Origin of the sequence: Maribacter sp. Hel_I_7, assembly GCF_000688315.1 — a bacterium.
Lineage (GTDB): Bacteria > Bacteroidota > Bacteroidia > Flavobacteriales > Flavobacteriaceae > Maribacter > Maribacter stanieri.
The window spans coordinates 400,510-631,195 of the sequence record NZ_JHZW01000002.1 but is presented as its reverse complement, the minus strand read 5'-3'; the positions used below and the strand labels follow the sequence as shown (position 1 = coordinate 631,195).

The 230,686-nt window shown below is 35.1% G+C and carries 180 protein-coding genes and 5 tRNA genes (2 of these 185 running past the window's edge); 103 read left to right on the top strand and 82 right to left on the bottom strand.

Annotated elements, in window-relative coordinates; genetic code table 11:
- The 5 genes from P178_RS0104265 to P178_RS0104240 form a co-directional block, all read right to left on the bottom strand.
- A protein-coding gene (locus P178_RS0104265; protein WP_036145708.1) for a BamA/TamA family outer membrane protein crosses the window boundary here: on the bottom strand, nt 1-1,278 show its 5' portion. Its footprint begins 1,047 nt before the window's first position; the window shows 1,278 of its 2,325 coding nt (coding positions 1-1,278); the start codon lies at nt 1,276-1,278; its stop codon lies off the left edge, out of view.
- Nucleotides 1,268-6,274 carry a translocation/assembly module TamB gene (locus tag P178_RS21420; RefSeq protein ID WP_036145706.1) on the bottom strand — a complete coding sequence of 1,669 codons (5,007 nt, stop codon included), beginning with the start codon at nt 6,272-6,274 and terminating at the stop codon, nt 1,268-1,270. The genes P178_RS0104265 and P178_RS21420 overlap by 11 nt, the downstream gene beginning before the upstream one ends.
- A 518-nt stretch (nt 6,275-6,792) precedes the next feature.
- Complete coding sequence (locus tag P178_RS0104250) at nt 6,793-7,896, bottom strand: DUF4407 domain-containing protein (protein ID WP_027065052.1); 1,104 nt, start codon at nt 7,894-7,896, stop codon at nt 6,793-6,795.
- A 113-nt stretch (nt 7,897-8,009) separates the two neighbouring features.
- A complete protein-coding gene (locus P178_RS22555; RefSeq protein ID WP_051638166.1) occupies nt 8,010-10,013 on the bottom strand; it encodes a M56 family metallopeptidase in 2,004 nt (667 codons plus the stop codon).
- A gap of 2 nt (nt 10,014-10,015) precedes the next feature.
- On the bottom strand, nt 10,016-10,381 hold the full coding sequence (locus P178_RS0104240; protein WP_027065051.1) for a BlaI/MecI/CopY family transcriptional regulator: 366 nt from the start codon (nt 10,379-10,381) through the stop codon (nt 10,016-10,018).
- Nucleotides 10,382-10,600: 219 nt separating this feature from the next.
- Between P178_RS0104240 and P178_RS0104235 the strand changes: the two genes are divergently transcribed.
- Complete coding sequence (locus P178_RS0104235; protein ID WP_027065050.1) at nt 10,601-11,179, top strand: PhnA domain-containing protein; 579 nt, start codon at nt 10,601-10,603, stop codon at nt 11,177-11,179.
- 103 nt (nt 11,180-11,282) lie between these two features.
- Here the strand turns inward: P178_RS0104235 and P178_RS0104230 are convergent, their stop codons facing one another.
- Nucleotides 11,283-12,674 carry a dipeptidase gene (locus tag P178_RS0104230; protein ID WP_027065049.1) on the bottom strand — a complete coding sequence of 464 codons (1,392 nt, stop codon included), beginning with the start codon at nt 12,672-12,674 and terminating at the stop codon, nt 11,283-11,285.
- Between the two features lie 129 nt (nt 12,675-12,803).
- On the opposite strand from P178_RS0104230, the gene P178_RS0104225 reads away from it, so the two are divergent.
- Nucleotides 12,804-12,885, top strand: a tRNA-Leu gene (locus P178_RS0104225).
- A gap of 263 nt (nt 12,886-13,148) precedes the next feature.
- On the opposite strand, the gene P178_RS0104220 is transcribed toward P178_RS0104225, so the two are convergent.
- From P178_RS0104220 to P178_RS0104195, 6 genes are all read right to left on the bottom strand, one after another.
- A complete protein-coding gene (locus tag P178_RS0104220; protein WP_027065048.1) occupies nt 13,149-13,622 on the bottom strand; it encodes a DUF6730 family protein in 474 nt (157 codons plus the stop codon).
- Nucleotides 13,623-13,634: 12 nt separating this feature from the next.
- Nucleotides 13,635-14,504, bottom strand: a complete 870-nt coding sequence (locus tag P178_RS0104215) for a relaxase/mobilization nuclease domain-containing protein (protein WP_027065047.1) — start codon at nt 14,502-14,504, stop codon at nt 13,635-13,637.
- Nucleotides 14,504-14,806: a mobilization protein MbpA gene (gene mbpA / locus P178_RS0104210; protein WP_027065046.1), complete on the bottom strand. Its 303-nt coding sequence runs from the start codon at nt 14,804-14,806 to the stop codon at nt 14,504-14,506. The genes P178_RS0104215 and mbpA overlap by 1 nt, the downstream gene beginning before the upstream one ends.
- 71 nt (nt 14,807-14,877) lie before the next feature.
- Complete coding sequence (locus P178_RS0104205) at nt 14,878-15,759, bottom strand: toprim domain-containing protein (protein ID WP_027065045.1); 882 nt, start codon at nt 15,757-15,759, stop codon at nt 14,878-14,880.
- 207 nt (nt 15,760-15,966) lie between these two features.
- On the bottom strand, nt 15,967-17,172 hold the full coding sequence (locus P178_RS0104200) for a primase-helicase family protein (RefSeq protein ID WP_027065044.1): 1,206 nt from the start codon (nt 17,170-17,172) through the stop codon (nt 15,967-15,969).
- Nucleotides 17,173-17,246: 74 nt separating this feature from the next.
- Nucleotides 17,247-17,516 carry a helix-turn-helix transcriptional regulator gene (locus P178_RS0104195; protein ID WP_027065043.1) on the bottom strand — a complete coding sequence of 90 codons (270 nt, stop codon included), beginning with the start codon at nt 17,514-17,516 and terminating at the stop codon, nt 17,247-17,249.
- Between the two features lie 529 nt (nt 17,517-18,045).
- Here P178_RS0104195 and P178_RS0104190 point away from each other — a divergent pair.
- From P178_RS0104190 to ppgK, 6 genes are all read left to right on the top strand, one after another.
- The gene (locus P178_RS0104190; protein WP_027065042.1) at nt 18,046-20,796 is read left to right on the top strand and encodes a substrate-binding domain-containing protein; all 2,751 of its coding nucleotides are present in this window, start codon (nt 18,046-18,048) and stop codon (nt 20,794-20,796) included.
- A gap of 244 nt (nt 20,797-21,040) precedes the next feature.
- Nucleotides 21,041-22,408 carry a sugar porter family MFS transporter gene (locus tag P178_RS0104185; protein WP_027065041.1) on the top strand — a complete coding sequence of 456 codons (1,368 nt, stop codon included), beginning with the start codon at nt 21,041-21,043 and terminating at the stop codon, nt 22,406-22,408.
- Nucleotides 22,409-22,431: 23 nt separating this feature from the next.
- Complete coding sequence (locus P178_RS0104180; protein ID WP_027065040.1) at nt 22,432-24,051, top strand: glycoside hydrolase family 32 protein; 1,620 nt, start codon at nt 22,432-22,434, stop codon at nt 24,049-24,051.
- Between the two features lie 6 nt (nt 24,052-24,057).
- The gene (locus P178_RS0104175) at nt 24,058-27,213 is read left to right on the top strand and encodes a SusC/RagA family TonB-linked outer membrane protein (RefSeq protein WP_027065039.1); all 3,156 of its coding nucleotides are present in this window, start codon (nt 24,058-24,060) and stop codon (nt 27,211-27,213) included.
- Nucleotides 27,214-27,228: 15 nt separating this feature from the next.
- Nucleotides 27,229-28,971 (top strand): RagB/SusD family nutrient uptake outer membrane protein, encoded by a 1,743-nt coding sequence (locus P178_RS0104170; RefSeq protein WP_027065038.1) that lies wholly within the window; start codon nt 27,229-27,231, stop codon nt 28,969-28,971.
- Between the two features lie 104 nt (nt 28,972-29,075).
- A complete protein-coding gene (gene ppgK / locus P178_RS0104165; RefSeq protein WP_036145702.1) occupies nt 29,076-29,846 on the top strand; it encodes a polyphosphate--glucose phosphotransferase in 771 nt (256 codons plus the stop codon).
- A 195-nt stretch (nt 29,847-30,041) separates the two neighbouring features.
- Here ppgK and P178_RS0104160 read toward each other — a convergent pair whose 3' ends face one another.
- The 7 genes from P178_RS0104160 to P178_RS0104130 all read right to left on the bottom strand — a co-directional run bounded on the left by P178_RS0104160 (nt 30,042) and on the right by P178_RS0104130 (nt 36,372).
- Nucleotides 30,042-32,300, bottom strand: coding sequence for a xanthine dehydrogenase family protein molybdopterin-binding subunit (locus P178_RS0104160; RefSeq protein WP_027065036.1), 2,259 nt, complete (start codon nt 32,298-32,300; stop codon nt 30,042-30,044).
- A gap of 17 nt (nt 32,301-32,317) precedes the next feature.
- Nucleotides 32,318-32,782, bottom strand: a complete 465-nt coding sequence (locus P178_RS0104155) for a (2Fe-2S)-binding protein (RefSeq protein ID WP_027065035.1) — start codon at nt 32,780-32,782, stop codon at nt 32,318-32,320.
- A gap of 112 nt (nt 32,783-32,894) precedes the next feature.
- Nucleotides 32,895-33,794 (bottom strand): alpha/beta hydrolase, encoded by a 900-nt coding sequence (locus P178_RS0104150; protein ID WP_027065034.1) that lies wholly within the window; start codon nt 33,792-33,794, stop codon nt 32,895-32,897.
- Nucleotides 33,795-33,862: 68 nt separating this feature from the next.
- Nucleotides 33,863-34,327: a cyclophilin-like fold protein gene (locus tag P178_RS0104145; RefSeq protein WP_036145699.1), complete on the bottom strand. Its 465-nt coding sequence runs from the start codon at nt 34,325-34,327 to the stop codon at nt 33,863-33,865.
- 121 nt (nt 34,328-34,448) lie between these two features.
- The gene (locus tag P178_RS0104140; protein ID WP_027065032.1) at nt 34,449-34,943 is read right to left on the bottom strand and encodes a cupin domain-containing protein; all 495 of its coding nucleotides are present in this window, start codon (nt 34,941-34,943) and stop codon (nt 34,449-34,451) included.
- 10 nt (nt 34,944-34,953) lie between these two features.
- Nucleotides 34,954-35,550 (bottom strand): sugar O-acetyltransferase, encoded by a 597-nt coding sequence (locus P178_RS0104135; RefSeq protein ID WP_051638165.1) that lies wholly within the window; start codon nt 35,548-35,550, stop codon nt 34,954-34,956.
- A gap of 30 nt (nt 35,551-35,580) precedes the next feature.
- A complete protein-coding gene (locus P178_RS0104130) occupies nt 35,581-36,372 on the bottom strand; it encodes a hypothetical protein (RefSeq protein WP_231500499.1) in 792 nt (263 codons plus the stop codon).
- Nucleotides 36,373-36,629: 257 nt separating this feature from the next.
- Here P178_RS0104130 and P178_RS0104125 point away from each other — a divergent pair, with 257 nt between their 5' ends.
- Nucleotides 36,630-37,316, top strand: a complete 687-nt coding sequence (locus P178_RS0104125) for a helix-turn-helix domain-containing protein (protein ID WP_155941574.1) — start codon at nt 36,630-36,632, stop codon at nt 37,314-37,316.
- 259 nt (nt 37,317-37,575) lie between these two features.
- On the opposite strand, the gene P178_RS0104120 is transcribed toward P178_RS0104125, so the two are convergent.
- Nucleotides 37,576-38,802 (bottom strand): site-specific integrase, encoded by a 1,227-nt coding sequence (locus tag P178_RS0104120; protein ID WP_027065028.1) that lies wholly within the window; start codon nt 38,800-38,802, stop codon nt 37,576-37,578.
- A 357-nt stretch (nt 38,803-39,159) separates the two neighbouring features.
- Here P178_RS0104120 and P178_RS0104115 point away from each other — a divergent pair, with 357 nt between their 5' ends.
- The gene (locus P178_RS0104115; protein WP_027065027.1) at nt 39,160-40,365 is read left to right on the top strand and encodes a bifunctional alpha/beta hydrolase/OsmC family protein; all 1,206 of its coding nucleotides are present in this window, start codon (nt 39,160-39,162) and stop codon (nt 40,363-40,365) included.
- A gap of 20 nt (nt 40,366-40,385) precedes the next feature.
- A complete protein-coding gene (locus P178_RS0104110) occupies nt 40,386-40,667 on the top strand; it encodes a DUF427 domain-containing protein (protein WP_027065026.1) in 282 nt (93 codons plus the stop codon).
- Between the two features lie 72 nt (nt 40,668-40,739).
- Here P178_RS0104110 and P178_RS0104105 read toward each other — a convergent pair whose 3' ends face one another.
- Together P178_RS0104105 and P178_RS0104100 are read right to left on the bottom strand one after the other, a co-directional pair.
- A complete protein-coding gene (locus P178_RS0104105; protein ID WP_027065025.1) occupies nt 40,740-40,988 on the bottom strand; it encodes a hypothetical protein in 249 nt (82 codons plus the stop codon).
- Nucleotides 40,989-41,118: 130 nt separating this feature from the next.
- On the bottom strand, nt 41,119-43,497 hold the full coding sequence (locus P178_RS0104100) for an outer membrane beta-barrel family protein (RefSeq protein WP_027065024.1): 2,379 nt from the start codon (nt 43,495-43,497) through the stop codon (nt 41,119-41,121).
- A gap of 185 nt (nt 43,498-43,682) precedes the next feature.
- On the opposite strand from P178_RS0104100, the gene P178_RS0104095 reads away from it, so the two are divergent.
- Together P178_RS0104095 and P178_RS0104090 are read left to right on the top strand one after the other, a co-directional pair.
- Complete coding sequence (locus P178_RS0104095; RefSeq protein ID WP_027065023.1) at nt 43,683-44,711, top strand: sensor histidine kinase; 1,029 nt, start codon at nt 43,683-43,685, stop codon at nt 44,709-44,711.
- On the top strand, nt 44,708-45,415 hold the full coding sequence (locus tag P178_RS0104090; RefSeq protein ID WP_027065022.1) for a LytR/AlgR family response regulator transcription factor: 708 nt from the start codon (nt 44,708-44,710) through the stop codon (nt 45,413-45,415). The genes P178_RS0104095 and P178_RS0104090 overlap by 4 nt, the downstream gene beginning before the upstream one ends.
- Here the strand turns inward: P178_RS0104090 and P178_RS0104085 are convergent, their stop codons facing one another.
- Nucleotides 45,416-46,837: a DUF1593 domain-containing protein gene (locus P178_RS0104085; protein ID WP_027065021.1), complete on the bottom strand. Its 1,422-nt coding sequence runs from the start codon at nt 46,835-46,837 to the stop codon at nt 45,416-45,418.
- 180 nt (nt 46,838-47,017) lie between these two features.
- Here P178_RS0104085 and P178_RS0104080 point away from each other — a divergent pair, with 180 nt between their 5' ends.
- A complete protein-coding gene (locus P178_RS0104080; protein WP_036145695.1) occupies nt 47,018-49,822 on the top strand; it encodes a triple tyrosine motif-containing protein in 2,805 nt (934 codons plus the stop codon).
- 306 nt (nt 49,823-50,128) lie between these two features.
- The gene (locus tag P178_RS23345) at nt 50,129-52,231 is read left to right on the top strand and encodes a family 16 glycosylhydrolase (protein ID WP_051638164.1); all 2,103 of its coding nucleotides are present in this window, start codon (nt 50,129-50,131) and stop codon (nt 52,229-52,231) included.
- Nucleotides 52,232-52,659: 428 nt separating this feature from the next.
- On the opposite strand, the gene P178_RS23630 is transcribed toward P178_RS23345, so the two are convergent.
- The 3 genes from P178_RS23630 to P178_RS0104065 form a co-directional block, all read right to left on the bottom strand.
- Nucleotides 52,660-52,782 carry a hypothetical protein gene (locus tag P178_RS23630; RefSeq protein WP_262493277.1) on the bottom strand — a complete coding sequence of 41 codons (123 nt, stop codon included), beginning with the start codon at nt 52,780-52,782 and terminating at the stop codon, nt 52,660-52,662.
- Nucleotides 52,783-53,008: 226 nt separating this feature from the next.
- On the bottom strand, nt 53,009-53,140 hold the full coding sequence (locus P178_RS23625; RefSeq protein WP_262493276.1) for a hypothetical protein: 132 nt from the start codon (nt 53,138-53,140) through the stop codon (nt 53,009-53,011).
- A gap of 182 nt (nt 53,141-53,322) precedes the next feature.
- On the bottom strand, nt 53,323-54,519 hold the full coding sequence (locus tag P178_RS0104065; protein ID WP_316930007.1) for a 3-deoxy-D-manno-octulosonic acid transferase: 1,197 nt from the start codon (nt 54,517-54,519) through the stop codon (nt 53,323-53,325).
- Between the two features lie 141 nt (nt 54,520-54,660).
- Here P178_RS0104065 and P178_RS0104060 point away from each other — a divergent pair, with 141 nt between their 5' ends.
- The 4 genes from P178_RS0104060 to P178_RS0104045 all read left to right on the top strand — a co-directional run bounded on the left by P178_RS0104060 (nt 54,661) and on the right by P178_RS0104045 (nt 58,622).
- The gene (locus P178_RS0104060) at nt 54,661-55,815 is read left to right on the top strand and encodes a DegT/DnrJ/EryC1/StrS family aminotransferase (protein ID WP_027065018.1); all 1,155 of its coding nucleotides are present in this window, start codon (nt 54,661-54,663) and stop codon (nt 55,813-55,815) included.
- Nucleotides 55,816-55,859: 44 nt separating this feature from the next.
- Nucleotides 55,860-56,876 carry a UDP-glucose 4-epimerase GalE gene (galE, locus tag P178_RS0104055; protein ID WP_027065017.1) on the top strand — a complete coding sequence of 339 codons (1,017 nt, stop codon included), beginning with the start codon at nt 55,860-55,862 and terminating at the stop codon, nt 56,874-56,876.
- Between the two features lie 76 nt (nt 56,877-56,952).
- The gene (locus P178_RS0104050) at nt 56,953-58,224 is read left to right on the top strand and encodes a metal-dependent hydrolase family protein (RefSeq protein ID WP_027065016.1); all 1,272 of its coding nucleotides are present in this window, start codon (nt 56,953-56,955) and stop codon (nt 58,222-58,224) included.
- A gap of 44 nt (nt 58,225-58,268) precedes the next feature.
- Nucleotides 58,269-58,622 (top strand): hypothetical protein, encoded by a 354-nt coding sequence (locus tag P178_RS0104045; RefSeq protein WP_027065015.1) that lies wholly within the window; start codon nt 58,269-58,271, stop codon nt 58,620-58,622.
- Between the two features lie 15 nt (nt 58,623-58,637).
- Here the strand turns inward: P178_RS0104045 and P178_RS0104040 are convergent, their stop codons facing one another.
- Nucleotides 58,638-59,741: an acyltransferase family protein gene (locus tag P178_RS0104040; protein WP_027065014.1), complete on the bottom strand. Its 1,104-nt coding sequence runs from the start codon at nt 59,739-59,741 to the stop codon at nt 58,638-58,640.
- A 36-nt stretch (nt 59,742-59,777) separates the two neighbouring features.
- Nucleotides 59,778-60,293: an alpha-ketoglutarate decarboxylase gene (locus P178_RS0104035; protein ID WP_027065013.1), complete on the bottom strand. Its 516-nt coding sequence runs from the start codon at nt 60,291-60,293 to the stop codon at nt 59,778-59,780.
- Nucleotides 60,294-60,410: 117 nt separating this feature from the next.
- Here P178_RS0104035 and P178_RS0104030 point away from each other — a divergent pair, with 117 nt between their 5' ends.
- Nucleotides 60,411-63,206 carry a 2-oxoglutarate dehydrogenase E1 component gene (locus tag P178_RS0104030; protein WP_027065012.1) on the top strand — a complete coding sequence of 932 codons (2,796 nt, stop codon included), beginning with the start codon at nt 60,411-60,413 and terminating at the stop codon, nt 63,204-63,206.
- 25 nt (nt 63,207-63,231) lie between these two features.
- Nucleotides 63,232-64,464: a 2-oxoglutarate dehydrogenase complex dihydrolipoyllysine-residue succinyltransferase gene (gene odhB / locus P178_RS0104025; protein WP_027065011.1), complete on the top strand. Its 1,233-nt coding sequence runs from the start codon at nt 63,232-63,234 to the stop codon at nt 64,462-64,464.
- A 40-nt stretch (nt 64,465-64,504) separates the two neighbouring features.
- On the opposite strand, the gene P178_RS0104020 is transcribed toward odhB, so the two are convergent.
- Nucleotides 64,505-64,954, bottom strand: a complete 450-nt coding sequence (locus P178_RS0104020) for a retropepsin-like aspartic protease (RefSeq protein ID WP_027065010.1) — start codon at nt 64,952-64,954, stop codon at nt 64,505-64,507.
- A gap of 37 nt (nt 64,955-64,991) precedes the next feature.
- On the opposite strand from P178_RS0104020, the gene P178_RS0104015 reads away from it, so the two are divergent.
- From P178_RS0104015 to P178_RS0103980, 8 genes are all read left to right on the top strand, one after another.
- Nucleotides 64,992-65,759 carry a TatD family hydrolase gene (locus P178_RS0104015; RefSeq protein ID WP_027065009.1) on the top strand — a complete coding sequence of 256 codons (768 nt, stop codon included), beginning with the start codon at nt 64,992-64,994 and terminating at the stop codon, nt 65,757-65,759.
- A gap of 21 nt (nt 65,760-65,780) precedes the next feature.
- The gene (locus P178_RS0104010; protein ID WP_027065008.1) at nt 65,781-66,812 is read left to right on the top strand and encodes an asparaginase; all 1,032 of its coding nucleotides are present in this window, start codon (nt 65,781-65,783) and stop codon (nt 66,810-66,812) included.
- A 71-nt stretch (nt 66,813-66,883) separates the two neighbouring features.
- A tRNA-Ser gene (locus P178_RS0104005) sits at nt 66,884-66,971 on the top strand.
- Nucleotides 66,972-67,048: 77 nt separating this feature from the next.
- Entirely contained in the window at nt 67,049-67,798 is a 750-nt protein-coding gene (locus tag P178_RS0104000; protein ID WP_027065007.1) for a MotA/TolQ/ExbB proton channel family protein, read from the top strand.
- A 25-nt stretch (nt 67,799-67,823) separates the two neighbouring features.
- Entirely contained in the window at nt 67,824-68,255 is a 432-nt protein-coding gene (locus P178_RS0103995) for a hypothetical protein (protein ID WP_027065006.1), read from the top strand.
- Between the two features lie 15 nt (nt 68,256-68,270).
- Nucleotides 68,271-68,894 carry an ExbD/TolR family protein gene (locus tag P178_RS0103990; RefSeq protein ID WP_027065005.1) on the top strand — a complete coding sequence of 208 codons (624 nt, stop codon included), beginning with the start codon at nt 68,271-68,273 and terminating at the stop codon, nt 68,892-68,894.
- Between the two features lie 22 nt (nt 68,895-68,916).
- The gene (locus tag P178_RS0103985; protein ID WP_027065004.1) at nt 68,917-69,399 is read left to right on the top strand and encodes an ExbD/TolR family protein; all 483 of its coding nucleotides are present in this window, start codon (nt 68,917-68,919) and stop codon (nt 69,397-69,399) included.
- A gap of 76 nt (nt 69,400-69,475) precedes the next feature.
- Nucleotides 69,476-70,144, top strand: coding sequence for a porin family protein (locus P178_RS0103980; RefSeq protein ID WP_027065003.1), 669 nt, complete (start codon nt 69,476-69,478; stop codon nt 70,142-70,144).
- Here P178_RS0103980 and P178_RS0103975 read toward each other — a convergent pair.
- From P178_RS0103975 to pyrH, 6 genes are all read right to left on the bottom strand, one after another.
- The gene (locus P178_RS0103975; protein ID WP_027065002.1) at nt 70,139-70,744 is read right to left on the bottom strand and encodes a membrane protein; all 606 of its coding nucleotides are present in this window, start codon (nt 70,742-70,744) and stop codon (nt 70,139-70,141) included. The genes P178_RS0103980 and P178_RS0103975 overlap by 6 nt on opposite strands.
- Nucleotides 70,744-72,201 carry an RNA polymerase factor sigma-54 gene (gene rpoN / locus P178_RS0103970; RefSeq protein ID WP_027065001.1) on the bottom strand — a complete coding sequence of 486 codons (1,458 nt, stop codon included), beginning with the start codon at nt 72,199-72,201 and terminating at the stop codon, nt 70,744-70,746. The genes P178_RS0103975 and rpoN overlap by 1 nt, the downstream gene beginning before the upstream one ends.
- Nucleotides 72,202-72,239: 38 nt before the next feature.
- Entirely contained in the window at nt 72,240-73,673 is a 1,434-nt protein-coding gene (gene asnS / locus P178_RS0103965) for an asparagine--tRNA ligase (RefSeq protein ID WP_027065000.1), read from the bottom strand.
- Between the two features lie 94 nt (nt 73,674-73,767).
- Nucleotides 73,768-76,155, bottom strand: a complete 2,388-nt coding sequence (locus P178_RS0103960; protein ID WP_027064999.1) for an efflux RND transporter permease subunit — start codon at nt 76,153-76,155, stop codon at nt 73,768-73,770.
- 131 nt (nt 76,156-76,286) lie between these two features.
- Nucleotides 76,287-76,841 carry a ribosome recycling factor gene (gene frr / locus P178_RS0103955; protein WP_027064998.1) on the bottom strand — a complete coding sequence of 185 codons (555 nt, stop codon included), beginning with the start codon at nt 76,839-76,841 and terminating at the stop codon, nt 76,287-76,289.
- 45 nt (nt 76,842-76,886) lie between these two features.
- Nucleotides 76,887-77,594 (bottom strand): UMP kinase, encoded by a 708-nt coding sequence (gene pyrH, locus P178_RS0103950; RefSeq protein WP_027064997.1) that lies wholly within the window; start codon nt 77,592-77,594, stop codon nt 76,887-76,889.
- Between the two features lie 151 nt (nt 77,595-77,745).
- Here pyrH and P178_RS0103945 point away from each other — a divergent pair, with 151 nt between their 5' ends.
- Nucleotides 77,746-79,617, top strand: a complete 1,872-nt coding sequence (locus P178_RS0103945) for a peptidase M61 (protein WP_027064996.1) — start codon at nt 77,746-77,748, stop codon at nt 79,615-79,617.
- Between the two features lie 83 nt (nt 79,618-79,700).
- Here the strand turns inward: P178_RS0103945 and tsf are convergent, their stop codons facing one another.
- The 4 genes from tsf to rplM all read right to left on the bottom strand — a co-directional run bounded on the left by tsf (nt 79,701) and on the right by rplM (nt 82,806).
- Nucleotides 79,701-80,525 carry a translation elongation factor Ts gene (tsf, locus tag P178_RS0103940; RefSeq protein ID WP_027064995.1) on the bottom strand — a complete coding sequence of 275 codons (825 nt, stop codon included), beginning with the start codon at nt 80,523-80,525 and terminating at the stop codon, nt 79,701-79,703.
- Between the two features lie 66 nt (nt 80,526-80,591).
- Complete coding sequence (rpsB, locus tag P178_RS21405; RefSeq protein WP_036145680.1) at nt 80,592-81,728, bottom strand: 30S ribosomal protein S2; 1,137 nt, start codon at nt 81,726-81,728, stop codon at nt 80,592-80,594.
- Nucleotides 81,729-81,962: 234 nt separating this feature from the next.
- Nucleotides 81,963-82,349, bottom strand: a complete 387-nt coding sequence (rpsI, locus tag P178_RS0103930; protein ID WP_027064994.1) for a 30S ribosomal protein S9 — start codon at nt 82,347-82,349, stop codon at nt 81,963-81,965.
- Between the two features lies 1 nt (nt 82,350).
- The gene (gene rplM / locus P178_RS0103925) at nt 82,351-82,806 is read right to left on the bottom strand and encodes a 50S ribosomal protein L13 (protein ID WP_027064993.1); all 456 of its coding nucleotides are present in this window, start codon (nt 82,804-82,806) and stop codon (nt 82,351-82,353) included.
- A gap of 246 nt (nt 82,807-83,052) precedes the next feature.
- Between rplM and P178_RS0103920 the strand changes: the two genes are divergently transcribed.
- Nucleotides 83,053-85,683, top strand: coding sequence for a DUF5916 domain-containing protein (locus P178_RS0103920; RefSeq protein WP_027064992.1), 2,631 nt, complete (start codon nt 83,053-83,055; stop codon nt 85,681-85,683).
- 93 nt (nt 85,684-85,776) lie between these two features.
- The gene (locus P178_RS0103915) at nt 85,777-86,283 is read left to right on the top strand and encodes a hypothetical protein (protein ID WP_027064991.1); all 507 of its coding nucleotides are present in this window, start codon (nt 85,777-85,779) and stop codon (nt 86,281-86,283) included.
- A gap of 51 nt (nt 86,284-86,334) precedes the next feature.
- On the opposite strand, the gene P178_RS0103910 is transcribed toward P178_RS0103915, so the two are convergent.
- The 6 genes from P178_RS0103910 to P178_RS0103885 all read right to left on the bottom strand — a co-directional run bounded on the left by P178_RS0103910 (nt 86,335) and on the right by P178_RS0103885 (nt 94,659).
- Nucleotides 86,335-86,646 carry a T9SS type A sorting domain-containing protein gene (locus P178_RS0103910; RefSeq protein WP_027064990.1) on the bottom strand — a complete coding sequence of 104 codons (312 nt, stop codon included), beginning with the start codon at nt 86,644-86,646 and terminating at the stop codon, nt 86,335-86,337.
- A gap of 94 nt (nt 86,647-86,740) precedes the next feature.
- Nucleotides 86,741-87,412, bottom strand: a complete 672-nt coding sequence (locus tag P178_RS0103905; protein ID WP_027064989.1) for a hypothetical protein — start codon at nt 87,410-87,412, stop codon at nt 86,741-86,743.
- Complete coding sequence (locus tag P178_RS0103900; protein ID WP_027064988.1) at nt 87,409-87,789, bottom strand: T9SS type A sorting domain-containing protein; 381 nt, start codon at nt 87,787-87,789, stop codon at nt 87,409-87,411. Before P178_RS0103900 ends, P178_RS0103905 begins: the two co-directional genes overlap by 4 nt.
- A gap of 29 nt (nt 87,790-87,818) precedes the next feature.
- Nucleotides 87,819-90,614 (bottom strand): carbohydrate binding domain-containing protein, encoded by a 2,796-nt coding sequence (locus P178_RS0103895; protein ID WP_027064987.1) that lies wholly within the window; start codon nt 90,612-90,614, stop codon nt 87,819-87,821.
- A 120-nt stretch (nt 90,615-90,734) separates the two neighbouring features.
- Entirely contained in the window at nt 90,735-93,569 is a 2,835-nt protein-coding gene (gene polA, locus P178_RS0103890; RefSeq protein ID WP_027064986.1) for a DNA polymerase I, read from the bottom strand.
- Nucleotides 93,570-93,672: 103 nt separating this feature from the next.
- The gene (locus tag P178_RS0103885) at nt 93,673-94,659 is read right to left on the bottom strand and encodes an isoaspartyl peptidase/L-asparaginase family protein (RefSeq protein ID WP_027064985.1); all 987 of its coding nucleotides are present in this window, start codon (nt 94,657-94,659) and stop codon (nt 93,673-93,675) included.
- 41 nt (nt 94,660-94,700) lie between these two features.
- Here P178_RS0103885 and P178_RS0103880 point away from each other — a divergent pair, with 41 nt between their 5' ends.
- The 3 genes from P178_RS0103880 (at nt 94,701) to P178_RS0103870 (ending at nt 97,099) form a co-directional block, all read left to right on the top strand.
- Nucleotides 94,701-95,423: a copper homeostasis protein CutC gene (locus P178_RS0103880; protein WP_027064984.1), complete on the top strand. Its 723-nt coding sequence runs from the start codon at nt 94,701-94,703 to the stop codon at nt 95,421-95,423.
- Between the two features lie 57 nt (nt 95,424-95,480).
- On the top strand, nt 95,481-96,710 hold the full coding sequence (locus P178_RS0103875) for a metallophosphoesterase (RefSeq protein ID WP_027064983.1): 1,230 nt from the start codon (nt 95,481-95,483) through the stop codon (nt 96,708-96,710).
- A 92-nt stretch (nt 96,711-96,802) separates the two neighbouring features.
- Complete coding sequence (locus tag P178_RS0103870; protein ID WP_027064982.1) at nt 96,803-97,099, top strand: thioredoxin family protein; 297 nt, start codon at nt 96,803-96,805, stop codon at nt 97,097-97,099.
- A 14-nt stretch (nt 97,100-97,113) separates the two neighbouring features.
- Here P178_RS0103870 and P178_RS0103865 read toward each other — a convergent pair whose 3' ends face one another.
- Nucleotides 97,114-100,461, bottom strand: a complete 3,348-nt coding sequence (locus tag P178_RS0103865; RefSeq protein WP_027064981.1) for a DUF2723 domain-containing protein — start codon at nt 100,459-100,461, stop codon at nt 97,114-97,116.
- A gap of 167 nt (nt 100,462-100,628) precedes the next feature.
- Between P178_RS0103865 and P178_RS0103860 the strand changes: the two genes are divergently transcribed.
- Both P178_RS0103860 and P178_RS21400 read left to right on the top strand, forming a co-directional pair.
- Nucleotides 100,629-100,699, top strand: a tRNA-Gln gene (locus P178_RS0103860).
- A gap of 253 nt (nt 100,700-100,952) precedes the next feature.
- On the top strand, nt 100,953-101,285 hold the full coding sequence (locus tag P178_RS21400) for a hypothetical protein (RefSeq protein ID WP_051638163.1): 333 nt from the start codon (nt 100,953-100,955) through the stop codon (nt 101,283-101,285).
- 35 nt (nt 101,286-101,320) lie between these two features.
- On the opposite strand, the gene P178_RS0103850 is transcribed toward P178_RS21400, so the two are convergent.
- Nucleotides 101,321-102,646, bottom strand: coding sequence for a cation:proton antiporter (locus P178_RS0103850; RefSeq protein ID WP_027064980.1), 1,326 nt, complete (start codon nt 102,644-102,646; stop codon nt 101,321-101,323).
- Between the two features lie 220 nt (nt 102,647-102,866).
- Between P178_RS0103850 and rimP the strand changes: the two genes are divergently transcribed.
- The 3 genes from rimP to infB are packed head-to-tail and all read left to right on the top strand — an operon-like array spanning nt 102,867 to nt 107,453.
- Nucleotides 102,867-103,328 (top strand): ribosome assembly cofactor RimP, encoded by a 462-nt coding sequence (gene rimP, locus P178_RS0103845; protein WP_027064979.1) that lies wholly within the window; start codon nt 102,867-102,869, stop codon nt 103,326-103,328.
- Nucleotides 103,329-103,340: 12 nt separating this feature from the next.
- Nucleotides 103,341-104,573, top strand: coding sequence for a transcription termination factor NusA (gene nusA / locus P178_RS0103840; protein WP_027064978.1), 1,233 nt, complete (start codon nt 103,341-103,343; stop codon nt 104,571-104,573).
- Nucleotides 104,574-104,615: 42 nt separating this feature from the next.
- A complete protein-coding gene (infB, locus tag P178_RS0103835; protein WP_027064977.1) occupies nt 104,616-107,453 on the top strand; it encodes a translation initiation factor IF-2 in 2,838 nt (945 codons plus the stop codon).
- 57 nt (nt 107,454-107,510) lie between these two features.
- Here the strand turns inward: infB and P178_RS0103830 are convergent, their stop codons facing one another.
- Nucleotides 107,511-107,882 carry an SPOR domain-containing protein gene (locus tag P178_RS0103830; protein WP_036145677.1) on the bottom strand — a complete coding sequence of 124 codons (372 nt, stop codon included), beginning with the start codon at nt 107,880-107,882 and terminating at the stop codon, nt 107,511-107,513.
- Between the two features lie 231 nt (nt 107,883-108,113).
- Between P178_RS0103830 and P178_RS0103825 the strand changes: the two genes are divergently transcribed.
- The 9 genes from P178_RS0103825 (at nt 108,114) to P178_RS0103785 (ending at nt 120,847) form a co-directional block, all read left to right on the top strand.
- Nucleotides 108,114-109,484 (top strand): c-type cytochrome, encoded by a 1,371-nt coding sequence (locus P178_RS0103825; RefSeq protein WP_027064975.1) that lies wholly within the window; start codon nt 108,114-108,116, stop codon nt 109,482-109,484.
- Between the two features lie 33 nt (nt 109,485-109,517).
- The gene (locus tag P178_RS0103820; RefSeq protein WP_027064974.1) at nt 109,518-112,637 is read left to right on the top strand and encodes a TAT-variant-translocated molybdopterin oxidoreductase; all 3,120 of its coding nucleotides are present in this window, start codon (nt 109,518-109,520) and stop codon (nt 112,635-112,637) included.
- 32 nt (nt 112,638-112,669) lie between these two features.
- Entirely contained in the window at nt 112,670-114,415 is a 1,746-nt protein-coding gene (gene nrfD / locus P178_RS21395) for an NrfD/PsrC family molybdoenzyme membrane anchor subunit (protein ID WP_081819386.1), read from the top strand.
- Between the two features lie 2 nt (nt 114,416-114,417).
- Entirely contained in the window at nt 114,418-114,948 is a 531-nt protein-coding gene (locus tag P178_RS0103810; RefSeq protein WP_027064973.1) for a DUF3341 domain-containing protein, read from the top strand.
- Nucleotides 114,949-114,950: 2 nt separating this feature from the next.
- Nucleotides 114,951-115,511, top strand: coding sequence for a c-type cytochrome (locus tag P178_RS0103805; RefSeq protein ID WP_027064972.1), 561 nt, complete (start codon nt 114,951-114,953; stop codon nt 115,509-115,511).
- A 15-nt stretch (nt 115,512-115,526) separates the two neighbouring features.
- Nucleotides 115,527-116,861 carry a hypothetical protein gene (locus tag P178_RS0103800; RefSeq protein ID WP_027064971.1) on the top strand — a complete coding sequence of 445 codons (1,335 nt, stop codon included), beginning with the start codon at nt 115,527-115,529 and terminating at the stop codon, nt 116,859-116,861.
- 32 nt (nt 116,862-116,893) lie between these two features.
- Nucleotides 116,894-117,997: a cytochrome c oxidase subunit II gene (locus P178_RS21390; RefSeq protein WP_051638162.1), complete on the top strand. Its 1,104-nt coding sequence runs from the start codon at nt 116,894-116,896 to the stop codon at nt 117,995-117,997.
- A 61-nt stretch (nt 117,998-118,058) separates the two neighbouring features.
- Nucleotides 118,059-119,888, top strand: coding sequence for a cbb3-type cytochrome c oxidase subunit I (locus P178_RS0103790; RefSeq protein ID WP_027064970.1), 1,830 nt, complete (start codon nt 118,059-118,061; stop codon nt 119,886-119,888).
- A gap of 131 nt (nt 119,889-120,019) precedes the next feature.
- Nucleotides 120,020-120,847, top strand: a complete 828-nt coding sequence (locus tag P178_RS0103785; RefSeq protein WP_027064969.1) for a GIN domain-containing protein — start codon at nt 120,020-120,022, stop codon at nt 120,845-120,847.
- Here the strand turns inward: P178_RS0103785 and P178_RS0103780 are convergent.
- Entirely contained in the window at nt 120,844-123,108 is a 2,265-nt protein-coding gene (locus tag P178_RS0103780; RefSeq protein ID WP_027064968.1) for an acyl-CoA dehydrogenase, read from the bottom strand. The genes P178_RS0103785 and P178_RS0103780 overlap by 4 nt on opposite strands.
- A gap of 130 nt (nt 123,109-123,238) precedes the next feature.
- On the opposite strand from P178_RS0103780, the gene ruvB reads away from it, so the two are divergent.
- The 9 genes from ruvB to P178_RS0103735 all read left to right on the top strand — a co-directional run bounded on the left by ruvB (nt 123,239) and on the right by P178_RS0103735 (nt 138,591).
- Nucleotides 123,239-124,261 carry a Holliday junction branch migration DNA helicase RuvB gene (gene ruvB, locus P178_RS0103775; RefSeq protein ID WP_027064967.1) on the top strand — a complete coding sequence of 341 codons (1,023 nt, stop codon included), beginning with the start codon at nt 123,239-123,241 and terminating at the stop codon, nt 124,259-124,261.
- 2 nt (nt 124,262-124,263) lie between these two features.
- Complete coding sequence (gene queG / locus P178_RS0103770; protein WP_027064966.1) at nt 124,264-125,184, top strand: tRNA epoxyqueuosine(34) reductase QueG; 921 nt, start codon at nt 124,264-124,266, stop codon at nt 125,182-125,184.
- Nucleotides 125,185-125,352: 168 nt separating this feature from the next.
- On the top strand, nt 125,353-126,672 hold the full coding sequence (locus P178_RS0103765) for an MFS transporter (RefSeq protein WP_027064965.1): 1,320 nt from the start codon (nt 125,353-125,355) through the stop codon (nt 126,670-126,672).
- Nucleotides 126,673-126,791: 119 nt separating this feature from the next.
- Complete coding sequence (locus P178_RS0103760; RefSeq protein ID WP_027064964.1) at nt 126,792-129,086, top strand: NADP-dependent malic enzyme; 2,295 nt, start codon at nt 126,792-126,794, stop codon at nt 129,084-129,086.
- Nucleotides 129,087-129,159: 73 nt separating this feature from the next.
- Nucleotides 129,160-129,741: a Holliday junction branch migration protein RuvA gene (gene ruvA, locus P178_RS0103755; protein ID WP_027064963.1), complete on the top strand. Its 582-nt coding sequence runs from the start codon at nt 129,160-129,162 to the stop codon at nt 129,739-129,741.
- A 5-nt stretch (nt 129,742-129,746) separates the two neighbouring features.
- A complete protein-coding gene (gene sprA / locus P178_RS0103750; RefSeq protein ID WP_027064962.1) occupies nt 129,747-136,925 on the top strand; it encodes a cell surface protein SprA in 7,179 nt (2,392 codons plus the stop codon).
- A gap of 133 nt (nt 136,926-137,058) precedes the next feature.
- The gene (gene gcvH / locus P178_RS0103745; RefSeq protein WP_027064961.1) at nt 137,059-137,439 is read left to right on the top strand and encodes a glycine cleavage system protein GcvH; all 381 of its coding nucleotides are present in this window, start codon (nt 137,059-137,061) and stop codon (nt 137,437-137,439) included.
- On the top strand, nt 137,432-137,824 hold the full coding sequence (locus P178_RS0103740; RefSeq protein ID WP_143099052.1) for a VanZ family protein: 393 nt from the start codon (nt 137,432-137,434) through the stop codon (nt 137,822-137,824). Before gcvH ends, P178_RS0103740 begins: the two co-directional genes overlap by 8 nt.
- A gap of 62 nt (nt 137,825-137,886) precedes the next feature.
- Nucleotides 137,887-138,591, top strand: a complete 705-nt coding sequence (locus P178_RS0103735) for an energy transducer TonB (RefSeq protein ID WP_027064959.1) — start codon at nt 137,887-137,889, stop codon at nt 138,589-138,591.
- 85 nt (nt 138,592-138,676) lie between these two features.
- On the opposite strand, the gene P178_RS0103730 is transcribed toward P178_RS0103735, so the two are convergent.
- Nucleotides 138,677-139,546 carry an MBL fold metallo-hydrolase gene (locus P178_RS0103730; protein WP_027064958.1) on the bottom strand — a complete coding sequence of 290 codons (870 nt, stop codon included), beginning with the start codon at nt 139,544-139,546 and terminating at the stop codon, nt 138,677-138,679.
- 110 nt (nt 139,547-139,656) lie between these two features.
- On the opposite strand from P178_RS0103730, the gene cyoE reads away from it, so the two are divergent.
- The 17 genes from cyoE to tsaB all read left to right on the top strand — a co-directional run bounded on the left by cyoE (nt 139,657) and on the right by tsaB (nt 155,289).
- The gene (gene cyoE / locus P178_RS0103725; protein ID WP_027064957.1) at nt 139,657-140,559 is read left to right on the top strand and encodes a heme o synthase; all 903 of its coding nucleotides are present in this window, start codon (nt 139,657-139,659) and stop codon (nt 140,557-140,559) included.
- A 2-nt stretch (nt 140,560-140,561) separates the two neighbouring features.
- A complete protein-coding gene (locus P178_RS0103720) occupies nt 140,562-141,143 on the top strand; it encodes a heme-copper oxidase subunit III (RefSeq protein WP_027064956.1) in 582 nt (193 codons plus the stop codon).
- 96 nt (nt 141,144-141,239) lie between these two features.
- Complete coding sequence (locus P178_RS0103715) at nt 141,240-142,214, top strand: cytochrome c oxidase subunit 3 (protein WP_027064955.1); 975 nt, start codon at nt 141,240-141,242, stop codon at nt 142,212-142,214.
- A 53-nt stretch (nt 142,215-142,267) separates the two neighbouring features.
- Nucleotides 142,268-142,651, top strand: a complete 384-nt coding sequence (locus tag P178_RS0103710) for a cytochrome C oxidase subunit IV family protein (protein WP_027064954.1) — start codon at nt 142,268-142,270, stop codon at nt 142,649-142,651.
- A gap of 125 nt (nt 142,652-142,776) precedes the next feature.
- Nucleotides 142,777-143,406, top strand: a complete 630-nt coding sequence (locus P178_RS0103705; RefSeq protein ID WP_027064953.1) for a redoxin domain-containing protein — start codon at nt 142,777-142,779, stop codon at nt 143,404-143,406.
- On the top strand, nt 143,406-144,137 hold the full coding sequence (locus tag P178_RS0103700; protein WP_027064952.1) for an SCO family protein: 732 nt from the start codon (nt 143,406-143,408) through the stop codon (nt 144,135-144,137). The genes P178_RS0103705 and P178_RS0103700 overlap by 1 nt, the downstream gene beginning before the upstream one ends.
- A 10-nt stretch (nt 144,138-144,147) precedes the next feature.
- Nucleotides 144,148-144,681, top strand: coding sequence for a DUF420 domain-containing protein (locus P178_RS0103695; protein ID WP_027064951.1), 534 nt, complete (start codon nt 144,148-144,150; stop codon nt 144,679-144,681).
- On the top strand, nt 144,671-144,889 hold the full coding sequence (locus P178_RS0103690; RefSeq protein WP_027064950.1) for a hypothetical protein: 219 nt from the start codon (nt 144,671-144,673) through the stop codon (nt 144,887-144,889). The genes P178_RS0103695 and P178_RS0103690 overlap by 11 nt, the downstream gene beginning before the upstream one ends.
- 113 nt (nt 144,890-145,002) lie before the next feature.
- Nucleotides 145,003-146,250, top strand: coding sequence for an ABC transporter permease (locus P178_RS0103685; RefSeq protein ID WP_027064949.1), 1,248 nt, complete (start codon nt 145,003-145,005; stop codon nt 146,248-146,250).
- Nucleotides 146,251-146,276: 26 nt separating this feature from the next.
- The gene (locus P178_RS0103680) at nt 146,277-147,533 is read left to right on the top strand and encodes an ABC transporter permease (protein ID WP_027064948.1); all 1,257 of its coding nucleotides are present in this window, start codon (nt 146,277-146,279) and stop codon (nt 147,531-147,533) included.
- 30 nt (nt 147,534-147,563) lie between these two features.
- Nucleotides 147,564-148,682 (top strand): efflux RND transporter periplasmic adaptor subunit, encoded by a 1,119-nt coding sequence (locus tag P178_RS0103675; protein ID WP_027064947.1) that lies wholly within the window; start codon nt 147,564-147,566, stop codon nt 148,680-148,682.
- Nucleotides 148,683-148,773: 91 nt separating this feature from the next.
- A complete protein-coding gene (locus P178_RS0103670; protein ID WP_027064946.1) occupies nt 148,774-149,475 on the top strand; it encodes an ABC transporter ATP-binding protein in 702 nt (233 codons plus the stop codon).
- Complete coding sequence (locus tag P178_RS0103665) at nt 149,468-150,697, top strand: ABC transporter permease (RefSeq protein WP_027064945.1); 1,230 nt, start codon at nt 149,468-149,470, stop codon at nt 150,695-150,697. The genes P178_RS0103670 and P178_RS0103665 overlap by 8 nt, the downstream gene beginning before the upstream one ends.
- Before the next feature lies 1 nt (nt 150,698).
- Nucleotides 150,699-151,955, top strand: a complete 1,257-nt coding sequence (locus tag P178_RS0103660) for an ABC transporter permease (RefSeq protein ID WP_027064944.1) — start codon at nt 150,699-150,701, stop codon at nt 151,953-151,955.
- 43 nt (nt 151,956-151,998) lie between these two features.
- Nucleotides 151,999-153,123, top strand: coding sequence for an efflux RND transporter periplasmic adaptor subunit (locus P178_RS0103655; RefSeq protein WP_027064943.1), 1,125 nt, complete (start codon nt 151,999-152,001; stop codon nt 153,121-153,123).
- A gap of 66 nt (nt 153,124-153,189) precedes the next feature.
- Nucleotides 153,190-154,530: a TolC family protein gene (locus tag P178_RS0103650; protein WP_027064942.1), complete on the top strand. Its 1,341-nt coding sequence runs from the start codon at nt 153,190-153,192 to the stop codon at nt 154,528-154,530.
- Nucleotides 154,531-154,611: 81 nt separating this feature from the next.
- Nucleotides 154,612-155,289 (top strand): tRNA (adenosine(37)-N6)-threonylcarbamoyltransferase complex dimerization subunit type 1 TsaB, encoded by a 678-nt coding sequence (gene tsaB / locus P178_RS0103645; protein WP_027064941.1) that lies wholly within the window; start codon nt 154,612-154,614, stop codon nt 155,287-155,289.
- A 56-nt stretch (nt 155,290-155,345) separates the two neighbouring features.
- Here the strand turns inward: tsaB and P178_RS0103640 are convergent, their stop codons facing one another.
- The 4 genes from P178_RS0103640 to P178_RS0103625 form a co-directional block, all read right to left on the bottom strand.
- Entirely contained in the window at nt 155,346-156,176 is an 831-nt protein-coding gene (locus P178_RS0103640; RefSeq protein WP_027064940.1) for a mechanosensitive ion channel family protein, read from the bottom strand.
- Between the two features lie 67 nt (nt 156,177-156,243).
- Nucleotides 156,244-158,295, bottom strand: a complete 2,052-nt coding sequence (locus tag P178_RS0103635; protein ID WP_027064939.1) for a thioredoxin domain-containing protein — start codon at nt 158,293-158,295, stop codon at nt 156,244-156,246.
- Between the two features lie 67 nt (nt 158,296-158,362).
- A complete protein-coding gene (locus P178_RS0103630) occupies nt 158,363-158,563 on the bottom strand; it encodes a dodecin family protein (RefSeq protein ID WP_027064938.1) in 201 nt (66 codons plus the stop codon).
- Between the two features lie 71 nt (nt 158,564-158,634).
- Complete coding sequence (locus P178_RS0103625) at nt 158,635-159,546, bottom strand: NifU family protein (RefSeq protein ID WP_027064937.1); 912 nt, start codon at nt 159,544-159,546, stop codon at nt 158,635-158,637.
- Nucleotides 159,547-159,669: 123 nt separating this feature from the next.
- Here P178_RS0103625 and P178_RS0103620 point away from each other — a divergent pair, with 123 nt between their 5' ends.
- The gene (locus tag P178_RS0103620) at nt 159,670-160,692 is read left to right on the top strand and encodes a type IX secretion system membrane protein PorP/SprF (RefSeq protein WP_027064936.1); all 1,023 of its coding nucleotides are present in this window, start codon (nt 159,670-159,672) and stop codon (nt 160,690-160,692) included.
- 41 nt (nt 160,693-160,733) lie between these two features.
- On the opposite strand, the gene P178_RS0103615 is transcribed toward P178_RS0103620, so the two are convergent.
- Complete coding sequence (locus tag P178_RS0103615; RefSeq protein WP_027064935.1) at nt 160,734-161,909, bottom strand: vWA domain-containing protein; 1,176 nt, start codon at nt 161,907-161,909, stop codon at nt 160,734-160,736.
- Nucleotides 161,910-162,111: 202 nt separating this feature from the next.
- Between P178_RS0103615 and P178_RS0103610 the strand changes: the two genes are divergently transcribed.
- The 7 genes from P178_RS0103610 to P178_RS0103580 all read left to right on the top strand — a co-directional run bounded on the left by P178_RS0103610 (nt 162,112) and on the right by P178_RS0103580 (nt 174,032).
- Complete coding sequence (locus tag P178_RS0103610) at nt 162,112-164,316, top strand: histidine kinase (RefSeq protein ID WP_027064934.1); 2,205 nt, start codon at nt 162,112-162,114, stop codon at nt 164,314-164,316.
- On the top strand, nt 164,313-165,044 hold the full coding sequence (locus P178_RS0103605) for a LytR/AlgR family response regulator transcription factor (RefSeq protein ID WP_027064933.1): 732 nt from the start codon (nt 164,313-164,315) through the stop codon (nt 165,042-165,044). The genes P178_RS0103610 and P178_RS0103605 overlap by 4 nt, the downstream gene beginning before the upstream one ends.
- 9 nt (nt 165,045-165,053) lie before the next feature.
- Nucleotides 165,054-165,569: a gamma carbonic anhydrase family protein gene (locus tag P178_RS0103600; RefSeq protein WP_027064932.1), complete on the top strand. Its 516-nt coding sequence runs from the start codon at nt 165,054-165,056 to the stop codon at nt 165,567-165,569.
- A 70-nt stretch (nt 165,570-165,639) separates the two neighbouring features.
- The gene (fabD, locus tag P178_RS0103595; RefSeq protein WP_027064931.1) at nt 165,640-166,527 is read left to right on the top strand and encodes an ACP S-malonyltransferase; all 888 of its coding nucleotides are present in this window, start codon (nt 165,640-165,642) and stop codon (nt 166,525-166,527) included.
- A gap of 157 nt (nt 166,528-166,684) precedes the next feature.
- On the top strand, nt 166,685-171,121 hold the full coding sequence (locus P178_RS22545; RefSeq protein WP_197026774.1) for a Calx-beta domain-containing protein: 4,437 nt from the start codon (nt 166,685-166,687) through the stop codon (nt 171,119-171,121).
- 8 nt (nt 171,122-171,129) lie between these two features.
- Nucleotides 171,130-172,110 (top strand): type IX secretion system membrane protein PorP/SprF, encoded by a 981-nt coding sequence (locus P178_RS0103585; RefSeq protein WP_027064930.1) that lies wholly within the window; start codon nt 171,130-171,132, stop codon nt 172,108-172,110.
- A gap of 11 nt (nt 172,111-172,121) precedes the next feature.
- Nucleotides 172,122-174,032 carry an OmpA family protein gene (locus tag P178_RS0103580; protein ID WP_027064929.1) on the top strand — a complete coding sequence of 637 codons (1,911 nt, stop codon included), beginning with the start codon at nt 172,122-172,124 and terminating at the stop codon, nt 174,030-174,032.
- An 18-nt stretch (nt 174,033-174,050) separates the two neighbouring features.
- Here the strand turns inward: P178_RS0103580 and P178_RS0103575 are convergent, their stop codons facing one another.
- The 5 genes from P178_RS0103575 to mutS all read right to left on the bottom strand — a co-directional run bounded on the left by P178_RS0103575 (nt 174,051) and on the right by mutS (nt 178,967).
- A complete protein-coding gene (locus tag P178_RS0103575) occupies nt 174,051-175,301 on the bottom strand; it encodes an NRAMP family divalent metal transporter (RefSeq protein ID WP_027064928.1) in 1,251 nt (416 codons plus the stop codon).
- A 48-nt stretch (nt 175,302-175,349) separates the two neighbouring features.
- Nucleotides 175,350-175,985 (bottom strand): vancomycin high temperature exclusion protein, encoded by a 636-nt coding sequence (locus P178_RS0103570; RefSeq protein WP_027064927.1) that lies wholly within the window; start codon nt 175,983-175,985, stop codon nt 175,350-175,352.
- Between the two features lie 101 nt (nt 175,986-176,086).
- Nucleotides 176,087-176,173: transfer RNA gene (locus P178_RS0103565), tRNA-Leu, on the bottom strand.
- A 43-nt stretch (nt 176,174-176,216) separates the two neighbouring features.
- A tRNA-Gly gene (locus tag P178_RS0103560) sits at nt 176,217-176,289 on the bottom strand.
- A 95-nt stretch (nt 176,290-176,384) separates the two neighbouring features.
- Entirely contained in the window at nt 176,385-178,967 is a 2,583-nt protein-coding gene (gene mutS, locus P178_RS0103555) for a DNA mismatch repair protein MutS (protein ID WP_036146274.1), read from the bottom strand.
- 166 nt (nt 178,968-179,133) lie between these two features.
- Here mutS and P178_RS0103550 point away from each other — a divergent pair, with 166 nt between their 5' ends.
- Nucleotides 179,134-179,664: an RNA methyltransferase gene (locus P178_RS0103550; protein WP_027064925.1), complete on the top strand. Its 531-nt coding sequence runs from the start codon at nt 179,134-179,136 to the stop codon at nt 179,662-179,664.
- A 117-nt stretch (nt 179,665-179,781) separates the two neighbouring features.
- Here the strand turns inward: P178_RS0103550 and folK are convergent, their stop codons facing one another.
- On the bottom strand, nt 179,782-180,924 hold the full coding sequence (gene folK / locus P178_RS0103545; RefSeq protein ID WP_027064924.1) for a 2-amino-4-hydroxy-6-hydroxymethyldihydropteridine diphosphokinase: 1,143 nt from the start codon (nt 180,922-180,924) through the stop codon (nt 179,782-179,784).
- A 72-nt stretch (nt 180,925-180,996) separates the two neighbouring features.
- Here folK and sppA point away from each other — a divergent pair, with 72 nt between their 5' ends.
- Genes sppA through P178_RS0103530 form a run of 3 tightly spaced genes read left to right on the top strand, consistent with a single transcriptional unit; the run spans nt 180,997 to nt 186,252 of the window.
- The gene (sppA, locus tag P178_RS0103540; protein WP_027064923.1) at nt 180,997-182,757 is read left to right on the top strand and encodes a signal peptide peptidase SppA; all 1,761 of its coding nucleotides are present in this window, start codon (nt 180,997-180,999) and stop codon (nt 182,755-182,757) included.
- A 4-nt stretch (nt 182,758-182,761) separates the two neighbouring features.
- Nucleotides 182,762-183,475, top strand: coding sequence for a queuosine precursor transporter (locus P178_RS0103535; protein WP_027064922.1), 714 nt, complete (start codon nt 182,762-182,764; stop codon nt 183,473-183,475).
- Between the two features lie 35 nt (nt 183,476-183,510).
- The gene (locus P178_RS0103530) at nt 183,511-186,252 is read left to right on the top strand and encodes an AsmA-like C-terminal region-containing protein (RefSeq protein ID WP_027064921.1); all 2,742 of its coding nucleotides are present in this window, start codon (nt 183,511-183,513) and stop codon (nt 186,250-186,252) included.
- Here P178_RS0103530 and P178_RS0103525 read toward each other — a convergent pair.
- On the bottom strand, nt 186,245-187,039 hold the full coding sequence (locus P178_RS0103525) for a DUF2797 domain-containing protein (RefSeq protein WP_027064920.1): 795 nt from the start codon (nt 187,037-187,039) through the stop codon (nt 186,245-186,247). The genes P178_RS0103530 and P178_RS0103525 overlap by 8 nt on opposite strands.
- A gap of 80 nt (nt 187,040-187,119) precedes the next feature.
- On the opposite strand from P178_RS0103525, the gene P178_RS0103520 reads away from it, so the two are divergent.
- A complete protein-coding gene (locus tag P178_RS0103520; RefSeq protein ID WP_027064919.1) occupies nt 187,120-188,634 on the top strand; it encodes a GH3 auxin-responsive promoter family protein in 1,515 nt (504 codons plus the stop codon).
- A 252-nt stretch (nt 188,635-188,886) separates the two neighbouring features.
- Nucleotides 188,887-189,444: an alpha/beta hydrolase gene (locus tag P178_RS0103515; protein ID WP_027064918.1), complete on the top strand. Its 558-nt coding sequence runs from the start codon at nt 188,887-188,889 to the stop codon at nt 189,442-189,444.
- A gap of 82 nt (nt 189,445-189,526) precedes the next feature.
- On the opposite strand, the gene clpX is transcribed toward P178_RS0103515, so the two are convergent.
- From clpX to P178_RS0103485, 6 genes are all read right to left on the bottom strand, one after another.
- Complete coding sequence (clpX, locus tag P178_RS0103510) at nt 189,527-190,762, bottom strand: ATP-dependent Clp protease ATP-binding subunit ClpX (protein ID WP_027064917.1); 1,236 nt, start codon at nt 190,760-190,762, stop codon at nt 189,527-189,529.
- 87 nt (nt 190,763-190,849) lie between these two features.
- Nucleotides 190,850-191,530 (bottom strand): ATP-dependent Clp endopeptidase proteolytic subunit ClpP, encoded by a 681-nt coding sequence (gene clpP / locus P178_RS0103505; RefSeq protein WP_027064916.1) that lies wholly within the window; start codon nt 191,528-191,530, stop codon nt 190,850-190,852.
- Between the two features lie 88 nt (nt 191,531-191,618).
- Nucleotides 191,619-192,941, bottom strand: a complete 1,323-nt coding sequence (tig, locus tag P178_RS0103500; protein ID WP_027064915.1) for a trigger factor — start codon at nt 192,939-192,941, stop codon at nt 191,619-191,621.
- A 100-nt stretch (nt 192,942-193,041) separates the two neighbouring features.
- Entirely contained in the window at nt 193,042-193,389 is a 348-nt protein-coding gene (locus P178_RS0103495) for a phage holin family protein (protein ID WP_027064914.1), read from the bottom strand.
- Nucleotides 193,390-193,417: 28 nt separating this feature from the next.
- On the bottom strand, nt 193,418-194,194 hold the full coding sequence (locus tag P178_RS0103490) for an alpha/beta fold hydrolase (protein WP_027064913.1): 777 nt from the start codon (nt 194,192-194,194) through the stop codon (nt 193,418-193,420).
- Entirely contained in the window at nt 194,191-194,904 is a 714-nt protein-coding gene (locus P178_RS0103485; RefSeq protein WP_027064912.1) for a pyridoxine 5'-phosphate synthase, read from the bottom strand. The genes P178_RS0103490 and P178_RS0103485 overlap by 4 nt, the downstream gene beginning before the upstream one ends.
- A 92-nt stretch (nt 194,905-194,996) precedes the next feature.
- Between P178_RS0103485 and P178_RS0103480 the strand changes: the two genes are divergently transcribed.
- The 7 genes from P178_RS0103480 to P178_RS0103450 all read left to right on the top strand — a co-directional run bounded on the left by P178_RS0103480 (nt 194,997) and on the right by P178_RS0103450 (nt 202,192).
- The gene (locus tag P178_RS0103480; RefSeq protein WP_027064911.1) at nt 194,997-195,653 is read left to right on the top strand and encodes a CBS domain-containing protein; all 657 of its coding nucleotides are present in this window, start codon (nt 194,997-194,999) and stop codon (nt 195,651-195,653) included.
- A 1-nt stretch (nt 195,654) separates the two neighbouring features.
- Nucleotides 195,655-196,548, top strand: coding sequence for an NAD kinase (locus P178_RS0103475; RefSeq protein WP_027064910.1), 894 nt, complete (start codon nt 195,655-195,657; stop codon nt 196,546-196,548).
- A 101-nt stretch (nt 196,549-196,649) separates the two neighbouring features.
- The gene (locus P178_RS0103470) at nt 196,650-197,336 is read left to right on the top strand and encodes a DUF6089 family protein (protein ID WP_027064909.1); all 687 of its coding nucleotides are present in this window, start codon (nt 196,650-196,652) and stop codon (nt 197,334-197,336) included.
- Nucleotides 197,337-197,344: 8 nt separating this feature from the next.
- A complete protein-coding gene (locus tag P178_RS0103465; protein ID WP_027064908.1) occupies nt 197,345-198,085 on the top strand; it encodes an isoprenyl transferase in 741 nt (246 codons plus the stop codon).
- Between the two features lie 4 nt (nt 198,086-198,089).
- On the top strand, nt 198,090-200,693 hold the full coding sequence (locus tag P178_RS0103460) for an outer membrane protein assembly factor (protein WP_036145658.1): 2,604 nt from the start codon (nt 198,090-198,092) through the stop codon (nt 200,691-200,693).
- Nucleotides 200,694-200,796: 103 nt separating this feature from the next.
- A complete protein-coding gene (locus P178_RS0103455; RefSeq protein WP_027064906.1) occupies nt 200,797-201,630 on the top strand; it encodes an OmpH family outer membrane protein in 834 nt (277 codons plus the stop codon).
- Nucleotides 201,631-201,682: 52 nt separating this feature from the next.
- Nucleotides 201,683-202,192, top strand: a complete 510-nt coding sequence (locus tag P178_RS0103450) for an OmpH family outer membrane protein (RefSeq protein WP_027064905.1) — start codon at nt 201,683-201,685, stop codon at nt 202,190-202,192.
- A 52-nt stretch (nt 202,193-202,244) separates the two neighbouring features.
- Here the strand turns inward: P178_RS0103450 and P178_RS0103445 are convergent, their stop codons facing one another.
- From P178_RS0103445 to gcvP, 4 genes are all read right to left on the bottom strand, one after another.
- Nucleotides 202,245-203,099: a glycosyltransferase family 2 protein gene (locus P178_RS0103445; RefSeq protein ID WP_027064904.1), complete on the bottom strand. Its 855-nt coding sequence runs from the start codon at nt 203,097-203,099 to the stop codon at nt 202,245-202,247.
- 14 nt (nt 203,100-203,113) lie between these two features.
- Nucleotides 203,114-203,635: a methyltransferase gene (locus tag P178_RS0103440; RefSeq protein WP_027064903.1), complete on the bottom strand. Its 522-nt coding sequence runs from the start codon at nt 203,633-203,635 to the stop codon at nt 203,114-203,116.
- 2 nt (nt 203,636-203,637) lie between these two features.
- A complete protein-coding gene (locus P178_RS0103435) occupies nt 203,638-204,696 on the bottom strand; it encodes a 3-oxoacyl-ACP synthase III family protein (protein WP_027064902.1) in 1,059 nt (352 codons plus the stop codon).
- A gap of 163 nt (nt 204,697-204,859) precedes the next feature.
- Nucleotides 204,860-207,712 carry an aminomethyl-transferring glycine dehydrogenase gene (gene gcvP, locus P178_RS0103430; RefSeq protein ID WP_027064901.1) on the bottom strand — a complete coding sequence of 951 codons (2,853 nt, stop codon included), beginning with the start codon at nt 207,710-207,712 and terminating at the stop codon, nt 204,860-204,862.
- Nucleotides 207,713-207,841: 129 nt separating this feature from the next.
- On the opposite strand from gcvP, the gene P178_RS0103425 reads away from it, so the two are divergent.
- Nucleotides 207,842-208,675, top strand: coding sequence for a hypothetical protein (locus P178_RS0103425; RefSeq protein ID WP_027064900.1), 834 nt, complete (start codon nt 207,842-207,844; stop codon nt 208,673-208,675).
- Here P178_RS0103425 and P178_RS0103420 read toward each other — a convergent pair.
- Together P178_RS0103420 and P178_RS0103415 are read right to left on the bottom strand one after the other, a co-directional pair.
- Nucleotides 208,662-208,892, bottom strand: coding sequence for a hypothetical protein (locus tag P178_RS0103420; RefSeq protein ID WP_316929983.1), 231 nt, complete (start codon nt 208,890-208,892; stop codon nt 208,662-208,664). The genes P178_RS0103425 and P178_RS0103420 overlap by 14 nt on opposite strands.
- Before the next feature lie 2 nt (nt 208,893-208,894).
- Complete coding sequence (locus P178_RS0103415) at nt 208,895-209,449, bottom strand: sigma-70 family RNA polymerase sigma factor (RefSeq protein WP_027064898.1); 555 nt, start codon at nt 209,447-209,449, stop codon at nt 208,895-208,897.
- Nucleotides 209,450-209,524: 75 nt separating this feature from the next.
- On the opposite strand from P178_RS0103415, the gene P178_RS0103410 reads away from it, so the two are divergent.
- Nucleotides 209,525-209,878 carry a rhodanese-like domain-containing protein gene (locus P178_RS0103410; RefSeq protein ID WP_036146270.1) on the top strand — a complete coding sequence of 118 codons (354 nt, stop codon included), beginning with the start codon at nt 209,525-209,527 and terminating at the stop codon, nt 209,876-209,878.
- Nucleotides 209,879-209,906: 28 nt separating this feature from the next.
- Here P178_RS0103410 and P178_RS0103405 read toward each other — a convergent pair whose 3' ends face one another.
- From P178_RS0103405 to P178_RS0103385, 5 genes are all read right to left on the bottom strand, one after another.
- Complete coding sequence (locus P178_RS0103405; protein ID WP_027064896.1) at nt 209,907-210,311, bottom strand: response regulator; 405 nt, start codon at nt 210,309-210,311, stop codon at nt 209,907-209,909.
- Nucleotides 210,312-210,319: 8 nt separating this feature from the next.
- Nucleotides 210,320-213,343 carry a PAS domain-containing protein gene (locus P178_RS22540; protein WP_197026773.1) on the bottom strand — a complete coding sequence of 1,008 codons (3,024 nt, stop codon included), beginning with the start codon at nt 213,341-213,343 and terminating at the stop codon, nt 210,320-210,322.
- Between the two features lie 462 nt (nt 213,344-213,805).
- Complete coding sequence (locus tag P178_RS0103395) at nt 213,806-215,827, bottom strand: M3 family metallopeptidase (RefSeq protein ID WP_027064895.1); 2,022 nt, start codon at nt 215,825-215,827, stop codon at nt 213,806-213,808.
- A 160-nt stretch (nt 215,828-215,987) separates the two neighbouring features.
- Nucleotides 215,988-216,476 carry a 5-(carboxyamino)imidazole ribonucleotide mutase gene (purE, locus tag P178_RS0103390; RefSeq protein ID WP_027064894.1) on the bottom strand — a complete coding sequence of 163 codons (489 nt, stop codon included), beginning with the start codon at nt 216,474-216,476 and terminating at the stop codon, nt 215,988-215,990.
- A gap of 5 nt (nt 216,477-216,481) precedes the next feature.
- Nucleotides 216,482-217,636 carry a 5-(carboxyamino)imidazole ribonucleotide synthase gene (locus P178_RS0103385; protein WP_027064893.1) on the bottom strand — a complete coding sequence of 385 codons (1,155 nt, stop codon included), beginning with the start codon at nt 217,634-217,636 and terminating at the stop codon, nt 216,482-216,484.
- A gap of 136 nt (nt 217,637-217,772) precedes the next feature.
- Here P178_RS0103385 and P178_RS22855 point away from each other — a divergent pair, with 136 nt between their 5' ends.
- From P178_RS22855 to P178_RS0103365, 4 genes are all read left to right on the top strand, one after another.
- Nucleotides 217,773-218,882 (top strand): adenylate kinase, encoded by a 1,110-nt coding sequence (locus P178_RS22855; RefSeq protein ID WP_081819384.1) that lies wholly within the window; start codon nt 217,773-217,775, stop codon nt 218,880-218,882.
- A 59-nt stretch (nt 218,883-218,941) separates the two neighbouring features.
- Nucleotides 218,942-219,943: a GTPase ObgE gene (obgE, locus tag P178_RS0103375; RefSeq protein WP_027064891.1), complete on the top strand. Its 1,002-nt coding sequence runs from the start codon at nt 218,942-218,944 to the stop codon at nt 219,941-219,943.
- Between the two features lie 12 nt (nt 219,944-219,955).
- The gene (locus P178_RS0103370; RefSeq protein ID WP_027064890.1) at nt 219,956-220,666 is read left to right on the top strand and encodes an ion transporter; all 711 of its coding nucleotides are present in this window, start codon (nt 219,956-219,958) and stop codon (nt 220,664-220,666) included.
- 120 nt (nt 220,667-220,786) lie between these two features.
- On the top strand, nt 220,787-221,305 hold the full coding sequence (locus tag P178_RS0103365; protein ID WP_027064889.1) for a DUF4136 domain-containing protein: 519 nt from the start codon (nt 220,787-220,789) through the stop codon (nt 221,303-221,305).
- A gap of 2 nt (nt 221,306-221,307) precedes the next feature.
- On the opposite strand, the gene P178_RS0103360 is transcribed toward P178_RS0103365, so the two are convergent.
- Entirely contained in the window at nt 221,308-222,312 is a 1,005-nt protein-coding gene (locus P178_RS0103360; RefSeq protein ID WP_027064888.1) for a transglutaminase domain-containing protein, read from the bottom strand.
- Nucleotides 222,312-223,043: a carboxypeptidase-like regulatory domain-containing protein gene (locus tag P178_RS0103355; RefSeq protein WP_027064887.1), complete on the bottom strand. Its 732-nt coding sequence runs from the start codon at nt 223,041-223,043 to the stop codon at nt 222,312-222,314. Before P178_RS0103355 ends, P178_RS0103360 begins: the two co-directional genes overlap by 1 nt.
- Before the next feature lie 278 nt (nt 223,044-223,321).
- Between P178_RS0103355 and P178_RS0103350 the strand changes: the two genes are divergently transcribed.
- Nucleotides 223,322-225,370, top strand: a complete 2,049-nt coding sequence (locus P178_RS0103350) for a M13 family metallopeptidase (protein ID WP_027064886.1) — start codon at nt 223,322-223,324, stop codon at nt 225,368-225,370.
- 293 nt (nt 225,371-225,663) lie between these two features.
- On the opposite strand, the gene P178_RS0103345 is transcribed toward P178_RS0103350, so the two are convergent.
- Nucleotides 225,664-230,686, bottom strand: partial view of an alpha-2-macroglobulin family protein gene (locus tag P178_RS0103345; RefSeq protein ID WP_231500498.1) — the 3' portion only. 995 nt of this gene lie beyond the right edge of the window; 5,023 of the gene's 6,018 nt are visible here — the last part of the coding sequence; its start codon lies off the right edge, out of view — the gene reads right to left on this strand; its stop codon occupies nt 225,664-225,666.

Genomic DNA, 230,686 nt, shown 5'->3' with positions numbered 1-230,686 from the left:
AACTAAATCTGCGCTTACACCACCAGCAATACTACTTAGGCTAGAATTGCTACCACTGGATAGTTGCGATTCAAAACTGAAATTGGCTGAAATACTGAATGTTTCCCCGCCATTAAACACATTTCTATTTGTATGGCTCAATAGAATACCAGGCCCAGTAAAACCATTAGATTTAGATACAGCTTGTAGCTCCGCTCTAATAGAGCGTTTCGTTAATGGAGCTAAATATATACTCGCAGCCAAAGAACCGCCATTACCGTCTGTTGCAGTAGTGTCCAACTCAGTGTATTGTATGTTTACATACTTATAACTGCCTAATGCAGACAATCTGTTACTCGTTTGTTTTGAGGTATTGGCATCGTACAAATCACCTTCATTGAAGAGCAAGTAAGATTCTAGTAGTTCTGGTTTAAAATACAGTTCTTTCTGTACAAAATCTATACTGTCTACCTGCGTAACATTCTCTTTTGTCAAGGGCAAGGTATCTCCTTCAATAGAATAATTAGGGTAAACTGTTATGGAGTCAATAGTGTAGGGGATAGAAGCGCGTGCGGGGACATCTTTTTTAAGTCTTAGAAAAAGATCGAACTTTCTATTCTTGTATTGATTTGTGTCTGCTTCAAAAATTAAAAGGTCTTCTTGACTATTATAAAATCCTCGTTGTTTAAGTCCATTGTTTAATCGTGCTCTTTCTGCTTTTAGTAAATCTAAATCAAATCGGTCTCCTTTTGTAAGAGTCGTTTCGGGTAGCATTTTCTCAATTTCTTTGTAGATAGGCAAAGAGTCAGATTCTAGATTGTAATTTTCTAGAACATATGGCTCAAGTAAACTTGCAGAATAATTAACCGAAGCAAAATTACCGTCAATTATCGTTTCAGATTCTGATTGACTATAGAAAAATCCGTTATTATCTAACCTATTTAATATTAATTCTTCTACACGCTCTGGGTTTACATCTGAAAAATAGACAGGTTCTTCTCCAAAAGATTTATTCAAAAATTTATAAAGGAACCCTGGTTTTTCTCGTTGAGCCTTGTAATGAAAAAATAGGGCAGGCTTGATTCCTAAAAATGTGGTGTTAGGGTTGGGTTCAATAAGACTTAGTAATTCTGCTTCTACTTCTTTCTCATCTTTTAGATTGCTCTCTGTTTTAATGTCAAGCGCCGCACCAGTATATAATTGTTCACCCTCAGGAATATATTTTTCAATACCGCAGGAGTAAGCCATCAAGAATACCAAGCAGAATAAGGTTTTATATGTAAGATTATTATTTTTCAAGGTTCTCCTGTTCTTCTTTTTTCTTCAAATCTTTTTTTGAAGGTTTCTCTTCGGTATTTTCTTTTTTAATGGGACTAAATAACTGACTGAATTTATTGAACTCACGATCAAAAATAAAGGCTACACCAGTAACAATAAGCTGCCCGTCTATTATATTTTGATATTCTTGTCTTCTAAAGCCCTTAAGTCTATACGTACCCTCTTCGCTTAACAGATATTCTAAAGTTACATTACCTATAATTGGAGTTTCGGTTTCACTTGATGAAGCACTGCCTTCTACATCTACTGCACTACCGGCAGTCACAATTAATCTGTCGTTAAAAAGCTTTTTACTGGCATTAATGTTTAACTGTGTCCGGTTTTGGGCACTTCCACTTTCATAATCTTCAAAACTATCTAAATCAAAACCTAGCTCAAAACCTGTTTTGCCCAGTAATTTGTCAGAAATTGTATTCAACTCATTAGAAAGAACCTTGTTTACATTGTTTCTGGCAATAGAAATTGCACCGCCACTACTACCATCACTACCCGTTGTTGGGTAAAACCGATTAAGAGCCAATAATGAGAATACCTGTTTGTTCAATTCGGATTCTTGCTCATTTAATTGCTGAATACGCCCATAGACGGCACCTCCAAAACTACCTTGGGCACTTTCTGGCATATCTAAGGCGAAGGATATTTCTGGTTGTGTTAGCTGCCCGTCAATATTCAAATAAACCAAAAAATCTGTGGCTTGCTGGTACGATCCAGATACGTTACTATCTTGCCCGTAACTTATAGATGACATTAATGAAGAAGCCGAGGTTTCAATTTCATAGATGGCCGTAACATCCATTTTAGCGTCATAGGGATCACCGCTCCAAATTATACTACTGCCTTTTTGTAATTTAAATTCTCTACTTACCAAATTGTACAAACTAGTTCTGTAGAACCCTGAGTTTAATTCCAATCTCCCCGATAATCTAATGTCTTGATTAGGGTCTATATTTAAATTGAGCGTTGCAGCACCAGACGCCTGTAACTTATCTTGTGTTTTTTCATCAAGTACTATTGTAAACTTCGCCTCATTTCCTATTTCTAGTATCGTATTTATATCCATTCCAGCAAAAAAGGAATTCGATTTTTCGCCATCGTTACGGGTGAGTATGGCTTCAGGATTTTCACGGTTTACAAAAATTACAACTCCATCTCGCTCTTGAATGTTTAATTGGTCTTGAGGAACAACATAGGTAAGGTCTGTAACATCACGTACACGTATTTTTCCATCTATAACGGGTAATTCTAAATTTCCTTTTACAGTTAAATCTGCCTTAATACTTGTAATTCCGTATACGAGTTCATCATCTCCTTTTTTGGAATTTAATACTCTAAATTGATCCGTTTTAACGGAAAGATCAAAACCGGGATTATTAAAACTCTTTGTAATAACATTTCCGTCTAAAGTTAGTTCTCCTTGGTTAATATCATTTATAGTAAATGAGTTGAACGTAATTTTGTCTTGGTCTATATCTATGAATTGATTGTCTATTGATAATGCAGATTTATATGCTGCCAGTGTGAGACCAAAATCGTTGAAATTTATTCTTCCGGAATACTTTGGTTCAGCAAGTGTGCCGTTTACCAGCAAGCTGCCATCTAAATAACCTTTGGCATCGGTTAATTGTTTATTAGAAAAACCTTGTATAATATTGGCTTCTAGTTTTTGAATGTCGAGCTCCATATTTAAATCTGCCCTATTTTCTTTAGCGGTATAATCTCCTGTTAATGTAAGCTCAGCACCTCCATCTTTTAATGCTAAATCAAAATCATAGTCTGATAATGATTTAGAAGATGCATCTAACGTTAAAGTACCTAACGGACTTTGCATTACCTGAAAATCTTTAATGTCCATATTTGCTACTAGACCAGATGCGGAATAAGGGTTTAGGATAACAAAGTCTCCTTCCACTTTTCCTTTTGCCAATGCCTCATCAGGATTGAAAAAACTTAGAAAGGTTTGTAGTTGAAAGTTCTCAAATAAAATACCAATATGTTCTGTTTGCATTTTTGGAACCTTATTGGAGATTTCCATTTTCTGGGAATTTCTACTCAAGATTACATTTTTAAAATCTGAAAAGGATTCGGCTATAACGATGCTATTATCATCAGGAATCTCCCAGTGCTTTTTATTTAAGATCAAGTCATCTGGATCAATATGAAGCTTTAATGTATCTTTTTGAAAGACAAGTGAAGATTTAATTTTCATTATTTGAACCGTGTCATTTTTAGAAGTAAAATCTAACAGCAACTCTTTGTTTTTAAGACTGCCAGTTACATAGGTTTGCTTTAGGTTAATTGGATCATAAATTAAATCTGCTAGACCCGCAGAGAACTTTAGGTCTATTGAATCGCCTTTTATAAAAGCATTTAAACTATCAACCGAACTACCAGCGTACGCTATATGTGGTACTTTAATTTCGGCAGAAATTTTACGTGTTCTTGAGTTGAAACTTGCATCTATGTTCAAGGAATCTAAATCTTCTACTCCGTCAAAAAATACCTTAGATAAAACAGGAGTAGGTATAACGGCAAGCGCTAGCTTAGCTTCAATGTTTTCATCAGATTCAAAAGTAGAATCTTCTGTAGAGAAGTAATGTTCTATTTGTCTTTTTAGCGCATTTGTAATTCGGTTTGGAGAGGCGTTAGATGCTAATTGACCAGTTAAAAAATTACTGTTGATGGTGACATCGGTAATAGAGTCCTCTATATGGGCTTTTAATGCAATGGTAGATACTTGGTATTGTTCATTGTCGGCAATGGCTATACCATCTTCAATATTTGCGTTTACTGTAAAATTAGATGGCGTGCCAGTATAATTTCCATTGACATTGGCAGCAATTTTAATATTGTTTTTTGTAAGTCCTAGTTTTTGTAAATCTGCACCTATAATATTTGAAGAAAAAACAATATCGTTCACTTGCGATGAAAGCACAAGGTTAGAATTGACCTTCATATTCAAATTAGGGTCATCTATGTTTGCTATAATTGTACCACTACCATCTTTAAGTTTTCCTGTAATGGCTATCTCATTATAAGCATAACCGCCATATTGAATTTGAGAAATACTGCCATCTATATCCGCATTGAAATTGTTTAATTCAGAACCTGATCCTTTGCCGTTTATTTTAAGAGATAATTTCCCTAATTGTTCGTTCTGTAAAAGTTTCCCTAATTGAAGACTGTCTAAAGAAATAGCACCATTGAATATTATGTTTTCTCCATAATTTACAAGTGCATTAATTTGTGCTGATCCTTCCGGAATTTTGATATTAAGATTAGGTTTCACCCAAGTAAGTCCGCCAGATAAACTTCCTTCCATGTTGATGGTTTCAGGAATGGAAATACTTAATTCTTTAGATGATATTATTTTATCAACAGCTTTTTTAGTGCTTTTGAAGCTAATATTGTTCAAATCGTATGAAAGGGAATCTGTATCGGTAAGATTTCTAATACTACCATTTGCGGCTATTAAAGTTTCAGGTCCCCATTGTAATTGGGTATTAAAATCGTTTACTTCTTTTAAACTTCCTTGCGCATTTAAACTTCCAATTATTGGGTGCATTGAAAGCGAATCTAAGTACTGGTTTTGTACTAGGGTCGGTGATAATTTCTGAACATCTTCCATCTCTAGAATAAGGTCTGAAATGGATGCTGATAAAGTGGTTTTTTCAGGACTTCTTATCGCTCCATTCAATGAATTGAAATTGATGTTTAGGTCTGCCTTAGCAGAACTTTCATTCATTTGAAATACCATATTTGAAAGAGAGGCTTCGGTATCTGTTAGTCCGGCTTTAAATGCTAATTGGTCCAAACGTATTCCACTTGGTTCTGAAAACGAGAATTTAGTAACACTTAAATCAACCTTTTCAGGTTCGTATTTAAGATTTTTAGCTAGAAGTTGAAACTGTTGAATTTTAAATGCGTTTGGGTTAAAAGCGTTTACATCTTGCTTTTGATTATTTAAAGTGTAGCTAATTGTGTTTTCTGCTAAGTCTATATTATTTGCGGCAATTATAAATTCTGGCCATTTAAATTCTTCATTTTTAGTGGTAACGGTATCTTCAGACACAGCGTTGGTCAACTGAAGATCTATCTGTGAATTTTGAAAGATAAGGTCATTTGTCTCGTATCTGTTTTTAGAAACATCTGCCAGTATTTCTGTTAATTCAACAGTTCCAAGATTCATGTTTGTATTTATCCCATCTGGTTTATTGTTATAAATGATATTTAAATCATTGAGATTAAATTCATCAACAGTTATAAATGGTAGTTTGCTAGTAGCGGTATCTTCAGTTACTGGAAAAGGATGAGATTGTAGGTAAGTGAATTTAGTATTATTTATAGCTAAATCATCCAATGCGAACTTCATTGCATCTAGGTCAAATTTAGTAACATCTAACGCTAGATCTCCCAAGACAAGTCCAATATTAGTTCCTAAATAGGCGTCAGTATAATCTAGTTTCCAATCGGTTAAATCTAAACTACCTACAGAAATATTCATAGGTTCTGCTGCGGTGGCAGTAGTATCGGTTGTTGTTGTTAAAGCGTCTAAAAGAAAAGTGAAGTTGAACTCTTCTGGATTGTTACCTCTACTGATGTTTGCCACTACACCTTCAGAAACAACACCGTCAATTGAAAGTTCATTTTTAAAAATTACAGGGTATAACGGAATGTCTGCTTGAAGGGATTTTGAATAGAAAAGCGTGTCACCTTTGGTATCTTCAAGGTAGATGTTTTCTGCTTGTATATCACCAGAGAACGTAAGGTATATAGTACCAACTTCCACCTTCGTATTCGTTTTATCAGAAATGTAAGAAGTGACTTTGGATACGATTAAATTTTGAGCCCAAGGAGTTCTTACAACCAAAACCAAAATAAAAAATAGAAGTAATACTCCGAGAATTATTTTTCCTAAGAGTTTTAAATATTTTTTAATTTTTTGATTCTTTTCGGTCATATGGTAAACACTAAAGGATTGAATTCTATCATTCAATTTTCAACTATGATATTCTATGAACCTAGTTGTGCCATAAAACCTGTAACGATTATAATTAGTAGTACTATTATTATCATAAGGTTATAGAACCTTCTCTTCTTTTTCTTGGTTTCTTTAAGTGATGCCATAAAATGCAAAGTTAAGTCTACCAATATATAAAATTAGCTTATTTGCAACGAAGATTATCGGTATTCAACATTATGAATGTAGCATACTAATCTAATATCGAACAAATACCTACAGATGAAATGATTCATCGATACTTATTGTTCATTCGTCTATACTTAATTTGACTTAGTCTAAAGCGACAAATTTTAAAGTCACGTGCGCAATATCTTTGAAGTGTAATTAATGATTGAAGAATAAGTTTAGTGTTACTAGTTCAAAATTAATTCTAGAGGCTAAGCCCATAAAAATTTTAATAGTTGTTCAGGTAGTTCCCCCAAACCGAAGAAGGCCAGTAGAAATATTGGTCTTTTTTATTTTAAGCCTTTTGTTTGAATGTTATGAAAACTGTCTGCTTGTAAACGTAGCAACTCTTCTGCTTTTTTCTTTTTGTATCCGTAAAGTTCTTCTTCTCCCTTTAGATCTTCATATATTTTCTGATTTATTTCACTATCAGTTGAAGCGATGAGTTTTCGTTGGGCCAGTTTTTGTTCGACCCAAGTAGAAAGAACGCTTTCTTCCTCTTCTAATTTAATATCATATTCACCTTTAGGTGCTAATAATTTGGCAATTATAGGAGAAGTTTCAATTGCTAAGAACAAAAGAAAAATAAAGAATGATGGTAGCCATGGCAATTCGTCTAAAGCGGTAATTCTTGCCATTAGACCATCAAAACCATCTATAATTGGTTGTGAATTTTTGACTACTTCTGCATATTCAATATCTAATGTGGCAATTTGAGATTCTAAGCCTGTTATTTTATCGGAAGTTGCTATTTTTAATTCTTGTAGTTCAGCAAGTGCAGCATCATGTTTTTCTCGTTTCTCAGCATACACAGGACCTTTGCCTAATAATTTAGTGCCTGCGGTTCCTTCTGCTTCATTTATATAAATATCATACAATGCATTGGTCTCTGCTTCTTTGGTAAGGACTTCTGCTTTTAAAAGAGCTATGTCTTGATTTAATTGCTCAATTTTTGGAGTGTATTGCAAGGCTAACTGATCTTTGTTCGCCAACGTAAGCTCATTTTTTTGCTCCAATAAGACTTGATTGATTTCTTTCTCGAAAATTTTCATTTCCAAAGGTTTCGATATAACGATTGCAATGATTACCGCTAGAATAATACGGGGTGTAGCCTGTAAAAATTCTTGACCAATATTATCTCGTTTTTTAATGGTTGAAACGATAAAACGATCTAAGTTAAAAATTAGAAGTCCCCAAATGATCCCAAAAAATACAGCGGCATATACATTGTCAAAGACGGTAAATAGGGCATAACTACTTGCAATAAATGCCATAACAGCTGTAAAGAATACGGTAGCGCCTATACCTGCATATTTGTTTTGTTCTCCTTTAGAGCAGGTGTTTAACAGTTCTGCATCCGCACCTGAGCAGAGAATAAAAAATTTTTGTAGCATTTTAATTTGTTTTTTGATTGATGATGATGTCTATTGGATGAACGTAACTATTCCATTTTTGGTACGCAAAAAGCCCTCGAAAAGAGGGCTTTAACATATGTTTGACGTTCTTGTTATTCGATTGTTACAGGTTCTTTGGTAATTCTTACTTCTGCTTTGCCGTTTTTCTCTCTAGATTCTATATTTAAATCTTTGTTTTTCTTTAGCAATTCTATAGCCTTGTCAGATGAAATCTTTTTATCTTCATATAGGAAAGTAGCTCCCTTTTTTGCCATGGATATAACATAATCTAATGGAGACGGCGGAGTAGGAGGTGGTGGAATATTGCTTATATCTCCTTTTTTGACATTAGGACTTGGTGGTGGAGGGATATCACTTTTTTCTCCTCTATGAATAAAAGGTGCATTTGGTGCTGGTGGTGGCTCAGGGAAATTAGGAAATGGTTGCGCTGATATCTTTTGCTCATCAGACATTATTTCATAGATATTTGTTAGCTTATCAACATCAGATTTCATGATACGAATGTTACCGCCTTTTGATATCATGGTATTGTATTTTTTTGCTAAGATGTTATAGTCTGCCATTTGCGTTTTTGTAGCAGTTTCTTGATATTCTTTTTTCTCGTTAAAAACTGTAATGCTTTTAGTTCCTAGGTTCCTAAGTTCCTTTGATATGCTGTCTATTAAAACTGAATCTAAAATCTCTTTTGTGTAAATCTGAACTCCTAATTTTTTTTGATTTATGGCAGCTGTATATTTTGAATTTAATTTTTCTGAAAGTTCAGCAAATTGAATTAGTTCATCATTAAACCATATCTCGTTTTCATTTTTAATTTCTAACCATGCAATTTCTAGTAGTGGCTCGTTATAAATATCTAGTTCAAATTCTTTGAATACATTTTTCCTACGAATTACTTTTGCCTCTTCTACTGTTTTACCATTATATACACTTGGTTTATGTCCGTTTATACCCGATGTTTTATTGCTAAAATGTTCTATTTTAGTAATACCAGTATATTGAATTTCTGATTGAACCCGTTCAATTAGCTTATACTGATTTTCATCATAAAGAATATTGGCAGTTAGGTAATTCCTAATGATATAAGGTTCTAAGTTTTGGTTTATTTTAAAAATCTCCTTTGACAAATTCTCTAATAATACAGGATGATCATTGACTAGTAAATTTCCTGTTTCAGTGATTTCTATGTTTATATCCTTAATTGTTTTGTGAACTATTATATTTTTTTGACTAAATCCGTAAAGCATGATTGCTAATAGGGGTAACAATAATAAACTTCTTATTAGAAAGCCCTTTTTCGATGTTTGTTTTTTCATGATGATAAATCGTTTTTTGATTGATGAATAATTAATGGCATTTGCAATGCCAACTGATTGATGAACATTATAGTTGCCGTTTGATAAGTACGACAGTAAGGTGTGTTGATAATTTAATTGGTCCTCGTTATTTTTAAGTACAGCGCTATCGGCTAGAAATTCATGATTTAGTTTTATACTCTTTTTAAAAAAATATAATACAGGGTTAAACCAGAATAACACTTGTAAAAACTCTATTAGCAATACATCTAAACTGTGTTTTTGTAAGGCGTGTGTTTCCTCATGAAGTAGTACAGAATTGGGAATGCTTTTGGTTTCAAACTTGTGTTTATTCAGAAAGATGAAATTGAAAAAGGTATGAGGTGGAAGTTGCTGTTTTAGTAATACGTTTGTAATAGAATTTTGCTTCAGTTTTGGGTTGTTGCGTATACGAGACCATAACTGTATGAGATGGCGAATGAATCTAAACCCGAAACCAACAACACCAATTCCATAAATTGTCCAAAGAGCTAATGACCAATTCAAAGGTGATTGCGCAACTTCTTTAGCTATGTTTTGATTCTCAATATTCTGTTCTATAGCTAATACTTGGGTAGAAACATCGCTAGGTTCTATCTCAATATATTCGGTAAAAACTATGCTAGGTATTATGAATGAGGAAACCAATGCTGCTATTAAAAAAAATCGTTTAAACTGATGCATGCTTTCGTTTTCTAACAATACCTTGTAGAAAGTTAGAAAGATTGCCATACAGGCGGTAGATTTTAATAGGAAGATAATCATGCTTATTTTTTTAAGATTTCATTATCTATTAGTTTTTTTAAATCTTCCAATTCTGCTTTGCTTAAATCAGTTTCTTGGGTAAAAAACGATGCAAATTGACTGGCGCTATCGTTGAAAAAATTCTTAATTAACCCGTTTACATGTTTAGAGAAATAGTCTTTCTTTTTTACTAATGGAAAGTATTCTCTACTTCTGCCAAAGCTCTTGTAATCAATGAACTTTTTATCGGTCATTCTTTTCAAAAGCGTAGCAACGGTTGTTGTTGCCGGTTTTGGTTCTGGGTAAGCATCTAGCAAATCTTTCATAAATGCCTTTTTTTGTTTCCAGAGAATATTCATTAATTCTTCTTCCGATTTTGATAATTGCATTTTCTACAAATTTAGAGCGTGTTCTACAAACATAGAACAAATATTTTAATTCTACAAGTGTAGAGGTTAAATTAATTTTGCTTTAGGGATAGTAGTGAAAAGCCCGCATTCGCTTTTTGCGAAGCGTACTTGTAACGTATAGCCCGACCCCAATTCTTTGGGGAAAGGCCCTAACGCCCCATGAAAAAGATGTAAATTTGAAACCTAAAACAACCAATAATGAGTGTAAAAGATGATTTGGAAGCACGTAGCGGTTCCACATGCGAGCTTTGTACAGGTACCAATAATTTAGAAGTTTTTGAAGTGGAGCCAGTTTCTATTAGTGGAGTAGATTCAAGTATTTTGGCATGTGAGACTTGTCGTACTCAAATAGAAGATCCGGAGCAAATGGATGCCAACCACTGGCGATGTCTTAATGATAGTATGTGGAGCGAATATGATTCTGTGAAAGTTGTAGCATGGAGAATGCTATCTAGATTAAAATCTGAAGGTTGGCCTAAAGATTTATTAGATATGATCTATTTAGAGCCTGAGGCTTTAGTTTGGGCAAAAGCAACAGGAGAAGGTTTAGCAGAAGCTGATAAGATAATTCATAGAGATGTAAATGGCGTAATTCTAGAAAATGGTGATAGCGTTGTTTTGGTGAAAGATTTGAAAATAAAAGGATCTAGCCAAGTTGCCAAACAAGGTACTGCAGTACGTAGAATTTCTTTAGACCGTGAAAATGCAGAATATATTGAAGGAAAAGTAGGACCAACAATGACGGTTATAATTACTAAGTACGTTAAGAAAATATAGAACTGTTTTATAAGGTTCTTTTAAACGACGAAGCAATCTGTTTATTTGGAGTTCCAAATGCACAGATTGCTTCGTTTTATTTAAAAATAACGTTAATGCGCTATTACTTTTTAGACATTTCAGTGAAATACTCATAGAAATAAGGAATAGTTTCAATTCCTTTTAAGTAATTCCATACTCCGAAATGTTCGTTAGGGGAGTGTATGGCATCACTATCTAGACCAAAGCCCATTAAAATAGTTTTACTGCCTAACTCCTTTTCAAATAAAGAAACTATGGGTATACTACCACCACTACGTTGCGGAATTGGTTTTTTGCCAAATGTAGTTTCATAAGCTTTTGAAGCCGCTTGGTAGGCAATGGTGTCAATAGGGGTAACATATCCTTGTCCGCCATGATGAGGTTTCACTACTACTTTTACACCTTTAGGGGCAATAGACTCAAAATGAGTTTTGAACAATTCTGTAATCTCTCTCCAATCTTGATTTGGAACCAGACGCATAGATATTTTAGCAAATGCTTTGCTTGCAATAACTGTTTTTGCACCTTCGCCAGTATACCCGCCCCATATACCATTAACATCTAATGTTGGTCTAATAGAGTTTCTCTCATTTGTAGAATACCCTTTTTCACCATACACAGATTCTATATCTAACGCATTTTGATATTTTTCTAGACTAAAAGGAGCTTTTGCCATTTCTGCCCTTTCCTCGCTTGAAAGCTCTTCTACCTTATCATAAAAACCAGGAATTGTAATATGATTGTTTTCGTCGTGTAGACTAGCAATCATTTTGGTTAAAATATTTATCGGGTTAGCAACCGCACCACCGTATAATCCGGAATGTAGATCACGGTTAGGTCCGGTAACTTCTACTTCAACATAGCTTAACCCTCGTAAACCTGTTGTAATTGAAGGTACATCATTTGCGATCATGCCAGTATCGGATATTAAAATAATATCATTTGCTAGCTTTTCTTTATTTTCAGCAACGTAAATAGCTAAGTTATTACTACCAACTTCTTCTTCACCTTCGATCATGAATTTTACGTTACATGGTAATTGATCGGTTTTTACCATCAACTCCAATGCCTTTACGTGCATGTACATTTGTCCCTTATCATCACAAGCGCCACGTGCAAAAATTGCGCCTTCAGGATGCTTGTCTGTTTTTTTGATTACCGGTTCAAATGGTGGTGAGTGCCATAAGTTAATTGGATCTGCCGGTTGCACGTCATAATGACCATATACTAAAACGGTAGGTAAATCAGGATTTATGATTTTTTCACCATATACAATTGGATATCCTGCAGTTTCATGAATTTCAACAATATCGCAACCTGCCTCCTCTAATCTCATTTTTACTGTATCTGCAGTATCTAAAACATCTTGAGAAAAAGCAGAATCTGCGCTAACAGACGGAATCTTAAGTAGTTCAATGATTTCATTTAAAAATCGGTCCTTGTTTTCCGATAGATAATTCTTTACGTTTTCCATGTACTATTTTATGTGACTTTTGATAAAAGTACAAAAAGCGTAATTTTTAAATAGCTAAAATTTAGAGAATTGATTTTTTGCGTTATATTTGCACCCCGATAATCACTATTTTTTGATTTAGGAAAGTATGCAGGCGTGGTGGAATTGGTAGACACGCTAGACTTAGGATCTAGTGCCGCAAGGTGTGAGAGTTCGAGTCTCTCCGCCTGTACAACAAGGGAAAGCCGACTTTTAGGAGTCGGCTTTTTTGGTTCTGGGTAACACATAGGTAACACAATCCGATATTTTTCTTTTGGATATTTTAGATGATACCATTTCTAACTATTTGAAGTCAAATTAATAGTTTTTAGTCTTTTATAGGTGTTTCAGGCACCAGTCCCAAATCTTACCATAACTTACCTGCGCATGGATCCTGTGGAATTTTTGTAGTGTTCCGGCAGATAAGCGTCAAGCAAAAATTCCATAGGGCGCATACTACTTTTGATTTAGAACACTATCCTTTTTCTGTATCCATTTCTGGTACGATTCGTAATGCTGCGGATATTGGTCAAAATATCCTTTTAAACTGGAGATTACTTCTTGCTCTCCCTCGGTAAATGCCTTTTCCTGTACTTCCCCGATTCGGGAGAACTGTAGCGATAGGTATCCTATGATAACCAAGGAAATAAACCAAATCGCGTAATGAATCCGTAATTGTATCCTTGGAACCAGTCTTGCTTTTGAAATCTGATTCCTGATATCCTGAACCGACTCCTGAAGCCTTTCGGTATTCACCTTCTCGGAATTCCGATGCTCTTGGAACAATCGTTCGATTTTTGAAGTATCGGGCATTACTTTGATGTTGTCCGTATTTTGGGTCAACTTTTCAAATCTATCGATGGACTGGTTGAACCCATCCAACTCGTCGGTGAGTAGTTCCATCACCTCGTCCAGTTTTTTATATCCCATAGCTTTTTGTTTTTAAAATCCAATTCCGGTATCGATGGCCCTTTTGATCGTTTTTTTGATGATGTTCTTGGCAATGCTTGTGGCTAAATTGGTACTCATTTCCAAGGTTTTCCCTAGTAGCTGGACTGACTTGTCCACCATTATCGGTTTTGCTATACCTTTATTCTGGGAAAGTTGTGCCATGATCCTACCTCCGGACATGGAGCGGTGTACCTCGCTTGCCTTGAAATTATGGCCCTCATATTGGAACCGGAAGCCCTGTAATTTATTGGCCCGGTTTATTGTCGGGGTGACTTCCACATTCCTTTCTTTCATGGCCTTGATGTAGGAGTCTAATGTTTTTGGCCTTTCGGTTTCCATTATCCTTTGATGGATGTCCTTTATTTCAAGCCGGACCTTTGTGGAATCCAGTTCCTTTTCCAATTGTACCTCCTTGACCGTGGTCAGTCCCATTTCCTTCGCTACGTTCTCGGCGGCCAGTTGGCTCCGCTTCCCAATAAAACTGTCATTGTAGGCCTTTCCATCAAAACCGATACGGTTCACGTACAAATGGACATGCATATGTTCCTTGTCCCTATGGACAAAGGCGATGGCCTGTCGTTCCTTCAGCTGCATTTCCTTGACGAACCTTTGGGTTAGTTCTCCTAACTGTTCCTTGGTAAGATTCTTACCATCTTCCTGTGTCGGACTGAGTATAAAGCTTAGGGTATTCTTTTGGCAGCGGATATTCTCTTCTTGTATCAGTTTGAACTCCTCGGTGATCTCTCTAGGACTGTTTCCCGCCAGATGTTGGCTAAAGACGATTTCCGCATCCTTCTCCTGGTTCCAACCGTAATCGATACTTGTTCCGGTATGTGATATGGATGTTCCCTTGCCAATCATTATTTTGTTTTTTTGAAATTATAAAGGTGTGTTCGTATTTCTTCCGCCAGTTGTGCAACCTCGCTGGCCAGTTTAGGGTTATGTTTCCTGAACATGTTACCTATTCGGGTAAAATTCCCCTTGTACTTCACCAGCATTTTATAATGGGCTAATTGTTCCTCGGTCAACCGTTCGATAACGGTATTGCCAAAAGCAGAGCTGCGGCAATATTCGGAGAGGGAAATACCTGCACGTTCCGCCCTTTTTCTGAGCAGTTTTTTCTCGTAGATGGAGCATCTAAATTTGATATACGTACGTTTCATTTCTTTTTTACTTTGCGACCAACGGGAGTAAAGCGAGTTTGTCTTTGTGGCAACAAAGACACATCTCGCGCTTACTGACCAAGTCCCTTTTTAACACTTTTTACCAGCCATTCGTTGACATCCTTGAATCCTTCGTAAAGCATAGATTTGTCCAGGCAGTTTTTGGAACGGGCCATCAACTTTTGCGTCGCTCCTTTTCCATTTTGGTCATTGTCCAAATACAGGTCGATTTGGCTATAACTATCAATAATCTTCATACCTTTCTTTAGAAAGGCAGTAGAGTTCAAGACCAGAAAATCATATTCCAAATTTGATCCTTCGGTACCCTCTAAAATCGATAACAGGTCGAACATCCCTTCGGTAACGATGAGTTTTCCGTTTCCATTTTTGATATGGGTAATATCCTTGGGCGAACTACAGTTTTTATAATATTTGTTCCGTAGCTCCCATCCGCCAGAACCGTTCTTCAATCCTATGGCGAAGTAGCGTCTTCCCTTGTTCAGGTAATGAACTTCCATACAAATGGCCGCTGCTGTCGAAATGGAAATCCTTCGTTCAAATAGATATTGTAACAGACCATAGTGCCGGATAGGCCGTGCATGAAAAATCTGTATTCCATAATGGTTATCGTTGCTTAAAACTGGCCGCTGTTGAAAAGAGAAAGAGGCTTGGTCCTGTTCCAAAAACCTTAAAGTTTCCTTTACCGAAGATTTGGTGATTTTACACACCAGATCGATAACATTTCCTCCGATTCCTTCCCCATGGTCGTACCATCTATTGAGTTTCTTGGACACCTTGAAAGAGGCATGCGTTTCTGAGCGAAGAGGGCTTAGGAACCAAGCTTCTTTATCGTTTGTCATGGTCGGAAAGTGCCCGAGTTTTGCCAGCGCCCTTTCGATGGGAAAAGCTCGGGCTCTTTCACACGATAATCCTGTAGTTCTTTTTTCTTTCATAAGCCAAATGGTTTTACCTATTTTTTTGATGATATGATGACAACACCTCCCAAGGCCCCTATAGTATTAGGTTTCCCCTGTCATCGTTTTGTCATCACGTCATCGTTCTTCTTTTTTTACAAGCATTTCCGTCATCATTATTTTTTTTGATGACAAAATGATGACAGTTTGATGACGGCTTCGGCCCCTATAAACATTGGCCCCGTCCTATTCCGTCATCGTATCATCGAAATTTTTGTTCAAAAAGTCTTTTTCCACCGTAAAGTACCTTCCTTTGGCATCGATCATGTGGATATCCCCATCGCTCCAAATGGTCACTTTTTGGTATTTGTTGGAGTTGTCCTGGTTGACGAGTTTCCAATCGTTCTTCAGCAATTTCCGCAACTGGGTCAAGTCGGTCTTGACACGGGTTTTGTTCAGCAGGTGCAGCGCATCGATGGGACAGAGATTTATTTCCTCCAGTTCGAACTTTTCCATGACACTGAACAGGATACTGGCCAGTTCCTTCTCCACCCGGTTCCTATTGTTCCGTACCAACCTTTTTAACGCAGCTGTTCTAATCTGTTTTGGGGTGAACCACATTCTGGTGGTGTGCTCACTCGATAACTGTCGCTTTTGCATGTAATGTAGAAAGGCGGGTATCTCAGATTTCAGTTGATTCAGGAAATCGGTCTCCTCTTTTTTGAGCACGGGTATTTTCAAGACCCAAAAACGGGTCTCGTTCCCGTCAATTTTTATGAAGTTGTCCTCGTTGTTGCTGCATAGGACGAACTTACCGAAGAACTCCACTTCCCTTTTATCCTTTCCTTTGGCCTCCAATTTGTTGATATTGGTGGTGCTCAGGTATTTGATACGTTCCGTCAATTCTTCTTTGTTGAACAGTACTTCGTCAATGCAGATGAGCAGCTTGTTCGCCCAATCCGCATTGAACTGGCTACTGAAACTATCATTGGTCAAGTAGGTCATGTTATTGTCGAAGATGGCCTTCAGCCATTTCAAAAAAGTACTCTTGCCTGTGGAACGTTCCATGGAAACTAAACAAAGAATAGGCAATACCTGTACCGGTTTTGTATACAGTAATTGTAGGTAATCCAATCCTAGTTCATAGTGTTTCCCGAAAATATGTTTCACAAAATTCAATGAATGTTGGCATTCCCCTTCTTTTGGGATTGTCGGCAACGGGGAATAAGTATTGTAGAACCCTTTATATTCCTGTTTAAAATGGATATGATTGGGGATACAGGTAAAGCCATCGTATTTTGGAACCTTGCTCAGGTAATCCTTGCCATGGTCCTGGCGGATGGTCTCGATGTTCCAATGCACCAGGATCTCGTTGAAATGTCCGGCGATGGTAGGTGCCTGCACCAATTTATAGTACGATGTGCCCACCCGTAAGTAAGGTACTGTTTTCATATAAAATGTTTTGAACTCCCAGGGGATTCCCAAGATGTACTGATGAATTTTGAAAAGTTTAGAGATGCAAATTCCTAACGAACGGGCTTAGCTATCGTTTCGATTTCATTTATGGGTCTTCGTTCGTTCTGGAGCAACCAATCCTCTATTTTCTTCCGTTCGAAAAAAATAAGTTTTCCGTTGGGTTTGGAGTGTGGAACGGTTCCCGCAGCGGTAAGTTTGTACAGGTAGCTTCTGGATATCCCAGTATAGTCACAGGTCTCCTCGAAGGTCAGCACCTCCTTGTTCGCCATCAAAAGTTTTTCCAAACGGTCCAGCCGTTCGAGTATTAAAATAGTGTCCATTTTGTTTCTTTTTAAGGTTACGAAATGAACAAAAGCGCTTTTGTTTTCCTTCAATATTTTTACTGGATAAATGTATGAAAATAGGTAAACAGCACTATGGAACGATACAATTAGTTATCCACAAATAATTGATATACAGCATCTTGAATCAAAATGAACCAAACGGGATTAAGTTGAGGAAGAACAAATTTTATTCGGTTTCATTTGATACCAAATGGAACCATTTTGAATCTTGGCAAAGTGTGCGATTTGTAAGGTAATTCTAGGTTATCAACAATTGAAAATCAAGGGATGGTGAAATTTGAACGGGAAAAAAGTCAGTTTTCCATGTTTAGATTATCTTAAGTACGATTTGATATTTTATTATTACGTAAAAAGATCGGTATTCCATTTAAAGATACTGCCTCAAGAAAAGATTATTTTTAATGTATTTCCCTAAAATTTAATTTTTAGCTTAGCTTTTTCAACTTTCCACTGTATTAGTCAAGTAAATTCAAATTTCATTAAGTTTACATTTCATCACAAATTTATGAGACCTAAAAGGTACATTTTCATCTTGTTGAATATTTCTTTGGTTTTTTCCTTTTTCTCGTGTAATCGAAATAAGGACAAAGACAAAATACATATAGGGTTTTCTCAAGCCATGACCAATGACGATTGGAGGCGTTCCATGAACAACTCGATGAAGTTACAGGCTTCAATGAACCCTGAAATTGATTTACAAATTAAAGATGCTAATTACGATGTACTAACACAAATAAAACAGATAGATGAGCTTATTGCAGATAGCGTAGATGTACTAATTGTCTCGCCTATTCAATCTAAACCTATTACAGCGGTAGTAAAGAAGGCAATCAAAGCCGGAATTCCCGTTTTGGTGGTGGATAGAAAAACCGAAGGTCAACAATATACTGCCTATGTAGGCGCAGATAATATTGAAATAGGAAGAAATGCGGCAAAGGAAATAATTGCATCAAACTATAACGATTCCATACGAATTATTGAAATTAAAGGTTTGGCTGGTTCTTCACCTGCCGAAGAAAGAGCGATTGGTTTTCAACAAGTGTTAGATCAATTTAAAAAGGCCCAAATTGTGGCGACCATTGAAGGGGACTGGGAAAAGGAGTCTATTCAGAACAGGTTGATACAGCTATTAAATGATGATATTATTGTAGATTACGTATTTGCCCATAACGATAGAATGGCAGTTGGAGCTTGGGAAGTGGCACGTGATTTGGGAATGGAAAATGAAATCAGTTTTATTGGAGTAGATGGTCTTGCCGGAACTAATGGAGGAATTCAGGCAGTAAAAGATGGAGTTTTAAAGGCAACTGTTCTCTATCCTACTGGTGGTGATGAAGCCATAAAATTGGCATTGAAAATTTTAAGTAAAGAATCCATTCCCAAGAACAATATACTTTCAACTACCATTATAAATGAGTTGAATGCGGATATTATGTTCAATCAATTTGAAAAAATCAATGAACAGCAAGCTAAAATGGAGGAACAATTGGCCGCTATAAAAAAACAGGAAGAACTCTATTATTCTCAAAGTAACCTTCTAAAAATTACGATGGCACTTTTGGCAATTATACTAAGCCTCGCAATATATAGCATCTATTCCATTTTTGCTATTCGAAAAAAGAACAGACAGCTTGAGTTGACGAATAATAAGATTACTATTCAGCGGAATCAAATTGAAAAAATTGCGAAGGAAATTAAAATCAGTAACGAGGCGAAATTAAATTTCTTTACAGGACTTTCTCATGAATTTAAAACGCCCATTACGTTAATATTAAGTTCTATTGAATCTATGAGCGATTTTGCTAAGGTGAAAGGTTCTAAAATTATGAACGAGGTAGAACTCATTTACAATAATTCTAATCGCCTATTGAGATTGATCAACCAATTGCTTGATTTTAGAAAAATTGAAGATCGCAAGTTTAACATAAAGGCATCAAAAACCAATTTATTCGACTTTTCAAAAATCATTTATAAAGATTTTGAGAGGGAGGCAAAAAAAAGAAATATCGATTTCAGGTTAAACTCCAATCATGAATCATTGAATGTATTTATAGACAGGAATTTGATGGATAAAGTCTATTTCAACTTACTTTCTAATGCCTTTAAGTTCACGCCCGATAATGGCAAGATTGGAATTACTATTGAAGATGATGAGCGTAGCAATACCGTTAACATTTGTTTTATGGATTCAGGTATCGGAATACCTAAAAATGAAATGGATGGGGTCTTTCAAGCATTTTTTAAAGGATCAAACAATAGAAAAAACAGCTCTGGAATAGGATTGCATTTAAGCAAGGAGTTTGTGGAAATGCACAAGGGAACTATCCAAGTCAAGTCTTTACATGGAACGGAGTTCATTATAACAATATATAAGGGACAAGCACATTTTGATGAAACAGAAATAATAGCAGAACAAGATTTGGTAGATACCAATATCATCGATTTTACTTCAGAATATTTGATAGATGATAATTACTTGATTCAGGCACCGAGTAAAAACAAAGAAAAGTACTCGGTATTGATAATTGAAGACAATAAGGATCTATCACAATTTCTCAAGAACAAATTACAATTAGAGTATGATATTTATCTATCCGATGGCATAGATGCTATTGAGAAGGCTTTTGAAACTGTCCCCGATATAATACTTTGTGATATCAATCTACCAGATAAAGATGGTTTTGAGATCTGTGAAATTTTAAAAAAGGACTTACGAACTTCTCACATACCCACTATAATACTTACCGCTTTGGGTAATAAGGAATCTTATATCAAAGGACTTCAATCAGGAGCAGATTTGTATCTGACTAAACCCTTCAGCTATTCAATTTTGGTTCAGTCAATTAAGTCCTTGCTTTATAATCGAGAGAAACTTCGGTATTACTATACCAGTAACATTCATAAAATTGAAGAACTAAATTCCTTTGGGAATATAGAACAAAAATTTATACACCAATTAAATTCCCTTATCAACGAAAATTTGGGGAATTCCGACTATTCGGTTGAAAACCTAGCTGAAAATCTTACTATTTCAAGGGTTCAACTATACAGAAAGGTAAAGGCGATGATGGGAATTAGTATAAGTGATTACATAGGTAATATCCGATTGGAAAAGGCTAAAATCATGCTCGAAACGAGTTCTTTAACTGTTGCGGAAATTGCATATGCCAATGGCTTCTCATCTCCAAATTACTTCTCTACGGCCTTTAAAAACAAATACGGCACATCTCCCGCGGCGTTTCGTAAATCTGTTTAAGTTACGTTATAAACCTTATTTCAATCATTTTTCTTTTTACACGTATCAATTTCTAACATTATGTAACATGAATATAATTATTGGATTGTAGTTGATGTTAAAATCTGAATATAAAATATTATTATTCAGTCACTTAACACTTTTCAATAAGTTTCTTAACAAAAGCATAACACATTGATACATCATCAAAATACATACTCATTTTTTACGAATACTTTAGTAACCGTACTAGAGAATTACGATTATGAGAAAAATATGGATTTGGTCGATTACCGCTGCACTAGCTGGTTTTCTTTTTGGCTTTGATACTGTTGTGATATCAGGTGCTGATAAAAAACTACAGGCCCTATGGCAATCTTCCGATATGTTCCATGGTACAGTTGTTATGGCAATGGCTTTATGGGGAACCGTGGTAGGTGCAATTTTGGGTGGGATTCCCACGAACAAGATTGGGAGAAAGAAGACTTTATTATGGATAGGTATACTTTATACATTATCTGCCCTAGGTTCAGCTTTTGCCAATGATCCAATAACTTTCGCAATATTCAGGTTTATTGGTGGTCTGGGAGTCGGCGCATCAACCATAGCGGCTCCGGCATACATCTCAGAAATAGCTCCGGCAAAAGACCGGGGAAAATTGGTAGGGCTTTATCAGTTTAATATCGTATTCGGCATTTTAGTAGCATTCTTATCCAACTACTTGTTAAGCGGTATTGGAGAAAATGCGTGGCGATGGATGATCGGTGTAGAGGCTATACCTGCATTTATCTATACCCTATTTGTATTAACGGTTCCAAAAAGCCCAAGATGGTTGTTGACCAAAATGCGCACAGACGAAGCAAAAAAAGTATTGCGACTTATCAATCCTGATCAAGATCCAGAAGCATTAATGTTAGAGATTAAGACAGAAAGCGAAAACATTGTTTCCGGGGAAAACATATTTATTAAAAAATATAGGTTTCCGCTCATGTTGGCTTTTTTAATTGCCATGTTCAACCAATTTTCTGGCATCAATGCATTTCTTTATTATGCCCCAAGAATATTCGAAGAAGCAGGTCTAGGAGAAAGTACGGCACTTTTAAGCAGTATTGGAATAGGAGTGACCAATATGCTTTTTACACTTTTAGGTGTCTTTCTTATTGACCGGCTAGGTAGGAAACAACTAATGTATATAGGTTCTGTTGGTTACATAATTTCCCTATCATTAGTAGCTTGTGCTTTTTTCCTTAATTGGGAAGGCATGGCAGTTCCCATTTTCTTATTTCTCTTTATTGCGGCACATGCCATAGGACAGGGAACAGTAATCTGGGTGTTCATTTCTGAAATCTTCCCAAATCATTTAAGAGGTTCTGGTCAATCGTTCGGTAGTTCGGTTCATTGGATTTTAGCCGCTATTATACCCTCATTGGTTCCAGTTCTTTTTACCTCCATAGGTGCTGGTACCGTATTCGCCATTTTTGCTTTTATGATGATTTTACAATTGTTGTTCGTGGCATTTATTATGCCAGAGACCAAGGGAATTTCGCTAGAAGAACTTAGTAATAAACTTATAAAAGGAAGAAAGAATAGAACAGACGATATCATTGGTCATGCAGAACAGAAAGCAAATTAATGTTATATAAAGAATTAAAAAGGATGAAAAATAAAATATTCAGGTTCGCAATAATAATAGGAATTTTTTCAATGGTGGTTTCTTGTAAAAACCCTAAGGAAAAGAACAATGGCCAAGTTCAAAGTGAACAAGATACGCTTGCCAGTTCAAATGAAGCGTTCTACCGTCCAAATTTCCATTTTACACCAGCTACAGGATGGATGAACGATCCAAATGGAATGTTCTTTTATAACGGATATTACCATCTCTATTTTCAACATTATCCTGATGGTACCACTTGGGGGCCTATGCATTGGGGGCATGCCATTAGTACCGATCTATTCAATTGGAAAGAGCAACCTATAGCCTTATACCCAGACGATTTAGGATATATTTTTTCAGGTAGTGCCGTTGTAGACCATGAGAATACATCAGGCTTTGGAGCAGATGGCAAAACTCCTATTGTTGCAATTTTCACCAGCCATGACCCTAAAAAAGAGAAAACCGGTGAAATAGACGTCGAAAATCAAAGTGTTGCCTATTCGTTAGATGAAGGTCTTACATGGACAAAATACAAAGACAATCCAGTTTTAAAGAATCCGGGTGCTAGGGATTTTAGAGATCCTAAAGTTAGTTGGGATGAACAGAAGAAAAGATGGACAATGGTTTTGGCCGCAGGCCAAGAAATACAATTCTATACCTCAAAGGACTTAAAATCATGGGAGAAACTTACAAGTTTTGGAGAAGGTATCGGTAATCATGATGGCGTATGGGAATGTCCAGATTTCTTTCAATTACCAATCATTGGCAGTTCAGAAAAAAAGTGGGTTTTGTTGGTAAGTATAAATCCTGGTGGGCCCAATACAGGTTCGGCCACCCAATATTTTGTAGGTGATTTTGATGGTTCAAATTTTATTTTGGATGAATCATTCAAGCAGGAGATGGGAAAAGAGCATAGTTTCTGGGTAGATTATGGTCGTGACGATTATGCGGGCGTGACTTTTTCAAATATTGAAAACAAAGATGGTAGTAAGCTATTTATGGGATGGATGTCTAATTGGCTATATGCCAACGAGGTACCTACTGAAAAATGGCGCAGTGCCATGACAATAGCACGTACGTTAGAATTAACAAAGGGCGAAAATACGTTTCGCTTAGTTGCTAATCCTGTTCCTGAACTCAATGAATTTGCGAGTGAGAAACTTAAAAATTCCGATGTTCTACTTGAAGGAAAGACCTTGTTGACCACTTCTAAGGCAATCGATTTTACACGTGCCCAAATTAACTTTAAAGTAGAAGATTTAGTTGATGGCGTTTACACTTTTGAACTGTCGAACAGTGAAGGAGATAGTTTACGTTTCGGTTTTGATGCAACAAAGGATAATTACTTTGTGGATAGAAATAAGGCGGGAATCACTGATTTTTCAAAAAAATTCAGTGACAGGATTGCCATAGCTCCAAAAATCGCTACTCAAAAGGATTGGACTGGAACAATAGTCCTCGATAAAACTTCCATAGAATTATTTTTTGATGATGGCCAAACCGTAATGACAGAAATATTCTTTCCGAAAGCCCCATTCGATAGTCTCTATTTTGAGGCTCCATCAGAAGAATCCAAACTCGAATACATAGAAATACATCAACTTAAATTTAACTTAAACTAAACAATTATGAAATTAAAACTCTTGCTATTATTAATGGTACTTGTTCCGATAGGTCTGTTGGCCCAGGGACAAATTACAGGTACGGTCACCTCCTCCGATGATGGTTTTCCTTTACCTGGAACTTCGGTAATTATAAAAGGAACTACAACTGGTACGACCACGGATTTTGATGGTAATTATGAATTGAACAATGTAGCTGGTGATGCAACACTTGTCTTTAGCTATATTGGATTTACTAGAATGGAAGTTCCCGTTAACGGCCAATCACAGATAAATGTTTCGCTACAAGAGGACGCACAACAGCTTGATGAAGTAGTATTGACAGGATATTCCACCGAACGAAAGGTAGATTTAACAGGGGCCGTTACAGTAGTGGATATTGCTCCAATAGAAGGTCAAAGTTTAAGTTCTGGTAATGCCATGCAGGCTTTACAAGGACGGGTTGGTGGTCTTTTCATTGAAAAATCCGGTGATCCTACCGGTCTAAACAGCAGAATACTAATAAGAGGACTTACCACTTTAGGGAATAATGATCCGCTATACATCATAGATGGTGTGCCAACAAAACGGCAAGAGGTATTCGCGAGTTTAAATCCTGCGACAATAGAATCCATTCAAGTTTTAAAAGATGCTTCGGCCTCTTCAATATATGGGTCAAGAGCTGCAAATGGGGTTATTGTGGTAAGTACAAAAGGTGGTCTTAAAGGGGAACGTCTTACGGTAAGCATCAATTCCAACCTATCGACTCAATCCGAGCGGAATCAACGTTATGATATGTTGAGTTCCCAACAACGTGGCGAAGCCTTATGGCGCGCATCCGTAAATGATGGAGCGGACCCAAATGCTGGTTACGGTGAAATATACAATTTTAACTGGAACAATGATTTTACTAATCCAGTTCTTAACGGTGTGGCTGTTCAGCCTTTTGTTGGTGGTGATTCAAATGTTCCTGCCGGAGATACCAACTGGCAAGACGAGGTATATGAAACAGGATATGTGTTTAATAATGAGGTTACCGTTTCCACAGGTACAGAAAAGTCTTCTTTATTGATTAATCTAGGCTATCTTAAGAATACTGGTATGTTAAAATATACTGGTTATGATAGATATACTGCAAAAATTAATGGAACCACTAACCTTTTCAACGACAGGGTAAAATTTGGAGTGAACACACAAATTTCCACATCAAATGAAACATTGGTTTCAAGTGATGTTGGGGGTGCAGCTACTACAGGTTTGTCAATTACATTGGCACCCACAATTCCGGTATACGATACCAATGGCGAGTTTGCAGGTCCATTAGGGGCTGGATATTCAGATAGAAATAATCCATTATTGATGCAATATTTGAACAGATGGGACAATGCTACTAAAAATAACTTCTTTGGAAATGTATTTGCTGAGATCAGTATTTTAGACAATCTTAAGTTCCGCTCTAGTTTAGGAATAGATTTCAGTGATTTCAAAAGGAAAAATATCGAGCCTAAAGTATTTAACGGGTTTGTAACAAGAAATAATAATAGGCTGATTTTTGATACCAACAAGTTAAGAACATTAACGTTTTCAAACACCTTGAATTATAATTTGGAAATTGGAAAACACAGATTTGGCGCCCTATTAGGTATTGAGACCATAAGAGAGGATTTTGATACCATTTTTGCACAAGCCGATGATTTTGCAGTTGAACAGGAATCCTATTTTGTACTTTCTGCTGCTACAGGAGCAAGAACAAATAATGGTATTTCCACGCAATATAGCCTTGCTTCTCAATTTGGAAAATTGAATTATGGATTCGATGATAAATACCTAGCATCCTTTACCATTCGTAGAGATGGTTCTTCAAGATTTGGCGCGAATAATAGATATGGTGTTTTCCCGGCCGCAACATTGGGTTGGAGAATTAGTCAAGAAGAATTTTTAAAGGATAATGAGTTGATTTCCAATTTAAAGCTTAGGGCGGGTTATGGAGAAGTAGGAAATCAGGAAATCGGTAATACAGCAAGATTTGGTTTGTACGAATCAAGATATGGTCAAAACCAAGCACAATTGACAGGAGGATTTTTCGAAATTTATTATAATGTAGGTACTGCCTATGACATTAATGGTAATAACACAGGTACATTACCTTCAGGATTTGTTTCTACCCAAGCTCCGAACCCTAACTTGAAATGGGAAACTACCAAAGAATGGAACTATGGTATTGATTTTGGGTTTTTGAACAATAAAATTAGCGGTTCCTTTGATTATTTTACCAGGGAAACTACGGATATCTTGACTACCCCACCAATTGCATCTGTAATTGGAGAAGGGCAACAACGGGTATTGAACGGCGCTGCAACGGCTGCTAAAGGATGGGAATTAAATGTTGGATATTCCAATGTTTGGGATAATGGATTTTCTTTAGGGGTTTCTACAAATTTTGGTGCCTTTAAAGATGAAATCACCTTTCTTCCTGAAGAGGTTAGAGCGGCATTTCCTGGTACTGCTCAAAATTCAATTCTTGGTCAATCTCAAACTGCGATATTCGGATACAGAACTGACGGACTTTTTCAAAGTCAGGCAGATGTTGATTCCCATCCTACTGGAGGTGTTCAAACGGGTAACGCCAGACTAGGTGGTATAAAAATAGTGGATGTAGACAATAATGGCGTTATTGATAGTAATGACCGTGATTTTATTGGTAATACCCTTCCTGATTTGGAGTATGGTATTCGATTGGATGTAGGTTACAAAAATTTTGATTTTTCAGTTTTCGGTTCAGGTGTTGCAGGTCGTATAGGAGTTGATTCCTACATTTTCTGGAATAATTTTGTTCAGGGAAGGGATAATGCAGGGCTTGGTGTTTTGAATGCTTGGAATCCTCAAAATACAAGTTCTACGATTCCTTCATTATCATTGGTGAACAATTTTACGGATACTTCAGACTACATCTTTAGAAACAACTCCTATTTTAAAATAAGAAATTTACAAGTAGGATATTCTTTACCAACTGATATTATCGGTAAGATGGCAGGTATGACCGGACTTCGAATCTATTTACAAGGGGAGAATTTATTTTGGTTTACCCCAAAAGGATATATTGGTTCCGATCCAGAAAGAACAGACGTAAATAGAATTCCTGTACCTACAGTATATTCAGTAGGCTTGAATATTAACTTTTAATAAATAGCGATGATCATGAAATATAATAAAATAATAACTACAGTGATATGCGCAACCTTAGTGCTCACTGCCTGTTCCGATAATTATTTAGAATACGAACCAGAAGGTGTTTTGTCCAGTGAAAATGTGGCAACGGCCGAGAATGCCGAATCTTTGGTAATTGCCGCATATGCCGGTATTGCAAATGATGAAATGATTGGGCCATTGACCCACCAATGGGTGTATGGCAGTGTACGTTCGGATGATGCTTACAAAGGCGGTGGCGGCCGCGGGGATGTTGGAGAGATAGACAGGTACGAGCAATATAATCTTACCATTGCGGATATGGGCGATTTCATGGCCCCTAGAACTTGGACCGATTTTTATAAAGCAATATCAAGGGCAAACTTTGCACTATCCGTTATCAATGATATCCCTGATGGTGAGTATGCCCAAAAAACGACTAGACAAGCAGAATTACGCTTTCTAAGGGCACATTCGCATTTTATGCTCAAATTAATTTTCAAGAAAATTCCATATATCACAGAAAATTTAACCCAAGAAGAAATTGCACAGACCTCAAATGATGTGGATAATGATGCGTTATGGAATACTATTGCCGAGGACTTTCTTTTTGCCTTTGATAATCTGCCCCAATCACAAGAACAAGTAGGAAGGGCGGACCGAAATGCTGCAGCGGCTTATTTAGCTAAATTACGACTTTTCCAAGCTTATGAGCAGAATGAACAACACCAAGTAACCAATATCAATACTGCACGTTTACAAGAAGTGATTGACTATGTAGATGAAGTTACCGGTAGTCTACAACCGGATTTTGGAGAAAATTTCTTAGATGGTTTTGATAATGGTCCAGAATCAATTTGGGCAGCACAATTCTCTATTAATGATGGTACCACCGTAGGAAGGGTAAGTTTTGTGACCGGTTTAAATTCGCCACATGGTACAGGGCTTTATGGATGTTGTGGATTTCATTTGGCCAGCCAGAATATAGTTAACTCCTTTAAAACGGATGGTGATGGACTACCGCTTTTGGATACTTTCAACGAGGCAGATATATTCACCAATTTAAGTGAAAATGGTACTACTCCACCAGATGCTGGTCTGAGTGTTGACCCAAGGATTGATCATACCGTTGGCATACCAGGAAGACCTTTTAAATATAGGAACACTGTAAATGATTCAGGAGATATGGTCTATAATTTCAGTTGGGCTCGTGATCCGGGTGTTTATGGATATTTTGGAAATATGAAAGAACAACAAGCTCCGGATTGTTCTTGCTATGTAAAAGAGGGCCCATTTGTGGGCACATCAAAGAATGTAGATTTCATTAGATATGCCGATGTTCTCCTTTGGAAGGCTGAAGCCTTGATTCAATTAGATCGATGGGATGAAGCTTTGCCAATAATTAATCAAGTCAGGAATCGTGCGGCAGCAAGCACACAAAGACCTTTGGATGCTGGCGCAATCGATATCTATGCCATTGGCACATATGACTCGTTTCCATCCAAGGATTTTGCGTGGAAGGCGCTTATGTTCGAAAGAAGGTTGGAGTTTGCGATGGAGGGTCATAGATGGTATGACCTGGTAAGATGGGGGATTGCGGAAGAAACGCTAAATGCCTATTTGGCGGTGGAAAGGACAAAAAGAGATTTTCTTGCCAATGCTCAATTTACATCTGGGCGAGATGAATATTATCCGATACCGCAAAGAGAAATTGATTTTACTGGAGGTCTCTATGTTCAAAACCCAGGATATTAGAGGACTTTATCATTCAAGAAAATTCAGTAATCTGAGTTAGTTGAGTTAGTTTGTAAAAGCACGGGGGTTGTTTCCCGTGCTTTTTTAATTTGTTGAAAGTAAATATGGAAATATTAGGTTTGGATATTGGTGGCTCAGGAATTAAAGGAGCCATCGTAGAAACAGAAAACGGGAAATTGATTTCCGAAAGACTTCGTTTTGCGACTCCGCAGCCTGCACATCCGGAGGCCGTAGCGAAAACCGTTGAAGAATTGGTTCGTCGGTTGAATTGGCAAGGTAATATCGGATGCAGTTTTCCGATGGTAGTTGTAGATGGTAAATGTATGACAGCGGGAAATATGATGGATGACTGGGTCAATGTACAAGTTGATGAACTCTTTGAGGCGGCATGTCCGAACACCAAATTCCATCTAGGAAATGATGCTGATTTAGCTGGATTGGCGGAAATGCAATTAGGTGTTGGTAACGGTTTAAAAGGTAAAGTGATTATGGTAACTATAGGCACCGGTTTGGGGACAGGGGTTTTTTATAATCATATATTAATACCAAATATCGAAATGGGTCGTGTTTTATATGAAAATGGTGAACCAATTGAATTTTTTGCTTCTGGACTCACAAGGAAAAAAGATAATTTGGAATTGAAAGAATGGGCAGGGCGTTTTGATTACTTCCTTACACATTTGAAAAGGGTAATGTCGCCAGACCATTTTATAATTGGAGGCGGATTAAGTAAGAAATATAAAAAATTTAGTAGTTACTTATCAGTAGATGTGCCATTACGGGTGGCACATTTTGAAAATGATGCCGGTATTATTGGCGCAGCACTTTATGCAGAATCTCAACTAAATATTAGTGATCAAATTAATGAATTCTAAAATTGTACTTATGGATTTATAACATATACTTCATCTGTTCTTTTAAACAGCGAGTTAGTAGGACGAATTGAGGAAATTGTAGAATTTCTTAAAAAGGTTTGATTCTTAAGACCATTTTTTAAAAAATGAATCCGCTAATAAATGAAGTCATAATCACTGTTCTGAAAAGGTCATCCTTTAAAGGGGTATAATCAACTATCCTACAACAGCTTTCTCTTTAACAAATGGCTGACTATAATGCCGTTGCCCCGTGGCTTTATATAGGGCATTGGCCACCGCCCCGAAAACAGGGGGAAACGGAGGTTCTCCCATTCCCGTTGGGTCGATTTCATTCTGCACAAAATGCACATCAATCTCTTTTGGCGCTTCTTTCATACGGATCATTTGATATTGGTGGAAATTATTTTTCTGTGGCACCCCGTCCTTAAAGGTAAGTTCCCCAAAAAAGGCATTGCCAACACCATCGGTTATGGCACCTTCCGCCATGTTCGTGGCCGCATCGGGATTTACCACTACCCCGCAATCAATGGCGCAAACTACTTTTTCCACCACAGGTCTACCGTTTTCCATCTTTAGATCCAGTACATGCGCTGCATAGGAGTTATGACAAAAATAGGCCGCGACACCACGATGTTTCGACTCATCATTTTGTTTCCAAGCCGATTTTTCCCGAACCAATTCCAAAACTCCGGCATAGCGTTCAGCGTCGTACTGGTTATCTTCCCCAACCGGGTTTTCCTTGGCACGTTTTAGTAGGTCCAATCGAAATTGAATAGCGTCTTTGCCCATGACTTCTGCCACTTCGTCCAAAAATGCCTGTTCGGCACCGGCCATAAAATTGGAACGGGGAGCGCGGAAAGCACCAACCGTAATATTGGAATCAATGGACCATTCTTCCGCCAAATAATTATCGATCGCCCCTGCCGGAAAACGATTGGCGAACAATGGGCTTTCTGGAATACCGCCCGCTTTTATATGTAACGCTGTTAAATTATTATTTTCGTCAAAAGCCGCGCGATAGGTTGCGTGGTAAGCAGGACGATAAATACCGGTCGTCATGTCATCTTCACGGCTATAAATTAATTTTACGGGAGCATTTACTTTTTGCGAAATTAAGGCCGCTTCCACCACAAAGTGGGCATAGCCCTTTCTTCCAAAACCACCTCCCATTCTTGGCATTTCCATTTCAATATTTTCCTTCGGTATTCCCAAACTGCTTTCTAGCGTAGGAATGATAAAGGATGGAATCTGGATGGGTGCCGCAATTTTTACTTTATTACCTTCCACATGCGCAAAAGCATTTATAGGCTCCATGCTATTGTGGGCAAGAAAAGGGGCCGAATAGCTTCTCTCTAAAATTTTTGTCGCTTTTTTGAAGGCAGCCTCTGGATCTCCATCCTTTCGGACGATATTTCCAGGTATCGCTGAAAGAGCCTCCATCTGTGCTTTGTGGCCCTGTGTGGATTCTAATCCCGCAGGGGTATTTCTTGTTTCCTTTCCAAAAAAACCGTTCACAATTTCAGTAGTTGCAGAAATCGGCTTCCATTCTGCATTTAATTTCTTTTTGGCCTGCATGACTTCCCATGTAGTATTGCCGACTATTGCCACCAATTCAGGAAAAGCGTTAGTGTCAAACCCGTGTTTTTGAAATCCCTCCTTAAAACTTTTGATGGTTATCACATCCTTGATGCCTGGCATGGCTTTCACTTCCTCGTCATCAACCGATTTCAAGGTCATTCCAAATGCAGGAGGATGTACGATCATAGCTATCAGCATGCCGTCCTTTTGATAATCCATACCAAACATGGATTCACCGGTTATAATCTTTTTTGCATCTACATTTTTATGGGAGCGGCTGATAAGCTTAAAGTCTTTAACTTCTTTCAATTGCACTTCTACAGGTACATCAAGTGTTGCCGCAACCGAAGCCATTTCTCCGTACCCGGCCGATTTTTTTGTTGCTGTGTGTTGCAATATTCCTCCTTGAGTAGTGATTTCTTCTGCGGGAACCTGCCATGTTTTTGCAGCCGCGGCTATCAACATCTGTTTTGCTGTTGCACCTGCCATTCGAAGAGGTATCCATCTTGCTTTTATTCCCGTGCTACCTCCTGTAAGTTGAAAGCCATATTTTTCTGCATGATAGGGTGCCTGCTCTACCACCACATTTATCCAATCCACATCCAACTCTTCTGCCACCAACATGGGCATCGATGTTCTAATATTCTGACCGAATTCGGGATTTGGTGTGTAAACGGTCACCATCCCGTTATCCCCAATTTTCAGATACGAATTAATCTCGAACCATTCGTTGGGCATTTCTGTACCGGCCATCTCTTTTGCTTGTTCCGGCTTACAGGAATTTAAAAAACTGAATCCGAGGACCAATCCCCCACTTGCCAAACTCGTATTCCTAATAAAAGCCCTACGTCCAATATGCGTGTTTATCTTTGTCATCTTCTGATTTTTTCTAATTAAACGTTTTCTGCATTTGCGGCTGTTTTAATGGCCTTTTTTATTCTGGTATACGTTCCGCAGCGACAAATGTTACCGTTCATGGCCGTTTCAATTTCTTCATTGGAAGGATTTGGGTTTCTTTTTAACAAGGCGGAAGCTGACATTATCTGTCCCGCTTGGCAATATCCACATTGAGGCACATCAATTTCCAACCAAGCTTTTTGAACGGGATGGTTACCGTTCTCTGATAAACCTTCAATAGTGGTAATTTCTTGCTCACCAACCGCTGAAACCGGCAGTTGGCATGAACGAACGGCATTATCATCTAAATGCACAGTACATGCCCCACATTGGGCGATTCCGCAACCATATTTAGTCCCTGCCAATTTTACGTGGTCCCTTAATACCCAAAGCATAGGTGTTGTTGGATCGACATCAACTTCTTGTGTTAGCCCGTTAATTTTTAGATTGAATTTTGCCATGATTTTAGTGTAAGTAGATGAATAGATTCAAATTACGAAAAATATATAATTACTACAGTGTATTATATAATTGAACAATCTGAATTCAAAAGAATTAAGATTTTTCCAATTTTCATTTCAAATGCCTTTCCAGAAACGCCAGGACTTTAGTACGAATGTTTCCTACATCGAACATTTCTCCGAAATGCGGCGCGTCAGGGACGATTATTAATTCGTTTTCCACACCCTTTACAGTTAACCAAGCACTTAATAATTGAGATTGTCTCGGGGAAACCAAATCGTCCATTTCACCATGTATTAACAAAAATGGTGGGTCATTCGCATCCACATAAGTGGTAGGGCTAGCGGTCTTTGCAAGGTCTGGTCGGTCAAGCGGTGCGGCACCTATCAGCAATGCCTCAGGTGATTTGGGGTCAATGGCTCCAGGAAATAGAATTAATTCAGATGGTCCGTAGAAATCTACAACCGCTTTAAATGAAAAATCATGGGATGTGCCTGGCATAAAGAAGTCGTCAACTTGGTCATTGTTCGATAGTCCTTGAAACGAAGCCAAATGTCCTCCAGCGGAAAAACCCATCAAGGCAAACCGTTCTGTGTCAAAACCATACTTTTCAGCATTATCGAATAAAAAGGAAACCGCGCGGTTACAGTCCTGAATCTGGGCCGGAAAAATGGCCTGTGTTGCAAATCGGTAATCTATTGAAGCCAGAGCATATCCCTTATTTATGATTTCTGCCACCGTATTTTTCATATAACCGATGTCGGCATACTTGTCATTACCAATCCATCCACCTCCATGAACAAATACAATTAAGGGAACCTTACCCTTTGCGTTGGACGGAAGGTAAATATCCAAAAGGTGTTTCGGTAAGGTGTCATTATTGTAGGCTATATTACCATGCAATACGGTACCCTTTGGAAATAGAGAAATCACAGGATTGGATTTTTGACTACAAGACGTTTGGGAAATCTGTAAGACCAATAGGAAAATTAAGAGTTTTGTTATTTTCATTGTAAGTACGTTTTCAGTTTGTTAGGTAATTTAATTGAGTTTAGTCCTAATATGCTTTCCATTGAATTCTAATTTTTATATATGGTAACGCTTACATTACCAGCACCAATAGCTTTTTGAAGTCCGGCTGTATTATCGATGCATCCCAATTTTGTATAATTATAAGAGGTTTGAAAGGTTTTGTAAAACAGCACCAAAGTATTTGAACCATACAACATTAAGTCTCCATTTTTAATCGACCCAGGATTGGTGGAATTTGTCGGTAAACTTTTGGGCAAATCATAATATTTCTCATTGCCGTTCAGCTCGGTCATAGGTATGGTCATAGGTAAAAGTTCCTTAAAAACTTTAGAAGTATTATTGTCTAAAAGCGTGGCGGTAAAAATTTGTGAATTTACCGTTATTTTGATTTTTTCGTTTGCCATTGTGCCATTGTTTTCGGTTTTGATGGGGACATTTTCTTTGTTGCAAGGTGGTTGATTGCCTATTATAACTGAAGTAAATATTAAAACCAACAAAAGTATAGATTTCATGATATTCATTATTTTTAAAATTCCTAATCGCCCAGTCAACCTTTCTCCAGCTTCGGTATATCTTGCGCCTTACAAGCCTTTAACTGATGGATGAGCACCTAACTGATAATCTCCATTTGTTTCAATTGTTAGATCTATACTGCTCATCCGTAACAGGCTCAAGCCATGTAACGAATCCATTTTCTGTTTTTGGCAAAATATACATCTGTGTAAGACTGTTGTTTTCAGTAGCGCCATGCCAGTGCCTTGTATTTGCCGGAACCTTGATGACATCACCCTTTTTCATGGTTTCCCTTGGCTGTCCTTCCAGTTGATGATATCCCAGACCATTGAGTACAATCAGGATTTGCCCGCTTGGATGTAAGTGCCAATTTGATCTTGCGCTTTTATCGAAATAAACATTCCCCACGAGAGTGTTGTAGATAGAATCATTTGCAACTAAACCATAATTATAAGCGTTGCCTGTGAAGTTAGCAGCATTCCCCGCTTCACCCTTAGGAAAAATTGCTTGTTCCAAAGAATTCGATTCAGTGTTTTCTGATTTTTCAACTTTTGTTTTGCAGGCCTGACCTATAAATACTAGTAGGACAACTGCGAGTGTCAGTATTTTTTTCATTTTATCTTTTTTAAATTTTCTTAATGATTTTTGCAGGAGTACCGCCAACAACTACATTATCGGGTACGTCTTTAGAAACGACCGAACCTGCTGCAACCACCGAATTCTCTCCTATAGTTACGCCCTGTAAAATGGTGGCATTGGCACCAATCCACGCATTCTTCTTTATATGAATGGATTTAGGAACTAGCCCATGTCTTTCGCTGGGCGAAATCGAATGTCCTTCAGTAAGTAAACTCACTTTCGGTGCTATGAGCACACCGTCTTCAATGGTTATTCCTCCTAAACCCAAAAAGACACAATCAAAATTGATGAAGACGTTTTTACCGATTTTTGTGTGCTTGCCGTAATTGATATACAAAGGGGTAAAAACCGCAACGCTTTCGTCAATTTGGCTCCCAGTAATCTTACTCAACAAATCGTTGATTTCTTTTGGGTCTGTCGCGTTGTTCATCTGCAACAGCAATTTTTTTGTGGTGTATGAGGCCTCACGCATCCTATAGGCTTGAGGGTCGTTGGGCAGAATGGTCTCGCCTTTCCTTAACCGTTCAAAAATGTCACTTCCCGCTGAACTTGAGTTACTTTTATTTTGTTGCTCTATATCCATTTGTACAAATTACATCATTTAGAAGAATCATCATATTTTTCGTTTCGACGTCCGCTTGTTGGTACTGCCAAAACAGTAGTTTAAAGAAATATTCCAGATGAAATCATCCTCGGGCGCTATTTCGGTATCGATTGCCTTGTTCAGAATACATGAAATCGATAACGGAAAATCTTTTTTTCCAAAAGAGATAAAACCCGCAACATAATACCCCTGGTCATCGTCAGTCGTTAAATAATATACCTGTGGCGAAATGTTGAGATGGAATTGTTCGGAAATATAAAGATTGGTAAAGGCGGAATTCAGGACCAAAAAATTGGTTGTTTTCAAACCATCGTCAAAACCTTGTCCGCGCAGATAGTACATACCAATACTTACTTTATTGGAAATTTTATAGTTCGGTACAATTTCGGCGGCAAGATAACGTCGCGATTCTAACAATTCTTCTGCAAACCCATTTCTAATTACATTTACCGTCCTGAAATTCAATGCCGGATGCGCCCCGATACGCAACGAAAATCGTTCTTTCTGAATGGCCTTGTACCGATACCAAAACACGAACGCCCAAGGTTTACCTTCTAGGGCAAAGCGCATATCGGGCTCGAAACTTGATCTTCCCTTGGTCATTTTAATGTCAAAAATTAATGCCGGGTCTCCCAACGAAAATGAGGGTATCAGGGAAATTCCGTTTTGCGTTATACTTGCCGTACCTCTGAAATCATCAAGAAAGGGCTTGATATCTTCTTGCGATTGTACACTACTGGTCCTTAGAAAAATTAGTAGTGGCACGATAATATGTTTTAGATTCCAATTTATCATTTTCATCTTTAGTACGATTTAACCGCGTAAAAGTAAAAACTGACATTATACATTTGTTACATGAATCACGGCAATAATGTCAAATATTACTTATTTTAGGAAAAATAACGATTCAATTGAAGGAGCAAGTGAAAAATAGGCCACGTATTGTGCTTTTGGAACTATCACAGGAAACAGGATTCCCGATAGATTTCAGTACCCATTATCACACCCATTTGTTTTGCCATCATGGAACCATTTGTTTTTTGTTCAAGAGCGCGGAGATGCAATGCAAGGGCAATGAATTCCTGTTTTGGTTTGCAGAAAGCCAATTAGAGAGTTTGGTATTTTCCCAAGAATTTAAGGCAACGGCCTTACTAGTAGAAAAACATTTTTTATACGATAATGTCCCCGATCAAAGCTGGAGTATAGATTCCATACTGCATTCTCGCCAATACCCTATTAAAAAGCTTAACGATAAGCAAGACAGGAAAAGGGTTTTATCAAATTTCAAATGGCTGTATAATAGATTTCAATACAAGGAGCATCGCTTTTATGAGGAAGTATTGAAAATGCAAATGCGGTTGTTTATTCTTGAAATGTGGCACACTTTTGCGAACGAATACGAGCGTAGAAAACGCACCGTACAAAGTGGGTCGTTATACGAACGGTTCGTTCATTTGGTCCAAGAACATTGCATGGCCGAAAGGGAGGTACGGTATTATGCCAATGCACTTAACGTTACCCCTAAATATTTAAATTTTGTTTGCAAGCAGAACTCAGGTGCCACGGCGTCTGAATGGATTCAACGATACACCAAGGAGCGTATCATACTTTTTTTGCAGAACAAAAATCTAAATATTGCAGAAATCGCGGATAAAATGATGTTTTCAAGTCGGTCCTTTTTCACTCGATATGTAAAAAAGGTTTTGGGTACTACGCCAACCGAGTACAGAAATCGATTGGAGTAAAATTAAAATGTTTTCCACGTTTTTATTTTACAGTTGGTTATGGTTGGGATAAGTTCACAATGGCCAGGTTAAAGTATATTGACATAGATCAATTCCAATAATTTAATTACCAATTATAGGGCCATTTAAGGAGACCGTTTTTAATTAGGGAAAAGCTTTCATATTAGAAGTCCCGTCCTTGGTCTCTTTTAGTATTCCTGTAAATTAACCTTTTACGGGATATAAAATTAGCTCTTTATAGATATTTACAATTCGCTGATTATTTAGAAAAATTAATAATTGCGTTTAAAGCTTCATCAGCATTCTTATGAATGAAGTTGCCTTGATAACCTATGGTAGTGCTTAGATGAGTATGTCGATATAATTTTTGAAGCATTTGCGGAGAAACTTTATCACCGGCTATATTTCCAAAACTATGACGGGCAATGTGATTGGTGATTTTTTTGTCGATTTCGGCAAGGTCTGCAATTACAGTTAGGTTCGTATTTAGTCTTTTGATTAAAGTTTTAATTCTAGAGTAAATAGCCTTAGAGTCATTGATGGGTATTGTCTTAAGTTCTGGAAAAATATAATCGTACTTGTTTTTTTTATCGACTTGGTAATGGGATAAAATTTTAATTACTGGTTCTGGAAGTTTTAAAGAATCGGCCTTATCGTTCTTACTCATTTTGTAGTATAGCCTTTCAGCCACAATATCACTCCAACGCATTCTTAAGACATCCGAAATCCGGATTCCCGCTAAATAGAATGAAAAAAGAAAAACGTTTCTAGTATGCCAAACTGCTGTTCTTGTGTCCAAGTCAAGTTCTTCGATTTTTCGAATTTCATGTTCATCAAGACCGATTTTAATGGTCTGGGGGTATTTAATCTTTATTTTGTCCTTACCAAAAGGATAGAATTTTCTATCCACAATTTTTCTGCTAATAGCTTTATTGTATAGTAATCGAATCATAACGAATATATTCATTACTGAGCGTTCAGATAGTCCTGATGTAGTTCTGAGATAAATTTTTAATTTTTTTAATAAATTCTCATCAATTTCCTCAAATTCGAAGTTCCGTTTTTTAGCGAACTCTTTTATCCTGTTCAGTTTGCTTCTATCCGAAATTGCTCTATTATGATTGTTGGCATTGATTAGATCTTCAATATGTTCATCGGCAAGTTCGAAAAATGACAACCTTTTTGTGTTTTTCCTAATGGAGTCTATAATCTGTTTTGCTGTATAATTCTGTTTTGAAGTTTCCATTTCAAATATGACATCTTCAATTTCATCATATTTCTTTCTTATCAGGCGATTCAATTGTTTATGTCTTGTATGGGAAGATTTCACTTTTTCACCCTGTACATCCCAAAATTTTGGTTCTACTTTTTGTCCTAAGTAATAATAACTTCGTTTCCGGTTTACAGTGAGTCGTAATGCAAGTCTAAATTCCTTGTTCCCTTTTGCGTCGGTTTTGGTGTGTAAAACTGTTTTTAAGGTTGCCATATCGTACCGATTTTTTATAAAGATAAACATTCGGGGTAACACATAGGTAACACATTTTATGGTTTCATAACGATTCATACGAGTATAAATAAAATTATAAACATCTAAAAATCAATATTTTGTATTATTTTGATGTGTTTTGATATGTAGGAATGTTGAACTTAGGATCTAGTGCCGCAAGGTGTGAGAGTTCGAGTCTCTCCGCCTGTACAACGACAAAGCTCTTCAGAAATGAAGGGCTTTTTTCATTTTTAATTTCTATTTGCCAATAACAAATCATATTTTCCTTACTGTAAGTTTTAAGTATTATTTACTTCTAATACTATAATTACATTAACAGTATAGAAAACACTACATATGGGTTTTGAAAAAGTATCGTTTACAAATTCTCAAGGAAAACAATTGGCGGCAAGGTTAGAGTTGCCCAACAATCAAGCAGCGCATAGTTATGCCATTTTTGCCCATTGCTTTACATGTAATAAGAATTTTTCTGCTGTTAGAAATATTTCTAGGGCTCTTGTAAATAAAGGTATTGCAGTACTTAGATTCGATTTTACGGGACTTGGTGAAAGCGAAGGTGATTTTGAAGAAACTAATTTCTCTTCTAATGTTACGGATTTAATAGATGCAGCTAATTTTTTAGAGGCTAATTATAAAGCTCCTTCATTATTGGTAGGGCATTCTTTAGGTGGCGCAGCGGTAATTTTTGCAGCTTCAGAATTAGAGTCTGTTTTAGCTGTCGCAACAGTTGGGGCACCATCTTCACCAGCTCATGTACAACATTTGTTTAAATCAAATGTGGCAGAAATAAATGCTACCGGTAAAGCTAAGGTAAATATTGGAGGAAGAGATTTTACGATTAAAAAGGATTTTATTGATGATATAGAGTCTAAACCTATGCAAGATGTTCTCAAAAATATGAGAAAACCATTTTTGGTCATTCATTCGCCACAAGATACCGTAGTGGGTATTCAGAATGCACAAGAATTATATCATTATGCACACCATCCAAAAAGTTTTATATCTATAGATAAAGCAGATCATTTATTAACGAATAACGAAGATTCTACGTATGTGGGTAATGTAATAGCTGGTTGGGCAGAACGATATTTAGATATTCCGAAAAGACAAGAATTGAAAACTGCACACCAAGTAGCAGTAAGTATCGGTAATGAAGGTTTTACATCTGAAATAGTGTCTGGTAAGCATTTACTGATAGCTGATGAGCCTGTAAGTTTCGGGGGAAATGATTTCGGACCTTCTCCATATGAATATGTGTCATCTGGCTTAGGGGCTTGTACCGCAATGACATTAAGAATGTATGCAACTAGAAAAAAATGGGATTTACAGAAAGTCATTGTCCATGTGGATCACGGTAAAGAACATGCACCTGATTCTGAGAACACATCAGCGGTTAAAAAAATTGATACCTTTAAAAGGAAAATTGAATTATTTGGTAATTTAGACGATACACAAAGAAAGAGATTATTAGAAATCGCCGATAAATGCCCTGTTCATAAAACACTTGAGTCGGAAGCTGTCATTGTAACTGAATTAGTTTAAGAGAAATAAATATTTTAAAAATGGTAAAAGCAATTTGGAACGATGTCGTTATAGCAGAAAGTGATGAAACTGTTGTAATAGAAGGAAATCATTATTTTCCACCTAAGGATATAAAGAAGGAATATTTTAAAGGCACGAAGACACAGACCATTTGTGCATGGAAGGGTATAGCTTCTTATTATGATTTAGAGGTAAATGGTAAAGTGAATAATGATGCTGCTTGGTATTACCCAGAAATATCAGAACTGGCAAAAGGTATTAAAGGTTATGTCGCCTTTTGGAAAGGTGTTGAAGTAAAATAAAAGTGAATATTTAAAATAGAAAAAGGTCAGCTAATAGCTGACCTTTTTCTATTTAATTAAATAAATTAATTGCTATGCAGTAGCATTTTGTGGTGCCCAATGGCTGCATGACATGCCTGGTGCTGCTTTTTGTGGATTAGCACAATCGCTTGATTCGAAACGAATACAGGTTACACAATTCGTATCATCTTTTAAAGCGGCTTTCATTTCAAAACTATCACACGTATAACTGTTACCAACTTTTACGCCATGAACTTTACAAGTGTTTCCTTCTACCAAGTTGTCGCAATTAACACAACTATTTCCTAATCTTATCGACATAATCTTATATTTTAAATTCACTTAAAAGTACATTCACATGAGCTTAGAAGCAATTTAAATACTTGTCTTACAGTAGTATGTATTTAGATTATTTAAAAATAGCATTTAAAAAACTTATCTTTTTATGAGGCTAGAAGTGTTTTTGACCTGAAAACTCCATTGCTTCTCCTTTTCCAAAACCAAAACTAATACCTAAGGTTACAAAGCGACCTCTTTGACTAAAATCTCTTAAATAGTATTCTGGTTGGCTGGTAATACTTTCGCTGATACGTGAAGCGAAAACGTCTCTAACACTTAAATTAACTATTGCCTTTCCTTTAAAAATTTTCTTTCGTGCCCCAAAATCCATAAATATGTTTTCAGTGATTTCTTGTTGTAACGTTCTATACCCTGAGCGGTAATTTCCAATAAATTCTAAATCAATATCGGCTGGTAATTTAAACTTGCTAGTAAGTCTTGTGGACCACTGGTCTCCTTTAAAATCAAACGAATTACCTTCAAAATCTCCTTCTCTGGTAAAGTGACTGTAGTTAAAATCATTCGTAAAAGACAACCAATTTGCAGGAATATATTTCGCATTAAATTCAATACCGGTTGTATTGTTGATACCAACATTTTCAGGTCTAGATATACTTACATTGTCTTCAAACGCTACAATACGTTCCACAACATCTTCTGTATGCCTAAAAAAGACACCAAGATTCATAGAAACCTTGCCTATTTTATAGATACTGGTAACCTCATAACTATCTGTGAATTCTGCTTGCAAATCTGCATTACCCGTACTAATGCTGAAATTATTTCTAATGTTGTAAAACGGATTTAAATCCCAGAGCCTCGGCCTGAATATACGTTTAGAATAGCCTGCTTGCAGCGAAAGGTCATCGTTAACTTTATAGGAAGTATGCCCACTTGGAAAAAGATTACTATACTTTTTATCATTACTGACATTTGTGTTTTGTAATAGCGTAGCAACATCAGTGTCTTCAAATCGTAATCCTACTTTTAAGCCCCATCTATCACTTTCGTATCCTGTGGTTCCATAAATACCAAGTACTTTTTGAGTCCATTCAAAAACATTGGTTAAATCAGGATTTTCAATGAAATTTCCACCATTGAAATCACTTATTGCAAAATCATTCTCTACATCGTTAATTTGATATTGAGCACCCGTTTCAAGAGTAAATTTCTCTGAAAAAGGATGCGTGTAATCTGCCTTGAACGTATATTCTGCTTGGCTAAAATCTGTTCTACTACGTTGCATCATATCATCTTCATTACCTATGGTAGTGGTATTTGTAAAATCTGATGTTTGATCTTTTGCAAAAAGATTTCCAGTAGCACTTAATAATAAAGACTGCTCATCATTGCCTTCAAAATCTTTTTTATATTGAAGTTCGTATGAGTATTTAGGGTTGGTGGCCGTAGTCAACTCTGTACGCCTAAAAGCATCTGTTAATGTGTTGCTAGAATTTAATGTATTAAAAATGGCATCAGCATTTTCTTTTTCCCATTCGTAGGCAAAATTTCCAGATAATGTAATTACGTTGAGGTCGTTAATGTGGTAATCTGTTCCTAGAATAAGATTGAAAAACGTTTCGTTCTTATCATTTTTTCCAACGCTACTAATATAAGTCTCATCTATAAGATTTCTATTTTCGGTCTCCTCGTCACTAGGAAATGTTCTGCGACCAAAACCTAACTGGCTAAATAGATTGAATTTTTCTGTTCTTCGGTTAAGACTTAAACCAATACTATGATTGTTAGGTATGCCCGTATTTAAAGTTACCGCACCATTCAACCCTTTTTTCTCTTCTTTTTTAAGTACTATATTGATGATGCCAGAAGTACCTTCTGCATCGTATTTGGCAGATGGGTTTGTAATTACCTCAATACGCTCTATCATATCTGCCGTTAAGGTTCCCAAAGCATTTCCCTGCTCATTGGCTATTACAGATGGCTTGCCATTTATAAGCATTTGTACACCTTGGCTACCTCGTAAACTTATTTGTCCTTCAATATTTACATTGACAGACGGTACATTGTTCAAAACTTCTAATGCGCTGGCACCCGTACTACTTAAGTCTGCACCTACATTAAAAACGCGCTTATCTAATTTAAAAACGGTCTGGCTAATTTCGCCTTGCACTACAACTTCATCCAATTGCTGGGAATCTTCTGCAATAGCTACCGTACCTAAATCAATTTTACCGTTTACAATTTTAGGATTGTCAAACCTTTTGGTAGTGAAACCTATAAAACTGACTTCAATATAAAATTCTTGTGCATTGGTTTCTAACACAAAGCTCCCATCTTGTAGGGTGGTGGTGCCTACAATAGGTTTTTGGTCTGTAGGATTCCCAACTAAAACCGTTGCAAATTCGATAGGGCCACCGTCATTAGCTTCTACTATTTTACCGGTAATAGTTGTTGTATTTTGAGCTATTAAAGTATTGACGCCTATAAATGAAACGAACAATAATGTTAATAAAGTAAGTTGATTATGCATATTAAAAGTTGATGAGTTTGTATGTAAAGATGCATTTTACTTTTATGTTTTAATAGCTAAATTCTGCAAACGACAAATGTTATAGTGTAAACGACATCGTCATATTAAATGGCGTTTACCAGTAATTTAGTGTCGTTGGCGGTTTTGTTGAATTGCTTATGTCTGTAAAACGTTATTTTTATAAGATGACCTTTACCCCATTTTTTAAAAATACAACTAGAAACGAAATTCTTTTTCAGATTCTATTGCATATTGTGGTTTTTTTATTTTTTTCTTTTGATAGGTATGAGCCTGAAATTCAAGGGTTTAAAATTGTAACTTTTCTTAATTATGCCTTGGGTGCTCTAGTAATCAATTATGTGTTGTTACCTCGATTCTTCTATCAAAAAAAATACATTCTCTTCTTTTGTTGTGTAGCTGTTTTGGTAAGTATAATTATGGCTTTTGAAGAACTTGTTTTGGAACAAATATACTATCCAGATACAAGGGCAAAATTTTTCCCCGGGGTAGTTTATAGTCTATTAGATGTAATGCCCGTAATTTTAATTTTAGTGGGATTTAAATTTGCATGGGACGCCTCTATAAAACAGTTGGAAGTGGAGGAGCTTAGGACGTCGGTCAAAGAAAGTGAATTGTTATTTTTAAAGTCCCAGATAAACCCGCATTTTTTGTTCAATAATCTAAATAATCTTTATTCATATGCCATAGAACAATCGCCTAAGACACCATCTATTATACTTGAGCTATCTTCGGTTTTGCGGTATATGCTATATGACTGTAGGGCCAAATTTGTTGGACTAGGAAAGGAAATTGAACATTTGAAAAATTTTACCCAGTTGAACGAATTACAGATTGAAGAAAGAGGTAAGGTCAGTTTTCAAACAAAACATATTAAAGACAATTATGAAATTGCCCCTTTAATTTTATCTGTTTTTATAGAAAATGCATTTAAGCATAGTACGGCTAGCCAGGCCGATGGTATATTTATAGATGTAAATATTTCATTAGATGATAAAGGATGTTTAAATTTTGAATGTAGAAACTCCTTTTTAGAAACTACAAATACAGATAAGCTTTCTCATGGTATAGGTCTGCAGAACGTAAAAAAACGATTACAACTTTTATATCCCAATGCACATAAAATGTACATTAAAGAAGATCAAAATATATACTACGTTCATTTGAACTTAATGTTAACACAAGGTAGCATATGATAAAGTGCATTATTATAGAAGACCAACCACCAGCACAAAGAGTGTTGAAAAAATATATTTCTGATATAGGAAACTTAGCGCTTAAAGCTACTTTTGCCGATGCCCTGTCAGCTATAGATTTTTTAAAGACCAATACCATAGATTTGATTTTTTTAGATATTCATTTACCTAAAATTTCGGGTATTGATTTTTTAAAAGTTGTAAAGCACCAACCTAGCATAATATTAACTACGGCATTTTCAGATTATGCTTTGGAGAGTTATGAATATGATGTGGTAGACTACCTACTTAAACCATATTCCTTTGAACGTTTTGTACAAGCGGTGCATAAGGTGCCTACTAAAACTTCAGTCTTTTCTAAAAATAATAAAGGTGTGGGGAATAATGAATTTACAGACGTAGTGTTTATCAAATCTGGATATGAACACATCAAAATAGAAGTAGATGACATTTGTTACATTCGTTCAGATGCAGATTATACTGAAATTCATACGAAAGACCAGAGACATCTCTCTCAAGAAACATTACGTTACTGGCAAGAATATTTGGATTCACAAAAATTCTCAAGAATACATAAATCGTACATATTAAATATTTCAAAAATCCTTAAGATAACGGGTAATCAAATACAGTTAGAAGAAAATATTCTTCTTCCTATAGGTAGGGCTTATAAGGAGGATTTTATGAATAGTATTATAAAATAATTAAGGGGTAACTGTAACTATAACCCGTTTATATCTAGATAGTGCGGGAGAGCCTTTGTCGGTTACTTTTAGTATAAAATGTAATGTTTCTTTCTTTGTTACTTTAGGTGCGGTGGCATGAACAATATGAACATTGTCGGCACCTAGATTAATTTTTTCTTTATATGAGCTTTCTTCTGGATAGTGAAACCATAAAAAGCTCAAATTATCTCCATCTGGATCTGTAGAGTCTAATGCATCTAAAGTGAACGCTTGACCAGATTTCACTTCAAATTCTTGGGAATGACTTAATACAGGTACAGGAGGGTGATTAGCATTTTCAAAGCTCATGGTACACCAATCCATACGAGCGGCAAAATCATTGTTAAAATCATCTCTCCAGCGCCAAAGTGTTTCTTTGAACCCTGTAAATGAAGTAGAATCAGGTTTAACGGATCTGCCATATTTAGATGGTATGTGTGGTGTGTAATTATCAATTGCATTAGTCCAAATAGCCCGTTTTTCAGCCCCAATCTCAACTATGGAGTTCCCTTTTTTTGTTTTGGAAAAATCTGGTTTGTATAGCTCATAACGCCCACCCCATGAACCCCAATTAGGATGTTCAGATTCGTTTAGTCCATTTGGTATCAACGATAAAAATGCCGGTGTATCTCCTTCAACGCCCCATGCAACATCTGGGTATATTGCACCTAGTGGACCATGGTTTTGTTGAATGTTATCTGCTAGCCACTCATTACTAATGGTTGTGTTATCTATACCCTTTATAAAAGTATTGACTCCCGTCCACGTAGCGTCTTCATAATTATCACCAGGGGATACTATATAGAAAACATCAGGAAAATTGTTTCTAATCCATAATCCGCTATCATCTTGATCGGAAATAGTATATACTCTAAGTTTAGAAATCAACTTTTTAGCATCTTTTATGCTTTTTGTGTTTTTTATTTTATGTAGGGATTGTGCTAAGGTGTTTACACCGCCCCAAACAGATATCCAAAGAGGGCGGTCATCATCTTTTTCCAACTCGCTTATTATCCAATCAGAACCTTCAGAATCCATTCCATCTCCAACTCCAGTCATGCCATATTTTGGTAAGCCTTCTTTAATAATTGAGCGTAAAGCTTCTGCAGATGGATAATCTTTTTGATGTTTAAGAAGGTTAGGTTGTATTTTGCCATATGCACCAACTATTTTTTCAATAGAATTTGGGTTAATAGTAGTTTGCATCCAACAAGACGTAGTAGCGACAATTCCTTTAATGTCGATTTCATTTGCGTAGAGAAATAAACGTACAAATGATTGTGTGTCATCTGGGTCTGCTTCAATATCAGAAAGTATAATTACCCTATTTTTTTCAGTTGTTTGGGATAATGATGATTGAATTGTTAATAGGGCTAAACAGAGTAATGTAAATTTTTTCATTGGTATTTAGGTTGTGTACCACAAGTTAATTAATAACTTATAAATGCTTTTAAGTTGTTATAAAAATTAATCAAGAAATATGACATGCTACTTTGGTGTCAAGGAATTTCAATGCACTTAATATGATGTCCAATTTTAAATATCTTATATTTAAATTCAACAAATTTCATCTCCCCTTCAATGATATTGAAATCTTATTTTAGTGTAATATTTCTTTTTGCATTGTGTATTTCAGCGCAAGAGTTGCCGCCAATACAGAATTTTACTCCTATAGAATATAATGCCGGTAGTCAAAATTGGTCTATAGACCAATCTAATGATGCCTCTGTGTACTTAGCCAACAATAGTGGTTTATTGGCATTCAACGGTACATCGTGGAAGTTATATCAAGTTCCTTACGGTACTCCTGTAAAATCCGTTAAGGTTGTTGATGATAGGGTTTACACTGGTAGTTACATGGAATTTGGATATTGGAAAGGAAATGAATTTGGGACTTTAGAATACACTTCACTATCAGCTCATTTAAATACTTCCCTTATAGAAGATGAGGATTTTTGGAATATTACGCATTTTAAAGATTGGATTTTATTTCAATCCTTAGATAGAATTTATATCTACAATGTTAAGAATGCTTCATTTGAAATATTGGAGGCAGAGACCGTAAGTCCTAAAATATTTGAAGTTGGAAATAAATTATACTTTCAAAAAATTGGTAAAGGTTTGTATACGCTAGATAATGGAATACCTATTTTGGTATCTGATGATGCAGTTCTTAAAAATACGGGTATTGTTGGTGCTTTTCAATCCGCAACTAAAATTCTAGTAATTACGGAACTTGGAGTATTTTATTATTTAGATGGTTCTCAGCTGATAAAACGGGAAATATCAGCAGAAATGGATTTATCAACAACCAAAATTCATAGTACTTTACGTCTAAATGATAGTTCTATTATATTGGGAACGATATCTAAAGGTATCTTTCATTTAGATGCTAATGGGATGTTGATAAGGCATATTAATCAAGAAAAAGGGCTAAACAATAATACAGTATTATCATTATTTCAAGATTACGACCAAAACTTATGGCTGGGGCTAGATAATGGTATAACCATCATAAATTTAGACTCACCATTTAAAGAATATATAGATCATGTTGGAGCTATTGGTGTTGTGTATACTGCTAAGAAATTAGGTGACATTTTATATTTAGGTACTAATCAGGGTTTATTCTATAGAAGAACTTTTGGGGTAGATGGGTTTCAACTTGTAAATGGTACACAAGGCCAAGTATGGTTATTAAAAGAAATTGACGGTACATTGTTCTGTGGTCATCATAACGGTACTTACGTTATAGAAAATGAAAATGCAACCAAGATTTCTAATGAACCAGGAACTTGGGATATTCAATCATTAAAAAACCATGAAGATTTATTGATACAAGGAAACTATAAAGGTTTAAGTGTATTGGAACGAAAAAATAATCAATGGCAATACCGTAATGATATTATAGGATTTGATAATTCTAGTAGGTTTTTTGAATTTGTTGGGGAACATCATTTACTTGTAAATCATGATTATAAAGGGATATTCGATTTAACGGTTGATTCAGAATTTACTAAAGTCATAAAAAGCGATCATAAAGAATCTAAAGGTACTGGTTCAAGTTTGGTTCGCTATAGAGCTGATATTGTTTACAGTACTATAAATGGAGTTTTTAAATATAATGCGGAACAACATGATTTTTTGAAAGACTCTGTACTGACCACTAAATTCTTTAATACTGATGAGAGTATTGTTGGTATTCTACAATCCACCAATAATTCAGAAAGGTTATGGGGATTTACAAATGATAATATAATTAGTGTTTCTAATGGGCATTTAAGTAATGAACCACAAACAGTAAAAATTCCAATTCCTAAATCTTTTAGACGCAGTATGGGTGTCTTGGGTTTTGAATCTGTGGTTCATTTAGAAAAGGAACTTTATTTAATTGGAATCTCTAATGGTTACGTCACTTTAGATTTACAAAAAGTAAAACAGAAAGATTATCAAATACATATTAATTCCATTTATAGAAAAACACACGAATCCCCTAAGGTGAATATTGTTCTTAATGATACTCAAGAATTTAAATATGCAGAGAATACTATAAATTTTAATTACAATGTTACCGAGTATGATAAGTACACAGAGGTATATTACCAGTATGAATTAAATGGGTTGTATGATGAATGGAGTAGTTGGTCAACAAACCCTAATGTTTCCTTTGAAAATTTATCATATGGTTCTTATGAATTTAAAGTAAGAGCAAGAGTGGGCAATGAGTTATCTAAAAACATAGCCACTTATGCGTTTGTTATACAACGACCCTGGTATATATCTTACTGGGCAATTTTATGTTATATTTTTCTTGGGGCTCTGCTTTCGGTTTTAATTCATAAACTATATAAAAACCATTATAAAAGGCAGCAGCAGCAACTCATAAAAGAAAATCAAAGGCTTTTAAAACGTAAAAAATTAAAAAGTCAAAAGAGAATTATTCAAATTAAGAATGAGCAGTTACAAGAGTTGGTTGAAAGTAAGAATAGAGAATTGGCAATCTCTACCATGAGTATTATAAAGAAGAATGAATTTTTAAATTCAATCAAAGACAAGTTGAAAAAGAGTGATGAAAATCCTCAAATAAAATCAGTTATTAGAACTATAGATAGAAATATTAATAACGTTGACGATTGGAAGTTTTTTGAAAATGCTTTTAATAATGCCGATAAAGACTTTTTGAAAAATGTAAAAGAGAAGCATCCAGATTTATCTGCAAACGACTTGAGATTGTGCGCATACTTAAGATTGAATTTATCCTCTAAAGAAATTGCTCCACTTTTAAATATATCTGTTAGAAGCGTAGAGGTGAAAAGGTATCGTTTGCGAAAAAAAATGAATTTAGCACATGAAGCTGGTTTAACCGAGTATATCATCAATATATAGTTTCCTCAACACTAGGTAAAATTACCACAACATTACCACAACATTCTCTCTAGGTTAAAGCAAAGTCGGGTTTAAATCAATTTTGATTAATTGATATAAATACCTGCTATTATTGACGATTTATTATTATTTAGATATAATTTTTGAATTGTATGTTTTTTGTATGGGTTATTATTTCGGAATTGGTAATCGGCTAAATTATATTGCAATAGCACGAACTTGATGAAATGGAATCATAAAATTTTATGTTTCATGTGTTTTATTAAGTAGAGAAATAATTAACTCAAACTTTAAATTAACAAGATTATGAAAAAAATTATGTATTTAATTTTAGCAATGTTTACGGTTTTTATGAGCTGTGATAATGACGATGTGGACATTCCGCCTACGCCAACAGCACCAACAAATCTTTCTGTAACAACAGTCGTAAGTGGTGACGGTTCAGGAGAAGTCACCTTTAATGCATCTGCCGATGATGCCCGGTTTTATCATTTTGATTTTGGTGATGGAACCAAAGGTTTGTCAAAGACAGGAAGTATAAGTAAAAAGTACGAAATGGTAGGTGATAATACCTATACCGTAAAAGTTACTGCAGGCTCTGGAAGTGCTCAAACTACCTCAGAGACCTTTGATGTCTCAGTAACACTTTCATTTACCGACCCAGAAACGGTTTCTTTTCTAACTAACGATTCTTCAAAAACTTGGTTTTTAGCAGCTTCACAACCTGGGCATTTAGGACTTGGTCCGGCTAGAGAAGGTATTGATGGTGATTGGTGGTATCCAAAATGGTATTCTGCTTCAGCATTTGAGAAATGTGGCTCTGAAGATTCTGATTGTCTTTGTGATGATGAACTTACTTTTTCTGTTGAAGAGAACGGTACTATGTCCTATACTTTGGACAATAAGGGGCAAACATATTTTAATGTTGGTCACAAGGCAGTCGTAGGTGGTGCAGAAGTTATTGATTTTTGTTACGAGTTCGATACTTCTGGGGCTAAGGCGGTAGCTCTTTCACAAGTAACTGGAAATGTACCTGAGGATCAAACTACTGGTATTCAATTGAATTTTTCTGATGGAGGATTTATGGGGTATTACGTAGGGTCATCTACCTATGAAATACTTTTTATTAGTGATACACAATTATATGTTAGAACATATGATACGGAGAATGCGGATTTAGCTTGGTATCATAAATTTACATCTGCTGCCGCGGTTGACGGTGGTGAAGAAAGTTTGGAGACCATTTATACTAATTTGGTATGGTCTGATGAATTTGATGTAGATGGTGCACCTAATCCTGCAAATTGGACGTATGACCTTGGATCAGGTGGCTGGGGTAACGGTGAAGCTCAAGAATATACAGATAGCTCGGATAATGTAATTGTGGAAGATGGCGTTCTTAAGATTACGGCACGTAGTTCAGGTGCTGTGGGTGGAGCAGTTCATTATTACGATGATGTGACCTTGGTAGCATCTGGCGGCGAAACGGCTAGTGTAGAAGATTTTGAAGGTGATGCACCGGCATTTACAGATTTTGGAGGTGTTTCAACTGCAGTTATCGATAATCCAGATGCATCTGGTTTAAATACCTCAAGTACAGTCGGAGAATCTACCAAAAATAGTGGAGCTGAGGTTTGGGGCGGATCTTTCTTTGATATTACTTCGCCATTAGATTTAGCAACATATTCTAGTATGGAGATTAAGACTTGGTCACCTGTAATAGGTGCGGTGGTTCGCTTGAAAATTGAAAATCAGGCAAATGCAGATGAGTTTTTTGAAGTAGATGCCAATACAACTGTTGCTGAGTCTTGGGAAACGCTAACCTTTGATCTTAGCTCGGCTCCTGCATTTAATTATGATAGAGTAGTGTTGTTCTTTGATTTCGGAGTAAGTCCTTCGGGTGATGCAGCTTATACTTCTGCTAGAATTAAATCTGAAAATTTATTTGAATTCACATATGGTAGAGTAGAGATTAGAGCAAAACTTCCTTCAGCTGGGGGTACTTGGCCTGCTCTTTGGGCATTAGGTGCCAATTTTGATGAAGTAGGATGGCCTGCAACGGGTGAAATAGATATTATGGAGCATGTAGGTAACAACAGCAATACTATTAGTAGTGCGTTACATTATCCTGGTAATTTTGGTGGTAATGCAGTTGTAGGTAGTACTCCTGTAGAAACCGCAACGTCAGAATTTCATAACTATACGGTTGAATGGACTCCAGATAGTATTAAGTTCGTAGTTGATGGGGAGCTTGTCCATAATAGTTTAGTCAATAGTGCAACTACACCTTTTAATAGTGATTTCTTTCTAATTATGAATATTGCAATGGGTGGCACACTAGGTGGAGCTATTGATGCTGAATTTACTCAAGATACTATGGAGGTTGATTATGTAAGGGTTTACCAATAGAATTAATTTAATAAAAGGGGAAGCCGTCAAATTCATTTTTGACGGCTTTTTTTGCTTGTGATTTATAATGCTATTAGTAAAACGATTTGTTGAATTTGATTTAAAAGTGCGGTAAAAGAGTTTTCAAGTTAATCCAGCATAGAAACTTGATAATATCCATGTTTTGTATGGTTATACATTATATAACCTTTGCATAATAAAATTGCAAATAATTTAAAGAATGAAAAATAATAAGGTTTACCCTACCATATGGCAAACAATGCCGTTCTCACTTGATGTGCTGGATATATGGAAAAGAAGAAGAAAGTCAAAATCAAGATTGACGAAGTAATTATAGATTACTTTATTTTTTTAAAATAAAAAAGCCCCTTTTTAAAGGGGCTTTTTGTTAAAGTATTTTTTTAACAATAGGGTATGGTTTTAAAGGGTTAGACAATCCCGATTAGGGCTAAAAAGGCTCCTACTGCAACAACTGCTAAAAAAGCATTCATTGCAATAATGAGGATGGATAGATAAGTTTCTACCCCTGTTTTAAATGATAAATTGTTCATAACATTACCTACTTTAAAGTTACACTACTAAAGTTAGTTGAATTAAGCAACATTTATGTACTTAAAGTGGTAAAAACTTACAAAATCGATGTAAAACCTTACTTTTTTGTGGTATGGGATTGTGAAAAAGCGCATTTCATCTATTAAAATTACATTTAATCGATATGTAGTTTGTTTGGATTGTTCAAAAGCAAACTACCAACTTGTAAGTTTAGTTATGATATACCTATTTAATTATTCCCAACCAATCTGCTATTCCTGCTAATGGCACTGCTAAAAGTATAATGACTAAGCATGTAATCATTAATTTAAGAAATCCGTTGAGTATTTTAACCCCTGAAGTTAGTTCTTGTTCCATAATCATAGTTCTATTGTTCTGTACTCAATATAGGTATATCTGCCTTAAAGTACTGTGGAATAGGACTGTAAAATCGATTAACGTATCATATTATCAGTGCAAAGTATGAAATGAGAGGCTTCGAGAGCTCAAATTAATATTTTAGATTATAAAATAATAGCGCTAAGATAATTGAAGAATCATCAATTTTTTATAGGAAAAACTGACTTTAATTCATCTACGATTCTTTTTGTAGCTCCAGCTTTTTCTTGAATGTAATTGGCATTGATTTGTCCTATTTTCAACCGATACTCATTATTTTTAGAATAAGTATTTACAAGATTATTAAATTGACTTGAATCTTTTATAGAATTTACACCGCCCAGTTGAACTAATTCTTCCGCCTCTGCGAAACCATTGAAATTTGGGCCTATAATTACGGGTATGCCAAAAATAGCAGGTTCTAAGGTATTGTGTAAACCAGTAACAAAACCACCACCAACATATGCTAGATCGGCATAGCTGTAGATTTTGGTTAATATTCCAATAGTGTCAATTATAAGGACTTCATAGTCTTCAATCGCAATGTTTTCTAATTCGGAAAAACGAGCCACAGGTTTTTTTATAGCTTCAATTATTTCCTCAATATGTTTGTTTTTTATAGTATGTGGTGCAATAACAAATTTGATGGGTAGCGAAGTGTTATTTATATATTCTACTATCAACTTCTCATCTTCTGGCCATGTGCTTCCTAATACAAAACAAAATTGATTTTGTTTGAAATGCACCATAAATTCCAGTGAATTATTGCGGTCTAAAATTTCAGTGACCCTATCAAATCGGGTATCTCCTGCTACAGTTACATTTTTGAAATCAATTGAATTTAATAACTCTTTGGACTTTTCATTTTGAACAAAGAAATGTGAGAAATTGGTTAATGCTTTTCTCATAAAACTTCCATACCATTTAAAGAAATTTTGGTTGTTTTTAAAAAGGGCAGAAATTAAAAATGTTGGTGTATTTACGCTGTTTAATGCAGCTAAATAATTTGGCCAAATTTCATATTTAATAAATATTGCTAAATCAGGGTGTGCCGCTTCTAGAAATTTGTGGACATTTTTTTTAGTGTCCAGAGGTAAATAACAAATGACATCAGCAACTTTACTATTTTTTTTCACTTCATATCCTGATGGGGAAAAGAAAGTAAGTAAGAATTTATGATTTGGGTATAGAAGTTTCAGTTTTTCCATAACCGGTAGTCCTTGCTCATATTCACCTAAAGACGCTGCATGTATCCATATAACCTTATCGGTTTTTGAAATGGTATCTTTAATAAGATTGAATGTTTCTTTTCTTCCATTTACAAACAATGAAAGTTTAGGGTTTACCAATGCCAGCACCTTTAGAATTGCAGACGCACTAATGACAATAAGATTATAAAGAAAGTACAAACTGATGCTTTTGGGCTAAATTACGTTTCTTTCCATAAAATTAGTGTCGCCTGTTTCGTATTTTTGTATCACTTCACGTAATTTCAAGAGATGAAAAAGATACAAATGGTAGACCTTGGCGGTCAATACCAAGAAATAAAAGATCAGGTAAATACTTCTATTACTCAAATATTAGAAACTTCGGCATTTATAAATGGTCCAGAGGTTCATGCATTTCAAAAGGAATTAGAGGAATATCTTCAGGTTAAACATGTAATTCCGTGTGCAAATGGTACTGATGCCCTTCAGATAGCTATGATGGGGCTAGGTCTTAAACCTGGTGACGAGGTTATTACAGCAGATTTTACTTTTGCCGCTACTGTTGAGGTAATTGCATTGTTACAATTAACCCCTGTTCTAGTAGATGTATATCCAGACACTTTCAATATTGATATAGAAGCCATAGAAAAAGCAATAACGCCAAAAACGAAGGCAATAGTGCCTGTACATCTTTTTGGCCAATGTGCTAATATGGATGCTATACTTGATTTGGCTAAAAAGCATGATTTGTTTGTAATTGAGGATAATGCACAAGCAATTGGCGCTAAATATCTTTCAAAAGACGGTACAAAGCATATGGCAGGTAGTATGGGGCATGTTGGTGCTACATCATTTTTTCCTTCTAAAAATTTAGGTTGTTATGGCGACGGTGGTGCAATTTTTACAAATGATGATGAACTGGCGCATACATTACGTGGTATTGTAAATCATGGTATGTATGAACGCTACCATCATGATGTGGTAGGAGTAAACTCAAGACTAGACTCTATACAAGCAGCGGTGCTACGAGCTAAACTGCCAAAATTAGATGGTTATTGTGAGGCTAGAAGAAATGCTGCACGTGCCTACTCAAAAGCATTTGAGGGACAAGAACATATTATTACTCCGGTTACTGTAAATAATTGTGAAGGTATTTGTGATGTTTGTGATTGCCATGTTTTTCATCAGTATACTTTAAGAATTACAAATGGAAAAAGAGATGAATTAGGGCAATTTTTAGCTAAAAATGAAGTTCCATTTGGCGTATACTATCCAATTCCGCTACACAAGCAAAAAGCTTACCTAGATGAAAGATATAACGAAGAAGATTTTCCGATAACTAATCAGTTAGTGAAAGAGGTTATTTCTTTACCGATGCATACCGAACTTGATGAAGAACAGATTAACTACATTACTCAGTTGATTATCGGTTTTGTTAATGAATAGTTGTAACGTTTTTTAACTTTGATAATCTTCAAAAAATATAGTAAATGAAAGTATTAGTAACTGGTGGATTAGGATTTATAGGGTCGCACACCGTAGTGGAGCTTCAAAACAAAGGTTTTGATGTTGTCATTATAGATGATTGTTCAAATTCTGATGAAAATGTACTTGATGGTATACAAGCGATTACCGGAAAGAAGCCACTTTATGAGAAGCTAGATTTAAAAGAAAAACATAAGGTTGAGGACTTTTTTCAAAGGCACCAAGACGTTGAAGGTGTTATTCACTTTGCTGCTTCAAAAGCTGTGGGTGAAAGTGTAGAGAAACCATTATTGTACTATGAAAATAACATTGGTACTTTAGTATATATTTTGAAAGAACTTTGTAATAAAAATAAAGCGAGTTTTATCTTTAGTTCTTCTTGTACAGTATATGGTCAGGCAGATAAAATGCCAATTACAGAAGATGCGCCTGTAAAGGTTGCCGAATCTCCATATGGTAATACCAAGCAAATGGGCGAAGAGATTATCTCAGATACCTGTAAAGTTACACCTAGTTTAAATGCTATAGCATTGCGCTATTTCAACCCAATGGGAGCTCATCCTAGTGGACAAATAGGGGAGTTGCCAAAAGGTGTTCCGCAGAATTTGGTTCCATTCATTACACAAACGGGTATTGGACTTAGACAAGAGTTATCTGTATTTGGGGATGACTATCCTACGCCAGATGGTACATGTATTAGAGACTATATTTATGTTGTGGATCTAGCAAAAGCCCATGTTGTTGCTTTAGAACGTTTATTGAACGGTAAAAATGAAGCTAACTATGAGGTTTTCAATGTAGGTACGGGAACTGGAAGTTCTGTTTTGGAAGCAATACAAAGTTTTGAGAAAGTTTCTGGTAGAAAATTGAATTATAAAATTGTAGATAGAAGACCTGGGGATATTACGTCAGCTTATGCAGATACTACAAAAGCAAACAAGGTATTGGGCTGGAAAGCGGAGTATACATTAGAAGAAGCTATGAATTATGCATGGATCTGGGAGCAGAAAATACGTGACTGATTTTTTACGGTTTAACAATATTAATAAGGGGAAATATAGCTATATTTCCCCTTATTTAATTTAAAGACCACCTCTTATGAAAAATTCTTTGCTAGTTTTATTCTTACTAATTTTCACAATAACATCTGCCCAAGACACCTACCTTCAATGCGGTAAAATTGTGGATGTTGAATCAGGTAAAATATTGTCTGAGAAGACCATCGTCATTTCAGGAAATAAAATAAAGGAAATTAAGAATGGTTATGTGGTTGGTAGTGCCGCTGATGAAGTGGTAGATTTAAAATCTAAGACAGTCTTACCTGGATTTATAGATATGCATGTTCATATTGAAAGTGAGTCTAGCCCATCTAGATATTTAGAAGCTTTCACCAAAAACGAAGCTGATGTAGCATTTCAATCTACTATTTACGCAGAAAGAACATTAATGGCTGGTTTTACCACGGTACGTGATTTAGGTGGGTCAGGAGTTAATATTGCACTTAAGAATGCCATTAACAAAGGTACAATTGTAGGTCCTCGCATTTTTACCGCAGGTAAAGCTCTTGCTTCTACTGGTGGTCATGCCGATCCAACTAATGGAAGAAGTAATGAGTTAATGGGTGATCCAGGTCCAAAAGAAGGTGTTGTTAATTCTCCTGAAGATGGTAGAAAAGCTGTTCGTCAACGTTACAAAGAAGGTGCAGATGTTATTAAAATAACTGCTACTGGTGGAGTATTAAGTGTTGCAAAAAGTGGTCAAAACCCTCAGTTTACTATTGAGGAAATAAAGGCGATTACAGAAACTGCTAATGATTACGGTATGCTTACTGCCGCACACGCACATGGCGACGAAGGTATGCAAAGAGCCATTTTAGGTGGAATTAAAACAATAGAGCATGGAACATTGATGTCTGAGGAAACTATGGACTTAATGATAAAACACAATACCTATATGGTGCCAACAATATCTGCAGGTCAAGAAGCGGCGAGATTGGCAAAAATTCCTAATTATTTACCACCCGTAGTTGCTAAAAAGGCATTGGAAATTGGACCAAAATTGAATGCAACTTTTGCCAAGGCTTATAAAAAAGGTGTAAGTATGGCTTTCGGTACAGATTCAGGTGTATCGCCTCATGGAGATAACGCAAAAGAGTTCGTTTACATGCATAAAGCCGGTATGCCAATAATTGAAACGTTACGTTCGGCAACTATTACCAATGCAATGCTTTTAGGCGAAAATGAGCTAGGTCAAATTAAAGAAGGTTATATAGCTGATATTGTAGCTGTAAATGAGAATCCTCTAAACAATGTAGAAACACTTACAGATGTAATTTTTGTAATGAAAGAAGGGGTTGTTTACAAGCAATAGCTAAGTTGATAATTACTTTTTTGTTTAATAGTTAGAATTGGTGCATGAATTTAAATGTTGATACTAGTGAGCAATTAATGCAAGTGGCATTAGATGATTTACTTTTTGATAAATTGATGCTCCAAATAGAAAAGGATTTTGTCCTTGCCAATATCCCTTTGGGAATATCTAATGAACTAAACGCAACCCAGTTAATAGTACTTATTAAAGAGAAAGTATACTACTTAATGATGGAGCATTTTGCAGAATACCTTAATCTTATGTATATCATTGATATTCCTGAAAAAGAATTCGAAAATATAGAGGTTACAGATACCGTAGATGTCTCTGGCCAGGTTACTTTCTTAATTCTTAAAAGAGAATATAAAAAGGTATGGTATCGAAATAAATATAAGTAATGCTGAATTTTATAATTACACTTTCACGTAAAACCCTTTTTTATCCATTATGTAGCCAACAAACCAGCAGGTTAGCATAATCCATAAGGCAAATAGTAACGATCCAACATAATCACCTGCCACGGCAATAAAAACATTGTTTGCAATCCAATTATATAAAGTGGTTCCTTTCATTGAAATTTTAGCTAGACTAATAATGAATAGTTCAGATAATAAATAAATGAATAAAGTGTTTCTGCCAAACACTTCAAAAAAGTACGTCCATTTTCCAGGTTTAGACATATCTAATAAATAAATCAAAATGGCAATTACAAATATGTCAATTCCACTTGTAAGTAATACAAACGAGCTAGTCCAAAGTTTTTTATTAAAAGGTAGCGTTAAATCCCAAGCAAATCCTGCAATAATTAAAAGTCCGGCAATCATTATAAGTTTGGCAATTGTTTCAAAATTTTGCCCGTTTTTCTGAATGAATTTACCAGTAAAATAACCAGCAATAACATTTACAATGGCAGGTAAAGTGCTTAGTAGGCCTTCTGGGTCAAAAGCAATACCTCCATTGCCATGGTACATGTGGTCAGCGCCAATAAGTAATTTGTCAAGTTTTAAAACTGCATTCTCGGTTAAGGTTAAGTCTCCAAATGCAAGTAATATTATATGATAGCCAACTAATGCCAATGCACTGAAAATTAAAACACTTCGTGTTTTGAAATAATGAAGAAGAATAGAAGCTAATAAATAACAAAGGGCGATGCGTTGTAATACGCCAAAAATTCTAGTTTCTGCAATAGGTTTTAGACCACCATCTTCAAAGAAAGGAAACCAATACATCAAGAAGCCTAATAAGAAAATAATAGAGAAACGTTTAAATATTTTTTTTAAGAAAGCACCGCTTCCCATGGCTTCGTACTTCTTCATACTAAAACTCATGGCATTACCAACTACAAACAAAAATGTAGGGAATACTAAATCGGTGAGCGTAAATCCGTTCCAAACGGCATGATTTAAAATTCCAAAACTGGTGTCGCCATTGCCTGGTGAATTTACAATTATCATGAGAGCAACATCCATGCCTCTAAAGACATCTAATGATAGATATCTATTTTTTAATTTATTCATGTTGGTTGGTTTGGTCTATATGAAAGGTAATGAATTTTAAAAGTATACACGTACAAATGGCATAAGCGCATTTCCATAAATGCTTTTGTTGTCATCATAAAGTAAATCGTATCGTAGACCAACAGTTACATTTCTGGTGCTATAACCTGCACCAACAAAAAATGCAGGTAACCAATAATTATCCTCTATATCAATAGTTTGGGTGGCGATGGTTCTGTTTATACGTAATTGTTCGAATTCTGCAGACATTTGAATTTGAGGGATAGGATTGTAGAGTGAAAGTATACTGCCTCCATATGCTAAGAATTTATCTTCGTCAAACTTTGCATAATTAAAACTCAAACTAGCTCCTGTAGCAAATTGCTCATTAAATTGATAGATGGCGCTCGGAGAAATAGACCCATTGAACCCATTATTTGTGAATCCCAATCCAATACTTCCACCAAATCTTACGTTATTCCAAAAATCAACACCATTATTGGATGATTGAGCTAGTAATAAAGTGACATTACATAGTACTAGCCCTGTGAAAATTAATTTTTTTAAGCACATATGGTGATTTTGTTTTAAAGTTTCATTTTTTTCAATAATACATGGCATTCTATCGTTAGATATTGTAAATGTTGTATTTTTGTTAGAAATTTATTCTAAAGATACAGAAAGTAATTCATGGATAAATATTCCTTTTTGAATACCGCTCATACCTCTTTTTTTTCAGAGTTATACGATAAGTATTTAGTAAACCCGGATAGTGTAGAGCCAAGTTGGAGAGCCTTTTTTCAAGGATTCGACTTTGGGATGGAAAGTTCGTTAGAAGAACTTGAGATTGATGAGAATCGAACTACAGTATTAGTAAACGGCAATAAAAGTGAAATGCCAGAATCTCTACAGAAGGAGTTTCAGGTAATTCGATTAATTGACGGTTACAGAAGTAGGGGGCACTTATTTACGAAAACAAATCCGGTACGTGAGCGAAGACATTATGAGCCTACATTAGAAATTGAAAATTTCGGATTAACATCTTCTGATTTAGAAACGGTGTTTAATGCTGGTGACATAATTGGTATAGGTCCAAATTCCTTAAAAGAGATTGTTAGACATTTGCGCAGTATCTATTGTGATGCTATTGGTGTTGAATATATGTTTATTCGAAAGCCAGAGCGTGTAAAATGGATACAAGATTGGATAAATGTTAATGATAATCATCCTAATTTTGAATCTGATCGTAAAAAACATATTCTCAAGAAGTTAAATCATGCGATTTCATTTGAATCTTTTCTGCATACTAAATATGTAGGTCAAAAGAGATTCTCTCTTGAAGGTAATGAATCGTTGATACCTGCTTTAGATGTAATTGTTGAACGCGCAGCGGAAATGGGCGTACAGCAATTTGTTATGGGTATGGCACACCGTGGTAGGTTAAATGTACTGACCAATATCTTTGGTAAGTCTGCAAAAGATATTTTTAGCGAGTTTGATGGTAAGGATTATGAACAAGAGATTTTTGACGGTGACGTTAAATATCACTTGGGTTGGACATCCGATAGAAAATCAGATAACGGAAATAAAATAAAGATGAATATTGCACCCAACCCTTCTCATTTAGAGACTGTTGGTGCAGTGGTTGAGGGTATAGCTAGAGCAAAGCAAGATGCTCATTATGGTGATGATTTTTCAAAAGTGCTACCTATTGTAGTGCATGGTGATGCTGCTATTGCTGGTCAAGGACTTATATATGAGTTAGTTCAAATGGCCGGGTTAGATGGCTATAAGACTGGTGGTACTATACATATAGTGGTAAATAACCAAATTGGTTTTACGACAAACTATTTAGATGCAAGAACATCTACCTATTGTACCGATGTTGCTAAGGTAACATTGTGCCCTGTTTTACATGTTAATGCTGATGATGCCGAAGCTGTGGTACATGCCTCACTTTTTGCTTTAGAGTACAGAATGCGATTTGCTAGTGATGTATTTATAGATTTGTTGGGTTATAGAAAATATGGTCATAACGAAGGTGATGAACCAAGATTTACACAGCCAAAATTATATAAAGCGATTGCAAAACATAAAAATCCTAGAGATATTTATGCTGAAAGGCTTATAGAAGAGGGTGTAATTGATGATACATATGTAGCTCAATTAGAAAAACAATACAAGGATTCTTTAGAGGAGAAATTAGAAGACTCACGTAAAGAAGATAAAACCATAATTACACCGTTCATGGCAGATGAATGGAAAGGTTTTGAAAATGTTCGTGAATGGGAAATGATGGAAGCTGTAGATACCACATTCTCTAAAACGAAACTGAATAAAATCGCTGAAGTAATTACAGCTTTACCAAAGGGTAAAAAGTTCTTGCGTAAGGTTGAGAAACTGGTAAAAGACCGCTACAACATGTATTTTGAAGCGGATAATCTTGACTGGGCAATGGGAGAGCTTTTGGCTTATGGTACGTTGTTAGAAGAAGGTTTTGCGGTTCGTATGTCTGGACAAGATGTAGAGCGTGGTACTTTTTCTCACCGTCATGCGGTTATGAAAGTAGAAGAAAGTGAAGAAGAGCTTATTTTGTTAAATCAGTTATCTGAAAAACAAGCTAAATTTCAAATTTATAATTCACTTTTATCAGAATATGGTGTTGTTGGTTTTGATTATGGTTACGCTATGGCTAGCCCTAATACGCTAACAATTTGGGAAGCACAATTTGGTGATTTCAGCAATGGAGCGCAAATTATGATTGACCAATATATTTCTGCAGCGGAAGATAAATGGAAACTTCAAAATGGTTTGGTAATGTTGTTGCCGCATGGTTATGAAGGTCAAGGTGCCGAGCACTCTTCTGCAAGAATGGAGCGTTACTTACAAATGTGTGCAAAAGATAATATGTATATAGCCGATGTGACCACACCTGCACAAATGTTTCATATTCTTCGTAGACAAATGAAGGCTAATTTTAGAAAGCCGTTAATTATATTTACTCCTAAAAGTTTATTGAGACATCCAAAAGCTGTATCTAAAATTGCAGATTTAACTAATGGTGGTTTCAAGGAAGTAATAGACGATGATTCTGCTGATGCTAAAAAAATAAAAAGTTTAGTTTTCTGTACAGGTAAATTCTATTATGATCTTTTAGCTGTAAAAGAAGAGAATAAACGTGACGATGTAGCTTTAGTTAGAGTGGAGCAGTTATTTCCATTACCAGAAAAAGCTATGAAAGAAGCTATAGCTAAATATAAAAATGCAGGTGACATTGTTTGGGCACAAGAAGAGCCTAGAAATATGGGAGCATGGAGTCATTTATTAATGCATTTTAGTGAAGCCCAAAAATTCAGGGTAGCATCAAGACGTTTTTATGCAGCTCCTGCGGCTGGTAGTTCGGTTAGATCTAAGGCGCGTCATCAGCAAGTTATAGATTACGTATTTGACAAAACAAAGGACAATATGTCCAAACCTAAAAAATAAAATAACATATCAAATTATAGAAAGAATGATTCTAGAAATGAAGGTCCCATCTCCGGGAGAGTCTATCACAGAGGTGGAAATAGCGGAATGGTTAGTTGAAGATGGGGATTATGTAGAAAAAGATCAAGCAATTGCAGAAGTAGATTCAGATAAGGCTACTTTAGAATTACCAGCAGAAGCTAGTGGAATAATTACACTTAAAGCGGAAGAAGGTGATGCTGTTGCTGTAGGTGCAATCGTTTGTTTAATTGATACTAGTGCCGCTAAACCAGAAGGTTCTACAGGGGCACCTAGCGCAACTAAAGACGAAAAGGAAGTAAGCGCTAAAAAAGAAGTTGTTGCCGAAAAGGCTCCTCAGCCTGCTAAGGCGAAAGAAACATATGCATCTGGTGTACCTTCACCTGCTGCAAAGAAAATTTTAGACGAGAAAGGAATTGATAGTAGTGCTGTCTCAGGTTCTGGTCGTGATGGTAGAATTACTAAAGAAGATGCTGTTAGTGCAGTACCGTCTATGGGGTCGCCAACTGGTGGTAACCGTGGCGAGTCACGTTCCAAATTATCAATGTTGCGTAGAAAAGTTGCTGAAAGATTGGTTTCCGCAAAGAACGAAACAGCAATGTTGACCACTTTTAACGAGGTGGATATGAGTGCTATTTTTGAACTTAGAAATAAGTATAAAGAAGACTTTAAGAGCAAGCATGGTGTAGGGTTAGGCTTTATGTCCTTTTTTACAAAAGCTGTAGTAAGAGCTTTAGAAATGTACCCTGCTGTGAACTCAATGATTGATGGTAAAGAGATGGTTTCTTATGATTTCTGTGATATTAGTATTGCTGTATCTGGTCCAAAAGGACTAATGGTGCCTGTTATACGTAACGCAGAAAACTTAACCTTTAGAGGTGTTGAGGCAGAAGTGAAGAGGTTGGCGATAAGAGCTCGTGAAGGTGAAATTACAGTTGATGAAATGACCGGTGGTACTTTTACAATAACTAATGGTGGTGTATTTGGTTCAATGTTATCTACACCAATTATTAATCCTCCACAGAGTGCAATTTTAGGTATGCATAATATAGTTGAAAGACCAATTGCGCGCGATGGGGCTATTGCTATAGCACCTATAATGTATGTAGCAGTTTCTTATGATCACCGTATCATTGACGGTAAAGAATCTGTTGGCTTTTTGGTAGCTATAAAAGAAGCATTAGAAAATCCTGAAGAGTTATTAATGGATAATAATGTGAAGAAAGCTTTGGAAATGTAATTTTCTTAAGATTTGATATAATAAAAGCGTTGAGTTATTCTCAGCGCTTTTTCTTTTTTAAGTATATACATTTTTTATCATAGTCAATAATTGCCTTTGATTTTTTAAGGATATCTGCGCCAATAATTCCATCTACTGGTTCTGCATTATGGGCTGTTAATGCTTCGTTAACGTGTTTTAGATCAAATAATACAATCTCTAATTTTTTGTAACACCAAGAATTTAACTCTATTTTATTTTTTTTGGAGACAAGTGTTTCCATATTAGTTGCGCCAGCTCCCGCAGCTTTAATAATTGATTCTTCGGATATTAAATTAAAATGATCGATCTTGTCCATCCCAACGCATGTATTTGAGGCGCCAGTATCTAAAATAAACCGTCCTTTTACTGAATTTATTTCAGCATTGATTTCAAAATGGTCAGTAGCAGTTAATATAAGTGGAATTCGTACGTAGTCTTTATGCTTCAAAAATTTTTTGAGGGTACTCATAATTCATTTTTTTCAAAGATAAGTCTATTTTTGCGGCATGATAATTACAGATACGCATACACATTTATATAGTGAAGCCTTTGATGAAGATAGAAAAGAGACTGTCCAAAAGGCAATTGATTTGGGAGTTGAAAGATTTTTTATACCAGCTATAGACTCAACATATACGGAGCGTATGTTGAGCTTGGAAAAGGATTTTCCGGGTCATATGTTTTTAATGTCCGGTTTGCATCCCACGCATGTGAAAGAAAATTATGAAAGTGAACTTTTGCATATTGAGGAGATGTTAGAAAAGCATACGTATTATGCAATAGGGGAAATAGGAATTGATTTGTATTGGGAAAAGAAGTTCTTAAAAGAACAACAGGATGCTTTTAGGCAACAAATTCAGTTAGCTAAAAAGAAAAAATTACCAATTGTTATTCATTGCCGTGATGCTTTTGATGAGGTTTTTGAAATATTAGAGGAAGAGAAAGGTGAAGATTTAAGAGGTGTTTTTCATTGTTTTACAGGTACTTTAAATCAGGCGAAAACAGCAATTTCATATAATTTAAAATTGGGTATAGGTGGAGTAGTTACATTTAAGAATGGTAAAATCGATACTTTTTTAAATGAAATAGATTTAGATGATATTGTATTGGAAACAGATTCGCCTTATCTAGCTCCAACACCTTACCGAGGGAAAAGAAATGAAAGTGCATATATAGTTAATGTGTTAGAACGCTTAGCAGATATTCATGGTGTCACTAATGAACACATTGCTTTAAAAACAACAGAAAACTCTAAAGAAGTTTTTGGTGTATAATTATAATTTAAAGACGAAGATTTGAGCTCGGAGAAAAGGAATATTTTATTGATATATACAGGTGGTACAATTGGTATGATGAAGGATTATACTTCTGGAGCCTTAAAGGCATTTGACTTTTCTCAGTTGCAGAAAAACATACCAGAGCTAAATCAATTAGACTGCACTATATCTAGTTTTTCCTTTGACCATCCAATAGATTCATCGAATATGAATCCTACTCATTGGATTGCTATTTCAGATATCATAACTGAAAAATATAATGAATTTGATGGATTTGTAGTGCTGCATGGTAGTGATACAATGAGCTATACGGCATCAGCATTGAGTTTTTTGTTAGAAAATTTATCGAAACCTGTGATTTTGACCGGTTCTCAATTACCTATTGGGGACTTAAGAACAGATGCAAAAGAAAATCTAATTACAGCAATTCAAATTGCAGCTTTGTACAAAAAAGGAAAACCGGTTATTCAAGAAGTCGGACTTTATTTTGAATATAAGCTGTATAGGGGTAATAGAACAACAAAGATAAATGCAGAACATTTTCAGGCTTTTGCTTCATTAAATTATCCTCATTTAATAGAATCTGGAGTTCATTTGACGGTTTTTGGCGAATATTTATTGCCTCAAAAAAAGAAATTAACGTTAAAATCTCATAGAAATATGGATGATAATGTGGCGATATTGAAAATATTTCCGGGAATTAATGAAAATATTATTGAAGCAATATTGGAGGCAAAAAATTTAAAAGCATTGGTTTTGGAGACGTATGGTTCAGGAAATGCGCCCATGGAAGAATGGTTTTTGAAAAAATTAAATAACGCAATTAATAAAGGAATCCATATAATTAATGTAACTCAGTGTTCAGGCGGCGCGGTTATGATGGGCCATTATGAAACAAGCTCTAGATTAAAGAAAATGCAAGTGATTAATGGTAAGGATATTACAACCGAGGCTGCTATTACTAAGGCAATGTATTTACTAGGTAGTGATGTCTCACCTGAGTTGTTCAAAACCGTTTTTGAAACCTCTTTGCGTGGAGAAATGCTTTAAATTTAACACCAGTTTAATTTCGATAACTAATATTTTTTTTGTTATTTGCCCACCCTTAAAAAAGGTAACCTAGAGAGGTGGCCGAGTGGTCGAAGGCGCACGCCTGGAAAGTGTGTATACCCCAAAAGGGTATCGAGGGTTCGAATCCCTTCCTCTCTGCAAGTAAGTTTTACTTTTTTTATATTGTTTTTTTTTTATCTTTAACCCTATTAACTAACTAATTTAAGTTTGAAAAAATGAAAAAATTATTCCCAAGCCTAGCAGTCGCTGGGGCATTTGTAGCAGGTACAAATATTGTAAGTGCAAAAGTAGCAGCAGTAGCTTTGCTAGTTCAAGAAGGAGCTCCTGAAGCGGAAAGAGGATTTACTCAACTATTAAAAGAGATGTTCATTACTGGTGGTGCCGGTTTCATGGGTATCGTACTTTTATGTTTGATCCTTGGTTTGGCAGTTGCTATTGAAAGAATTATTTATTTGAACATGGCTAGTACAAATTCTGCCAAGTTGAAACAACAAGTTGAAGACGCATTGGCATCTGGTGGTGTTGAAGCTGCTAAAGAGGTTTGTAGAAATACAAAAGGACCTGTTGCTTCTATCTACTATCAAGGTTTGGATAGAGCTGGTGAGAGTATAGAGTCTGCTGAAAAAGCTGTTGTTGCTTATGGTGGTGTTCAAATGGGACAATTAGAGAAAAACGTTTCTTGGTTATCTTTATTTATCGCTATTGCTCCAATGCTTGGTTTCATGGGTACGGTAATCGGTATGATTGCAGCCTTCCAAAAGATTGCAGCTGTTGGTAACTTAAGTGCATCTCTTATTGCAGGTGATATCCAGGTTGCATTATTAACAACGGTATTTGGTCTTATTACGGCTATTATCCTTCAAATTTTCTATAACTACATTATCGCTAAAATTGATAGTATAGTTAATGATATGGAAGACTCTTCGATTACTTTAATCGATATGTTGGTAGATCACAAAAAATAAGTATCACTTTTAATACCTAAAAATTATGCAAAAAATTATTAAAATAGCATTAATTGCTATAGGTGTATTAAGTGCTATACTATGGTATTTATTACCAAGTTCAGATATGCCGGCAGCAGAAGCTGCTTCTAGTGGAGCTTTGAACACAATGTTTATTATCACTTATCTTTTATTAGGTATAGCTGTTGTAGTAAGTTTAGTGTTTACTTTAAAAAACTTATTTGCCAATCCACAAGGTCTTAAGAAAACTTTGTTCGTAGTAGGTGGTTTTTTATTAGTAGTTGGAGTTTCTTACGTTTTAGCTAGCGGAACGGATGTTGATCCTGAGTTTGCTGCTATGACGGATGAGAGTACTGTTAAAAATATTGGTATGGGATTAAATGTATTTTTTATCCTTACAATAATTGCAATACTATCTTTAGTTATACCATCTGTTAAAAATATGTTTAGTAAATAATAAAAATAGAAAACTATGGCTAGAAGAGCAGGAGCACCAGAAGTTAGTGCGGGTTCAATGGCGGATATAGCTTTCCTTTTACTTATCTTTTTCTTAGTAACTACTACTATTGAAACAGATGCAGGATTGGATCGTATGTTGCCACCAATGGAGCCACCTACTGAAGCACCACCAATTATTAAACAAAAGAACATCTTTACGGTGAATATTAACCGTAATGGACAGTTGTTGGTGGAAGATGAAATTCTTTCAATAGATAAGTTGCGTGAGAAAGCAATGGCGTTTTTAGATAACGGTGGAGCACCGTCAGGAAGTCCTGACTATTGTAGCTATTGTAAAGGAAAACGTAATGCTGAGTCTTCGGATAATCCAACAAAAGCAATTATCTCATTGAAAAATGATCGTGAGACAAAGTATAGTACTTACATTACAGTTCAAAATGAATTGGTAGGTGCATACAATGATCTTAGAAATAGAGAAGCAAAACGTTTATTCGGTAAAGATTACGTTGCTATGGAAGCTGAGTATTTAAATCCTGAAACTGATGATTCTGTAAAAGAAGAATTAAAAGAAAAGGTGACAAGAATACAAGGGTTATTTCCACAGAAATTATCTGAAGCAGAAACTTCAAGCGAATAATTAATAAATTAAAAGTAACACTATGTCAAAATTTGCAAAGAAAAAAGATGGAGAGGTACCAGCGGTATCAACAGCTTCCCTTCCTGACATTGTATTTATGCTTTTGTTTTTCTTTATGACGGTAACCGTTATGAAGGATAGTTCCTTGAAAGTTGAAAACGTACTTCCAAATGCTAGTGAAGTTAAAAAATTGGAAAAGAAGGATCGTGTAATCTATATTTATGTTGGTAAACCAACTAGAGAGTATGAGAAAACTTTTGGTACAGAGCCAAAAATTCAATTGAATGATAAATTCGCTAGTCCATCTGAAGTAGGTGATTATATTTTGATGGAAAGAGCTAAAAAGCCTCAGGAAATTCAGAATGTATTAACCACAGCACTTAAGGTTGATAAGAATGCTAGTATGGGATTGATATCCGATATTAAACAAGAGTTAAGAAAGGTAAATGCTTTAAAGGTAAATTATACTACCTATGAAGGTGACGCTTTCAATAATCTACAATAGTTAGTTAGTAGAATATTACATATTCAAAACGCCTCAAATTTATTTGAGGCGTTTTTTATTTCATTAACTTTACAATATGCGTTTTTTTCTGTTGTTTTCTATGGTCGCTATATATTCAAATGCTCAGGTAGCAAATGATAGCATTGCGAATACTAGATATTTTGAAGATCAGTTTTATATTGGTCTATCTTATAATTTTATTTTGAATCCACCGGAAGGCTCTAATCAACGAAACTTATCGTATGGCCTACAAGCTGGTGTCATTAAAGATATTCCCTTAAATCGCTCTGGAACGAAAGCGATAGGCATTGGAGCCGGTCTTGCATTAAATAGTTATTATTCAAATTTAGTAGCTAATCTATCTGATGATGTTATTAGTTATGGTATTGACGATGATATTACCAGAAGCAAATTAGAAACGCATCTTTTGGAATTTCCCTTGGAGTTTAGATGGCGTAATTCTACTATAGATGAATATAAGTTTTGGCGTATATATGGTGGTATTAAAGCAGCTTATATTGTAGGTGCTAGATCTAAATTCGACTCTGATGAAATTAGTGAAGGTTTTAAAAATACTGACCTCGCAAAATTTCAATATGGCCTTACTCTAAGTTTTGGATACAATACCTTTAATCTGCATGCGTATTATGCGTTAACTGAACTGTTTAATGGAGATGCCTCTGTTAATGGAGAGGTTTTACAGTATAAGCCGTTACGAATAGGTCTTATATTCTATATTTTATAACCAAAAACGGACTGTTAATAGTTGTGATAATAATCCTATAAATAGTCCTATAATAAGCTCTATAGCTGTATGTGCTTTTAAATACAATCTTGCAGTTATTATACTTCCTGTAAAAATTATAAATACGCTAATTGCTAAAATTAAATTGATTTCGAAATGTATACTAAGATTTATTAGATACATTAAAAGACCACTTATACCTACAGTGTGTAAACTTGTTTTAAAATTAAATAAAAGAAGTAAAATACAGGCTATGGCTGCTCCTAATAGACCGGTAAAGTAAAAGTATAACTCACTTACGTAATTATTCGGAATCACCTTATACAGGATTAATAGAAGGATGGAGGCGTGAATATAAAGTGGGTACTTGCGTTCCTTTATTGTTTCTAATGAAATGGAATGAACAAGCCCTATATTTTTTAGAATTAAAAAGGTAATGATTGGAATTATTACCGTTAAAATAAATATTGGTAAAATACTGGCGCTTTGTACTTCTAACGGTGTATATTTTGGTGTAATAAGGAAATAAGCAACAGTACCGCCAATAGGAATAAAAAGAGGATGTAGTAAATAAGAAATGATATTGGAAAAAACCTTCATTAGATTTCTTTTCTCATTCGTGCAACTGGTATGCTTAGTTGTTCTCTATACTTTGCCACCGTTCTTCTTGCTATAGGATAGCCTTTTTCCTTTAAAATAGCTGCTAGCTTATCATCTGTTAAAGGCTTCTTTTTAGCCTCATTTTGTATTACAGTTTCTAGGATTTTTTTAATTTCCTTTGTAGATACATCTTCGCCTTGTTCATTTTTCATTGACTCAGAGAAGTACTCTTTGATCAATTTTGTGCCATAAGGTGTATCTACATATTTGCTATTAGCAACTCTTGATACCGTAGAAACATCCATGCCTATTTCGTCTGCAATATCTTTAAGTATCATAGGGCGTAAATTACGCTCATCACCCGTTAGGAAATATTCTTTTTGATACTGCATAATAGAATTCATTGTAATGAACAGAGTTTGTTGACGCTGTCTAATTGCATCTATAAACCATTTTGCAGCATCTAACTTTTGCTTTATGAACATTACGGTGTCCTTTTGAGACTTAGACTTGTCTTTGGCTTCTTTATACCCTTTAAGCATATTACTGTATTCTCTTGATACATGTAATTCAGGAGCATTTCTACCATTTAAGGTAAGTTCTAATTCACCTTCCGTTATTCTAATTGCAAAATCTGGAACTACATGTTCCACAATTCTATTGTTACCAGAATAAGACCCACCTGGTTTTGGGTTTAGTTTTTCTATTTCACCGATAGCCTGTTTAAGTTCGTCTTCGGTAATATTGTGTTTTTGAATTAACTTTTGATAATGTTTTTTGGTAAAGTGTTCAAATGATTTTTTTAGAATGTCAGTGGCAAGCTCTACACTTGGTGTTATTTCTTTTCGCTCTAACTGAATTATTAAACATTCCTCTAAAGATCGGGCACCAACACCAGGGGGATCTAAATCTTGAACAATTGATAGTATTTTGGTAATGGTTTCCTCATCGGTATAAACGTTTTGGGTAAAGGCCAAATCGTCCATGATATCACTAATGGGTCTACGTATATAGCCACTTTCATCTACGCTACCTACTAAGAATTCAGCAATGTTCCACTCGTCATCAGTAAGATATACAGTATTTAATTGATTTATTAAATGTTGATTAAATGAGATGCCAGCCGCATAGGGCACACTTTTCTCTTCATCGTCAGTGCTATAATTATTAGCCTTTGTGCGATAATCAGGAATTTCATCGTCACTTAGATAATCATCAATATTGATATCTTCAGTATTAATGGTTTCATTATCTGATGCGTCATCGTAAACATCTTCGTAATCGTCAGCAGCATTTTCCAAATCTTCTTTACCGGTTTCCAATGCCGGATTCTCCTCTAATTCTTGTTTGAGACGTTGTTCAAAAGCCTGTGTAGGCAATTGAATCAGCTTCATCAATTGAATTTGCTGAGGAGATAACTTTTGGGATAGTTTAAATTGTAGATGTTGTTTCAGCATTGCTTTTTTCTAGTACTGGTAAAAGTAACTAAATCCGCTTAGAATTCGGCATTCTGTGGAGTTCTTGGAAATGGTATTACATCTCTAATGTTACCCATGCCTGTTGCAAAAAGAACCAGTCGTTCAAAACCAAGACCAAAGCCACTATGTTCCGCAGTACCAAATTTTCTTAAATCTAAGTACCACCATAATTCTTTTTCGTCTATACCTAATTCTTTAATTTTTTCTTTTAGGACATCTAAACGCTCTTCTCTTTGAGATCCACCTACAATTTCGCCAATACCAGGGAATAAAATATCCATAGCCCTAACGGTTTTACCATCTTCATTTAAACGCATGTAAAATGCCTTAATTTTAGCAGGATAATCAAATAAAATAACTGGACATTTAAAGTGTTTCTCTACTAAATATCGCTCATGCTCACTTTGTAAATCGGTTCCCCATTCTTCAATAGGGTAGGTGAATTGTTTCTTTTTGTTCGGTTTACAATTTTTTAGAATATCTATAGCTTCAGTATAACTAACTCTTTTAAAATTATTGTCTACAACAAATTTCAATTTTTCTATCAAAGCCATATCGCTTCGTTGAGCTTGAGGTTTGCTTTTCTCTTCGTCTAATAAACGTTTTTCTAAAAACTCCAAATCCTCTTGACAGTGAGTCAATGTATAAGAGATAACATTTTTAATAAAATCTTCTGCAAGATCCATGTTAGCGTCAAGATCAAAGAATGCCATTTCTGGTTCAATCATCCAAAATTCTGCTAAGTGTCTAGATGTGTTTGAGTTTTCGGCTCTAAAAGTTGGTCCAAATGTGTAGACTTTCCCTAATGCCATTGCATATGCTTCAGCTTCTAATTGACCAGACACCGTAAGGTTAGTTTCTTTTCCGAAGAAGTCCTGTTTATAATCAACATCTCCATCTTCAGTTAATGGAGGATTTTTCTCATCTAATGTAGTTACACGAAACATTTCACCTGCGCCTTCAGCATCAGAACCTGTTATAATAGGTGCGTGAAAATAGTTGAATCCGTTTTCTCTAAAATAGTTGTGTATTGCAAATGAAAGGGTAGACCTAACACGCATAATTGCAGCAAAAGTATTGGTGCGAATTCTTAAATGCGCTTTCTCTCTTAAAAACTCTAAAGAGTGTTTTTTAGGTTGAATAGGATATTCATCGGGATCAGCAATACCTAATATTTCTAAATCGCTTACTTGAATCTCTACAGATTGACCACGACCTTGACTTTCAACAAGTGTACCTTTAATTTTTAAGGCAGCACCTGTGTTTACCTTTTTTAATAATTCTTCATCAAAATTTTCAAAATCTACAACACATTGAATGGTGCCTAAAGTAGAGCCGTCATTCAAAGCTATGAATCTATTGCTTCTAAAGGTACGTACCCAACCTTTAATGATTATTTCTTGAAGTAGGTTTTTACCTGCTAATAATTCTTTTATTGTAGCTAAATGCATGATCTTAAATTGAAAATTAAAGTCCCAAAGATAGGATTTTGTTAAAAAATAAAGGAGTTATAAGGCTATATAAACAAGGCTGTAACGAAAATAATTAATTGTTATTTTCATCTTGAGGCAAAATGTCTATTTGTGGCTTTTTAAGTGTTTGCTTGTTTGCTATACTTTTCTCCAATGATAATAATAATGAAGGCAACAAAATTAAGTTAGCTAACATGGCAAGTAATAATGTTGCTGAAACCAACGAGCCTAAAGCAACGGTACCGCCAAAGTTGGAAATTACAAAAACCGAAAAACCGAAAAATAATACAATAGAAGTATAGAACATACTTACACCTGTTTCTCTAAGTGCATTATATACAGACTTTTCTATTCGCCAATTATTGGCAGTGAGTTCTTGCCTATACTTTGCCAGAAAGTGTATGGTATCATCCACAGAAATACCAAATGCAATGCTAAATACCAAAATAGTAGAAGGCTTTATTGGTACGCCCACAAACCCCATAATACCGGCGGTAATAACCAATGGTAATAAATTAGGGATCAATGAAATCACAATCATTCTAAAAGACCTAAATAAATACGCCATAAAAAGTGCAATCAGCCCAATGGCCAATGCAAGAGACATAATTAAGTTTTTTACTAGGTACTTTGTACCTTTTAAGAACAGCAATGCGCTACCGGTCATGTATACATTATATCGTTCAGCCGGAAATATTTTATTAATGTTTTCCAGTAAACGCTGTTCAATTTCTTCCATGCGGTTAGTATTGACATCTCGCATGAAAGTCGTAATTCTTGCGGTTTGCCCAGTACTATCAACAAAAGACTTTAATAAGTTACCATTGTCAGATGATTTTCGAGCAACATCCATTATAAAGGTGTTCTCTTGACTAGTAGGTAGTTGATAGTATTTTGGTATGCCATTGTAAAAAGCCTGCTTGGAATACTTTACTAGGTTTACAACGGATACTGGTGTAGAAAGTTCTGGAATTTCTTCAATAACTTCTCCAAGTTGATTCATTCGTTTAAGAGTAGCTGGTTTTAAAACACCTTTGGGCGTTTTTGTGTCGACTACTATTTCAACGGGCATAATCCCTTTAAATTCCTTTTCAAAAAAACGAATATCATGAAAAAACTCCGCATTTTTGGGCATGTCCTCAATTGGACTTCCTGAAATTCTTATTTGATAAATACCAATAATACTAATTACCAATAGTGAGATTGAAACTATATAGACAGTAATTCTTCTATGTCTAACGATACCTTCCATCCATTGTACAAATGCATCAATCCATTTTTTATTTAAATGTTTTAAATGCTTGGTTTTTGGTAGCGGCATAAAGCTATATATAATCGGAATAATTAGTAAAGACAATACAAATATTCCAAGAATGTTGATGGAGGCGACAATACCGAATTCTTTCAATAAGGTACTGTCCGTTATTATAAAAGTGGCAAAACCTGATGCTGTGGTAATATTCGTCATTAACGTAGCATTTCCAATTTTGGAAATTACACGTTGTAGTGAAAGTGCTTGGTTACCATGTTTCTTTACTTCCTGCTGATATTTATTAATTAGAAAAATACAGTTTGGTATACCTATTACAATTATTAATGGTGGAATAAGAGCTGTAAGAACAGTTATTTCATATTGCAGTAAGCCCAGTAAGCCAAATGCCCACATTACACCAATAATTACAACACACATTGAAATTACAGTGGCTCTAATACTTCTAAAGAAAAAGAAGAAGATTAAGGATGTAACACCTAATGCAGCTAAAATGAATTTACCTATTTCATCTATGATGTTCTGAGAATTCATAGTTCTCACATAAGGCATTCCAGATATGTGAACATCTAAATTTGTTTCTTTTTCAAAATTCTTTACCAGTGTATTTATATCCTGTAGAATAAAGTCTTTTCTAACACTAGTGTTGACAATGTCCTTATCTAGGTTAACAATAGTACGTATTGTTTTACTTTCTTTATTGTAAATTAAGTTGTCATAAAAAGGTAGGTCGTTAAACAAGTGTTGGGTAATACTGTCTATTTCCTTTTTAGTCTTTAATTCGCCATTGATTAAAGGGCGCATCTCGAACTCCTGTTTTTCATTGTTTTTAATGAGTTCCTTTAAGTTGTCGGTCGAAATCACAAATTCAACTTCTGGAAAAGCAGCTAATTGCTTACTAAGCTTATTCCATCTATTAAAATTTGTAGGAGTAAATAATGCACTATCACGAACGGCAAAAACTACCGCATTGCCTTCTTCGCCAAATTTGCTAAGAAAATCTTGATACTGTTGGTTTACAGGGTGATCGTCTGGTAATAGGTTAGTTTGCGAGCTTGAAAATCGCATATATTGCCATTGCCAACCCATAAATACGGTGAAACAAGTAATCAATATTAAAATTAGGATTCTATTGCGGAGAATTATGTTTGCCGTTTTAGGCCAAAATCCTTTCGTAAGTTTAGCTACCATAACTGTTTTTGCAGGTGGCAAAGGTAACTATTAGCTTCATCTGTTCCTAAATTGAAAAGTTTAAATTTTATACAAAAAGAAAAAGCTACCGTGTATAGGTAGCTTTAAAATAATATTTATAAATCTTATAATTAAACTTTCATAATCTCTGCTTCCTTTTTTGCTAGGAAATCATCTATTTTCTTGGTGAAGATGTCGGTTAAATCTTGAACATCTGCAGTTGCATTTTTTTGAAGATCCTCAGAAATATCCAAATCCTTTATTTCTTTATTGGCATCTTGTCTTGCGCTACGCACACCAACCTTTGCATGTTCTGCTTCTGCTTTTGCTTGTTTTGAAAGTTGAATTCTTCGTTCTTCCGTTAATGGTGGAACGTTGATTATAATTAAATCGCCGTTATTCATAGGGTTGAAACCTAAGTTGGCATTCATTATAGCTTTTTCAATTTCTTGAAGCATTCCTTTTTCCCATGGTTGAACCGAAATGGTTCTACCATCTGGCGTATTAACATTCGCTACTTGAGAAAGTGGTGTTTGTGATCCATAGTAATCAACTAAAACAGATGACAACATAGCGGGACTAGCCTTACCGGCTCTAATTTTTAAAAATTCACGTTCTAAATGCGCTATAGCGGCATCCATGCCTTCTTTTGTAGCGTCTAATACAAATTGTACTTCTTCGTTCATATGGTGAGTATATAGCTATCGCAATAATATTAACAATACCGAAAATTAAAGGTTAACGGTTGTACCAATAGTTTGGCCGTCAACTATTTTCAGCAAGTTTCCTTTTTTGTTCATATCAAAAACTACAATTGGTAGTTCATTTTCTTGGCTTAAGGTAAAGGCTGTCGTGTCCATTACTTTTAATCCTTTGGTTAACACATCTTGAAAAGAAATGTTATCAAATTTGGTAGCACTTTTATCTTTTTCTGGATCAGCTGTGTAAATACCATCTACCCGTGTTCCTTTAAGAATTACATCAGCTTCAATTTCAATGGCTCTTAATACTGCTGCAGAATCTGTAGTAAAATATGGGTTACCTGTTCCGCCTCCAAATATAACTACTCTTCCTTTTTCTAAATGCCTCATTGCACGTCTTCGAATAAAAGGTTCGGCAACTTCATTTATTTTTATGGCAGATTGTAATCTGGTTTGTACTCCGTTCATTTCTAAAGCACTTTGTAATGCTAAACCATTTATAACAGTTGCTAGCATACCCATGTGATCTCCTTGTACTCTGTCCATTCCTGTAGCAGCTCCTGCCAATCCGCGAAAAATGTTTCCACCTCCAATTACAATGGCGACTTCAATTCCTTTTTCAACTACTTCTTTTATCTCTTCAGCATATTCATTTAGACGGTTAGAATCTATGCCATATTGCTTTTCGCCCATTAAGGCTTCACCGCTTAATTTAAGAAGAATTCTTTTGTAGTGCATGTAAATTTTTATTTGCCACCAAAAATAATGAAAATTTTCGATGGAAGTGTTCTATATTTTATTCATGCAAAACATAATTGCACATGAAAGGATGGATACATATTATCTATCTTTGGTAACCTTTATTTTAAAAATTCACATATAAAGTTTTATGAAAAAAAATGTTTTATTTATTGCAGCTGCCTTAATACTGAATGCCTGTGGGGCAGGTAAGGCATTGATGTCGGTGGAAAAAAGTACTATTGTAGCTTCAATAGACTTAATTAATGTAGTTGAAGATAGAGTGCAGGTAGATTTAAATCCTGGTGCATTTACTACTTCTACTGTAATTTTTAGAATTCCTAAAACCGTACCTGGCACCTATAGTTCTGATAACTATGGTAAATATATTCAAGATTTTAAAGCCCTTGATTATAAAGGAGCTGAATTAAAAGCTACAAAGCTAGATGATAATTCTTGGAGTATTGCTAATGGTGTTAATCTCGATAAAGTACAATATTGGGTTAACGATACTTATGATACGGAGAATGAAGTGGAAGATGCTGTGTTTTCGCCTGCAGGTACCAATATAGCTGTTGGTAGTAATTTCATGCTTAATCTTCACGGGTTTGTTGGCTATTTTGATGGTTTTAAAGAAGTTCCTTATTCTATTTTAATAAATAAACCTGCAGATTTAATAGCGACTACAACCCTTTCTATTGAGCCGAATAGAAAACCTGATTCCTTGTGGGATGGTTTTCTTGCAAAAAGATATTTTGACGTGATCGATAATCCAATCATGTATGCAAAGCCTAATACTGAAAGCTTTGAGATTAATGGTATTACGGTTACTTTAAGTTTGTTCTCTCCTAATAATGTTTATAAAGCGGCAGATTTAAAGGAGAGAATGAAGTCTATGATGGGGGCGCAAAAGAAGTTTTTAGGTGAAGTAGATAGCACTAAAGAATATAACATCTTATTGTATTTGTCAGATGTCAATATTCCAGATGCAAATGGTTACGGAGCATTGGAGCATCATACCTCTACCGTTGTAGTTTTGCCGGAAGCAATGGATATTGGGCGATTAGAGCAGTCTATGGTTGATGTGGTTTCACATGAGTTTTTTCATATTGTAACGCCATTATCAGTTCATTCAAAAGAAATACAGTATTTTGATTTTAACGACCCAAAAATGTCTCAGCATTTATGGATGTATGAAGGAACGACTGAATATTTCGCCAATTTATTTCAGGTACAACAAGGACTAATATCAGAAGACGATTTTTATGTACGCATGCTTGGTAAAATTAATAATGCTGAATTTTACGATGATAATATGTCTTTTACAGAAATGAGTAAGAATATTTTGGAGCAGCCATATGAACCAAATTATGCCAATGTATATGAAAAAGGGGCTTTAATAAATATGTGTCTGGACATTATCTTAAGAGAGAAGAGTAATGGCGAGAAAAGTATGCTTTGGTTAATGAAAGAGCTGTCTATGAAATATGGTACTGATGTACCTTTTGAGGATGATGCTTTATTTGGTGAGATAGTATCAATTACTTATCCTGAAGTAGATGTTTTTTTAAAGCAACATGTTATAGGTGATACGCCAATTGATTATGAAGTTTATTTTGAAAAGGTAGGTTTGGCTACTAATGATGTACAAGAGTCTACAGGATACTTTTTTGATGGTCAGATACCTTATATGGATGTTGATGTGCAAAATGATAGTGTAGTCTTCATTCGTGAGAATATAGAATTAAATTCATTTTTTGAAGATTTAAAATTACAAGGAGGTGATATTTTTAAAACAATTAACGGTCAAGATATTAATTTAGAAACGTTGCGTCCTATTATAGGTGAAAGTTTTGCTTGGACTCCTGAAACTGAAATTAGCATGACGGTTGTGCGTGATGGGGAAATTGTTGCAGTTGAAGGTGTGGTTGGTCAGCCAGTGAAAAAAGTTAAAAAAATTGTTCCTTTACAAGAGCTGAGTCAGAAAACAATTGATTTGCGTAATGCTTGGTTGAAAAACTAAGAAAGAGTTAAAATTTTTGAATATAAAAAAACCGTCTACTTTTTACAGTAAGACGGTTTTTTATTGAGTTAGTTGTATTGTAATTAACCTAATGCAACTCTTTTAAATCCTACTACTTCTAAATTAGAATCAATAGACTTTACATATTGAGCAACACTTTGCTTGCTGTCTTTAATGAAATCTTGGTTTACTAAAGTGTTATCTTTAAAGAAACGCTTTAATTTACCTTTAGCGATGATTTCTAACATTGCTTCTGGCTTTCCTTCTTGACGTAATTGATCTTTTGCAATCTCTATTTCTTTATCAATAACAGATTGATCCACACCATCTTCATTTAGCGCTACAGGGTTCATTGCAGCAGCTTGCATAGAAACATCTTTAGCAACTTCTTCAGCACCTGCAACCGAAGCTGAAAGACCTGTTAAAACAGCTATTTTGTTTCCTGCGTGAATATAAGAACCAACGAAAGGAGCGCTTAAAGTTTCATAACCACCTATTTCGATTTTCTCACCGATAACACCAGTCTGCTCAATAAGCTTTTCTTGAACAGTCATTCCTTTGTAATCAGCAGCTAAGAAAGCTTCTTTAGAATCAAAATTGATTGCTAAATCTGCTAATTCAGTAGCTAACGTTACAAATGTTTCGTTTTTAGCAACGAAATCGGTCTCACAGTTCAAAGAAATGATAACACCTTTAGAGTTATCGTCATTTACTTTTGCAATTGCTGCACCTTCAGAAGAATCTCTGTCAGCTCTTTTTGCCGCAACTTTTTGACCTTTTTTACGAAGAACTTCGATTGCAGTTTCAAAATTGCCATCAGCTTCAACTAAGGCTTTTTTGCAATCCATCATTCCTGCACCAGTAGTTTTTCTTAATCTATTAACTTCTGCAGCTGTAATCTTTGCCATCTTTTTTACTTTTAGTATACCCGTTTTATGGGGTTGTTCTTAGATATATTTTATAAATGTAGTAACTTATTCTACTCCACCTTTGGTGTTGTCTTGCCACTCTTTAAGTTCGTCCCACTTACCATCTGCAGCCATTTTAGCTTGCTTTGGCCATGAGGTAGGATCTAAATGTGCCATTCTAGAACTTGCTTCAGTTAAAATCCCTTTGATTTTATCAGCATCTACTTTAGATAGGTCAGCGTAAGTAGCTATACCTGCAGCAACTAATGCTTCAGCAGCTTTTGGTCCAATTCCTTCAACTTTCGTTAAATCATCAGCTTCAACTTTTGCCTCTTTTGCTACAGCTTCTTTAGTAGCTTCAACATTTACTTCAACGTTTGGTACATTATCAACAACTGGTGCTGGTTTAGTATCAACTTTTTCAGGAGATGGAGCTGGCTTTTCAGCAGTTACTTTTTTCTTAGGAGCTTTATCTTTTTTCTCAGATTTACCTTCAGCTGCATCACCTTTTTCAGCCTTACGTTCAGCAAGACCTTCAGCTACTGCATTGGTAACTTCTGTCATAATAATGTCAATAGATTTTGAAGCATCATCATTTGAAGGAATCAAATAATCTACATCTCTAGGATCACAGTTGGTATCAACCATTGCGAAAATAGGAATGTTCAATTTTTGTGCCTCTTTAACTGCAATGTGCTCTCTCATTGTATCAACGATGAACAATGCACCTGGTAAACGTGTCATTTCAGAGATAGAACCTAAATTCTTTTCTAATTTTGCACGTAAACGGTCAACTTGCAATCTTTCTTTTTTAGATAGTGTAAGGAAAGTACCATCTTTCTTCATACGATCAATAGAAGCCATTTTCTTAACAGCTTTACGAATAGTAACAAAGTTTGTTAACATACCACCTGGCCATCTTTCTGTGATGTAGGGCATGTTTACATTTGCTGCTTTTTCAGCAACGATGTCTTTTGCTTGTTTTTTGGTAGCTACGAAAAGTATTTTTCTGCCTGATGCTGCAATTTTGCTAAGAGCCTCATTGGTCTCGTCTAATTTTGCAACTGTTTTGTAAAGGTTGATTACGTGAATACCATTACGCTCCATGTAGATGTAAGGAGCCATGTTTGGATTCCACTTTCTTGTAAGGTGACCAAAATGTACACCTGCTTCTAATAATTGTTTTACTTCGACTCTCGCCATTTTAAATTTAGTTTACGTTCTTATGAATTAGCAATGACAAAGTGGTATTTGCATAAGCAAAAGCCTCCATCATTTAGATGCTAAACTAATTTACCTTGAATTATAAATAATTAAGGATTTTTAATTGTCCGTAATGGACTTTCAATGAACTAGTTAATAATCTGGTTTTCCCCAGTGTGATAAAATATAAAAACAGGCACCCAAAAAAGGTGCCTGGTAATCTTGAAACTCGAATTAACGTTTCGAGAATTGGAATTTTTTACGTGCTTTCTTCTGACCGAATTTCTTACGTTCAACCATTCTAGGATCTCTAGTTAAAAGACCTTCTGGTTTTAAGATAGTTCTGTTCTCAGCATCAATCTCACACATAGCTCTAGATAAAGCAAGACGAATAGCCTCTGCTTGACCTGTAATACCACCACCGTAAACATTTACTTTTACGTTGTAAGTATCTAAGCTTTCAGTTAATGTGAAAGGTTGTTTTACTTTGTATTGAAGTGTTGCAGTTGGGAAGTATACACTTAAATCTTTATTGTTAATGGTAATGTCTCCATTTCCATCAGAAAGATATACTCTCGCTACAGCGGTCTTTCTACGACCAATTTTATGAATTACTTCCATCTTATTTAATATCTTTTAGGTTAACAACAGTAGGTTTTTGAGCTTCCTGACCGTGCTCTGTACCTGCGTAAACTTTTAAGTTTCTAAAAAGCTCTGCACCTAATCTATTCTTAGGTAACATACCTTTTATCGCTTTTTCAAGAATACCTTCTGGGTTTTTCTCCAATAACTGCTTTACGCTAGTAGTACGTTGACCACCTGGGTAGCCAGTGTATCTCATGTATGATTTATCAGACCACTTGTTTCCTGTAAGAACAATTTTTTCTGCGTTGATAATAACAACATTATCACCACAATCAACATGAGGGGTGAAACTTGGTTTGTGCTTTCCTCTTAACAAATAGGCGACTTTAGAAGCCATGCGTCCTAATGTTTCTCCTTCGGCATCTACCAATAACCACTCTTTGTTTACAGTTGTTCTGTTGGCCGAAACGGTCTTATAACTTAATGTATCCACTACTGCTATTTTTAACTATTATTTTAATCAATCCCGTCAAAGGGGCTGCAAATCTACGATTATTAACTTGAATTGCAAATACTTGTTTCTTTATTTTTTACATTTTTTAAATAAATGTAATTTCTAACTGCTTTATTTTTATTGAGATACTGTTAAACTTATTGATTTTGTTGCCTTTTTTGTAACAATTCTATTTTTCAAGTGTCTCTTCTAGCAACTAAACAATCAACCAAAGAACCCATTATTATGCTAAAGTACTTAGTAAGTTGCATACTTTTCCTTTACGTCACCAACACGCTAATTGCGCAAAATGAAGTTGCAAAGGTACAAAGGGAATATGTTACTGCGCAACTTCCTGTAGATAAAGAAATTATTATTGACGGTAAGTTATCAGATTCTGAGTGGGATTATGTTCAGTGGGATGACGATTTTACCGTTTTTGAACCTAATAATGGTAAAAAAGCAAGTCAACTTACTAAATTTAAAATCACCTATGATTCAAAATTTTTATACGTCGGTATACGATGTTTTGACAGTATACCGTCTAAAATTGAAAGCCGTCTGGCTCGAAGAGATAATTTTTCTGGAGATTGGATAGAAATTAATATAGATAGTTATAATGACAAGCGAACTGCTTTTTCTTTTAACGTATCTGCGGCCGGTGTAAAAGGAGATGAGTTTGTATCTCAAAATGGAGATTATTGGGATTCTAGTTGGAACCCGATCTGGTATACCGCTTCACTTATTGATGATAAAGGATGGTCTGCAGAAATGAAAATACCTTTTAGTCAATTAAAATTTGGGTCTGCAGAAGAACAGATATGGGGTTTGCAGGTACATAGGAGATATTTTAGGGGCGAGGAGCGTTCTATATGGCAACCTATTGGCTTAGATGCTCCTGGTTGGGTAAGTGAATTTGGGAAATTGAAGGGGCTTAAAAATATTCAACCTCAGAAACAATTAGAAATACAGCCTTTTTTGGTCAATCAATTTGATAGTTATCCTGCTCAAAATGGAAATCCTTTTAGAGATGGAAAAGACTATAAATTAAATGCTGGACTAGATGCAAAAATTGGATTAACCAATGATCTTACTTTAGATTTAACCGTTAACCCAGATTTTGGACAGGTAGATGCCGACCCAGGTGCAATTGCCTTGGACGGTTTTCAAATCTTTTTTGAAGAGAGAAGACCTTTCTTTATTGAGAACAAGAACATATTTGATTTTGAATTTGCAGATGGTAATGACAATATATTTTATAGTAGAAGAATAGGCAGAAGCCCGCAAAGCTTTGCAACGATCACATCTGGTGAGTTTGTAGACGAGCCAACCAATTCCACTATTTTAGGTGCTGCTAAGTTTTCTGGTAAAACAAAAAATGGTTGGTCACTAGGTTTATTGGAAAGCGTTACAGGTAATATGTATGCGGATGTTGAAGATGTTGCGGGTAATAAAAGATCTGAACTTGTAGAGCCTTTAACCAATTATTTGGTAGGTAGGGTACAAAAAGATTTTAATGAAAGAAACTCTTTTGTGGGTGGTATTTTCACGGCCACAAATAGAAATATACCTGATAATTTAGATTTTTTAAGAAGAGGTGCATACACTGGCGGTCTAGATTTTAAACATAATTGGAAGAATAGAAACTACTATGTTGAAGGTAATTTTGTGGGAAGTCATATTACGGGTAGTGAAAGTGCAATCGCTCTTACACAAACGAGTATTACTCATTTGTTTCAGCGAGTAGACGCAAGTCATGTTTCTGTTGACACCAATAGAACTTCGCTTACCGGTACTGGTGGTAAAATAGAAATAGGTAAAGCTGGTGGTGGAAATTGGAGATATGATGGAGGCGTTATTTGGCGTTCTCCAGAATTAGAACTTAACGACGTTGGTTTCTTGAGGCAGGCAGATGAGATCAAACAAACAGCATCTGTAAGTAGGCTATTTCTAAAGCCAACGAATTTATACAGAAAGGCAAATATGCAATTTAGCCAGTATTCTACTTTTGATTTTGAAGGTAATTATAATAGAGTTCAGTATGAATTTCAAGGATTTATAAATTATAAAAATAATTGGTGGACAGAGGTTGGTGCAGCGCACAAACCTCGTATTTTTTCTAATACAGTATTACGTGGAGGACCAAGATGGCGTTGGTCTGAGGAGAACTTTGCTTATCTTTTCTTTGGCTCTGATAGTAGAAAAAAAATAAGTTTCACTTTAGGTTATGTAAATAGTCAGGCGGCACAAAATAATTTTTCTTTGAAAAGGTATGTTCTAAGACTTTCGTATCAACCTTTTGATGCTTTTAACTTGTCAGTTTCTTCAGAATATGAAGAAAACCCTAATAAAACTCAATATGTAACTGAAGAGAATTATAGTGGCACTGCAAGGTATATAACTGGCAGTATTGATCAGAAAACATTTAGTACGTCCATTCGATTTAATTATAGTCTAAATCCTAATTTATCCATTCAATATTATGGAGAGCCTTTCATATCAAGAGGTACATATTCTGGGTTTAATTTTATTAATAATCCCATTGCGAAGAAATTAGAGGAACGTGTTACTATGTTCTCAGAAAATCAAATATCAAAAGCTACTTCAAACGATGCATATTTAATAGATGAGAATATTGATGGTACGGTAGATTATCAAATAGAAAATCCAGATTTTTCATATGTTCAATTTAGGTCTAATTTGGTTCTTAGATGGGAATATATACCAGGTTCGGAGATATTTTTAGTTTGGTCTCAGGGCGTGGTAGGAGCTGGAAATCCAAATGAAACTTTGGGAAAAAATTTAAATCGTCAAATTTTAGATCAACAAAAAGATAACACCTTTTTGTTAAAAGCTACTTATAGATTTATTCTATAATTTCTGTTTTGTTAATCTGCCCGTTTACTCTTAATTGAAATAATATGTTGATTTTTTCGTTTTATATCCTTGAACAACCATAAAACTAAAAAGATGTACAAACATATTTTACTTGCAGTTAGTTTAGCTTTTGCACTAGTATCGTGTAGTTCTGATAAAGATGAGACTGAATCAGATGCTGAAACAAATAGTACTGCAATAATAGGTACTTGGGATGCTACTGAGCTACTAATCGATAATGAAACAGCAAGTGATGACGTTAAATTTGGAAAGCAAATTTTAGACTTTCTTTCAGATAGAGATTGTTACATAATTACATTACAATTTAATGAAGATTTAAGTGCTAATGCTACCAATTCTGCAAATTATGTAGAAGTTAATGCTACGGCGACAGGGTTGGATATTCCTTGTCCTTCTGAGTCTGACACAAATACTAGTACCTATACCTTTGATGGTGAAACGGTAACTACTATTGATGAAAATGGTGAAGAGTTAGCTATAGGTGTTACCATCGATGGTGATATTATGACTGTTGATGCAAGTGATTTAGATATTCCTAATTTCTCAGAAGATGGGCAATTAATTTTTGTAAAGCGATAAAAGCTTAATTTTATAATATAAAACGAGCCCTTACATTTATGTGAGGGTTTTTTATTGCTTATAAAATTTTGCTTTTACATTTTGATTTTCGGACTGTATACTTATCATATATAATCCTTTTTCAAGATTAAATACGGGAATATTTAGCGCATTTCTTTTAATGTCCCATTGGTGGTAGATTATTTGAGTGCCATAACTATCTCTAATGCTTATTGCGGCATTTGTGTCGTTTTTGAGACCTAGTACATTAATAACATTTGTAGCTGGGTTAGGAAAGATCTTAACATCATTTTTGACCTCTTGTGCAGATAGTTGTGTTGCCCCCAGCATTATTAAGAATATTATGATTAAAAAATGTTTCATAAAATAAAATATAGCGTACTTCTGCAATGAAGTACACTATATGCTAACGTTTATAAAATACTTTTTCGTCTAGCTTTAAATAAACTTTAACTTTCTAGAAAGTGAAATAGGTCTCGCTGGTAGATGTGTTGTCACTACTATCTTTAGATACAACTTGAACGATATATTGCTGTCCGGCAGTGATATTGTAATTCGTGTTTTCGTCAGTGGTATTTTCAAGAATCAATACTAAGTTTCCCGAGGTACCGATATACACATCATAATTAACCAAATCATTATCTAAATCTTCACCTATCCAAAATACGGTTACTGTCCCGTCATCATTATCTGAAACACTAATTTCTGCAGGGAAAGGAGCAAAGTTTTCTGTACTGGTTCCTTCAGAATAGAAATTCCAAGAATCACTAGCTAAAGTTTTTGCACCTAAGATTGCTGTTACAGTCCATGAAAATTGTGTGCCCTTTGGTAATCCTACGGCCAAAGATGTTGAATTTACCGTCCTTGTATCTGTAGTATTGTTTTCTTGATTTGTAATTTCCAATTCATATGATGTTGCGTTAGAAGAGGCAGCCCATTGAAACTCAATGTTTACACCGTCTACACCATTGTCTTCACCTTCTGTACATATTAAATTATTGTCGGGAAAAAGAAGGTTGAATGCACCTAGTTCTTTTTCTTCAGGAGGAGTAGGGCCATTACCGTCATCACTTCCACCACAGGAAACTACTAGTAAACCCATTAATATTAATTTTATAGCTATTCTCATTTTTTCACAAATTTAATGTTGATTTCCTTTTCACCGTTTGTAATGGTCAATAAGTATAAACCTGGCGAAAGGCTTGAAATATTCATTTCTAAAGTGCCGCCTGAAATTTGGCTATTTTCCGCTATTGCGGTCGCTCCATTTAAATTAGATATTAGAATTTGAGCATTCGCCATTTCATCAAGACCTTCAACGGTTAAAATATCTGCAACAGGATTTGGCGAAAGTATCGCATTGTCAATGATAACACTATCATTGAATATACCTTGACAATTTTTATCGGTTTCAATAAAAATAAGGTTTGCGCCTTTGTCTAATGGAAAGGATAATTGTTGATTGTCAACGTTATTAAATTCAAAGAAATAGGTTTTATCATTCACCAAAACTTCGTAATTTTTACTTCCAGATACTACGACGCTCGCATTTTTAGCAGTACTAATCGACCGATCTCTGAATTAGCAATAATGTTATAAGAACCCGGTTCTAGATCAGTAACCATAAGTGTACTTCCGTTTTGTTGCGTATAATTAGCAGAGAAATTATTCGGACCTGTTATCGCTAATATATGTGTTTGATTAACTTTAAATTCAACAGTAAGCATTCCGTTTGCGGTGTCAGGGCAAGAAGTGCTCGTAGCTTTTGCAGTAAAATCATCTGGTTTTGGTACTAAAATGTCTTGGTAGCTACAACCAGTAGCACCAGTTACTGCACCAATTGGTGTATTCTTGCAAACATCATTATCATTAGGTACACCATCGTTATCATCATCACCTTGTATATTAATAGGATTTAAATAAAGTGTTAAGTCAGGTAATAAACTATTTGTAATTACACAATCGTAAGAACCTTGTTGATCATTAGAAAAGTTACTAATAATATAAGTTGATTCTGTTGCATTATCAATTGGTATTTCATTTAATCTCCATTGATATATGTTATTTGGTTCTATAGTCTGGTCAATTTTAAGAGTGTAGCTTTCTGTGGGGTTTATAATAATAGAACTACTTTCTCCCAAGTTCGTTTGACCGTAATAGCTAAAAGTTATGTTTTCAACTAAATTCTGCGACATTTCCAGTATATCTTCAAAAACGAATTCATTAGAGCTTATGGAAACAGCGTATACATTTGTAGATGCAAAATTTGGTATTTTACCATGAAAATTGTTATTGGACAATAAAATTCGATCTAATGATGGTATGTTAGTAAGCTCAATAGGTATTGTACCATTTAAATTATTGTTATAAGCTTGAAAATCTACAAGATTGGTTAATTGACCTAGCGAAAGAGGTAATGATCCTTCTAAATTGTTCTGACTCAATTTTAGAGTTGTGATATTCTGTAATTGCCCTAGCTCTGTTGGTATCTCTCCAGTTAAATTATTTACGGAAATATCTAAGTATGACAAATTGTTTATTAAACCTAGTTCTACAGGAATTGATCCGCTAAAAGAGTTATAACTTAAATCAAGATATTGCAAACTTGTTACTTGAGAGAGAAAGTCTGGAATCTCCCCTTCGAAGTTGTTGCTAGCTAGTAAAAGTGATCTTAAATTAGGTAAGTTGGTCATAGAAGTTGGAATTGTACCTTCTATATTATTCCGCTTAAGATTAATTGTTTCAATACTGATTAAGTTGCCTAGCTCTTCTGGTAATGATCCAGATAATTCGTTGTCGAAGAACATTGCGAAAGTTAATTTAGATAAGTTCCCAAATTCTGGAGGAATTTCGCCCGATATTAAATTATTTGAAATATTAAACTGTTCTAAATTTGTAATGTTACCAATTTGTGGCGGTATAACTCCTGTTATTTGATTTACATTTTCAGGTACAGTTGGATTGGAGGCGCTAGAAAGATTCAAAACTTTTAATTCCGTTAATAGACCTATTTCAGGAGGTAAGTTTCCGGTAAGTTTGTTTTCTGTTAAATAAAGATATTCAACTCTTCCTTCTGAATTTAAGGTTACTCCATACCAATTTTCAATATCCTGTTCGTCTAAATTCCAAGTATTTACCCAGTCAGGTCCTCCTGTGGCGTTGTATAGTGCGATTAGAGCATCTCGATCAGTGTTATTGGCGACATTGGCTCTAAATACCATTTTATCCAATAATATTTTTTGTTGTGCTTGATCAGATACCGCTCTAATTTGTAAATTAACTATTTCATTTGATGTCAACGTAAATGTGGTGGAGTAGGTGTTCCATTCGTTTTCAGAAGGGTTCAGCGTAAACTCCTCAATTATATCTGCAAAAATACCTTGCGTTAATTGTAATTGTAACGAATTAAAGGTTCCTTCCAAAACACTATAATCGATTTCTAAAAGATATTCTACACCACCATATAATTGAATGTTGTTCTGAAATATTGATGAGGTGTTGGTGCCATTATTTCCAGTAGTCAATTCTAAGCTATAATCAAGATTGTCACTAATAGTTACATTTTTATTCCAAGAACTTCCTGGAATTAGATTGATGCCCCAATCGGCTAGGTTACTGCCGCCACCAAAAGACCAATCTTCAAAACTAGGGTCTTCAATAACGCTTGAAGCATCTATTAATATTTCGCAACCGTTTTCATCAACGGCTAGGGCTGTTGGTGGTGTATTTGGGCATGTATCTTCTGTATCGGGTACTCCATCATCATCTGCATCCGCTGGTGTATCGCCCAATACTTTCATATTGTCAATTAGAACAGAACTTGTAGGAGATGTATTTGCTCTAAATGCTAATTCGAAAACATAATCTTCATCTGTATCGGTGTTAAAATCAACAGTGTAGGTATGCCAGTCGCCATCACTTTCCATGGGGACAAATTCATTTAAGTATTGTATGGTATAACTTCCGGCATCCTTTAAAATATACAAATTGGCACTTATAGTATTACCAATGCCCGAGGTTACTTTATAATCAAAAGAATATGTATAGGTCGCATTGGTTGGTAAAACTACATCACTTGCATTTCTAGTGCTAAGTTCGGTTGGGGTAGATAAAGAGTTGCTTAAATCTAGTTCTAAAGCAAAATTTCCCTCTGATGAATCGGTGCTTTTAGTTGTGCTGTTTGCATCAATTATACTCCAATTATCGGGTGATTCTGGGTTTCCTGACCAATTTTCAAAGCTGGCATTCTGTAGATAATTTGTTTGTGAAAATCCTGTAAAACAAAACAAAATTAGGGCTGCCAATAGCAGCCTAGTGTAGTTTTTAATCATAGTAAAATATGGTTAGCAAATACTAATATAAATATTAGCGTTTTGTTAACAGAATATTTTCGTCAAAATACTACAATTATATTCTTACACCGTGTGGTTTAAATAGTACAAATTTGATTTTTAGTGAGCGACAAGCCAGTTGTCTCCCATGCCTACTTCTACATCTAAAGGCACGGCTATAGTGTAAGCATTTTCCATTTCAGATTTAATTAAAGTTTTCAACTCTTCTAACTCTGGTTTGTAAATATCAAAAACCAATTCATCATGTACTTGAAGTAGCATTTTAGATTTGTAATTGCCTTCTTCCAGTTTTTTATGAATGTTGATCATGGCAATTTTAATAATATCTGCAGCACTACCTTGTATGGGTGCATTTACGGCATTTCGTTCCGCAGCTCCACGTACTATGGCATTACTACCATTGATATCCTTCAAATAACGTCTTCTGCCTAAAACAGTTTGTACATAGCCATTGTCACGAGCAAAATCTACTTGCTCGCTCATGTAATTTCTTAATTTCGGGTAGGTCTTGTAATACGTATCTATTAGCTCTTTTGCTTCTGAGCGTGATAAGTCTGTTTGGTTGCTTAAACCAAAAGCAGATACGCCATAGATAATACCAAAGTTTACCGTTTTTGCATTACTACGTTGCTCACGTGTTACTTCTTCTAATGGGACATTGAAAACTTTTGATGCTGTAGAGGCATGAATATCTTCACCATTTTTGAAAGCTTCTATCATGGTAGTTTCTTCACTTAACGCGGCAATAATACGCAGCTCTATTTGTGAATAATCTGCCGCTAACAAAGTGTAATTCTCATCACGTGGAATAAACGCTTTTCTAACTTGTCTACCGCGTTCTGTTCTAATTGGTATGTTCTGTAAATTCGGATTGTTGCTACTTAAACGACCTGTTGCGGCAACAGTTTGCATATAATCTGTATGGACTCTACCCGTAGATGGTTCTACTTGTTCTGGCAATGCATCTACATAGGTGCTCTTCAATTTGGCAAGACCTCTATAATCCAAAACATTTTGAATGATTTCGTGATCTTTTGCTAAATAGGATAATACGTCCTCAGCGGTAGAGTACTGACCCGTTTTAGTTTTTTTAGGTTTGGCTACTAATTTTAATTTATCGAAAAGTATCTCTCCTAATTGTTTTGGTGATCCAATGTTAAATTCCTCACCGGCAACTTCATATATTTTCTTTTCAAGATCAGCTATATCATTATTTAAATCTGAAGACAGCGAATTCAGGAATTTCTCATCTAAATTAATGCCTTCTAATTCCATATCGACTAAAACGCGTAATAGTGGAATTTCTATTTCTTGAAATAATTTTTCTGTATTTGCTTCTTTTAATTCTGGTCTAAAATGTTGTGCTAATTGGTAGGTGATATCGGCATCTTCAACCGCATATTCGGTTTGTTTTTCTAAAGGAACATCTCTCATGCTCAATTGATTCTTGCCTTTTTTACCTATTAGTTCTGTGATAGAAACAGGTGTGTAGTTCAAATACGTCTCTGCCAAAACATCCATATTGTGACGCATATCTGGATTAATTAGATAGTGAGCCAACATGGTATCGAACAAAGGTCCTTTAACGTTAATGTTGTATTTGTCTAAAACTTTAATATCATACTTAAGATTCTGACCTACTTTTTCTATTGTTTCAGCTTCAAAGAAAGGGCGCAATTCTTCTAAAAGTGCCTGTACTTCCTCTTTGTTATCTGTAAAGGGTATGTAGAATCCTTTTGTGGCTTCCCAAGAAAAAGCAATACCAACCAATTCTGCAGTCAATGGGTCTAGACCTGTGGTTTCTGTGTCAAAGCAAACAGAAGTTTGCTGCATAAGGTTTTTTAAGAATAACTTCATTGCCATGCCAGGCGCAACACTTTGGTAAGAATGAGCGACATCTGCAATGGTTTGTCTACTAGAATAATCTTTAACAGTGGCACCAGAATCTGCTGGACTTCCGAATAAAGAGAACTGGCCAGAACCTGCATCTTGAATCTCCTTTTTTACTACGGGGGCATCTGAAGCTTTAGCTGGGGTTTCCTCAGTTTCTGAAGAAAATAATTTAATAAACTGATCTTTTAATCTTCTAAATTCAAGTTCCTCAAATATTTTCTGAACCTCTTCGGCATTTGGTTCAGACATTTCATAATCACTAGCATTAAAGAGAACATCAACATCTAAACAAATAGTGGCTAATTTTTTGGATAAAAGCCCCAGTTCTTTATTGGCTTCTACCTTTTCTCTCATTTTACCTTTAAGTTTATCGGTATTTTCGAAAAGATTTTCCATGGAATTGAAATCAGCAATAAACTTTTTTGCAGTTTTGTCGCCAACACCTGGAAGACCAGGAATGTTGTCACTTGCATCACCCATCATTCCTAAATAATCAATAACCTGTTCAGGTCTTTCGACACCAAAACGTTTTTGAATTTCAGGAATACCCCAAATTTCAATTCCGTTACCCATTCTTGCTGGGCGATACATAAAGATGTTTTCTGAAACCAACTGTCCAAAATCCTTATCTGGTGTAACCATAAAGACTTTGTATTCTTCTTTTTCTGCTTGTTTAGCTAACGTACCAATGATATCATCTGCTTCCCAACCTTCTTTTACAACAACGGGAATATGCATAGCCTTTAATATTTCTTGAATATAAGGTATGGCAATACGGATGGCATCTGGTGTTTCTGATCTATTGGCTTTATATTCAGGAAATAGATCGGTACGTTCTGCGCTGCCTCCTTTGTCAAAACAAACAGCTAGGTGGTCAGGTTTTTCTCGGCGTATTACATCAAACAAAGAATTCATGAACCCCATAATAGCTGAGGTGTCCATGCCTTGAGAATTTATTCTAGGGTTTTTTATAAGTGCGTAGTATCCACGGAATATTAGTGCATATGCATCTAGCAAAAAGAGTCTTTTTTGATCTGCCATTTTTGAAAATTGATTGTAAAAGGTTAAAAGTACAAATTGATACCGAAACTATAAGGGAGATTGCCCTATAGCTTAGACATTAAATATTGAAAGAATTTTGAATTTAACTTTTTAAATAACTGTCAGAAGGATTATTTATATGACCTTCTTTTGTAAATGTTCTATAGGTAAAGCCTGGGTGAATGCAGTACCCGCCAGTTTCGCCTTTTTTGTTGATGGCTATAAAACCAATTTGAAAATCTTGTTTGTCCTTATTCTTGGCTATGATGCGTTTTACGCCTTCTTCGCAAGCTTCTTGTGGAGATTTTCCTTGTCGCATTAATTCGACAATTAAGAAACTGCCAACTGTTCTGACAACTTCTTCACCAACACCTGTTGCTGTTGCACCACCTACTTCATTATCAACGAAAAGTCCGGCACCAATAATAGGCGAGTCACCAACTCTACCTGCCATTTTATAGGCCATGCCGCTGGTGGTACAAGCACCGGCAATATCTCCATCGGCATCAATGGCGAGCATACCAATAGTGTCGTGATTTTCAATATTGATGATGGGTTTGTACTGCGAAGTTTTTTTCCATTCTAACCACGCTTGTTTTGATTCTTCGGTAAGTAAGTCTGTTTTTTCAAAACCTTGCTCATATGCAAATTGTTCAGCTCCTTTGCCTGCTAGCATTACATGAGGAGTTTCTTCCATAACCTTTCTGGCTACCGAAATTGGATTAGCAATATTTTGCATAGCCAATACGGCACCACAATTACTGTCTTTATCCATGATACAAGCGTCTAGAGTGACATTTCCATCTCTGTCCGGTCTACCGCCATTACCTACAGTGCTATTGTTCAAATCGTTTTCTTCTACCATAACACCTTGGTGTACGGCATCTAAAGAACTGCCTCCTTTTTCAAGAACTTCCCAAGCTTTAGCGGTTGCATTACCAAAATCCCAAGTGCAAATGGCAATTGGTAGTATAGGTGTTTTGCCTGTATCTTTTGCTGCTGTAGTTTCGTTACAAGAGGCTAATAATGGTGCCGATAACATTCCCGCTGCTACAGTGCTAGAATTTCTTAGAAACTTTCTTCTTTTCATGGGTTTGGTTCTTTACTTTTAGTGACCTTAAATATAGTAATATGATAGTAGAAGTTTGTGCTAATTCCTTAGAATCTGCCTTGGTTGCCGAACGTGCTGGGGCAGACCGTATTGAGTTGTGTTCAGAACTTGCGGTAGGTGGTTTAACTCCTTCTTACGGATTATTAAAAGCAATTAAAGAACGGTTGTCTATTCCTGTACATGTATTAATTAGACCAAGAAGTGGAGATTTTACATATACTGTAGATGAGCTTAATATTATGCTTAAGGATATTGCACTTTGCGTAGATTTGGGATTTGAAGGTATTGTATCTGGTGTGCTTTCAGATGATTTTACATTAGACGTTGATAGTACCAATAAGTTGAAAGTTGCTGCGGGTAATTTAAAATTCACTTTTCACAGGGCATTTGATTGGATAGTAAATCCGTTGGAAGCATTACAGCAATTAGAAACAATGCACGTAGATTATATTTTATCATCTGGGCAACAAAAATCTGCACCTGAAGGTATTGATTTTCTGTCAAATTTAAATAAGCTGCGTAAAACAGTTCAGATAATGCCAGGTTCTGGTGTAAATGCTAGTAATGTTGACATATTTAAAAACAATGGTTTTAATGCGGTGCATCTTTCAGGAACCAAGATGATAAAGACAATTTCAAAGAAACCTTTGATTTCTATGAATTCACCAGGTTTTTTAAGTGATGATCATAGTGCTATTACCCAATTAGAAAATATTAAAGCTGTGGTGGTCAAGGTTAAATAAAATGCAAATGAGTGCACATACCACTGTTATACAGATATCTTTGTAAAAATTCTATTCATGATACGTTGGCTTATATTTACAATAGCATATATCGCTTTAAGCTTTTACGTGCTTCAAGCATTAAAAACAATTACAAAACAACCTTGGTGGTCATGGATTTATATTGCGGTCTCATTGGCTGTCATGATTAATTTCATATATCAATTTACGGTAGGCGAGGAAACAGGTCGTGTTTTAAGTATTCCTAAAAGTTATGCGTTTGGGTTTTTATTGACGATGTTAACTTTTAATGTTATAACAATCTTATTCTTGTTCTCAGAAGATATGTACCGTCTTGTCTCTGGATTGTACCAAAAAATATATGGGGAAGAAAAGCAATTTGGTTTACCTGCACGTAGGCGTTTTTTAAGTTTATTGGCTTTAGGTGTTGCCGCAATACCCTTTGGTGCACTTTTGTATGGAATGTATAAAGGGAAATATAACTTTAAGGTTTTAAGGTATAACCTAGAGTTCGATGATTTGCCCGATAGTTTTGATGGTTATCAAATTACTCAGATATCAGACATTCATAGTGGAAGCTTCGATGATAGAAAAATGATTGAATACGGAGTAGATTTGATCAATAAACAAAAAAGTGATGTGCTTTTGTTTACGGGTGATATGGTTAATAATATGACTTCAGAAATGCTGCCATGGGCAGATTTGTTTAGTACGTTAGAGGCTAAAGATGGTAAATTTTCGGTATTGGGAAATCATGATTACGGAGATTATATTCCTTGGGAAACCGAAGCGTTGAAACATCAAAATTTAGAAGACTTAAAAGCATTGCAAAAAAAGATGGGTTTTGACCTTCTTCTTAATGAGCATAGATACCTGCAAAAAGGAGAAGATAAAATTGCTTTAGTAGGAGTAGAGAATTGGGGTAAAGGCGGATTCAAAAAAGCAGGTGATCTTAAGAAAGCTGCTTCACAGATTAAGTCCGATGATTTTAAAATTTTAATGAGTCATGATCCATCGCACTGGGAAATGGAAGTTATTAAAGATGCTTACCATTATCACTTAACCCTAAGCGGTCATACCCACGGTATGCAATTTGGTATTGAGATACCTGGCTGGATAAAATGGAGTCCGGTAAAATGGAGGTATCAATATTGGGCAGGTATATACAAAGAGATGGGGCAATTTATTAATGTAAATAGAGGTTTTGGGTTTTTAGGCTACCCAGGAAGAGTAGGAATTTGGCCTGAAATCACTGTAATTACCCTAAAGAAAAAAGCATTAACATGATTTTAACCCTATTGTAGGGTTACAATTAGATAGCCAAGTGTAGTATTTTAACAATTTTTATTACATTTGGGTAACATAGAAAAGCATTTTATATGTCCAAATTTGGTGAGCTAATAGATTTAAAGGTACCCGTTCTTCTGGATTTTTTCGCAGAGTGGAACGAACAGTCGACTGCAATGCATTCTGTATTAAGGGATGTTGCTGCTGCTTTAGGTGATAGAGGTAAGGTAATTAAGATTGATGTGGACAAGAATAAAGAGCTTTCGCAAGCTTTACGCGTTAAAGGATTACCAACCTTAATGATCTACAAAAACGGCGAAATGGTATGGCGTCAAAGCGGAGAGCAAGATGCTAATACCCTAATTGGTATTCTTAAAGAATACGTTTAAAAATTTATAATTTTTTATTGTGCAGTAATACCAACAGTATCTTCTAGGATATCTGTTCTAGTATTGTCTGGTTGAATAGTATCTGACATTGGTAGGGAATCTGTCATATCAGGATCAGACTGTAACATTTCTTCTCGCATATCCATATCATCTTCATCTTTATAAAAATGTTGGAATTTATCGATGTACTCGTTAAAGATCAATGTTTCTTTCTCTGCAATATCTTCAGTATCATTTGTGATAATGATATCTATATTACGTCTATAGGCTTCCATATCGGCAATTATATCGTCAATATTGCTGTACTGCTCGTCTAAACTAGTAGACGCATAATACTCTAATCTTTCTTGGTACTTCTTTTTTAGTTTCTCAAATAAAGCACGTGCTTTTTGACTTTCCCCAACTTTATAGTATCCATCAACAAAAGGTTCTACTAAGGTGTAATAGCCAAATTTGTCAACAGGCATATTGGTAAGAGATATTTCAATTATGTCCTTTGCCTTGTCCATTTTATTTTCTTTGATCAATGCTTCGGTCAAGCGAGCTAAATTACCTCTGAACGATACGCTCTGTATACGGGTTTGTACATCATGATAGATGTCACCGCCTGCATTACCCCAATCCCATCCAGATACAATGTCATACATTAAATCTGTGTCTATACGGCCTAGTTCAAAAGAGTTAGGTCTTTCTGTACGAATAGGTACTAATTTATAAGCTAGACCATCTAATTGTAAGTAGTCTTTCATCCACAGATATTCTGCATCGTCAAAACTACCTCCAGAGAAATATAAAGGACGTTTCCAATCATTGTTGGCTAGAATATCAAGCATCATCATGCTTTTCTTGGTAATTGCGCTTGGTAGGTCTATGTCTATATATTCAACAATTAGATCTGCATCTTTCTCTTTTACCAATCCGCTATTTAGAACATTCTGCTTGTTTACAGGAACTCTAATTTTATTGGTAGGGTAGTAGACCATATTCTGAGTTTCTTCGGCATACTGACTTAAATCTGCTCCGTTTTGCTCAAATAGATACTTAAGCTTTGTTCTAGGCTTATCACTATCGATCCAATTTATAAAATCTTTAATAGGCCATCTGTTCTCAGTAATACCTTGGTGGTAAAGAACGTCTCGTGATCCCCATCTATATTTCTCATGTGTAATTTGAGAAGGTATTGGTGCACTTTCATATGCAGCTACTTTCATTTGATCTACATACCAATCTGTTTCAAAAAGACTAGTACAAACAATACGTACATCTGTTCTGTAATTCTCAATTTCTTGAGCATACCATATAGGGAAGGTGTCATTGTCACCTATTGTAAATAATATTGCGCCGGCATCTTCTTGGCAAGAATCTAGGTAGGCTTTTGCAGATGAATTGGCCGTGTATCTATTAGATCTATCATGGTCGTCCCAGTTCTGTACAGCCATAACGGTTGGTACTGCAAGAAGTGATACCACTACTACAACGGGAGCTAATATTTTAGGTGTAATCCAATCTTTGAAACTATCATATAATCCGTAAACTCCTAAGCCTATCCACAAGGCAAAAACGTAGAATGAACCTACTAGTGAGTAATCACGTTCGCGAGGTTGAAAAATTCCCGGATTGGTATAAAATTGAATTGCTAAACCTGTAAAAAGAAAGAAAATCAATAATACCCAAAACTGTTTTTTGTCTTTTGAAAGTTGAAAAACGATACCGATGATACCTAAAATAAGAGGTAAGAAGAAATAGGTATTTCTTCCTGGATTATTTTTAATGTCGCTTGGCAGGTTGTCTTGGCTTCCTAAACGCCAACTATCTATTGCATTTATACCACTTAACCAATTCCCATTATCATTATATCGACCTTGAACATCATTTTGCTTCCCAACGAAATTCCACATAAAGTAGCGTAAGTACATATAGTTGAATTGAAATTCTACCATATATCTAACGTTGTCCCAAATAGTAGGTGGCTGTACTTCTATATACTCATCAAAACGCTTTAAAAAGCTAATGTATTGATCTGCTCCAATTTCACCATTGGCGAAACCTATTTTAACCTGCTCTGCAGCTTGTCTTAATTCTTGATTTGGTTGTGTAATCTTAAAGTCTAATGCTCCAAAATAGCGCATGTAGTTTTCTGCATTTTGCGAACTCCACATTCTTGGCAGTAAGCCTTGATGTTTTGGATTAGGACCTTGAACGGCGTCTTTGAACTTATTTACAATAATATATTTGCCAAGGGTGTAATCTTTTTCATATTTAGGTTTTCCATCTTGATCTTCACCTGCTGGGGCAAACATATCAGAATAATATGTGCCATATACAGGGCTATCTACGCCAGGGTATTGCTCTCTATTATAATATGCTAAAAGTGCTCTGGCATCTTCTGGATTATTTTCATTAATAACCACTTTAGCGTTTGCTCTTATTGGTAGCATTAACCATGAAGAAAAGCCTAGAAATAAAAACATCATACAAAGAACAATGGTGTTGGCTGTTCTGTAATCATTTTTACGCGTATAGTTTAATCCGAAGTAGAAAGCAGCGATAAATAAAATTCCAATAATTATTGATCCAGAATTAAATGGCAATCCTATACTGTTGATGAAAAATACTTCTCCCCATCCAAAAAGCTGAAGTACATAAGTAAGGGAGAATTTGTATACCAGCATCAATATGGCGATAACAACAATGTTCGCTAATAAAAAGTTTTTTACGGTAGTCTTTTTGTATGTTTTGAAGTAATACAAAAGTCCAATAGAAGGTATGGCTAAAAAGCCCATAAACTGGATACCGAAAGTAAGCCCTACAACAAAAGAGATTAGTACAATCCACCTGTTTCCACGCGGGTCGTCTAAATTATCTGTCCATTTTAAGCCTAACCATAGTAATAAAGCCATAATGAAACTTGCCATAGCATACACTTCCGTTTCTACGGCATTGAACCAAAAGCTATCTGAATAAGTAAATGCAAGCGACCCAACCAAAGCACTACCGAAAACGGCAATGGCTTTGCTGTTTGTAAACGGACCATCTTTGTCTATAAGTTTTCTGGTAATATTGGTAATCGTCCAGAACATAAATAGAATGGTGAATGCACTTGAAACACCAGATACAAGGTTTACCATCATAGCAACCTGGCTAGGTTCTAAAGCAAACATTGCAAAGAATGCTCCTATCATTTGTAATAAAGGCGCCCCTGGTGGGTGACCAACTTGTAGCTTAGCTGCTGTAGCTATATATTCCCCCGCATCCCAAAAACTATTGGTGGGTTCAACGGTTATATAGTATGTAATAAGGGCTATAAAAAATACGGACCATCCTAATATAGTGTCCCACTTGTGGTAGTTCTTTGAAAACATGAAGCTTGGGTTAAACCTAAGTGGCGAATTTACTAATTAATATAGAAAGGAATGAACTATTTTTATAAACCTTTAACATGCTAAAAGCATAAATTTTTATTTTTACTTTAAAAAAGATTTGGTGAAACCAAACTTTGTTTTAAATTTGCAGCCTCTTAAAAAGGTATTGGCCCATGGTGTAATGGTAACACTTCGGTTTTTGGTACCGTCATTCAAGGTTCGAGTCCTTGTGGGCCAACTAAGAGAACAAAGAAAATCCTGATATCATTGATATCGGGATTTTTGTTTTTATGATATAAATCATTTTAATTGTTTCTCTATTACGTGACTTTTGCTAAACCGTTGGTGTTTTGTAGGGCTATTGTCAAAAAAATGATAACCTGTCTGTCAGTATTTTTGTACATTTAATCTGATAACGTTACAAATTCGTCGGAAAAGAAACCATTTCGGTGTCGTTATTATATAATTTAGTACCCTAAATACTTAACCTTATGAAACTCTCTCCAAAAGTTTTAAAGATATTATTGATTGTTGTTTTGCTAGGATTTGGCATAGGATTCTATGTTCAAGATTTAAAACATGAAGAAAGTACCGCTCATGCTTGGAAAGCTAACAGGTATAATTTAGATCGTTTCAATAAAATCATGGAATACAACAAGAAGATGAATTCATCTAATTGGAGGGTGTTAAAAGATAGCATTGATCAACAATTAGATACACTTATGATTCTTCGTTTTCGTAAAGAAGTTGATAGTTTAGATGCTTCTGAGCCACAAGCATATAGTGATCAAGTTGAAGTTCATGCTTCTTTCGGACCTCAGTAAGCGTAAAATGTCTTCCAAGTTCTGCGAATATAGCTTTAGATAGTATCCTCGGTATTCGTTTGTGAATCTTTGTTTATATTTTGTTCGATGGAAACTTCTGTTTCGGTTTTTCGTAATGCATCTTCTGCTAGATTTCTTTCTAAAATTTCCTCGTCAATTTCGTCTAACATAGTTCCCATTTTTCGTTTATCGCTAATCATTGCCCATGTCATTACAAGACTTGTGGCTATAATTACAAATAATAAAATTCCAGATTCAAACCCTTCAATTTGCGCTTCCATAGGTATTGCGTAAAATAGTAAAACAGTTATAAGGCCTCTGGGTGCAATAAATAGTTGAGGTAACATATCTTTTCCTACGAATACTACCAGTATCAAAAATCGTATTGCATAAATGGATGCTATGATTAATAGACTCACTATTGCCACATTTATGCTTAGTAAGGATGATAAGACTATGGTGATGCCGAAAATAACAAAGAAGAATGTGCGTACTACAAAAGCGGTTTCTAGAGTGACTATATGTAATTCATGATAAATTTGCTGCATTCGTTCAGCTTCAAGAAATATTTTAGTCTTTCCGGGAAAGAACAAGTTTACATTTTTTACCAGTAGCCCAAAAACAAGAATTATTATTAATGAGGATAAATGCATTTTTTTACCAATAGCATAAAGTAATAGTAGAACTGCTATAAGTAAAAATAATTTCGCCTGACTTTTGATTTTTTGAAAAATTAGAATGATTGCGTAACTAGCAACTAAAGCGATTACTAGGGTTAAAACTAAATTCAAGGCAAAACCACTAGCTCCCATATCTTCAGCGGGATTTAATTTTCCAGTTAAAAAGTAGAACATCATTATGCCCATGATGTCAGAGAAGGTGCTTTCGTAAATGTGGAATTCTTTTTTTTCTTCGCTTAATCCGCCAACACTAGGGATAATTATTGCACTAGATAAAATAGATAGAGGTGTAGCGTAAAGCCATGCAGACTGCATAGTCATATTGGGTATAAACTGATAAAGTATTAAAGCGGCTATGTATGCAGAACCTATTAAGCCTATTAGTGCAATGGCCATAGATTTGAGTATAGGCCATAATTTTTCTTTTTTTAATTCTAGTTCTAAAGCCGCCTCTAAAACAATCATTATAAGGCCAACAGTTCCTAAAATTTCTAAGGAGCCCTTAAAATCTGGGACTTCTGGTATAAAAAATTCTAATCCTATTTTAATAAGAATACCCAAAACAATAAGCATTAGTACTGCCGGTATGTTTGTCTTTTTTGATATACCATTGAAAAAAAAGGATAATACAACAATTAAGGATGCACCTATAATAAGGTTATATGAGGATAAGATTTCCATTTGGCTATGTTTTGGTTGGTGTTTGGCTAAAAATAAGATAATTTATAGGAAGGATAATTTTCAATGAGCTTATATTTTATTTGGTTGTTTTCAAAGTGATTGAATTAGCTGTAATTAGGCTATTGTAGGAAATTAAATTTATTGTATATTTGCAAAGCTGAAAGGATATAAAGGTATTCATGAGGGGACAATTAGTCCCCTCTTTTATTACTTATTATTTATGCTAAAGGAAAAAGTAAAAGAATTATTGGAACAAGGTCTTCAAGAAGATCCCTCCCTATTTTTAATCGATTTCACTATGGGTGCTGATAATAGCATTCATGTGGTTATAGACGGTGACCATGGGGTTACGGTCAGTGATTGTATAAAAATTAGCAGGGCGATTGAGCACAACTTAGATAGGGATGAACATGATTTTTCTCTTGAAGTAGCTTCTGCAGGTGCAGCTGCTCCGTTGGTTATGCCGCGCCAATATTCAAAGAATATTGGTCGAAAACTTGAAGTTCGTACAAATGATGATAAATTTGAAGGTAATTTAACTGCTGTAAACGATGATTCGATTGTTTTAGAGTGGAAAGCCAGAGAGCCTAAGCCAATAGGGAAAGGAAAAGTAACCGTTCAGAAAAAAGAAGAAGTAAATTTTTCAGATATTATTAAAGCAAAAGTTGTATTAAAATTTTAATTGTAATTACCAATGGAAAATATTGCGTTAATTGAATCTTTCTCAGAGTTTAAGGACGATAAGTTCATAGACAGGGTAACATTGATGGCCATTTTGGAAGATGTTTTTAGAAATGCGCTTAAAAAGAAGTTTGGTTCAGATGATAACTTTGATATTATTATCAACCCAGATAAAGGTGATTTAGAAATTTGGAGAAACCGTATTGTTGTTAACGATGGTGAGGTTGAAGAGCCAAATGAGGAAATTTCATTATCCGCAGCTCGTAAAATTGAGCCAGATTTTGAAGTTGGTGAAGATGTGTCTGAAGAGGTGAAATTAATTGATTTGGGTAGAAGAGCAATTTTGGCTTTGCGTCAAAATCTTATTTCTAAAATTCATGAACATGATAATACAACTATATATAAGCACTTTAAAGATTTAGAGGGCGAAATTTATACAGCTGAAGTTCATCATATTCGTCATAAAGCAATTATTTTACTAGATGATGAGGGTAATGAGATAATCTTACCTAAAGACAGACAAATTCCTTCTGATTTTTTCCGTAAAGGTGATAATGTAAGAGGTGTAATTGAAAGTGTTGAATTGAAAGGTGCAAAACCTACTATTATAATGTCTAGAAGTTCACCTAAATTCTTGGAGCAATTATTTTTTCAAGAAATACCTGAAGTTTTTGACGGTTTAATTACGGTTAAGAAGGCGGTTAGGATACCGGGAGAAAAAGCGAAGGTTGCTGTAGACTCTTATGATGATCGTATTGATCCAGTTGGTGCCTGTGTAGGTATGAAAGGATCAAGAATTCATGGTATTGTTCGTGAATTAGGAAATGAAAATATAGATGTTATTAACTGGACAGCTAACCCACAATTGTTAGTGACCAGAGCATTGAGTCCGGCAAGAGTTTCTTCGGTAAAGTTGAACGAAGAGAAGAAGACGGCGCAAGTTTACTTAAAGCCTGAAGAGGTTTCTAAGGCAATTGGTAGAGGCGGACATAATATTAGACTAGCTGGTCAATTAACTGGTTATGAGATAGATGTGTTCCGTGAAGGAGTAGAGGAAGATGTTGAATTAACAGAATTCTCTGATGAAATCGATGCTTGGATTATTGAAGAATTCAAGAAAATCGGATTCGATACAGCTCGTAGCGTTTTAGAGCAAGACGTTAACGATTTAGTGAAGCGTACAGATTTAGAAGAGGAAACTATTTTAGAAGTTGTGCGTATCCTAAAAGAAGAATTAGAAGATTAGCTATATATTAGCACTTAAATAAAAGAACGGGAATCAGTATTTATGGCAGACAATGCGAAAATAAGGCTTAATAAAGTTCTTCGTGAACTTAATATTTCCTTGGATAGGGCAGTGGACTTTCTTAACGGAAAAGGACATGATGTGGAAGCGAGGCCTACCACTAAAATTTCCGATGATGTTTATCAGGTTTTGCTTGACGAGTTCCAGACGGACAAGAGTAAAAAAGTTGCATCAAAGGAAGTTGGTGAAGAAAAACGAAAAGAGAAGGAGGCTATTCGAGTTCAATTAGAAAAAGAACAAGAAGATCGTCGCTTGGCCCGTGAGCGAAGAAACGCCGAAACAGAAGAGAATACCTTAGTTGGCAAGGTTGAACTTGCTGGTCCTAAAATGGTAGGTAAAATTGACCTGAATCCTAAAAAGAAGGTTGAAGAACCTATTAAGGAGACTCCAAAAGCTGAGGAGAAAATTGCTCCTAAAGTCGAGGAAAAGGTTACGCCTAAAGTTGAAATTTTGGAAACTCGTAAGGTTATATTAGAAAAACCTAAGGTCGTTGCACCTGCGGTTAAAAAGCCAGAGGAAAAGAAAGAGGAGCCAAAAGTTGAAGCGCCAAAAGCTGAAACACCGAAAGTTGAAGCCGCTAAAAAGGCAGAGGTTAAAGAAACTCCAAAAGAACCAGTAGTGGAAGCTGCTCCAGAACCTGAAGCTCCAAAAACTATTGAAACGCAATACCAGAAATTAACTGGACCAAAAATTGCCGGAGAGAAAATCGATCTTAGTAAGTTCGAGAAGCCCAAGAAAAAGAAAGAAGAGAAAAAACCTGCAGATAGAGCAAGTACGGATCGTAAAAAGAGACGTAGAAGAATTGTTACAAAGAATCCTTCTGGTCCTGGTCAAAGTAGAGGTACGGCTAACACTGGAGATAGAAATAAAGGTAGGGGTAGATTTGCGCCTGTAGCAAAAGTGGAGCCTACTGAAGAAGATGTACAAAAACAAGTGCGTGAAACCCTAGAAAAACTTCAAGGTAAATCCAAGAAGGGTAAAGGGGCTAAGTACAGAAGAAGTAAAAGAGATCAGCATAGAGAGCAGACTGAGAAAGATTTAGAACAACAGGAATTAGAGAACAAGGTACTTAAGGTTACTGAGTTCGTTACTGCAACTGAGGTTGCTACTATGATGGGTGTTTCTACGACAGAAATTATTTCTGCATGTATGTCCTTAGGTTTAATGGTAACAATGAATCAGCGTTTAGATGCTGAGACTTTGTCTATTGTAGCTGAAGAATTTGGTTATGAAGTTGATTTCGTAACGGCAGATATAGAAGAAAGTATAGTTGAAGAAGTTGACGCTCCTGAAGACTTAAAGCCAAGAGCTCCTATTGTAACAGTAATGGGTCACGTGGATCACGGTAAAACATCTTTATTGGATTATATCCGTAAAGAAAATGTTATTGCCGGTGAAAGTGGTGGTATTACTCAGCATATTGGTGCTTATGGTGTTACTTTAGAAAATGGAGAGCGTATAGCTTTCTTAGATACCCCTGGTCACGAGGCGTTTACCGCTATGCGTGCTAGAGGTGCTCAAGTTACCGATATTGCAATTATTGTTGTAGCGGCTGATGATGATATCATGCCACAAACGAAAGAGGCTATTAGTCATGCGCAAGCAGCTGGTGTGCCAATCGTTTTTGCTATTAACAAGGTTGATAAATCAACAGCTAATCCTGATAAGATTAAAGAAGGTTTAGCGCAAATGAATTTGTTAGTAGAAGATTGGGGTGGTAAAATTCAGTCTCATGATATCTCAGCAAAAACAGGTTTAGGTGTTAAGGAATTATTAGAGAAAGTATTACTTGAAGCTGAAATTTTAGAGCTAAAAGCAAATCCGGATAAACATGCGACTGGTACAGTTGTAGAAGCTTTTCTAGATAAAGGAAAAGGTTATGTTTCTACTGTATTGGTGCAGTCAGGTACGCTTAAGATAGGTGATTATGTGTTGGCCGGTACCACTAGTGGTAAGATAAAGGCAATGCAAGATGAAAGAGGAAACAGTGTTAAAGAAGTAGGACCTTCTAGACCAATATCTATATTAGGTCTTGATGGTGCTTCTCAAGCTGGGGATAAGTTCTATGTGTTAGAAGATGAGCGTGAAGCTAAGCAAATAGCTTCTAGAAGATCTCAATTACAACGCGAGCAGTCAGTAAGAACTCAACGTCATATTACACTTGATGAAATTGGGCGTAGAATAGCGTTAGGGGAATTCAAAGAGCTTAATATTATTCTTAAGGGTGATGTTGATGGTTCGGTTGAGGCGTTAACAGATTCTTTCCAGAAATTATCTACAGATGAGATTCAGGTAAATATAATACACAAAGCAGTTGGTCCTATAACGGAATCAGATGTGTTGTTAGCTTCTGCATCAGATGCAGTTATAATTGGTTTTAATGTTAGACCAATGGGTAACGCTAAAGCTATTGCTGAAAAAGAAGAAATTGATATTCGTATGTATTCTATTATATATGCTGCTATCAATGATCTTAAAGATGCGATGGAAGGTATGTTGTCTCCTGAAATGAAAGAAGAGATTTCTGGTACAGCTGAAATTAGAGAGACATTTAAAATCTCTAAAATTGGTACCATTGCGGGTTGTATGGTTACTAGTGGTAAAATCTTTAGAAACTCTAATATTAGATTGATACGTGACGGTGTGGTAATATACACTGGTACTTTAACATCTTTAAAACGATTTAAAGATGATGTTAGAGAAGTAGCAAAAGGTTATGATTGTGGACTTCAGATTAAGAACTATAATGATATCAACGAAGGTGATATTGTCGAAGCATTCCAAGAGGTTGCTGTTAAGAAGAAGTTGAAATCTAAATAAATAAATTAAAGGGTTGTTTAAAAGCTTCCTTTAAAATTATATCAAAAAAAAATCGACCTATTTGGTCGATTTTTTTGGTTTTAATAACATCGCGTCTGGATACTTGACACGAACTTCATTAAACTTTCGTTCTGCATCTAATTTAGAAGTGAACCTTCCAACTCTTACACGATAGGTTGGTGAGTCAAAATCAATTTTTGAAGATAGTTCTGGGAAATCTTCTTCGACATTTGCTTTTATTCTTTGGGCTTTCGCGTAATTTCCGAAACCTACCTGTATTCTGTAATATTCATTATTGCTTAAAGAAGATTTGTATATCTCTAGCAATTGGTCAATCTTTTGGTCTTGCTGAATATTTACTTTAGCGCCTTGCGCGTAGCTAAAGTGCGTAATACATGCAAAAATTACCAAGGTACTTAGTGTTTTCATAACCTATTTGTAGTTTTATTTTCAATCATTGCAAAAGTAATTTATTCAGGATCAAACAAATAAATGGTTGTTTATTTAGAATATTTCTAAATTGTAAATTATAGATACATTAACATTTTTCAAATAAAGTCTATGTCGTATTTTTGTCTCCGATTTAGGCATTTGGTGGATTGTAATTGGTTTCATCTATGACCAAAATCATGCCAAGATTCCGATAGAAATATTCGATATATGAAAAAGGTTCCAAACCGAAATCAGTTTTCTAAAATTTTAGGTTTATCCCTAATAGCAATTTTATTTTCTGCAAGTCCATTAATAGCGCAGGATGCTGCTGCAGATGCAACAGCTGTAGAGGCTGCCGCTGGTGGTGGAGATGCAAAGAAGGGTAAAGCTTTGTTCAATCAGAACTGTGCTGCTTGTCACGCGTTAAATCGTAAGATGACGGGTCCTGCATTAGAAAATGTGGAAAGTAGATTAAGTGAAGATGAAGGTTTAGATAGAGAGTGGCTTTATGCTTGGATTAAAAATAGTCCAGCTGTTATAAAGTCAGGTGATGCTTATGCAAACAAGTTGTATGCTGAATACAATCAAGCTGCAATGACGGCATTTCCAACATTGTCTAACGCTGACATTGATGATATATTAGCATATACTGCTGCTGCACCCGCTGCGGCTCCTGCCACTGCTGCTGGGGATGTTCAGTCGGCTGCCGGAGGAAGTGGTTCTTCGTCCGGGGTTTCAAATGAAATTATTTTAGGTGCCTTAGTATTGGTATTTGGGTTGTTAGTGGTCATGTTGCTATTGGTTAATAAGACATTGCAGCGTATAGCTCAAGCAAACGGAATAGCGATAGAGAAAGAAGGTGCCGCAAAAAGAACTCCAATTTGGAAAGCTTTTGCTCAAAATCAATTTTTAGTTATTGTTACTGCAATACTATTATTGTTAGGTAGTGCTTATTTCGCTTATGGATGGATGATGCAGGTTGGTGTAGATCAAGGTTATGCTCCTATTCAGCCAATTCATTATTCTCATAAGATACATGCTGGTGATAATAAAATTGAATGTAAATATTGTCACTCTTCAGCACGAGTTTCTAAAACATCTGGAATACCATCTCTGAATGTTTGTATGAACTGTCATAAATCTATTTACGAGTACACGGGTAATCCAGAAGGTCCTTCGCAAGAAGATTTAGAAAATGGGTACACTAATGAGTTTTATACAGGTGAGATCAAGAAGTTGTATAAAGCAGTTGGTTGGGATGAGGAAAATCAAAAATATACTGGTGAGAGTCAGCCAGTAGAATGGATTAGAGTTCATAATCTTCCTGATTTTGCTTACTTTAATCACTCGCAGCACGTTTCTGTTGCAGGTGTAGATTGTCAAACTTGTCACGGTCCTGTAGAGGAAATGGAAATTATGTATCAATATTCTCCTTTGACCATGGGGTGGTGTATTGATTGCCATAGAGAGACGAATGTTAAGGTTGAAGGTAACGAGTATTACGAGAAAATACATGCAGAGCTTTCTAAGAAGTACGGTGTAGATAATTTAACAGCTGCTCAGTTGGGTGGTCTGGAATGTGGTAAGTGTCACTATTAATAATAATTTAAAGAAGCTAATTACAGAATACGTATGGCATCAAACAAAAAATATTGGAAGAACGAGGCGGAGTTAAATCCTAACGATTCCATTGTTGAGGCGCTAAAGCAGAATGAATTTGTAGAGCAGATTCCTGTGGATGATTTCTTGGGTGACAAGGAAACTTTGTCTTCTGCAAACACAAATCGTAGAGATTTCTTGAAGTATGTTGGGTTTAGTACCGCGGCAGCTTCTTTAGCAGCATGTGAAGGACCGGTTGTAAAATCGATTCCTTATGTTGTTTTGCCTGAAAATATAGTGCCGGGAGTTGCTAATTATTATGCGACTACTGTAGCTAATGGATTTGACTTTGCAAGTATATTGATCAAAACTCGTGAAGGTCGTCCTATCAAGGTTGAGAATAATACCTTGGCGAAAATAGGTGGTTCTGCAAATGCTAGAATTCAAGGTTCAGTTCTTTCTTTGTACGATAGTACAAGATTGCAAGGGCCGATGGCGAATGGTGAGCCTGTTGAATGGGATGTGCTGAAAGCAACGGTTAAAGCTAAAATGGGTGGACTTAAAGGTTCGGCTAAGAAAATAGCGATACTTACGCAAACATATGCCAGTCCGTCAACAGATCGATTAATGGCAGATTTAGTTGCTGCTAATGAGAATGTTGTTCATGTAACTTATGATGCAATATCAGAGGATGCTGCTTTAAATGCTTTTGAAAATAAATACGGTGAGCGTGCTTTAGCGGATTACGATTTTGAAAAAGCTGATCTTATAGTTTCTTTTGGTGCGGATTTTATTGCTGATTGGCAAGGTGGCGGATATGATGCTGGTTATTCTAGAGGTCGTGTGCCTAAGAACGGTAAAATGTCAAGACATGTACAGTTAGAGGCGAATATGTCATTAACTGGTGCTAACGCAGATAAGCGTGTGGCTATGAAGCCAAGTGCTCAGAAAGTTGTTTTGGCTAAATTATACGGTAAATTAAATGGTACATCTGTCGGTGGTAACACTTCAGAATATGATGTATTAGTTGATTCTATTGCTGCGGAAATTAAGAAGGCTGGATCTAATGCGGTTGTTGTTACTGGGTTGGATGATGTAAATGCTCAGGCGGTTGTTTTGGCAATTAATGAGATGTTATCAAGTAAGGCTTTTGATACTGCTGCTCCTAAGTATATTAGAAAGGGTAGTGTTAAGGCTGTAAATGCTTTAATTGCCGATATGAAAGCTGGTAGGGTTGGTGCTTTGTTAATGGACGGGGTTAATCCTGTTTATTCTTTGCCTAATGCAGCAGATTTCAAAGAAGGTTTGGCTAAAGTAGACCTTACAGTTGCATTTTCAACCAATTGGAATGAGACTACTGAAGCTGTTCAGTATGTAGGTGCAACAAACCATTACTTAGAGTCTTGGGGAGATGTTCAGATAAAAAAGGGGCATTACAGTTTAATGCAACCAACAATTAAAGAATTATTTGATACGAAGCAGTTCCAAACTGTAGTTTTAGAGCTATTAGGAAGTGAGCAATCGTATTATGATTATATAAAAGATACTTGGTCAAGTAGTGTTCTTAACGGAGCTAATTGGAATCAAGCATTGCAAGATGGTGTTTTCAGTGCCGATACAATGGTAGTGAATGAAGAAGGTGCTGCTCAAAATGTAGTTGCATCGGAAACACCAACTGAGGTAGTGGCGAATACTTCTATGGCTTCGGCGATACGTAGTCTAGCAAATACTACTAGCGAAGGAATGGAGCTTACTTTATATTCAAAAGTAGGTATGGGTGATGGGCAGCAGGCAAGTAACCCTTGGCTTCAAGAGTTTCCTGATCCAATTACAAGAGTGTCTTGGGATAATTATGTTACTATATCTAAGGCGGATGCTGTTGAATTAGGTGTAGAGAATGTAAATGTCGCAAATGGCGGTATGGATGGTAACTATGTTAAGCTAACCGTTAACGGTGTTAGTTTAGAAAAAGTTCCTGTAGTTGTGCAGCCTGGTCAAGCAAAAGGTACTGTAGGTCTTTCTTTTGGTTATGGTAAAAAAGTAGGCTTGAAAGAGGATATGCAAACAGGTGTTAATGCATTTGCTTTGTATGACGGTTTCAATGCTAACCAATCTGTAAGTGTAGAGAAAGTAGCGGGAAATCATGAGTTTGCTTGTATTCAATTGCATAAAACCCTAATGGGTAGAGGTGATATCATAAAGGAAACAACTTTAGAGATATTCAATACAAAAAATCATTCTGAGTGGAATGAAGTTCCTATGGTTTCTTTAGATCATCAAGAGGTTCCCGCAACTTCGGTTGATTTATGGGACAGCTTTGATCGTACTATTGGGCATCATTTTAATATGTCTATCGATTTAAATGCATGTACCGGTTGTGGTTCTTGTGTTATCGCTTGTCATGCTGAAAATAATGTACCTGTTGTAGGTAAGGCTGAAGTAAGAAAGTCTAGGGATATGCACTGGTTGCGTATCGATAGATATTATTCTTCAGAAGAAACTTTTGAAGGAGATAATCAGAAGAAAGATGGTTTTGATGGTTTATCTGGTGATAATGGTTCATTAGGAGGTTTCGGAGAATTGGAAGATCCTTCTGCTAATCCTCAAGTGGCATTTCAGCCGGTTATGTGTCAGCATTGTAATCATGCGCCTTGTGAAACTGTTTGTCCTGTTGCGGCAACATCACATGGTAGACAAGGTCAGAATCAAATGGCTTATAACAGATGTGTAGGTACAAGATATTGTGCAAATAACTGTCCTTATAAAGTACGTAGATTTAACTGGTTCTTGTATAATAACAATGATGAGTTTGATTTCCACATGAATAATGATTTGGGTAAAATGGTATTGAACCCAGATGTAAATGTTCGTTCTCGTGGAGTAATTGAGAAATGTTCTATGTGTATTCAAAAAACACAGAAGACTATTTTAGATGCCAAGAGAGATGGGCGTGTTATTGAAGATGGAGAGTTTCAAACAGCTTGTTCTTCTGCTTGTAGTAATGGAGCCATAGTATTTGGTGATGTTAATGATGAGAAGAGTAAAGTTGCAGAATTAAAAGCGAGTGATCGTATGTACCATTTATTGGAGCATGTAGGTACTCAACCAAATGTTTTCTACCATGTTAAGGTTAGAAACACCAACGAAGCATAAACAATAGTAGAAAGTAATTATAACAAAAGTCTATGGCGTCGCATTACGAAGCACCTATACGTAAACCCCTAGTAATTGGGAACAAAGGCTACCACGATGTAACTGTGGATATTGCCGCCCCAGTAGAAGGAAGAGCAAATAAGCATTGGTGGATAGTTTTTTCCATTGCCTTAGTGGCATTTCTTTGGGGAGTAGGTTGTATTATTTACACAGTCTCTACCGGTATCGGTACTTGGGGTCTTAATAAAACAGTTAACTGGGCTTGGGATATTACCAACTTTGTTTGGTGGGTAGGAATCGGACATGCCGGTACTTTGATCTCAGCGGTATTATTATTGTTTCGTCAAAAATGGAGAATGGCAATTAACCGTTCTGCAGAAGCAATGACCATATTTTCGGTTGTACAAGCAGGTTTGTTTCCAATTATTCACATGGGTAGGCCATGGTTGGCTTACTGGGTACTTCCAATTCCAAACCAATTTGGATCATTGTGGGTGAACTTTAACTCTCCACTTCTTTGGGATGTATTTGCGATATCAACATATCTTTCTGTTTCATTAGTATTCTGGTGGACAGGTTTACTACCAGATTTCGCTATGATTCGTGATAGGGCTGTATTGCCTTTCCAAAAGAAAATCTATAGCTTGTTAAGTTTTGGTTGGACAGGTCGTGCTAAAGATTGGCAACGATTTGAAGAAGTATCTTTGGTACTTGCTGGTTTAGCAACGCCTTTGGTATTATCTGTACATACTATTGTATCATTTGACTTTGCTACTTCGGTAATACCAGGTTGGCATACAACTATCTTTCCACCTTATTTCGTTGCTGGGGCTATCTTTTCTGGTTTCGCAATGGTGAACACATTATTAATAATAATGAGAAAGGTATGTCACTTAGAAAATTATATTACTATTCAGCATATTGAGTTGATGAACATCGTAATAATGCTTACAGGATCTATTGTAGGTTGTGCATATATTACAGAGTTATTCATGGCATGGTATTCTGGTGTTGAATACGAACAGTATGCTTTCTTGAATAGAGCAACCGGACCTTACTGGTGGGCTTACTGGTCAATGATGACTTGTAACGTATTCTCTCCACAGTTTATGTGGTTTAAGAAACTTAGAACAAGTATTATGTTCTCTTTCTTTATATCTATTATAGTAAACATAGGTATGTGGTTCGAGAGATTCGTAATTATCGTAACTTCTTTACATAGAGATTACCTTCCATCATCTTGGGCAATGTTCTCGCCGACATTTGTTGATATCGGTATATTCATTGGTACTATTGGTTTCTTTTTCGTTCTATTTCTTTTATATGCTAGAACGTTCCCTGTTATTGCCCAGGCAGAAGTTAAATCTATTTTAAAAGCTTCTGGTGAAAAGTATAAAACACTAAGGGATGCAGGTAAGCCATTGTATACAATTACTCCATTAAAAAGTGAAGTAAGAGAACCAATTACTGATGATGTCATAATGGGTGAGGTAAAAGCACCTGTTGATGATAAGATTGGTGTATCAGACTTGTTAAGTGCAGTTGGAACATTCGATGCTACAACTCAACAACCTGATAATTTGAAAAAAGTAAAAGGTATTGGTCCACAAATGGAGGCTACTTTAAACGAAATTGGAATTTATACATTCGCTCAAGTTGCTAGAATGACCGAGAGCGAGTACAATTTGTTAGATTCTATTACAGGTTCTTTCCCAGGTAGAGCTCAACGTGATGACTGGGCAGGACAAGCAGCAATTTTATTAAATAACAAAAGATAAATATGGCATCTAAAGTTATACACGCTTTTTACGATGATGATGATATTCTTATGCTTGCCGTTAAAAAGGTAAAAGCAGCGAAACATCATATTGACGAAGTATACTGTCCTTTTCCTGTACACGGGTTGGATAAAGCTATGGGGTTAGCTCCAACAAGATTAGCAATTACAGCGTTTCTATATGGTTGTGTTGGTCTTACTGTTGCAGTGTTAATGATGAATTACATCATGATAGAAGATTGGCCACAAGATATTGGTGGTAAACCAAGTTTTAGCTACTTGGAAAACATGCCGGCATTTGTGCCTATTATGTTCGAATTAACGGTTTTCTTTGCTGCCCACTTAATGGTTATAACATTCTATTTAAGAAGTAGATTATGGCCTTTTAAAGAAGCTGAGAATCCAGATGTTAGAACTACGGATGATCATTTTTTGATGGAGATAGAAATCCATGACAACGAGCAAGAACTAAGAGACTTATTAATGGATACTGGTGCAGTTGAAATTAATATCTCAGAAAAAAACAGTCATTAAATATGAACAGTTTTAAGAAATTAGCAATAGTATTCGGTTTGGCTATCGTGGCAACTTCTTGCCAGAATGAGCGTGAGCGAAATTATCAGTACATGCCTAATATGTATGAATCTGTAGGTTATGAAGCTTATGGTGAGGCAGATTTTTTGCCAAATAAATCAGAAGCAATGTTGCCTCCGGCAAATACAATAAATAGAGGGTGGTTGCCATATGAAATTGAAAATTCTCCAGAAGGTAAAGAATTATCAAGATTGCAGTCTAGTCCTTTGGATTCAATGAATGTGGAGGCTAACTTAGCAAAAGGTGGTCAATTATATACAATTTATTGTGCTATTTGTCATGGTGACAAAGGTGACGGACAAGGTACACTTGTTAAAAGGGAAAAGATATTAGGTGTTCCTAGTTATGCTGACCCAGTAAGAAACTTGACAGTAGGATCTACATATTATACAATTCATTATGGATTGAATTCAATGGGTTCTTATGCATCTCAAATGAATACAGAAGAGATGTGGCAAGTATCTGAATATGTAATGAAACTGAAACAAGATTTAACCAAATAATAGGTAAACAATACTATGTATACGTTTTCAAATAGACTCAAAATAGCGTCCATCGTTCTAATGATAGTAGGTGCATTAGGAATCATTGGAGGATTTGTTATGGCTCCTGGAACCATAGCAGAGGCGAAAGAAATGGTGGCAAGTCATGACTCTGGTCATGGTGATGATCATGGAGCTGAAGCTGAACATTCAACACAAGAGAATGATCATGCTGTTGCCGATACTCACGGAGAGGAACATGATTCTTCTCATGATCAACATTTATTAGATCAACTTAAAAATAGACCTTGGGCAGCTTTGTATGTTGCGGCTTTCTTTTTTATGATGATATCACTTGGTGTTTTAGCATTTTATGCTATACAACGTGCTGCGCAGGCAGGTTGGTCACCTTTGTTATTCAGAGTTATGGAAGGTATAACGTCTTACTTGGTTCCTGGCGGTATTATAGTATTTGTTATTTTACTTCTTTCTGTATTGCACATGAATCATTTGTTTATTTGGATGGATGAAACGGTAGTAGCTCACGATGCTTTACTACAAGGTAAATCTGGTTATTTAAACCCTACTTTCTTTTTGATAAGAGCAGCTATATTTTTAGCGGGTTGGATTGGTTATAGAGAGTATTCTAGAAAATTATCTTTAGCTCAAGATGAGTCTGATGATAATTCTAATTTCAAATTAAACTTTAGAATATCTGCTGGTTTCTTGGTATTCTATTTAATCTCTGAGTCTATCATGTCTTGGGATTGGATTATGAGTGTTGAGCCACACTGGTTTAGTACTTTGTTCGGGTGGTATATTTTTGCTAGTATGTTCGTATCTGGTATCACTGTGATTGCAATGGTTACAATTTACTTGAAGTCTAAAGGACTTTTACAAGATGTGAACGATAGTCATATTCATGATTTAGCTAAATTTATGTTCGGTATCAGTATTTTCTGGACATACTTATGGTTCTCTCAGTTCATGCTTATATGGTATTCTAATATTCCTGAAGAAGTTACATATTACATCACCAGAATTGCTGATTATAGATTGCCTTTCTTTGGTATGGTAGCTATGAACTTCTTATTTCCTGTGCTGTTATTAATGAATAGTGATTATAAAAGAGTTAACTGGTTTGTTATTTTAACTGGTATTGTAATCTTAGCGGGTCACTATATGGATATTTTTAACGCCATTATGCCTTCTACAGTAGGTAAGAACTGGTATATTGGTATTCCTGAAATTGGATCTGTATTGTTTTTCGCAGGTTTATTTATATTTTGGGTATTTAGAGCACTTGCAACGGCACCTCTACAACCAAAAAGAAATCCGTTTATTGAAGAAAGTAGACACTTTCATTATTAATAGATAAGTAAAGTATAACATTTATATATACGATGACGACATTATTGACTTTAGCTGTTCTTGTTCTTGTTGCGATTGCCATATGGCAGTTGACTAAAATCTTTGAATTATCTCAGCTTAAAACCGAGAATCACCAAATAGCAACGGATAGTGATAACAAGAATAACGGATACATGTTATTTGCATTCTTGATATTTATTTATGGAATAACCATTTTCAGTTTTTGGAAATACAGTAAATTCTTATTACCTGAAGCAGGTTCTGCACATGGTGAGGAGTATGATAGCCTAATGTTGGTTTCAATGGTTATTATCTTCATAGTTCAGACTTTAACCCAAGCATTATTACATTACTTTGGTTATAAGTATAGTGGTAAGAAAGGTCAAAAAGCCCTTTTCTACGCAGACAATGATCGTTTAGAGTTTATCTGGACAATTATTCCTGTAATTGTGCTGGCTGGTCTTATTCTTTGGGGATTATACACATGGACAACGATAATGGATGTTAATGATGAAGATGATCCACTAATTGTAGAATTGTATGCTCAGCAATTTAACTGGACAGCAAGATATGGTGGTGGAGATAATGTTCTTGGTGGTTCTAATGTTAGAATGATTGACATTGATAAGGCTAATGTATTAGGTCTAGACGAATCAGATACTTATGCACATGATGATGTTATTGTAAAAGAATTGCATTTGCCAGTTGGAAGAAAGGTGAATTTTAAAATGCGTTCTCAAGATGTTTTACATTCTGCTTATATGCCTCACTTTAGAGCACAAATGAATTGTGTTCCAGGTATGATAACTGAGTTTTCTTTTACTCCAATTTATACAACAGAGGAAATGAGATCTAATCCAGATGTTTTGGACAAGGTAAAAAGAACGAATAAAATACGTGCAGAAAAGGCTGCAAGTACTGGTGAAGCATTAGATCCTTGGGAATTCGATTATATATTGCTTTGTAATAAGATTTGTGGAAAATCACATTACAACATGCAGATGAAGATAATTGTAGAAACAGAGGAAGAGTATAATGCGTGGATGAAAGATCAATCAACATTTGCCGAAACGGTAATGAAAGATGATACGGCTCCAGCATTTAATACAGTGAGTTCAGTTTCAGTAGGAGAATAATTCTATATTCTCTAGTTAACAAAGCTATAATAAGAAAATTAATAAAAATAAGATTTCGATTATGTCAGCAACAGCACATGCACATGTAGATGATCACGCACATGACGATCATGGACATCATCATAAAGAAACTTTTGTAACAAAGTATATCTTTAGTCAAGACCATAAAATGATTGCCAAACAATACCTTATAACAGGTGTATTGGTAATGGGTTTTATTGGTATTGCGATGTCATTATTATTTAGAATGCAATTGGCTTGGCCAGGGGAATCTTTTCCGATTTTTGAAACTCTGTTAGGTAAGTGGGCTCCAGGTGGGGTAATGGATGCTGATATTTATTTGGCGTTAGTTACCATGCACGGTACCATAATGGTCTTTTTTGTTTTGACAGCTGGTCTAAGTGGTACATTTAGTAATCTTTTGATTCCGTTGCAGATAGGTGCCCGTGATATGGCGTCTGGCTTCTTAAACATGGTTTCGTTTTGGCTGTTTTTTGTTTCTGCTGTTATAATGGTTATTTCATTATTTGTTGAAGCAGGGCCTGCAGCTGCTGGTTGGACGATTTATCCGCCATTAAGTGCATTACCTATGGCTCAGCCTGGATCTGGTTTGGGTATGACTTTATGGTTGAGTTCAATGGCAATATTCATCGCATCTTCTTTACTAGGATCTTTGAATTACATTGTTACCGTAATAAATCTAAGAACAAAGGGTATGTCAATGACTAGATTGCCTTTGACAATTTGGGCATTTTTTGTTACCGCGATTATCGGTGTAATTTCTTTCCCGGTTTTATTATCTGCAGCTCTTTTATTAATAATGGATAGAAGTTTTGGTACTTCTTTCTTCCTATCTGACATATTTATTCAAGGTGAAGTTTTACATTATCAAGGTGGTTCACCTGTTCTATTTGAACATTTGTTTTGGTTCTTAGGACACCCAGAGGTATATATTGTAATTTTACCTGCAATGGGATTAGTATCTGAGATTATGGCTACTAGTGCTCGTAAACCTATTTTTGGTTACCGTGCCATGATTGCTTCTATTCTTGCAATTGCTTTTCTTTCAACAATTGTTTGGGGTCACCATATGTTTATTTCTGGTATGAATCCATTTTTAGGATCTGTATTTACATTTACCACTTTATTAATTGCTATTCCTTCTGCTGTAAAAGCGTTTAACTGGATTACAACACTCTGGAAAGGTAATTTGCAATTAAACCCGGCAATGTTATTTTCCATTGGCTTTGTATCTACTTTTATTACTGGTGGTTTAACAGGGATTGTTTTAGGAGATAGTACGTTAGATATAAATGTTCATGATACTTATTTTGTGATTGCTCACTTCCACTTAGTAATGGGTATATCTGCATTGTACGGTTTGTTTGCGGGTGTGTACCATTGGTTCCCTGTGATGTTTGAAGGAAAACTTTTAAATAAGAATTTAGGTTATGTTCATTTTTGGGTAACTGCAATTTGTGCTTATGGTGTATTCTTCCCAATGCATTTTGTTGGTATGGCTGGTGTACCTAGAAGATATTATGAAAATACGGCTTTCCCAATGTTTGATGAACTTGCGGATATACAAGTATTAATGACTGTATTTGCTATTATTGCTGGTGCTGCTCAATTAGTATTCGTTGCAAACTTTATCTATAGCATTTTCTATGGTAAGGTTGGTCCTGTTAACCCTTGGAAATCTAATACGTTAGAATGGACTGCTGAACAAAAGCATGTACATGGTAACTGGGCTGGTGCTATACCTGAGGTTCATAGATGGTCTTATGATTATAGTAAAGTAGATGAGAATGGGGAATATTATATTCCAGGTCAAGATTACATTCCTCAACATATACCTTTGCAAGAGAATGAAGAAGAAATGAGTCATTAGACTATATAAATATAAAAAAAGCCCAACTAGCAATAGTTGGGCTTTTTTTTGTTTAGCTCTTAAGATATTGCTAAGTTGTTATAAGATTAAATTATATTAGATATCTTCATTTTATATTAGAAGTTTAGATTATGAAAAAGTTCACCCTATTAGTAGTTGTATTGTTTATCTCCTTTTCCGGTTATACACAACGTAAGCCCAAGATTAAAGGAAATAAGAATGTTATTGAAGTAAGAGAGGATTTAGCTCCATTTACGGCAATTGAATTGGTAGATGATTTAGATATTGTTATTCAAAAGGCATCACAAGAAGGTTATGTCTTAGAGCTTGATGATAATCTTTTAGATGTTCTAAAGTTTAAAGTTGATAATGGTGTTTTGAAAATATCTTCTTTTTATAATATCACTTCAAAAAAGAAATTAGAGATTACAATTTTCTTTCAAGAGTTGAGAAGTATTAAAATGCTAAATGGTAAAATTAGTATGAAAGATGTTATTTCGACGGATCGATTAAAAGTGGCTACTTTTGGTACATCTAGGTTAGAACTTAATGCTACTGCTGATATTATGGATATTACTATGGAGGAGATAAGTTCTGGTGATTTTAATTTAGCTAGTGACTCCTTAAATATTACCTTAAAAGACAGAATAGATGTTAAGTTATATACAACAGGTTCTAGCAACAATATCTATATGTATAAAAATGCTTCTGCTAAGTTGGAGGGTACTGCCGATTTTTTAATGGCAAAAATGTATGGTAATAGCTCTCTTAAAGCTGCAGACCTTCAGTCTAATGATGTCCTTTTAATTACTGAGGACTCTCCAGATATTGAAATTAGAGCATTAAACACCCTACAACTTAATTCTAAAGGAAGTACTAGAACTAAATTGTATGGCGAGGCTAAAATTACCATCTTAGACTTTCTAGACACTTCTCGACTAGAAAAGGAAAGGAATTAATTGGCAATAGGGGCTGTCATAAGATGTTCAGGTATTCCGAAACCATCTACCAGGCTATCTAAATGCGGTCTTAACTCAGTGCATAAACGTTCAACTCTTTGGCGTATCGCTTTTGATTTATTTCCGCTAATATAGCCTTGCTCTAGATACCAAGAAGCATCTTTTCTAATTTCATGAAGTGCATATAAAGTGCCCAATTTTTCAAATAATGCTTTGTATTCTAGGTCTGCAATAGTGCTGTTATGTTCTATAAAGGATTTGTATGCTAGTTCTGTGCTGTACGCCTTGCCAAGTGTCATTAGGTGAGTTTGAACCTTTAAAAAGGCTTGATATGACGGAATTCCTTTTTTAATATATCCTCGTATCCTCATGGCAATAGTATAGGTTAGGCGTCTTGTTCTATGTTCTAGAGCATGTACATGAAATTTAGGATTATATAAATGATCTTTGTCGGTCTTATTGGTGTAAAGAGGGTTAATGGTAGATAGTTTATCACTTAACTGTGAGCTCAACAATTTCAATACTGTTGAGAAACCTGCACTATTGAATTCTGCTTTAAAATCTGATAGCACACCTTTAGCCGCAAGTTGTAATAATACGTTATTATCACCTTCAAAGGTGGTGAAGATATCAACGTCACCTTTTAAATCTGCAATTCGGTTTTCTAATAGATATCCTTTACCTCCACAAGCCTCTCTACATTCTTGTATAGCATTATTTGCATACCAAGTAATTATTGATTTTAAGCCAGCAACTTGCGTTTCAATTTGTCGTTTATCTGGTTGAGATTCATCGCAATATAACTCCATCATTTTGTCTAAAGTGATGTGATAAACATATGCACTTGCCACTAATGGGGTTAATCGTAATTGGTGAGATGGGTAATCCATCAATAGGTCTTCTTGAATTTTTACGCTGTCATTAAACTGTCTTCTTTTTAAAGCATGTTTAATGGCTACCGTTAAAGCAAATTTAGCTCCACCTAAACCAGCTCTTGCAACGCATATACGCCCACCAACTAAGGTGCCTAACATGGTAAAAAATCGCTTGTTCGGATTTTTAATCTCTGAGTAATAGTCACCGTTGCCTAGAATAGTACCATACTTATTTAATAGATTTTCTTTTGGCACCTCTACTTGATTAAACCATATTTTGCCATTATCTACTCCGTTTAGTCCTAGTTTGTATCCATTATCTTCAACTGTTATACCCGGTAAAAGTTCATGGTTTTCATTTCTAAGTGGAACTAGAATAGCGTGAACTCCCTGATTTTTTCCGTTAACGATTAATTGCGCGAATACCGATGCCATTTTAGAATGTATGGCATTGCCAATATATTCTTTGTTGTCATTTTTGCCTGGGGTATGTATAATAATCGTTTCGGAGTTTTTGTTATACGTTGCTGTCGTTTTAATACCACGAACGTTAGAGCCGTGTCCGGTTTCCGTCATGGCAAAACAACCTAATAACTCTGCCGTGCCCGCTGCGCCCAAATATTTATCATGGTGTTTCTTTGTTCCAAGTTTTTGAATGCTTCCTCCAAACAGTCCAAATTGCACACCAAATTTTATCGTTAAGCTTCCATCTGCCCACATCATATTTTCAAAAATTGTGGCATATCCTTCCATGTCATTTGCGCCACCGTATCCATCAGGATAAGCCATTGCTCCATAACCTTTATCGGCTAAAAACTCAACCTGTTTCAAAACATGATTGCGAAATTCCTCTTTGTCACGTCTTACTTTCCATGAGAATATGGGGTCACTCAAAACATTTCTAAAAGAATCTATGACATCTGCATGGTCTCCTTTTAGGATTTTGTCTATTTGCTTAGCTGAATATTGAGAGGCCTTTTTATCTAGATCAATATGAACATCAAATAAATGGTTGTAGTGATTGGGTTGTATGCCTAAATTTATTTCAATCTTTTTAATATGCTCATTAAAAGGGATGTTATGATGATAATGTATAGCAACCTTTTGGCTAAATGCTGTTAAGGGGTAAGTTTCATGTTCTACCAATTTTACACCGCTATTGGTTATCAATTGCTTCCAAGATTTAAGTAATTGATTTTTTGGTGGATTATTAATATTCAACCAAGTTTTCAGTTGCTTTTTATCTTCAGTTGATAGGGTACTGTCGTTGGAAATAGCATTGGTAACTACATTGATTTCTGATGCAGATAATAGGTCGTCTGACCATATGATATAAAATACTGGTATATACTGAAGAACAGTTGCGGTGTAATTTTCTTTTGTCATGCCATGAAATTACAATTTTTAGTTAGAATTGTATAAGCTAATTAACGCTTCATTTAGGTATAAGTTAAAATATAATAAGCTAATTTCTTATAGAATAAGTTATCTAGTGTTTGTCTATCTTTGTTAGTCTATGAACGAGCATTTAGACCCATCTGCGGAAGGTTTCTCTAACGAGGAATTGGATATTGAAAGAGCATTGAGACCCATAAATTTTGACGATTTTACAGGTCAAGAGCAAGTGCTTGAAAATCTTAAGGTATTTGTTGAGGCAGCAAATAGAAGAGGTGAGGCGTTAGATCATACCTTATTTCATGGTCCTCCTGGTTTGGGTAAGACCACATTGGCTAATATTTTAGCGAATGAGTTGGGAGTAGGGATTAAAATTACATCTGGTCCTGTTTTGGATAAACCGGGAGATTTAGCCGGACTTCTTACCAATTTAGAAGAAAGAGATGTTTTATTTATTGATGAAATACACAGATTAAGCCCTATAGTTGAAGAGTACTTGTATTCTGCCATGGAGGATTATAAGATTGATATAATGATTGAGTCTGGACCAAATGCAAGGTCTGTGCAGATTAATTTAAATCCTTTCACTTTAATTGGTGCAACCACAAGATCTGGATTGTTAACAGCGCCTATGCGTGCGAGATTTGGTATCCAAAGTAGGTTGCAATATTATTCTACAGAATTGTTATCTACCATTGTGGAACGTAGTGCAGAAATTTTAGGTGTACCCATAACTATAGATGCTGCAATAGAAATTGCGGGCAGAAGTAGAGGAACCCCTAGAATTTGTAATGCCTTATTAAGAAGGGTTAGAGATTTTGCGGAAATTAAAGGTAATGGCTCTATTGATATGGAAATATCAAGATTCAGCTTAAAGGCCTTAAACGTAGATGCGCATGGTTTAGATGAGATGGACAACAAAATTCTTACTACTTTAATAGATAAATTTAAAGGAGGTCCTGTTGGTATAACTACCTTGGCTACTGCCGTTTCTGAAAGTGCAGAAACCATTGAAGAAGTGTACGAACCTTTTTTAATACAACAAGGCTTTATTATGAGAACTCCACGTGGTCGGGAAGTAACCGAATTGGCTTACAAACACCTTGGAAGGATAAAAGGAGGAATTCAACCTGGATTGTTTTGAGTATAGACATAAAATCTAAATGGACAAATAGTATTAAAACCGAAGCCAAACGCCTCGGTTTTTTATCATGCGGTATATCCAAGTCAGATTTTTTGGAAGAAGAGGCTCCGAGATTAGAAAAATGGCTCAATAAGAACATGAATGGCGAAATGAGCTATATGGCGAATCATTTCGATAAAAGATTAGATCCTAGGTTACTGGTTGAAGGCTCTAAATCTGTCATTTCATTATTACTAAATTATTATCCCGAAGAAACACAAACAGATGATAGCTATAAGATTTCAAAGTATGCTTACGGTCAAGATTATCATCATATCATTAAATCTAAACTTAGGCAGTTACAAGAATTTATAACCGAAGAAATCGGCGAGTTAAACGGGCGTGCTTTTGTAGATTCTGCTCCAGTTTTAGATAAGGCATGGGCAGCAAAGAGTGGTTTAGGTTGGATTGGTAAGAATAGCAATTTACTAACCCAGCAAGTAGGTTCTTTTTATTTTATAGCAGAGTTGATTGTCGATATAGAATTAGAATATGACCATGCAGTAACTGACCATTGTGGCACATGTACTGCGTGCTTAGATGCATGTCCTACTCAAGCAATTGTTGAGCCTTATGTGGTAGATGGTAGTAAGTGTATTTCTTATTTTACCATTGAATTAAAGAATGAGCTTCCAAGTGAAATGAAAGGTTCTTTTGATGATTGGATGTTTGGCTGTGATGTTTGCCAAGACGTTTGTCCATGGAACCGGTTTTCTAAACCACATAATGAACCATTATTTAACCCAAACCCAGATTTACTTAGCATGACTAAAAAAGATTGGGAAGAAATTACAGTGGATGTCTTTCAGAAAGTTTTTAAAAAATCTGCTGTAAAAAGAACGAAGTACGATGGACTCACTAGAAATATCGATTTTTTAAAATAAATTAAATTTCTCAATCGTTTTCGTTGGCTATTTCTGAATAGTTATGTTCAAGGTCAGCCTTAATTATATTATATTGGTAGTCGCTCTAAATTATGTTTTTCGAAATTATAGCATATATTTTGTGAGAATGTACTAAAGATCACCATCAAATAATAATAGCTTTACTAAATGAAAATCAATAAACCAAGTCTAAATTTTTGGCAGATATTTAATATGAATGTTGGGTTTTTAGGAATCCAGTATAGTTTTGGACTTCAACAAACAGCTATTAATCCTATATTTTTATACTTAGGTGCACCAGAAGATATGCTGCCAATCTTAAATATAGCCGGTCCGGTAACTGGTTTAATCGTTCAGCCTATAATAGGAGCGATGTCAGATAAAACTTGGTCTGAAAGATGGGGTAGAAGAAAACCATATTTTTTAATAGGAGCTATATTAGGGAGTTTGTGTTTATTCGCTTTCCCTACAAGTCCGGTTTTATGGTTTGCAGTAGGTTTACTTTGGATTTTAGATGTAGGTAATAACATGGCAATGGAGCCTTATAGAGCATTCGTTGGTGATAAGTTGCCAGAAAAGCAATTGAGCTTAGGGTACCAGATGCAAAGTCTTTTTGTTGGTGCTGGTATTCTTTTGGCAAATGGATCAATTGTATTGTTTCAGTATTTATTTGGGGGAGAATCTGTAGAAGTTGCGGGTACCATACCAACATGGTTATACTACTCTTTCTATATTGGAGCCATTCTTTCTATTACAACCATTCTTTGGTCAGTTTTAAAAACATCTGAAATTCCGCCAACTTCAGAAGAATTGGTAGAAATTAATAAAGTTAAGGCTAAGCCTTTTTCAGAACGAATTGCTTTGCCATTTATAGAAATTGCAGAGTCTATAAAGAAGATGCCAAAATTCTTATGGAAACTTGGTGCTGTTTACCTCTTTCAATGGTATGCGCTGTTTATTTACTGGCAGTATACAACGCCATTATTTAAATTGACAATGGGCTATTCTACAGGCGAAGCGGCATCACAATCGGCACAAATGAGTTTAACTTACAACATTGTAACTATGGTGGTAGCTTTAGCATTAGTACCATTATCTGTTAAGTATGGTGGTAAAAAAATCTACGCACTAAGTTTAGTCGGTACCGCAATTTCACTGTTTGCAATCCCTTTTATAGAAGACCCAATACTGGTTTTAGTACCAATGGTTCTGTTTGGAATTGGTTGGGCTGCAATGATGGGTATACCTTATACAATGGTATCTAAAGTTGTTCCGCAAGAAAGACGCGGAGTGTATATGGGTATATTGAATATGATGATTGTTATTCCAATGGGAATAGAGACACTTACATTCGGACCAATTTATAAATACTTATTGGGCGGTAATGCTGTAAATGCTATGTTATTTGCAGGGGCATTCTTTGTTATAGCCGCAGTTTTCGCAATGCGTTTAAATGTAAATGATAAAGAAAGGGTGGTTGAGTTGTAAATAGTTTGATGACTTTTTATGGTCATTTACCAACTCGTTATTTTATTTATATAAATACAGTTAGTATTTACGCTTTGTTGTAGAATACCTTTAAATTTGTTTTTTTAAAATAGAAGAGTATGAGCAATGAAAAGCTAAGAAGAGAAGCACTTATTTATCATGCAAAACCACAGCCTGGTAAGATAAAAATAGTACCCACTAAACCTTATAGTACCCAACGTGATCTTGCTCTGGCTTATTCTCCCGGTGTGGCAGAGCCATGTTTAGAAATAGCAAAGGATAAAGAGAATGCATATAAATATACTTCTAAAGGTAATTTAGTTGCTATTATTTCTAACGGTACCGCAGTTTTAGGGTTAGGAAATATTGGTCCTGAAGCGTCAAAACCTGTGATGGAGGGGAAAGGTCTTCTTTTTAAGATTTTTGCTGATATCGATGGTATTGACATTGAGGTGGATACCGAAGATGTAGATAAATTTATTGAAACTGTAAAAATGATTGCACCAACTTTTGGTGGAATTAATCTTGAAGATATTAAAGCTCCAGAGGCTTTTGAAATAGAACGCAGGTTAAAAGAAGAATTGGATATACCTGTAATGCATGATGATCAACATGGTACAGCTATTATTTCTGCTGCTGCGTTGTTAAATGCATTAGAGATTTCCAACAAGAAAATGGATGAAGTTCGTATCGTAATCAGTGGCGCAGGTGCAGCTGCTGTTTCATGTACGAAGTTATACAAGGCGTTTGGCGCTAAGGCAGAGAATATAGTGATGCTTGATAGTAAAGGTGTCATTAGAAAAGATGCTGAAAACTTATCGCCAGCAAAGAAAGAATTTGCTACCGATAGAAAAATAGATACTCTAGATGAAGCTATGGTAGATGCCGATGTATTCGTTGGTTTATCTATAGCAAATGTAGTAACGCCGAATATGTTACTCTCAATGGCTAAGAACCCTATTGTTTTTGCAATGGCAAATCCGGATCCAGAGATAGCTTATGATTTAGCAGTTGCCACTAGAAAAGATATTATAATGGCAACGGGAAGATCTGATCATCCTAATCAAGTAAATAATGTGCTTGGTTTTCCGTTCATATTTAGAGGTGCTTTAGATGTTAGGGCTACTGCTATAAACGAGACTATGAAAATGGCAGCAGTAAAAGCTTTGGCAGATTTAACAAGACAACCTGTACCAGAGCAAGTGAATATTGCATACGGTGAAACAAGATTAACTTTTGGTAAGGAATATATTATACCTAAGCCTTTTGATCAGCGATTAATATATGAAATACCACCTGCTGTTGCTAAAGCTGCAATGGAGAGTGGTGTAGCCAAAGCTCCGATTGATGATTGGGATAAATATAGAGAGGAGCTAATGCTTCGTTCGGGTAACGATAATAAAGTTGTTCGTTTATTGCATGCCAGAGCTCGCAGTCATGCCAAGAAAATAGTATTTGCAGAAGCAGACCATTTAGATGTGTTGAAAGCTGCACAGATTGTTCATGAAGAAGGTATTGCAATACCTATTCTTTTAGGTAGAAAAGATATTATTCTTGAATTAAAGAAAGAGTTGGAGTTTGATGCTGATCTTGATATCATTGATCCAATGTCAGAGGAATTCGATGAACGTCATGTTCGTTATGCTACCAAATACTGGGAAAGCCGTAAGCGTAGTGGGGTAACTTTTTACAGTGCGAAGATAAAAATGCGTGAGCGTAATTATTTTGGTGCTATGATGGTTCTTGAAGGTGATGCTGACGGAATGATTTCTGGTTACTCTAGAGCATACCCTACAGTGGTGAAACCAATTTTAGAAGTAATTGGTAGAGCTACAGGAGTTAAGAAAGTTGCAACAGTTAATATTATGATAACCGAAAGAGGTCCTTTGTTTTTGGCAGATACCTCTATAAACATTGAACCTAATGCAGAAGAACTTGCGGACATTGCGAAAATGACAGCAAAAGTTGCTTCTACTTTTGGGTTTGATCCTGTATTGGCTATGTTAAGCTATGCCAACTTTGGCTCTTCGACGCATCCTAATGCAAGAAAGGTTAGAGAAGCTGTGCGTATTTTGCATGAGACCGCACCAGATTTGGTGGTAGATGGTGAAATACAAATGGATTTTGCATTAAACAGAGAGTTGCATGAGAGCAAGTTCCCGTTTTCTAAACTAGCTGGTAGAAAAGTGAATACGTTGATTTTTCCTAATTTAGAATCTGCGAACATTACCTATAAACTTTTAAAAGAATTAAATGGGGCAGAATCTATTGGTCCTATTGTAGTTGGGTTAAGAAAAGCAGTTCATATTATGCAATTAGGTGCAAGTGTTGATGAAATTGTGAATATGGCAGCTGTAGCGGTAATTGATGCTCAAGAACGTGAAAAGCGAAAGAAAGCAAAAGAAACTAAATAAGGTTTAATCAAATAATAATACAAATAGGGAAATTGGTAGGCATACTTCTTTCCCTTTTTAATTTATAAAAATCATGATACATCACTTAAGAGGAAAACTAGTAGAGAAAAACCCCACTCATATTATAATCGAATGTGGCGGAGTAGGGTATTTTGTGAATATTTCTTTGAATACATTTTCTAAGCTACCTGAACAGGAAAATATTTCAGTTTATACCCATCTTCAAGTAAAAGAAGATTCTCATACTTTATTTGGATTTGTAGAGAAATCTGAACGCGAAATATTCCGTTTATTATTGTCCGTTTCTGGTATTGGTTCAAGTATAGCCAGAACCATGCTTTCTTCAATGTCTCCATCTCAAGTAAGAGATGCAATTGCCAATGGAGATGTTGCATCTATACAAGCCGTAAAAGGTATAGGAGCTAAAACAGCTCAACGTGTAATTTTAGATCTTAGAGATAAGGTATTAAAAGTTTACGATATAGATGAACTTTCGCTAAGTACAAACAATACAAATAAAGATGAAGCGTTATCTGCTTTAGAAGTTCTAGGCTTCGCACGTAAACAATCAGAGAGGGTTGTCGATAAAGTGCTTAGTCAAGATGCTTCCCTAAGTGTCGAGAATATAATTAAACTCGCGCTCAAAAATTTGTAATAAGTTTGAAAAACGGGGTAACTAAATTTCTTAAAATTTCTTTTAAGCACATCTTTCTTTTCTGTATGTTTTTTACTTCTACGGCAATTGTCGTGGCACAAGAGACAGAAGAACAGGAAGTTGATTCTGTGAAAACAGGTTTTGATCTGGGTAGAATTCTAATTGAAAATCCAGACAGTATCGTTTCTAGATATATTTACGATCCAAAACTTGATCGTTATATTTATAATGAGAGCGTGGGCGATTTCAATATTGGCTATCCGATTATACTAACTCCTGATCAGTATTTTAAACTAATAGAGGAGGAGGGAATAAAATCTTACTTTAAAGAAAAATCAGATGCCTTTTCTGGTAGAAAAGAAGGAAGTGAAGAAGCTCGTAAAAACTTACTTCCAAATTTCTATGTCAATAACGATTTCTTTTCCACCATATTTGGAGGTAATACTATAGAAATAATCCCTCAAGGTTCTGTTGCAATGGATTTAGGGGTGATATGGCAAAAGAATGATAACCCATCGTTGTCACCAAGAAATAGAACAAACCTATCTTTTGATTTTGATCAACGTATTAGTCTTAGTATGTTGGGAAAAATTGGAGAGCGTTTACAAGTGACAGCTAATTACGATACAGAAGCTACCTTTGATTTCCAGAATATAGTTAAGCTAGATTATACGCCAACAGAAGATGATATTATACAGTCTATTGAGGTTGGTAACGTAAATATGCCGCTTAATAGCTCTTTAATACAGGGAGCACAAAGTTTATTTGGTGTTAAAACAAAATTACAATTTGGGAAAACATCTGTTACAGCTGTTTTCTCTGAGCAACGTTCTCAAAATAACACTGTTGTTGCTCAAGGTGGTGGAACTTTAAACGAGTTCTCTTTGACTGCGTTGGACTATGATGAGAATAGACACTTTTTCTTAGCGCAATATTTCAGGGATAATTACGACGCTGCACTATCTTCTTATCCTTATATACAAAGTCAAGTACAAATTACCCGTATAGAAGTTTGGATTACGAATAGATCTCAACAGACATTGAATGTGCGTAATGTAGTGGCTATACAAGATTTAGGTGAGGCAGATAGAGATAAAACAAGAGTAGGTCAAAATAATGGTAGTGGGGGTGGATTCTTTAATGGTCCTGCAGATTTAAGACCTCGAAACAATGCCAATGATTATGATCCTGCATTAATTCTTACGAATAATGGTGCTCTAAATGATAATATTAGAGAAATAGCAACAGTAGAAAGTGGTTTCAATGCTGGTAGTTTTGCTGGTGGATATAGTCCAAATCAAGGTTTTGATTATGCCTATTTAGAAAATGCAAGAAAATTAGAGCAGGGTAGAGATTTCGATTTTAATTCTCAATTAGGGTATATCTCTTTAAACCAACGTTTAAGTAATGATGAAGTTTTAGGGGTTGCTTATCAATATACCTTTCAAGGTCAAGTATACCAAGTTGGTGAATTTGCAAATGGGGGTATTGAAGCTACTACGGTTACTGAACAAGTTAACACGGTTATTGAAAATAACACGTTGATTCTAAAACTTCTTAAAAGTAATATTACCAATATCACTGACCCAATTTGGGATTTGATGATGAAGAATATTTATGCTACTGGGGCTTATAGTTTAAGCGAAGAGGATTTTAAGATGAATATTTTGTATTCTGATCCTACCTCAAGAAACTATATAACACCGGTAGAAGAAGGTCCTGGTTCTGGTTGGCCGGAAGGTTTGGAAGAACGGATTCTTTTAAATGTTTTTAATCTAGATAGGTTAAATGTCTATAACGATATTCAGCCTGGCGGTGATGGTTTCTTCGATTTTATAAGTGGTCAGACCATAGATGTTCAAAATGGTAGAATTATTTTCACTAAAATTGAGCCATTTGGGGAGTCGTTATATGAGCAGTTAGAGAATGGTAACAGTGGTCAGTATGACGTTACTTCAGGCTATAATGCCAACCAAGAGAAGTATGTTTTTAGAGATATGTACTCGTTGACAAAAACAGCTGCATTACAAGATCCAGAGAAAAATAAATTCTTATTAAAAGGTACGTACAAATCTGAAGGTAGTAATGGTATTTCTATAGGTGCCTTTAATGTTCCTCAAGGTTCGGTAACCGTTACTGCAAATGGTAGAACATTGCAAGAGGGTATCGATTATACGGTAAATTATCAATCGGGTACAGTTCAAATATTAGATCCTAGTTTAGAAGCTTCAAACGTGCCTATTAACATATCCGTAGAAAATAATGCGGTTTTTGGGCAACAAACACGTCGTTTTACGGGTGTAAATGTAGAACATCAGTTTAGCGAAAAATTTGTTTTAGGTGGTACGTTATTGAATCTTAATGAGCGTCCTTTAACTCAGAAATCTACTTACGGAGTAGAATCTGTAAACAATACTATTTTTGGATTAAATGGTAATTTTTCAACTGAAGTTCCTTTCTTAACACGCATGGTAAACAAATTGCCAAATATAGATACAGATGTTCCGTCTAATGTTTCTATACGTGCAGAAATGGCTGCTTTAATACCAAGTTCTCCTAAGAATGCAGATTTTGAAGGTGAGACAACTACGTATTTAGATGATTTTGAAGGAGCTCAGGCGCTAATAGATATTAGAGCATCCCTTGGGTGGTCACTTGCAAGTATGCCGTTGGAATTTGGTAATGGAGGTCAGCCTTTTGGCAGTTCCCCTGAAGATCCTGCTAACTTATTGAATGGATATGGTAGGGCTAAATTATCTTGGTATACTATAGATCCGATTTTTTATACGACACAAAGACCATCTACGGTTAGTGATGATGATATATCAACTAATGCCACTCGTAGAGTTTATATTGATGAGGTTTTTCCAGAGACAGATGTAGCTCAAGGGCAAACACAGGTACAAACCACTTTAGATATGGTTTACTACCCAACTACTAAAGGTCCTTATAATAACAATCCAGATTTTGAAACTGAAGCTCCTACTGAAAAATGGGGTGGAATGATGCGTTCTCTAAGTAGTACAGATTTTGAGCAAAGTAATGTTGAATTCGTTCAGTTCTGGGTAATGGATCCTTATGTAGATGGTATTGCCAATGGTCCAGGTGAGTTGGTTCTTAACTTGGGTAATATTTCTGAAGATATTCTACGCGATGGTAAAAAGCAATATGAAAACGGACTGCCAGGTGTAAATAGTAATGATTTTGTTTCACCAACTTCTTGGGGTGAAGTACCTGCTACGCAATCTTTAGTGTATGCATTTGATGCCGATGAAAATAATAGAGGTTTACAAGATATTGGTTTTGATGGTTTAAATGATGTTGCTGAAGCTGACGTGTTTACCAATAACGGCGGTGAAGATCCTGCTTTAGATAACTATGCCTACTACTTAAATAGAGAAGGGAGTATCTTAAATAGGTATTTAGACTTCAACAACCCAGAAGGGAATTCACCAGTTTCTGTTACCAATACGGATAGAGGTTCTACAACATTACCAGATGTGGAAGATGTTGACAGAGATTTAACCATGAATACGGTTAACAGTTATTATGAATATAGAATTGCAATAAAGCCGAATACAACCATAAATGATGAGTATGTTACTGATATTATTGAAGGTACAGCTACTGGAGATGTTAGAATACCTAATGGTGATAATGTAAATTACCGTTGGATTCAGTATAAAATTCCATTAAGCGATTTTACTGATGCTATTGGTGGTATTACAGATTTTAGATCTATCAGCTTTATGAGAATGTATATGACTGGTTTTAATAGTCCAACAATTCTTCGTTTTGCTACATTAGATTTAGTTAGGGGAGATTGGCGTACATATACAAATACATTACAAGATAAAAATATTGATAGTGACCCGTCTGATGATGGTACTACCTTAGATGTAAATACAGTAAATATTGAGGAAAATAGTAGTAGAACTCCAATACCTTATGTATTGCCACCAGGTGTTATTAGAGAACAATTAAATAATAACAATACTATTATTCGTCAAAACGAACAATCACTTTCATTGACGGTTTCTAATTTAGAGTCTGAAGATTCTAGAGGAGTATTCAAAAATTTAAATGTTGATATTCGTCAGTATGAGAAATTGAAAATGTTCATTCATGCCGAAAAAATTGTAGATAGTGATTATGCAGATACCTCTACACCTTTAGTTGGTTTCTTGCGTATGGGTACAGATTTTACTCAAAACTATTATCAAATAGAATTGCCATTAGAGTTTACTCCATTTTCAGCGGTTGCAGATGATGAGATATGGCCAGAGAATAATGAGATGAATATTGAGCTTAGTGATTTAACAAAGGTTAAATCACAATGGATAGCAGATGGTGATCTTAGTGATGTTCGATATTTTGAAATTGATAACGGAGAAGTTATACCTGTTGGTGAATTTGATGTTCGTTCTCCAGGTAGAATACGTATAGGTATTAAAGGTAATCCTTCATTAGGTAGTATTCGTACTATGATGGTAGGTGTAAAGAACCAAGATATATTGCCAGCAAGGGGAGAGGTTTGGTTCAATGAACTTCGTCTTGCAGGTTTAGACAATAATGGGGGCTGGGCAGCAATTGCTGCGCTTGATGCCAATATCGCAGATTTTGCCAATATAAGTGCAACAGGTAGTAAAAGTACATCTGGTTTTGGTTCTATAGATCAAATGCCAAATGAACGTGCTCGTGAAGATGCAATTTCTTATGATGTTGTTACTAATGTAAACGTTGGGCAATTGCTTCCTAAAAAATGGGGAATTCAATTACCGTTCAATTATGGAGTATCGGAGCAAATGATTACTCCGGAATTTGACCCTGTTTATGATGATTTAAAATTAGATGATAGAATAGCTGCAGAAAGTACTCAAGAAGGTAAAGATGATGTGTTAGAGCAAGCAGAAGATTATACAAAGCGTACGAGTATCAATTTAATTGGTGTTAGAAAAGATCGTGGAGAAGAAGCGGATGCTAATTTTTATGATGTTGAGAACTTTACTTTTAACTACAGCTATAATGAAACCGATCACAGAGATTTTGAGATAGCAGAATTAAGAGAGCAAAGTGTAAATACCGGTTTTGTCTACAATCACAGTTTTGAGCCTGTAGAAGTTGCTCCGTTTGCTAAAAAAGATTCGCTTTTTAACGGTAAATATTGGAAATGGTTAAAAGACCTTAATCTTAACTTGTTGCCATCTAATATTGGTGTTACTTCTAATATTAATAGGCAGTTTAATGCACAAAGATTTAGAGATGTGTATACGGATGGTGAAGATAGAATTGAATTGCCAGAGTTGCAGCAACGTAATTATTTATTTAATTGGCAATATGCGGTAAATTATAATCTTACTAAATCATTACGTTTAAACTTAACCGGGTCTAATAATAATATTGTTAGAAATTATTTAGACGAGAATGAACCTTTAGAATCTACCGATAGAATTAATAATGAATTGGGAATGTGGGATGGTTTCTTTGATGTTGGTGAGCCAAACAGACATTCTCAAGAGCTGCAATTGAATTATGAATTGCCTTTTTCTAAAATTCCTGCACTAGACTTCATAAGTACACAATATACATACACGAGTAATTTTGATTGGCAAAGAGGTGGAGATGCTTTATTTGAAGTTGCTGGCGAATATATCAATACGGTACAGAATGCCAATACGCATACTATTACATCATCAATGACTTTGCAAAAGTTCTATGACAAAATAGGACTTAAAAAACGAGAAGCTCCAAAAGCAAAAACTTCGGGTCCTATTAGAAGAGATAAATCTGGAGCATTGTCAGAAGATCAAGAAAAAATTAAAGGTAAAACAAGCGATTTGTTCAATACCGTTGTTGATATTGTAACTATGGTGAAGAGATTAAATCTTAACTATAGTGAAAATAGTGGTACGGTATTACCAGGTTACACACAGTCAGTTGGGTTTGTTGGTACAACCAAGCCTACAATTGGTTTCTTGTTCGGTAGTCAAGCAGATGTTCGTTTTGAAGCTGCTAGAAATGGTTGGCTAACAAGTTTTGAGCAATTTAATGAGCAATTCATCCAAAGAACAAATAAGCAGTTGAATATTACAGCTACGGCACAACCAACAAAAGACATTACAATTGATTTGGTAGCAGATAGACAGTATTCAGACAGTTATCAAGAAAACTTTAATGTTGTTGACCAAGAGTATAATCTACAATTAGGTAACAATTACGGTAGTTTTAGTATTTCTACTATGATGATAGGTACTGCTTTTGGAAAGAGTGATGAGTTTGATTCAAGTACTTTTCAAGAGTTTAAGGATAACAGAATTACTATTGCGAACAGAATAGCATTAGAACAGGGTATTCCAGTGCAACCAAATGGCGAATTTCCGGTTGGATATGGAAAAACACAACAAAGTGTTTTGTTGCCTGCTTTCTTTGCAGCGTATACTGGGCAAGATGCAAGTCGTGTAAACTTAGATACATTTAGAGATATTCCTATTCCTAACTGGAGTATCAAGTATACCGGTTTAATGAAGAGCAAGTGGTTTAAAAAGAAATTCAAGCGTTTTTCTTTAAGTCATGGGTATCTTGCAGCATATAGTATTAACTCGTATCAAACGAACTTAGAGAAGGTACAATTGATTAATGATGGGGCTTCTCCAATTAATGCTGAGAATAATGACCTTTTGCCAGATTTAATTCTAAATAATGTAGTGCTTACAGATCAGTTCAACCCATTAATACGTGTAGATTTTGAAATGATCAATTCTGTTAGTGTATTGGCTGAGGTAAGAACAGATAGGGCGTTATCATTGAGTTTCGATAATGATTTAATGACAGAAATTAATGGTAAAGAATATACTGTTGGTTTAGGTTATCGTTTTAAAGATGTAAAGTTTGTTACTAATATTGGTGGAAATAAGACACGTTTAAAGGGAGATTTAAATTTAAAAGCAGATGTTACGCTACGTGATAATATTACCATTATCAGAAATTTAGATATCAACAATAATCAAATAACATCTGGGCAAAATTTAATGTCATTGAAGTTTACTGCCGATTATGCTTTGAGCAAGAACTTAAATGCATTGTTCTTTTATGATCATTCATTTTCAAAGTTTGCTGTTTCAACCGCATTTCCACAAACAACTATTAATACAGGATTCACTATTCGTTACAATTTTGGTAATTAATAGTTCAATTGAAAATAAATGAAGTGCGATTGAAATTGTGCACTTTTGAACAAATCATTACATCTGTATTTATTTTGATAACCTAAGTTGAAAACTTTACATTTGCCGAAGTAAAAAATAATAAACGATTATAATGAATATACCAGCTGAATTAAAATATACAAAAGACCACGAGTGGGTTAAGATAGACGGTGATATAGCAACCGTAGGTATTACAGATTTCGCACAAGGTGAATTAGGTGATATTGTTTACGTAGAAGTAGATACCTTAGATGAGAGTTTGGATCGTGAAGCAATATTTGGTACGGTAGAAGCAGTAAAAACTGTTTCTGACTTATTCTCTCCTTTATCTGGTGAGATTATCGAGTTCAACGAAGCTTTAGAAGATGAGCCTGAAAAAGTAAATTCTGATCCTTATGGAGCAGGATGGATGGTGAAAATAAAAATTAGTAATGCAAGCGAAGTCGAAGATTTATTGAGCGATGCTGCATATAAAGAGATAATTGGTGGTTAAAAACACTGTTTATAAAGTACTTTTCATAAGCTGGATGATGTTTGTAACATTTTTCAGCTTATTTTCTTTTTCAGATGTTGGTACCTCAAGCATCAATATTCCCCATATAGATAAGGCGGTTCATTTTACCTTTTATTTTGGTGTTGTAGTGCTAGGGTACATGGCAATATCTAAGAAAAGAGGTGTGGGTGCAGGTGAGTCTAAGTTATTGTGGTACATTGTTTTATTCGCGGTACTGTACGGCATAATTATTGAAGTGTTACAACATGTGGCAACGTTAGATAGGCACGGAGATCCTTTGGATGCACTAGCTAATTCTACAGGAGCTATTGTAGGAATGTTGGTCTTACGATTTTTATTTTTTCGCACCTCGTCGTTAAAATGAAAATTTTAGTTGCATTTTTATGGATTAATTAGTTAAATTAGCAATCACTAAATTGAATATATATGGAACCTAAAAAGAATCCTAAGGCGGATTTAACAAAGAACAGCAGTCTTTATTTCGTTATCGGTTTATTCGCAGTAATGTTATTTACTTACGTAGCATTTGAGTGGAAAACGTATGATGAGGTAAATGATTATGATATTTCTATGAATGTGGATGATCTTTTAGATGAAGAAGTGCCAATGACAGAACAGATTAAAACTCCACCACCTCCACCGCCACCAGCTGCACCTGAAATTATTGAAGTTGTAGAAGATGAAGAAGAGGTTGAAGAAACTGTAATCGAATCTACTGAAACTAGTCAAGAAGAAGAAATCGTTGAGGTTGAAGACGTTGTTGTTGATGAAATCGAAGAAGACGTTGATGTTCCTTTTGCTGTTATTGAAGATGTACCTGTATTTCCAGGTTGTGAAAGTGAGAGCGATAAAAGAGCTTGTTTTAACAAAATGATTCAAAAACACATTGGTAAAAACTTCCGTTACCCAGAAATTGCTCAAGAAATGGGTGTTCAAGGTAGAGTTAGTGTAATGTTCGTAATCCAGAAAGATGGTAGTATTGGTAACGTTAGAATGCGTGGACCGGATAAGAACTTAGAAGCTGAAGCTGCTAGAATTATCAGTAAATTACCAAAAATGACTCCTGGTAAGCAGAGAGGTAGAGCAGTACGTGTTCCTTTTAGTATTCCAATTAATTTTAAATTACAATAGTATTTTATTACTATTTTAAATGATATAAAAAAATCCCGAGCAAACTGCTCGGGATTTTTTTTGGTATTAATTTTTTAATAGAAATCTATTTTTTTAAACTGGTATAAAAAATGTTTCTCATTCGTTCAGGGCTAATAAATCCGGTTCCGAATTCAGCATCATATTTAGAAGAGATTGATGAATTCTTTTCTACCTGTTCTAGGGTGTCACCAGAGGCTATAGCCTTAATTATGCTTGCTTCTATGGTTTTTAGCATTTCAAGGTAAGTTATTAATTTTTGCTTGTTTGAGGGTCTGCCATGACCAGGTATGATTAAAGTATCATCATCAATAACCATAATCGCTTTTTCTATAGCTGCTATATAACCTTCAACACTACCGCCATTCTTTAAGTCCATATAAGGATATCGACCAGAAAAATAAGTGTCACCCATATGAAGTACATTGTTTTTGACAAAATAAATCATTGCATCACTATTTGTATGGGCATTATGTACGTGAAATGCCATTATGGTTTCATCGTTTTCAAACAATTGTAATTCTTCTGAAAAGGTAATTTCTGGTAAAATTTCTTCACCTAGTTCAGGTTGCTCTTCTAGCTTTTTCTCGAGACTTTTTCTAACATTATTTTGGGCGATTAGTATTGTAGATTCAGAATTAAACTCTGCATTACCACCTGTGTGGTCACCATGTAAATGTGTATTTATTAAATATTTTAATGGTTTGTCGGTAATGCTTGAGATAGCTTGTTTTATTTTAGGACTTAATCTGGCAAATTGATCGTCTATCATAAAACTGTGGTTACCGTTAACATAGAGACCAATATTTCCTCCTTGTCCAGTAAGCATATATACTTCGCTAGTAAGCGTGTCAATTGTAATGGTAACTTCTTTCTCTTGACTCCAGCAAATAGAGTGAATTAGAAGAAGTGTAATAAGTAAGTTTAAATGTTTCATTTTAAAGTGTTAAAGTGTTAATTTCTTGGCTTTCAAATATACTAGAAATAAAGGTTTAAGGTTGCAGAAATATAGTAGGGGGGTTATCTTTGCAGACCTATTTAAAAAATATGAAAACGGCTATTGGTTCGATGAAAAATAATGCACTTGCATTGTTATTTGCCGATTTTAAGGAAATTACCAAGGCTAGATTGGCTATTAGTGTCGTTTTTTCATCCATTGCAGGCTATTTTTTAGGAGCCTACGAAATTCAATGGTTTCAAGTTTTCTTATTGGCATTTGGCGGTTATTGTATGGTAGGGGCTAGCAATGCCTATAACCAGGTTATAGAGAAAGATTTAGATGCTTTAATGAAGCGTACTAAAAATAGACCTATACCCGCTGGTCGTATGACGGTTAATTTCGCCATGACTATTGCGGTTGTATTGACCTTGCTTGGTATTTTATCGTTATATCTGTTAAACCCTAAAACAGCAATGTTTGGGGCTATTTCTATATTTCTTTATACCAGCGTGTATACCCCGTTAAAAACCATTACTCCTTTAGCGGTATTTGTTGGAGCCATACCAGGAGCAATTCCTTTTATGTTGGGTTGGGTAGCAGCCACCGATGATTTTGGTATTGAGCCGGGCACCTTGTTTATGATTCAATTCTTTTGGCAATTCCCACATTTTTGGGCACTGGGGTGGATGTTAGATGATGATTATAGAAGTGGTGGTTTTAAAATGTTGCCAACAGGTAAAAAAGATGCGGCTACTGTGCTTCAAATTATAATGTACACTATTTGGATGATGGCGGTTTCCGTAATTCCTGTTTTTGGAATTACGGGTAGATTACAGTTGTCTGTAGTAGCAGCGGTAATAATCTTTTTAATGGGTGCGGTAATGTTAGGATTCGCTTTTCAACTTTACAGAAAAAAGGACAATGTTTCAGCAAGAAAATTAATGTTAGCAAGCGTTAGTTATATAACATTGATGCAAATTGTTTACGTAATAGATAAATTTTTAGCTTAATTATGGATTTAACACAGGGAACGGAGGTAGAGAAGAATGCTAGGGCAAAGAAAATGATGCTATGGTTTGGTATCGTTAGCCTACTAATGGGTTTTGCAGGATGGACAAGTGCGTATATTGTAAGTAGCTCTAGAGAAGATTGGTCTAGTGATATTCTACTGCCTAATTCATTTTTGTATAGTACGTTAGCTATTATTGTAAGTAGCTTCTGCTATATGTTGGCTAAAAATGCCATTAAAAATGGGGAAAATGCTAAGGGTACTAAATGGTTGTGGATTACGTTAGGTTTAGGAGTTCTATTTGTGGTTCTTCAGTTTTCTGGTTTTTCTCAGATGGTGGCAGATGGGTATTACTTTACAGGACCGACCAGTAGTATAAAAGTTTCGTATATCTTTTTAATTGCTATGGTGCATGTTGTGCATGTTGTAGCAGGAATGATATCGCTATTGGTTGTATTATATAATCAAAACAAAGGAAAATATAGCACTGAAAACTATTTAGGTGTTACCTTAGGGGCAACATTTTGGCATTTTTTAGATTTATTATGGATCTATTTAGTGTTATTTATGTTCTTTGTAAAATAAAATGTGAATCAAAATAAGTTTTGGGTCGAATTGCGTTTTTAAATAGTTCAAAAAAATGTAAATTTGCTAAAGTTTTATTAAAACGATAACTAGTATATGAATTCTACGGTGACTACGGGAACGGAAACAAGCGTATGGGGTGGAGGTAATCAACCCTTAGGAGCAAGCTACGGTAAATTAATGATGTGGTTTTTCCTTGTGTCGGATGCGTTAACTTTCTCTGGATTTTTAGCGGCTTACGGCTTTTCAAGATTTAAATTTATAGAAACATGGCCAATTGCGGACGAGGTGTTTACACACGTTCCTTTCTTTCATGGAAATTATCCCATGATTTATGTTGCTTTTATGACCTTTATATTGATTATGTCATCGGTAACGATGGTGTTGGCAGTAGACGCTGGTCATAAGATGAAGCAAAATGCTGTTACATGGTATATGTTCGCTACCATCATTGGTGGTATTATTTTCGTAGGCTCACAAGCTTGGGAATGGGGTACTTTTATTAAAGGTGACCATGGTGCATTAGAAACTAAAGGAGGTAGAATATTGCAATTTGTAAAAGCGGATACAGGAGAAAGAGCTTCATTATCTGATTTTGCAGCATCATTGCCTGGAGATAGGGTTATTCACGAAAGAAAAAATGGACTTTGGTTCTTTCAAGAGTCTGCTTTACCAACTGTTTCTTTAGAAGAAGTAGTTGAGGGTTTCAAGGCTGATTCTAATATTTTGATTAGAACGGAATTGATTAATGAGGAAGGTGAGAAAACGTTATTAGATAGAAAAGCATCATTGGCTAAATTGGCAGAGGCAACACAAGTTGTAGAAGGTGCTAATTTGATACATAATGAATACGGAAGCAGGTTATTCGCAGATTTCTTTTTCTTTATTACAGGTTTTCACGGTTTCCACGTATTCTCTGGTGTAGTTATCAATATTATAATTTTCTTTAATGTTATTATTGGTACATACGAAAGAAGAGGTCATTATGAAATGGTTGAGAAAATCGGACTGTACTGGCACTTTGTAGATTTAGTTTGGGTATTTGTATTTACCTTCTTCTACTTGGTATAATCCTTTTTAAGAAAAACAGTATTACGGTATATAGAATTTTAGATTAAAGTAAAATGGCAGACGGACATAAATTAGAAATTTTTAGAGGACTTGTAAAGTTCAAATCTAACACACAGAAAATCTGGGGAGTATTAGCTTTTTTAACCTTAATAACTGCTGTAGAAGTGGTGTTAGGTATTATAAAGCCAGAGTCTTTGACTGATACTTATGTATTGGGGATGAAAACGATCAACTGGATCTTTATCATTTTAACCTTGGTTAAGGCTTATTATATTGCTTGGGACTTTATGCACTTACGTGATGAGAAGTCTTCGTTAAGAAGAGCTATAGTTTGGACACCTATATTCTTGGTTATCTATTTAGTGTTTATTCTTCTTGTAGAAGCAGATTATATCTATAACGTATATAAGGATGGCTTTGTAAGTTGGAATTTCTAAGTTATAATTAACAGAATTAAAAGACGGTTTTATAACCGTCTTTTTTATTTTTGTAAAGTTTGTATTTTAATACTTATTCTTTGGGTTGCTTTCTAAATTGCAGCCGTAACTTGTCTTCTTGATATATGAAAAAGACCTTTGTTCTTGTTGTCTTATTTGTGCTTCCTATAGTAGCATATTTATTCTTTGCTTCTGGGGTTACAAATTTTGGTAAACTAGCACAGCTAACAAAAGATGTGCATGAAATAGATTTTTCTGATCAAGCTCAGTTCAAGGGTAAAATAACCGTTCTAGGTTTTTTAGGTTCAGATGTGGAAGGTAGAAAGGGTAATGCCTTTAATTTGAATCAAAAAATATACAAAAGGTTTTACGAGTTTGGGGATTTTCAATTTGTAATGTTAATTTCTAAAGATCAAGAAAGTGAAGTAGAAGCTCTCAAAACTGAACTAGCTACTTTAGCTGATAATGACAAATGGAATTTTGTTTATGCAAGTGATGAGCAAATAAATTCTATTTTCAAAAGCCTCAAAACTGATATTGAGCTGGATGCTAAATATAGTACGCCCTATGTTTTTATCGTAGATAAAGATTTAACTCTTAGAGGAAGGTCTAATGATGAGGATGATGGAACAAAATATGGTTTTAATTCAAATTCTGTTGCAGATTTGAACAATAAAATGGTAGACGATGTTAAAATTATTTTAGCAGAATACCGACTTGCCTTAAAAAAGAATAATCCTGATAGCGCTAAATAATGAATAAGAAATATACATACGTTTGGGTTTCATTGATTGTTCTAATTTTTGGAATTATTGTAGTGCCAAGAATAGTAGATACGGTATCATCTGGTTCTATAGTTGAAAATGATCGTTTGAATAATTCCAACGCTAACAGTAGTCAGAAATTAGCTTATATTCTATTAGATGGTAAGCGACGAAAAGTACCTTCATTTGAATTTATTAATCAAGATAGTGTGCTGGTTTCTGATAAAGACTATCTAGGAAAAGTCTATGTGGTAGATTTCTTTTTTACTAGATGCCCTAGTATTTGTCCTGTAATGACTACCAATTTGGTAAGTGTACAAAATCATTTTATAGGTGAAAAGGATTTTGCAATTGCTTCTTTTAGTATTACTCCTGATTTTGATACACCTGCAGTTCTAAGGGAATATGTTGAAAAGTATGAAGTTAATAATGAAAATTGGAATCTAATGACGGGTGATCATGATTCTATTTATCAATTAGCAAATGCGGGTTTCAATATTTTCGCAGCAGAAATGCCAGATGTACCTGGCGGATTTGAACACTCAGGGTTGTTTGCCTTAGTAGATAAAGATGGTTATTTACGTTCAAGAATAGATGAGTTTGGAAACCCTATCGTTTATTATCGTGGAGCTATTTTAGAAGAAAAAGGAGCAAATGATCAAGGGGAAACCGAAGAGATAGGTATTTTAAAAGAGGATATTAAAAAATTGTTGGAAGAATAAGAGTTTAGGTATGCAAGGGAATGTAAAGGACGAGCGGAAATTTAATAAGTTAATAGCGGTGGTATCTATAATCATCCCTATTGTTGTGGCAATTCTCTTTGGAGTAAAATTACCTAATGTAGAACCTTTGTCGTTTTTACCTCCTATTTATGCTGCTATAAATGGGCTTACAGCTGTGTTGTTATTAGTTGCGGTTTGGGCTATAAAAAATGGAAAAGAAAAACTACATCAGAATTTAATGACCACCAATATAGTATTGTCTTTATTGTTTTTAGTGATGTATATCGCTTATCATATGACTTCTGATTCTACGAGTTATGGTGGTGAAGGTGTAGTACGGTATGTTTACTTCTTTATTCTAATTACTCATATTGTCTTATCAATAGCATTAATTCCTTTAGTGCTAAGAACTTATGCAATGGCATATTTAAAGAAATTTGAAGATCACAGGGCGTTGGCTAAATATACTTTTCCTGTTTGGCTTTATGTTGCGGTAACCGGTGTTGTAGTTTATTTAATGATATCTCCCTATTATGTATACTAAACGAACATTATTAATTTTATTGATTTTGATATCATTGATTCCTTTTGATGCTGATGCACAATGCGCTATGTGTAGAGCTGTTTTAGAAAGTGAATCTTCTGGTAAAGCTGCAGAAGGTATTAATAATGGTATAGTTTATTTAATGGCGGTACCTTATATTTTGGTAGCTGGTCTTTTCTATTTTATCTATAGAAAAATGAGGGCTTAATTCTCTTTCTATTATTTTTTTCTTCAAATAGTGTAACATTCTTCCGTTTGGTTAGTCTTATGATTGTGTAGTACTTGTATTGCATTCATCAATCAATCTAATCAATCAATCTTATGTTCGACTTAGAACGTTGGCAAGAAATATTCGATACTATTCGCAAGAATAAGTTACGAACGTTTTTGACTGGACTATCAGTCGCTTCAGGAATTTTCATTCTAGTCATTTTATTGGGTTTTGGTCAAGGCATGCAAAATGGTATAGCCAAAGAATTTGAACAAGATGCAGCTACGAGTGTTTGGGTTTGGCCGGGAGTGACAACTAAAGAGTTTAAGGGTATGAACCCTGGTAGACCTATTCAATTCAGAAATGAAAACTTTGAAATTGCCAATGTATTATTTGAAGACCAAATAGAAAACAAATCCCCTCGGTTATTCGTAAGAGATGTTTTTGTTAATTACGGTAGTGAATCTTTGGCTTATAATGTTCAAGGAGTATCTGGCGATTTTCAGTTTATTGAAAATGAGTTTATGACCGAAGGTAGATTCTTAAATCTACAAGACATAGATTCTAAGGCTAAGGTGGCTATTATCAGTAATAAGATAAATAGAGAAGTATTTCAAGAACTAGATAGCCCTATTGGGGAGTTTTTAGACCTATCTGGCATTCCTTTTAAAATTGTTGGTATATATGGTGATATAGGAGGAGAACGTGAAGAAGACCGTATCTATATTCCTGTTACTACCGCACAACAAGTTTTTAACGGTGCAGATCATTTAAATAATCTTTCCTATACATTACCTCCTGTAGAAGATTTTGAAACTGCAGTTGCGCAATCCATTAAATTTAAAAATGACCTAAAGTCGTACTTGCAGAAAGTACATACGGTTGCACCAGATGATACAAGTGCCATACAAGTATATAACCCTATGGAAGAGGCTAAACGTTTTTATGCCTTAATGGGTGGTATTAAGTTCTTCTTTTGGTTTGTAGGTGTGTGTACCATAATTGCCGGTATTGTAGGGGTAAGTAATATAATGCTCATTGTGGTTAAAGAACGTACAAGAGAAATAGGTATTCGTAAAGCTTTAGGGGCAAAGCCATGGTCTATTGTTGGTATGATTTTGCATGAAGCCATTTTTATAACTGCCATTGCAGGTTTTTCAGGTCTTATTTTAAGTATGGGACTGTTGGAAATTGTTGGTCCACATGTAGAAGTGGATTATGTGTTGAATCCTTCTGTAAACTTTAATGTAGCAATAACAACGGTATTCGTATTAATTTTTGCTGGAGCCATAGCAGGATTTTTCCCAGCTTGGCGAGCAGCAAAAATTCATGTTATAGAAGCGCTTAAAGACGAATAAATTTAAAGAATAATTAATAAACAGCCATGTTCAATAGAGACCGTTGGAAAGAAATATTAGAAGTTTTGTCTAGTAATGTTTTTAGGACATTGGCTACTTCTTTTGGGGTGGGTTGGGGCATATTCATTCTAATTATACTTCTTGCTGCGGGTAAAGGTTTGGAGAATGGAATTCGTGCAGATTTTGGTGACATAGCTACGAATACCATGTTCATGTGGTCAAGAAATACAACAATATCATACAAGGGGTTGCCTAAGGGAAGACGTTTTAGTTTCAAACTTGAAGATGTACAGGCTATCAATGATAAGGTTCCTAACCTACGTTTTATTTCCCCAAGAAATCAGCTAGGTGGTTTTGGGAGTGGTAATAATGTGGTACGTGGTCTAAAAACAGGTGCGTTTAATGTTTATGGCGATTATCCCGAAATAATAAGGCAAGAACCAATGACCATTACTTCTGGCAGGTTTGTTAATCAAAATGATATTGAATACAAAAGAAAAATAGCAATCATTGGCGATGGTGTGCAAAATGAATTGTACGACCAGGGTGAAACAGTAATAGGGACTTATATAAAAATTCAAGGTGTGAATTTTATGGTGGTTGGTACGTATCAGAAAAAAGATAGTGGCGGCGGGGAAGAGGGTCAAAAAGAAATCTATGTTCCGTTTACAGCTTTTTCTCAGGCTTTTAATATGGGTAACGATGTTGGTTGGATGGCAATTACTGCCAATGATGGTAGTTCTATTTCGGAACTAAAAGAGAAAATTGTTGGGGTGGTCAAAGAGAATAGAAAAATTCATCCAGACGATAAACGTGCCGTTGGGTATTTTGATTTGTATGAACAGTTTAATCGTGTAGAGAGTTTGTTCGGTGCACTAAGATGGGTGGCTTATTTTGTAGGTGTACTCGTTTTGTTATCCGGTATTATTGGGGTGAGCAACATTATGCTAATTGTCATTAAAGAACGGACTAAAGAAATTGGTATTCGAAGGGCTTTAGGTGAAGCGCCTTGGTCAATTAAAAAGCAAATATTGATGGAGTCTATTTTTCTAACCATTATTTCAGGAATGATCGGGATAATTTTTGGAGCGGCATTTATTTACGGCGTAAATGCAGTACTTGATTCCGTAGGTCCGGTAGATATGTTTATAAACCCAAGTGTAAGCTTAGGTGTGGTAGTGAGTGCGTTGGTCATTTTAATATTCTCTGGATTGTTAGCGGGGTTTATACCTGCCCAGAGTGCCATCAAAATAAGACCAATTGAAGCTTTAAGAACAGAATAAAATTATCATCAAAATATAACCAATCAAAAAATGAAAAAGTCAACAACAATTATCATCCTTCTTATTATAGTGCTTGCCTTTGGCGGGTCTATGTTTTATTTGTATTCAAAAAATGCAGAAGACCCAGTGGTGTATCAAACAGAAGAACCTTCTAAGCAGACCATTATTAAAAAAACCATGGCTACGGGCAGTATTCTGCCATTAGAAGAGGTGCTTATAAAACCAAATATATCTGGTGTTATAGAGAAGATTTTTGTGGAAGGTGGCGACTATGTAAAATCTGGCGATTTGCTTTGTACCATTAAAGTAGTTCCAAATCTAAGCTCTCTAAATGATGCCAGGAATAATATTAATGAAGCTAAAATAAACCTAGATGATCAATTACGTAATTTAGGTCGTCAAAAAGGTTTGTTTACCAAAGGGGTAATTTCTAAAGTAGATTTAGAGCGTGCTCAATTAAGCTATGATCAGTCTAAGCAATCTTATGCAGCCGCCAATAAAAGATATGATATTGTGAAAACGGGTACTACCTCTGGATTTGGTAATGCTGCAAATACACAAATTAGAGCTACTGTTAGTGGTATGGTCTTAGAAGTCCCTGTTGAAGTAGGTAATCAGGTCATAGAAAGTAATAATTTTAATGAAGGCACTACCATTGCAGCTATAGCCGATGTTGATAAAATGATTTTTGAAGGTAAGGTTGATGAATCTGAAGTTGGAAAAATCAAAGAAAATCTTCCGCTAGAAATTATTGTAGGTGCAATAGAAGATAAAGTGTTCGATGCTGTATTAGATTATATAGCCCCGAAAGGAAACGAAGAGAATGGTGCTATACAGTTTGAAATAAAAGGGACGCTTAAGAAACAAGACTCCGTATTCATTAGAGCAGGTTTAAGTGCAAATGCATCTATAATTTTAGCTCGTGCAGATAGCGTTTTAGCTGTGAAAGAAGCTTTGGTGCAATTCGATGATAAAACCAAAAAACCATTTGTAGAAATTGCAACTGGTGATCAAGAATTTGAAAGAAGAGATATTGAATTAGGTATCAGCGATGGAATTCATGTTCAAATAAATTCAGGCATTAAAGAAGGTGATAAAATTAAGGTATGGAACGAGGTAAAGCCCGATGAGCTTGCTGAAAATGAATAAAGTAAAAAAATAAATCAATTGATGTAACAAATAATACACTAGGTAGTCTAATGAATAGGCAGTGTAAAAATTGTTCAAAACAACAACCAACATGATTCAAATCAAAGATCTTCACAAGTCCTATAAAATGGGCAAGAATTCACTTCACGTTCTTAAAGGAATAAATTTTAATGTTGAGGAGGGCGAATTAGTAGCTATCATGGGCTCTTCTGGTTCGGGTAAATCTACCTTACTAAATATTTTAGGAATGTTGGATAGTTCTGATTCTGGAGAGTATATTTTAGATAACGTGCCTATTAAAGATTTAAATGAAACAAAAGCCGCGCGATATAGAAATAAGTTCTTAGGTTTTGTTTTTCAATCATTCAACCTTATCAATTATAAAAGTGCAGCCGAAAATGTTGCATTACCGCTGTACTACCAAAAAGTACCAAGAAAGGAACGTCAAGAAAAAGCCCTTAAATATTTAGAACAAGTAGGTCTTAAAGAATGGGCAGGTCATTTACCTAGCGAACTTTCTGGTGGTCAAAAACAACGTGTCGCAATAGCAAGGGCATTGGCGGCAGAGCCTAAAGTTTTATTGGCAGATGAGCCAACAGGTGCTTTGGATAGTAAAACTTCTTATGAGGTTATGGACTTGATTCAGAAAATTAATGATGCCGGTAATACTATTTTGATAGTTACTCACGAACCTGATATTGCCGATATGTGTAAGCGTATTGTTCATTTAAAGGATGGGGTAATTATAGAGGATAAGAAAATAGAACAAGTAAGAGCCGAACAATATGTTTGATAGAGACATTTGGCAAGAAATATATCACAGTATAAGCAACAATAAGCTTAGAACTTTTCTTACCGGGTTTTCGGTAGGTTGGGGAATATTTATTTTAGTATTGCTGTTGGCATCTGTAAAAGGAATGCAGAATGGTTTTACACTACAATTTAGCGATGATGCTACGAACTCTATTTTCGTAAGAACTGGAACTACATCATTAGCTTATGGTGGATTTGAAGCTGGACGGAGAATTCAAATGACGAATGATGATATTGAATACATCAAAAGAAGTTTTCCAAATGATGTAGAATATATAAGTCCTAGGGTATACCAAAATACATCTGCACGTTATAAGAGCGAAACAGGTAGTTATAACATTCAAGCTGTATATCCTGATCACCAGGCAATTGAAAAGACTATTGTGAATAAAGGGCGTTTCATTAATACCAACGATCTTTTAAATGCATCTAAAGTTGCCGTTATAGGTAGAAAAGTAGAAGAGGATTTGTTTAAGAATGAGGACGCCATTGGCAAATTCGTTGAATTCAATGGATTGCCTTTTAGGGTCATTGGTGTTTTTACAGATGATGGGGATGATAACGCTGAACGCAATATCTATGCGCCAACAAGTACGTATCAAAAAATGTACGGTCAAACAAATCATATTGATCAAATTGCATTGACTTATAATCCTAATTATGACTTAACAGAAGCACTTGCTTTTTCAGATAGATTAGAAAATGTTTTTAGAAGGCGTTTTAAAATTGCTCCTAAGGATCAATCAGGAATTAGGATCTTTAACTACGCAGAGGTTTTTGAAGATATCAGCAACTTTACAGGTGGTTTAGATATCGCAGTAATTATAGTGGGACTTTTAATATTACTATCTGGTATTGTCGGTATCGGTAATATTATGGTGTTTATCATTAAAGAGCGTACTAAAGAAATCGGTGTACGTAAAGCTTTGGGTGCTGAGCCATGGTCGATTATAAAATTGGTTTTGTTTGAATCGGTTTTTATTACGGCTTTATCCGGATTTATAGGATTGGGCATTGCAACGGGATTACTGGCAATTGTTGGACCTAATATTAAAACTGGTGCTTTTGCAAATCCTTCGGTAAGTATGTCAATTGTGGTAACGGCTACAATTATATTAATAGTGGCTGGTGTATTGGCAGGATTAATTCCTGCAATGAAAGCGGCAAGAGTGAAACCAATTGTAGCATTAAGCGATAAATAATATGTGGATATTAGATAGGGATTTATGGTCTGAGATTTTTGCCACATTGGGTAAGAACTTGTTTCGAACATTTTTAACAATGTTAGGGGTTATCATTGCTATGATAATTTTAGTATTGCTATTAGGTGGTGCAAACGGAATGAGTAATGGTTTTCAGAAGATATTTGCGGGTACAGCTTCTAATAGTTTATTTGTGTGGAGCCAAAGCACATCAGAACCATATAAAGGCTTTGAAAGAGGGCGTAGAATTCAATTTAAATTAGAAGACGCAACTATACTTAAAGAACAAATACCTGAAATTGAAGTGCTAGCGCCAAGAATAGAACTTGGTAGTCATAGGGGTGTGGTTACTGTTTATAGAAATGGTTTGACTAGTGGTTCTGCGGTATATGGAGATTATCCCAATATAGATGAAATCATGAAAAAGAAACTGGTAGAAGGTCGGTTTCTAAATGAAAATGATATGACCGAATCTAAGAAGGTTTGTGTTATAGGGGAAGAGACTTATAAATTACTATTTGAAAAAGGGGAAAAGGCAATAGGTGAAGATGTTCGTATAAACGGTGTATTCTTTAACATTGTCGGAATTTATAAGCCTAATCAAAACATTAACATTGATGGTGAAAATTCCGTCTATATTCCTTTTTCCACATTTCAAAAAGCATTTGGGTCAGGTGATAGAATGGGGTGGATGGCAATTTCAGTAAAATCAGATGCAAAAGTGCCAGTCGTTGAAAGTCAAATAAAACGTTTATTGAAGAATAAGTACGATATCAACCCAATAGACGAACGCGCTATTGGTAGTTTCGATATGTCTGAAGTGTTTAATAATGTCAAAGCTTTTACCGGCGTACTGCAAGGTGTTTCATTTTTTGTAGGCATACTTACGTTATTGGCAGGTGTAATTGCCATTAGTAATATTCTATTGATTACGGTAAAAGAACGTACAAAAGAAATAGGCATAAGACGTGCCTTGGGGGCAACACCAAAAGTGGTAAAAAGACAAATAGTTTTAGAATCTATAGTAATTACCGTGTTTGCTGGTTTTGTCGGTTTTGCAATCGCAGTAGGGTTTTTGGCAATAGCAAATAACTTAATAGGTGATAATAGCGATATGCCATTTTATAATTTAATGATTAGCATACCACAATTTTTAGTCTCTTTTATTCTAATGGTAGGTCTTAGTGTATTAATAGGATTAATACCGGCAAATAGGGCTATAAGAATAAAACCAATTGACGCATTAAGAGAAGAGTAACAGACCAAACAACAAAGAATAAATAACAATCAAATAGTTGAGCATGAACAAGTATGTAAAGTACGTATTAATAGGAATAGCAGTTTTAGGAATACTGGCTGCAGTAGTCTATTTTTTAAAGAAGAATAGCACTCCTTTAAAAACATATGAAACTGAAACAGTTGTAAAAAGAGATATTACCAATAAGGTAGTTGTTACCGGAAAGGTAATTCCGCAAGACGAAATTGAAATTAAACCTCAAATTTCAGGTATCATCCAAAAAGTATATTTAGAAGAGGGTGTTCAAGTAAAAGCTGGGGATTTAATAGCAACTATTAAAGTAGTACCTAATGAGCAATCTCTAAATCAGGCTAGAGGTAGGGTTAACAATGCTAAAATCTCTTTAAGCAATACTAAAATTGAATATGACCGTAACAAAACACTTTTTGATAAGGGTGTAATATCCAGTCAAGATTTCAATGCCTTGCAACTAAGATTTGACCAGGCAACGCAAGAATTGCAAAATGCTCAAGCAGACTATCAAATTATTAGAGTAGGTTCTGCTGGTGGTTCTTCTAGTGCTAATACAAATATTAGGGCTACGGTAACTGGTACGTTGTTAGAAATTCCTGTAGAAGTCGGTGATCAGGTTATTGAAAGTAACAACTTTAACGATGGTACTACAATCGCTTTTATTGCTGATATGTCTAAAATGATTTTTGAAGGCGAAGTTGATGAGGCTGAAGTTGGTAAATTAAAAGTAGGGATGCCTTTAGAAATTAGCATGGGTGCTTTACAAGATGAAAAATTCAATGCTAAATTAAAATTCATTGCTCCTAAAGGTGTTGAAGAAGAAGGCGCTGTACAATTCAAAATTGAAGGTGATATGGTAGTTTCTGATAGTACTAATATTAGAGCTGGTTATAGTGCGAATGCATCTATTGTATTAGAAGAAAAGAAAGATGTGCTTTCAATTAAAGAAGCCTTATTGCAGTTTGATAAAGAAACCAATAAACCTTACGTTGAAGTAGAAACGGGTGAAAATGAGTTTGAAAAGAGAGAGCTTGTTCTTGGTGTAAGTGATGGTATAGATGTTGAAATTGTTTCAGGAATTGATGAGAATTCCAAAATAAAAATATGGAACAAGTTAGAGGCTAAAAGTGAAGATAACGGTCCAAACGAAGATTAAGAAAATCAATCAAATCAAAAAACGAATCGGTCAACCTAGGTATAGGTTGGTTTAAAAAAGAATAAAATGAAAGTAAAAATCACAGGATTACTACTGATATTTTCTGTTGTGGTAGGGATGGCACAACAAAAGAAATGGACTCTAGAGGAGTGTGTGTATTATGCTGTAGAGAACAACCTTACGGTAGCGCAATATGAATTGGATTTAGAGAACGCTAAAATCGATCAGTCTGATGCTCTTGGGGCATTATTGCCAAATTTAAATGGAACTTTGCAGGCATCTGCAAATACAGGTCTTGCTTTAGATCCAACTACCAATAATTTGGTCTCTGCTACGATTTTTTCAGCTCAAGGAGATTTAACTTCATCGGTTACTTTGTTTGATGGTCTTAGGAATTATAACCGTATCGAACGGGCAAAATTGAGTGGTATAGCAAATCAATATCGTTTAGATGATATTAAGGATGATATTAGATTAAGTGTTGCAAATGCTTATCTGCAGGTATTATCCAATAAAGAATCGCTAAAAGTTTTTAAAGCTCAGTTGGCTGTTACTGAACAAGATTTAAAGAGGACTAATGAACTGGTAGAATCAGGTGTTGTTGCTCGTGGTGACTTATTGGAGTTAGAAGCTACGGCCGCAGGTCAGGAACAGCAAATTATAAATTCTCAGAGTTTGATTTTAATATCAAGAATCAATTTAGCACAAATGCTAGGGATAACAGATTACGAAAATTTCGATATAGCAGAAGAAGAGTTTGATATTCCTCCATCTGATATTTTAGACAACTCTGCTAAAGTAATTTTTGATAAAGCTCTGACCTTCAGAAATGATATTAAATTTGCTTTTTCTGGTGTAGAATTAGCTGAAAAGGATTTGGAAATTTCTAAAGGGGCTAAATATCCAAGCCTAGGAGCGTTTATAAACTATAATACTAGATATTCCGATCAAAATAATGATCCATTTACAGGTGAGAAAATTCCATTAAAAGATCAATTATATATCAATGATGGTATTTCCTATGGGGCACAAATGAGTATTCCGATTTTTAATGGATGGAGCGTTAGAAATAGTATAAAGCGTTCTCAGATTAGTGTCGATATTGCGAGAATCGAATATGAAAGAACTATGTTGCAATTGGAGACTGATGTGAACCAGGCGTATGTAGATGTTACTAGTTTTTATAAAGCTTATGAGGCAGCACAGAAAACTTTAGAAGCAAGAAGTCTTGCGTATCAATATTCTAAAGAACGTTTTGATGTAGGATTAATGAACTCGTTCGATTTTAGTCAGGCACAATCTAGAGTTGATAATGCCGAGGCAGAATTAATTAGAACAAAATACGATTACATATTCAGACTAAAAATATTGGAATTTTATTTTGGGATTCCTATTTCATTAGAATAGATTAAATATAGAAATATAAAAGCCTGTAACATTTTATCGTTACAGGCTTTTTCATTTTGTAGTAAGTAATACCTTTGCACTATGGGCTTAATATTGAATTTAGAAACATCATCTACAAATTGTTCGGTTTGCGTCGCTAAGGAAGGAGAAATTCTTGCGATTAGGGAATCAAATTCAGCGAACTATTCGCATGCAGAAAAACTTCATATTTTTATAGAAGAAGTAATGCAGGAGGCATCTGTTCAAATGCAAGATTTAGAAGCCGTAGCGGTTAGTAAAGGTCCGGGTTCTTATACAGGGTTAAGAATTGGAGTTTCAGCGGCTAAGGGCTTATGTTACGCTTTAGGCATTCCATTGATTTCTGTTGCTACATTAAAAAGCATGGCATCTCAAATTCAGATTAAAGAAAATGAAGTTTTGATTCCGGTGTTGGATGCTAGACGTATGGAGGTGTATTCTGCAGTGTTCGATGCTGAATTAAGTGAGATTAGAGAAACGAAGGCAGAGATTATAGAAGAGAGCTCTTTTCAAGAATATATAAATGCTAAGCACGTTCATTTTTTAGGAAGTGGAGCGGAGAAGATAAAAGAGCTTATTCCGGATGATACAATAACATATCATTGCGAGATTGTACCTTCTGCAAAAGAAATGGCTTTCATTTCTTCAAATAAGTATCAACTAAATGATTTTGAAGATGTAGCTTATTTTGAGCCTTATTATTTGAAAGACTTTGTCCTTCAAACTAAGAAAGCTAAATAGTAAATATTAAAAAAGCCCTTGAGTAATCAAGGGCTTTTTTAATTCAGTAAGATGATTTAATTGACTTTCATTTGTGTAATCACTCGTTGTGGGAATGGTATTTCAATTCCTGCAGCATCAAATCTGTACTTAATTTCTTCCATCACATAGAAATGTGCAGCCCAAAAATCGGGATTGTTCGCCCAAAAACGAAGGGTTAGATTTACTGAACTATCTCCTAATTCACCTACATATACTTCTGGTTCAGGAGCCTTTAAAATTGTTTCGCGTTCAGCGCAAATAGCTAATAATATTTCTTTGGCTTGTTTTATGTTAGAACCGTAACCTATACCAACATCAATTTTATCTCTTCTAGTATCTAATGCGTTATAATTAGTTATAGTGTTATTGGATAGTTGACCATTTGGTATAATAGCTATTTGATTTCCAAAGGTGCTTACTTTAGTAGTGAAAATAGATATTTCCCTTACCGTTCCATCTACACCCTGTGCAGATATAAAATCCCCTATTTTAAAAGGCTTAAATAAAAGGATAAGTACACCACCGGCAAAATTAGCCAATGAACCTTGTAGTGCTAAACCTATAGCTAAACCTGCAGATGCAAGTATAGCGACTAAAGAAGTTGTTTGAACTCCCAATTGGGTAATAACCAATACAAATAATATAATTTTTAAAGCAATACTAATAAAGCTTTGTAAAAATGTCTCTAGTGCTAAATCATAGTCTTTTTTAGCAAAAAACTTGCGAATCATTTTATTGATGAATCGTATTAAATACGTTCCGGCAATTAAAAGAAATATTGCCCATAACACACTGGGTAAAACAGCCCATAACCAGGCAATTGCATTATCTGCATGTTCTTGCAGATTTGTTATTTTATCTAACATATAATTTTTTTTCTTTCGGCTTAACCTCTAACTACTTACTTGATAATAATAGGATATTAAACAATGATTAAATCACTGTTTCAACAAGGTTTAATACTTTGCTTGGTTCTTCCACGGGCATTTGACAGCTACCGTGATTACAAACGTAAATTAGTGTCTTGTTCATTACATACCTATTCATTAAAAGAGGTAAGTTGCTGGTTTTAGCATTTGAAGCAGCAAATATAACGTTTGGAAGATAGTTCTTCATAAGGGTTTTGCATATGGGTTCATAATTTTCACCGATAGAGACCACTTCAAAGAATTTTTGATCCATAAGTAACGCAAGGTGAAGCCAATTTGCATGATTTTGAGGATTTTCAATGACTGAAGGTTTCATTGTTTTCATCATTTTGTCCAACCTAATATCAAGATTATCTTCAGGGAAATATTTAGAAAGTTTATGAAGATTGTGAGCCATCATTGAATTGGAAGAAGGAATTACATTATCGGCTACCTCTAAAGTTCTTCTAATAAGATCGTCTTCCTTATTTGACGTGAAATAGAAGAGTCCCGTTGTATCATCAGAAAAATTATCAATAGCATACTTAGTCAAATGTAAACTCTGCTCAAGCCATTGTTCATCGAAAGATATTTCATAGAGCCCTAAAAAAGAATCAATAGTAGAGGAGTAATCTTCTAAGAACCCGTTTATAGTACTTTTTCCATTTTTGAAGTTTCTGTAAAGACCACCATCTTCGGTCATCATATTTTTGATAATGAAGTGTGCGTTTTTTAATGCTAATTCTAAATAAGTTTCATTTTCTAAATATTTGTAGGCATCTGTAAGTCCTTTTAATGCTAATCCGTTCCAAGAGGTTAAAATCTTATCATCTAATCTAGGTTTATTTCTTTTCTCTCTTTCAGTCTTCAATAAACTTAGACAATTAGCTATAGTTTGCTGTAATTCTATTTTAGTAATAGAGTGGTTCATTGCAATGTCTAAAGCTTCGGAATCTCTAATAAGAACATAGTTTTCTTCTTCCCAATACCCATAAGAATTTATGCTGAAGTATTCACTAAAGACAGGGTAATCTTCTTTTAATAATTCTTTAAGTTCATTTTCTTTCCAAACATAAAAAGCCCCTTCTACTAATTTATTATGCTCGTTAAGACTGTCTGCATCTAAAGAAGAATAGAACCCGTTACTTTTATCTAAAAGTTCCTCTTTTAAGAAATCAATACTTTTTTCTACAACACCTTTATAAAGTTCATTTTTAGTATCGGCAAATGCTTTGGAATACAGACTTATAAGCAATCCGTTGTCATATAACATTTTTTCAAAGTGGGGAACATGCCACTTTGTATCTACGGAATACCTTGAAAAACCCCCACCGACATGATCAAATATACCTCCCCATGCCATTCGTTTTAAAGTTGTATTCACATATTCTGCAACACCTTCATCTTGTTTTGAATGCGAATAGTGTAATAAGAAATTAAGGTTTGTTGGCATCATAAACTTAGGAGCTCGCTTGTAGCCTCCTAAAAAAGTATCAAAATAGTTAGACCAGTCTTTCACCAATTCATCTATTTCCGATGTTATGATTAAATCATGACTATCATCAAAAGTAATTGCGTTTATTTCTTTAAGCCCATTGGCCATATTCTCGGCGTAGCCAATAATTTTGTTTGGGTCTTCTATATAAAGCTGCTGAAGTTGATTTAATACCTGTATCCATTCTTGTTTTTTTACAAATGTGGCACCCCAAAAAGGCCTACCGTCAGGTAGAGCTAATATATTTAATGGCCATCCTCCACTACCAGTCATCATTTGCAAAGCGTCCATGTAGATATGGTCAATATCTGGTCTCTCTTCTCTATCTACCTTAATATTTATGAAATGAGAATTCATAGTCTCTGCAACTTCCTCATCTTCAAAACATTCGTGTTCCATAACATGGCACCAATGGCAGGCAGCATATCCTATACTAATTAATATTAGCTTTTGCTCCTCTTTGGCTTGTTGAAGTACTTCTGTGTTCCAAGCTTCCCAATTAACTGGGTTGTGAGCATGTTGTAATAAATACGGACTACTTTCTTTAATTAAACTGTTGGTATGTTTATGTGGGGTTGACATAGAATAGTTATTAGTATTAGGACAAAAAAAAGCGCCCAAAGGCGCTTTTAATATTTGTGAATAATTGTTATTTCACTTCAAAAGTGATTTTAACATTTACTCTGTAATTTTTGATTTTTCCATCTTCAACGGTAGCACTTTGCTCGTTGATGTAAACCGATTTAATATTTTTTACTGATTTAGATGCTTCTGAAACTGCTTTTTTAGCTGCGTCTTCCCATCCATTATCAGAATTTGCTAATATTTCGATTACTTTTAAAACTGCCATAATTAATGATTTTTAGATTTACTACAAGTTACAAAAATTGAAGGCAATGTTTAATTCATTTCAATTTTTAATTAGCCGTTAATAGCAACAACCTCATTTACTTTGTCTCCCATCATATTTTTAAGCATGGTTTCAATACCATTCTTTAAGGTAAAAGTGGAAGATGGACAACCGCTACATGCACCTTGTAAAATTACATTTACAGTTTTGCTTTCGGCATCATATGATTGAAACATAATGTTACCCCCATCACTTGCAACCGCTGGTTTTACATATTCTTCTAATATATCAACAATTTCTTGTGATGTTTCGTCAAGCTCAACAGTACTTTCTGCGGTAACGGTTTCAGATACTTGTGCTTCGGCACCAATAGATTTTGCGTTATCCGCAACAATCTCTTTACCGGCAGCAATGAAGTTTCTGATTACTTCACGTATTTCAATATTAATATCATCCCACTCTGCTACTTCATATTTAGATACTGAAACATAATTTTCATCTATAAACACTTGCTTTACAAATGGAAACTGAAACAATTCCATAGCTAATTTAGAATCTCTTGCTTCATCAATATTCTTAAACTCGAACGCAGATCCAACAATTTTTTTGCTGGCAACAAATTTCATTGTAGAAGGGTTAGGTGTAACCTCGGCATATACTGTTACTGGAATTGGTTTGTCCATATCTTGTTCAATAACAATGGTTTCTCCAGAATTTAGATATTCTACCAATTGTTGTGCAACCTCGTCTTTTACATCTTCCCATTGAACGATATCGTAACGTTCTAAACCAATAAAATCACCAGAAATGTATACTGTTTTAATAAATGGCAAATAGAATAATTGCTGTGCTAAAGGAGAGTTATGGGCTTCATCAATATTCTTGAATTCGTAATTCTTACGTTGAACTAATAGATGATTAGTTTCGAACTTTAATATATTGGGGTTATTGGTCTTAACGACCGTAATTGAATACTCTTTCATTTCTCAAAAATTTTATGTAAAAATACAAAGGAAATCTTAGTTTGCACCTACATAATAATGTTGAGGTTAACTCGTTATACACTTTATATTAGTGAAACTAAACCTTAGTTTTAAAGTCCCAAGATGAAATACCATATACTTCTATTGTTTACAGTGCTTATGATTGGTTTAAAATCTAATGCGCAAGAGGGTATTCCTGTTTATTTTGATTATTTGTCAGATAACTACTATTTAGTTTTTCCATCTATGGCCGGTATTGGCGAAGGAGGAAAAGTTAGGGCTACGGCTAGAAAGCAATGGTTTGATGTTGATGATGCCCCAAGTTTGCAAACTATTAATGCTCATTTTAGATTAGGTGATTCTCCAAGTGGTATTGGTGCAATTCTTTTTAATGATGCAAATGGTTACCATTCACAAACCGGATTAAAGCTTACTTATGCTCATCATTTAAGAATGGGAGGCGATGATATTAGACAATTGAATCAGCTGTCATTTGGTTTAAGTGGAACAATACTACAAAGTAGTTTGGATGAAACTGAATTTAGGTCCGTAACACCTGACCCTGCAGTTTCCGGTATTAAATTAAGTTCATCTTATACTAATGTTGATATTGGTGTTTCATATAACTATCAAGAGTTTTATACTCATTTTGCTGTTACTAATGCGTTAACAGGTAGTAAGAGAAACTTGTATTATAGAGATAGACAGGATAATCCAGATGAGTTGGTTATTGATAATATTAGAAGATTTTTGGTTTCCGCAGGTTATGTTTTTGGAAGGAGTGAATGGCAATTTGAGCCTTCTGTACTTTTTCAATTAACAGAATTTACTAAAGAGAAAAGTTTGGACATCAATGCGAAAGTGTATAAAGATGTTGATTTTGGTCGTATTTGGGGTGGATTATCTTACAGAAGAAGTTTTGATGGAGCCCAATTTCAAGACAATGCATCTTTTGGAGAACAACGTTTGCAATTAGTAACACCTATTGTAGGTGCTAATATTAATAATTTTATGGTGTCTTATAATTACTCTTATCAGATGGGAGATATTCGTTTTGATAATGGAGGTTTTCATCAAATTACCCTTGGGTATGATTTTGGACAAAAAGAACGTAAATATGATTGTTATTGCCCAGCGGCAAATTAATAAGGTCTGTTCGAAATTGAACAGACCTTGTTCATTGATTATTATTCCCAACTATAATTTTTAGAAGCAGCTTGCTTTTTTATCGCTTTAATCATAGCATTTTCTAATTCGCCAGATTTATCATTGGTTTGGTTTTCAGAAATATAGGCTAATCTCTTTGTATTGTATTCTCGTATCTCTTTTTGGATATGCTCTCTTTCGCTTTTCTTTGTATCTACAAAGGTCTTTATTTCCTTTTCACTTTTGCCTTGTAACTCTGCTGGCAGTTCATCATTTTGTATAGAACTTATTTCGAATTCTTCATCTTCATAGGCATCAACTAAATCCCATTTTTTGTTATTGTAAAGCCTAGAACTTTTACTTACCGCTCTTTTAACTGCAACAGCCTCTTGCATTTCTAATGCATTCTCATCTTGTGTTGCTTGAGCCATATATTTCGCTTTACCCATAGATCCATATGATATGTAGGTTTTATTCAATTTTGAATTTAGTTTTATAATAATATCGTCATAGGGTGTGGTAATATGCACAACCTCTTTGTTATGATCAATAGCCATATACTCACCACCTGTTAGTGCTGCGCCATTTTTCCAATCTGAACTAATTCCTAATTCATAATTTCCGCAGAAAATAGTATTAACAACCACATCTTTTTCATTGGCATTTGCTAGCGCTGTTCTATAATTGTATCTGCCTTGGTCAAAAGGTTCATTACCGGCAATAAAAATCATTCGAAGTAAGTCTGGATCTTTGTTCCACGGTAATTGATGTAGAGAAGTCTGTAGAACCTTTCCACAATATTCTTCACCACCATTGGTTGTCAAAGAGAATAATTTTTCGGAAATCTCATCTAAATCACTGCTGAAACCTAACACTTGCTGAATAAAACCCTCACCGGCAGAAAGATTGTCATTACCATATTGGTATAACGCAATTTGTAATTTTGGTCTTGTATCATTTCCACACTTGGCTAAACTAAATTCGTTTACAATATCCCATAGTTGAGTTTTTGCTTGGTTAAGTAGCCCGTCCATACTATTACTAGTGTCTAACAACAGCGCTATTTGAACAATATTTTCCTTAATCGGTACTGTTGTTTCCGTAGCGTGTGCAATTAGTTCAATAGGCTTTTTTTTATCACTTATATTGCATGCAGATATTGTAGATAAGGTTAGCATCGCTAAGCCTAATGATCCAAGTTGTTTAATAGTTTTCATACTTTTCTTTTTAAATTCAATGCTAAACTAAATGCAACGAATTTCTAGAAATAACTAAAATGAGTGAAGAGGTCTTTTCACTTAGTAAAGTAATACGGAGAGTTTGTGAAGCAATGAAATTCTCAATTAAAAGTGCAATTTTCGGTTATTCTGTATTTTTTTGTGCCATTATAATCAGCTAAGTTTACAGTAATCATAACTGATGAAAACTTATTTAAACTACATATTGTTTTTTTTGCTTCTGGGTACGTTAACCGTAAAATCCCAATCGCAAAATGATGCCCTAAAGTTTAATTTAAAGGGCAGAGTAGAGGTTAGAAATAGCGGGAGACCTATATCTGGTGTATCTATATCTAATGATATGGGGAATTTCGTAATAACCAACGGGCTTGGGGAATTTGAAATTAAAACTAGAATTGGAGATCAACTTATTATAGAACATGATGACATTGAGACGTTAAGGTATGATGTAGAGAAAAATGATGATGTTTTAATTCTAGTTGAAGACTTTGAATCATCTTCTATAAGTAGCAGGTCTAAATCATTGCCAGATATATCTATTAAACATCAACAATTGCTTGATTCAGCAGAAGAATATAAAGCAGATGATATTGAAAGAAGTATTGATTTAGTAGCTCAGTCCATATCTATTTTAGGTAAAAGAGGAAGGAAAAAAGAACTGGCACGTTCTCTCTCTAAATTAGGGGAGATATACCAATACCATAAGCAGCTAGATTTAGCGATTGATAATTATGAGGATGCTTTAGAAAATAACAAGACCATTGCTACTTCTTTACTATTGGCAAAGGCGTATAATCTAACCTCAAGGTATAGTGAGACTATAGACTTATTGAATCCGTTATTGGAAATCAAATCTATGCCACCACACCAAAGTGCAGTACTTTATGAATTATTGGGAGATGCCAATAAAGGGGAAGGCAAAGATTTTGTCGCTATAGAATTGTACAATAGAGGATTGTTAATTGCAGATAAGAATCAGTTGACTCCAAAAATGATTGATCTTAATTCGAAAATTGCGGATACATATTCTTTAGGTAATCAACCAATGGAAGCAGAAGCCTATTATGATAACTCACTTGACCTAGCTACTCAATCAGCACCTAAACGAGCATTACAGGAAAAAGAAAAAGTTGCGGATTTTTATAATACAAAAAGTAGGTTCAATGAAGAGATTACGATGCGTAAAAGTAGTCTTGAAGAGCTGAAGAAATTGAAGTCACCTAATGCGGGCGTAAAAAAATTAGAGCTTGGGGATACCATAACATCACAACGTATAAATTATAAAATCGCAAACGCATATATCTCTCAAGATAAGTATAACGAAGCCATTCCTTTTTTAGAAAAAAGTATTGTTGAAGCAGGTTCAGATGATGATTTAGTAGTACAAAAAGATGCTACAAGAAAATTATCTGAAGTATATAAGGTAAAAGGAGATTTTACTAAAGCACTAGATACGTATCAGAACTATGTAGCATTAGTAGATTCCCTATATGTACGTAAAGAACAGGAGATTTCTAGGGCAACTCGTTTTAATAGGGAAATTGCAAATGCACAGAATAGACTTACAGGTTTAGAGCAGGAGAGAGAACTATCGCAGAGTAAGTACGACTTAGCTTTAACTGAGCAAGAATTAGTGCAAGAAAGCAACAAAAGACAGCAGTTGGTCATTTACTCTTTAATATTTGGACTGTTACTTACTTTATTGGCGGCATTTTTCTTTTATCGTAGTAATCAACAACAGAAATTGGCTAATAACTTATTGGCGCTAAAATCGTTGAGGTCACAAATGAATCCGCATTTTATTTTCAATGCTCTAAATTCTGTAAATAATTTTATTTCTAAAAGCGATGAACGAAGTGCTAATAGATACTTAAGTGATTTTTCAACCTTAATGCGTTCGGTGCTAGAGAATTCAGAAGAAGATTTTATTCCGTTAGAAAAAGAATTGCAACAGTTAGAACTATATATAAAACTAGAACATTCAAGATTTGAAGATAAATTCGATTATCGAATAGATGTTGATGAAAATGTACAGGTTTCTAAATTTCAAATACCACCAATGCTATTGCAACCTTATATTGAAAATGCTATTTGGCATGGACTAAGGTATAGAGATGAAAAGGGAGAATTGTTGGTGACGGTAAAAGAGAACAGTGTAGATTCTATAATTATTAGTATTACAGATAATGGAATAGGGAGGAAGAAATCGGCAGAAATAAAAACTCAAAACCAAAGGAAGCAGAAATCTAAAGGAATGGGTATTATTAAAAAACGTGTTGCTATTTTAAATGATATGTATACAGATAAAGTAGATATTAAAATTTCAGATTTGCAAGCTGATGGTGTCGGCACAAAAGTGCTTTTCATATTAAAAAGAGTAAAATGAGTTTAAGAGCAATTTTAGTAGAAGATGAAGCTAATAGTAGAGAGATCTTAAGGAATTATATATCTAAATATTGCCCTAATGTTACTTTATTAGGTGAGGCGGCATCTATTAAAGAAGCTTTGGCGCTTATAGAGAATAATGAATTGGACCTTGTGTTTCTTGATGTTGAAATGCCTTTTGGAAATGCTTTTGATTTACTTGATCAATTACCAGATAGAACTTTTGAAACTGTATTTGTAACAGCATATGATCACTACGCTAAAGATGCTCTAAATAACCATGCGGCTTATTACTTAACAAAGCCAATAAATATAGATGAGCTAATAAATGCAGTGGACTATGTAGAAGGGGTACGTGAAAAAGAAGCTAGTTTAGAAGGTGAGGTGCTTAGTACGAAAGCAAACGGAGTAGAAGGTAAGCTGACATTACCACAGCAAGACGGATTTCAAATATTGAATATAAGTGAAATTCTATATTGTAAGGCAGATGATAACTATACTGAAATCTATTTGTTGAATAAGAAGATTTTGGTGAGTAAAACGTTAAAGTATTTTGAAGATGCTTTAACCGAATACCCTTTTGCACGGGTACACAAATCTTTTCTGGTAAATGTAAATGAAGTTGTAAAATACAGAAAAGGAAAAGGAGGGAGCGTTGTAATGTCCAACGGAAAAGAAGTAATGGTTTCTGCATCAAAAAAGAAAGATTTCCTATCATATTTTAATTAATATCTATAAATGATAAAAGCTGTTAGAGGTAAAGAGCCCATTATTGGGGAAGATTGTTTTATTGCTGAAAATGCTACAATTGTTGGTGAAGTAAGCATGGGAAAACAATGCAGTGTGTGGTTTAATGCTGTATTACGTGGAGATGTTCATTATATTAAAATGGGCGATAAAGTTAACGTGCAAGATGGAGCCGTAATTCACTGTACGTACTTAAAATCACCAACAACGATAGGGAATAATGTTTCTATTGGACATAATGCGCTTGTGCACGGATGTACTATTCATGATAATGTGCTGGTTGGTATGGGTAGTATTATAATGGATGATTGTATTGTAGAAAGTAACAGCATTATTGCAGCTGGCGCAGTATTGACAAAAGGAACACATGTGCCATCTGGAAGTATATTTGCCGGTATGCCCGCTAAGAAAATAAAAGATATTAGTCCTGAGTTAAGTTCTGGAGAAATCAACAGAATTGCCGAAGCATATACCATGTATTCTGGCTGGTTTAAAGATTCAGAATAAATTCAAATAGTCAATTATTTATGGCAATCTAGCTAAAATACGTACTTTTGATCCACCAAAACTAAAAGTTATGAACGCGTATGTTTTTCCTGGGCAAGGTGCTCAATTTATTGGAATGGGGTTAGATTTATATGAGAAATACCCTATTGCTAAGGAGTTATTTTTAAAGGCAAATGATATTTTAGGATTTAATATTACCGAGGTAATGTTCAATGGTACCGCTGAAGGTTTAAAAGAAACTAAAGTAACCCAACCTGCTATATTCCTACATTCTGTTATTTTGAGTAAAGTAATGGGAGATTCATTTAAGCCAGATATGGTTGCAGGTCACTCTTTAGGAGAATTTTCTGCACTGGTAGCAAATAATACTTTAAGTTTTGAAGACGGACTAAAGCTTGTTTCACAACGAGCATTGGCTATGCAGAAAGCCTGTGAGCTTAAACCATCTACAATGGCTGCTGTTTTAGGATTAGAAGATGACATAGTTGAAAAAATATGTGCAGAAACAGAAGGAGTTGTGGTTGCTGCAAATTATAATTGTCCTGGTCAATTAGTGATCTCTGGAGAGGTAGCTTCAGTAGAACAAGCTTGTGAAAAATTAAAAGAAGCGGGAGCAAGACGTGCATTAATGTTGCCTGTAGGTGGCGCTTTTCACTCTCCTTTAATGGAGCCTGCAAGAGAAAAATTAGCTGCGGCCATAGCAAATACAACATTTTCTACGCCTAGCTGCCCTATTTATCAAAATGTACCTACCACTGCGGTAATTAGTGCAGATGAGATTAAAAAGAATTTAATGCTGCAATTAACAGCTCCAGTTAAATGGACCCAAAGTGTTCAGCAAATGGTAAAAGATGGTGCTACAATTTTTACGGAAATTGGGCCTGGTAAAGTATTACAAGGTTTGGTAAGAAAAATTGAACCATCAGTTACAACACAATCCCCAGAGCTTACGGACTAGGCGTTGTTTCCTTAATAGTACCATTTAACCCATAAATCCTTTTTTCAACTGTTTCTGAGCGGTTTACCTTGATTTTTTTGTAATATTGAGGCCCCCGTTTTTGGTTGTGGATTTAGAACATCCTCCAGCCTTATTGTTGGGAATGATAAAGAATGCTATGAAAATAAGAGAATATAATAGTTTGTTTAATACTATTTCTAATAGTGCTTTCAAGAAATTTCTATTCGTTTTTGGATTTCTTTGTTTAGGAGTTTTTTCTCAAAGCGTTTCTGCTCAGTTTGTAAGCCTAAATGTTTTAGATTCTGATGCAGGCGAATTGGGAGGTAATCAAGGTTCTTTTAGGGTTAGTCTATCAACTACACGAAACGTTGATACTGAAATTGAAGTTCTGGTTGATCAAACTGTGTCGACTGCTATTGCTGGAACTTCTGCTGCAAATGGGGATAGATCTGCTATTAGCAGTACAGTTGTTATACCAGCAAATGAGTCAAGTTTTATTATATATGTTGATGTTTTTGATGATGTTCTAGTTGAGGGCGATGAAATTATAAAGTTGGATATAATTTCGGCAGATGTATTTATAAATATTAATAATAGATCTGCAATATTAGTAATTACCGATAACGATATTGCAACATTAAGTATTGCAGATGTAACTGAAACTGAAGGTCAAGGTTTAATATTCACTATTGATTCAGATAAGCAAGTACAAAATCCATATACTGTCGATGTAATTTTTCAAGACATATCTGCAATTGGTGGTGACCCTAGTTTAGTTGTACCTGAAGATTATAATAACGAAACCCAGACAATATCTTTTTCACCTGGTGAGACGACTAAGCAGTTTAACGTTCCTACATTGAATGATTCTAACGTTGAAAATGACGAAACTTTCATTGTTAATCTTGATGCAGCTCATACTAATGTCGATTCTGATGATACTGCTATCGGTACAATTGAAAATGATGACGTTGGTAATATAACGATTGAAGATGTAACTGAAACGGAAGGGGATAAGTTGCGTTTTAGGGTAGTTAATAATGTTGAAGTTCCTAATGCATTTACAGTATTGGTTAATTTTGTAGATGCTAGTGCAACTGGTGGCGATGTGGATTATGAAAGTGATCAACAGGTTTTAAGCTTTAGTGGTGCTGCTGGACAGGGTAGAAATGTTGATGTTGATACGGAAGATGATAATTTAATTGAAGGTGTTGAAACATTTACAGTTACATTAGAATCAAGTGACCCACTTGTAGATGATTCGGATACTGCAACCGGTTTTATCGAAGATGATGACACATATGTAGCTTCAATACAATCTACCACGGCTACAGCAAATGAGAATCCATTGAGCAATGGTGTCTTTACTGTTGGTTTACGGTCTTCTAGTAATCCGTCTGGGCCTTTTATTACAAACAATACAGGGGCACCAATAGCTGTAAATTACAATAGAACAGGTTCAGCAACTTCGGGCTCAGATTTTAATGTTTTAGGTACTTCGGTTTCTATTCCAAATGGTCAGAGTTCTGCCGTAATTACGGTGACACCTATTAACGATGATGTTGTTGAAAATAACGAAACGGTTATTTTAACTCTTGGTACTGGTACAAATTATACAGTTGGTACTCCAAATAGTGCAACGGTCACCATTATTAGTGAAGATGTGGAATATGTTGCGCAAGTGACTGCATCAGATGCTACCGCTGCAGAGAGTACTGGGGCAGTTTCAACTGGGGAATTTACTATAAGTTTAAGTGAAACTAATGTTACGGGAAGTCCAATAATAGTAGGCTTTTCTTTGGGAGGATCAGCTTTAAATAATACGGATTATACATCTAGTTTTACATCTGCTGTTAGCATTCCAAATGGACAGATAGAGACTAAGATCGTTATTACCCCTACCGACGATCAAATTCAAGAAGGAACTGAAACCGTAATTCTAACACTTTCCGCTGGTACTGGTTATGTCTTGGGTGCCGCAAGTACACGTACCGCTACAGTTCAAATTAATGATAATGATCAAGCGACGTTAACAATCTCTAACGCTTCATTAAATGAAGATGATCCGGATGGTGAAATGGAATTTGATGTAGTTCTTGATTTGGCAGTTGTTGGTGGTACAATAGTTACATATTCTTTTATCAATGATACTGCAATAAATGGTACTGATTATACAGGAACAAATGGTTCGTTAACTTTTACTGGTACAGCCAATGAAACAAGAACTATAACTGTGCCTGTTATTAACGATGCTATTTTAGAAAATACAGAAACATTTACCATTCAATTAGGCTTGCCTACAAATAATGTACAACGTGTAAGTGGCGGAACGGCAACAGGTACTATCCAAGATGATGACAACTGTGTTGCGGCGCCAATTTTAGATGCGTCAGTTTCAAATATTTATTGTGTAGAAGCTGCGGGTGATGATTTTTCAGCCAACTTATTTGATTTTACGAGTAGTGCGGCTCCTGCAGGAACGGTTTTAACTTGGAGTAGAGTTTCTAATCCATTGAATACTAATTCACATTTAACTGTAGCGGAAGCCCAAGATGTAAGTTTGCCAGCCTCTTATTATGGCTTTTTCTACGATGCAGCTAATGATTGTGCAAGTGGTACTATTGAGGTTCAAATTGTGCGTAACGTACTTCCACAATTGGTTACCATTAATGATAATGAGCGTTGTGGACCAGGTACGTTATTGTTAAGTGTAGAACCAAGCGATGGTGCTTCTGTTAATTGGTACGATTCAATTGAAGCAGTTACACCAATAGCCACTGGCGAAACTTATACAACTCCTTCCTTAAATGCAACTGCTACTTATTACGTGGAGGCAACGGAAAATGAATGTACTACTGATCGACAACCTGTAATTGCTAGAATAGGCTCTCAAGCTTCCACTGGAACTGCACAGAATGGTTCTATCTGTAATGTTGCGGTAAACGGGCTTACGTCTATTGATTTAGATACTAGACTCAACGGGGCTGATCCTGGGGTTTGGGTATTTGTATCTGGTCCTGAGACTAGTGTGGATTTAAGTTCTACCAATGTTGTAGATTTTGAAGGACTTACTTCTGGTGCCTATATTTTCAGATTTACAACCACAAATTCTACAGCACCTTGTTTGAACCCTACAGTTGATGTTACTATTAATGTAAGTGATTGTGAGACTGATGATGATAACGACGGACTTTTAGGAGGTCAAGAAGTGGTTCTGGGAACTGATTCTAATGACCCAGATACAGATGGTGATGGTATTGAAGATGGTTTAGAAGTTGGTGATGATATTGATAATCCGTTAGATGAAGATGGTGACGGAATCATTGATGCTTTAGATTCTAATACTGCAGATGCTGATAATGATGGTGTAAATGACCAACAAGACCCTGCGAATAATAATCCATGTATTCCTAACCGCTTTAACGGTAGTTGTGATACTGATGGTGATGGCATTTCAGATTTGGACGAACAAACAAATGGATCTGATCCAGATGATCCTTGTGATCCTGTGGCAACTCCAAATTGTGATGATCCAATAGATTTGGAAGTATTGAAATCGGTTGACAATGTAGATGCATTAGTTGGTGATACAATAATATTTAAAATTTTGGTTACCAACTTGTCAGATAGAACGGCAAGAGCAATTGTAGTAGGTGATCTTTTAGAACTAGGTTTTGATTTTGTTTCTGCAGATTCTGCAGATTACGATGAGATTTCTGGAAATTGGAATATAGCCGAACTTAATCCAGGTCTGTCTTTAGAACTATCAATTACTGTAATTGTAGCCGAACAAGGACCGTATACAAACACTGCTACTTTGCTGGAGTCTATTCCTTCTGATAATAACCCTGCAAATGACGAAGCTACTGTGTCACTAAATACGGAGGCGCCAGAAGGCGTTGATCTTAGAATAGAAAAAGAAGCTAGACCAGATAAAGTGTTGATTGGAGATGAAGTTGAGTTTGTAATTAGAGTAACCAATATTTCTGAATCGGATGTGGTTACGGATATTGTTGTGAATGATTTGATACTTATTGAAAACGGATTTGAATTCGTCTCAGCCGAATCTGATTTTAATGGAACTTATGATGAAGCTACAGGAGAATGGAACATTCCTACTTTAAGCAAGGATGAGACTGCAACTTTGAGAATTAGGGCTAGAGTACCTGGGGTAGGTACTTATACCAATACAGCAAATATTGTAAGGTCAACCCCAAGAGATAGTAATGCACTTAACAATGAGGCAACTGTTGAAGTTGAGGTAATTCCAAAGAGTATTGCTGATCCTGGATTCCTTTTCAATCAATTCTCACCGAATGGAAATAATCAAAATGAGGTACTTCGCATTAATCGAACGTTAACAGATTCAGAAACAGGCGTGCAAGTAGAAGTTAACTTGCAGTATAAGATAAAAATATACGATCGCTACGGTAATCTTGTTTATGAAACCGAAAAAGTAAACGATAGCGATGTTTGGGACGGAACTTATAAAGGAAAAGAAGTGCCTAAGGGAACTTATTTTTATATTATGAATTATAGTGTTAATAATCAGCCCGCAATTCTTGACAAAGGGTGGATACAGCTTATTAGATAAAATAAATTATGGATTATAACTTTAATAAATCGAGTTATACTATTGCTCTTGTACTATTTTCTCTGGTAAGCTTTAATGCATTTGCACAGAAAGAACCGCAGTACACGCAATACATGTATAATATTGGTAGTTTTAACCCAGCTTACGTAGGTACTGTAGAAACGCCTGAGTTATCTGGATTGTATAGAGCTCAGTGGATAGATATTCCTGGTGCGCCAAGAACTTTTCGTTTTGGAGCCAACTTACCTTTTAAAAATGAAAAAGTAGGTTTAGGACTAAATATAGTCAATGATGAATTGGGTCCGGCAACCCAAACCTATGCAGATATATCTTATTCTTATCAAATAATGGTAACTGATGAGACAAAATTGTCTTTTGGTATTGATGCCGGTGGTTCTTTTCTTAATGTAGATTTTTCGAAAGGAACTTTTGAAAACCCTGGTGAAAATCTTAATGAAGAAATGTTAAGTAAATTCTATCCGACTGTTGGTGCCGGTGCTTTTTTATATTCAGAAGATTGGTATTTAGGAGCTTCTGTACCTAATTTTTTAACCGAAGGTGTATATAATGATGAAGTTGCATCTATAATAGAAGATAAACTTCAGTTTAACTTCATTGGGGGTTATGTTTTTGAGCTTTCGGAAAATCTTAAATTTAAACCTGCATTTTTGGTGAATACCATATCGGGTTCACCGGTCAATGTAAACTTATCGGGTAATTTTTTAATTTCTGATGTAGTTACTGCGGGTGTTTCCTATCGTTTAGAAAATGCGTTTAGTGGGTTAGCGGGCTTTCAAATATCCAATCAATTGTTTGCAGGGTATTCTTATGATTATAATACAAATTTGCTTGGTGAATTTAATAATGGATCACATGAAATTATTCTTAAATTCTATCTAGGAAGAAAAGGACCATCAAAATCTAAAGGAAATAGTGATAAGAATGCAAAAGGTAAACCAAAGCAAATTGATTCGCCTCGATTCTTTTAAAGTGAACTAAAATGAGATTTAAAATAATCATAGTATTTCTAGTTTTTATACCATTTCTAAGTACGGCTCAAGACAAAAAATCGAAAGCCGATAATCTTTTTTATGGTTATCAATATGAAAAGGCAATAGCGGCTTATAAAAGTGAAATGCAAAAAGATTCATTAACTAATAATCAGTTATTAAATCTTGCAGATTCTTATTTTAGCACCGGTAACTATGACAGTGCATCTGAGCTTTATTTAAAGGTAAATAAGAATGATACGATCATGTCTGTCAATAGATTTAATAAAATGTTGCAAAGTCTTTCTAAGAACTCAGAGAAAGATCGGGTAAAAACTTTTCTTAGGTCAAAAGCTGACAAGTTATCTCTTGAACTTCTAGAGAATGCAGAGTTTAACTATAGTCTTTTAGAAATTCCTTCTAACAATGACAATAGTACTATACGAGATTTGGCTGTTAATAGTCCGCAAGGAGATTTTTCACCTGCATTTTACAAGAATGGAGTATTGTTTAGCAGTAGTAGAGGTAGAAATACAAAAAATGTATATGAACCTACTGGAGAATCATATTTAGATATTTATTTTGCTAGATTAAGTTCTAATAATCAGTTGGTAGATATTGAAACTTTCAGTGAAATACCTGCTACTGATTTTCATAAATCTACGCCATACTATTCAGATAAACTTTCTACCTTTTTTTACATCCTTTCAAATACTGAGGAAGGGGAACTTCGTTATGATGAAAATGGAAAAAATGCATTGGCAATAGGTACATTATCTGATACTGGAAGATTTAGATTTATACTAAAGGACTTAAGTACATCATTTTATTATCCTTACTATGATGATAATACGGACCGCCTATTTTTTGCAGCAAACTTTGATGATAGCTATGGTGGTACAGATTTATATTATGTATACACCAATAATGGACAAATAATGTCTGCTCCAATTAATTTGGGTCCAAGAATAAATTCTCCGGGTAACGAAATTGCTCCTTATATTTTTAATGGAAGCTTATATTTTTCGTCTGATATTTTCTACGGTTTTGGTGGTATGGATGTTTATAAGGCTAATATGTTGCCTAATGATTCTTTTACAATTCCTGTAAATTTAGGAGAGGGGATTAATTCTACGTCAGATGACTTTGGTTTTATTATTAAAAATGATGAAATAACAGGATTGTCTGGGTTCTTTGCGTCCAACAGAAAAGGTGGTAAAGGTGGAGATGATTTATATGCTTTTAACTTTAAGAATGATCCTGGACTAAAAACTTTTGCTCTTGGAGGAAAGGTAGTTAACTTAAAAAATAAAGCAGGAATAAAAGGTGCTCAGGTAAGGTTATTGAATCAACAAGGTGATGTTATAAAAGAAGTAGCGTCTACTGCAGATGGTAGTTTTAGGGTTGAAGTACCTTGGATGTCACAAATTACGATTCAAGCTATGAGTAACGGTTATTCAATTTTTTCAACTACATATTCAGAGGAGGGTATGGAAGAGATCCAAAATGCTTCTTATAATATGGGACTCTCGAAAATGGAAGATTTAGTTACCGAGATTGAAGAAAAAACTGTGTTAAAATTAAATAAGTTTTATTTTGATAAAGGTAAATCGACATTAAACCCACAAGTTGAAGCTGAATTAAATAAAGTAGTAGATGCAGTGGTTCGTTTTCCACAAATGAGATTGAGAATACAATCTCATACAGATAGTAGAGGTAGTAATTCTTACAATAAAAAACTATCTCAGCAACGTGCAGATACTATAAAAGATTTTCTATTGAAAAACGGTCTTAATTCAAGTAATATTATCGAAGTAACAGGATACGGTGAAGAAATGATTGTAAACAATTGTAAAAATGGGGCCTATTGTTTAGATTTTCTTCATAAACAAAATGAACGCACATTGTTTGTCGTAGAATAATAGATTTAAATATCTTGCTTAAAAGATTATTATATAGAAATAATACAGCGCAAAACAAGTTAAGAATAGAATACCTGTATAGGTCAATAACTTTAACTTTTTACCGGGCCAAAATTTAGGGGCAAGGTCATTACTGGTAACATTCTTTAAATTCATGTAGCCCACAATTGGTGCTACTATGAATGATACAAAAGTTGCTAAAGCAACTAGATTTCCCATATTAGCACTGAATGAAGCAATAACTATAAAATTAATAATAGTTAATATAAGCACAGCTATTGCAAATGCAGCCTTGGTAGTGAACCATTTTTGTTGTGGCTTTAATAGACCTATTATATCTAAACTAACCCTGGCTAAGGCATCATGTGCAGTCATACACGTACTGAACATTGTAGCAAAGGCAGATACGGCGATAAGAATATACGCCCATGAGCCTATATGCTCTGTGAATAAGCGAACTACTTGGTCGGCAAAACTGACTGCATTATTACTTAGTTGAATATTCGTGCCGTATAAGGTGTACCAACCTATTACCATGAAAAATATGGCTAAAATTGCTGTTATAGTGTAACCAATATTAAACTCTTGTAACGAATCTTTTAAACTTGGCTTTTCTTGACTTTTCCATTTCTCAATACTCCATAGGCTAATCCAGCTAGAAGCCTCAACACTTGTTGGCATCCAACCTATTAATCCTATTAAGAAAAGTATGCCTACTTCATTGAATATTGGTGAAGGCTTAAAATTTGCTACATGGTCAACTGGACCTTTTAGCAAGACTAGTACAGTAGTAGCCAATAAAGCAATGAAAAGTACACTGACTACAAATTTCAAGCTTATTTCTAAAAATTTATATTTTCCAAAAATCAGAAGAACGCTGATGATTAAAAATAAGGTCAAAGCTACTGTGGTTATAGAGCTGTGTACGATGCTAAAAAGATTAATAAATAAACCAGCGGTTACCGTGTATAGTGCGGCAAGTATTGTAAACGTTGTAATAAAGGTAATTATAGCGTAAAAATATAGATATCCCTTACCTCGGTTAAGATAGCCTTCTATCAATGTTTTATTAGTAACGTTGGTATAGCGAACGCCAAATTCAAAAAAAGGGTATTTTAGAATATTTGCTAAAATTATAGGGATGACCATTAACCAGCCATATTGGGCACCGGCTTTGGTAGATAATACAAGATGAGAAGTGCCTATGGCCATACTTGCAAACAAAAGACCAGGACCTAAGTTTTTAAGTATCTTCTTAATATTCGGCATTATAGTTTGGTTTGGTTGGTGCCTTTAAATGTAATCTATTTAATTCTATTACTTTATTTCAATGGTTGCGCCATAAAATTTGGGTTGCGTATTTAGTACCATATCAATAAAGACCTTAACTCTAGCTAGATATTCTCTTATTTGCACCTTAAGTCCTTGACTGGTAGAAATATCTTGGGCGTTAAAACCAATAGCTTTTAGGCCTTTTTGTTTAGCAATATAAATTGCTCTTTCATTATGAAATTTTTGGGATATCACAGTAACTTTATCTAATCCAAAAACAAATTTCGCTCTAAACATTGAATCCAAGGTTCTAAAGCCGGCATAGTCTAAGAAAATTACATGCTCTGGAATTCCACCATTGATTAAATCTTTTTTTATGGTATTAGGTTCATTGTAATAAATACTTCCATTATCACCACTTACAAGAACAAATTCAATTTTCCTTGCTTTATAAAGAGCTATTGTAGCATTTATTCTGTAAGTGTAATATGGGTTTGGAGAACCGTTGGTTAAGCGATTAGATGTACCTAAAACAAGTCCAACTCGGTTGGCGGGTATGGTATCTGTATCTGTGTAAGTTTGTCCTTCAGCAGTGCTTGAAATAATTATGTTACAAACAAATATGACGAGAATTAATGCTATTATTAGTAAGCCGGATATTTTGAGTAAAGTTTTCAGCATGCATTTGTAATGATAACTAAAGTTAATGAATAACTAAGAACTTCAATTTGAAAATAAATAAAATAAAAAACCCTTGAAAATCTTACGATTAACAAGGGTTTTGGTACTCGAGGCGGGACTTGAACCCGCACGCCCCAAAGAGCACAGGATTTTAAGTCCGGCGTGTCTACCAATTCCACCACTCGAGCATACTTGGCTTTAAATAAAAAATGCTGATGAACAACATTTCTGAGCGAAAAACGGGATTCGAACCCGCGACCTCCACCTTGGCAAGGTGGCGCTCTACCAGCTGAGCTATTTTCGCAAATCTATGAACGTGCATCTCTTAAAAGATGCGGGTGCAAATTTAATACAATTCTGTAAAGAGCAAAGTAAAAATGAACAAAAAAAATAAAAAATTTATGATGTTGCCTTTTTGTCCTTGGTTAACAGTCTTTTAATCTCATTTAATTTCATCAATGCCTCTACCGGAGTTAGGGTGTCAATGTCCATATTTGTGATTTCTTCCTTAATTTCTTCTAATAAAGGGTCGTCTAAATTGAAAAAACTTAGTTGCATTTCATCAGAATCATCTTTGAGTTTGTCTCCGACTTCTTCGCTTACATGCTTATTTTCTAATTTTTTTAAAATTTTGTTGGCTTTTTGAATTACCTGTTGTGGCATACCGGCCATTTTAGCTACATGTATTCCAAAACTATGTTCACTTCCTCCTGGAACTAACTTTCTTAGAAATAGAACGGTGTCTTTCAATTCTTTAATGGCAACATTGAAATTCTTAATACGGTTAAAAGTATTTGTCATTTCATTTAGCTCATGGTAATGTGTAGCGAACATTGTTTTTGCTCTTGCTGGGTGCTCATGTAAATACTCTGAAATTGCCCATGCAATAGAAATACCGTCATATGTACTTGTACCTCTTCCTATTTCGTCCAACAAAACCAAACTACGCTCAGATAGGTTGTTTAGGATAGATGCGGTCTCATTCATTTCAACCATGAATGTTGACTCGCCCATCGAAATATTGTCACTTGCGCCAACACGGGTAAATATTTTGTCTATTACACCAATTTTTGCAGTTTCAGCAGGTACAAAGCTTCCCATTTGAGCAAGAAGCACAATTAAAGCTGTTTGCCTTAATAAGGCCGACTTACCACTCATGTTTGGACCTGTAATCATTATAAATTGTTGATTGGACCTATCTAGTTGTAAATCGTTCGCAATATATTGTTCACCTAAAGGCAATTGTTTTTCAATAACCGGATGTCTACCATTGGTTATTTCCAGATCTGTAGTTTCGTTTAAAGTAGGACAGTTGTAGTTATTTTCTTTTGCCAATTGAGCAAATCCACACAAACAGTCTAACTGAGCAATCAAGTATGCGTTATTTTGAACAGGAGCAATATATTCTTGCATCCAAACGACTAATTGAGAGAACAACTGTTGCTCTAAAGTTGATATGCGATCTTCTGCACCTAGAATTTTAGCTTCATATTCCTTAAGTTCTTCAGTAATATAGCGTTCTGCGTTTACAAGCGTTTGTTTACGTGTCCAGCTATCAGGAACTTTATCTTTATGTGTATTTCTAACTTCTATATAATATCCAAATACATTGTTAGAGGCTATTTTAAGGGATGTAATACCAGTTGCAGCGGTTTCTCGCTCTAACATGCTATTCAAATAATTTTTACCCGAAGTAGCTAATCCTCTAAGTTCATCTAATTCTTCAGAAAAACCTTTTGCAATGGTGCTACCTTTTAAAATATTAACGGGAGCTTCCTCGCTTAACATTTCCTTTATTTTAGCCCTCAATAAATCGCAAGATTGAATTTGATCGCCAGTTAACGCTAAAGATTCGTTTTTAGAAGCGGTTGCCAGTTGTTTAATAGGAATTAAAGCTTCTAATGAATTCTTTAATTGTACAACCTCTTTAGGATTTACCTTACCTGTAGCAACTTTAGATATTAGGCGTTCTAAATCGCCCATCTGCTTAATATGATGCTGAAATTTTTCTAGAACAACTTCTTCTTTATATAGAAAAGATACGATTTGCTGTCTCCTTTTTATTTTCTCTAGATTTTTAAGGGGTAATGCCAGCCATCTTTTTATCATTCTACCGCCCATAGGAGAGATAGTCTTGTCGATAACATCTAAAAGTGTAACGGCATTTACGTTAGTAGAATGATATAGTTCAAGGTTTTTAATAGTAAACCTATCCATCCATATATAATCATCTTCTGCAATACGTTGCAGTTTTGATATATGCTGTAATTGACGGTGTTGTGTTTCGCCTAAATAGTGTAAAACGACACCAGAGGCAATGACGCCACAAGTTAAATGGTCTACACCAAATCCTTTTAAAGTGTTGGTGTTAAAATGAGAGGTAAGGTTTTCTAGCGCGTAATCCTCTTGAAATACCCAGTCTTCTAAATAGAAAAGGTGATGGTTCTTGCCGAAAACGTCTGTAAATTCTTTTTTATGTGCTTTAGAAATTAGTACTTCATTTGGAGAAAAATTCTGTAATAATTTGTCAATTTGTTCTTCGCTACCTTCTGAAGTTAAAAACTCACCGGTAGAAATATCTACAAATGCAATTCCTATTTTCTTTCTTCCAAAATGAACTGCGCAAAGAAAATTATTCGTTTTAGAATTTAATATATCATCGTTCATTGCCACCCCTGGCGTTACCAATTCGGTAACACCTCTTTTGACAATGGTTTTAGTTTGTTTAGGGTCTTCTAGCTGATCACATATGGCTACACGCTGACCAGCTTTTACCAATTTAGGTAAATAGGTATTTAATGAGTGATGAGGGAAACCGGCTAATTCGGTTCTTTCACCGCCATTATTTCTATTGGTTAATATAATGCCTAATATGCGCGATGCTTTTACTGCATCTTCACCAAAAGTTTCGTAGAAATCACCTACTCTAAAAAGAAGTAACGCATCAGGATACTTGTTCTTGATGGTGTTATACTGCTTCATTAAAGGGGTTACCTTTTTTGTCTTGCTTTTATCCGCCACTTTATCTTTATCTCATTAATTTTGCACCTTCACGAAAGTATGGTTTTATCCCTAAAATTTACATTATTGTTGATATTTGAGGATAAGTTTATCACCATTAATTACTAATGAAATTGAATAGTAAAGTATGCGAAAGTTAAGAAATGAGGAGCTGGACAGGAAAGATGTAGAAGGTTATAAACTTGCTGATAAATCTCCGATAATAATTGTTCTTGATAATATAAGAAGTTTGAACAATATTGGATCGGTTTTTAGAACGGCCGATGCTTTTTTAATAGAAAAAATATACTTGTGCGGTATTACTGCTACACCGCCCCATAAAGATATTCATAAAACGGCCTTAGGTTCTACTGATAGTGTAGCGTGGGAACATGTTCAAGATACATTAACGCTGGTTGAACGATTAAAAAATGAAGGCAATCACGTTATTTCAGTAGAGCAGGCGGAAGACGCAACAATGTTAAATGAGTATCTGCCATCTAAAACTAAGAAGCAGGTTTTAATTTTTGGAAATGAAGTTAAGGGTGTTTCACAGAATGTAGTTTCTGCAAGTGACGAAGTGCTTGAAATTCCACAATTTGGAACAAAGCATTCTTTGAATATTTCTGTGAGTGTAGGTGTTGTCGTTTGGGATTGCTGGAGTAAATTAAATGCATAAAAAAACCTGGTCGTAGACCAGGTTTTTTAGTATAGTTTGAGTTAGTTAGTTGCACTTATGCCCGTACAATAAAAGAAATCCTTTTCATTTACGCAAGAAATTGCGTGTTTTATATTACTATAGGTTAGATAAGGCAAAATCTTCAATTGTTGCTAAAATGGTTTCATAATCACGTTCGTGACTAACAAAATCTAATTCGCTAACATCTATAATGAGTTGATTTTCTTTAGGATAAGTCCTTAAAAAGTCAAAATAACCCCTGTTAATCTTTTCAAGATAAGAGAGTTCAATATTCTGCTCATAATCTCTACCACGTTGCTTAATTTGCTGTAACAACCTTTCTGTTGTTTGGTACAGATAAACGTAAACTTTAGGCTTTTTAACCTCTTTGTACATGAAGTTGAAAACTTTTCTATACAAATCAAATTCGTTTTGTTGAAGTGTAATTTTGGCGAAAATTAAAGATTTGTAGATGTCGTAATCACTTACCATGAAACTTTTAAATAAATCTAGCTGATTAGTATCTTCTGTGAATTGCTGGTATCGGTCAGCTAAAAACGACATTTCTAAAGGGAAAGCATATCTGTCTTGATCTCTGTAAAAATTTGGCAAAAACGGATTTTCGGCAAATCTCTCCAATATTAATTTAGCATTAAAGTCTTCAGAAATTTTAGTAGCCAAAGTGGTTTTTCCTGCTCCAATGTTTCCTTCAATAGCAAGGTATTCTAAGCTAGCAAAGAAATTATGCCTGTTCTTGAACAGCCTTCTTATTTGCTTGGTAATTGTACTTTTATCTTTGCATTCTTGTAGTAAGTTTCTGGTGTCTTTATTGAATATGGGGTGGTAAAATTGTGGTGTAATGTCTGCAAGTGGTTTTAAAATAAACTTCCTTTCTTGCATTTTTGGATGTGGTACGGTTAAATTTTCCGTATCAATTATTTCTTTCTCATAATAAATGATATCAATATCCAATGTTCTGCTTTGGTACCCATCGCCATCTTTTCTTTCTCTTCCAAAATTAGTTTCAATTGTAAGAAGCTGGCTTAGTAGATCTTCAGGAGAGAGCAGGGTTTGCAATTCCAGGCAAGAATTAAAGAAATCTTCACCTTCAAATCCCCATGATGGTGTTTCATAAATAGCAGAAACCTGTCTAATTTCGCCGGCTACCTTGCCAATTTCGAAAATAGCTTTTTGTAAAAGTAGTAGGCGGTCACCTAAATTACTGCCAATGGATAAAAATGCTGTTTTGTATACTCCCATAATATTAGGACAAAATAACTAAAACATATTCACATTAGTTATCTTTGTTCACTATTTAAAATAAAGATTTAAATGAATTTTTTAAGAAATTTTCTTGCTTCTATTTTGGGTTCCTTGTTTGCTTTTGGAATCTTATTTGTAATGTTTTTAATTTTTGTTAGCCTAGTAAGCAGTAGTGAGGATACTGTTGCTGTAAAAGATAATTCAATACTGGAACTGCAATTGCAAAGACCAATTTCAGATTACACAGGTAGTAATGAGTTGGACCCGTTTGCAGGTATTTTTGAAGAGTCTCAAGGGTTAGATGAAATAGTACAAGCTATTGAAGTAGCTAAGAATGATGATCGTATTAAGGGGATAAGTATAAATAATAATTTCATAATTGCTGGTTTGGCTCAAACTCAAGCTATTAGAAAATCTTTAGAAGATTTTAAAGCTGAAGGTAAATTTATATATTCATACGCAGATTTCTTTATGCAACGGGATTATTACCTGGCAAGTGTAGCAGATTCAATTTTTATTAATCCGGTAGGAGTTTTGGATTTTAAAGGGTTATCTACAGAAGTGCTTTATTATAAAGAGCTTCAAGAAAAATCTGGAATAAAGATGGAAGTTATACGTCATGGAAAATATAAGAGTGCTGTAGAACCTTATTTGGAAAATAACATGAGTGATGCAAACAGAACTCAGCTTACTTCGTTATTACAATCTCTTTGGAATTCTATGATTTTTGATATATCAAAGACAAGATCAATTTCTGAATCTGATTTAAATATCATTGCCGACACCTTAGGGGGGAGGACACCAAAGTTTGCTAAACTATCTGGATTGATAGATGACGTTGTTTTTTATGATGAGTATGAAAATAAATTGGCAAGCGCCCTGCAATTAAAGAAAGATGAGGATATTAACTATAGCACCCTAAATGACTATGTTAAATATTCGAACAAGAAAATATTGAAATCTGGGGATGATAAAATTGCTGTTGTATTTGCGCAAGGAGAAATATTTTACGGTGAGGGCGGTCCAAATATTATAGGTCAAGGAATCATCAATGAAGCGTTAATAAAAGCTCGCGAAGATGAAAATGTTAAAGCTATAGTTTTACGGGTAAATTCACCTGGTGGTAGCGCTTTAACCTCAGATATTATATGGAGAGAAGTAGCTCTTGCTAAAAAAGTGAAGCCTGTTATAGTATCTATGGGTAACGTTGCTGCGTCTGGTGGTTATTATATTGCTGCCGGTGCAGATAAGATTTTTGCTGAGCCAACCACCATAACTGGCTCTATAGGAGTTTTTGGGACCGTACCTAATATGACCGAATTAGCAGATAATATTGGTATAAATGCGGAGCAGGTAGGTACCAATAAAAATGCTGTAGAGTATTCATTGTTTGAGCCTATGCAAGATAGTTTTAAGAATCAAATACAGGAGAGTATAGAAGAAACATATCAAACATTTCTTCAACGTGTGTCCGAGGGTAGAAATATGACTATGGCACAAGTAGATAGTATTGCACAAGGTAGAGTTTGGAGTGGAACAGAAGCTTTAGAAGTCGGTTTGGTAGATGAATTGGGTAATTTAGATGATGCTATTGCTGCAGCTGCTGAAATTGCGTCATTAGGTTCTTACGGAATCAAAAAATTTCCAAAGTACAAAAGCGGATTTGAACGATTTATGGATGATTTAGAAGGAGCAAGTCTTCAGCTTAAAGAGAATTTGTTGAAAGATGAAATAGGTGACGAGGCATACAAAGTGCTTAAAGAGTTACAGTCTTTTAAAAAACAACAAGGTATACAGGCTAGAATGCCGTTTGCCTTAGATATTAAATAATTTTATGACCTTAAAGGACAGGAAACTAGCGCAGCGTATTTATCTGTATTTGGGAGCTTTGTTTATCACTTCTTTAGTGGTTTCTAACCTCATATTTCAAAAGTTTTTTTATTGGAATCCCTTCGGGGATTTCACTGTTTTTGGGGTTTCACTTTTTGTGGTATCCGTAGGTATCTTACCTTACCCAATAACTTTTTTGATCACGGATCTTATTTCAGAAATCTATGGAAGAAAAATGGCAAACCAGATAGTGACTGCTGGTATTTTTGCGTCATTCTTTTCCATGGGTATTATATTATTGGCGGAAACGGTACCCGCAATATCTTCATCACCAATAAATGACGAGACTTTTACCCAGGTTTTTGCGCTTTCACCAATTGCGGTTTTAGCTTCTATGATAGCCTATTTACTTGCGCAATACGTTGATGTTGCCATTTATCATTTTTGGAAAAAATTGACCAATGGAAAATATTTATGGCTGCGGAATAATTTTTCGACATTTTTATCACAATTTCTAGATACGTTTACCGTTGTGGGACTATTATGTGTCTTTAAAGTTCTGCCGTGGGACCTATTTTTTGGTCTCGTAGTAAGTGGATTTATTTTTAAGATTTTTATAGCATTTATCGACACCCCTTTTCTCTATTTCTTCGTATATATTATGAGAAAACGTTTTAATCTAAAGCCAAATGAAGAATTGGACTTAGATACATTATAATAAGAGCATTAAACAAAACAGTATAAAAATATACTATGGGTAAGAAAATTTTGAAAATTGTAGGAGTTCTATTAATACTAATAATAGCAGTGTTAATTGCCGCTCCTTTTTTCTTGGAGGCAAAGATTGGGGATATTATTAAGAACAATGTCAATAAAAATGTAAATGCAACGCTAGACTTTTCTGAAGCTAATCTAAGTTTGGTTAGTAGCTTTCCAAATGCTGAGGTTGCTTTTAAAGATGTTGTGTTGATTAACAAAGCTCCGTTTGAAGGAGATACCTTGTTCAAGGCGACCAATTTAGAATTGACCATGGGTATTATGCAGCTGTTTAAAGGTACGGGAGAATCAATAGCGATTAACAATATTTATCTAGACGATGCCTTGGTAAACGTTGTTGTCGATAAAGAAGAGAATGCAAATTATGATATTGCCATTGCTTCGGAAACGACTACAACAGTGGAGGAGCCAAGCACTACTGATGGATTTTCATTTGACTTACAGTCTTATGAAATTTCTAATTCTAGAATTTACTACACGGATAATTCAACGGGTATAACTTTTAAATTAGATGATTTTCAACATAAAGGTACAGGAGATTTGTCTTTGGCTACTTCTGAATTAGATACCCACACAGACGCTTTTATTTCTTTAGAAATGGATAGCGTTAATTACCTAAATAAGAATAAGATTAAATTAGATGCTCTTATTGGTATAGATTTAAATGAGAACAAATATTCTTTCTTGAAGAATGAGGCTTTGCTTAATCAGTTACCATTAGTATTTGGTGGTTTTATTAAATTAAATGAGGCCAGTCAAGAAATTGACTTAACCTTTAAGACGCCATCATCAGATTTTAAAAATTTCTTGGGAGTAATACCAGAAATTTATTCAAAGAATATTGAAGATGTTACTACTACTGGAGATTTTACGGTGAATGGGAATTTTAATGGTATAGTTGATGAAACTCATATTCCTAAATTTCACATTGAAATTAAATCTGATAATGCCTCTTTCAAATATCCAGATTTACCCAAGGCGGTGCGTAATGTGAATTTTGATATTCAGTTGAATAATAAAACCGGAATCACCGAAGATACTTATGTAGATATAAATAAGGCCTCTTTTATGATTGATGAAGATAAATTCAACCTTACGTCACATATTACAGAGCTTATGGGTAATACCAAGGTTAAAGCTCATATTGATGGTGCTATGAACTTGGCCAATATTTCAAAAGCATATCCTGTGCCGGCAGAGTATAATCTTAAGGGCATGTTAAAAGCAGATATTACTACCGCCTTCGATATGCAGTCTGTTGAGAAAGAACAGTATGAAAAAACAAGTACTACGGGAGATTTGAGTGTTACCAATTTTGAATATAATTCAGATGAATTGGCTAATCCTGTTAAATTTAATTCAGCACGGTTAACATTTAACCCTAAGACGGTTACGTTAAATAATCTGAACGGTACGACAGGTACCACAGACTTTGATGCAACAGGTACAATCAATAACTTGTTGGGTTTTATGTTCAACGATGAGAAAGTTGAAGGTAACTTCAATTTAAAATCTAACACTTTTGCTCTTAATGATTTTATGGTGGCAGAAACCGACAATCCTGTAGAGACTGTTAATGGCGAAACGAATAGTGGCTCAACTACTGAGGAAGAGAAAATAAAAATACCATCATTTTTAGATGCAACTATAAATGCCGATGCTAAGAAAGTTATATACGATAACATCACATTAAGCAATGTTACCGGAGTTTTAAGAATTAAAGACGAATCAGCAACACTAAGCAATATGAATGCGGGTATGTTTGGTGGTAATATAGCTTTTAATGGAGATGTGTCTACAAAAAATGATACGCCTACATTTAATATGAAGTTAGATTTAAATAAGTTGGGTATTCAAGAGACTTTTGCTTCTGTAGATTTATTCAAAACTATTGCACCAATTGCTAAGATGTTAAATGGTAAACTAACTTCAGATATTTCGCTCTCAGGTAATTTGACAGATGATTTGTTGCCAAATTTATTGTCCTTAAGTGGAGATTTGTTTGCGGATATAATGACAGAAGAAGTAAATACTGAATCTTCACCTGTATTAAATTCATTAGTTTCTAATTTGAGTTTTATTGACCCAAAGCAACTAAACTTAAAAGACCTTAAAACATCCCTATCATTTAAAGATGGTATTGTAACGGTTAAGCCATTTACGTTGAATTATAAGGATATTCAAATTAATGTGGACGGTAGTCATTCGTTTGATCAAAAGCTTAATTATAAGGCAACATTGCAAGTGCCTGCAAAATACTTAGGTTCAGATGTCACAAAATTGATAGCTAAGATTGATGATACCTCGTTAAATGATTTAACTATCCCTGTGGTAGCAAATATTGGAGGTCTTTATAATAGCCCTCAAGTTACTACTGATTTAACTTCAGGTGTAAAACAATTAACCACAAAATTAATTGAGGTTGAAAAACAAAAGCTTATCAATAAAGGAACTGATAAGGCTAAAGATTTAATAGGAGGTTTAATATCGGGTGACAAAACTAAAACAGATTCTGTTAATAAAGATGCATCTTCTACTAAGACTAGTGCTAAAGACATTATAGGTGGAATATTATCCACTAAAAAAGATACGACTTCCACAACAGCAGTTAAAAAAGATTCTACTCCTGTAAATAAAGAGAAAGAAGCTGTTAAAGAAAAAGCGAAAGATATTTTAGGAGGCTTATTTGGTAATAAGAAAAAGGATTCAACTAACTAATAGTTATACCTACATAATAGCCTTCGCTGCCTCTAACATTAAAAACAGTATTATCGTCAAAAATGAGATACTGTCCCTTAATACCTTTTAAGACTCCTTCAAAAGATGGTGTTTTAGTAAGGTTAAGGCTTTTTACTTTAGTTGGATATTGCAATACCGGAAACTCCATTTCAGTCTCTGATTTAGATTCCAAAAAATAAGGTAAGGCTTCTTCTGGAATATACTGTTTTAACTTGTCTCGCCATTCTTGTAGATTTTCGTCGACAACGTTATTTGTAAGCATGGTACGCCAGTTGGTCTTATCGCCAACGTGGTCTTTAAGGGCTACTTCTGTAATGCCAGCTAGGTATCTATTTGGGACCTCAACAATTTCAATAGCTTCATGAGCGCCTTGGTCAATCCACCTTGTGGGTATTTGACCTTTTCTGGTTACACCAACTTTTACATTGCTAGAATTTGCCAGATAAACAATATGGGGTTGTAATTGAACTTTTTTTTCATAAGCCAAATCTCTATCTTCTTGGTCTAAATGAGCTTTGCTTAATTCAGGTCTCATAATCCAATCTCCTGCAGATGGTATTTCAAAAAAGCATGATTTACAGAAACCTTGTCTATAAATAGGCCTGTCATTACCACAGTTAAGGCATTGAAATTTAATAAATTCAATTTTAAATGATTTGTTCAGAACTTGATTTACGTTTAAAAAATCAGATTCGAACAACATATAATATTGAATAGGGCTTCCTATTTCCGTCTGCATTTTTCTTAGTACTCCCTCGTATTGCATGTTAATTCAGCTTAATGATTTATCTATTTGAAAATGATAGCTAGATGCGCTATTTTTAGCAATAACAAAGATACCTATAAATGCCAATTACTCTATTTAATTCGATTGCCTCTTGGTTGCTGAAAAAACGATTTCATCAGATAGAACTTTTTTTAAAATATCCAGAAGAAGTTCAGGAAGAGGTGCTATTGCAATTGCTGGAGTTTGCAGAAGATACCGAGGTAGGTAGAACATATGATTTTGAGTCGATTGAGTCTTATAAGGACTTTAAAGAACGTGTGCCTATTGTTTCTTATGAAGAGATTCAACCAATAATAGAAAGGACAAGAAAAGGTGAACAAAATTTATTTTGGCCCACTAAGGTGAAATTGTTTGCAAAAAGTAGTGGCACAACAAATGCAAAAAGTAAGTTTATTCCCGTAAGCGGAGAGGCGTTAGAGGATTGTCATTATAAATCAAGTAAAGATTTACTGTGCCTCTATTTAAATAATAATGAAAATTCTCAATTATTTACTGGCAAGAGCCTTCGCTTGGGCGGTAGCAAAGAACTTTATGAAGATAACGGTTCTTTGTTTGGAGACTTGTCTGCAATTTTAATAGATAATATGCCTTTGTGGGCAGAGTATAGTAGTACGCCTAGTAATAAGGTTTCCTTAATGAGTGAGTGGGAAAGTAAGTTAATGGCTATCATTCATGAAAGCGTTCAGGAAAACGTTACTAGTTTGGCCGGTGTGCCTTCGTGGATGTTGGTGTTATTAAATAAGGTACTTGAGGAAACAGGAAAGGAACATCTTTTTCAGGTTTGGGAAAATTTGGAAGTTTACTTTCATGGTGGGGTAAATTTCAATCCTTATAAAGAACAGTATAAAAAAATTCTTCCAAATAGTAATTTTAGGTACTATGAAATCTATAATGCTTCTGAAGGTTTTTTTGCTATTCAGGATAGAAACGGTGCCGATGATCTTTTGTTAATGTTGGACTATGGAATATTCTATGAATTCATTCCGATGGATGTTTATGGAACCTTGGATGAAGAGGCAATACCCTTATGGGATATTCAACTTGGGAAAAACTACGCAATTGTAATTACCACTAATTCTGGGTTGTGGAGATATAGAATAGGGGATACTGTTCGTTTTACATCAAAGAGTCCGTATCGTATTAAAGTGACCGGACGTACTAAACATCACATTAATGTTTTTGGTGAAGAATTGATTATAGAAAATGCGGAAGAGGCCTTGAAAATAGCATGTGCCAAAACAGGTGCTGAAATTATAGATTATACTGCAGGACCTGTATTTATGGTGAATAAGGAAAAAGGAGCTCATGAATGGGTTATGGAATTTAGAACCATACCTGAGGATTTTAGCGCGTTTGTAGAGATTTTTGATAATGCTCTAAAATCTCTAAACTCAGATTACGAAGCTAAAAGGCTTAACAATATCACCTTAAACTCGCCGGTTGTACATATTGCCCGTGAGAACCTTTTTTATGATTGGTTGAAGAAGAATGATAAACTTGGTGGTCAACATAAGATACCACGACTATCTAACAAAAGAGATTATTTAGAAGAGCTTTTGCCAATGAACAAGTAATTTGCTCTATACACACTAAATATTAGCCTAATCACAACAAAATTTCATATTTAATCGTTAGTTGCCATACATTTACTGTAGTAAAAGTAACTTTTGTCTTACAGCTTAATTGTAGGTTTTATAATTCTAATTAGGATCAATAAAAGGAACTACATCGATAATTTGAGCGTGTAAACAATTAAATGATAGTAAGTAGGGTTAATGTTTCAACTTGCTGAAACAAAACTTAACCAAACTATAAATACAATTATTATGGCAGAGAAATTAGTGATCGTTTCCGATATGTGGGGCGCTAAGAAAGGTTTATGGATTACATCTTATTTAGGGTACCTTCAACAATATTTCGATATAACATTTTACGATAGCCAACAATTGGCAAATTTGGATATTTTAATTCAGACTGAAGAGAATGTACATAATGCATTTATAGAAGGTGGTACTGAAACGGCTGTATCTCATTTATTAAAAAAAGAAACTGAACCTTGTTATTACCTTGCTTTCAGTACAGGCGCTACAATCGTTTGGGAAGCTGCTAAGAAAGGTTTGCCTGTTAAATCGTTATACGGTGTATCTCCTACCAGAATTCGTAAAAAGAACGATAGACCAAATGTACCGTTCCAATTAGTTTACGGTGCTAATGATGAATTTAAACCAAGTGAAGAATGGGCTAATAAATTAGGTGTTGATATGGAAGTAATACCTAATTATGGTCATACACTTTATACAGATGAGAAAATCATTCAAAAAGTTTGTTTAGACTTACTTCAAGAAGTAACGCAAATTGCACCACAAATTAAAAAGGTGGTTTGAAAAGAATATAAATAATGAGGTATATAAAAAAAAGCGAAGATTTTAATCTTCGCTTTTTTTATATGCAATAATTATGTTGAAGTTATGAAACAGCCTTTAGCTTTTTAATGGTATCATGAGATAGCATTTCTTCAGCGTAAGGTTTAGTAACCTTAAAGTTTGTTTCACCAGAAGTTGGCATTTCAAACATGGCATCTGTAAATATAGCTTCACATAGAGATCTTAGTCCCCTAGCGCCAAGTTTATATTCTATTGCCTTATCTACAATATAATCTAAAGCTTGTTCTGTAATGGTGAAAGTAATGTCATCCATTGCAAACAACTTCTCATATTGTTTTATAATCGCATTCTTAGGTTCTGTTAAAATGGCTCTTAACGTCTTCTTGTCTAACGGATTCATATGTGTAAGAACTGGAAGTCGACCAATAATTTCAGGTATAAGTCCGAAATCTTTTAAATCTCTTGGAATAATGTATTGTAATAAATTACTCTCATCTAAAAAGCTATCAGATTTGGAAGCACTATACCCAACAGCTTGCATGTTTAAGCGTTTGGTAATAGCACGCTCAATACCATCAAAAGCTCCACCGGCAATAAATAAGATATTTTCGGTATTTACTTCTATAAATTTCTGGTCTGGATGCTTTCTTCCTCCTTTTGGTGGAACATTTACTACAGTACCCTCCAATAATTTTAAAAGACCCTGTTGAACACCTTCTCCAGATACATCTCTTGTAATTGACGGGTTGTCACTTTTACGAGCAATCTTATCGATTTCATCAATAAAAACAATACCTCTTTCAGCTTTTTCAAGATTGTAATCTGCCGCTTGTAAAAGACGGGTAAGAATACTTTCTACATCTTCACCAACATAACCGGCTTCTGTCAATACTGTTGCATCAACTATTGCCAATGGTACGTTTAATAGTTTGGCAATGGTTTTAGCCATAAGGGTTTTACCTGTACCGGTTTGCCCTACCATAATGATGTTACTTTTCTGAATCTCTACATCGTCTTCTTTAGAAGAAGGTTGAAGTAATCTTTTATAGTGGTTGTAAACCGCAACGGACATTACCTTTTTGGTACGCTCTTGTCCTATGATAAAAGTGTCTAAAAATTCCTTTATTTCTTGAGGTTTTTTTAGAACAAGTTCAGAAGAAAGATCGTTGGTCTTTGTCTGTTTTGATTCTTCGGCAACAATGCCATGAGCCTGCTCAATACAGCGATCACATATATGGGCATCTAGCCCAGCAATCAACAGATTGGTTTCTGGCTTTTTTCTGCCGCAAAATGAACACTCTAAATTTTCCTTTGCCATTATCTATCTTCTCTATTCTATTCCTTAACGATCAAAAATCGCTTTTGGTTTAAAAATCATTAATTTATTTGATTCAATTAGTCGGACTTATTTCTTCTCCCTTACCAATATTTCATCAATCATACCGTATTTTAAAGCTTCGTCAGCCTTCATCCAGTAATCACGGTCACTATCATCACGAACTTTTTCAATATCCATACCAGAATGCTCTGCTATAATTTCGTATAGTTCTTCTTTTAGTTTTAATATCTCTCTAGCGGTAATTTCAATATCACTTGCTTGACCTTGAGCACCGCCCATTGGCTGGTGAATCATAACACGAGAGTGTTGTAGTCCACTACGTTTTCCTTTTTCACCTGCACATAATAATACAGCACCCATAGAGGCAGCCATGCCTGTACAAATAGTTGCAACATCTGGTGTAATAAATTGCATGGTATCATATATACCTAAACCAGCATAAACACTACCACCTGGAGAGTTAATGTAAATCTGAATATCTTTTTTGGCATCTACACTGGCTAAGAATAATAATTGAGCCTGTATTATGTTAGCAACTTGGTCATTAATACCTGTGCCCATAAATATGATGCGATCCATCATTAAACGCGAATAAACGTCCATTGCAACAATGTTCATTGATCTTTCTTCTATAATGTTCGGCGTCATGTTCGTTGGGTACATGCTGCTCATTATAGAATCGTAATATGTGCTGCTAATGCCTTGATCGTTTATAGCGAAATTCTTGAATTCTTTTCCGTAATCCATAAATTGTATGTCTATATTTTAGAGTAAAAAAAGGTGCCGAAAATTTAATTTCCCGGCACCGTAAAGATACTTAATTTATTGTTTGGAATTATCCGTAAACTTCTTTCACGAAATTTTCATAGGTAACTTCCTTTGTCTTAAGGTTTGCCTTTTCTTTATAAAGATTCAATAATTTTTGACTCATCAATTGTTCTGAAAGTCTTTTTACTTCATCTTGATTACCTAGTACACGTGCTGCAATATTATCCAACTCTTCTTCTTTTGGATCTAATTGACCGAATTGTGCCATTTGAGAACGTATGAAACCTTTTGAAAATTCTTTCAATTCATCAAACTGAACTTGTAATTCGTTATCACGAATTATTTTCCCTTCAATTAATTGGTAACGAAGACCTTTTTCAGATTTAGCATATTCTTCAACAGCTTGCTCTTCAGATAATGGCTCTTCGCCCGTTGTCTGAATCCACTTTGTTAAGAAACCTGTAGGTAGCTCAAACTTAGTGTTGTCAATGAAGTATTCAGTTACGTCGTTCAGTAATTTTTGATCAGATTGTTGTTCAAATTGCTTTTCAGAATCTTCTTTAATACGCTCTTTTAATTCCTTTTCAGATTTTACACTGTCAGGTCCAAAAAGTTTATCAAATAATTCTTGATTCAACTCAGCTGCTTCTCTTTCATTAATTTCAGAAATGGTAAAAGTTACCTCTGTATCCAAAGATTCTGCCTTTTGCTTATCTATGCCTAAAGCACTAGATAGCATATGGTCTTCATTGAATAAACCTTTAGTTTTTAATGTTACAACATCACCAACTTTCTTGCCCTTCAACGCATCTAAAGCTTTTTTGCTTTTCAATTTGTCAGTTTCAATCATGGTCTTGCTGTCAATTTCTTCTTCTTCATTGAAGAAAGTACCGCTTACCTCATCATTTTTACTGACCTCGTCTTTACTTACAAGCTTACCGTATTGTTTTTGAATACGCTCAACTTGCTCTTTTATCATTTTATCGTCAGCAACAATTTTGTACTGCGTAATAGGCTTTTTAGTTTTTAATGAAACCTCAAAATTAGGTGCTAGACCCAATTCAAATTCAAAAGCTAATTCATCTTGATCCCAGTCAAAATTATCTTGCTGCTTAGGTAAAGGATTTCCAAGTACATCTAACTTCTCTTCTGTAAGATATTTGTTAAGATTATCTTGTAATAATTTGTTTACTTCATCAACCAATACAGCTTTACCATATTGCTTTTTTATAAGACCCATAGGAACTTGGCCTTTTCTAAAACCAGGAATATTGGCTTGCTTCTTATAATCTCTTAAGATAGTGTCTACCTTATCTTGGTAATCTTCTTTTGTGATAGCAACTTTAACTACTGCATTTAAATCGTCTATCTGCTCTTTCGTAATATTCATTCCTTAATATCTATTTGCATGTATAAAATGGGATGCAAAAATACTACATTTTGCAAAGTCAACCAATTTTTTAAAGTATTGAATTTCAAATCACAAGCAACTATGACTTGTCGTCTTTTAGCAATGAAAAAAAGATTGATTGTAAAAAAGATAGCAAGAGGCTAAAAATCAATGCCCACCATATATTCCCAACTGCAAAACCATCTATTAGTTTATCTGCTAAAAGAATGATTACTGCATTAATTATTAGTAGAAAAAGACCGAATGTAATTACTGTTACAGGTAAGGTGAAAATGACCAAAATTGGTTTTACAAGCAGGTTTAATATGCTTAGTACTACGGCAACGATAACGGCAGTCATAAAATTGTCTACAGATACATTCGGTAGTACGTTTGCCAATATAATTACAGCAAGGGCGCTTAACAGTATTCTTAAAATTAATTTCATAATATTTGTTTTAAATTGTATTTAATAATTAGCCTTTGTTGAAAAAGGCGAGTGATTTTTCAAAAAATTGCTCTGGATTTTCTGCATGTAACCAATGTCCGGCATTATCTATGGTCTCAACAGTTGCCGTTGGAAAATGTTGTTGAATAATTTCAATATCGTTTTTAGTAACATATTCAGACTTGTCGCCTCTTAAAAATAAAGTGGGTCCGTCAAAGCTGTCGGTGCTACTGATATTATCCCCAATTTCTTCCATTTTCTCGCTTAAGACAGCTAAATTGAATTTGAAGCATAATTTTTTATCCTCATCCCTATCTAAGTTTTTTAATAAAAACTGTCGTATACCAGGGTTTGATAAATGCTTTTTTAATTGCTCATCTGCATCTTTTCTGGATTTTAGATTTGATGTGTCAATAGAGTTTAATCCATTGATTATTTCTTGATGATGAGGTGGGTAATATTTTGGTGCAATATCCGCCACTAGCAATTTATGTACACGTTCAGGATATGAGCATGCAAACTGCATAGCTGTTTTACCACCCATTGAATGACCAATTACATCTGTCTTTTCAATATTGTGATTGTCTAGATAGTTTAGAAGGTCGTCCGCTAAAATATCATAATTGAAATCTGGCGAATGAAAACTTTTACCATGATTTCTTTGGTCTATTAAATGAACGCAAAATCCATTATCGGCAAATAACGAACCTATTGTTTTCCAATTATCTAACATGCCTAAGAACCCATGTAAAATACACAAAGGTTTGCCTTCTCCTAAAATTACTGAATGTAATGTTTGTTTCATTTTAAACGGTGTAAATACATGTTTACTACATTGTCCAAGCCTAAATAAAGTGCTTCGCTAATTAATGCATGACCTATAGATACTTCTAATAAGTTAGGGATGTTTTGGGCAAAATACTGAATGTTGTCCAAGCTTAGATCATGGCCTGCATTTATTCCCAATCCTAATTCATTGGCTCTTTTTGCAGCTTCAATAAATGGTTTTATAGCGTTTTCTTTGTTCAGGAAATATCCCGTAGCGTAACTTTCGGTATATAATTCAATACGGTCGGTGCCCACTGCCTTTGCACCATCAATCATGTTTGTATTGGCATCAACAAAAATAGACGTTCTAATACCAGCATTTTTAAAAGTGTTGATTACATCTGTCAAAAAATCTTTGTGTTTAATGGTGTCCCATCCAGCATTGGAAGTGATAGCATCAACGGAATCTGGTACAAGTGTAACCTGTTCCGGTTTTACTTCAAGAACTAAATCAATAAATTTTTGAACCGGATTACCTTCTATATTGAACTCTGTTTTTACAATTTTTTTTAAGTCTCTGGCATCTTGGTATCTAATATGACGTTCGTCTGGTCTAGGGTGTATGGTAATGCCTTGTGCGCCAAACCCTTCTAAATCGGTAGCAACCTTAAGCAAATCTGGAACATTGCCGCCACGGGCATTTCTAAGAGTTGCAATTTTATTTACATTAACGCTAAGCTTTGTCATTATGTCTTATTTACCTTTTAAGAGCTTCAAAAATACAAATAAGGCACGCCTTTTGATATTATTAATTGTTATTTTGCGTTATAAATAGGCCTATGCATATTCAAGAACATATCATTACGAACTTACCGGTATTCGATATTAAGGATACAACTGAAAAACTTTTAGAGTTTTTTCAAGATACCACCTATTCTCATATTGCTATTTTAGAAGATGGACGATTTTTGGGACTTTTCTCTGAAATAGATGCCGACGGATTGCTTCCTGAGTCTAAAATTGAAGAGTTTAAGTATGAGCTGCAGAGCTTTTTTGCTCGTAGAGATACCAATTGGTTAGATGTTTTGGAGGTATTTGCCCGAAATGAAGCCAATCTTTTGCCTGTACTAAACGAGAAAGAAGAAGTTACTGGTTACTACTGTTTGACCGATATTGTAGCCGAATTTATTGACACTCCGTTTTTCACGGATCCTGGTAGTATTTTAGTAGTGGCAAAGGGTGTTAAAGATTATTCTTTTAGTGAAATTGCGCAGATAGTTGAAAGTAATAATGCAAAACTTTTTGGAGGTTTTATAACTGATACTCAAAATGACGTTATTCAGGTAACCTTAAAGATTACCGCCAATAACTATAATAAAGTTGTGCAAACTTTTAGACGTTATAATTATCATATTATTTTTGGTAATAGCGATGATGAATTTCTTGAAGACTTAAAGAACCGTTCAGATTATTTAGAGAAATACCTTAATGTTTAGAATGAAAGTAGCAATCTACGGTCAAACATATCAAGACAGTGCCATTGAATATCTCATTGAATTATTAGATGAGCTTAATAAGGTGTCCGCAGAAGTTTTTATTGAGAAAGATTTTTATGATTTGTATAAGGCTAAAGATGATACTCAATCATTTCCAGTTTTTACTATAGATAAAGGTTTGAATGCATCTTTTGACATGTTCGTCAGTTTTGGTGGAGATGGTACTATATTAAGGGCTACTACATTTGTAAAAGATTTAGGTATTCCTATAGTGGGTGTAAATACCGGCAGGTTAGGATTTCTTTCTACATTCAAAAAGGAAGACGTTCGTAAAGTAGTTCAAGAATTTAAGCAAGGTGCCTATACGGTTGTAGAGCGTAGTTTGGTTCAATTAAATACAAAGGAGTTGGATGTGGAGTTTGGTGATCTTAATTTTGCATTGAACGAAATAACCGTAAGTAGAAAAGATACTACGTCTATGATTACGGTTGAAACTTATTTAAATAACGAGTATTTAACATCTTATTGGGCAGACGGATTAATTATCTCGACACCTACAGGTTCAACTGGGTATTCTTTAAGCTGTGGAGGTCCTGTTATAGTGCCAACGGCAAAATCTTTAGTTTTAACTCCTATTGCTCCGCATAACTTAAATGCAAGACCACTTGTGATTTCCGATGATACCGTAATTCGTCTAAAGGTTTCGGGGAGAGAAGAAAATCATTTAGTTTCTTTAGATTCTAGAATAGCATCATTAGAAAATGGAGAAGAGATTACAATAAGTAAAGCTCCATTTACTATCAAAATGATCGAGTACACTTCAGAAAGTTTTTTAAAGACCTTAAGGAATAAGCTACTTTGGGGTGAGGACAGGCGAAATCGAGCTTCCTTTTAAACAATAAATGACCTTAATCGCTGTTTATCTTTTGAGAACATAAAAATTATTTCAACATCTACTTTGTGTATGGTGAATGTAATAGTTGTAAAATCTGGTTTATGCGTTACATAACGTTATTAATATTACTTTTTTCATTTTCAGGTTTGCAGGCGCAGACTTATGAGGTAGGTATTTTTGCTGGTGGAGCCAATACCATAAGTGATGTGGGTAGAACAAATTATATTTTACCATCTGATATTGCTTTTGGCGGATTGTTTAAATGGAACATTAGTAAAAGATACGCCTGGAGAGGAAGTTTAATTTATGGCAAGTTTACGGCAGATGATAATAAGTCCAGTTCATCGGCAAGACAACAAAGGGGTTATGTTGTTGATAATTCTGTTTTAGAAGGGTCTGTTGGTCTAGAATTTAATTTTGTAGAATATAATTTGCATAAACTTGGTCCGGCATTTACACCTTATTTATATACGGGTCTAACTTATTTTAGGTACGATTATGCCTACTTTAATGGTGGAGTGCTTCAAGATATAAATCAAAAAGAGGGTAGTTTTGCAGTACCAATGACCGTAGGTTTTAAGTATCGTATCAATCAGTTTCTTATTTTTGGGGGCGAAATAGGTGCTAGATATACCTTTACAGATAACTTGGATGCTAGCAATCCTGTAGGTTCTAACTTTGAGGAGTTTCAATTTGGTAATATATTTAGTGATGATTGGTATGTTTTTTCCGGTCTAACCTTAACATATACCTTTGGTAGAAAGCCTTGCATGGATTGTTTTGAGTAAATAGAAAGATGAGCGATACAAACGAAATTGACAAACTTAATGTTCCAAAGCACCTTGCTATTATCATGGATGGTAATGGTAGATGGGCAAAAGAACGAGGTAAACTAAGGGTTTTTGGTCATGAACATGGCGTAAAAACTGTTAGGATAATTGTTGAACAATGCGCTCAATTGAAAATAGATTATCTAACATTATATACGTTTTCAACAGAAAATTGGAATAGACCTAAGATAGAAGTGCAGACACTTATGCGCTTATTAGTGTCTTCATTAAAGAAAGAACTTAAAACTTTTAATAAAAATAATATACGTTTAAATACTATTGGAAATATAGATGCATTACCATCAAAAGCGTACAAAGAGTTGGTAGAGGTAATGGACCAAACAAAGCAAAATACAGGGATGACGTTGACCCTTGCTTTGAGTTATGGTGCTCGTGAAGAGCTGCAATCTATGGTAAAAGAGATAAGTACCAAAGTTAAAAATAATATAATTTCAATTGAAAACATTGACCAAACCATTATTAATAACCATCTTTACACGCATGATTTGCCAGATGTAGACTTGCTTATCCGTACTAGTGGAGAACATCGGATCAGCAATTTTTTATTATGGCAAATAGCTTATGCAGAGTTATATTTTATTGATGTATATTGGCCTGATTTTAGAGAGCATCACTTAGTAGAGGCCATAAAAAATTACCAGAACAGAGAACGAAGATTTGGAAAAACTAGCGAACAACTCACTTAAAGATATGACTAGGTTCATATCTTTGAACCACTTTTTAACCACAATTTTATTTCTAACTACCTTTATTGCTGCCGCACAGGATAATTCCTATGAGGACGGCAAAAGCTATATTTTAGGAGGTTTAGATGTAACTGGGCTGCAAAGCTATAATGAGCAAACGGTAAAAACGTATACCGGGCTTAGGGTAGGGCAACCTATTACTTTGCCAGGAGAGCAAATTAGTGAAGTCATCAAGAAATTATGGGGTCTAGAGCTTTTTAGTGAAATTGAATTCTTCATTACCAATATTGAAGAGAATACCGTTTTCTTAGAATTAAACATTATAGAACGTCCTACGTTAACTAATGTTAAGTTTTATGGGGTTAAAAAAGGTAAGATTGAAGGTTTAATTAAAGATACCGATCTTAAGAAAGGTAAGAAAATTACCGAGAGTTTAATTTCAAATTCTAAGAATTACATTGCCAATAAGTATAAAAAACAGGGGTATTTAAATGCTGAGGTTGCTATTGCCACTTCTAAAGATACTCTTGACACCAATACTCAAAGCATGGTGGTCAATGTTAATAAGGGAGACAAAGTAAAGATCCGTGATATTATATTTGAGGGTAATGAGCAATTAGGTGATAAAAAATTGCGCAAAGCTTTAAAAAATACCAAGAAAAAGAAATTTGGTCGTTTTTGGAAAAAATCTAAATATATACAAGAGGACTACGAAGAAGATTTAGGTTTACTGATTGATAAATTTGCCGAAAATGGGTATCGTGATGCTAGGGTCATTTCTGATTCTGTTATTAAAGTCGATGAAAATAATATCGATTTAAAGATAAAAGTTGAAGAAGGTGATAAGTATTACTTTGGTAATATTGATTTTGTTGGTAATACAGTTTATACCGATCGTCAATTAAATCAAGTTTTAGGTATCAAAAAAGGAGATACTTATAACGGTGTATTATTAAGAGAAAGAATTGCCGATAATTCTAAGCCAGATCCATCTGATGTAACAAGTTTATATCAAAACAATGGATATTTGTTTTCAACCATCAACCCGGTAGAGATTTCTGCAGCGAATGATACTATTGATTTTGAAATTAGAATTATAGAAGGTAAAGAAACCTTTTTAAGTCATGTTACCGTATCTGGTAATGATAAAACTAATGACCACGTTATTTATCGTGAACTACGTACACGACCTGGTCAAAAATATAATAAGGCAGACATTATTAGAAGTATTCGTGAATTAGGTCAACTTGGCTTTTTCGATGCGGAACAGATTACTCCAGATGTTTTAAATGCTAACCCTAATGAGGGCACGGTAGATTTAGCTTGGAACTTGGTAGAATCTGGGTCTAGCCAAATTGAATTACAAGGTGGTTATGGTGGCGGTGGTTTCATTGGTACTTTAGGTCTATCTTTTAGTAACTTCTCTATTCAAAATTTATTTAAAGGAGAAAAGTACAAGCCAGTACCTATGGGTGATGGTCAAACCTTTGCTCTTCGTTTGCAAGCGAGTCAGACTTATAGAGTATATAGTTTAAATTTTGCAGAACCTTGGTTAGGTGGTAAAAAGCCGGTACGTTTTAACCTAAGTATGTCAAGAACACAGCAGTTTGCAGCTTCTTATGATACCAGTGGTGATATTGATATTAATAAAGATCAGCAATTTTCTATAACCGGTATTACTGCAGGATTGGCGAAACGAGTGCAATGGCCAGATGATTTCTTTACGATTTCTCACTCTCTAAGCTACCAGTTATATGATTTTAGAAATTACAATATTGGTCTATTCAACTTTGGTGATGGTAAAGCAAATTCTTTAGCATATACATTTGGTATCTCTAGAAACGCAACACAGGGTGGACGTATTTTCCCAAGAGGAGGTTCTAACTTTGAAGTAAGTGCTAAGTTTACACCACCATGGTCTTTGTTCAGTAATAAAGATTTCAGAGAGTTGAAGAATAGGTCAGAAGAATTGGAAGAAGAAAAGAATTCTGTTGGGTTAAGCGCAGCTGATCAATCAGAATTAGAAGATTTAGATCAAGAGAGATTTAGGTTATTAGAATACTATAAAGTAAAGTTTAAAGGCGACTGGTACACAACCTTAGTAGATAAATTGGTGTTGCGTAGTAATGCTGAATTTGGTTTCTTAGGCAGTTATAATAGTGCTGTAGGTAATGTTCCTTTTGAGCGTTTTTATGTTGGAGGTGACGGTTTAGGTAACTTTACTTTAGATGGTAGAGATGTAGTTCAATTAAGAGGTTATGACGAGCAAGCAGTAACGCCATATTCTGATGGCGCAACTTCACCAGATGGTGCATTAATTTATAATAAGTTCTCATTAGAATTGCGTTATCCATTAACATTGAAGCCTTCTGCATCTATTTACGGATTGGCATTTTTAGAAGGTGGTAATTCTTTCAACAATTTTCAAGACTTTAATCCGTTTGAATTAAAACGATCGGCCGGTGTGGGGCTGCGTATCTTTATGCCAGCATTTGGATTGTTGGGTATTGATTTTGGTTACGGATTTGACGAAGATCTTGTGCCAACTTCTGCAGGGCAAGGGCCAAGCGGATGGCAAACACACTTCATCATTGGTCAACAGTTTTAATTTTCTTTGAATAATAATAATCGTGCTTAGTGCTAATCCTTTAATTTTAAAAGATTTAGTAATTTTGGCACGATATTTTCTTTAGGATTAAACGACATTAACAATGAGTACAAAAACAAAAGTTCTTTTATTAGTTTCGGTCATCTTCATGACAATGCAAGGGTTTGCCCAAAGAGGGGTAAGAATGGCTTATGTGGATATGGAGTATATCTTAGAGAATGTTGAGGAGTACAGAGATGCTACTGAACAGTTAGAGACAAAAGTGCAACGTTGGAAGGTAGAAATAGAGCAGAAGCAAAGTATTGTGGAGCAGATGAAGAAAGATTTAATGGCAGAGAAAGTGCTGTTAACTCCAGAGTTAATTTCTGAGCGTGAAGAGGAAATTCAAATTTTGGAACGCGAAATGATCGAGTATCAACAAGATCGTTTTGGTCCACAAGGAGATTTGGTATTACAGAAAAGAAGGTTGATACAGCCTATACAAGATCAAGTGTTCAATGAAGTACAAAAAATTGGCACGAATAAAAAGTATGATTTTATTTTTGATAAATCTGCGGATGTTGTAATGTTGTATTCCGAAAAAAGACACGATATTAGTGATTTGGTCTTAAGAGGTATTGCTAGAACAAGAAAAATTAGCAAACCTACAAAGAAAGCAAACGACCGTAATAGGTTAGATGATTTTGATGAAGAGGAGCCTGAAGTTATTAGTGAGGCTTTACAAGAGCGTTTAGATAAAGCGTCTGAAGCTGCTGAGACTAGAGAAAAAACTGTAGAGAATGCGAAAGCAGAACAATTAAAATTGCGAGAAGAGCGTAAGAAAGCGTACGAAGAAAGAAGAAAGAAGTTGTTAGAAGAACGCGAAGCTAAGAGGCAAGAAAAATTAAAGGAAAGAAATAGCGATACCGAAAAAGACGATAATAACGGTACTATTTAAATAGGTTTAACAACCGAAAATTAATACTCAAAATTGAATTAAAATTACACTCATGAAACAAGTAAAACAAATTGTGGTAGCCTTATTGTTGTTCGTAGCAACGACAAGTTTTGTAAATGCCCAAAGTAAAGTAGCTCACATTGACGTTACTCAATTATTATCTGCAATGCCAGAAATGAAAGCGGCAGAAGCTGAGCTTAAAAAATTACAAGAAACTTACAATGCCGATATTCAGGCTTCAATGACAGAATTGCGTAACAAGTTTACACAATACCAAAACGAAGCTGCAGCAAAATCTAAAGAAGAAAACGATAAGAGAGCTGTAGAATTACAAGGTTATGAAAAGAATATTGGTGATGCACAACAAGCTGCTCAACAAGAATTCCAAAAGAAACAAGCAGAATTATTTGCTCCTATTTCTGAGAAAGCAAAAGCGGCTATTGAAAAGGTTGCTGCTGCACAAGGTTTTGACTACGTAATCGATGCGCAAGCAGGTGGTGGTTTAATCGTAGCTAAAGGAAAAGACCTTTTAGCAGATGTTAAGAAGCAATTAGGTTTCTAAATAGAAACTAAGATGATAAAGAAAAAGCCATCTAATAATTAGATGGCTTTTTTTATGTTTTAATTTTTCTTTTAATATTCGTCCATCGAAGGTTTCTAATAAATTCTCCTTCTTCTTTAGTTACTAAGTAGGTAGCGCCGCTCTTTGCAGCATTTAAATACCCGGTCATATTATTCCAGAAAGATGCTACAGACTTATTTTTTAAAGCCATTTTTAATGAGGCAATACAGGTTATTAAAAATCCATAACGCATAGTATACATAGCTTTTCCTTGTAATCTTTTAGCATTGGGGTTATAAGCTTTACCAGTGGGTCTTAGATGCTTTATTTTAAGTGACGAATCCGTTTGTATTTGAAAGCCGTGGTACTTGGCTAAAAGCTCATCTACCGTATCCCATCCCATTGCGCTTTTTAATCCTCCTATGGCTTTAAAACAAGCTTTAGAGTATGCTTTGATAGCACCTCTTACGTGATCTTTATCCATCGGGTGATTCATAACCCAGTCTCCAGATTCTGTTTGCTCATATATGAAACCTCCACAAATACCTAAATTTGGACTTGCTTTAAAATGTGTGCTAATAACCTCAAAGTAATTATTAGGCAAGATTAAATCGGCGTCTAGTTTTACTATGAAGTCAAAATTATCATCCAATATTTTAAGCCCCTTACTAAAGGCATCAACAACTTTGCTACCAGGCATGTGTTGTGTAGAGGAGACTGAATTAACTTTAGTGAATATAGGGTCTCTAGCAATGTATGCATCTATAATGTGCTCAGTGTCATCAGTAGAATTATCATTGACCAGGATTACTCTTTTGGGCAATTTGGTTTGTAAAAGAATAGAATCTAAAGTGCTTTTTAGAAAAGCCTCTTCGTTATGTATAGGAATAACTAAATAGTAATCCATAGTCAAGTGTTCTATTATTTCCTAGTTGCGTAAACAATATAATACCGTGGAGTAAATAAACGCAATAAAGGTCTTAGTCCAATTTTTTTGACAGGATTGGTCCATTTCATTGAATCTTGTATTTCCCATCCAGCTTTTTCTAATAACCAATCAAATTGCCAGTCTTCAAACTCATGATAATGTCTGTCCCATTTATCTGTTTTGCTTCTGTATGCAGGGGAAAACCATAGTTTTAAAGGAATACTTGCAACTAGTTTTTTAGATTTAGAATTGGATAATAAATGTAATGGGGCTAAAAGGTGTTCAAATATTTCGAAAGCCGTAAGTACATCTGCATCTGTATCAACAACAGCGCTAAAATCTACATCTAAATCTTCCCCTGATGTATTGGTTACTTGGTAACCTTCCTGTTGCATTATTTTAGTAAACGGGTTATGCACACCTAAATCTAAAATAGATTCATTGGTATCAATGTGCTTACGTAAGAACTCAAGTGTATGTTTGTAACGTTTGTTTGGAAAGCTGTTTTCGTACATGTTTAGATTCTGTATACCATTGCATTGACGTTCATTCCGGCGCCAACACTAGCAAAGATAACAACATCTCCCTTTTTAACTTCCTGATTTTCTAATTTACCGTCTTTTACGAGGTCAAATAATGTAGGTATAGTAGCTACAGAGCTGTTACCTAGTTTAGAAATACTCATTGGCATAATACCTTCAGGCATTTCTTTGTCGAAAATTTTATAGAAGCGTTTTACTATGGCTTCGTCCATTTTCTCATTTGCCTGATGTATAAAAATCTTTTTCACTTCGTCAATTGAAATACCACTATTATCTAGGCATGTTGCCATTGCTGATGGTACGTTGGTAACAGCAAATTCATAGATTTTTCTACCATGCATTTTAATGTAGAATTTCTTTTTCTCATCTTCCTTGTCATAAGCTTCTCCAAAAAATAGAAAATTAGCTTCATCATTTGCATAAGTAGCAGACTCATGTGATAATATTTCACCACCATCATTAGATGCTTCAACAATAGCAGCACCGGCACCATCAGAATATATCATAGAATCACGATCATTATCGTCCACTATTCTAGATAGGGTTTCTGCACCAATGACCAAGCATCTTTTTGCAATACCACTTTTAATGAATGCATTGGCTTGTATCATACCTTCTAGCCAACCTGGGCAACCAAAAATTAGATCGTAAGCAACACATTTCGGATTTTGTATCTGCAATTGATGTTTAACTCTAGTGGCTAAACTTGGTAAAGTGTCTCCTTGAATATATCCATCTTTTAAATCCCCAAAGTTATGGGCAACGATAATGTAGTCTATGGTTTCTTTATCTACCTGTGCGTTTTCTATAGCTTTCTCAGCTGCAAAAAAGGCTAAGTTAGATGTAGTATATTTTTTAGGTGCATATCTTCTTTCTTCAATGCCGGTTATAGCCTTGAATTTTTCAATGATTACCTCATTATTATGTTTAAAAGAGGAACCATCTAAATTTAAAAAATGATGATTATTAAAATCTTTATTTGAAATTTTTAGGTCTGGGATATAGCTTCCTGTCCCTGTAATTGATACGCTCATTTTAAAATATTGAATTGTAACCGAAATTTATGAAAAACGGAAAGATTATTTTATGCATGCATAGTAAATTTTACGATGGTCAATGTGCATTTCTTTAAATTGTCTTCATTAAAAAAGCCTTTTCGAATTGTCGAAAAGGCTTGTTATTATAGGGTTGTGACGTTTATTCAGCTTCCATGTAAGCCTCAATTGGCGCGCATGTACAGATTAAATTACGGTCTCCATATGCGTCGTCTACTCTGCGTACCGATGGCCAAAATTTATTTTCAGCAATATAGGGTAGTGGGTAGGATGCTTTCTGTCTAGAGTATGGAAACTGCCAATCATCTGTAGTAGCCATTTCTAAAGTATGTGGAGCATTTTTAAGTACGTTGTTAGGTTCTTCTATATTAGATTCATCAATTTCTTCTCGTATAGCTGTCATTGCTTCACAGAATCTATCTAATTCTGCTAGACTTTCGCTTTCTGTTGGTTCTATCATTACAGTTCCTGCAACTGGAAAGGAAACCGTTGGTGCATGAAAACCATAATCCATAAGACGTTTTGCAATGTCCGTAACCTCAATACCGTTCTTTTTAAAAGGTCTGCAATCTAAAATCATTTCATGTGCAGCTCTTCCCTTTTCACCAGTATATAAAACCTCAAATTTTCCTTCAAGTTTATGCTTTATGTAATTAGCATTTAGAATAGCAATTTTTGTTGATTGTGTTAAGCCATATTCACCTAGCATCTTAATATAGCCATAGGAAATAAGACAAACCAATGAGCTTCCCCATGGTGCTGCTGATATCGCAGTAATGGCATCTTTGCCACCGGTTGAAATTACCGGGTTGCTTGGTAGAAAAGGAACGAGCTGGGGAGCAACGCATATTGGACCAACACCTGGACCGCCACCTCCATGAGGAATAGCGAATGTTTTGTGCAAGTTTAGGTGACATACATCTGCGCCAATAGTTGCAGGGTTGGTTAAACCAACTTGTGCGTTCATATTGGCGCCATCCATATAAACTTGACCACCATGGTCGTGAATTAATTTTGTAATCTGCTTTATTGATGATTCAAATACACCATGCGTAGATGGGTATGTAACCATTAACGCCGCTAATTTATCTGAATGTAATTTTGCTTTTTCTTCAAGATCAGCAACATCAATATTTCCTTTTTCATCGGTTTTGGTAACTACAACTTTCATTCCTGCCATAACAGCAGAAGCAGGGTTTGTACCGTGTGCAGATGAAGGAATTAAACAAATGTTTCTTTCTGATTCTCCTCTAGATTCATGGTAAGCTCTAATTACCATTAAACCTGCGTACTCTCCTTGTGCTCCAGAATTTGGCTGTAAAGAAGTATCCGCAAATCCTGTGATTATAGAAAGGTCTTTTGCAAGCTCACGCAATATAGTTTGATATCCTTCTGCTTGGTCTACTGGTACAAATGGGTGAATATTACCCCAGTTAGACGAGCTTAATGGTAGCATTTCACTAGCAGCATTTAATTTCATTGTACAACTTCCTAAAGAAATCATACTATGGTTTAATGCTAAATCTTTGCGTTCTAGTTTTTTAATGTAACGCATTAATTCCGTCTCAGAATGATAAGAATTAAAAACCTTATTCTCCATAAAGGCGCTAGTGCGCTCTATATTTCCAGATATAGTAGTTTTATTCAATAGACTGGAAACTTCTTTGGAAGTTTTTCCAAGCGCTTCAGAAAATATGCTAATAATCTGATTAAGGTCTTTCAATGAAGTGGCTTCATTTACAGCAATTGAAATAGTGTCATTGTCTACATAATAGAAATTGACTTCGTTTGCTTCTGCAATTGGGCGTACTTTGTTCGAATCTGCCTTAACGGTAATTGTATCAAAATAGGCGGAGTTAATTTGATATAACCCTAAGTTTTCAAGCGCATCTACTAATGTTACTGCCGTAGAATGAATTTTTGAAGCTATATATTTTAATCCTTTCGGACCATGATAAACACCATACATTCCTGCCATTACTGCTAATAAAACCTGTGCAGTACAAATGTTAGAAGTTGCCTTGTCTCTTTTTATATGTTGCTCCCTAGTTTGCAAAGCCATTCTTAACGCAGGCTTTCCATCGGTGTCTTTTGTAACCCCAATAATTCTGCCAGGAATACTTCTTTTGAATTCTTCTTTGGTTGCAAAAAATGCAGCATGAGGACCGCCATAACCTAAAGGAATACCAAAACGTTGAGTAGTACCTACAACTACATCTACCCCAAATTCTCCAGGAGGTGTTAATAAGACTAAACTCATGATGTCTGCAGCTACGGCTACTTTAATATCATTTTCTTTTGCCTTGGCTACGAATGCAGCATAGTCATATACTTGCCCGTATTTACCAGGATATTGCAATAAAGCACCGTAAAAATCAGCGCTATATTCAAATTCCTCGTGGTTACCTACTACCAATTCAATCCCTAAAGGAATAGAACGAGTCTTTAAAAGGGATAAGGTTTGAGGTAATATTTCTTCGGATACAAAGAATTTTAAAACATTGTTCTTCTTTTGGTCCCGACTTCTTACATCAAAAAGCATGGTCATAGCTTCCGCTGCTGCCGTACTTTCATCTAACAAGGATGCATTTGCCAATTCCATTCCCGTTAAATCGGAAATTATGGTTTGGAAATTAAGAAGTGCCTCTAACCTTCCTTGAGCTATTTCAGCTTGGTACGGAGTGTAAGCCGTGTACCATCCCGGATTTTCAAGAATATTCCTTTTAATCACCGACGGAATTAAACTTTCATGATAACCTAAACCAATATACGTTCTAAATACCTTGTTCTTTTTAGATAAAGCTTCGGTGTGTGCAAGAAACTTATGCTCACTCATTGGCTCATCTAATTTCAAAGGCTCTTTTAGGCGAATATGTTGTGGAATGGTCTCAAAAATAAGTTGCTCGAGATTTTCAACACCTACCGTGTTAAACATGGTATTTAAATCTTCCTCCCTAATGCCGATATGGCGTAGTGCAAACACGTCAGTCTTCATAGATACTATTGTTATATAATGTGTAAAATTACCACTTTTATGTGTGTAATTTGGTGTAGAAGGGCTGCCATATATTGAAAGTTTTTAACCAAAACAAAGGGTTATAAACACTTTAGCTATTTTTGTTTAATGACCATAGTCAAAAAGATTTTTAATTTTTATTTGGATGCTAGCATTCATGTTGCCTTGGGGGTATTTTGTTTGGTACATGTAACTGCGCTGACCTTAAACATTACAGTTCCTCAAGAGTTGTATTTTTTTATTTTTTTTGGAGCTATTAGTTGCTACAATTTTGTGAAATATGGTGTGGAAGCAGAGAAGTATATCTTGGTAGCTAACACGTATCAAAAGAATATTCAATTTTTTAGTTTTGGTTGTTTGCTTGTTGCTGGTTATCAGTTGTTTTTTCTGACGGAGAGAGTATTTGTAGGATTATTGGTTTTAGCCGCTATAACCGGTCTTTATGCATTACCTGTATTACCTAAAAATAAGAATTTCAGGAGTTTTAGCGGATTGAAAATTTTAATTGTGGCAGCCGTGTGGGCAGGCACAACCGTAATTTTGCCAGTTATTTCTCAACTAGATGTTATTTCTTGGAACGTGAAGATTGAGACGGTTCAACGTTTTCTTTTTGTACTGATACTATTAGTTCCTTTTGAAATACGGGATTTAAAATACGATAGTGCATCTCTTAAAACATTACCTCAAAGGGTGGGGGTAAAAGGGGCAAAAAGAATAGGGTATTGTTGGACAGTACTTTTTTATGCAATTACATTCTTAAAAACAGATTTAGATATTACTCACATAATGGTGAAAACAATTCTGTTTGTAGTTCTAATGTTGATGATATTTAAAACAGAACTAAATCAAAAGAAATATTTTTCTTCATTTTGGGTAGAAGCTATTCCTTTACTTTGGTGGGTGCTTTTTGTTATAAGTATAAAGTATTCTATTTTGCATTAGAGAAAGTTTCTTTCATTTTTCTCTTTTCCTCATCAGACAATACCGTAAGTTTTGCTTGATTACAAAGCGATGTTAATTTTTCATTTTTTGCACTATGTTTAGCGCATGTCTTACACATGGTAAGATGAAACTTTAACTGTATTCTTTCCCAAACAGTTGCTTCTCTATACTGGTGTCTGTTGCAAATATTTGCAGCTTTTTCACAAGAAATCATCATAATTAAAACCAATTTTGATTTAAACAACCCATTAAGCCGGTTCTGGCCCTATGTATCATTACCCAAAGGTTAGACGCATTAATTCCTAAAGCATTACAAATATCTTCGGTTTCCATACCTTGAATTGTTTTCATGGTAAAAACCTGTGCTTGCTTTTTAGGTAGTTTAGATATGCAATTTTGAATGGCAAGACCTAATTCCTCGTTTTCAAGATTGTCATTTTCAAAATTGCTATTAGGATCTGCAATGCGTTCTTCCATCCAATCGCCTTCTGCATCGGTTTGCGAGCTATAGCTCATACGTACCTCTGCTTTGCCTTTTTTTGAATTTATTTTGCGGTAATGATCAATTACTTTTCGTTTTAGAATTGCAATTAACCATGTGCGTTCTGCTGCATCACCTTTAAAATTTTTGGCAGATTTTAATCCCGCTATAAAAGTGTCTTGTACAAGGTCTTTTGCAATTTCCGAATCACTAACTCTAGTAACCGCATAATTGAACAGGTAATCTGCATAGAGATCTACCCACTTATCTGGATTAAGTTTGTGTGTTTCCATTTATTTTTTCTGCATTTCAAAAGTAACTGAATTTTGTTTATTATGGTTACTTTTGGTAACGTAAACACTATAACTATGAAGAATTTATTGTTTTTTGTTCTACTTATAAGCGCCCAATTAACTCATGCGCAAATGGAGTCACAACCAATTACAGAATTTGCTGGGTTTGATTCATCAACAGAAATATTAATTGATGTAAGAACACCTGAAGAGTTTGCAGAAGGTTCTATTGATGGTGCTTTAAATATTAATTTGCTTTCTGATGAATTCAATAATCAGGTTGCAGTGTTGGATAAAGATAAGAAGTTGTATGTGTACTGTAAAAAGGGAGGAAGAAGTCTAAAGTCTCAGGCTAGATTAAAAGAGCTAGGTTTTAGCTATGTTGTAGATTTAGAAGGAGGGTATGACGCATATTCTAAAAAAAAATAGCTAAATGTTAAAGGATTAAAGCCTTGGTTCAATTTTTTATTTCTGACAGAATTTTTGTTAACTGATTTTCACGTATTGGTTTAATAATATAATCAGATACTTCACTTATTTTTTTCGTCTTTTCAAAATCTACCAGGTCAACAGATGATGATAGTACGTAAATGGTAATCTTCTTTTTAATTAGTGATATGGTTTTTAGGTATTCACCCATAAAACGGTAACCATCCATTACTGGCATATTTATGTCAAGAAAAATGACATCTGGTAATTCTTTGGGGTTATCCATATTTGCCTTAATAAAGGTCATTGCTTCTGCCCCATCAGTAAAGGGTGTAATTTTTCCTACTGATGGTTGCGCCTCTAAGGTGTGAAGTATAGTGTATTGAAATACATCATCATCGTCTATAATACAAACACTTATATTATTATCCATATAATCTTTTAATTTAAGGTGATACTAAATGTAGAACCTACATTAACCTCACTTTTCACTGAAATTGAGCCACCCATTGCTACAATTTGCGCTTTTGTTAAAAATAAACCTATTCCCTTTGCATCTGGATGTTTGTGGAATACTTTGTTAAGTCCAAATAATTTGTCGCCGTGACTTTTCATGTCAATACCTATGCCATTGTCCATGAACTCTAGTACTGTTTTTTTATTTACCAATTTAGAGGTAATGCAAATTTTAGGAGATCTGTCTGGAGATCTATATTTAATAGCATTGCTAACTAAATTAAGAAAAATACTTTCTAAATAAATAGGGTTATACATTACATTTTTCGCTTCAGAAAATTTATGTTCTATAAAGGCACCTGTTTCTATTAATTCTGCAGCTAATATTTCTTTGGTTTTGTGTAATGTATGCTCAAAGGATAAATTTTCTCTTTTGTGAACTGCATTATGTTTTATTGTTATAGTTTCAATTAGAGCATTCAATGTTTCTGTTAAGTGGTCTATTACAGTTTCGAACTTTTCAAAGATTTCTATTTTCTTAGTTTCACTAGTTGTATTTTTATACATCCCTAAAAGCGCGTTCAAATTACTTACAGGAGATCTTAGGTTATGTGATGTTATATGATTGAACTCTGCTAATTGTTTGTTTTTGGAAGTTAAAACCATTGCAGAGGCTTCTAGGCTTTTATTTGTTTCTAGAATTTTTTGTTGTGCCTCTACTTGCTCCGTAATATCTTGGCTAGAGCCCATTAATTCTACAACATCGCCATCGTTATTAAGTAGTACCGCACCAATAATTTCTATGGTTCTTACTTTGCCGTTATTTTTTATAATGCGGTGTTGAAACTTGTTGAACTTTTTCGTACTAGAAATTTCTTGACTAATAGCAATAACTTTTTTTCTATCCTCTGGGTGTACCCTTTTTAAATATGTGCTAAAATTAGGGGATGTTTCTGGGTCAAAATCTAGAATCTTTAGAAGATTTACTGATTTTTCCATCACATCATTTACAACATCCCATTTCCAATGACCTATGCTTGAGAGCTGTTCTGCAAAATTTAAAAGTTGGTTTTTCTCAAGTAAATCTTGTTCTCTTTGAATGCGATATGTTACATCTTGTGTTGTCCCAACTAATTCAATTATATTTTCATCATCATCCATAATAATTTCAGCCATGAGTTCTATGGAGCGAATATCACCGTTGTTCATTAAAATGCGATACGATAAAACGGAGTCGCTATTTTTTGTTGCAATAATATTTTCAATTTGAGCAACGACTTTGGCAGAATCATCTGGATGTATTCTAGATAAAAATAAATCCATATCTATGGGGGAATTTGGATCTAGATCGTAGATTTTATAAAGATTGTCTGACCATTTGGAGACGCCTGTATTTGGATTCCATTGCCACGACCCCATCATTGCCATTTTTTCTGTGAAGGAAAGTAAATGGTTTTTGTCTTTTATTTCCTGTTCAGTCTTTACACGATACGTAATATCTTGTTCAATGCCTTTTAAAGACGTGATTTCTCCATTTTTATCCGTAAAAACCTCTCCTACAACTTCTAATGTTTTTATTTCTCCACTACGTAGTTGTATACGATATTGGGCTTTTTCAATTTTTTTATCTTTTAAAAATCTATTTTTTAAAGCTTGGGTATAACTTAAATCATCTGGATGTATGTAAGAGGAAATTAGTTCAATATCGATAGGGGATCCAATTTCTATTCCGTAAATCCTATAATGATTGTCCGACCAATTTATTCCACCGGTATTGGGGTTCCATTCCCAAGAACCGATATTCGCTATTTTCTCAGCATTATTATATTGTTGATTTTTTTCTAATAGTTGTATTTCTTTCTTCTTAATTTCCGTAACATCTTGGCAGGTGCCAGACATTTCTAAAACCTCACCCTTTTTATTGCGAATTATTTTACCAACAGATTTAATAGTTTTTATGCTGCCGTCGTTTAATTGAATTTTATAAGTTGATTCAGGAAAAACACCGGTTTGCATAGCGTTTTCTAAATTTGAAATAACTCTATTTCTGTCATCTTCGTGAACGAAATTTATATAGGTTTCAAAAGTTAATGGCTTTTCTTTGTCATGGCCATAAATTGTGTGAAGATTATCTGACCAAAAAACTTTATTGGTGGGTGTATCCCATTGCCAATACCCAATCATTGCCAATTTTTCTGCAATATTTAATTGTTGGTTTTTCTCTAAGAGTTCTTTTTCTTTTTTTTCTCTGTTAGTAATATCTTGGCAAGTGCCAATCACTTTTATGGGTTCTCCATTGTCATTCGTAATTACCATGCCAATAGAACGAAGAGTTTTTATCGTACCATTTTTTAATTGAATGCGATAGTTAGATTCTGGAAACTCTGTTGTTTTTAAAGCATGATCAAACTTTGAAATTATTTTTTCTTTATCATCCTTGTGAACATAATCTAAATAAACGTTGAACGATATAGGAGAATCTTTCTCATGATCAAATATGTTATAGAAATTGTCTGACCATTTTACGGTATCCGTCGGAATGTCCCAATCCCAAGACCCTGATTTTGCTATTTTTTCTGCATAATTAAGCTGCTGTACTTTTTGAACTATATCAGATTTTGCACTATTGGGTTCAGTTATATCATAAGTTGCTCCATAAAGTATTATAGAGTCTTCATCTTTCTGAAAAGGTTGTACTGATGTTCTTAAATTTCGAAGATTACCTTTTGCTGTTATAATTTCATATTCTAATTCAAATGGCGCGCCATTTTCGATAGCTTTTTTATGGGATACTAAAAGTTGATTTCTAGATGCAACATCTTTAAATTGACCATACATGTTTTCCGTAGTGGGAATGTAATCATTAGAAGCTTCATGTATTTCTTTTAGAACATTGTTCCAGCTTAAATTATTGGAATTTACATCATATTGAAACATTCCAATTTTAGCCACACAACCTGTGTTTGCTAAATCTTTATCTGTAGGGGAAAGAGTTTTCTCTTTACTCATTTCAATTAAGAGTTTGTACATCAGCGAATAACACTAAAATAGAAATGGGGAACGTGTAAAATAAAAGTGTAGCTAATTGGCTACAATATAATTAATAATTATTTGATTTGCAGAAGGTTTGTGAGTTAATTGAATTCTATAGTCAGATATTTCAATGTCTATACATTTAATCTTAGTTGCGCGTATAGAGATAATATGAAGGTGAGACCTAGGGTTAACCTATGGGGTGATTTTTTATTTGTTCTCCGTAGATGTTTAACCACATAAATTTCAGTGATTTTAGAGTTTATCTATGAAAAGGAGTTTAATCTGAATACACCTTTTTAATATTTTAATGAATTAGGTAGTTTTTTATGTCTTGTACTAAATTGACCTGATATCGATTCTGAATTATATTCATTAGTCAATATCAGGTTGTTTTTTAATTTTTATTTAGAGTTGCTAGATAATTTTGAATTTATACTAGTTCAATAACCCAGCTCTTTCTAGCAATGCCTCAACCTTTGGTTCTGCTCCTCTAAATCTTTTGTAAAGTGTCATTGGGTTTTCGGTACCGCCTTGCGAAAGAACGTTGTCCTTAAATTTAGTGGCAACTTCTTTATTGAAAATTCCCTCTTCTTTAAAGTATGCAAAAGCATCTGCATCTAAAACTTCAGCCCATTTGTAACTGTAATATCCAGATGAATATCCTCCTTGAAAAATATGAGAGAATGCTGTGCTCATACAAGTTTCCGGTGTTTCAGGGTAAAGGCTTGTATCTTTAAAAGCTTCATCTTCATGAGCTTTAACGTTGGTTATGCCTGTAGGGTCAACACCATGCCAAGACATATCTAATAATCCGAAGCTTAATTGACGCAAGGTTTGCATTCCTTCTTGGAATGTGGCGGACTCTTTTATTTTCTGAACCAATTCCATTGGTATAGTTTCTCCTGTTTCGTAATGTTTGGCAAACAACTCTAATGCTTCTTTTTCGTAGCACCAATTCTCCAAAACCTGACTAGGTAATTCTACAAAATCCCAAAATACAGATGTTCCGGAAAGACTAGGGTAGGTCGTATTAGCAAGCATACCATGTAAACCGTGACCAAATTCATGAAACAAAGTAGTAACCTCGTTAAAAGTAAGTAATGATGGCTTGCTTTTAGTTGACGGAGTAAAGTTGCATACATTAGATATATGTGGACGTACATTTTCGCCATTTCGCTTCCATTGCGATTTGTATGAAGTCATCCATGCGCCACCTCTTTTACCTGCTCTTGGGTGAAAATCTGCATAAAACAATGAAATGAAATTTTTATCGGTATCGTAAACCTTATAGGTTTTTACCTCGTCATGATATTTTTCAATGTCGTGTACTTCTTCGAATTGTAAATCGAACAGGTTTTCGGCTACTTTAAAAACACCGTTGATTACATTTTCTAGTTTAAAGTAAGGTTTCAGTTTCTCATCATCTAAATTGAATAGCTCTTGCTTTAATTTTTCAGAATAATAACTGCTATCCCATTTTTCTAAACGGTCAATATTATCTAGATTTTTCGCAAAATCTTCTAATTGCTTAAACTCACGCTCTGCAGCTGGCTTCGCTTTCGAAAGCAATTCGTTTAAAAAAGAATGCACTTTCTCTGGAGTCTCTGCCATACGTTCTTCAAGAACGAAATTGGCGTGTGTTTTGTATCCTAAAAGATTGGCTCTCTCAAAACGTAACTTGGCAATATCAAGAACATTTTCTTTGTTGTCTAGTTCATCGTTATGAAATGCTCTACTGCCAAACGCCATAGAAAGCTCTTTACGTAACTCCCTATTCTTGGCGTACTTCATAAAAGGAATGTAGCTAGGGTAATCTAAAGTGATCATCCAGCCATCTTCCTTGCCTTTTGAAATGGCTAATTGTGCTGCGGCTTCTTTTTCACCTTCTGGTAATCCGTCTAAATCAGCTTCATCCGTTAGGTGTAGTTGGTATTTATTGGTTTCAGCAAGTACATTCTCGCCAAAAGTCAATTTCAATTTTGCAAGCTTTGCATCTATAGCTCTTAAGCGTGTCTTTTTATCCTCAGATAAATTAGCTCCGTTTCTACTAAAGCTCTTGTATTTTTTATCTAAAAGTGTGGTTTGTTCTACTGTAAGGTCTAAACGATCTTTTTGATCGTAAACGGCTTTTACTCTTTTGAATAATGCTTCGTTTAATGTGATATCATTACCGAATTCTGAAAGTAGGGGAGAAACCTCTTGCGCAATTTTCTGAATTTCCTCGTTAGTTTCTGCGGAATTCAAGTTGAAAAATACACTTGATATTCTGTCTAATTGTTGACCAGAAAACTCTAAGCCTTCTATGGTGTTTTCAAAAGTAGGAGCATCTGTATTTTCTGTAATGGCATCAATTTCTGCTCTTGCATCTTCAATAGATTTTAAGAAAGCAGGCTTAAAGTGCTCATTTTTTATTTGTGAAAAAGGAGCAGTATCAAAAGGGGATAATAATGGATTCATATTTCAAGTTCAAGTTTAAGGGTCAAATTCAAGACCGCTTAAATAAATTAAAATCAATTTTACTCAATAATCGAGATTTAAATGCTCCGACGTTTCAGTCGAAATCTAAATAGAATTTTCAATTCAATGCTTTGCGGATTGCTCCGAGATTGTTTACTAATTATTTGCCGTTAACAGCCTTTGCGCCTTCAATTACTTTTTGCTTCAGACCTTCTTTATAAAATATAATTTTATCTAAAACGCATTTATCTGAACTGCCGATAATCTGCGCAGCTAAAATTCCTGCATTTTTAGCTCCGTTCAGCGCAACTGTTGCTACTGGTACGCCACCTGGCATTTGAAGTATAGATAAGATAGAGTCCCAGCCATCAATAGAATTACTGCTTTTTACAGGAACTCCAATTACTGGTAATGGAGACATAGACGCAACCATACCGGGTAAATGAGCAGCGCCACCGGCACCTGCTATAATAACAGCATAACCGTTTGTGTGTGCATTTTTACTGAAATCGAATAATTTTTCTGGTGTTCTGTGGGCAGATACAATATCAACATCTACCTCTATATCAAAACCTCTTAAAATATCTATGGCTTCCTGCATTACGGGCATGTCACTTGTACTTCCCATTACTACGGCTACTTTACTCATGTTTTTTATTTTGAAATCACTTGAATTGTTTCCTTTACTTTTTCGGCAATAGCTCTTGCTTTTTCCAAATTACTATTGACTATGGTTACATGACCCATTTTTCTGAACGGTCTTGTTTGTGCTTTGCCATAAATATGAGGTGTTACTCCTTCCATGGCTAAAATCTCTTCAATATTTTTATAAACTACATCACCTGTATGGCCTTCTGCACCTACTAAATTGACCATAACACCTGCTACTTTGCTATCGGTGTTTCCTAAAGGTAAACCTAGAATACTGCGAATGTGTTGTTCAAATTGATTGGTGTAGCTGGCTTCAATACTGTAGTGCCCGCTGTTATGTGGTCTTGGGGCTACTTCGTTCACCAATATTTTATCATCTTCGGTTTGGAACATTTCAACAGCCAGCAATCCGGTAAGTCCTATTTTATCTGCTACTTTTAATGCTAATGCTCTTGCCTTTTCAGCAACTTTATCATCAATACGTGCAGGACAAATTACATACTCCACTTGGTTGGCTTCTGGATGAAATTCCATCTCTACTACTGGATATGTTTTAATTTCTCCTTCAGAATTTCTAGATACGATTACAGCTAATTCGTTTTTAAACGGAATCATAACCTCTGTAATACATTCACCTGTAGGTAAGCTCTTTAGATCTGCTAAACTTCTAACGACTTTTACTCCTTGTCCGTCATAACCAAACTGTGCAACCTTCCAAACAAACGGAAATTGTAATCCTCCGTTTTCAATGCTATCCTCAATTTCACTCAGGTATGCAAAACGCTGAAAATCTGCAGTAGGTATTTCATTGTCAACGTAGAATAATTTCTGTTTTGCCTTATTTTGAATAATACGCAATGCGTTAGGTTGTGGGTATACTTTTACTCCTTCATCTTCTAATTTCTCTAAAGCATCAAGATTTACGTTTTCTATCTCTATGGTTAGCACATCTACGTCTTTACCAAAATTGTATACCGTATCAAAATCTAATAGACTGCCTTGTACAAATTCATTACACGACATTCTACTTGGTGCTTCAGAAGAAGCATCTAGAACTTTGGTGTAAATATCCCATTTTCGTGTTTCGTACAACATCATTTTACCTAGTTGACCACCACCTAAAATGCCTAATTTAAAACCTGAAGAAAAATAATCCATATAATTGTTGCTTTGGGCAGTTGAAAAAACGCCTTAAGTACTACAAAAATACGGTTAAATCTTAGAAACCAATTCCTTTCTAATCAAAAACACAAGGCAATACCTTATCTTTGCAAACCTTGATAATTTATGAAAATTGATACAAATTCACGACAAGTTTTTTAAACCTTTTCTAAGCGAATCTGAAATTCAGCAGGCCATTAAAACGGTTGCCGACAAAATTGCAGCGGATTATAAAGACGAGACTCCCATTTTTGTGGGTGTCTTAAACGGGTCTTTTATGTTCGTTTCTGATTTGATGAAAGCTTACCAACACCCTTGTGAAGTTTCTTTCGTAAGACTAAGTTCTTACCAAGGCTTAACATCTACGGGTATTGTTGAAACGTTATTAGATGTACCAGAAAATATAGAAGGGCGCAGTGTTATTATTTTAGAAGATATAATTGATACAGGGCGTACCTTGCAGAAATTAGTCCATTTATTTTCAAAGACAAAAGTTAAAGAGTTTAAAATTGCAAGTCTTTTTTATAAGCCAGATGTGTACAAAGGCGAATACGCCATTGACTATTTTGGCTTGGCTATACCTGATAATTTTATTGTAGGTTATGGTCTTGATTATAAAGAGCAAGGAAGAAATTTAAAAGAAGTATACCAACTAAACCAGAAACATATGATTAATCTTGTACTCTTTGGTAAACCAGGAGCCGGCAAGGGCACGCAAGCACAATTCCTAAAAGAAAAATACAATTTAATGCATATCTCTACCGGAGATGTTTTTAGATTCAATATCAAAAACGGAACGGAGTTAGGTACTTTGGCAAAGTCATATATCGACAAAGGTGAATTGGTGCCAGATGAAGTAACAATTAAAATGTTACAGGAGGAAGTAGAGAAAAACTCAGATGCTGACGGATTTATTTTTGACGGTTTTCCAAGAACGGCTGCTCAGGCAGAAGCTTTGGATAATTTCTTGGAATCTAAGGATATGAGTGTAAATGCTACCATTGCACTAGAAGCAAATGATGAAATTTTAATAGAGCGTCTTTTAGAGAGAGGTAAGGTTAGTGGTAGAACTGATGATCAAGATGTCGTTAAGATTAGAAATCGTTTCGATGAATACAACGAAAAGACAACACCCGTAAAAGAATTTTACGAAGCTCAAGGTAAGTTTCATAGCGTAAACGGTATTGGTACTATTACTGATATCACTGAACGCTTAACGAAAGTAATCGAAGGCTTAAAATAATATAGAAACTCTTTTGTCAACCATAGCTTTGATGAAGATTTTGAACTGAAAGAATAGCAATGACAGAAGGTAATTTTGTTGACTACGTAAAAGTGGGTTTGACTTCTGGTAAAGGAGGCAAGGGATCTGTGCATTTGCATCGTGAAAAATTTATTACCAAAGGTGGTCCTGATGGTGGTGATGGTGGTCGTGGAGGTCACATTATTGTTCGAGGTAACGAAAACCTTTGGACATTAATAAATTTTAAATACACGAAACATTTTAAAGCCGGTCATGGTGCCCACGGTAGTAAAAGCCGTAGTACAGGAGCAGATGGTGAAGATGTGTATTTAGATGTGCCGTTGGGTACAGTGGTTAAAGATTTTGAAACCAAAGATGTCCTTTTTGAAATCACTGAACATGGTGAGGAGAAAATTCTGCTACAAGGTGGTATGGGCGGTCGTGGTAACTGGCATTTTAGAACATCTACAAACCAGACGCCAAGATATGCTCAACCGGGTATGGATGGTTTAGAAGGTGAATTTTTGTTAGAACTTAAAGTTCTTGCTGATGTAGGTCTAGTAGGTTTCCCAAATGCTGGTAAGTCTACTTTATTATCTGTAATAACATCTGCAAAGCCAAAAATTGCCGATTATGAGTTTACTACTTTAAAACCTAACTTAGGTATTGTAGAATATCGCGACTTTAAGAGTTTTGTAATGGCAGATATTCCTGGTATTATAGAAGGTGCTGCAGAAGGTAAAGGTTTAGGGCATTACTTTTTAAGACATATTGAACGTAACGCCAACTTGTTATTTTTAATACCTGCGGATAGTAAAGACATCAGTAAGGAATATGAGATTTTACTTGATGAGTTAAGACGCTACAATCCTGAGTTGTTAGATAAAGAACGACTTATTTGTATCTCTAAAAGCGATATGCTAGATGAGGAACTTATGGATGAAATGAGAGAAGAACTCAATAAAGATTTAAACGGCACTCCGTTTATGTTTATATCATCTGTAGCACAAATGGGTATTGTGGAATTAAAGGATAAGCTTTGGGCAATGCTTAATTCATAATAATTAGATAGGATGAAACAGTATTTAAAAAATATTGTTGAAATTAATGACAATAGGAAAAGTAGAATTTTCGCCTATTTTATTCAAATTTTAATCTTTGTTTCAATACTATCTTTTTCATTTGAAACCGTTCCGGATCTTGAACCATCAACCAGAAAAATTTTAAGGATAATTGAGGTTTTCTCCGTTATCATCTTTACAATTGAGTATGTATTACGTATTTACGTTTCAGACAAGAAAAGTAAATTCATATTCAGCTTTTTTGGAATTATCGATTTTCTGGCAATTCTTCCATTTTACTTATCATTAGGTGTAGATTTAAGATCACTTAGAGCCCTAAGGTTTTTGAGGTTGTTCCGTATACTTAAATTAATGCGCTACAATAAAGCTATTGAGCGTTTTTCCAGAGCTATTAGTTTAGCAAAAGAGGAAGTGTTGTTATTCTTAATCGTTACGTTAATCTTAATATATTTTTCGGCTGTAGGTATTTACTACTTTGAACATGAGGTTCAACCAGAAAATTTCGCTTCTATTTTTGATAGCCTTTGGTGGGCAATTATAACACTTACTACAGTTGGGTATGGCGATGTTTACCCTATAACCGTTGGGGGTAAAGTTTTCACTTTCTTTATTTTAATGATAGGGTTAGGTATTGTAGCAATACCTACAGGTATTATTTCTTCTGCGCTAACAAAATCTGTTGATAAAACAGAAGATAAATAATAATTAGTGAGATGTCAGGCTATGGAAAAGCATAGTTCAATGCTTAACGCTTAATCGAATACCTTCTTAAAAATATATTTTACGATTTTATTTTCTTTAATTTTAAGAAAATCCAATTTCATGAAAATTTTTCTATTTAGTATAATATTAGTCGTTTTGACCTCTTGCGGAGCTGCAAAAGTTAATTATGATTACGACAGTCAGACAGATTTTACTTCTTACGCTACTTATAATTATTTTAATGACATGGAAACTGGCTTGAGCGAGTTAGATGAGAAAAGGTTAATGGAGGCAATGGATGCAACGCTTGGTGAAAAAGGATACATGTTTGCAGAAGAACCAGATGTTTTTATTAATATAAAAAGCACTGTCTTTAAATCTCAACAAGGGAATAATGTTGGCGTAGGTTTAGGTGGTGGTAACCGTGGTATCGGTGGTGGAGTTTCTATTGGTATTCCTGTTGGCGGACCAAAGCTTACTCGTGAGCTACAGATAGATTTTGTAGATTCTAATAAAGATATGCTTATTTGGCAAGCAATAAGTGAAAGCCCTTTTCGTGAAGGTGATACTCCTGCAGAAAAAGCAGAAAAGCTACAAGCTGTTGTAGATAAGATATTCAGTAATTACCCGCCAGAATGAAGTTATTTTACTTTAACAACATAGGTTGCAATTAAGTTATTGTCAGTAGAAACATGTACATCATACAAGCCTTTCTTTTCAAAATTCTGAACTAAACTTATTTCATTTGCGTTTCTAATTATTGTAGGGTTACTTTCTTTTTGAATACCGCCTCTGTTGAGTGACAGTTGTATTTTCCCATTAAAATTATCTGATACATATAATTTAAAGGTTATGGATTCTCCCTTTTTTATCTGATTATGCATTGCTAGAGGTGATACTGGTGTTATTGATTCAAGAAAAGCCTCTTTATAAATAACAGGTCCTTCCATAAAAGTGGTTAAAGCGTTATCATCTACTAGCGCTATTTCTCTTTTTGTAATTGGAAAATGATTTTTTGCGAACAATATTGGGTCAGCAAGAAAATAACCATCGAAATAATCAGGTTGAAAAAGAGGCGTCCCATTTATTAGCATAGTTTGTCCTGCAGACCACGTGGCATCGCACAAATACCACTTGCCATTTATCTCAATACTATTCCATGAGTGGTTGGGCATACTTTCCGCATCTAATAGCAACGTTGGTGTACGCCCATATCCATTAATAATATTACATTTAAAACCTGCTAGGGTAGCCATTTCCTTAATCAAATATGCATATCCTGTACAAGCTGTTTTTTGTTCTTTTAACAACTTTTCAAAGACTTTTGGAGTTATGCTAGTATTCCAATTTAAAAAGGCCTGTGTGTCATCGGCAAACTTTTTGCGTTTATGACTTATTTTTAAATAGGAAGAATAATCATTCTCAATGTTTGAACTTACCCATGTGTAAATAGCTCTAAACTTTTCTACATCGGTATTTAATGATGTCGTCAAATTATGAGTTAGCACTGGTAAATTCTTTAGACTGGCTTCTTTGTAATATGTAGCAATGCTATCTGCCTTCTTAAAATCTATAGGATTAAAGTCTGAGCGTTGCGCAAAGCAGGTTAATGAAAAAAATAAAGTAATTAATACAATGATTTTCATTATTTAAAAATGTCTCCAATCTTTTGAAAAATATTTCTTTTGCTTTTATAAGCACCGCCAATTACGATATCTCCCATTAATTCAACATCATAGGTGTCAAACGTAATATTGATATCAATGGTAGAAGAAACACTAGGTAATACCTTATATGTTTTAGTTTCATAACCAATAAAACTAAAAACCAAAATATCATTTTCTTTTAATTGTTGGGGGAATTCAAACTTACCATCAAAATCTGTTTGTGTGCCTACCGTAGTTCCTTTTAAAATAACATTTACACCTGGTAGGGGTTCATTTGCTTCATCTAATATGGTGCCGCCTAACGTATATTTTTCTTGATACTTTACCATCATGCCCATGACATTCTCTTGTTGATTAGAAACAATTTCAATTGGTGGTTCAATACTTGCAGTTTCTTGTGCTTTAACCTCTGTTGTGCACAATGCTAATAGGGATAAACCCATCATACCTATTCCTTTTGTTAGTATTGAATTGTTCATAGTGTAATGCGTATTTGTTTCATAAGATTTTAGTTGCGATGATTTGAACTTGCCACAGGTTTTTTTACTTGTTGAATTTAGATATCGTACAAGTTCTTGATCCGAAAAGTTGGTGAAATCAATGACTTCTTTTTGGCAACTAGCACAAAATCCGCCTTTATCGGTTTTACTAAAATTAGCGAAATTTTCTTTACATGGTTCTTTTACGTCAATTGTTAATGAGCTTTTCATAATACAGTGGTTTTATATTTATAGGTCTAAAGTATTATGGACCGTATTCTTATAAAACAAGTAATGAGTGTAAGGGCTCTTTGGATGAGTTAACTTCAACTAACCATTTATTTAAAGTTTTTAAATAATTTTTTCATTAGGTAAATGGGTCGTAATCAAATGTTAATGTTGTTAAATGGTTGTGTAAATAAATGTATAGAAATTAAAATCCTGTTATTTTTGTAACAAAAATCAATATAAGCGTCTTATTGATTTAGACGTTTAAACTAACTCACAAAATGAAAAAGATTTATTTATTTGCTGCCGGTTTGGTAGCCTTGGCTTCTTGTAAAGAGGAAGCAAAACCTACTCCTGAAGTAGAAAAAATTCCGGGTATTGTTCTAGCGAACATGGATACGACCCAAAATCCAAAATCAGATTTCTATAACTATGTAAATGGGAACTGGATGAAGTATACTGAAATTCCTGACGATAGAACTAGTTGGGGTGGTTTTAGTGTGCTTCGTAAATCTACCGATGACGATGTGCTAAAAATTTTAGCGACAGCTAAAGAAAGTGGAAATTATGCTGCCGATACGGATCAAGCAAAAGCTCTGGCAATTTTTGATACAAAATTAGATTCTGCTGCTAGAAACAAAGCAGGTATTACTCCGTTACAACCAGCATTGGATGCAATTGCTTCGGTTTCTAATTTAAAGGAATTACAAACAGTATTGGCGACCAATGCTGCCGTGTCTTCTCCTTTTATAAATATTGGGGCTGGTGCAGACTTAAATAATAGTAGCATGAATGCTGTTTATTTAGGTGCTAACGGTTTAGGTCTTCCTGATCGTGATTTTTACTTAGAAGAAGATGAGAAATCTGTAGAAATTCGTGAAGAATATAAGAAGCACGTATCTAAAATGTTACAAAGATTAGGGGATTCTGAAGCGGATGCAACTAAAGCTGCCGAGAAAATTCTTGCTATGGAGACGCAATTAGCGGAACCTCGTTTAAATAAAGTAGAGCGTAGAGATGCTAGAAACTATAACAACCCTAGAACAATTGCAGAGGTTGATAAGATGTTATCGACCATTGATGTAAATAAATTTATTAGCGATTTAGGTATTACTAAAAAGTTCGATACGCTTTTGGTAACTCAGTTGAGGTATACCGAAGCTTTGGATAAGTTTTTAAAAACAACTCCTATCGAAGATATTAAGACTTTAATACGATGGGATACATTTAATAGTGCTGCCGGAAAATTAACGATTGATATTGAAACTGCAGATTGGGAATTTTATAGCAAATACCTACGAGGAGCAAAAGAACAACGTGCTGCAGACGAGCGTGCACTTGCAACTGTAAATGGTACAGTAGGTGAAGCACTGGGTCAATTATATGTTGATGCAAAATTTCCGCCTGAAGCAAAGGCTAAAGCTGAATTAATGATTGCGAATGTAATCGATGCTTTCAAAGAACGTATCTCTGTTTTAGATTGGATGAGCGATTCTACAAAAACAAAAGCTATTGAGAAGCTAGATAAGTTTACCGTTAAGATTGCTTACCCAAATAAGTGGGAAGATTATTCTACTATGGAAGTTTCTGCAGATAAATCATACTTTGAGAATATGACTGCGGTTAACAAATGGGGAGAGTTGAAGAACTACTCAGAAATTGGTGAGCCTGTTGATAAAACAGAATGGGGAATGTCTCCACAGACTGTAAATGCATACTTCAATCCATTGAACAATGAGATTGTTTTTCCGGCTGCGATTTTACAACCACCTTTCTATAACTATACTGCTGATGAAGCTGTAAATTATGGAGGAATTGGTGCAGTTATCGGACATGAAATTTCTCATGCTTTTGATGATAGTGGTTCTCGTTTTGATGCTGATGGTAATCTTAAGAACTGGTGGACAGAAGCAGATTTAAAAGCCTTTACAGAAAGAGCTGATGCTTTAGCGGTACAGTATGATAGCGTTATGGTATTACCAGATGTTTATGTAAACGGAAAATTTACTCTTGGGGAGAATATTGGAGATTTAGGTGGATTGTTGGGTGCTTATGACGGACTTCAGAAATACTATGCTGAAAATGGACGTCCAGAAGATATTGATGGCTTCACGGCAGAACAACGTTTCTTTATGTCTTGGGCTACAGTTTGGAGAACTAAGAGTAGAGATGAAGCTTTAAGAACTCAGATTAAAACTGACCCACACTCTCCTGGTATGGTAAGAGCAACACAACCTTTATTAAACATTCAAGAGTTTTACGATGCTTTCGATATTAAAGAAGGTGACGCTATGTATTTAGCTCCTGAAAAGAGAGTTAGTATTTGGTAGATTATTTTTTATTAAAGACGAAAAGGGCGCTACATAGTAGCGCCCTTTTTTTGTGTTTTAACTCGTCTTTGCGAAGAACTTTTCGCGACGTGGCGATTTGTTTGGCATTAGTAATGGGTGAGTTTTTAGTCAGCCCATAAGAAGATTACTTCACTATGTTCGTAATGACATTCAGTCTTTTTCAACTCGTCTTTGCGAGGAGCTTTTTGCGACGTGGCAATCTGTTTGTCATTAGTAGCATGGGAGTTTAAGTCAGCCTATAATAAGATTACTTCACTTTGTTCGTAATGACGTTAGTTTTCAACCGAAACTCTTACTCCTTCACTATGGCTACTAAATTCTGGAGCATACATACTTTCAATGGTAGTAATGCCATTACTGAAATTACCGGCATTGTTTACACGAACATCATACTCAAAAACATATACACCTTTTGGTACATAGTCAAAGAAGAAATTGGTGCTCGCATCTTTGGTGCTTTCGTAATACCCTAAGCCGTCTTGCCATTTGTATCTAGAGATAACATTGACAGGTTCAAAACCTGCAGCTCTCATATCTTTCATATGAATGAATTCCATATCTCGGTCAGACCTTAATTCGATACGAATTCGAACTAAATCGCCAACTTTTAAAGTAGTGTCATCCATGATTTCTGAAATTACCTCACCTGTAGCTGTATTCTTTTTTAAGAAGAGTTTCTTCTTTAATTGAAGCGGAGTCTTGGCACTGGTGATTTTATCCAAGTCTTCAAAATATTGCCAGTATAAAGCTCCCCAAGCAATTCCGTTTCCTTTTTTACTGATTTGAATTTCACTCATTTTTGGAGTTACTTCGTTGCCATTCCAAGAGGTTTTAAAGTATCCGGTGCCAGCTTCTATTTTTACATTTTCTAAAGTAGAAGGGTCTAGTTGTTTTCCGCCCACCAAAACCTCAACAGCATCGGTAACGGATAACCAATCGCTACCTTGTAATAGCAATGCGTAGACCGCTTCGGTAGTTGCTTTAGTTGTGCTCCATTGATTGGTCTGCTTATTTTTAAGTAACCATATTTTAAGGTTGTCAACTGTTTCAATATCTGCTGGTTTAATTTCAGAAAAAGCTTCAATCAGTATAGATTGAGTTTCAATAGGCGCTTGGTGCCAAAACCATGAACTCGTATTACTTTTCCAGTACATACCCAATTCATCGCTGGTGATACTATTTTCTTCTAACCCTCGTAAAATCTTAGAAGCTGTATTTGGGTCTTCCATACGATGCAAGGTTAATGCCAGCATGCCTTGAGCATATAAGCCTCGAGATTTCCAATACTTTTGAGCTTGTTTTAAATAGTACGTTGTAATTTCTTCTACTTTCTTAGAGGTTTTAATATCAGGAAAAAAGCTACGCATATATAGATAATGAACTTGATATGCGCTTAAGTGATCATCATTTATGTTCGTAGTATGTTTTTTCATTTCCTCATATTCTTTCACAAACTCATTGTCCAAGTATTTCATGGCTTTCGAAACCATTTGTGCTTGTTTATCAGCTGTAGGCGATGCAATATTTAAATGATTTAAATGCCCCATACCGGTAACGATATGTTGTGTTATGTACCGGTTGTCTGGACCACCATTAAACCATGCCCATGCACCATTAGAGTTTTGATTTTGACTTAATTTATTTAAAGCAGACAATTGCTCGTTCTTCATCTTGTTCAAATTGAACAATAAACCTATTCGTTTCTTTTGCTCGGTTTCAGATTGAGCGTCACGTAACCAAGGAGTTTCCTGAATTAAAAGTGATTTCAATTCTTGATTCTTTTCTAGATTACTGAGCAATGCATCTGAATTTGCCCACTGTTTAAATACGTCTTGAATTCTTGGGTTGCTATTGGCTATGTGGCTAGCCAAGCTATTGGCGTAATATCTAGAGAACGTTTGCTCATTGCAATCGTATGGATACTCCATTAGGTATGGAAGAGCCTGTACAGCGTACCAAGCAGGGTTAGAGGTCATTTCTAATGTTAGTTTATGATGTTTTAAACTGGTTGAAGAAACATTCTTTAGCTTATCTAGTGTAAATGTCTTTGATTGATTGCTTCTAATCCACATTGGTAGCGTTTCTGTTATCAAAGTTCTGTTAGAAAGTACGGGTAGCATATTTTGTTCCCCATCAGAGAAATCACCTGCCTTTGCTATGATCTTATATTGAACGGACTGTAATCCTTCAGGAATTTTCAATCTCCATGACACTTGGGTGTTACCAAGAGAATCAACGGTAAATGAAGTTTGTTCGTTGACTGAGGTCAACAACTGACCAGAAATATCATCTCCCGTTAAAGCATCGGTCAATTCTAATTTTGCCTGACCAGAAAGATTTTTCTCCGTTAGATTAGCAATTTTAGTGCTTATGGTAATTTCGTCTCCTTCCCTTAAAAATCTTGGAGCATTGGGTGTTACCATTAACTCCTTTTGGGTTACCGTTGTTAAGTTGGTTATAGCACTTTCTAATTCTTTGGTATGTGCCAACAGTTGTAGGTTCCAGCGTGTTAATGCTTCAGGTGTGGTAAAATTAAAAGATACGTTCCCTTCTTTATCCGTTTGTAATTTTGGAAAGAAAAAAGCAGTTTCTTGAAGATTTTTTCGAATGATTACCGAATCGAAATCTTGAGGTTCTTCATCTGTCTCTGGTTCTGTAATTTCAATGCCAGCTGCGTTCCCTTCTAATTTGCTTTCTATTTCAGTTGCCACATAGCCAACAACTACGTTTTCTTCTAATTCAAGATCATCCGCCATCATTCTATTGGCAACAGGTGCGGCAGTCTTATATAATCTACGGGATGAATTAAACATTCCTCCAGAAACAAAATTAAGACCAAACCAATCGAATGAATCAAAATTTAGCATTGGATAACTCAAATTATTGGAGTGTGGAAATGTATAGAAATTACTTATTGTAAAACTATGCTGTGCGTTTGTTCTTATTTGTGAATAATAATTGGGTTTACTCAGCGGATAAAAACTCCAATAGTGTGGTCTAAATTGATCTAGAGACGCATCGTACATATTGGCTAAAAGCTCTGCACTTACTTTTTCCCCTCTTGCACCTTTAACTTTAAAAGACCAAGTTTCATCAATGCCAGGAGCTATTTTATCTCTAAACGACATTGTTTCTATTTGTAAATCTGTTGCAGGGTAGGGTACAGGTATAGAATGTCTATTAGATTTAAAATTATTTGCAAAGGCATAGCTGTAGTTAACAACAAAACCGCCCAAATCATTTTCCGTAACCGGTATTGAAATGGATTTAGAATTATTATTTAATGTAATTACCATAGCATCTGCTACTTTATGGTCTTTTTCGACAACTACGGTAATGTTTACATTTTTAGCGCTAGAAAGAAATGTTACCTGCGCGGTATCGCCTATTTTATATTTTGCTTTGTCAGTTTTAATATGAAATAATTGATTATCGGCTAAGGTATTCTCATTACCTGTAAATGTGATAATGGCAACATCTTTTACCTTTTGTCCAAATTTATCTTTAGAACTTAACTCTAATCTGTATTTTCCAGATTGCCAGTTTTTAGTCTTTCCGAAACTTAATTCTTTAGATTTACCCGTGTCAAAATTAGACTGCCACACTATTTTACCTTTCTCCCAATGGTTTGGGTCGTCTTCATTTTTAAAAGCATCATGAGGGTAAAATGTTTTGAATTCTTCTTTTGTAAAGCCTACATAATCTGGAGCTGGCCATGGTCTAGTACGTAATACGTAATCTGGAGCTTGTAATTTATATAACTTTACTTCACCTGTAGCGACAACAAATTCACCATTTAAATTGGTGGAGTTTATATTGAGAATATTATCCTTAACTGTTTTATCAATTGTTTCAGGTAGTATTAAATTAACATTTAGGGCGTGATAGCCTACTGCAACATTGGTAACCGTGCTTCTAGTTTCGCCATTTAAATCGGTTACATCTGCAGTAACTTCATAATTAAATGTGGGTAAACTTTCTTTGTCTAGACTGGTGTCTGGTATGGCTTTAAAAGTGATTTCAAAATTACCATTAGCATCGGTAGTAGTTTCCCCTTGGGTTATTTCTTGCGGAGAGCCGTTGTAAAAAGATCTAGACCAATAATACCATCTTGGTAAATTCACTATTCTTTTTACACGGTATACAACTTTTGCATCAGAAATGGCACTACCTGCATATGCGGTAGCTTTTCCGGTAACCAAAACACTATCATTAACCTTGTAAGTCTGAGTAACAGGTTCAAAATTGGTTTCGAACTTAGGGCGTTTGAATTCCTCTACCGAAATACTAGTGTAGCCATTTAAACTAACCTCGTCTGAATAGGTGTGTAGTGAAAACTGACCTGTGAGTCCAGAATTTGGGAGCATAAATTCTCCGGAAACAGAACCGTATTCATTTGTGGTCAAATAAAGTGACTCTATTTCTTGTCCGTTAACATCGTTTAGGTCTATCTGTATTTTTTTATTTGCTAAAACTTGTGATACTCCATTATCTTGGCGAATGGCAATACCTTTAAAATATACAGGTTGCCCTGGTCTATAAATACTTCGGTCAGTAAATAAAAAACAAGTATAGTTAACATTCTTCTGGTTTTGGTTATAGCTTCTATTAATGTAATAGTTGCCAAAATAGGCGGTTTCTTTGTCTTTTTTTACTGTAATGTCTACACTGCTCCAGCTATCTTTAGTTTTTGCAATGGTGATAGAACCGTTCTTGCCAGTGCTATAAGTTTTGTTTTTTAAGGCATCATTATAATTTTTTCGGTAGGTAAAAATAACTTCTGCACCAGATATTGGTTTTCCGTTATTACGGTCAATGACTTGGTAATATTGATGCGAATTGGTTTGCGTTTCTACCAAGGCTAAATCTGTTATTTCAACAGAGGTGTAACTTAATATGTCCCTTTTACCATCTTTAGCTTCGGCAACTATAATATAGTCTCCATTTTCTAAAGCTGGCATAGAAACTTCTGTACTATGCGATTGATAATCGTTTTCAGTTTTTAATGTTGCCGACCAAGATTTAACTACAGGCAAATCTTTAATGAAAGTTTCTTTCTTAGAATCGTTGTAAAGCTCTTCTAGCTGTTTTATTTGCTTTCTATTGATTTTACGAGCGCTAAAATTAAGATTTACAATATTTTTATAATTGACTAGAATACGGCTCAAGGTATTTGTAGAAATATACTTTTCAGCAGTCAGGTAAATGTTCGGTTCTGTTATTTGAGATTTTAGAACTACACATTTTTCCGCTCCTAAACTGTCAGGGTATCTGGCAATTACAATATCACAAAGA

Excerpts from the sequence above, each read along its gene's own strand:
- P178_RS0104145 (WP_036145699.1), bottom strand. The coding sequence starts at position 34,327 with ATGAAATCTATACTTTTGTTGGTTTTAATATTTACTTCAGTTATAATA.
- P178_RS0104035 (WP_027065013.1), bottom strand. The coding sequence starts at position 60,293 with ATGTGCTTAAAAAAATTAATTTTCACAGGGCTAGTACTATGTAATGTC.
- P178_RS0103445 (WP_027064904.1), bottom strand. The coding sequence starts at position 203,099 with ATGGATTACTATTTAGTTATTCCTATACATAACGAAGAGGCTTTTCTA.
- mbpA (WP_027065046.1), bottom strand. The coding sequence starts at position 14,806 with ATGAAACGTACGTATATCAAATTTAGATGCTCCATCTACGAGAAAAAA.
- P178_RS0104135 (WP_051638165.1), bottom strand. The coding sequence starts at position 35,550 with ATGGATATAGAGCAACAAAATAAAAGTAACTCAAGTTCAGCGGGAAGT.
- P178_RS0103370 (WP_027064890.1), top strand. The coding sequence starts at position 219,956 with ATGAAACAGTATTTAAAAAATATTGTTGAAATTAATGACAATAGGAAA.
- P178_RS0103995 (WP_027065006.1), top strand. The coding sequence starts at position 67,824 with ATGCAAAAAATTATTAAAATAGCATTAATTGCTATAGGTGTATTAAGT.
- P178_RS0103470 (WP_027064909.1), top strand. The coding sequence starts at position 196,650 with ATGCGTTACATAACGTTATTAATATTACTTTTTTCATTTTCAGGTTTG.
- pyrH (WP_027064997.1), bottom strand. The coding sequence starts at position 77,594 with ATGCACTACAAAAGAATTCTTCTTAAATTAAGCGGTGAAGCCTTAATG.
- P178_RS22555 (WP_051638166.1), bottom strand. The coding sequence starts at position 10,013 with ATGATTATCTTCCTATTAAAATCTACCGCCTGTATGGCAATCTTTCTA.
- P178_RS0103660 (WP_027064944.1), top strand. The coding sequence starts at position 150,699 with ATGTGGATATTAGATAGGGATTTATGGTCTGAGATTTTTGCCACATTG.
- mutS (WP_036146274.1), bottom strand. The coding sequence starts at position 178,967 with ATGAAGCAGTATAACACCATCAAGAACAAGTATCCTGATGCGTTACTT.
- P178_RS0103420 (WP_316929983.1), bottom strand. The coding sequence starts at position 208,892 with ATGATGATTTCTTGTGAAAAAGCTGCAAATATTTGCAACAGACACCAG.
- ppgK (WP_036145702.1), top strand. The coding sequence starts at position 29,076 with ATGGAAATATTAGGTTTGGATATTGGTGGCTCAGGAATTAAAGGAGCC.
- P178_RS0103410 (WP_036146270.1), top strand. The coding sequence starts at position 209,525 with ATGAAGAATTTATTGTTTTTTGTTCTACTTATAAGCGCCCAATTAACT.
- P178_RS0103450 (WP_027064905.1), top strand. The coding sequence starts at position 201,683 with ATGAAACAAGTAAAACAAATTGTGGTAGCCTTATTGTTGTTCGTAGCA.
- P178_RS0103870 (WP_027064982.1), top strand. The coding sequence starts at position 96,803 with ATGTCCAAATTTGGTGAGCTAATAGATTTAAAGGTACCCGTTCTTCTG.
- asnS (WP_027065000.1), bottom strand. The coding sequence starts at position 73,673 with ATGCATTTAGCTACAATAAAAGAATTATTAGCAGGTAAAAACCTACTT.
- P178_RS0104240 (WP_027065051.1), bottom strand. The coding sequence starts at position 10,381 with ATGCAATTATCAAAATCGGAAGAAGAATTAATGAATATTCTCTGGAAA.
- P178_RS0104080 (WP_036145695.1), top strand. The coding sequence starts at position 47,018 with ATGATATTGAAATCTTATTTTAGTGTAATATTTCTTTTTGCATTGTGT.
- P178_RS0103665 (WP_027064945.1), top strand. The coding sequence starts at position 149,468 with ATGTTTGATAGAGACATTTGGCAAGAAATATATCACAGTATAAGCAAC.
- P178_RS0103960 (WP_027064999.1), bottom strand. The coding sequence starts at position 76,155 with ATGGTAGCTAAACTTACGAAAGGATTTTGGCCTAAAACGGCAAACATA.
- P178_RS0103885 (WP_027064985.1), bottom strand. The coding sequence starts at position 94,659 with ATGAAAAGAAGAAAGTTTCTAAGAAATTCTAGCACTGTAGCAGCGGGA.
- P178_RS0103785 (WP_027064969.1), top strand. The coding sequence starts at position 120,020 with ATGAAAAAGTTCACCCTATTAGTAGTTGTATTGTTTATCTCCTTTTCC.
- P178_RS0103385 (WP_027064893.1), bottom strand. The coding sequence starts at position 217,636 with ATGGATTATTTTTCTTCAGGTTTTAAATTAGGCATTTTAGGTGGTGGT.
- P178_RS0103635 (WP_027064939.1), bottom strand. The coding sequence starts at position 158,295 with ATGTCAACCCCACATAAACATACCAACAGTTTAATTAAAGAAAGTAGT.
- polA (WP_027064986.1), bottom strand. The coding sequence starts at position 93,569 with ATGGCAGATCAAAAAAGACTCTTTTTGCTAGATGCATATGCACTAATA.
- P178_RS0103875 (WP_027064983.1), top strand. The coding sequence starts at position 95,481 with ATGATACGTTGGCTTATATTTACAATAGCATATATCGCTTTAAGCTTT.
- P178_RS0103415 (WP_027064898.1), bottom strand. The coding sequence starts at position 209,449 with ATGGAAACACACAAACTTAATCCAGATAAGTGGGTAGATCTCTATGCA.
- P178_RS0103585 (WP_027064930.1), top strand. The coding sequence starts at position 171,130 with ATGGATTATAACTTTAATAAATCGAGTTATACTATTGCTCTTGTACTA.
- tig (WP_027064915.1), bottom strand. The coding sequence starts at position 192,941 with ATGAATATTACGAAAGAGCAGATAGACGATTTAAATGCAGTAGTTAAA.
- clpX (WP_027064917.1), bottom strand. The coding sequence starts at position 190,762 with ATGGCAAAGGAAAATTTAGAGTGTTCATTTTGCGGCAGAAAAAAGCCA.
- P178_RS0104105 (WP_027065025.1), bottom strand. The coding sequence starts at position 40,988 with ATGTCGATAAGATTAGGAAATAGTTGTGTTAATTGCGACAACTTGGTA.
- folK (WP_027064924.1), bottom strand. The coding sequence starts at position 180,924 with ATGGGAGTATACAAAACAGCATTTTTATCCATTGGCAGTAATTTAGGT.
- P178_RS0103485 (WP_027064912.1), bottom strand. The coding sequence starts at position 194,904 with ATGACAAAGCTTAGCGTTAATGTAAATAAAATTGCAACTCTTAGAAAT.
- odhB (WP_027065011.1), top strand. The coding sequence starts at position 63,232 with ATGATTCTAGAAATGAAGGTCCCATCTCCGGGAGAGTCTATCACAGAG.
- P178_RS0103680 (WP_027064948.1), top strand. The coding sequence starts at position 146,277 with ATGTTCAATAGAGACCGTTGGAAAGAAATATTAGAAGTTTTGTCTAGT.
- P178_RS0103440 (WP_027064903.1), bottom strand. The coding sequence starts at position 203,635 with ATGTACGAAAACAGCTTTCCAAACAAACGTTACAAACATACACTTGAG.
- P178_RS0103720 (WP_027064956.1), top strand. The coding sequence starts at position 140,562 with ATGGATTTAACACAGGGAACGGAGGTAGAGAAGAATGCTAGGGCAAAG.
- rimP (WP_027064979.1), top strand. The coding sequence starts at position 102,867 with ATGCTAAAGGAAAAAGTAAAAGAATTATTGGAACAAGGTCTTCAAGAA.
- P178_RS0103705 (WP_027064953.1), top strand. The coding sequence starts at position 142,777 with ATGAAAAAGACCTTTGTTCTTGTTGTCTTATTTGTGCTTCCTATAGTA.
- P178_RS0104050 (WP_027065016.1), top strand. The coding sequence starts at position 56,953 with ATGAAAAATTCTTTGCTAGTTTTATTCTTACTAATTTTCACAATAACA.
- P178_RS0103980 (WP_027065003.1), top strand. The coding sequence starts at position 69,476 with ATGCGTTTTTTTCTGTTGTTTTCTATGGTCGCTATATATTCAAATGCT.
- gcvH (WP_027064961.1), top strand. The coding sequence starts at position 137,059 with ATGAATATACCAGCTGAATTAAAATATACAAAAGACCACGAGTGGGTT.
- P178_RS0104200 (WP_027065044.1), bottom strand. The coding sequence starts at position 17,172 with ATGAAAACAGTACCTTACTTACGGGTGGGCACATCGTACTATAAATTG.
- frr (WP_027064998.1), bottom strand. The coding sequence starts at position 76,841 with ATGAACGAAGAAGTACAATTTGTATTAGACGCTACAAAAGAAGGCATG.
- P178_RS0103715 (WP_027064955.1), top strand. The coding sequence starts at position 141,240 with ATGAATTCTACGGTGACTACGGGAACGGAAACAAGCGTATGGGGTGGA.
- P178_RS0103575 (WP_027064928.1), bottom strand. The coding sequence starts at position 175,301 with ATGCCGAATATTAAGAAGATACTTAAAAACTTAGGTCCTGGTCTTTTG.
- P178_RS0104205 (WP_027065045.1), bottom strand. The coding sequence starts at position 15,759 with ATGAAAGAAAAAAGAACTACAGGATTATCGTGTGAAAGAGCCCGAGCT.
- P178_RS23345 (WP_051638164.1), top strand. The coding sequence starts at position 50,129 with ATGAAAAAAATTATGTATTTAATTTTAGCAATGTTTACGGTTTTTATG.
- P178_RS0103670 (WP_027064946.1), top strand. The coding sequence starts at position 148,774 with ATGATTCAAATCAAAGATCTTCACAAGTCCTATAAAATGGGCAAGAAT.
- P178_RS0103365 (WP_027064889.1), top strand. The coding sequence starts at position 220,787 with ATGAAAATTTTTCTATTTAGTATAATATTAGTCGTTTTGACCTCTTGC.
- P178_RS0103465 (WP_027064908.1), top strand. The coding sequence starts at position 197,345 with ATGAGCGATACAAACGAAATTGACAAACTTAATGTTCCAAAGCACCTT.
- P178_RS0103790 (WP_027064970.1), top strand. The coding sequence starts at position 118,059 with ATGTCAGCAACAGCACATGCACATGTAGATGATCACGCACATGACGAT.
- P178_RS0103820 (WP_027064974.1), top strand. The coding sequence starts at position 109,518 with ATGGCATCAAACAAAAAATATTGGAAGAACGAGGCGGAGTTAAATCCT.
- P178_RS0103350 (WP_027064886.1), top strand. The coding sequence starts at position 223,322 with ATGAAAAAGATTTATTTATTTGCTGCCGGTTTGGTAGCCTTGGCTTCT.
- P178_RS0103990 (WP_027065005.1), top strand. The coding sequence starts at position 68,271 with ATGGCTAGAAGAGCAGGAGCACCAGAAGTTAGTGCGGGTTCAATGGCG.
- P178_RS0103460 (WP_036145658.1), top strand. The coding sequence starts at position 198,090 with ATGACTAGGTTCATATCTTTGAACCACTTTTTAACCACAATTTTATTT.
- P178_RS0103685 (WP_027064949.1), top strand. The coding sequence starts at position 145,003 with ATGTTCGACTTAGAACGTTGGCAAGAAATATTCGATACTATTCGCAAG.
- P178_RS0103655 (WP_027064943.1), top strand. The coding sequence starts at position 151,999 with ATGAACAAGTATGTAAAGTACGTATTAATAGGAATAGCAGTTTTAGGA.
- obgE (WP_027064891.1), top strand. The coding sequence starts at position 218,942 with ATGACAGAAGGTAATTTTGTTGACTACGTAAAAGTGGGTTTGACTTCT.
- P178_RS0104110 (WP_027065026.1), top strand. The coding sequence starts at position 40,386 with ATGGTAAAAGCAATTTGGAACGATGTCGTTATAGCAGAAAGTGATGAA.
- P178_RS23630 (WP_262493277.1), bottom strand. The coding sequence starts at position 52,782 with ATGAACAATTTATCATTTAAAACAGGGGTAGAAACTTATCTATCCATC.
- P178_RS0103710 (WP_027064954.1), top strand. The coding sequence starts at position 142,268 with ATGGCAGACGGACATAAATTAGAAATTTTTAGAGGACTTGTAAAGTTC.
- P178_RS0103985 (WP_027065004.1), top strand. The coding sequence starts at position 68,917 with ATGTCAAAATTTGCAAAGAAAAAAGATGGAGAGGTACCAGCGGTATCA.
- P178_RS0104120 (WP_027065028.1), bottom strand. The coding sequence starts at position 38,802 with ATGGCAACCTTAAAAACAGTTTTACACACCAAAACCGACGCAAAAGGG.
- P178_RS0103550 (WP_027064925.1), top strand. The coding sequence starts at position 179,134 with ATGCGAAAGTTAAGAAATGAGGAGCTGGACAGGAAAGATGTAGAAGGT.
- ruvA (WP_027064963.1), top strand. The coding sequence starts at position 129,160 with ATGATACATCACTTAAGAGGAAAACTAGTAGAGAAAAACCCCACTCAT.
- P178_RS0104085 (WP_027065021.1), bottom strand. The coding sequence starts at position 46,837 with ATGAAAAAATTTACATTACTCTGTTTAGCCCTATTAACAATTCAATCA.
- P178_RS0103530 (WP_027064921.1), top strand. The coding sequence starts at position 183,511 with ATGGGTAAGAAAATTTTGAAAATTGTAGGAGTTCTATTAATACTAATA.
- P178_RS0103690 (WP_027064950.1), top strand. The coding sequence starts at position 144,671 with ATGTATACTAAACGAACATTATTAATTTTATTGATTTTGATATCATTG.
- P178_RS0103805 (WP_027064972.1), top strand. The coding sequence starts at position 114,951 with ATGAACAGTTTTAAGAAATTAGCAATAGTATTCGGTTTGGCTATCGTG.
- tsf (WP_027064995.1), bottom strand. The coding sequence starts at position 80,525 with ATGGCAAAGATTACAGCTGCAGAAGTTAATAGATTAAGAAAAACTACT.
- P178_RS0103570 (WP_027064927.1), bottom strand. The coding sequence starts at position 175,985 with ATGCTGAAAACTTTACTCAAAATATCCGGCTTACTAATAATAGCATTA.
- P178_RS0104040 (WP_027065014.1), bottom strand. The coding sequence starts at position 59,741 with ATGAATAAATTAAAAAATAGATATCTATCATTAGATGTCTTTAGAGGC.
- P178_RS0103880 (WP_027064984.1), top strand. The coding sequence starts at position 94,701 with ATGATAGTAGAAGTTTGTGCTAATTCCTTAGAATCTGCCTTGGTTGCC.
- P178_RS0104190 (WP_027065042.1), top strand. The coding sequence starts at position 18,046 with ATGAGACCTAAAAGGTACATTTTCATCTTGTTGAATATTTCTTTGGTT.
- P178_RS0104020 (WP_027065010.1), bottom strand. The coding sequence starts at position 64,954 with ATGAGTACCCTCAAAAAATTTTTGAAGCATAAAGACTACGTACGAATT.
- P178_RS0103675 (WP_027064947.1), top strand. The coding sequence starts at position 147,564 with ATGAAAAAGTCAACAACAATTATCATCCTTCTTATTATAGTGCTTGCC.
- P178_RS0103850 (WP_027064980.1), bottom strand. The coding sequence starts at position 102,646 with ATGGAAATCTTATCCTCATATAACCTTATTATAGGTGCATCCTTAATT.
- P178_RS0103525 (WP_027064920.1), bottom strand. The coding sequence starts at position 187,039 with ATGCAATACGAGGGAGTACTAAGAAAAATGCAGACGGAAATAGGAAGC.
- P178_RS23625 (WP_262493276.1), bottom strand. The coding sequence starts at position 53,140 with ATGGAACAAGAACTAACTTCAGGGGTTAAAATACTCAACGGATTTCTT.
- P178_RS0104250 (WP_027065052.1), bottom strand. The coding sequence starts at position 7,896 with ATGCTACAAAAATTTTTTATTCTCTGCTCAGGTGCGGATGCAGAACTG.
- sppA (WP_027064923.1), top strand. The coding sequence starts at position 180,997 with ATGAATTTTTTAAGAAATTTTCTTGCTTCTATTTTGGGTTCCTTGTTT.
- P178_RS0103830 (WP_036145677.1), bottom strand. The coding sequence starts at position 107,882 with ATGAAAACACTAAGTACCTTGGTAATTTTTGCATGTATTACGCACTTT.
- infB (WP_027064977.1), top strand. The coding sequence starts at position 104,616 with ATGGCAGACAATGCGAAAATAAGGCTTAATAAAGTTCTTCGTGAACTT.
- P178_RS0103895 (WP_027064987.1), bottom strand. The coding sequence starts at position 90,614 with ATGATTAAAAACTACACTAGGCTGCTATTGGCAGCCCTAATTTTGTTT.
- P178_RS0104100 (WP_027065024.1), bottom strand. The coding sequence starts at position 43,497 with ATGCATAATCAACTTACTTTATTAACATTATTGTTCGTTTCATTTATA.
- P178_RS0103495 (WP_027064914.1), bottom strand. The coding sequence starts at position 193,389 with ATGAAATTAATTTTAAGAATACTGTTAAGCGCCCTTGCTGTAATTATA.
- P178_RS0104000 (WP_027065007.1), top strand. The coding sequence starts at position 67,049 with ATGAAAAAATTATTCCCAAGCCTAGCAGTCGCTGGGGCATTTGTAGCA.
- P178_RS0103535 (WP_027064922.1), top strand. The coding sequence starts at position 182,762 with ATGACCTTAAAGGACAGGAAACTAGCGCAGCGTATTTATCTGTATTTG.
- P178_RS0103905 (WP_027064989.1), bottom strand. The coding sequence starts at position 87,412 with ATGAGAATAGCTATAAAATTAATATTAATGGGTTTACTAGTAGTTTCC.
- P178_RS0104095 (WP_027065023.1), top strand. The coding sequence starts at position 43,683 with ATGACCTTTACCCCATTTTTTAAAAATACAACTAGAAACGAAATTCTT.
- P178_RS0103695 (WP_027064951.1), top strand. The coding sequence starts at position 144,148 with ATGCAAGGGAATGTAAAGGACGAGCGGAAATTTAATAAGTTAATAGCG.
- P178_RS0104125 (WP_155941574.1), top strand. The coding sequence starts at position 36,630 with ATGCAATGCAAGGGCAATGAATTCCTGTTTTGGTTTGCAGAAAGCCAA.
- P178_RS0104150 (WP_027065034.1), bottom strand. The coding sequence starts at position 33,794 with ATGAAAATAACAAAACTCTTAATTTTCCTATTGGTCTTACAGATTTCC.
- P178_RS0103455 (WP_027064906.1), top strand. The coding sequence starts at position 200,797 with ATGAGTACAAAAACAAAAGTTCTTTTATTAGTTTCGGTCATCTTCATG.
- P178_RS21390 (WP_051638162.1), top strand. The coding sequence starts at position 116,894 with ATGACGACATTATTGACTTTAGCTGTTCTTGTTCTTGTTGCGATTGCC.
- galE (WP_027065017.1), top strand. The coding sequence starts at position 55,860 with ATGAAAGTATTAGTAACTGGTGGATTAGGATTTATAGGGTCGCACACC.
- P178_RS0104115 (WP_027065027.1), top strand. The coding sequence starts at position 39,160 with ATGGGTTTTGAAAAAGTATCGTTTACAAATTCTCAAGGAAAACAATTG.
- P178_RS0104045 (WP_027065015.1), top strand. The coding sequence starts at position 58,269 with ATGAATTTAAATGTTGATACTAGTGAGCAATTAATGCAAGTGGCATTA.
- P178_RS21400 (WP_051638163.1), top strand. The coding sequence starts at position 100,953 with ATGAAACTCTCTCCAAAAGTTTTAAAGATATTATTGATTGTTGTTTTG.
- ruvB (WP_027064967.1), top strand. The coding sequence starts at position 123,239 with ATGAACGAGCATTTAGACCCATCTGCGGAAGGTTTCTCTAACGAGGAA.
- P178_RS22545 (WP_197026774.1), top strand. The coding sequence starts at position 166,685 with ATGAAAATAAGAGAATATAATAGTTTGTTTAATACTATTTCTAATAGT.
- nrfD (WP_081819386.1), top strand. The coding sequence starts at position 112,670 with ATGGCGTCGCATTACGAAGCACCTATACGTAAACCCCTAGTAATTGGG.
- P178_RS0103615 (WP_027064935.1), bottom strand. The coding sequence starts at position 161,909 with ATGAAAACTATTAAACAACTTGGATCATTAGGCTTAGCGATGCTAACC.
- tsaB (WP_027064941.1), top strand. The coding sequence starts at position 154,612 with ATGGGCTTAATATTGAATTTAGAAACATCATCTACAAATTGTTCGGTT.
- P178_RS0103480 (WP_027064911.1), top strand. The coding sequence starts at position 194,997 with ATGCATATTCAAGAACATATCATTACGAACTTACCGGTATTCGATATT.
- P178_RS0104195 (WP_027065043.1), bottom strand. The coding sequence starts at position 17,516 with ATGGACACTATTTTAATACTCGAACGGCTGGACCGTTTGGAAAAACTT.
- P178_RS0103975 (WP_027065002.1), bottom strand. The coding sequence starts at position 70,744 with ATGAAGGTTTTTTCCAATATCATTTCTTATTTACTACATCCTCTTTTT.
- P178_RS0104180 (WP_027065040.1), top strand. The coding sequence starts at position 22,432 with ATGAAAAATAAAATATTCAGGTTCGCAATAATAATAGGAATTTTTTCA.
- P178_RS0103650 (WP_027064942.1), top strand. The coding sequence starts at position 153,190 with ATGAAAGTAAAAATCACAGGATTACTACTGATATTTTCTGTTGTGGTA.
- fabD (WP_027064931.1), top strand. The coding sequence starts at position 165,640 with ATGAACGCGTATGTTTTTCCTGGGCAAGGTGCTCAATTTATTGGAATG.
- P178_RS22540 (WP_197026773.1), bottom strand. The coding sequence starts at position 213,343 with ATGAGTAAAGAGAAAACTCTTTCCCCTACAGATAAAGATTTAGCAAAC.
- P178_RS0104160 (WP_027065036.1), bottom strand. The coding sequence starts at position 32,300 with ATGACAAAGATAAACACGCATATTGGACGTAGGGCTTTTATTAGGAAT.
- P178_RS0103735 (WP_027064959.1), top strand. The coding sequence starts at position 137,887 with ATGGAACCTAAAAAGAATCCTAAGGCGGATTTAACAAAGAACAGCAGT.
- P178_RS21420 (WP_036145706.1), bottom strand. The coding sequence starts at position 6,274 with ATGACCGAAAAGAATCAAAAAATTAAAAAATATTTAAAACTCTTAGGA.
- P178_RS0103630 (WP_027064938.1), bottom strand. The coding sequence starts at position 158,563 with ATGGCAGTTTTAAAAGTAATCGAAATATTAGCAAATTCTGATAATGGA.
- P178_RS0103515 (WP_027064918.1), top strand. The coding sequence starts at position 188,887 with ATGGCAGAGAAATTAGTGATCGTTTCCGATATGTGGGGCGCTAAGAAA.
- P178_RS0103765 (WP_027064965.1), top strand. The coding sequence starts at position 125,353 with ATGAAAATCAATAAACCAAGTCTAAATTTTTGGCAGATATTTAATATG.
- P178_RS0103915 (WP_027064991.1), top strand. The coding sequence starts at position 85,777 with ATGTACAAACATATTTTACTTGCAGTTAGTTTAGCTTTTGCACTAGTA.
- P178_RS0104140 (WP_027065032.1), bottom strand. The coding sequence starts at position 34,943 with ATGAAAAAAATACTGACACTCGCAGTTGTCCTACTAGTATTTATAGGT.
- nusA (WP_027064978.1), top strand. The coding sequence starts at position 103,341 with ATGGAAAATATTGCGTTAATTGAATCTTTCTCAGAGTTTAAGGACGAT.
- P178_RS0103865 (WP_027064981.1), bottom strand. The coding sequence starts at position 100,461 with ATGTTTTCAAAGAACTACCACAAGTGGGACACTATATTAGGATGGTCC.
- P178_RS0103625 (WP_027064937.1), bottom strand. The coding sequence starts at position 159,546 with ATGAAAGAGTATTCAATTACGGTCGTTAAGACCAATAACCCCAATATA.
- P178_RS0103355 (WP_027064887.1), bottom strand. The coding sequence starts at position 223,043 with ATGAAAAGCTCATTAACAATTGACGTAAAAGAACCATGTAAAGAAAAT.
- P178_RS0104170 (WP_027065038.1), top strand. The coding sequence starts at position 27,229 with ATGAAATATAATAAAATAATAACTACAGTGATATGCGCAACCTTAGTG.
- P178_RS0103610 (WP_027064934.1), top strand. The coding sequence starts at position 162,112 with ATGAAAACTTATTTAAACTACATATTGTTTTTTTTGCTTCTGGGTACG.
- P178_RS0104060 (WP_027065018.1), top strand. The coding sequence starts at position 54,661 with ATGAAAAAGATACAAATGGTAGACCTTGGCGGTCAATACCAAGAAATA.
- P178_RS0103580 (WP_027064929.1), top strand. The coding sequence starts at position 172,122 with ATGAGATTTAAAATAATCATAGTATTTCTAGTTTTTATACCATTTCTA.
- P178_RS0104090 (WP_027065022.1), top strand. The coding sequence starts at position 44,708 with ATGATAAAGTGCATTATTATAGAAGACCAACCACCAGCACAAAGAGTG.
- cyoE (WP_027064957.1), top strand. The coding sequence starts at position 139,657 with ATGAAAACGGCTATTGGTTCGATGAAAAATAATGCACTTGCATTGTTA.
- gcvP (WP_027064901.1), bottom strand. The coding sequence starts at position 207,712 with ATGAAGACTGACGTGTTTGCACTACGCCATATCGGCATTAGGGAGGAA.
- P178_RS0103730 (WP_027064958.1), bottom strand. The coding sequence starts at position 139,546 with ATGAAACATTTAAACTTACTTATTACACTTCTTCTAATTCACTCTATT.
- P178_RS0104185 (WP_027065041.1), top strand. The coding sequence starts at position 21,041 with ATGAGAAAAATATGGATTTGGTCGATTACCGCTGCACTAGCTGGTTTT.
- P178_RS0103395 (WP_027064895.1), bottom strand. The coding sequence starts at position 215,827 with ATGAATCCATTATTATCCCCTTTTGATACTGCTCCTTTTTCACAAATA.
- P178_RS0103780 (WP_027064968.1), bottom strand. The coding sequence starts at position 123,108 with ATGACAAAAGAAAATTACACCGCAACTGTTCTTCAGTATATACCAGTA.
- purE (WP_027064894.1), bottom strand. The coding sequence starts at position 216,476 with ATGAGTAAAGTAGCCGTAGTAATGGGAAGTACAAGTGACATGCCCGTA.
- P178_RS0103760 (WP_027064964.1), top strand. The coding sequence starts at position 126,792 with ATGAGCAATGAAAAGCTAAGAAGAGAAGCACTTATTTATCATGCAAAA.
- P178_RS0104175 (WP_027065039.1), top strand. The coding sequence starts at position 24,058 with ATGAAATTAAAACTCTTGCTATTATTAATGGTACTTGTTCCGATAGGT.
- P178_RS0103490 (WP_027064913.1), bottom strand. The coding sequence starts at position 194,194 with ATGAAACAAACATTACATTCAGTAATTTTAGGAGAAGGCAAACCTTTG.
- P178_RS0103910 (WP_027064990.1), bottom strand. The coding sequence starts at position 86,646 with ATGAAACATTTTTTAATCATAATATTCTTAATAATGCTGGGGGCAACA.
- P178_RS0103600 (WP_027064932.1), top strand. The coding sequence starts at position 165,054 with ATGATAAAAGCTGTTAGAGGTAAAGAGCCCATTATTGGGGAAGATTGT.
- rpoN (WP_027065001.1), bottom strand. The coding sequence starts at position 72,201 with ATGCTGAAACAACATCTACAATTTAAACTATCCCAAAAGTTATCTCCT.
- P178_RS0103825 (WP_027064975.1), top strand. The coding sequence starts at position 108,114 with ATGAAAAAGGTTCCAAACCGAAATCAGTTTTCTAAAATTTTAGGTTTA.
- P178_RS0103435 (WP_027064902.1), bottom strand. The coding sequence starts at position 204,696 with ATGAGCGTATCAATTACAGGGACAGGAAGCTATATCCCAGACCTAAAA.
- P178_RS0103425 (WP_027064900.1), top strand. The coding sequence starts at position 207,842 with ATGACCATAGTCAAAAAGATTTTTAATTTTTATTTGGATGCTAGCATT.
- P178_RS0104155 (WP_027065035.1), bottom strand. The coding sequence starts at position 32,782 with ATGGCAAAATTCAATCTAAAAATTAACGGGCTAACACAAGAAGTTGAT.
- P178_RS0104015 (WP_027065009.1), top strand. The coding sequence starts at position 64,992 with ATGATAATTACAGATACGCATACACATTTATATAGTGAAGCCTTTGAT.
- P178_RS0104230 (WP_027065049.1), bottom strand. The coding sequence starts at position 12,674 with ATGGAAAACGTAAAGAATTATCTATCGGAAAACAAGGACCGATTTTTA.
- P178_RS0103405 (WP_027064896.1), bottom strand. The coding sequence starts at position 210,311 with ATGGATAATAATATAAGTGTTTGTATTATAGACGATGATGATGTATTT.
- P178_RS0103945 (WP_027064996.1), top strand. The coding sequence starts at position 77,746 with ATGAAAAAAAATGTTTTATTTATTGCAGCTGCCTTAATACTGAATGCC.
- rpsB (WP_036145680.1), bottom strand. The coding sequence starts at position 81,728 with ATGGCGAGAGTCGAAGTAAAACAATTATTAGAAGCAGGTGTACATTTT.
- P178_RS0104130 (WP_231500499.1), bottom strand. The coding sequence starts at position 36,372 with ATGAAAATGATAAATTGGAATCTAAAACATATTATCGTGCCACTACTA.
- P178_RS0104235 (WP_027065050.1), top strand. The coding sequence starts at position 10,601 with ATGAGTGTAAAAGATGATTTGGAAGCACGTAGCGGTTCCACATGCGAG.
- P178_RS0104215 (WP_027065047.1), bottom strand. The coding sequence starts at position 14,504 with ATGATTGGCAAGGGAACATCCATATCACATACCGGAACAAGTATCGAT.
- P178_RS0104220 (WP_027065048.1), bottom strand. The coding sequence starts at position 13,622 with ATGGGATATAAAAAACTGGACGAGGTGATGGAACTACTCACCGACGAG.
- clpP (WP_027064916.1), bottom strand. The coding sequence starts at position 191,530 with ATGGATTACGGAAAAGAATTCAAGAATTTCGCTATAAACGATCAAGGC.
- P178_RS0103800 (WP_027064971.1), top strand. The coding sequence starts at position 115,527 with ATGTATACGTTTTCAAATAGACTCAAAATAGCGTCCATCGTTCTAATG.
- P178_RS0103920 (WP_027064992.1), top strand. The coding sequence starts at position 83,053 with ATGCTAAAGTACTTAGTAAGTTGCATACTTTTCCTTTACGTCACCAAC.
- rpsI (WP_027064994.1), bottom strand. The coding sequence starts at position 82,349 with ATGGAAGTAATTCATAAAATTGGTCGTAGAAAGACCGCTGTAGCGAGA.
- P178_RS0103620 (WP_027064936.1), top strand. The coding sequence starts at position 159,670 with ATGAAATACCATATACTTCTATTGTTTACAGTGCTTATGATTGGTTTA.
- P178_RS0103810 (WP_027064973.1), top strand. The coding sequence starts at position 114,418 with ATGGCATCTAAAGTTATACACGCTTTTTACGATGATGATGATATTCTT.
- P178_RS0103700 (WP_027064952.1), top strand. The coding sequence starts at position 143,406 with ATGAATAAGAAATATACATACGTTTGGGTTTCATTGATTGTTCTAATT.
- P178_RS0103360 (WP_027064888.1), bottom strand. The coding sequence starts at position 222,312 with ATGAAAATCATTGTATTAATTACTTTATTTTTTTCATTAACCTGCTTT.
- P178_RS0103520 (WP_027064919.1), top strand. The coding sequence starts at position 187,120 with ATGCCAATTACTCTATTTAATTCGATTGCCTCTTGGTTGCTGAAAAAA.
- P178_RS0103640 (WP_027064940.1), bottom strand. The coding sequence starts at position 156,176 with ATGTTAGATAAAATAACAAATCTGCAAGAACATGCAGATAATGCAATT.
- P178_RS0103475 (WP_027064910.1), top strand. The coding sequence starts at position 195,655 with ATGAAAGTAGCAATCTACGGTCAAACATATCAAGACAGTGCCATTGAA.
- P178_RS0103605 (WP_027064933.1), top strand. The coding sequence starts at position 164,313 with ATGAGTTTAAGAGCAATTTTAGTAGAAGATGAAGCTAATAGTAGAGAG.
- P178_RS0104030 (WP_027065012.1), top strand. The coding sequence starts at position 60,411 with ATGGATAAATATTCCTTTTTGAATACCGCTCATACCTCTTTTTTTTCA.